Annotated in this window: 201 protein-coding genes and 4 pseudogenes (2 of these 205 running past the window's edge); 93 read left to right on the top strand and 112 right to left on the bottom strand. The window is 55.7% G+C overall.

Annotation, left to right across the window (positions count from 1 at the left end):
- Both P6287_RS10175 and P6287_RS10170 read left to right on the top strand, forming a co-directional pair.
- Positions 1 to 53, top strand: the end of a protein-coding gene (locus P6287_RS10175; protein ID WP_222182229.1) for a PTS transporter subunit EIIC. It extends 1537 nt beyond the left edge of the window; 53 of the gene's 1590 nt are visible here — the last part of the coding sequence; the start codon falls outside the window, past its left edge; the stop codon is at positions 51 to 53.
- An 80-nt stretch (positions 54 to 133) separates the two neighbouring features.
- Positions 134 to 1030 (top strand): LysR family transcriptional regulator, encoded by an 897-nt coding sequence (locus P6287_RS10170; RefSeq protein ID WP_110866237.1) that lies wholly within the window; start codon positions 134 to 136, stop codon positions 1028 to 1030.
- On the opposite strand, the gene P6287_RS10165 is transcribed toward P6287_RS10170, so the two are convergent.
- From P6287_RS10165 to pspF, 8 genes are all read right to left on the bottom strand, one after another.
- Complete coding sequence (locus tag P6287_RS10165; protein ID WP_277973652.1) at positions 1027 to 2148, bottom strand: oxidoreductase; 1122 nt, start codon at positions 2146 to 2148, stop codon at positions 1027 to 1029. The two genes, P6287_RS10170 and P6287_RS10165, sit on opposite strands and share 4 nt — an antisense overlap.
- A gap of 197 nt (positions 2149 to 2345) precedes the next feature.
- Entirely contained in the window at positions 2346 to 3134 is a 789-nt protein-coding gene (gene fabI, locus P6287_RS10160; protein ID WP_007892455.1) for an enoyl-ACP reductase FabI, read from the bottom strand.
- A gap of 128 nt (positions 3135 to 3262) precedes the next feature.
- A complete protein-coding gene (gene sapF, locus P6287_RS10155) occupies positions 3263 to 4066 on the bottom strand; it encodes a putrescine export ABC transporter ATP-binding protein SapF (protein ID WP_110866235.1) in 804 nt (267 codons plus the stop codon).
- A gap of 2 nt (positions 4067 to 4068) precedes the next feature.
- Positions 4069 to 5064, bottom strand: a complete 996-nt coding sequence (sapD, locus tag P6287_RS10150) for a putrescine export ABC transporter ATP-binding protein SapD (protein ID WP_277973651.1) — start codon at positions 5062 to 5064, stop codon at positions 4069 to 4071.
- Positions 5064 to 5954 (bottom strand): putrescine export ABC transporter permease SapC, encoded by an 891-nt coding sequence (gene sapC, locus P6287_RS10145; protein ID WP_101764289.1) that lies wholly within the window; start codon positions 5952 to 5954, stop codon positions 5064 to 5066. Before sapC ends, sapD begins: the two co-directional genes overlap by 1 nt.
- Positions 5941 to 6906, bottom strand: a complete 966-nt coding sequence (gene sapB / locus P6287_RS10140; RefSeq protein ID WP_101764290.1) for a putrescine export ABC transporter permease SapB — start codon at positions 6904 to 6906, stop codon at positions 5941 to 5943. Before sapB ends, sapC begins: the two co-directional genes overlap by 14 nt.
- 2 nt (positions 6907 to 6908) lie before the next feature.
- A complete protein-coding gene (gene sapA, locus P6287_RS10135) occupies positions 6909 to 8531 on the bottom strand; it encodes an ABC transporter substrate-binding protein SapA (RefSeq protein WP_110866234.1) in 1623 nt (540 codons plus the stop codon).
- 464 nt (positions 8532 to 8995) lie between these two features.
- Positions 8996 to 9994 carry a phage shock protein operon transcriptional activator gene (gene pspF / locus P6287_RS10130; protein WP_137385865.1) on the bottom strand — a complete coding sequence of 333 codons (999 nt, stop codon included), beginning with the start codon at positions 9992 to 9994 and terminating at the stop codon, positions 8996 to 8998.
- 164 nt (positions 9995 to 10158) lie between these two features.
- Between pspF and pspA the strand changes: the two genes are divergently transcribed.
- The 7 genes from pspA to tyrR all read left to right on the top strand — a co-directional run bounded on the left by pspA (position 10159) and on the right by tyrR (position 15979).
- Positions 10159 to 10824, top strand: a complete 666-nt coding sequence (pspA, locus tag P6287_RS10125; RefSeq protein ID WP_008106471.1) for a phage shock protein PspA — start codon at positions 10159 to 10161, stop codon at positions 10822 to 10824.
- A 60-nt stretch (positions 10825 to 10884) separates the two neighbouring features.
- On the top strand, positions 10885 to 11112 hold the full coding sequence (gene pspB, locus P6287_RS10120) for an envelope stress response membrane protein PspB (protein WP_007888081.1): 228 nt from the start codon (positions 10885 to 10887) through the stop codon (positions 11110 to 11112).
- Entirely contained in the window at positions 11109 to 11456 is a 348-nt protein-coding gene (pspC, locus tag P6287_RS10115; protein WP_277973650.1) for an envelope stress response membrane protein PspC, read from the top strand. Before pspB ends, pspC begins: the two co-directional genes overlap by 4 nt.
- A gap of 47 nt (positions 11457 to 11503) precedes the next feature.
- The gene (gene pspD / locus P6287_RS10110; protein ID WP_007888070.1) at positions 11504 to 11752 is read left to right on the top strand and encodes a phage shock protein PspD; all 249 of its coding nucleotides are present in this window, start codon (positions 11504 to 11506) and stop codon (positions 11750 to 11752) included.
- Positions 11733 to 13130, top strand: coding sequence for a YcjX family protein (locus tag P6287_RS10105; protein WP_222182220.1), 1398 nt, complete (start codon positions 11733 to 11735; stop codon positions 13128 to 13130). The genes pspD and P6287_RS10105 overlap by 20 nt, the downstream gene beginning before the upstream one ends.
- Complete coding sequence (locus tag P6287_RS10100; RefSeq protein ID WP_110866230.1) at positions 13127 to 14200, top strand: YcjF family protein; 1074 nt, start codon at positions 13127 to 13129, stop codon at positions 14198 to 14200. Before P6287_RS10105 ends, P6287_RS10100 begins: the two co-directional genes overlap by 4 nt.
- 213 nt (positions 14201 to 14413) lie before the next feature.
- Positions 14414 to 15979, top strand: coding sequence for a transcriptional regulator TyrR (tyrR, locus tag P6287_RS10095; RefSeq protein ID WP_008106462.1), 1566 nt, complete (start codon positions 14414 to 14416; stop codon positions 15977 to 15979).
- 407 nt (positions 15980 to 16386) lie between these two features.
- On the opposite strand, the gene P6287_RS10090 is transcribed toward tyrR, so the two are convergent.
- The 3 genes from P6287_RS10090 to tpx all read right to left on the bottom strand — a co-directional run bounded on the left by P6287_RS10090 (position 16387) and on the right by tpx (position 20588).
- Complete coding sequence (locus tag P6287_RS10090) at positions 16387 to 18423, bottom strand: glycoside hydrolase family 31 protein (RefSeq protein ID WP_277973649.1); 2037 nt, start codon at positions 18421 to 18423, stop codon at positions 16387 to 16389.
- Entirely contained in the window at positions 18420 to 19799 is a 1380-nt protein-coding gene (locus P6287_RS10085) for a glycoside-pentoside-hexuronide (GPH):cation symporter (RefSeq protein ID WP_277973648.1), read from the bottom strand. Before P6287_RS10085 ends, P6287_RS10090 begins: the two co-directional genes overlap by 4 nt.
- A gap of 285 nt (positions 19800 to 20084) precedes the next feature.
- Positions 20085 to 20588, bottom strand: coding sequence for a thiol peroxidase (gene tpx / locus P6287_RS10080; protein WP_277973647.1), 504 nt, complete (start codon positions 20586 to 20588; stop codon positions 20085 to 20087).
- A gap of 154 nt (positions 20589 to 20742) precedes the next feature.
- Between tpx and ycjG the strand changes: the two genes are divergently transcribed.
- Entirely contained in the window at positions 20743 to 21729 is a 987-nt protein-coding gene (gene ycjG, locus P6287_RS10075; RefSeq protein WP_222182212.1) for an L-Ala-D/L-Glu epimerase, read from the top strand.
- Here the strand turns inward: ycjG and mpaA are convergent.
- On the bottom strand, positions 21698 to 22411 hold the full coding sequence (gene mpaA / locus P6287_RS10070) for a murein tripeptide amidase MpaA (protein ID WP_101764300.1): 714 nt from the start codon (positions 22409 to 22411) through the stop codon (positions 21698 to 21700). The genes ycjG and mpaA overlap by 32 nt on opposite strands.
- A 209-nt stretch (positions 22412 to 22620) precedes the next feature.
- On the opposite strand from mpaA, the gene P6287_RS10065 reads away from it, so the two are divergent.
- From P6287_RS10065 to P6287_RS10055, 3 genes are all read left to right on the top strand, one after another.
- Positions 22621 to 24240, top strand: a complete 1620-nt coding sequence (locus tag P6287_RS10065; RefSeq protein WP_277973646.1) for a peptide ABC transporter substrate-binding protein — start codon at positions 22621 to 22623, stop codon at positions 24238 to 24240.
- A gap of 121 nt (positions 24241 to 24361) precedes the next feature.
- Positions 24362 to 25345, top strand: a complete 984-nt coding sequence (gene zntB / locus P6287_RS10060) for a zinc transporter ZntB (RefSeq protein ID WP_137385861.1) — start codon at positions 24362 to 24364, stop codon at positions 25343 to 25345.
- 255 nt (positions 25346 to 25600) lie between these two features.
- The gene (locus P6287_RS10055) at positions 25601 to 25747 is read left to right on the top strand and encodes a hypothetical protein (RefSeq protein ID WP_167391210.1); all 147 of its coding nucleotides are present in this window, start codon (positions 25601 to 25603) and stop codon (positions 25745 to 25747) included.
- Positions 25748 to 25797: 50 nt separating this feature from the next.
- On the opposite strand, the gene ttcA is transcribed toward P6287_RS10055, so the two are convergent.
- Positions 25798 to 26733: a tRNA 2-thiocytidine(32) synthetase TtcA gene (gene ttcA / locus P6287_RS10050; RefSeq protein WP_101764303.1), complete on the bottom strand. Its 936-nt coding sequence runs from the start codon at positions 26731 to 26733 to the stop codon at positions 25798 to 25800.
- Positions 26734 to 27015: 282 nt separating this feature from the next.
- Here ttcA and P6287_RS10045 point away from each other — a divergent pair, with 282 nt between their 5' ends.
- Positions 27016 to 27216 carry a DUF2767 family protein gene (locus P6287_RS10045; protein ID WP_008106442.1) on the top strand — a complete coding sequence of 67 codons (201 nt, stop codon included), beginning with the start codon at positions 27016 to 27018 and terminating at the stop codon, positions 27214 to 27216.
- A 56-nt stretch (positions 27217 to 27272) separates the two neighbouring features.
- On the opposite strand, the pseudogene nifJ reads toward P6287_RS10045, so the two are convergent.
- Positions 27273 to 30800 (bottom strand): annotated as a pseudogene (gene nifJ, locus P6287_RS10040) (pyruvate:ferredoxin (flavodoxin) oxidoreductase).
- Positions 30801 to 30938: 138 nt separating this feature from the next.
- A complete protein-coding gene (locus tag P6287_RS10035; RefSeq protein ID WP_061718808.1) occupies positions 30939 to 31595 on the bottom strand; it encodes an MgtC/SapB family protein in 657 nt (218 codons plus the stop codon).
- Positions 31596 to 31784: 189 nt separating this feature from the next.
- On the opposite strand from P6287_RS10035, the gene P6287_RS10030 reads away from it, so the two are divergent.
- A complete protein-coding gene (locus P6287_RS10030) occupies positions 31785 to 32057 on the top strand; it encodes a DUF333 domain-containing protein (protein ID WP_061718809.1) in 273 nt (90 codons plus the stop codon).
- A gap of 16 nt (positions 32058 to 32073) precedes the next feature.
- On the opposite strand, the gene P6287_RS10025 is transcribed toward P6287_RS10030, so the two are convergent.
- Positions 32074 to 33066 (bottom strand): 2-hydroxyacid dehydrogenase, encoded by a 993-nt coding sequence (locus P6287_RS10025; protein WP_192233964.1) that lies wholly within the window; start codon positions 33064 to 33066, stop codon positions 32074 to 32076.
- 171 nt (positions 33067 to 33237) lie between these two features.
- Here P6287_RS10025 and P6287_RS10020 point away from each other — a divergent pair, with 171 nt between their 5' ends.
- The 4 genes from P6287_RS10020 to P6287_RS10005 are packed head-to-tail and all read left to right on the top strand — an operon-like array spanning position 33238 to position 37722.
- Positions 33238 to 35856, top strand: coding sequence for a YdbH family protein (locus P6287_RS10020; protein ID WP_277973645.1), 2619 nt, complete (start codon positions 33238 to 33240; stop codon positions 35854 to 35856).
- The gene (locus P6287_RS10015; protein ID WP_008106429.1) at positions 35853 to 36041 is read left to right on the top strand and encodes a YnbE family lipoprotein; all 189 of its coding nucleotides are present in this window, start codon (positions 35853 to 35855) and stop codon (positions 36039 to 36041) included. The genes P6287_RS10020 and P6287_RS10015 overlap by 4 nt, the downstream gene beginning before the upstream one ends.
- A gap of 11 nt (positions 36042 to 36052) precedes the next feature.
- Positions 36053 to 36373 carry a YdbL family protein gene (locus P6287_RS10010; RefSeq protein ID WP_277974925.1) on the top strand — a complete coding sequence of 107 codons (321 nt, stop codon included), beginning with the start codon at positions 36053 to 36055 and terminating at the stop codon, positions 36371 to 36373.
- Positions 36374 to 36408: 35 nt separating this feature from the next.
- Positions 36409 to 37722 carry an MFS transporter gene (locus P6287_RS10005; RefSeq protein ID WP_277973644.1) on the top strand — a complete coding sequence of 438 codons (1314 nt, stop codon included), beginning with the start codon at positions 36409 to 36411 and terminating at the stop codon, positions 37720 to 37722.
- A 5-nt stretch (positions 37723 to 37727) separates the two neighbouring features.
- On the opposite strand, the gene P6287_RS10000 is transcribed toward P6287_RS10005, so the two are convergent.
- The 3 genes from P6287_RS10000 to P6287_RS09990 all read right to left on the bottom strand — a co-directional run bounded on the left by P6287_RS10000 (position 37728) and on the right by P6287_RS09990 (position 39829).
- A complete protein-coding gene (locus P6287_RS10000) occupies positions 37728 to 38387 on the bottom strand; it encodes an NAD(P)H-binding protein (protein WP_101764309.1) in 660 nt (219 codons plus the stop codon).
- Between the two features lie 48 nt (positions 38388 to 38435).
- A complete protein-coding gene (locus P6287_RS09995; protein WP_277973643.1) occupies positions 38436 to 39140 on the bottom strand; it encodes a GNAT family protein in 705 nt (234 codons plus the stop codon).
- An 89-nt stretch (positions 39141 to 39229) separates the two neighbouring features.
- A complete protein-coding gene (locus P6287_RS09990) occupies positions 39230 to 39829 on the bottom strand; it encodes an FMN-dependent NADH-azoreductase (protein ID WP_277973642.1) in 600 nt (199 codons plus the stop codon).
- Positions 39830 to 40059: 230 nt separating this feature from the next.
- On the opposite strand from P6287_RS09990, the gene hrpA reads away from it, so the two are divergent.
- Positions 40060 to 43956, top strand: coding sequence for an ATP-dependent RNA helicase HrpA (hrpA, locus tag P6287_RS09985; RefSeq protein WP_277973641.1), 3897 nt, complete (start codon positions 40060 to 40062; stop codon positions 43954 to 43956).
- Positions 43957 to 44139: 183 nt separating this feature from the next.
- Here the strand turns inward: hrpA and P6287_RS09980 are convergent, their stop codons facing one another.
- The 5 genes from P6287_RS09980 to rstA form a co-directional block, all read right to left on the bottom strand.
- Complete coding sequence (locus P6287_RS09980) at positions 44140 to 44946, bottom strand: serine protease (RefSeq protein ID WP_137385851.1); 807 nt, start codon at positions 44944 to 44946, stop codon at positions 44140 to 44142.
- A 278-nt stretch (positions 44947 to 45224) separates the two neighbouring features.
- Complete coding sequence (gene asr, locus P6287_RS09975; protein WP_007888004.1) at positions 45225 to 45695, bottom strand: acid resistance repetitive basic protein Asr; 471 nt, start codon at positions 45693 to 45695, stop codon at positions 45225 to 45227.
- 170 nt (positions 45696 to 45865) lie between these two features.
- A complete protein-coding gene (locus P6287_RS09970) occupies positions 45866 to 47353 on the bottom strand; it encodes a carboxypeptidase M32 (RefSeq protein ID WP_277973640.1) in 1488 nt (495 codons plus the stop codon).
- 12 nt (positions 47354 to 47365) lie between these two features.
- The gene (gene rstB / locus P6287_RS09965; RefSeq protein ID WP_137385849.1) at positions 47366 to 48676 is read right to left on the bottom strand and encodes a two-component system sensor histidine kinase RstB; all 1311 of its coding nucleotides are present in this window, start codon (positions 48674 to 48676) and stop codon (positions 47366 to 47368) included.
- On the bottom strand, positions 48673 to 49398 hold the full coding sequence (rstA, locus tag P6287_RS09960) for a two-component system response regulator RstA (RefSeq protein ID WP_176971912.1): 726 nt from the start codon (positions 49396 to 49398) through the stop codon (positions 48673 to 48675). The genes rstB and rstA overlap by 4 nt, the downstream gene beginning before the upstream one ends.
- A 176-nt stretch (positions 49399 to 49574) precedes the next feature.
- Between rstA and P6287_RS09955 the strand changes: the two genes are divergently transcribed.
- Entirely contained in the window at positions 49575 to 49988 is a 414-nt protein-coding gene (locus P6287_RS09955) for a hypothetical protein (protein WP_192411786.1), read from the top strand.
- Here the strand turns inward: P6287_RS09955 and P6287_RS09950 are convergent.
- Positions 49985 to 51376: an amino acid permease gene (locus P6287_RS09950; RefSeq protein WP_192411787.1), complete on the bottom strand. Its 1392-nt coding sequence runs from the start codon at positions 51374 to 51376 to the stop codon at positions 49985 to 49987. The genes P6287_RS09955 and P6287_RS09950 overlap by 4 nt on opposite strands.
- A 224-nt stretch (positions 51377 to 51600) precedes the next feature.
- Positions 51601 to 52557, bottom strand: a complete 957-nt coding sequence (gene ydgH / locus P6287_RS09945) for a DUF1471 family protein YdgH (RefSeq protein WP_101764318.1) — start codon at positions 52555 to 52557, stop codon at positions 51601 to 51603.
- A 539-nt stretch (positions 52558 to 53096) separates the two neighbouring features.
- Between ydgH and pntA the strand changes: the two genes are divergently transcribed.
- Positions 53097 to 54626 (top strand): Re/Si-specific NAD(P)(+) transhydrogenase subunit alpha, encoded by a 1530-nt coding sequence (pntA, locus tag P6287_RS09940; protein WP_277973639.1) that lies wholly within the window; start codon positions 53097 to 53099, stop codon positions 54624 to 54626.
- Between the two features lie 11 nt (positions 54627 to 54637).
- Positions 54638 to 56026 carry a Re/Si-specific NAD(P)(+) transhydrogenase subunit beta gene (pntB, locus tag P6287_RS09935; RefSeq protein WP_277973638.1) on the top strand — a complete coding sequence of 463 codons (1389 nt, stop codon included), beginning with the start codon at positions 54638 to 54640 and terminating at the stop codon, positions 56024 to 56026.
- 78 nt (positions 56027 to 56104) lie between these two features.
- Here pntB and uspE read toward each other — a convergent pair whose 3' ends face one another.
- Positions 56105 to 57061 carry a universal stress protein UspE gene (gene uspE / locus P6287_RS09930; protein WP_222182185.1) on the bottom strand — a complete coding sequence of 319 codons (957 nt, stop codon included), beginning with the start codon at positions 57059 to 57061 and terminating at the stop codon, positions 56105 to 56107.
- Between the two features lie 118 nt (positions 57062 to 57179).
- Positions 57180 to 57932, bottom strand: a complete 753-nt coding sequence (locus P6287_RS09925; RefSeq protein WP_008106391.1) for an FNR family transcription factor — start codon at positions 57930 to 57932, stop codon at positions 57180 to 57182.
- Positions 57933 to 58228: 296 nt separating this feature from the next.
- Here P6287_RS09925 and smrA point away from each other — a divergent pair, with 296 nt between their 5' ends.
- Positions 58229 to 58795 carry a DNA endonuclease SmrA gene (gene smrA / locus P6287_RS09920; RefSeq protein WP_277973637.1) on the top strand — a complete coding sequence of 189 codons (567 nt, stop codon included), beginning with the start codon at positions 58229 to 58231 and terminating at the stop codon, positions 58793 to 58795.
- Here smrA and P6287_RS09915 read toward each other — a convergent pair.
- Positions 58792 to 59712 (bottom strand): LysR substrate-binding domain-containing protein, encoded by a 921-nt coding sequence (locus P6287_RS09915; RefSeq protein WP_277973636.1) that lies wholly within the window; start codon positions 59710 to 59712, stop codon positions 58792 to 58794. The two genes, smrA and P6287_RS09915, sit on opposite strands and share 4 nt — an antisense overlap.
- A gap of 322 nt (positions 59713 to 60034) precedes the next feature.
- On the opposite strand from P6287_RS09915, the gene P6287_RS09910 reads away from it, so the two are divergent.
- On the top strand, positions 60035 to 61369 hold the full coding sequence (locus P6287_RS09910) for an aromatic acid/H+ symport family MFS transporter (RefSeq protein WP_101764324.1): 1335 nt from the start codon (positions 60035 to 60037) through the stop codon (positions 61367 to 61369).
- Positions 61370 to 61457: 88 nt separating this feature from the next.
- On the top strand, positions 61458 to 62795 hold the full coding sequence (locus tag P6287_RS09905; protein ID WP_192411973.1) for a VOC family protein: 1338 nt from the start codon (positions 61458 to 61460) through the stop codon (positions 62793 to 62795).
- Positions 62796 to 62849: 54 nt separating this feature from the next.
- On the opposite strand, the gene P6287_RS09900 is transcribed toward P6287_RS09905, so the two are convergent.
- The gene (locus P6287_RS09900) at positions 62850 to 63284 is read right to left on the bottom strand and encodes a DoxX family protein (RefSeq protein ID WP_110866212.1); all 435 of its coding nucleotides are present in this window, start codon (positions 63282 to 63284) and stop codon (positions 62850 to 62852) included.
- Between the two features lie 192 nt (positions 63285 to 63476).
- Between P6287_RS09900 and P6287_RS09895 the strand changes: the two genes are divergently transcribed.
- Positions 63477 to 64994, top strand: a complete 1518-nt coding sequence (locus P6287_RS09895; protein WP_277973635.1) for a carboxylesterase/lipase family protein — start codon at positions 63477 to 63479, stop codon at positions 64992 to 64994.
- 213 nt (positions 64995 to 65207) lie between these two features.
- On the top strand, positions 65208 to 66875 hold the full coding sequence (locus tag P6287_RS09890) for a methyl-accepting chemotaxis protein (RefSeq protein WP_192411791.1): 1668 nt from the start codon (positions 65208 to 65210) through the stop codon (positions 66873 to 66875).
- On the opposite strand, the gene P6287_RS09885 is transcribed toward P6287_RS09890, so the two are convergent.
- Positions 66872 to 67714: a LysR substrate-binding domain-containing protein gene (locus P6287_RS09885; RefSeq protein WP_192233938.1), complete on the bottom strand. Its 843-nt coding sequence runs from the start codon at positions 67712 to 67714 to the stop codon at positions 66872 to 66874. The two genes, P6287_RS09890 and P6287_RS09885, sit on opposite strands and share 4 nt — an antisense overlap.
- Positions 67715 to 67840: 126 nt before the next feature.
- Here P6287_RS09885 and P6287_RS09880 point away from each other — a divergent pair, with 126 nt between their 5' ends.
- Together P6287_RS09880 and P6287_RS09875 are read left to right on the top strand one after the other, a co-directional pair.
- Positions 67841 to 69007 (top strand): methionine aminotransferase, encoded by a 1167-nt coding sequence (locus P6287_RS09880; protein ID WP_192411792.1) that lies wholly within the window; start codon positions 67841 to 67843, stop codon positions 69005 to 69007.
- 16 nt (positions 69008 to 69023) lie between these two features.
- On the top strand, positions 69024 to 69803 hold the full coding sequence (locus P6287_RS09875) for a transporter substrate-binding domain-containing protein (RefSeq protein ID WP_192411793.1): 780 nt from the start codon (positions 69024 to 69026) through the stop codon (positions 69801 to 69803).
- Between the two features lie 542 nt (positions 69804 to 70345).
- Here the strand turns inward: P6287_RS09875 and pepT are convergent.
- Positions 70346 to 71572, bottom strand: a complete 1227-nt coding sequence (gene pepT, locus P6287_RS09870; protein ID WP_137385839.1) for a peptidase T — start codon at positions 71570 to 71572, stop codon at positions 70346 to 70348.
- Between the two features lie 126 nt (positions 71573 to 71698).
- Between pepT and P6287_RS09865 the strand changes: the two genes are divergently transcribed.
- A complete protein-coding gene (locus tag P6287_RS09865; protein ID WP_277974924.1) occupies positions 71699 to 73294 on the top strand; it encodes an ABC transporter substrate-binding protein in 1596 nt (531 codons plus the stop codon).
- Position 73295: 1 nt separating this feature from the next.
- Here P6287_RS09865 and P6287_RS09860 read toward each other — a convergent pair whose 3' ends face one another.
- Entirely contained in the window at positions 73296 to 74222 is a 927-nt protein-coding gene (locus tag P6287_RS09860) for a LysR family transcriptional regulator (RefSeq protein ID WP_192233930.1), read from the bottom strand.
- A gap of 148 nt (positions 74223 to 74370) precedes the next feature.
- Between P6287_RS09860 and P6287_RS09855 the strand changes: the two genes are divergently transcribed.
- Together P6287_RS09855 and P6287_RS09850 are read left to right on the top strand one after the other, a co-directional pair.
- Positions 74371 to 75792: a M20 family metallopeptidase gene (locus P6287_RS09855; protein ID WP_277973634.1), complete on the top strand. Its 1422-nt coding sequence runs from the start codon at positions 74371 to 74373 to the stop codon at positions 75790 to 75792.
- Entirely contained in the window at positions 75789 to 77063 is a 1275-nt protein-coding gene (locus P6287_RS09850) for an MFS transporter (protein ID WP_277973633.1), read from the top strand. The genes P6287_RS09855 and P6287_RS09850 overlap by 4 nt, the downstream gene beginning before the upstream one ends.
- Before the next feature lie 401 nt (positions 77064 to 77464).
- On the opposite strand, the gene aldA is transcribed toward P6287_RS09850, so the two are convergent.
- The 3 genes from aldA to P6287_RS09835 form a co-directional block, all read right to left on the bottom strand.
- Entirely contained in the window at positions 77465 to 78901 is a 1437-nt protein-coding gene (gene aldA / locus P6287_RS09845; protein ID WP_277974896.1) for an aldehyde dehydrogenase, read from the bottom strand.
- Between the two features lie 201 nt (positions 78902 to 79102).
- Positions 79103 to 79201: a YoaK family small membrane protein gene (locus P6287_RS09840; protein ID WP_008108862.1), complete on the bottom strand. Its 99-nt coding sequence runs from the start codon at positions 79199 to 79201 to the stop codon at positions 79103 to 79105.
- Positions 79202 to 79215: 14 nt separating this feature from the next.
- On the bottom strand, positions 79216 to 79539 hold the full coding sequence (locus tag P6287_RS09835) for a hypothetical protein (protein WP_101764337.1): 324 nt from the start codon (positions 79537 to 79539) through the stop codon (positions 79216 to 79218).
- Positions 79540 to 79905: 366 nt separating this feature from the next.
- On the opposite strand from P6287_RS09835, the gene rhaT reads away from it, so the two are divergent.
- Positions 79906 to 80940, top strand: a complete 1035-nt coding sequence (rhaT, locus tag P6287_RS09830) for an L-rhamnose/proton symporter RhaT (protein WP_101764338.1) — start codon at positions 79906 to 79908, stop codon at positions 80938 to 80940.
- 27 nt (positions 80941 to 80967) lie between these two features.
- Here rhaT and rhaR read toward each other — a convergent pair whose 3' ends face one another.
- Complete coding sequence (rhaR, locus tag P6287_RS09825) at positions 80968 to 81834, bottom strand: HTH-type transcriptional activator RhaR (RefSeq protein ID WP_222182160.1); 867 nt, start codon at positions 81832 to 81834, stop codon at positions 80968 to 80970.
- 15 nt (positions 81835 to 81849) lie between these two features.
- Positions 81850 to 82671: an HTH-type transcriptional activator RhaS gene (gene rhaS, locus P6287_RS09820; RefSeq protein ID WP_217546563.1), complete on the bottom strand. Its 822-nt coding sequence runs from the start codon at positions 82669 to 82671 to the stop codon at positions 81850 to 81852.
- A 290-nt stretch (positions 82672 to 82961) separates the two neighbouring features.
- On the opposite strand from rhaS, the gene rhaB reads away from it, so the two are divergent.
- From rhaB to rhaM, 4 genes are read left to right on the top strand one after another with little or no spacing between them, the layout of a single operon-like run.
- Entirely contained in the window at positions 82962 to 84434 is a 1473-nt protein-coding gene (gene rhaB / locus P6287_RS09815; protein WP_277974895.1) for a rhamnulokinase, read from the top strand.
- Positions 84427 to 85683 (top strand): L-rhamnose isomerase, encoded by a 1257-nt coding sequence (locus tag P6287_RS09810; RefSeq protein ID WP_217546568.1) that lies wholly within the window; start codon positions 84427 to 84429, stop codon positions 85681 to 85683. The genes rhaB and P6287_RS09810 overlap by 8 nt, the downstream gene beginning before the upstream one ends.
- Positions 85684 to 85693: 10 nt before the next feature.
- Positions 85694 to 86536 (top strand): rhamnulose-1-phosphate aldolase, encoded by an 843-nt coding sequence (gene rhaD / locus P6287_RS09805; RefSeq protein ID WP_277974894.1) that lies wholly within the window; start codon positions 85694 to 85696, stop codon positions 86534 to 86536.
- A complete protein-coding gene (gene rhaM, locus P6287_RS09800) occupies positions 86526 to 86840 on the top strand; it encodes an L-rhamnose mutarotase (RefSeq protein ID WP_008108878.1) in 315 nt (104 codons plus the stop codon). The genes rhaD and rhaM overlap by 11 nt, the downstream gene beginning before the upstream one ends.
- A gap of 67 nt (positions 86841 to 86907) precedes the next feature.
- Here rhaM and P6287_RS09795 read toward each other — a convergent pair whose 3' ends face one another.
- The gene (locus P6287_RS09795) at positions 86908 to 87561 is read right to left on the bottom strand and encodes a TetR/AcrR family transcriptional regulator (protein WP_222182152.1); all 654 of its coding nucleotides are present in this window, start codon (positions 87559 to 87561) and stop codon (positions 86908 to 86910) included.
- A gap of 295 nt (positions 87562 to 87856) precedes the next feature.
- Between P6287_RS09795 and P6287_RS09790 the strand changes: the two genes are divergently transcribed.
- On the top strand, positions 87857 to 88114 hold the full coding sequence (locus P6287_RS09790) for a YdgH/BhsA/McbA-like domain containing protein (protein ID WP_101764345.1): 258 nt from the start codon (positions 87857 to 87859) through the stop codon (positions 88112 to 88114).
- 82 nt (positions 88115 to 88196) lie between these two features.
- Here P6287_RS09790 and P6287_RS09785 read toward each other — a convergent pair whose 3' ends face one another.
- The 3 genes from P6287_RS09785 to P6287_RS09775 form a co-directional block, all read right to left on the bottom strand.
- Complete coding sequence (locus tag P6287_RS09785; protein WP_101764346.1) at positions 88197 to 89381, bottom strand: sugar transporter; 1185 nt, start codon at positions 89379 to 89381, stop codon at positions 88197 to 88199.
- 364 nt (positions 89382 to 89745) lie between these two features.
- Positions 89746 to 90003, bottom strand: a complete 258-nt coding sequence (locus tag P6287_RS09780; protein ID WP_110866194.1) for a hypothetical protein — start codon at positions 90001 to 90003, stop codon at positions 89746 to 89748.
- 168 nt (positions 90004 to 90171) lie between these two features.
- Entirely contained in the window at positions 90172 to 91428 is a 1257-nt protein-coding gene (locus P6287_RS09775) for an MFS transporter (RefSeq protein WP_277974893.1), read from the bottom strand.
- Between the two features lie 94 nt (positions 91429 to 91522).
- Here P6287_RS09775 and P6287_RS09770 point away from each other — a divergent pair, with 94 nt between their 5' ends.
- The 4 genes from P6287_RS09770 (at position 91523) to P6287_RS09755 (ending at position 96130) form a co-directional block, all read left to right on the top strand.
- Positions 91523 to 92419 carry a LysR family transcriptional regulator gene (locus P6287_RS09770; protein ID WP_110866192.1) on the top strand — a complete coding sequence of 299 codons (897 nt, stop codon included), beginning with the start codon at positions 91523 to 91525 and terminating at the stop codon, positions 92417 to 92419.
- A gap of 134 nt (positions 92420 to 92553) precedes the next feature.
- Positions 92554 to 93771 (top strand): ROK family protein, encoded by a 1218-nt coding sequence (locus tag P6287_RS09765; RefSeq protein ID WP_277974892.1) that lies wholly within the window; start codon positions 92554 to 92556, stop codon positions 93769 to 93771.
- A gap of 102 nt (positions 93772 to 93873) precedes the next feature.
- Positions 93874 to 94578 (top strand): dethiobiotin synthase, encoded by a 705-nt coding sequence (gene bioD, locus P6287_RS09760; protein ID WP_110866190.1) that lies wholly within the window; start codon positions 93874 to 93876, stop codon positions 94576 to 94578.
- 178 nt (positions 94579 to 94756) lie between these two features.
- A complete protein-coding gene (locus P6287_RS09755; RefSeq protein ID WP_277974891.1) occupies positions 94757 to 96130 on the top strand; it encodes a nucleobase:cation symporter-2 family protein in 1374 nt (457 codons plus the stop codon).
- Between the two features lie 144 nt (positions 96131 to 96274).
- Here P6287_RS09755 and osmV read toward each other — a convergent pair whose 3' ends face one another.
- The 4 genes from osmV to P6287_RS09735 are packed head-to-tail and all read right to left on the bottom strand — an operon-like array spanning position 96275 to position 99727.
- Positions 96275 to 97411, bottom strand: a complete 1137-nt coding sequence (osmV, locus tag P6287_RS09750) for an osmoprotectant ABC transporter ATP-binding protein OsmV (protein WP_277974890.1) — start codon at positions 97409 to 97411, stop codon at positions 96275 to 96277.
- Positions 97411 to 98058: an osmoprotectant ABC transporter permease OsmW gene (gene osmW / locus P6287_RS09745; RefSeq protein WP_064738719.1), complete on the bottom strand. Its 648-nt coding sequence runs from the start codon at positions 98056 to 98058 to the stop codon at positions 97411 to 97413. The genes osmV and osmW overlap by 1 nt, the downstream gene beginning before the upstream one ends.
- Before the next feature lie 9 nt (positions 98059 to 98067).
- The gene (locus tag P6287_RS09740) at positions 98068 to 98994 is read right to left on the bottom strand and encodes a glycine betaine ABC transporter substrate-binding protein (RefSeq protein ID WP_008108905.1); all 927 of its coding nucleotides are present in this window, start codon (positions 98992 to 98994) and stop codon (positions 98068 to 98070) included.
- Between the two features lie 16 nt (positions 98995 to 99010).
- The gene (locus P6287_RS09735) at positions 99011 to 99727 is read right to left on the bottom strand and encodes an ABC transporter permease (RefSeq protein ID WP_101764354.1); all 717 of its coding nucleotides are present in this window, start codon (positions 99725 to 99727) and stop codon (positions 99011 to 99013) included.
- Positions 99728 to 100111: 384 nt separating this feature from the next.
- Between P6287_RS09735 and P6287_RS09730 the strand changes: the two genes are divergently transcribed.
- Positions 100112 to 101572, top strand: coding sequence for an MDR family MFS transporter (locus tag P6287_RS09730; RefSeq protein ID WP_101764355.1), 1461 nt, complete (start codon positions 100112 to 100114; stop codon positions 101570 to 101572).
- 31 nt (positions 101573 to 101603) lie between these two features.
- On the opposite strand, the gene P6287_RS09725 is transcribed toward P6287_RS09730, so the two are convergent.
- Together P6287_RS09725 and P6287_RS09720 are read right to left on the bottom strand one after the other, a co-directional pair.
- Entirely contained in the window at positions 101604 to 101900 is a 297-nt protein-coding gene (locus tag P6287_RS09725) for a DUF1161 domain-containing protein (RefSeq protein ID WP_277974923.1), read from the bottom strand.
- 52 nt (positions 101901 to 101952) lie between these two features.
- Positions 101953 to 102288, bottom strand: coding sequence for a DUF1283 family protein (locus tag P6287_RS09720; protein WP_101764357.1), 336 nt, complete (start codon positions 102286 to 102288; stop codon positions 101953 to 101955).
- Between the two features lie 130 nt (positions 102289 to 102418).
- Between P6287_RS09720 and P6287_RS09715 the strand changes: the two genes are divergently transcribed.
- Complete coding sequence (locus P6287_RS09715; protein WP_192233901.1) at positions 102419 to 102748, top strand: YnfA family protein; 330 nt, start codon at positions 102419 to 102421, stop codon at positions 102746 to 102748.
- A 128-nt stretch (positions 102749 to 102876) separates the two neighbouring features.
- Here the strand turns inward: P6287_RS09715 and ydfG are convergent, their stop codons facing one another.
- Positions 102877 to 103623: a bifunctional NADP-dependent 3-hydroxy acid dehydrogenase/3-hydroxypropionate dehydrogenase YdfG gene (gene ydfG, locus P6287_RS09710; protein WP_101764358.1), complete on the bottom strand. Its 747-nt coding sequence runs from the start codon at positions 103621 to 103623 to the stop codon at positions 102877 to 102879.
- A 384-nt stretch (positions 103624 to 104007) separates the two neighbouring features.
- Here ydfG and guaD point away from each other — a divergent pair, with 384 nt between their 5' ends.
- The 5 genes from guaD to dcp all read left to right on the top strand — a co-directional run bounded on the left by guaD (position 104008) and on the right by dcp (position 112021).
- Positions 104008 to 105336: a guanine deaminase gene (guaD, locus tag P6287_RS09705; protein WP_277974889.1), complete on the top strand. Its 1329-nt coding sequence runs from the start codon at positions 104008 to 104010 to the stop codon at positions 105334 to 105336.
- A complete protein-coding gene (gene xdhA / locus P6287_RS09700; protein ID WP_277974888.1) occupies positions 105333 to 106775 on the top strand; it encodes a xanthine dehydrogenase small subunit in 1443 nt (480 codons plus the stop codon). Before guaD ends, xdhA begins: the two co-directional genes overlap by 4 nt.
- Complete coding sequence (gene xdhB / locus P6287_RS09695) at positions 106765 to 109131, top strand: xanthine dehydrogenase molybdopterin binding subunit (RefSeq protein WP_277974887.1); 2367 nt, start codon at positions 106765 to 106767, stop codon at positions 109129 to 109131. Before xdhA ends, xdhB begins: the two co-directional genes overlap by 11 nt.
- On the top strand, positions 109118 to 109900 hold the full coding sequence (gene xdhC / locus P6287_RS09690; protein ID WP_101764362.1) for a xanthine dehydrogenase accessory protein XdhC: 783 nt from the start codon (positions 109118 to 109120) through the stop codon (positions 109898 to 109900). The genes xdhB and xdhC overlap by 14 nt, the downstream gene beginning before the upstream one ends.
- 72 nt (positions 109901 to 109972) lie before the next feature.
- Complete coding sequence (gene dcp, locus P6287_RS09685; protein WP_277974886.1) at positions 109973 to 112021, top strand: peptidyl-dipeptidase Dcp; 2049 nt, start codon at positions 109973 to 109975, stop codon at positions 112019 to 112021.
- A 24-nt stretch (positions 112022 to 112045) separates the two neighbouring features.
- On the opposite strand, the gene hpxO is transcribed toward dcp, so the two are convergent.
- Positions 112046 to 113203: an FAD-dependent urate hydroxylase HpxO gene (gene hpxO, locus P6287_RS09680; RefSeq protein WP_277974885.1), complete on the bottom strand. Its 1158-nt coding sequence runs from the start codon at positions 113201 to 113203 to the stop codon at positions 112046 to 112048.
- Between the two features lie 250 nt (positions 113204 to 113453).
- Here hpxO and P6287_RS09675 point away from each other — a divergent pair, with 250 nt between their 5' ends.
- Together P6287_RS09675 and P6287_RS09670 are read left to right on the top strand one after the other, a co-directional pair.
- Positions 113454 to 113693: a hypothetical protein gene (locus P6287_RS09675; protein ID WP_101764365.1), complete on the top strand. Its 240-nt coding sequence runs from the start codon at positions 113454 to 113456 to the stop codon at positions 113691 to 113693.
- Positions 113694 to 113768: 75 nt separating this feature from the next.
- The gene (locus tag P6287_RS09670) at positions 113769 to 115031 is read left to right on the top strand and encodes a phosphatase PAP2 family protein (RefSeq protein ID WP_277974884.1); all 1263 of its coding nucleotides are present in this window, start codon (positions 113769 to 113771) and stop codon (positions 115029 to 115031) included.
- A gap of 281 nt (positions 115032 to 115312) precedes the next feature.
- Here the strand turns inward: P6287_RS09670 and P6287_RS09665 are convergent, their stop codons facing one another.
- From P6287_RS09665 to P6287_RS09625, 9 genes are all read right to left on the bottom strand, one after another.
- Positions 115313 to 115813 carry an RES family NAD+ phosphorylase gene (locus P6287_RS09665; protein ID WP_101764367.1) on the bottom strand — a complete coding sequence of 167 codons (501 nt, stop codon included), beginning with the start codon at positions 115811 to 115813 and terminating at the stop codon, positions 115313 to 115315.
- The gene (locus P6287_RS09660; RefSeq protein ID WP_154193487.1) at positions 115813 to 116295 is read right to left on the bottom strand and encodes an antitoxin Xre/MbcA/ParS toxin-binding domain-containing protein; all 483 of its coding nucleotides are present in this window, start codon (positions 116293 to 116295) and stop codon (positions 115813 to 115815) included. The genes P6287_RS09665 and P6287_RS09660 overlap by 1 nt, the downstream gene beginning before the upstream one ends.
- Positions 116296 to 116412: 117 nt before the next feature.
- Positions 116413 to 117897 (bottom strand): FGGY-family carbohydrate kinase, encoded by a 1485-nt coding sequence (locus P6287_RS09655; RefSeq protein ID WP_277974883.1) that lies wholly within the window; start codon positions 117895 to 117897, stop codon positions 116413 to 116415.
- Positions 117898 to 117957: 60 nt separating this feature from the next.
- Positions 117958 to 118797 carry an aldolase gene (locus P6287_RS09650; protein WP_192411816.1) on the bottom strand — a complete coding sequence of 280 codons (840 nt, stop codon included), beginning with the start codon at positions 118795 to 118797 and terminating at the stop codon, positions 117958 to 117960.
- Entirely contained in the window at positions 118781 to 120535 is a 1755-nt protein-coding gene (locus P6287_RS09645; protein ID WP_192411817.1) for a glycerol-3-phosphate dehydrogenase/oxidase, read from the bottom strand. The genes P6287_RS09650 and P6287_RS09645 overlap by 17 nt, the downstream gene beginning before the upstream one ends.
- Complete coding sequence (locus P6287_RS09640; RefSeq protein ID WP_101764372.1) at positions 120528 to 121517, bottom strand: sugar-binding transcriptional regulator; 990 nt, start codon at positions 121515 to 121517, stop codon at positions 120528 to 120530. The genes P6287_RS09645 and P6287_RS09640 overlap by 8 nt, the downstream gene beginning before the upstream one ends.
- 13 nt (positions 121518 to 121530) lie before the next feature.
- On the bottom strand, positions 121531 to 122526 hold the full coding sequence (locus tag P6287_RS09635; RefSeq protein ID WP_137385805.1) for an ABC transporter permease: 996 nt from the start codon (positions 122524 to 122526) through the stop codon (positions 121531 to 121533).
- Positions 122523 to 124031, bottom strand: a complete 1509-nt coding sequence (locus P6287_RS09630; RefSeq protein WP_277974882.1) for a sugar ABC transporter ATP-binding protein — start codon at positions 124029 to 124031, stop codon at positions 122523 to 122525. Before P6287_RS09630 ends, P6287_RS09635 begins: the two co-directional genes overlap by 4 nt.
- A 10-nt stretch (positions 124032 to 124041) precedes the next feature.
- On the bottom strand, positions 124042 to 125067 hold the full coding sequence (locus P6287_RS09625; RefSeq protein ID WP_101764375.1) for a substrate-binding domain-containing protein: 1026 nt from the start codon (positions 125065 to 125067) through the stop codon (positions 124042 to 124044).
- A gap of 379 nt (positions 125068 to 125446) precedes the next feature.
- Between P6287_RS09625 and P6287_RS09620 the strand changes: the two genes are divergently transcribed.
- The 3 genes from P6287_RS09620 to P6287_RS09610 all read left to right on the top strand — a co-directional run bounded on the left by P6287_RS09620 (position 125447) and on the right by P6287_RS09610 (position 128183).
- The gene (locus P6287_RS09620) at positions 125447 to 125959 is read left to right on the top strand and encodes an AAA family ATPase (RefSeq protein WP_277974881.1); all 513 of its coding nucleotides are present in this window, start codon (positions 125447 to 125449) and stop codon (positions 125957 to 125959) included.
- A 178-nt stretch (positions 125960 to 126137) separates the two neighbouring features.
- Positions 126138 to 127400: a DUF1479 domain-containing protein gene (locus tag P6287_RS09615; RefSeq protein WP_277974880.1), complete on the top strand. Its 1263-nt coding sequence runs from the start codon at positions 126138 to 126140 to the stop codon at positions 127398 to 127400.
- A 42-nt stretch (positions 127401 to 127442) separates the two neighbouring features.
- Complete coding sequence (locus P6287_RS09610; protein ID WP_192411823.1) at positions 127443 to 128183, top strand: DNA-binding transcriptional regulator YciT; 741 nt, start codon at positions 127443 to 127445, stop codon at positions 128181 to 128183.
- 13 nt (positions 128184 to 128196) lie between these two features.
- Here the strand turns inward: P6287_RS09610 and P6287_RS09605 are convergent, their stop codons facing one another.
- From P6287_RS09605 to P6287_RS09580, 6 genes are all read right to left on the bottom strand, one after another.
- Complete coding sequence (locus P6287_RS09605; protein ID WP_277974879.1) at positions 128197 to 129444, bottom strand: type II toxin-antitoxin system HipA family toxin; 1248 nt, start codon at positions 129442 to 129444, stop codon at positions 128197 to 128199.
- Positions 129434 to 129781 carry a helix-turn-helix transcriptional regulator gene (locus P6287_RS09600; protein ID WP_277974878.1) on the bottom strand — a complete coding sequence of 116 codons (348 nt, stop codon included), beginning with the start codon at positions 129779 to 129781 and terminating at the stop codon, positions 129434 to 129436. Before P6287_RS09600 ends, P6287_RS09605 begins: the two co-directional genes overlap by 11 nt.
- A 165-nt stretch (positions 129782 to 129946) precedes the next feature.
- On the bottom strand, positions 129947 to 130900 hold the full coding sequence (locus tag P6287_RS09595; RefSeq protein ID WP_277974877.1) for a sugar-binding transcriptional regulator: 954 nt from the start codon (positions 130898 to 130900) through the stop codon (positions 129947 to 129949).
- A gap of 147 nt (positions 130901 to 131047) precedes the next feature.
- Complete coding sequence (locus P6287_RS09590) at positions 131048 to 131986, bottom strand: TIM barrel protein (protein WP_277974876.1); 939 nt, start codon at positions 131984 to 131986, stop codon at positions 131048 to 131050.
- Positions 131987 to 131996: 10 nt separating this feature from the next.
- The gene (locus tag P6287_RS09585) at positions 131997 to 133523 is read right to left on the bottom strand and encodes a glycerol-3-phosphate dehydrogenase (RefSeq protein ID WP_192233867.1); all 1527 of its coding nucleotides are present in this window, start codon (positions 133521 to 133523) and stop codon (positions 131997 to 131999) included.
- A 10-nt stretch (positions 133524 to 133533) separates the two neighbouring features.
- Positions 133534 to 135081, bottom strand: coding sequence for an FGGY-family carbohydrate kinase (locus P6287_RS09580; protein ID WP_192411828.1), 1548 nt, complete (start codon positions 135079 to 135081; stop codon positions 133534 to 133536).
- A gap of 423 nt (positions 135082 to 135504) precedes the next feature.
- Between P6287_RS09580 and P6287_RS09575 the strand changes: the two genes are divergently transcribed.
- From P6287_RS09575 to P6287_RS09540, 8 genes are all read left to right on the top strand, one after another.
- Positions 135505 to 136158 carry a DUF2291 domain-containing protein gene (locus P6287_RS09575; RefSeq protein ID WP_277974875.1) on the top strand — a complete coding sequence of 218 codons (654 nt, stop codon included), beginning with the start codon at positions 135505 to 135507 and terminating at the stop codon, positions 136156 to 136158.
- Complete coding sequence (locus P6287_RS09570; RefSeq protein WP_277974874.1) at positions 136155 to 137693, top strand: sugar ABC transporter ATP-binding protein; 1539 nt, start codon at positions 136155 to 136157, stop codon at positions 137691 to 137693. Before P6287_RS09575 ends, P6287_RS09570 begins: the two co-directional genes overlap by 4 nt.
- A 22-nt stretch (positions 137694 to 137715) precedes the next feature.
- The gene (locus P6287_RS09565) at positions 137716 to 138771 is read left to right on the top strand and encodes an ABC transporter permease (protein WP_101764387.1); all 1056 of its coding nucleotides are present in this window, start codon (positions 137716 to 137718) and stop codon (positions 138769 to 138771) included.
- Positions 138772 to 138844: 73 nt separating this feature from the next.
- Positions 138845 to 139792: a D-ribose ABC transporter substrate-binding protein gene (locus P6287_RS09560; protein ID WP_101764388.1), complete on the top strand. Its 948-nt coding sequence runs from the start codon at positions 138845 to 138847 to the stop codon at positions 139790 to 139792.
- A 186-nt stretch (positions 139793 to 139978) separates the two neighbouring features.
- Positions 139979 to 140839, top strand: a complete 861-nt coding sequence (locus P6287_RS09555) for a DeoR/GlpR family DNA-binding transcription regulator (RefSeq protein WP_277974873.1) — start codon at positions 139979 to 139981, stop codon at positions 140837 to 140839.
- Positions 140840 to 141034: 195 nt separating this feature from the next.
- A complete protein-coding gene (locus P6287_RS09550; RefSeq protein WP_192411833.1) occupies positions 141035 to 141766 on the top strand; it encodes a YoaK family protein in 732 nt (243 codons plus the stop codon).
- 202 nt (positions 141767 to 141968) lie between these two features.
- The gene (locus P6287_RS09545; RefSeq protein ID WP_061718879.1) at positions 141969 to 142178 is read left to right on the top strand and encodes a glycine zipper 2TM domain-containing protein; all 210 of its coding nucleotides are present in this window, start codon (positions 141969 to 141971) and stop codon (positions 142176 to 142178) included.
- 94 nt (positions 142179 to 142272) lie between these two features.
- A complete protein-coding gene (locus P6287_RS09540) occupies positions 142273 to 142704 on the top strand; it encodes a hypothetical protein (RefSeq protein WP_192411834.1) in 432 nt (143 codons plus the stop codon).
- A gap of 118 nt (positions 142705 to 142822) precedes the next feature.
- On the opposite strand, the pseudogene P6287_RS09535 reads toward P6287_RS09540, so the two are convergent.
- A pseudogene (locus tag P6287_RS09535) lies at positions 142823 to 143419 on the bottom strand (hypothetical protein); the annotation flags it as partial.
- Positions 143420 to 143433: 14 nt separating this feature from the next.
- Here P6287_RS09535 and P6287_RS09530 point away from each other — a divergent pair.
- A pseudogene (locus P6287_RS09530) lies at positions 143434 to 143753 on the top strand (IS3 family transposase); the annotation flags it as partial.
- Between the two features lie 133 nt (positions 143754 to 143886).
- On the opposite strand, the gene P6287_RS09525 reads toward P6287_RS09530, so the two are convergent.
- The 3 genes and pseudogenes from P6287_RS09525 to P6287_RS09515 all read right to left on the bottom strand — a co-directional run bounded on the left by P6287_RS09525 (position 143887) and on the right by P6287_RS09515 (position 146250).
- The gene (locus P6287_RS09525) at positions 143887 to 144282 is read right to left on the bottom strand and encodes a helix-turn-helix domain-containing protein (protein WP_277974872.1); all 396 of its coding nucleotides are present in this window, start codon (positions 144280 to 144282) and stop codon (positions 143887 to 143889) included.
- Positions 144283 to 144331: 49 nt separating this feature from the next.
- A pseudogene (locus P6287_RS09520) lies at positions 144332 to 145677 on the bottom strand (ISNCY family transposase).
- A 264-nt stretch (positions 145678 to 145941) separates the two neighbouring features.
- The gene (locus P6287_RS09515; protein WP_110866151.1) at positions 145942 to 146250 is read right to left on the bottom strand and encodes a hypothetical protein; all 309 of its coding nucleotides are present in this window, start codon (positions 146248 to 146250) and stop codon (positions 145942 to 145944) included.
- Positions 146251 to 146375: 125 nt separating this feature from the next.
- Between P6287_RS09515 and P6287_RS09510 the strand changes: the two genes are divergently transcribed.
- Positions 146376 to 146657 (top strand): VF530 family protein, encoded by a 282-nt coding sequence (locus P6287_RS09510; RefSeq protein ID WP_110866150.1) that lies wholly within the window; start codon positions 146376 to 146378, stop codon positions 146655 to 146657.
- 279 nt (positions 146658 to 146936) lie between these two features.
- Positions 146937 to 148367 carry a cytosine permease gene (locus P6287_RS09505; protein WP_277974871.1) on the top strand — a complete coding sequence of 477 codons (1431 nt, stop codon included), beginning with the start codon at positions 146937 to 146939 and terminating at the stop codon, positions 148365 to 148367.
- A gap of 156 nt (positions 148368 to 148523) precedes the next feature.
- Here the strand turns inward: P6287_RS09505 and P6287_RS09500 are convergent, their stop codons facing one another.
- The 4 genes from P6287_RS09500 to P6287_RS09485 form a co-directional block, all read right to left on the bottom strand.
- Positions 148524 to 149642: a beta-propeller fold lactonase family protein gene (locus P6287_RS09500; protein ID WP_277974870.1), complete on the bottom strand. Its 1119-nt coding sequence runs from the start codon at positions 149640 to 149642 to the stop codon at positions 148524 to 148526.
- Positions 149643 to 149651: 9 nt separating this feature from the next.
- Entirely contained in the window at positions 149652 to 150995 is a 1344-nt protein-coding gene (locus P6287_RS09495) for an enolase C-terminal domain-like protein (protein ID WP_277974869.1), read from the bottom strand.
- Positions 150973 to 152325 carry an MFS transporter gene (locus P6287_RS09490; RefSeq protein ID WP_101764401.1) on the bottom strand — a complete coding sequence of 451 codons (1353 nt, stop codon included), beginning with the start codon at positions 152323 to 152325 and terminating at the stop codon, positions 150973 to 150975. Before P6287_RS09490 ends, P6287_RS09495 begins: the two co-directional genes overlap by 23 nt.
- A gap of 726 nt (positions 152326 to 153051) precedes the next feature.
- Positions 153052 to 153303 (bottom strand): helix-turn-helix transcriptional regulator, encoded by a 252-nt coding sequence (locus tag P6287_RS09485; RefSeq protein WP_192411839.1) that lies wholly within the window; start codon positions 153301 to 153303, stop codon positions 153052 to 153054.
- Positions 153304 to 153450: 147 nt separating this feature from the next.
- Between P6287_RS09485 and P6287_RS09480 the strand changes: the two genes are divergently transcribed.
- Together P6287_RS09480 and P6287_RS09475 are read left to right on the top strand one after the other, a co-directional pair.
- Complete coding sequence (locus tag P6287_RS09480) at positions 153451 to 154479, top strand: NADP-dependent oxidoreductase (RefSeq protein WP_192411840.1); 1029 nt, start codon at positions 153451 to 153453, stop codon at positions 154477 to 154479.
- A gap of 109 nt (positions 154480 to 154588) precedes the next feature.
- Complete coding sequence (locus P6287_RS09475) at positions 154589 to 155842, top strand: SfnB family sulfur acquisition oxidoreductase (protein ID WP_192411841.1); 1254 nt, start codon at positions 154589 to 154591, stop codon at positions 155840 to 155842.
- On the opposite strand, the gene P6287_RS09470 is transcribed toward P6287_RS09475, so the two are convergent.
- The 5 genes from P6287_RS09470 to P6287_RS09450 are packed head-to-tail and all read right to left on the bottom strand — an operon-like array spanning position 155839 to position 161698.
- The gene (locus P6287_RS09470) at positions 155839 to 157206 is read right to left on the bottom strand and encodes an LLM class flavin-dependent oxidoreductase (RefSeq protein WP_192411842.1); all 1368 of its coding nucleotides are present in this window, start codon (positions 157204 to 157206) and stop codon (positions 155839 to 155841) included. The genes P6287_RS09475 and P6287_RS09470 overlap by 4 nt on opposite strands.
- A 12-nt stretch (positions 157207 to 157218) precedes the next feature.
- Positions 157219 to 158205, bottom strand: a complete 987-nt coding sequence (locus P6287_RS09465; protein WP_277974868.1) for an ABC transporter permease — start codon at positions 158203 to 158205, stop codon at positions 157219 to 157221.
- On the bottom strand, positions 158198 to 159211 hold the full coding sequence (locus P6287_RS09460; protein ID WP_192411843.1) for an ABC transporter permease: 1014 nt from the start codon (positions 159209 to 159211) through the stop codon (positions 158198 to 158200). Before P6287_RS09460 ends, P6287_RS09465 begins: the two co-directional genes overlap by 8 nt.
- Positions 159208 to 160731: a sugar ABC transporter ATP-binding protein gene (locus P6287_RS09455; RefSeq protein ID WP_277974867.1), complete on the bottom strand. Its 1524-nt coding sequence runs from the start codon at positions 160729 to 160731 to the stop codon at positions 159208 to 159210. The genes P6287_RS09460 and P6287_RS09455 overlap by 4 nt, the downstream gene beginning before the upstream one ends.
- Positions 160721 to 161698 carry a sugar ABC transporter substrate-binding protein gene (locus tag P6287_RS09450; RefSeq protein ID WP_101764408.1) on the bottom strand — a complete coding sequence of 326 codons (978 nt, stop codon included), beginning with the start codon at positions 161696 to 161698 and terminating at the stop codon, positions 160721 to 160723. The genes P6287_RS09455 and P6287_RS09450 overlap by 11 nt, the downstream gene beginning before the upstream one ends.
- 294 nt (positions 161699 to 161992) lie before the next feature.
- Between P6287_RS09450 and P6287_RS09445 the strand changes: the two genes are divergently transcribed.
- Positions 161993 to 162757 (top strand): hypothetical protein, encoded by a 765-nt coding sequence (locus P6287_RS09445; RefSeq protein WP_110866144.1) that lies wholly within the window; start codon positions 161993 to 161995, stop codon positions 162755 to 162757.
- A gap of 141 nt (positions 162758 to 162898) precedes the next feature.
- Complete coding sequence (locus P6287_RS09440) at positions 162899 to 163639, top strand: nitroreductase family protein (protein WP_277974866.1); 741 nt, start codon at positions 162899 to 162901, stop codon at positions 163637 to 163639.
- Between the two features lie 37 nt (positions 163640 to 163676).
- Here P6287_RS09440 and rluF read toward each other — a convergent pair whose 3' ends face one another.
- Positions 163677 to 164558, bottom strand: coding sequence for a 23S rRNA pseudouridine(2604) synthase RluF (rluF, locus tag P6287_RS09435; protein ID WP_277974865.1), 882 nt, complete (start codon positions 164556 to 164558; stop codon positions 163677 to 163679).
- 179 nt (positions 164559 to 164737) lie between these two features.
- Between rluF and P6287_RS09430 the strand changes: the two genes are divergently transcribed.
- Entirely contained in the window at positions 164738 to 165475 is a 738-nt protein-coding gene (locus P6287_RS09430; protein ID WP_277974864.1) for an HPP family protein, read from the top strand.
- Here the strand turns inward: P6287_RS09430 and P6287_RS09425 are convergent.
- The 6 genes from P6287_RS09425 to P6287_RS09400 all read right to left on the bottom strand — a co-directional run bounded on the left by P6287_RS09425 (position 165445) and on the right by P6287_RS09400 (position 171322).
- Positions 165445 to 166386: a metallophosphoesterase gene (locus P6287_RS09425; protein ID WP_277974863.1), complete on the bottom strand. Its 942-nt coding sequence runs from the start codon at positions 166384 to 166386 to the stop codon at positions 165445 to 165447. The genes P6287_RS09430 and P6287_RS09425 overlap by 31 nt on opposite strands.
- 12 nt (positions 166387 to 166398) lie before the next feature.
- Positions 166399 to 167217, bottom strand: coding sequence for a carbohydrate ABC transporter permease (locus tag P6287_RS09420; RefSeq protein ID WP_110866140.1), 819 nt, complete (start codon positions 167215 to 167217; stop codon positions 166399 to 166401).
- Positions 167214 to 168128 (bottom strand): sugar ABC transporter permease, encoded by a 915-nt coding sequence (locus P6287_RS09415; RefSeq protein ID WP_192411848.1) that lies wholly within the window; start codon positions 168126 to 168128, stop codon positions 167214 to 167216. The genes P6287_RS09420 and P6287_RS09415 overlap by 4 nt, the downstream gene beginning before the upstream one ends.
- Positions 168128 to 169402 carry an ABC transporter substrate-binding protein gene (locus P6287_RS09410; RefSeq protein ID WP_277974862.1) on the bottom strand — a complete coding sequence of 425 codons (1275 nt, stop codon included), beginning with the start codon at positions 169400 to 169402 and terminating at the stop codon, positions 168128 to 168130. The genes P6287_RS09415 and P6287_RS09410 overlap by 1 nt, the downstream gene beginning before the upstream one ends.
- A 27-nt stretch (positions 169403 to 169429) precedes the next feature.
- Positions 169430 to 170530 (bottom strand): ABC transporter ATP-binding protein, encoded by a 1101-nt coding sequence (locus P6287_RS09405; protein WP_192411850.1) that lies wholly within the window; start codon positions 170528 to 170530, stop codon positions 169430 to 169432.
- 129 nt (positions 170531 to 170659) lie between these two features.
- The gene (locus P6287_RS09400; protein ID WP_277974861.1) at positions 170660 to 171322 is read right to left on the bottom strand and encodes a GntR family transcriptional regulator; all 663 of its coding nucleotides are present in this window, start codon (positions 171320 to 171322) and stop codon (positions 170660 to 170662) included.
- A 168-nt stretch (positions 171323 to 171490) separates the two neighbouring features.
- On the opposite strand from P6287_RS09400, the gene P6287_RS09395 reads away from it, so the two are divergent.
- From P6287_RS09395 to P6287_RS09365, 7 genes are read left to right on the top strand one after another with little or no spacing between them, the layout of a single operon-like run.
- On the top strand, positions 171491 to 172981 hold the full coding sequence (locus tag P6287_RS09395) for an ABC transporter substrate-binding protein (protein WP_110866135.1): 1491 nt from the start codon (positions 171491 to 171493) through the stop codon (positions 172979 to 172981).
- Entirely contained in the window at positions 172978 to 173838 is an 861-nt protein-coding gene (locus P6287_RS09390) for an ABC transporter permease (protein ID WP_101764420.1), read from the top strand. The genes P6287_RS09395 and P6287_RS09390 overlap by 4 nt, the downstream gene beginning before the upstream one ends.
- A 1-nt stretch (position 173839) precedes the next feature.
- Positions 173840 to 174754, top strand: coding sequence for an ABC transporter permease (locus P6287_RS09385; RefSeq protein WP_110866134.1), 915 nt, complete (start codon positions 173840 to 173842; stop codon positions 174752 to 174754).
- A complete protein-coding gene (locus P6287_RS09380; protein ID WP_277974860.1) occupies positions 174751 to 176154 on the top strand; it encodes a M20/M25/M40 family metallo-hydrolase in 1404 nt (467 codons plus the stop codon). The genes P6287_RS09385 and P6287_RS09380 overlap by 4 nt, the downstream gene beginning before the upstream one ends.
- Positions 176154 to 177152 (top strand): D-cysteine desulfhydrase family protein, encoded by a 999-nt coding sequence (locus P6287_RS09375; RefSeq protein ID WP_277974859.1) that lies wholly within the window; start codon positions 176154 to 176156, stop codon positions 177150 to 177152. The genes P6287_RS09380 and P6287_RS09375 overlap by 1 nt, the downstream gene beginning before the upstream one ends.
- Positions 177152 to 178135 carry an ornithine cyclodeaminase gene (locus tag P6287_RS09370; RefSeq protein WP_277974858.1) on the top strand — a complete coding sequence of 328 codons (984 nt, stop codon included), beginning with the start codon at positions 177152 to 177154 and terminating at the stop codon, positions 178133 to 178135. Before P6287_RS09375 ends, P6287_RS09370 begins: the two co-directional genes overlap by 1 nt.
- A complete protein-coding gene (locus P6287_RS09365; protein WP_277974857.1) occupies positions 178125 to 178943 on the top strand; it encodes a rhodanese-like domain-containing protein in 819 nt (272 codons plus the stop codon). The genes P6287_RS09370 and P6287_RS09365 overlap by 11 nt, the downstream gene beginning before the upstream one ends.
- Here P6287_RS09365 and P6287_RS09360 read toward each other — a convergent pair.
- The 7 genes from P6287_RS09360 to P6287_RS09330 form a co-directional block, all read right to left on the bottom strand.
- On the bottom strand, positions 178929 to 180536 hold the full coding sequence (locus P6287_RS09360) for an ABC transporter ATP-binding protein (protein WP_192233821.1): 1608 nt from the start codon (positions 180534 to 180536) through the stop codon (positions 178929 to 178931). The genes P6287_RS09365 and P6287_RS09360 overlap by 15 nt on opposite strands.
- A 181-nt stretch (positions 180537 to 180717) precedes the next feature.
- A complete protein-coding gene (locus tag P6287_RS09355; protein ID WP_110866128.1) occupies positions 180718 to 181692 on the bottom strand; it encodes a sugar-binding transcriptional regulator in 975 nt (324 codons plus the stop codon).
- Between the two features lie 194 nt (positions 181693 to 181886).
- A complete protein-coding gene (locus P6287_RS09350) occupies positions 181887 to 182744 on the bottom strand; it encodes a phosphogluconate dehydrogenase C-terminal domain-containing protein (protein ID WP_277974856.1) in 858 nt (285 codons plus the stop codon).
- A gap of 4 nt (positions 182745 to 182748) precedes the next feature.
- Positions 182749 to 183558, bottom strand: a complete 810-nt coding sequence (locus P6287_RS09345) for a TIM barrel protein (RefSeq protein ID WP_210080639.1) — start codon at positions 183556 to 183558, stop codon at positions 182749 to 182751.
- On the bottom strand, positions 183558 to 184331 hold the full coding sequence (locus P6287_RS09340; RefSeq protein ID WP_277974855.1) for a triose-phosphate isomerase family protein: 774 nt from the start codon (positions 184329 to 184331) through the stop codon (positions 183558 to 183560). Before P6287_RS09340 ends, P6287_RS09345 begins: the two co-directional genes overlap by 1 nt.
- Before the next feature lie 3 nt (positions 184332 to 184334).
- Positions 184335 to 186080 (bottom strand): dihydroxyacetone kinase family protein, encoded by a 1746-nt coding sequence (locus P6287_RS09335; RefSeq protein ID WP_277974854.1) that lies wholly within the window; start codon positions 186078 to 186080, stop codon positions 184335 to 184337.
- 1 nt (position 186081) lies between these two features.
- A complete protein-coding gene (locus P6287_RS09330; RefSeq protein WP_101764431.1) occupies positions 186082 to 187416 on the bottom strand; it encodes an MFS transporter in 1335 nt (444 codons plus the stop codon).
- Positions 187417 to 187862: 446 nt separating this feature from the next.
- On the opposite strand from P6287_RS09330, the gene P6287_RS09325 reads away from it, so the two are divergent.
- The gene (locus P6287_RS09325) at positions 187863 to 188321 is read left to right on the top strand and encodes an RpiB/LacA/LacB family sugar-phosphate isomerase (protein ID WP_277974853.1); all 459 of its coding nucleotides are present in this window, start codon (positions 187863 to 187865) and stop codon (positions 188319 to 188321) included.
- A gap of 29 nt (positions 188322 to 188350) precedes the next feature.
- Positions 188351 to 190342: a transketolase gene (tkt, locus tag P6287_RS09320; protein ID WP_277974852.1), complete on the top strand. Its 1992-nt coding sequence runs from the start codon at positions 188351 to 188353 to the stop codon at positions 190340 to 190342.
- A gap of 63 nt (positions 190343 to 190405) precedes the next feature.
- On the opposite strand, the gene P6287_RS09315 is transcribed toward tkt, so the two are convergent.
- Both P6287_RS09315 and P6287_RS09310 read right to left on the bottom strand, forming a co-directional pair.
- Positions 190406 to 191011 (bottom strand): TetR/AcrR family transcriptional regulator, encoded by a 606-nt coding sequence (locus P6287_RS09315; protein WP_277974851.1) that lies wholly within the window; start codon positions 191009 to 191011, stop codon positions 190406 to 190408.
- A 99-nt stretch (positions 191012 to 191110) separates the two neighbouring features.
- Positions 191111 to 191791, bottom strand: coding sequence for a type 1 glutamine amidotransferase domain-containing protein (locus P6287_RS09310; RefSeq protein WP_277974922.1), 681 nt, complete (start codon positions 191789 to 191791; stop codon positions 191111 to 191113).
- 204 nt (positions 191792 to 191995) lie between these two features.
- On the opposite strand from P6287_RS09310, the gene P6287_RS09305 reads away from it, so the two are divergent.
- Positions 191996 to 193012: a lipoate--protein ligase A gene (locus tag P6287_RS09305; RefSeq protein WP_277974921.1), complete on the top strand. Its 1017-nt coding sequence runs from the start codon at positions 191996 to 191998 to the stop codon at positions 193010 to 193012.
- Between the two features lie 34 nt (positions 193013 to 193046).
- On the opposite strand, the gene P6287_RS09300 is transcribed toward P6287_RS09305, so the two are convergent.
- Positions 193047 to 194438, bottom strand: a complete 1392-nt coding sequence (locus P6287_RS09300; protein ID WP_277974850.1) for a PTS transporter subunit EIIC — start codon at positions 194436 to 194438, stop codon at positions 193047 to 193049.
- A 303-nt stretch (positions 194439 to 194741) separates the two neighbouring features.
- Here P6287_RS09300 and P6287_RS09295 point away from each other — a divergent pair, with 303 nt between their 5' ends.
- On the top strand, positions 194742 to 195941 hold the full coding sequence (locus P6287_RS09295; RefSeq protein WP_277974849.1) for an enolase C-terminal domain-like protein: 1200 nt from the start codon (positions 194742 to 194744) through the stop codon (positions 195939 to 195941).
- 1 nt (position 195942) lies between these two features.
- Here the strand turns inward: P6287_RS09295 and P6287_RS09290 are convergent, their stop codons facing one another.
- Both P6287_RS09290 and P6287_RS09285 read right to left on the bottom strand, forming a co-directional pair.
- The gene (locus P6287_RS09290; RefSeq protein WP_192411866.1) at positions 195943 to 196659 is read right to left on the bottom strand and encodes a GntR family transcriptional regulator; all 717 of its coding nucleotides are present in this window, start codon (positions 196657 to 196659) and stop codon (positions 195943 to 195945) included.
- Positions 196660 to 196743: 84 nt separating this feature from the next.
- The gene (locus tag P6287_RS09285) at positions 196744 to 197415 is read right to left on the bottom strand and encodes a pirin family protein (RefSeq protein WP_277974848.1); all 672 of its coding nucleotides are present in this window, start codon (positions 197413 to 197415) and stop codon (positions 196744 to 196746) included.
- A 203-nt stretch (positions 197416 to 197618) separates the two neighbouring features.
- Here P6287_RS09285 and P6287_RS09280 point away from each other — a divergent pair, with 203 nt between their 5' ends.
- Positions 197619 to 198182, top strand: a complete 564-nt coding sequence (locus P6287_RS09280) for a TetR/AcrR family transcriptional regulator (RefSeq protein ID WP_217546678.1) — start codon at positions 197619 to 197621, stop codon at positions 198180 to 198182.
- Between the two features lie 2 nt (positions 198183 to 198184).
- Here the strand turns inward: P6287_RS09280 and P6287_RS09275 are convergent, their stop codons facing one another.
- The 6 genes from P6287_RS09275 to P6287_RS09250 form a co-directional block, all read right to left on the bottom strand.
- Entirely contained in the window at positions 198185 to 198766 is a 582-nt protein-coding gene (locus tag P6287_RS09275; RefSeq protein ID WP_277974847.1) for a TetR/AcrR family transcriptional regulator, read from the bottom strand.
- Positions 198767 to 198928: 162 nt separating this feature from the next.
- Positions 198929 to 200362 (bottom strand): efflux transporter outer membrane subunit, encoded by a 1434-nt coding sequence (locus tag P6287_RS09270; protein WP_277974846.1) that lies wholly within the window; start codon positions 200360 to 200362, stop codon positions 198929 to 198931.
- A 1-nt stretch (position 200363) separates the two neighbouring features.
- Positions 200364 to 203519 (bottom strand): efflux RND transporter permease subunit, encoded by a 3156-nt coding sequence (locus P6287_RS09265; protein ID WP_277974845.1) that lies wholly within the window; start codon positions 203517 to 203519, stop codon positions 200364 to 200366.
- 2 nt (positions 203520 to 203521) lie between these two features.
- Positions 203522 to 204664: an efflux RND transporter periplasmic adaptor subunit gene (locus P6287_RS09260; protein ID WP_110866114.1), complete on the bottom strand. Its 1143-nt coding sequence runs from the start codon at positions 204662 to 204664 to the stop codon at positions 203522 to 203524.
- A gap of 259 nt (positions 204665 to 204923) precedes the next feature.
- Positions 204924 to 205565 carry a glutamate racemase gene (locus P6287_RS09255; RefSeq protein WP_277974844.1) on the bottom strand — a complete coding sequence of 214 codons (642 nt, stop codon included), beginning with the start codon at positions 205563 to 205565 and terminating at the stop codon, positions 204924 to 204926.
- A 99-nt stretch (positions 205566 to 205664) separates the two neighbouring features.
- Positions 205665 to 208025, bottom strand: a complete 2361-nt coding sequence (locus P6287_RS09250; protein ID WP_277974843.1) for a membrane-bound PQQ-dependent dehydrogenase, glucose/quinate/shikimate family — start codon at positions 208023 to 208025, stop codon at positions 205665 to 205667.
- Between the two features lie 366 nt (positions 208026 to 208391).
- Between P6287_RS09250 and P6287_RS09245 the strand changes: the two genes are divergently transcribed.
- From P6287_RS09245 to P6287_RS09235, 3 genes are all read left to right on the top strand, one after another.
- Complete coding sequence (locus tag P6287_RS09245; protein WP_277974842.1) at positions 208392 to 209321, top strand: aliphatic sulfonate ABC transporter substrate-binding protein; 930 nt, start codon at positions 208392 to 208394, stop codon at positions 209319 to 209321.
- Positions 209318 to 210661 (top strand): NtaA/DmoA family FMN-dependent monooxygenase, encoded by a 1344-nt coding sequence (locus tag P6287_RS09240; protein WP_277974841.1) that lies wholly within the window; start codon positions 209318 to 209320, stop codon positions 210659 to 210661. Before P6287_RS09245 ends, P6287_RS09240 begins: the two co-directional genes overlap by 4 nt.
- Positions 210662 to 210897: 236 nt before the next feature.
- Positions 210898 to 211863: a GT-D fold domain-containing glycosyltransferase gene (locus P6287_RS09235; protein ID WP_277974920.1), complete on the top strand. Its 966-nt coding sequence runs from the start codon at positions 210898 to 210900 to the stop codon at positions 211861 to 211863.
- Positions 211864 to 211921: 58 nt separating this feature from the next.
- Here the strand turns inward: P6287_RS09235 and P6287_RS09230 are convergent, their stop codons facing one another.
- Both P6287_RS09230 and P6287_RS09225 read right to left on the bottom strand, forming a co-directional pair.
- On the bottom strand, positions 211922 to 213220 hold the full coding sequence (locus P6287_RS09230; RefSeq protein WP_277974840.1) for a Fic family protein: 1299 nt from the start codon (positions 213218 to 213220) through the stop codon (positions 211922 to 211924).
- 77 nt (positions 213221 to 213297) lie between these two features.
- Positions 213298 to 213930 (bottom strand): DapH/DapD/GlmU-related protein, encoded by a 633-nt coding sequence (locus P6287_RS09225; protein ID WP_277974839.1) that lies wholly within the window; start codon positions 213928 to 213930, stop codon positions 213298 to 213300.
- A gap of 132 nt (positions 213931 to 214062) precedes the next feature.
- Here P6287_RS09225 and P6287_RS09220 point away from each other — a divergent pair, with 132 nt between their 5' ends.
- The gene (locus P6287_RS09220; RefSeq protein WP_110866107.1) at positions 214063 to 214965 is read left to right on the top strand and encodes a ParB/Srx family N-terminal domain-containing protein; all 903 of its coding nucleotides are present in this window, start codon (positions 214063 to 214065) and stop codon (positions 214963 to 214965) included.
- Positions 214966 to 215168: 203 nt separating this feature from the next.
- Here the strand turns inward: P6287_RS09220 and P6287_RS09215 are convergent, their stop codons facing one another.
- Complete coding sequence (locus tag P6287_RS09215) at positions 215169 to 216263, bottom strand: NADH:flavin oxidoreductase (RefSeq protein WP_277974838.1); 1095 nt, start codon at positions 216261 to 216263, stop codon at positions 215169 to 215171.
- A gap of 103 nt (positions 216264 to 216366) precedes the next feature.
- On the opposite strand from P6287_RS09215, the gene P6287_RS09210 reads away from it, so the two are divergent.
- Both P6287_RS09210 and P6287_RS09205 read left to right on the top strand, forming a co-directional pair.
- Positions 216367 to 217242 carry a LysR family transcriptional regulator gene (locus tag P6287_RS09210; RefSeq protein WP_277974837.1) on the top strand — a complete coding sequence of 292 codons (876 nt, stop codon included), beginning with the start codon at positions 216367 to 216369 and terminating at the stop codon, positions 217240 to 217242.
- Between the two features lie 14 nt (positions 217243 to 217256).
- On the top strand, positions 217257 to 217418 hold the full coding sequence (locus tag P6287_RS09205; protein WP_225614358.1) for a hypothetical protein: 162 nt from the start codon (positions 217257 to 217259) through the stop codon (positions 217416 to 217418).
- A gap of 83 nt (positions 217419 to 217501) precedes the next feature.
- On the opposite strand, the gene P6287_RS09200 is transcribed toward P6287_RS09205, so the two are convergent.
- Entirely contained in the window at positions 217502 to 219895 is a 2394-nt protein-coding gene (locus P6287_RS09200; RefSeq protein WP_277974836.1) for a glycoside hydrolase family 31 protein, read from the bottom strand.
- A 14-nt stretch (positions 219896 to 219909) separates the two neighbouring features.
- Entirely contained in the window at positions 219910 to 221211 is a 1302-nt protein-coding gene (locus tag P6287_RS09195; protein ID WP_110866104.1) for an MFS transporter, read from the bottom strand.
- Positions 221212 to 221441: 230 nt separating this feature from the next.
- Here P6287_RS09195 and uxuA point away from each other — a divergent pair, with 230 nt between their 5' ends.
- From uxuA to uxuR, 3 genes are all read left to right on the top strand, one after another.
- Positions 221442 to 222635, top strand: coding sequence for a mannonate dehydratase (uxuA, locus tag P6287_RS09190; protein WP_192411883.1), 1194 nt, complete (start codon positions 221442 to 221444; stop codon positions 222633 to 222635).
- The gene (gene uxaC / locus P6287_RS09185) at positions 222635 to 224050 is read left to right on the top strand and encodes a glucuronate isomerase (protein ID WP_277974835.1); all 1416 of its coding nucleotides are present in this window, start codon (positions 222635 to 222637) and stop codon (positions 224048 to 224050) included. Before uxuA ends, uxaC begins: the two co-directional genes overlap by 1 nt.
- A gap of 121 nt (positions 224051 to 224171) precedes the next feature.
- Complete coding sequence (uxuR, locus tag P6287_RS09180; RefSeq protein WP_137385745.1) at positions 224172 to 224948, top strand: Uxu operon transcriptional regulator; 777 nt, start codon at positions 224172 to 224174, stop codon at positions 224946 to 224948.
- Positions 224949 to 225106: 158 nt separating this feature from the next.
- Here uxuR and P6287_RS09175 read toward each other — a convergent pair whose 3' ends face one another.
- From P6287_RS09175 to P6287_RS09160, 4 genes are all read right to left on the bottom strand, one after another.
- Positions 225107 to 226489, bottom strand: a complete 1383-nt coding sequence (locus P6287_RS09175; protein ID WP_277974834.1) for an aminopeptidase P family protein — start codon at positions 226487 to 226489, stop codon at positions 225107 to 225109.
- Positions 226490 to 227079: 590 nt separating this feature from the next.
- Entirely contained in the window at positions 227080 to 228372 is a 1293-nt protein-coding gene (locus P6287_RS09170; RefSeq protein ID WP_101764461.1) for a sorbosone dehydrogenase family protein, read from the bottom strand.
- Positions 228369 to 228791, bottom strand: coding sequence for a DUF2231 domain-containing protein (locus tag P6287_RS09165; RefSeq protein ID WP_192233770.1), 423 nt, complete (start codon positions 228789 to 228791; stop codon positions 228369 to 228371). The genes P6287_RS09170 and P6287_RS09165 overlap by 4 nt, the downstream gene beginning before the upstream one ends.
- A 130-nt stretch (positions 228792 to 228921) precedes the next feature.
- Complete coding sequence (locus P6287_RS09160) at positions 228922 to 230037, bottom strand: ABC transporter substrate-binding protein (protein WP_277974833.1); 1116 nt, start codon at positions 230035 to 230037, stop codon at positions 228922 to 228924.
- A gap of 323 nt (positions 230038 to 230360) precedes the next feature.
- Here P6287_RS09160 and P6287_RS09155 point away from each other — a divergent pair, with 323 nt between their 5' ends.
- A protein-coding gene (locus P6287_RS09155) for a mandelate racemase family protein (RefSeq protein ID WP_277974832.1) crosses the window boundary here: on the top strand, positions 230361 to 230686 show its beginning. The gene runs 829 nt beyond the window's last position; 326 of the gene's 1155 nt are visible here — the first part of the coding sequence; the start codon lies at positions 230361 to 230363; its stop codon lies beyond the right edge, outside the window.

Raw genomic sequence — 230686 nt, 5'->3', positions numbered from 1 at the left:
CGCAGGTCGAGAAGATCGCCAACGACGTAAAAAGTGCCTTGGGTGTGGCGTAACACAATGGCCGCTGCGCGTGGACGCAGCGCAGCGGCAACCGCCATGATACACTGCTGTTTTCCAGCCAATTCTGCTTTCCATGGACATCAAACAATTAATCTATCTGACAAATCTTGAACGCGAACGCCACTTTGGCCGCGCGGCAGAGGTCAGCTTTGTCAGCCAGCCGACGCTATCGATGCGCCTGAAAAACCTCGAACGCGAATTAGGGCTTTCGCTGATCAACCGCAGTAATAATTTCGATGGCTTTACGCCGGAAGGCGAGCGCGTGCTGACCTGGGCGCGGGAAATTGTTTCGGTGTATCAGGGATTGAAGCTGGAAGTGGAGTCGCTCAAGCATGGCGTCAACGGCACCTTGCGGCTGGGTGTTATGCCGCAGTGCAGCGTGGCGCTGCCTGCGTTGTTGAAAGCGGTTGAAGCGCGTTATCCACAGCTGGATTATCGCGTGGCCGCGATGAGCGCCGATCAGCTGCTGGAAGCGCTTAACAGCCACACCGTGGATGGCGGTATTGGCTTTTTTGAACTGACGTCACTGCGCGAGCTGCATTTTCAAACTGCGCTGTTGAAAGATCCTGGCGTCGAGGCGCTGTTCAATCCGGCGCACTTTCCGGCGCTGCTGGAACAAGAGAACATCTCGCTCGCCACGCTTGCCTGCCAGCCGCTGTGTCTGGCAGAGCCCACGCGCTATTTTCGACGCTATCTTGATGGGCAACTGAGGGAAACCGGCTTGATTCCACGCGTGATCGTTGAGAGCGCGTCGATCATGCAACTGCTGCAAAGTGCGCAGGTTGGTTTAGGCGTGATGGTGTCGCCATGCGGACATCTGTTGCCGGAGCTGATGCAGAATCTGGCGCGGCGGCCGATTGAGATGGCGCCGATGGGCCGGCAGGCGGCATTAGTGATTGCCGAGCCGGGCAGAGCATCGCCGCTGGCTCAGCATTTCTTTGATGAAGCGCGGCGACATCTGCCCGATTAACGGGTTTCGCCGAGCGCCATCAGCAGGCGATCCTGCCAGCTGGCGAAAGCCACCGCTTGCAACAGCGTGAAGATACGTTCGCTGCCCCAGCCCGCGTTCAGCAGCGGCTGCAAATGTGCAGCGCTGAAGCGGTCGGGCAGGCGCGTGAGCTGGGCGCTGAGTGAAATCACCGGCGATGCTGCGCCAGCGCTTTCGACATCCTGCAGCAGTGCGTCACGCCATTCATCGGTAACAAAATCAAACTGACGTCGACAACCCAGCACGCGTGCGCTAACCGCCTGCGCCAGCGCTTCATCCCCGGCAAAATGTTCACTCAGCCGCTGTTTTAGCGTGGCGAAGCCATACAGCACTTGCGCATCGTGCACCAGCAGCCAAATGGCATCATCTAATCCCTCAATACCCTGACAGAAAGTAACCGCCGCCAGTTGATCGGCGCTGGCATAGCGCAGTTCAACCGGTTTCAACGCGTGCTGCCAGCCGTCGTTGCCGGTAAACAGCGCTGCGCTGGCGTCCGGCGGCGGTGTTACGCCCGGAATCCAGCGCACCGGCAAGCCCATCATCGCCTGCAGCGATGCCACCACGCGTGACTGATAGCTGACATACCCCACCAGTTGATTCAGCGTGACGATATCGGGCTCGGTTAAGCCCACCGCGTCCAGCGCGCTGATGCTGCTGGTGGTGATCAGTTCCGGCTGCATCGCCAGCTGACGCGCATATTGGGTGATTTGCGTCAGGCGATTATTACTTTCACGTGACGAGTCCGGACCCGGCAACGGATTGAGCCGGGCTGAGTAGTGATTGCACAGGCGCTGCACGCCGGCGACCTGCGCCACCGTTAGCGCGGTGCTGAGACGATCGTACAGCGTTAAGGTGTGGGTCAAACTGGTGGCAAGCGTATCGGGAAACAGAATCTGGCTGAGATCGCGCGCGGCCAATAACGCAGGCTGAAAACGCGACAGCAGCGGCTTTAACGCGGTCGCTTCCTGTTGCAAACCGAGTAAGAAACGATCGTCGATATAGGCGGCTTCGGGCACCAGCGGCGCAGTGGCGGTGCTATTCGGGCGAGTCTGGCTTTCATAAAACCAGTGGTCATGGCCGGGAGAACGGCGTTGTTCCATGGTCATTCCTTGCGCTAAAAACGGACTTGCTGCACAGCGTGCGAATCTGAAAAGCAGGCATGCAACAAAGGGCTAGCTTATCGTCGCTGAACGGCTGTCCACGGCAAAAGAATGATGGGGAATAATTAATAGCTTACGAGTATAAGGGGGGATTTTTTGATAGAGAGGTCGCCATGAATGGCGACCCTGGGTAAATCTTATTTCAGTTCCAGCTCGTTCATTGCGGCAATGCTGAAGCCGCCATCAACGTGTACCACTTCACCGGTGATACCACCCGCCAGATCAGAGCACAGGAATGCAGCTGAGTTACCCACGTCTTCGATGGTAACGGTACGACGAATCGGGGTAACCGCTTCGCAGTGCGCCAGCATTTTACGGAAATCTTTGATGCCTGAAGCAGCCAACGTACGGATTGGACCGGCAGAAACGGCGTTAACACGCGTGCCTTCTGGACCCATTGCGTTCGCCATGTAGCGCACGTTAGCTTCCAGAGACGCTTTCGCCAGACCCATCACGTTGTAGTTCGGGATGGCGCGCTCTGCACCCAGGTAAGACAAGGTCAGCAGGGCGGAATTCGGGTTCAGCATCGCACGGCACTCTTTCGCCATCGCAACAAAGCTGTAAGCGCTGATGTCGTGAGCGATTTTGAAGCCTTCACGGGTCACGGCATTCACGTAGTCGCCATCCAGCTGATCGCCAGGTGCGAAACCGATGGAGTGAACGAAACCGTCAAATTTCGGCCAGGTTTTTGCCAGTTCGGTGAACAGCGCAGTGATGCTCTCGTCTTCAGCCACATCGCATGGCAGAACAATGTCTGAACCCAGATCTTTAGCAAACTCTTCCACACGACTTTTCAATTTGTCGTTCTGGTAGGTGAAAGCCAGTTCTGCGCCCTGTTTGTGCATCGCCTGCGCAATACCGTAGGCGATTGAGAGTTTACTGGCAACGCCAGTAATCAGAATGCGCTTACCGGAAAGAAAACCCATAGCTGTAATCCTTTTGGTCATTGTTGTTGGCGGTCGCGGTGGTTGAAAAACAGGCGACCGACGTTAATCTCGTGCGAAGTCTAGCACGTCTCTATAAATGCGGTAAATCGCACCGCGTTTTCGGCGCCTTAACGCTCGCGGCGCCAGGCTTCGGCGGTTAAGGCTTCACCAAAGTGGCTGGTGATCAGGCGCTTGGTGAGATCGTGCAGCGGCGAGGCCAATACATCGGCGGTGCCGCCGCGCTCGACCACTTCGCCCTGATGCATCACCAGCACCTGATCGCTGATGTGCTTCATCATGCCGAGATGCTGCGTGACATAAATATAGGCGATGCCGTGCTTCTCCTGCAGTTCCAGCATCAGGTTTACCAGCTGTGAACGCATGGTCATATCCAGCGAGGCGAGGGCTTCATCGGCGACGATCACTTTTGGCTGCAGAATCAGCGCTCGCGCCAGCGCCAGACGCTGCTTCTGGCCCGGCGCCAGCATGTGCGGATAGTATCCGGCGTGGTCGCGCAGCAAACCGACCTGACGCAGCGTGGCGATAATGCGTTTTTCACGCGCGTCATCATCCAGCTCGGTATTCAGGCGCAGCGGGAAATCGAGTATCTGGCTGATGCGCTGGCGCGGATTCAGCGAGGTTGAGGGATCCTGAAAAATCATGCGAATGCGCTGGCTGCGATAACCATAATCACCGTACTCCAGTGGATGATCGTCAATCAGCATCTCGCCCTCGCTCGGCTCGACCATGCCGCTGAGCATTTTTGCCAGCGTCGATTTTCCCGAACCGTTTTCACCAATCACCGCCAGCGTCTGTTTTTCACGCAGGGTAAAACTGACGCCTTTCACCGCCTCAACGTGCTGACGACGGAACAAACCGGTGCGATAGCGGTAGGTTTTACTCAGGTTGCGCACTTCCAGCAGCGTTTCCATGTTTACTGGCTCTCCATATTCAGCGGGAAGTGACAAGCAAACAGATGCGCTTTATTGCCGGTCAGGCGCGGTGTTTCGATGCATTTACGCTGCGCATACGGGCAGCGCGGCCCCAGACGACAGCCAATTGGCAGATGTTCCAGTGAAGGAATAGCGCCAGAAAGCGTGTTGAGGCGGCTTTTGTGCGGCAGCGCGCTACCGAAATCGGGCATCGCCCGGATCAGCGCCTGCGTGTAAGGATGATGCGGTGACTCCATTAACTCTTCGCTTTGCGCGATCTCCACCGTCTGGCCGCAATACATCACATTAATGCGGTCGGCCCAATGGCTCATGGTGCGCAGATCGTGGCTGATCAGCAAAATAGTGGTGTTATTATTCTGATTGAGGCGGCTCAGCAGGCGGAAAATTTGCGCCTGCGTGGTCGGCTCCATCGCATTGGTTGGTTCATCGGCGATCAGCAAACGCGGCTGATTGGCCAGCGCGATGGCGATCATCACCTTTTGGCATTCGCCGTCGGTGAGTTCATACGGGAAACTGCGCATGATGTCTTTATGATCTTTGATGCCGACGCGATGCAGCAGCTCAATGGCGCGCACTTTGCGCCAGAACCACAGCCGTTTATACCAGCGGCCTTTGTGCGTCCAACGCGGAATCGCCTGTATCAGCTGGCGACCAATACTTTCTGACGGATCAAGACAGGATTGCGGCTCCTGAAAAATCATCGACACGTTATGGCCGACGATCCGACGGCGTTCGCGCGGTGACAGGCGCAGCAGATCAATATCATCAAACACCATGCGATCGGCGGTGACGCGCCAGTTATCTTTGGTGACGCCGCAAATTGCTTTGGCGATCAGACTTTTGCCTGAACCCGATTCACCCACCAAACCGCGGATTTCGCCTTCGCTTAGCGTCAGGTTGATGCGATCAACCGCTTTGACCGGGCCGTCAGCGGTCATAAATTCGATGGTCAGGTTACGGATATCCAGTAGCGGCATTATTCAACTCCCGCTTCTACAGCGCGACGAATGCCGTCGCCCAGCAGGTTAACGATCAATACGCTGACCATCAGCGCCACGCCCGGCAGCATGACCGTCCACGGCGCCACGTAGATCAGCTCCAGCGCGTCACCCAGCATCGCACCCCATTCGGGCGAGGGCAGCTGCGCGCCAAGATCGAGGAAACCGAGTGCGGCGATGTCCAGAATCGCCATCGACAGCGAGCGGGTAAATTCGCTCACCAGCAGCGGCAGCACGTTAGGCAGCACCGCATTCCACAAGATATTCAGGTTGCGCGCGCCATCGAGACGCAGCGCCACCACATACTCTTTTTCCATCTCATCATGCACAGCAGTATAGATCTCGCGCACCAGACGTGGGATCAGCGCGAGAAATACCGCCAGCATCGCGTGTTCCAGGCGCGGGCCGAGAAATGCCACCACGATAATCGCCAGCAGCAGCGAGGGAATCGACAGCAAGGTATCCAGCACGTGATTCATCACCGCCGAGCGCATGCCGTGCGTGATACCGGCAAACACGCCAAGCACCAGCGCACAAATTGCCGCCAGCACCGTCACCAGAATCGCCGATCCCACGGTCGGCGCTACGCCGCTTAGCAGGCGGCTCAGCACATCGCGGCCTAAATCGTCGGTGCCGAGGAAGAAGGAGACATCGCCGTAGCGCGACCACGATGGCGGCAGCAACTGATAACCGAGGAATTGCTGATCGATGCCATACGGCGCCAGCAGGCCGCCAAACAGGCACAGGAACAGCAGCAGGCCAAAGCCGTACAAGCCGACCATGCCGCTGGTATCACGATACAAGCGCTGCCAGCTGCGACGCAGCGTGCTGGGCAGCCGCTTCTCGTCGTAGACATTATCTAAGGGCATACCATTCCTTATGTTTCAGCGGGTTAAGCGCCGCACCCAGAATATCGGATAACACGCTGACCAGAATCACCAGACCGCCCACCACCATCACGCCAGCGGAAATCGCCGCGTAATCCTGCTGGCGAATGGCGTTAATCAGCCAGCGGCCGAGGCCCGGCCAGTTGAACACCACCTCGGTGATCATCGCCAGCGTCAGCATGGTGGAAAATTGCAGCCCAAGACGCGGAATCACCGGCGGCAGCGCATTGTGCAGCACGTGGCGGCGAATCACCGTGAAGCGCGACAGGCCGCGCGTGGCGGCGGCTTTGACGTAGTTTTTGTCCATCACATCGCTGGTGCTGCTGCGCAGTAAGCGGATCATCTCGGTAGCAGGCGCAACGGCGAGAACGACCACCGGCAAAATCATGTGCGTTAAGGCGCTGACCAGCATTTCATGACGCCACGGCGACGGGCTCAGCCATGCATCAATCAGCGCAAAGCCGGTAACGTTTTGCACCGGATAGAGCAGGTCGAAACGTCCGGACACCGGCAACCAGCCAAGCGTTAACGAGAAGAACAGCGTAAACAGCAGCGCCAGCCAGAATACCGGCATCGAGAAGCCAAGCAGCGCCAGCGCGCTAATGGCTTTATCCTGCCATTTTTTGCGCATCACGCCGGCGCAAATTCCCAGCGGAATGCCCACCAGTAGCGCCAGAATAAATGCCATTACGCATAGCTCCAGCGTGGCGGGAAACACTTCGCGCAGCTGAAGATCAATCGGCTGGCCGTTGGTGCTGGAGACGCCAAAATCGAACTGCAGCAAGCCCTTGAACCAGAACCACCACGCATCAAACAGCGATGCGCCTTCGAGCGGGGCATTTGGTGTGAAGTAGCTCAGACTGAAGCTCACCAGCGACAGCAAAAACAGGGTGATGAGCAGCAGCACCACGCGACGCAGAATATAGATAATCATGCTTACTCCTCGCTGCTCTCATCGCGGTAAACGCCAGCGAACGAAGCGTTACCAAACGGGCTCAACACCAGGCCTTTGATATCATGCCGATAGGCTTGCAAACGCAGCGATGACGCCAGCGGCAGCACCGGCAACTCCTGCGCCAAAATCTGCTGCGCCTTGTCATAGCTGTCAATGCGCGCCGATAGCTGCTGGGACAACAGTGCATGCTGCAAAGCCTCATCAAAGGCGGGCGAGCACCAGTGTGCGTAGTTGGTTTGCGAACGGATCGCCGCGCAGCTTAACAGCGGACGGAAGAAACTGTCGGGATCGTTACTGTCGGTTGCCCAGCCGGTGAGCGTGAGGTCATGGTTCATCTCCATCAACTGCGCTTCCTGGAAGCGGCCTTCCACCGGCGCGATAGTGACGCGCACGCCAACCTGAGCCAAATCCGCTTGCAACAATTCAGCGGTCTTTAGCGGGCTGGGATTCCACGACTGCGAGGAAGAGGGCACCACTAAACGTAAATGTAAATCTTCCAGCCCCAGCGCTTTCAACTCTTCACGCGCTTTAGCCGGATTGTATTCGGTGACGCGCGCATCGTTGTCATACGCCCAGGACGCACGCGGCAAAATGGAGGCGGCAGTTTCGGCGGTGCCGTAATAGATCGACTCCATCAGGCGTTCGTTATTGATCGCCAGCGCCAGCGCGTGACGCACTTCCGGGCGATCCAGTGGCGGTTTGCGCGTGTTGAACGCCAGATAGGCGATGTTCATGCCGGGACGCAGCGTCATGCGCAGGCGCGGATCGTCACGCAAAATGCTCAGCTGGCTGGCGGCGGGATAGGCCAGCACATCGCATTCGCCGGTCAGCAGTTTGGATAACCTTCCGGTGCCGCCGACGCCCAAATCAATCACCACCTGCTGCAGACGCGGCACGCCTTTCCAGTACTGCGGATTACGCGCCAGGCGGAGATATTGTCCGGTGCGATATTCGCTCAGCTGGAACGGGCCGGTGCCGACCGGTTCGCGGTCCAGCTGTTCCTGCTGGCCTTTAGCGCTGAGTTTGTTGGCGTACTCCTGCGACAAAATCGGCGCGTAATGCGTCGCGATATGCCACAAGAAAGAGGCGTCCGGGCTGTTCAGGCGGATTTCAACCGTATCGCTATCGAGCTTTTTCACGCTCTGCACCGAATCGGCAAACTGCAGGCTATCAAAATAGGGATAGCTGCCGCCGTTGACGTTGTGCCACGGATGCTTGCGATCAAACATGCGTGCAAAGCTGAACACCACATCATCGGCGTTCATTTTCCGCGTCGGTTTAAACCAGTTGGTGTGCTGGAAGGCGACATCTTTACGCAGGTGAAAACGGTAGGTTGCGCCGTTATCACGCACTTCCCAGCTCTGGGCGAGGTCGGGAATCAGCCGATAAGTATAAGGATCCACGTCCAGCAGCCGGTCATACAGCTGCGCCGCCAGCGTATCAACGACTAAGCCGCTGCTAACCATTTGTGGATTGAAGGTATTAACCGTGCCGTTAACGCAATAGACAAAACCGCTGTTGCGGATGTTGTCCGTTGGCGCGGCCCACGCTGACGCGCTCATCATGCTGAGACCCAGCAGCAGAGAGGGGAATAATTTTGGCATAGAACTCAACGATTCTGAGGCAATAGCGTGAGTGTATCTTAAACGCCACGTACTCCCCAAATTCGCGACGCTTCTGCTGTGTTTTTCGCCAAGCTGGCGATGGGGTAATCACAATCTCTGTGTGGAGATGAGAAAAATTCTCAATTAGGGCTTTACAGATGATAATAAGAATGATTATTATTCTTCTGCGCTTCGACGGTGGCTCTACCGAAGAAGAGCACGACATTGCTCACATTGCTTCCAGTATTAGTTGCCCGCGTTAACCCGCGGGCCTTTTTTCGTCCTGTTTCGAGCGGCTGCTGCGTTGGCTGCGCTCGTCCACCCTGGTCACATACTTATGTATGCTCCCAGGGATGTCCTCGCTTGCCGCCTTGCATCCACTCGAAACAGTTAGAAAAAAACACCGTGCAATTTGCTTAAAAAAAATAAAATCAAATTAATACACGCCATTTATGGCGACCTGGTTAATCCTCGTCACGGGCCTGTATCCCGTGCTTCTTCATCATTGCCCGCAACTGATGGTACGTCACACGCAATAACTCGGCGGCGCGGCGCTGGTTGTATTTGGCTTGCTGTAAACTCGCTTCAACCAGCTCGCGTTCCTGTTGATTTTGCCACTGACGCAAATCCAGCGGCAGGGAAGGCAAGGCAGATACGTCCGCCTGGGCAATGACGTCGGCGGGCGGCGTGCGGGGGGCGAACGGGTTAATGATAATGTTATCCAGCTCATCGTCGGCGCTGTGATGGCGATAAACCGAACGCTCGACCACGTTCTTTAGTTCACGCACGTTGCCGGGCCAGCTGTGATTCAGCAACGTCAGCTGAGCGCGATCGCTGAAGCCAGGGAACAGCGGCAAGCCCAGCTCACGGCACATCTGAATGGCGAAATGGTTGGCCATCACCAGTATGTCGCTGCGGCGTTCACGCAGCGGCGGCAGCTGCACCACATCAAAGGCGAGGCGATCGAGCAGGTCGGCGCGGAATTTACCGGCGGCGGCAAGCGCCGGCAGATCTTCATTGGTGGCGCACACCAAACGCACATTCACCTGCAAAGATTGATTACCGCCAACGCGTTCCAGCTGTCCGTATTCAATCACGCGCAGCAATTTCTCCTGCACCAGCATCGGCGCGGTGGCGAGTTCATCAAGAAACAGCGTGCCGCCATCGGCGCGTTCGAAGCGTCCCAGATGGCGTTTTTGCGCCCCGGTAAACGCGCCGGCTTCATGACCGAAGAGTTCGGAATCGAGCAGGTTTTCATTTAGCGCGGCGCAGTTCAGCGAAACAAACGGACCTTCCCAGCGGTTTGACAGATAATGCAGGCGGCTGGCAATCAGCTCTTTACCGGTGCCGCGCTCGCCAATCACCAGCACCGGTTTTTCCAGCGGCGCTAAGCGCGAAACCTGTTCCAGTACCTCCAGAAAGTTATTCGATTCGCCTAACAGGTTGTCTGAACTGTTCGCCATGATGAAATTCGCCACTGATTAATCAATTTCACTACCTTAAGCGATGTTCTGGCGGATGTAAAATAAACAAATTGCGTAAAATCAATAAATTAAAAGTTGGCACGCGAATTGTATTAGTGAAGAGCGCCTCGCGCACCTACATACAAAATTTGAGGAACATCATTATGGGTATTTTTTCTCGTTTCGCCGACATCGTGAACGCTAACATCAACTCTCTGCTGGAGCGCGCCGAAGATCCGCAGAAACTGGTACGCCTGATGATTCAGGAAATGGAAGACACGCTGGTAGAAGTCCGTTCAACCTCAGCCCGTGCGCTGGCCGAAAAGAAACAGCTGCTGCGCCGCAGCGAGCAGGCTGAAATTCAGCAGGCCGAATGGCAGGAAAAAGCGGAGCTGGCGATTAATAAAGGTAAAGAAGATCTGGCGCGTGCTGCTTTAATTGAGAAGCAGAAGCTGACCGATTTGATTGCTGCGCTGCAGCAGGAATCGACTCAGGTTGAAGAGACGCTGGACCGCATGAAAGGCGAGATCGGTGAGCTGGAGAAAAAACTCACTGAAACCCGTGCGCGTCAGCAGGCGTTAACGCTGCGCCATCAGGCAGCATCGTCATCACGTGATGTGCGTCGTCAGCTCGACAGCGGCAAGATTGATGATGCGATGGCACGCTTCGAATCCTTTGAACGTCGCATCGATCACATGGAAGCAGAAGCAGAAAGCCAGCGTTTTGGTAAACCAAAAGGTTTGGATCAGGAGTTCGCCGAGCTGAAAGCCGATGATGAAATCAGCCAGCAGCTGGCCGCGCTGAAAGCTAAAATGAACCGCCCTGAGTGATCGCCACGGGCCTGATTGCGGGCCCGAGTTAAAAATGGTGTTAGTGATTAAGGAGAGTCAATGAGCGCACTTTTTTTAGCCATACCTTTAACGATTTTCGTGCTGTTTGTCGCACCAATTTGGTTATGGCTGCATTACAGCAACAAACGCAACGGCGGCGCCGATCTATCGTCGAGTGACCTGCAGCGTTTGCAACAAATTACCCAGGATGCGCGCCGCATGCGTGAGCGTGTTGAAGCACTGGAAGCCATTTTGGATGCCGAACATCCAAACTGGAGGCAACCATGATGAATGGTCGTAAACTGTGGCGCATTCCGCAGCAGGGCAAAGTACGCGGCGTCTGCGCGGGTATCGCCGAGTACCTCGACATTCCGGTGCGCTTGCTGCGTGTGATTGTGGTGCTGTCGCTGTTCCTTGGACTGTTTATGTTCACCATCGTCGCCTATTTTATTCTGGGCTTTGTGCTGGACGAGAAACCCGTTGATGCGATATCTGAACGGGCACCCAGCGCACGTGAACTCCTCGACGAGCTGGAAACAACGCTGCAAAGCGATGAGCGAAAGGTGCGTGAAGTTGAACGCTACGTGACTTCAGAGACGTTTAGTGTGCGCAGCCGCTTCCGCCAGATCTAAATTCCCGGGCTTTCGGGCCCACTTCTTCTATTGTGATAAGAGGCTCTATGCAAACTCAACGTTTTACTGCTCTGCGCCGTCGCGCGACACCTGCGTTGATGTCGGCGGGGAAATTTATCATCATTAGTGCAGTAACTTACGGGCCCGGCGGTATCGCTGGCTGGGCGGTGAAATCGGTGGCGCGCCGTCCGCTGCGCCTGTTGCTGGCGGCCGCCCTGGAACCGTTGCTGAGCAAAGCGTTTAAACGCTTATCGGCACGATTCATCAGGGAGAACGATGAAAAGACTGCAAAATGAATTTGTGGCGTTGATGAACCGCGGTGTTGACCGCCATCTGCGCCTGGCTGTAACCGGTTTAAGCCGTAGCGGCAAAACCGCGTTTATCACTTCGCTGGTTAACCAGCTTCTCAATGTCCACAGCGGCGCACGTTTGCCGCTGTTTTCCGTGGTGCGCGAAGATCGCCTGCTGGGCGTCAAGCGCGTGCCGCAGCGTGAACTCGGCACGCCGCGTTTCACCTACGACGAAGGTCTGGCGCAGCTGTACGGCACGCCGCCGATGTGGCCGACGCCGACGCGTGGTGTGAGCGAAATGCGTCTGGCGCTGCGCTATCGTCCGGATGAATCGCTGCTGCGCCATTTCAAAGATACCGCCACGCTCTACCTTGAAATTGTCGATTACCCCGGCGAATGGCTGCTGGATCTGCCGATGCTGGCGCAGGATTATCTCAGCTGGTCACGCCAGATGGTGGGCTTGCTGCAGGGCGATCGCGCGGGCTGGTCAGCGCAATGGCGCAGCTTGTGCGCCGATCTCGATCCTTTTGCGCCCGCCGATGAAAATCGTCTGGCAGCGATTGCCGCTGCCTGGACCGACTATCTGCACCAATGCAAAAGCGAAGGCTTGCACTTTATCCAGCCGGGCCGCTTTGTATTGCCGGGCGATATGGCCGGCGCGCCCGCGCTGCAGTTCTTCCCGTGGCCGCAGGTCGACGAGATGCAGGTTAGCAAGCTGGCGCAAGCGCCAGCAGGCAGCAACTTCGCCATGCTGCAGCAGCGTTTCAACTATTACTGCCAGCACGTGGTGAAAGGATTCTATAAAAATCATTTCCTGCGTTTCGATCGCCAAATCGTGCTGGTCGATTGTCTGCAACCGCTTAACAGCGGGCCGCAAGCGTTCAACGATATGCGTCTTGCCTTGACGCAACTGATGCAGAGTTTCCACTACGGTCAGCGCACGCTGTTCCGCCGTCTGTTCTCTCCGGTGATCGATAAGCTGCTGTTTGCTGCCACCAAAGCCGATCATGTGACTTCGGATCAGCACGCCAATATGGTGTCCCTTTTGCAGCAGCTGGTGCAGGACGCGTGGCAAAACGCGGCGTTCGAAGGCATCAATATGGATTGCCTCGGTTTAGCCTCGGTGCAGGCCACAGAAAGTGGGCTGGTTGATCATCGTGGCGAGAAATTACCGGCGTTGCGCGGTCATCGTCTTGCCGATAATGAAGCGCTGACGTTCTATCCTGGCGAAGTGCCGCCGCGCTTGCCTGGCCACAATTTCTGGCAGCAGCAGGGATTTCAGTTTGAACAGTTCCGGCCGCAGCAGCTGGATGTTGATCGCCCGCTGCCGCATATTCGCATGGATGCCGCGCTGGAATTTTTACTGGGAGATAAATTGCGATGAGCGACGAAACACCTTTGAAAGGACGCATTGATTTTGCCCGTCCGCTGACGGTGGAAGCGGAAAAACCGCTGCGCGCCGCACAAACCTTTAGCGCGGACAGCGAGAAAGCCTTTCTCGCCACGGCGGAAGCCGAGCCGTTGGAAGAGGGCGAAGGCGAAAAAGTGGTGGAAGCCGCGCTGCGGCCGAAGCGCAGCCTGTGGCGTAAAATGGTGGGCGTTGGCCTCGCTATTTTCGGCGTCAGCGTGGTGGCGCAGGGCGCGCAAACGCTGCACGATGCGTGGCTGGTGCGCGACTGGTTTACCCTCGGCACCGGCGTGGCAGGCACATTGATAGTTGCCGCGGGGGCGGGTGCGCTGATTGGTGAATGGCGGCGTTTATATCGTCTGCGTCAGCGGGCCGAAGAGCGCGATATTGGCCGCGAATTGCTGCACAGTCACGGCGTCGGCAAAGGTCGCGCGTTCTGTGAAAAACTGGCGCAACAGGCGCAGCTCGATCAGGCGCATCCTGCACTGCAGCGCTGGCATGCGGCGCTGCATGAAACCCACAACGATCGTGAAATCGTCACCTTATATGCCCAACTGGTGCAGCCAGTGCTGGATCGTCAGGCGCGCCGGGAAATAAGCCGTCACGCCGCCGAATCGACGTTAATGATCGCCGTCAGCCCGCTGGCTTTGGTCGACATGGCGTTTATCGCCTGGCGCAATCTGCGGCTGGTCAATCGCATCGCGGCGATCTATGGCATTGAGCTGGGCTACTTTAGCCGCATCCGCCTGTTCCGCTTAGTGCTGCTCAATATGGCGTTTGCCGGGGCTTCCGAACTGGTGCGCGAAGTCGGGATGGATTGGATGTCACAGGATCTTGCCGCACGCCTGTCAACCCGCGCTGCGCAAGGGATTGGTGCCGGTTTGCTCACCGCACGTCTCGGCATTAAAGCGATGGAGCTGTGTCGCCCGTTACCGTGGCTGGAAGATGATAAGCCGCGTCTGGGCGATTTCCGTCGCGAGTTAATCGGTCAGCTGAAAGAATCCCTGGTAAAAAGTGGGGATAAAGCAGGGCAGGCTGCTAAATAATCAGCACTTGCGTACCTTTCACGCTGCAACTGGCGTGAAAGGTAAAATTATCTGTGTTACCACGCATATTCGGCGGGATTTTTGTTGGTCGCTCCGTTACACTTCCCTTTATCACCTGCCTCTGGCTGTCAACTTTTCCTGACAGGCCTCTTCTGAGGCGCTGCAAGTTAGCGTATTATCACTAAAATCAAAACCTGACTAAGGCTCATCGCAATGCGTTTGGAAGTTTTCTGCCAGGACCGAATCGGTCTGGCGCGCGAGTTGCTCGACCTGCTGGTTGCCCGCAATATCGACCTGCGCGGCATCGAAATTGCGCCACTCGGTCGCATTTATCTCAATTTTACCGCACTGGAGTTTGAACCCTTCAGTAATCTGATGGCGGAAATCCGCCGTACACCTGGCGTGACAGATGTACGTACCGTTTCGTTTATGCCCTCCGAACGCGAGCATCGCGCATTGAGCGCGCTGCTGGTGGCGATGCCAGAACCGGTGTTATCCATCGATCTGAAATGCAAAGTCGAGCTGGCCAATCCGGCAGCACAGAATCTGTTCACCCTTGATGAGCAGAAGCTGCGCAATCAAAACGTTGGCACTTTAATCACCGGCTTCAATTTCCAGCGCTGGCTGGAGAATGAACGCGTTGACGCACAGGCGCAGCATGTGGTGATTCAGGGGCGCGATTTCCTGATGGAAGCGCGACCGATTTATCTGGCAGAAGAAGAGGGCCAGAGCGACCTGCCGGTCGGCGCGATGATCACCCTGAAATCGACGGCGCGTATGGGCCGACAGTTGCAGAATCTTACCGTTACCGATGAATCGGAGTTCGATCATATCGTGGCGGTTACGCCAAAAATGCGTCAGGTGATTGATCAGGCGCGCAAACTGGCGATGCACGATGCGCCGCTGTTGATCGTCGGTGATACCGGCACCGGCAAAGATATGCTGGCTCGCGCCTGTCATTTGCGTAGCGCGCGCGGCAAAAAACCGTTCCTGGCGCTGAACTGCGCCTCATTGCCGGATGATGTGGCGGAGAGTGAGCTATTTGGTCACGCTGCCGGTGCTTATCCCAATGCGCTGGAAGGCAAGAAAGGCTTCTTCGAGCAGGCTAACGGCGGTTCGGTATTGCTGGATGAGATTGGCGAAATGTCGCCACGCATGCAGACCAAACTGCTGCGTTTCCTTAACGACGGCACGTTCCGCCGCGTGGGCGAAGAGCATGAAGTGCACGTTGATGTGCGCGTGATTTGCGCCACGCAGAAGAATCTGATTGAGCTGGTGCAGCGTGGTGAGTTCCGCGAAGATCTGTTTTATCGCTTGAATGTGCTGACGCTCAATTTGCCGCCGCTGCGTGAACGTCCGCTGGATATTCTGCCGCTCACCGAAATGTTTGTCGCGCGTTTCGCCGATGAACAAGGCTTGCCGCGTCCGCGACTCTCATCGCAGTTGACGCCATTCCTGACGCGCTATAATTGGCCCGGTAACGTACGCCAGTTAAAGAATGCGCTGTACCGCGCGCTGACGCAGCTTGAAGGTTACGAGCTGGGACCACAAGATATTGTGTTGCCAGAGCAGGCGCTCGATGTGTCATTGGGCGAAGAGGCGATGGAAGGTTCGCTGGACGATATCACCAGCCGTTTCGAACGTTCGGTGCTAACGCGTCTCTATCTCTCTTATCCCAGCACGCGCAAACTGGCGAAACGCCTCGGCGTGTCGCATACCGCGATTGCCAATAAGCTGCGTGAATATGGGTTAGGGCAGAAGCGCAACGAGAGTGAGTAATAGAGCGCGTGCATCCCGCAACGCCGTTCTGCATGCGGTCGCCATCTATGGCGTTGCCTGTCAGTTAAGGAAGCATTTTGCTTTAAATTCGGTGCGGGCTCTGACACATCTGCTGCGTCACGGGCCGTCCTCGCGCCGCTAGCGCGGTACCTTCGGCTTTCACGTTGTGCCAAACGGACCGTTCGCGGATCGGCCGTCCTGGCCGGCCCCGAACTGCCTCGCGCATCCATGCGCGAGGCTCCTGGCCCAACGTAAAAGCCTCAGCGCTGCGAATGGCCCTTTTGCCGCAGCAGACGCGCCAGCGCCTCTGGCAAATGAGCCCTTTTCAGCAGCACTCACTGAAGATTCATCGTGGGCTTAACTGACAAGCATTACGCCATTCATGGCGACCTTTCGTAAATCTGCATCTACTCTGGCACGCGGATGTCTACCTGACTTCCTGCTCTCGTAAACACCGGAATTTCCCTCAGTGGCGCGGCGACGCTGATGCGTTGGCCGCCATGATAGCACTCGCCATTGCGGGCAATCCATTGCTCGCCAGCTGGTAACCACACTTCACGTTTACGCTGGCCAGCGTGCAGCACCGGCGCGACCAGAAGGTCGCGGCCCAGCAGATACTGATCTTCCACTTGCCAGCTCTCTGGCTGCTGCGGGTAGTGATAGAACAGCGGACGCATAACCGGATCACCGAACTCATGGGCTTCGCGCATCAGGCCATCAATATAGGGGCGAATCTGCTCACGTTGCAGCAGGCAGCTTTTCATCAGCGCGTAATTCTCCTCACCGTAACTCCATACCTCATTGGGTGAGCCGCTGTTGCACTGCGCAATGCCGTCGCGCCAGGCTTCTTCAGGTGCAATTTGTGGCTCGCGGTAACCATGCAAACGCATCACCGGACAGAATACCGCCCATTGGAACCAACGGATCAACAGTTCATGAAACGCCGGATCATGAATATTCCCGCCCTGAAAACCGCCGATGTCGGTGGTCCACCATGGAATACCTGCCATCGCCATATTCAGCCCGGCAGTAAACTGATTACGTAAGGCATGGAACGAGGAGTGAACGTCGCCCGACCAGGCAAGCACGCCGTAACGCTGGCTGCCCGCCCAGGCGCAGCGCACCAGATTGACGATCTCGCTCTCGCCCTGTTGTTGCAGACCTTCATAAAATCCGCGGGCAAACAGCTGCGGATAGATATTGCCCACTTCCTGTACCGGGCCGAGATGATAGCGGTAATTATCAAAATCGTAGGCGCGGTATTCTGGCTCCGCTTCGTCGAGCCAAAAAGTGCGGATGCCGTGGTCATAATAATTGCGCTTAACTTCCTGCCAGACGAACTCGCGTGCGGCGGGATGCGTGGCGTCAAAAAAGGTGGTGTTGCCCATAAAATCAAGGTTCACCGATACGCCGCGCTCGCTGTTAACCAGCAAGCCTTTGGATTTCATCAGACGATAGTTATCACTGCGGCTATCCACTGTGGGCCACACCGACACCATGGTTTCGATGCCCATCTCTTTCAGCTCCTGCACCATGGCACGCGGATCCGGCCAGTCGCGCGCATCGAAACACCAGGTTCCCTGATTTGGCCAGTGGAAAAAGTCGATGACGATCACCGAGAGCGGTAGCTGCAGGCGGCGATATTCGCGCGCGACCTCCAGCACTTCCTGCTGAGTGCGATAGCGCAGTTTGCATTGCCAGAAACCGGTCGCGAAGCTGGGCATCATCGGTGCTGTGCCAGTGGCGCGGCCATACTGACGCACGATCTCAGCGGGTGTGTCGCCTGCGGTGATCCAGTAATCCATCTGATCGGTTACTTCGGCTTGCCAGCGCGTGCCGTTTTTACCAAAGGTCACCTCGCCGATGGCCGGGTTATGCCACAGCAAGCCGTAGCCCAGATTGGATACCATAAACGGCACGCTGGCCTGCGAATTGCGCTGTGCCAGCTCAAGCGTGCAGCCTTTCAGATCGAGACAATCCTGCTGATACTGGCCCATGCCATAGATTTTCTCTTCGGCACGCGCTTCAAAGCGCACGCTCAGCTGATATTTCCCTCCCGGAATCGGTCGAAAGGCGCGCGCATCCAGCTTCAGGGCGCTGATGTATTTGTCCTGGCTCTTTTCGCTGGCACCGATGCCCACGGTGCTGCGCTGACGCCAGAACTCCTCGAGCAGCAATTCGCCGTGCTGATTATAGAAAGCCAGCTGGCCGCGAATATTCAGCGTGGCGGTGATATTGCCGTTACGCAGGCTGAGAGATTCATGCTCGCGCTGGATCTCCACCTCGCAAGCCGCAGGCGATAACAACGCCCAGTCATGGTCGATCAGTTCGGGCTGACAGGTGGCTCGTACTCGCAGGCTATGCGCGCCCCAGGGTTCGATAACCAGCGTCTGACGGTCAAATGTCCAGATAATACGCTGGGATTCGGCGCGTAATTCACTCATGACAACTCCTGTGGTTGTAAAAGGGGGGAAGCAGTGGCAGCCGGTTGGGCTGACACTTTGTGCTGATTGATGGTGCGCATGGTGGCATCGTTAAGTTTGTAGCCGCGCATCGCCAGCGCGCTTAACAGCGACAGCAGGCCGGGAACCACCGAAAACAGCGCCACGATGGCCATCATGGCGGCGGGTTGCTGATGCGGTGCCTGAGCGACGTAACCGCTCAGGCCAAGCGTCCAGCCTACAATCGCGCCGCTAATGGCCATGCCCATTTTCAGTACGGCGAGCAGAGTCGAGAAGACGGTGCCATCGAGGCGTTTTCCCTGACGATATTCACCGTAATCCACCACATCGGCCATCATCACCCACATCAATGTGGTGGTGACCTGATAGAAGCTGGAGACGATGAATGTCATGCCAACCAACAGCGCCAGCGAGCCGGGCAGGAACACGATGCTGATGCTTAGCACGCCAGCAGTAATGGCGCTGAGCGTAAAGGCGGTGATTTTGTTCAGGCGGCGCGTCAGCAGTTTCGCCAGCACGCTACCGACGCTTTTGCCGACAATATGCGCGGCCAGCAGCCACATGAAGAGGTTGGCATCACCCAGAAAATAGGTGACGTAGTACATCATCGCGCCGAGCCGCACCACGCCGAATGAGATATTGCAGAACACCAGCAACGCGACCACGCGCCACTGATCGTTACGCAGCAAATCGCGCAGATCGGCAAGAAAGTTGCCGTGGTTTGCGGGAGCATTGATGCGTTCGCGTGTATTGAGAAAACAGATAAAAAACAGCAGGGTTGCCAGCGTCGCCATTATCGACATTGCTGCGAAGTAACCGTCCAGTTTGTTACCGCCGCCTAGCCAGGTGGCGAGCGGGATCATCAGGAAAGTGGACATCGCGCCGCCCAGCGTGGCCAGGAAGAAACGCCATGATTGCAGGGAGATGCGCTGATTATCATCGGCGGTGATAATCGCCCCCATCGAGCAGTAAGGAATATTGATGGCGGTGTACATCAGCATCATCAGGCTGTAGGTCACGGCGGCGTAAATCATCTTGCCAGTCAGCGACAGGCTTTCCGGCACCGCATAAATCAACATACAGCTGACGCCGAACGGTACCGCGAGCATCAATAGCCAGGGACGGAATTTGCCCCAGCGTGAACGGGTTCGGTCAGCCACCATCCCCATCGCCGGGTCGATCACCGCATCGGCGACGCGCGCCAGTAAAAACAGCGTGCCAACAAAGATTGCGGGCAAACCCACCACATCGGTGTAGTAAAAGGTGAGAAAAATAATGACGTTATCGATGGCGATATGGCTGGCCATATCACCGAGGCCATAACTGAACTTTTCTTTAATGGATAAGCTTGCTTGCATAAAGATTCCCGCCTGTCTTTGAATCGCTTAAGTGCAATTGACGGTTAGTTATAGGTAGCGATGCTGATGGGAACAATTGCGGGATTTGTTACGGGTTTTATGTTTTTTAATTAATGTGATACGGGTAACAAGAATCACAGTAAAAATGCAACATGGCGGGAAGAAGTGCTACGTATCGCGATAAATCAACAGGTTGAAAATTGAGCCATCCTGAAGGTGAGCATAAAAAAAGCACCGAAGCGTTAATCATTCGGTGCTTTCTGTTTTGCCTGGCAGGCGAGAGATTTACTTCAGCGCAGCCAGCGCGGCATCGTAGTTTGGCTCTTCGGTGATTTCATTCACCAGCTCGCTGTAAATCACTTTATCGTTTTCATCCAGCACCACCACCGCACGCGCGGTCAGGCCTTTCAGCGGGCCATCAGCAATCGCCACGCCATAGTTTTCTTTAAACTCAGCGCCACGCAGGGAAGAGAGCGTGATCACGTTGCTGACGTTCTCTGCGCCACAGAAGCGTGACTGAGCGAAAGGCAGGTCGGAAGAGATGCACAGCACAATCGTGTTGTTCGCTTCACCTGAACGCTCGTTAAACTTACGCACCGATGCCGCACACACGCCAGTATCAATGCTTGGGAAAATGTTCAGAACTTTGCGTTTGCCTGCATAATTAGCCAGGGATACGTCAGTAAGATCTTTTGCGACCAGGTTGAAAGGTTTAGCTTGCTCGCCAACTTGTGGGAACTGGCCTGCAACCGGCACCGGATTGCCCTGAAAGTGAACAGTCTGAGACATGCGATTTCCTTTTTTAACGATGAAATATCTGACTTTTGGAACGCCAGAACAGGTATAGCGCTTGTTTATGACATAATTTTTAAGGGTTTACGAGCGCATTTCCTGGCGATAATCGAGCCGGCTCGCATTTAAGCGACGGATTTAAGGAGAAATAATGAGAACAGTGAAGAGTTATCCGGAAGCCTGGCCGTTACATTCGCCGTTTGTTATTTCGCGCGGCAGCCGCACCGAGGCGCATGTTGTGGTAGTGGAAATCGAGCAAGATGGCGTTAAAGGTGTTGGCGAAGCGACGCCTTACGCGCGCTACGGTGAAAGTGAGGAGTCGGTGCTCAAGCAGATCGCCTCGCAGCTAAGCGCGTTGCAAAGCGGCATGACGCGAGAAGCGCTGCAACAGGCGTTACCGGCGGGCGCGGCACGCAACGCGATTGACTGCGCAATGTGGGATCTGGCACGACAGCAGCAGGGCGAAAGTCTGGTGCAATTGTGCGCGGTGCCACTGGCTGAAGAGATTGTCACCGCACATACCATCAGCATCGATACGCCAGATGCGATGGCCAGCAGCGCGCAGGCGCTGTGGCAACATGGCGCGCGTTTATTGAAGATTAAAATGGACGATCACCTGATCAGCGAACGATTGGTGGCGATACGCAGCGCGGTACCGGACGCGACTTTGATTGTCGATGCCAACGAATCCTGGCATGCCGAAGGCCTGGCGGCACGCTGTCAGCTGCTGGCCGACCTAAATGTCGCGATGCTGGAACAGCCGCTGCCGGCCGCAGAAGACAGCGCGCTGGGCAACTTTATCCATCCGCTGCCAATCTGCGCCGATGAAAGCTGCCATACGCGTGAAAGCCTGCCGCAGCTGAAAGGGCGCTATGAGATGGTGAATATCAAGCTGGATAAAACCGGCGGATTAACGGAAGCGCTGGCGCTGGCAGAGGCGGCGCAGCAGCAGGGATTCGCGATTATGCTCGGCTGCATGCTCTGCACGTCGCGGGCGATTCGTGCGGCATTACCGCTGACGGCGCGCGCGACCTTCGCGGATCTCGACGGTCCAACCTGGCTTGCGGCCGATGTTGAACCGTCGCTGCATTTCTCTCACGGCGTACTCAAGCCGCTGGCTGCCAGCGCAGCAGATTGATCATCGCTTCCAGATAGACTTCGGTGGCTTCGTCCACCGAAATCGGCGGCATCTCGGCGGTAATGCATAACAGGCCGAGGTCGTCGCACCAGCTGCCAAACGAACCCGGCGTAGCATAACCCACGCTGCTCACCACCGGCAGCGCGGTCTGCTGCGCCAGCCACTGCGCTAATTCGCTGTGGTGCGGATCGTCAATGCAGGCCAGCGGTTCATGCCACGAAACCACCCAACGCGGTTTGATCTGATGAATCAGCTGGCACAGCGCGCGGGTTTCTGGTTCGGAAGAGGGCGCTGATCCGGTTGAAAGCACCACATCACGCTCATCCGCTTCGCTGTTCCAGCGATACACCGTGTCGCCATGCTGCCAGTTAGCGGCGGGGAAATTACGGTTAAGATCGACGCCGTTGGCGTTGGCGCGCAGCCCCAACTGACAACCATCGGGATTGACCGCCAGAACAACGTGATGACGCCGCAGCGCGTCCGGCAAGGTGCGCATCGCGCCCGATAAGGTGGCAATCGCGGCATTCTCGTCGCCGTGCGTGCCAGCGATAATCAGCCCGCTTTCAGCATCGGCGGCGGGTGCCGGAAACCACAGCAGCGGTGCACCCAGCACCGATTGCCCGTATTGTTGCCAGACAGCGTCCAGCTTGCCGCGCAGCGGACGTGGATGGTATGACGACATGACGTTCCTCTATGAAATGCTTCCAACACCGCCAAAAGCCTTCTGGCGCTCAAGGTAAAAATGTGACCGGGAATCCAGCCTCAACATAACGGTAAATATCCTGCGGGGAAATAGCTATATATCAATCAGCAATTTGCGATAAAGTGCCAAAAGTTGCTGGCGACACAATCTCTTCGCGGTCGCCATTTTTTTCGCGTAAAGGAGTGGTGATGAAACTAACGTTCCGCAAAACGCTGACTGCCTTAATTGTAGCCAGTGCTGTCTCACCCGCATTCGCCGCCAACGTGCCGTCGGGCGCACAGCTGGCCAGCACCCAGGAAATTGTTCGCCATATTAAAGATGAACCCGCTTCACTCGATCCGATGAAGGCGGTTGGCTTGCCAGAAATTCAGGTGATGCGCGATCTGTTTGAAGGGCTGACCAATCAGGACGCCCACGGAAAAATCGTGCCGGGCGTGGCGCTAAGCTGGAGCAGCAACGACAACAAAACCTGGATGTTTACCCTGCGCAAAGATGCGCGCTGGTCAAATGGTGAGCCGGTTACCGCGCAGGATTTTGTCTACAGCTGGCAACGTTTAGTTGAGCCGAAGAACAGTTCGCCGTTTGCCTGGTTCGCCGCCTTGAGCGGCATTGAAAACGCCGAAGCAATCACCAAAGGACAGATGAGCGCCGATAAGCTGGGCGTGACGGCAACCGATGCGACTCACCTTAAGGTGACATTGTCACGTCCTGTACCGTGGTTCCCGAGCATGGTCGCCAACGCCGCGATGTATCCAGTATCGAAGCAAGTGATTGAAAAAGAGGGCGACAGCTGGACATCACCGGGCAAGCTGGTGGGCAATGGCGCTTATCAGCTGCAGGATCGCGTGGTGAACGAAAAAATTGTATTGGTGCGCAACGCTAACTATTGGGATGACCAAAAATCGGTGCTGACGAAAGTCACGTTTATTCCGATTAATGAAGAATCCAGTGCTACCAAACGCTATCGTGCCAACGATATCGATATCACCGAATCCTTCCCGAAAAACATGTACGCGCTGCTGAAAAAAGAGTTGCCTGGTCAGGTGTATACGCCGGATCAGCTTGGCACCTATTACTACGCGTTCAATACCGAGAAAGGGCCAACCGCTGATGTACGCGTGCGCAAGGCGCTGTCGTGGAGCATCGATCGTCGCATCATTGCGGAGAAAGTATTGGGCACCGGCGAGAAACCGGCCTGGCACTTCACGCCGGACGTTACCGCCGGTTTCACACCGATGAAGAGCTATCTGCAGCAACATAGCCAGCAGGAGCTGAACGCGCAGGCCAAAGCATTGCTGACAGCGGCAGGTTATGGACCGGGCAAACCGCTGCATTTGACGCTGCTCTACAACACCTCGGAAAGCCATCAGAAAATTGCTATCGCGGTGGCGTCAATGTGGAAGAAGAATCTTGGCGTGGATGTCACCTTGCAAAATCAGGAGTGGAAAACCTATATTGACAGCCGTAATAGCGGCAGTTTCGATGTGATCCGCGCGTCATGGATCGGCGATTATAATGAGCCTTCAACCTTCCTCAGTCTGCTGACCTCGACCCACACCGGCAATATCGCGCGCTTCCGCAGTGCCGATTACGATGCGGTGATCACCAAAGCCAGCACTGAAACCAGCGTGGCGGCGCGTAACACCGATTACAACAAAGCCGAGCAGATCATCGCCGATCAGGCACCGATCGCGCCGATCTACCAATACACCAACGGCCGCTTAATCAAGCCGTGGGTGAAAGGTTATCCGATCACCAATCCTGAAGACGTGGCGTACAGCCGCGAGCTGTGGATTGAGAAGCATTAACCCCGCACATCCGCAGGCGGTGATTGTCACCGCCTGTCATCTTTGCTCACAGCCTGATGATTGCAACTGGTCTGCGCCACGCTAGACTGTATCGTATTGATTTTGATAGTGAGGCCAGTTCGTGAACGTCATTGAAGGAAAAGCGTTACAAGTATCCGATGCCATTGTGTCCTGTCAGCTGGATGGCGCAGGCGGCATGATCCCCATCGAAGATAAAGACGTCATCAACTGCGAACGTCCCTGCTGGTTGCACCTCAATTACACCCAACGGCAAAGTGCGGAATGGCTGCAAAACACGCCGCTGATCCCCGATTCGGTGCGTGATGCGCTGGCGGGCGACAGCATGCGGCCGCGCGTGACACGCCTCGGCGACGGCTTCATGATTGTGCTGCGCAGCGTGAACCATAACGCCGATTCACGTCCCGATCAGCTGGTGGCGATGCGCGTATTTATCAACGATAAGCTGATTGTCTCGACGCGCCGGCGCAAAGTGTACGCCATTGATGCCGTGCTGACCGATCTACAACAGGGTAACGGTCCGGTTGATGGCGGCAGCTGGCTGGTGGATGTGTGCGATGCGTTAACCGACCACGCCAGCGAATTTATCGAAGAGATGCACGATAAAATTATCGAGCTGGAAGATGCGCTAATGAATCAGGAAGTACCAGCGCGCGGCGATTTGGCGCTGCTGCGTAAGCAGCTGATTGTGATGCGTCGTTATATGGCACCGCAGCGCGATGTCTATGCGCGGCTGGCTATCGAGAAGATGGCGTGGATGAACGACGACGATCGTCGCCGTATGCAAGAAGTTGCCGATCGCTTAGGTCGCGGATTGGACGATCTTAATGCGGGCGTGGCGCGCACTTCGATTCTGGCGGATGAAGTGGCGTCAATCCTTGCGGAATCGATGAATCGCCGCACTTATACCATGTCGTTGATGGCGATGATTTTTTTACCGGCCACGTTCCTTACCGGCTTATTCGGCGTCAACCTCGGCGGCATTCCGGGCGGCAATTGGGCGCTGGGCTTTACCGCTTTCTGCGTGCTGCTATTGGTGATGGTTGGCGGCGTGGCGATATGGTTGAAACGGCGGAAATGGTTGTAAGGCATAAAAGCGGATTAAACCTGATCGATATCAATATCCCGCCAGCGCAATCGGGGCAAACTCTTTCCCGCAGGTGAATGCAACGTCAAGCGATGGGCGTTGCGCTCCATATTGTCTTACTTCCTTTTTTGAATTACTGCATAGCACATTTGATTCGTACGACGCCGGCTTATCCGCCGGCTTTTTTTTGCCCGCCTGGCTTGCTCGGCCAAACTTTCCTATGCTTAAAGGACATTCAGCGACAAGGAGAAGGGCATGCAAGAGATCATTGCCAGCGAACCGATTCCTACCGATCCACCACCGATTCCCGAACCGATTCCACAACCGCAGCCGATACCACCCGCACAGCCACCACACGATCCCGAATTCCCACCGATTCAGGATCCACCGCCGCACCGTTAATAAAAAAGGCGCGTAGCCGAAGCGACGCGCCTTTTTTGCAGCAAAACCTATTACTTAATTTCCAGCACATCAAGACGTACGCTGAGATTCGGCGCATCATCCTCTTCTGGCTGCCAGCCCGCGGGCTGCACCGGCAAGCTTTCGCGATCAAACGCCAAATCACCGCCATCCACCACGGCATCACCGTGTTTGATGCCTTTGAAATCGAACAGATTAATGTCGGCCATGTGTGATGGCACCACATTCTGCATCGCGGTAAACATGGTTTCGATACGGCCTGGATAACGTTTATCCCAGTCACGCAGCATGTCGGCAACCACCTGACGTTGCAGATTCGGCTGCGAACCGCACAGGTTGCACGGAATGATCGGGAACTGGCGCGCTTCCGCAAAACGAATGATGTCTTTCTCGCGGCAGTATGCCAGCGGACGAATCACAATATGTTTACCGTCATCGCTCATCAGTTTTGGTGGCATGCCTTTCATCTTGCCGCCGTAGAACATGTTGAGGAACATGGTCTGCAGAATATCGTCGCGATGATGACCTAAGGCGATTTTGCTACAACCCAACTCGGTGGCGGTGCGATACAGAATACCGCGGCGCAAACGCGAACAGAGTGAGCAGGTAGTTTTGCCTTCAGGAATCTTATCTTTAACGATGGAATAAGTGTCTTCGTTAACGATGTGATACTCAACGCCCTGTTGTTCCAGATAGGCGGGCAGAATATGCTCCGGGAAACCGGGCTGTTTCTGGTCGAGATTCACCGCCACCAGCGAGAAATTCACCGGCGCGCTCTGCTGCAAATTACGCAGGATCTCCAGCATGGTGTAGCTGTCTTTACCACCAGACAGACAAACCATGATGCGATCGCCTTCTTCAATCATGTTGAAGTCAGCAATGGCTTCGCCAACGTTGCGACGCAAACGCTTCTGCAGTTTGTTGAGGTTGTACTGCTCTTTTTTTGTTACTTCTTGATTTTCTGACATTATTTTCACGCTTAAGAGTGAAGGCGAGGGCCGTTAGCGGCTGAAGCAATCTTCAACGGCAATAAACCCTGTAAACATGACTGCGTATGGTACGGATTGCGGGCGCGAATGCTAGCCTGAAGTGATCTCTTTTCTGATGATAACTCATTGCGCTTGAGACAAAGGCGCACACTTTGTCAGAACAATCTGGCTATTTATTGATCTGGGCAAATATTTACCTCATCTGGGCCTGACAGGATGGCCGAAGTGCTTTTTTTACTTTCTTTAGGTGAGGAGCGGCAAATGCAAACGTACGATATGGTTTTTGAAGAGGCGTGTCGGCTGGTGGGGCAATGTTATCTGGAGCTGGCACAGCGAGGCGCAGCAACCGAGAAAGAGGTGCTAGCCAGCGAGTTGCGCAATCTACAGTTGCGCTATCGTGAACTCACCGGCTCACCGAATCGGGCGGTAGAGATGGCCATCGTTCAGCTCAAGCCGTGTTAATCCATCAACATTAACCCAGCAAAGAAACGCCCGGCCATCGCGCCGGGCTTTTTCATCTACTCGCTTTTCTCGGTTTTCCCGGCTAACTCGGCCAGCCGCTGATAACGCTGACTGGCGGCTACCGTTGCATCACGCCACAGCTGCGACGCTTCTTCTGGCCGCTGAGTTTGCAATTGGCGGAAACGCTGCTCGTTCATTAATGCTTGTTCGAGTTCCGAGGTCGGCGGACGCGAATCCAGCGCCAGCGCGGCTTTACCTTGCTCGGCGCGTCGAGGATCAAAACGATAAAGCGGCCAGAAACCGCTGGTGGTCAGCAGGCGCATCTGCTCGTGGCTATAAGCCAGATCGTAGCCATGCTCTTCACACGGGCTGTAAGCGATGATCAGCGAGGGTCCCGGCCAGGCTTCCGCTTACTGAATCGCTTTCACGGTTTGATTGAGCTGCGCGCCCAGCGAAATCTGCGCCACATACACATGCCCATACAGCAGCGTCGACATGCCGAGATCCTTGCGCGCCTTGCGTTTCCCCTGTTCGCCAAACTTGGTCACCGCGCCGAGCGGCGTCGCTTTTGATGCCTGGCCACCGGTATTGGAGTAACACTGCGTATCCAGCACCAGCACGTTGACGTTTTCGCTCAGGCTCATCACGTGATCGAGGCCGCCGTAGCCAATGTCGTACGCCCAACCATCGCCACCAATCAGCCAGACCGATTTCGCCACTAGCGCATCCGCTGTGTCGTTTAGGGCTTTGGCTTCAGGCTGCGGTGAAGCCGCGAGCAGGGCGCGCAGCTGTATAATCTGCTCCCGTCGTTGGGAAATGGTGACGCTGTCACCTTTTAATGCGTCAACCAATGCCGCCGGTAGCTGCGCAGCGCATTGATCAAGTAGTCTGAGCGCGCGCTGTTTCTGCTGGTCGACGCTCAAGCGGAAGCCCAGACCAAATTCGGCATTATCTTCAAACAGCGAATTCGCCCACGCCGGACCGCGACCTTCAGCATTGGTGGTGTAAGGCGTGGAAGGCAGATTACCGCCATAAATGGAGGAGCAGCCGGTGGCATTGGCAATCAGCAGGCGATCGCCATACAGCTGCGTCAGTAGTTTGATATAGGGCGTTTCCCCGCAGCCCGAGCAGGCACCGGAATATTCAAACAGCGGCGTAATCAGCTGCGAGGTGCGGATATCAATACGTTCTAGCTGCTCGGCGGTGATCTCCGGCAGCGCAAGGAAGGCTGCGTAATTGACCTTTTCCGTCTCAACATGCTCCAGGCGTGATTTCATGTTGATGGCTTTGATTTCCGGATGCTGGCGATCGCTGGCCGGGCACACTTCCACGCAAAGATTGCAGCCGGTGCAATCTTCCGGCGCTACCTGCAGCACGTATTTCTGTCCGCGCATATCGCGCGATTTCACATCGAGTGAAGCGAGCGAAGGTGGCGCATCTTCCAGTGCTGCAGGATCAACCACTTTGGCGCGAATCGCCGAGTGCGGGCAGGCGGCGACGCAATGGTTGCACTGCGTACAGAGATCGGGCTGCCAGATCGGCACGGCTTCGGCGATATTGCGCTTTTCCCATTGCGTGGTGCCAACCGGCCAGGTTCCATCAGGCGGCAGCGCCGAAACCGGCAGTTTATCGCCAAGGCCGGCCAGCATCGCTGCGGTGACGGTTTTGACGAAATCCGGCGCGCTATCGGCTACCACCGGCGGGCGATGCGGACTGCGATCGTCTACCGGTTGCAGCGGCACCCTCTGTAGCGCTTGTTGTGCCATCGCTAGCGCTTGCCAGTTGCGCTGCACCAGCTCTTCGCCTTTGCTGCTGTAGCTGCGCGCAATGGCGTTTTGCAGTTCAGTTAATGCGCTATCGCCTGGCAAAATCTGGGTCAGCTGGAAAAAAGCCATCTGCATCACGGTGTTGATGCGTGCGCCCAACTGGCATTCGCGCGCGATACGCACAGCGTTGATCACATAAAATCGCGCCTGTTTATCGTTGAGCTGGCTCTGCACTTCCTGCGGCAGGTCCGGCCACACCTCCTCAGCGCTGTAGGGCGTATTGAGCAGAAAAATCCCACCCGGCTTAAGCTGATCGAGCATCGAATACTTATCGATAAACTGCAGCTGATGGCAGCCAATGAAGTCGGCTTGCTGAATCAAATAGGCGGATTGAATCGGATATTCACTGACGCGCAGATGGGAAACCGTCAGGCCGCCGGCTTTCTTCGAGTCGTAGACGAAATAGCCCTGCACCTGCCACGGTGTGGCGTTACCGATTATTTTCAGGTTGTTTTTACTGGCGCTGACGCTGCCGTCGCTGCCTAAACCATAAAACAGCGCTTCAAGCCGTGCGCGATTCGGCACGATATTGGCTTCCAGCGGCAGCGAAAGATGGGTGACGTCGTCGTAAATGCCGACGGTAAAACGCGCTGGCGGTGTTTCGCGCAGCAAGGCACTAAAAACCGCCAGCACCGCATCGGGTGCGAACTCTTTCGATGACAAACCATAGCGACCGCCGATCACCTTCGGCAGCGACGCCCGCTCGCCACGGCTGTAAGCTTCAGCCAGCGCGGTCATCACATCCAGGAATAGCGGTTCGCCGAGCGCGCCGGGCTCCTTGGTGCGATCGAGCACCGCAATCCGCTGGGCGGAAGCGGGGATCTTTTGCAGCAAATGCGCCGCCGAAAACGGGCGATAGAGGCGCACTTTCACCAGCCCGACTTTCTCGCCGCGCTGCAGCATCTCATCAATCGCCTCTTCAGCCGTGCCGCAGCCGGAGCCCATCATCACCATTACACGCTCGGCCTGCGGATGGCCATAAAACTCAAACGGCTGATAATGGCGGCCGGTATTTTCGCCAAACGCGGTCATTGCAGCCTCAACGTGCTGGGTGCAATCGTCATACCAGCGGTTGGTGGCTTCGCGTGACTGAAAATAGGTATCAGGATTGGCGGATGTGCCACGAATCGTTGGGCGATCCGGCGTTAATGCACGAGCGCGATGGACGTTAATTGCCTCGGCGGGCATCAGCGCCTGCAAGGTTTCATCGCTGATCGGCACGATCTTGTTGATCTCGTGCGAGGTGCGGAAGCCATCGAAGAAGTGGATAAATGGGATGCGGCTATTCAGTGAGGCGATTTGTGCAATCAGGGCAAAATCCTGCGCTTCCTGCACGCTGGAGGCGCAGAGCTGCGCGCAGCCGGTTTGTCGTACTGCCATGACATCGGAGTGATCGCCAAATATCGACAGCGCGTGCGTCGCCACGGTCCGCGCCGCGACGTGCAGCACAAACGGCGTCAGCTGGCCCGCCAGTTTGTAGAGCGTCGGGATCATCAATAGCAATCCCTGCGAAGAGGTGAAGGTGGTTGAGAGTGCACCGGTTTGCAGCGCGCCGTGCACCGTGGCAATCGCGCCGCCTTCTGATTGCATCTCGACCACGCGCGGCACATCGCCCCAGATATTACGGCGGCCTTCGCCGGACCAGCTATCCGCCAGCTCGGCCATGGTTGAGCTGGGCGTGATGGGATAAATGGCAATCACTTCGCTGGTGCGGAAGGCGACTGAAGCCACTGCACCGTTACCGTCGACGGTAATCATAAATCGTCCTTTGCTACGCGGAGAAACCCGCAAACTTTACGGGGGTTATCAGTTCAGTTTAGCAAAGGGCTTGGACGCGACTTTTTCATCTGTGTGCTAGCGAGATGGCAGCGCACCGCAATCTAACATTGATGATTTTTACATCATCTCTAGCGATTGAACGCCTTTGATTTCCATCACTTTGTCATAGATATTATGCATTGGTGTACGTCGTGACAACGTCACCTCAACGCTCAGTTCGCACAGACCAACCTCTTCATCACGGTTAACTACGGCGATGTGACCGTAACGCACATTTTCGCGTTGCAGCACCAGCAGCACCAGCGGCACGCTTTTGGGTTTGAGGTGCACCAGCAGCGTATGGTGACGGCCAATCAGCCAGTGACTGATGCGACGGAACGTCTCCAGCACCACCAGCGCCAGCACGGTGCCGTAGATACCGATTTCATACATGCCGCTACCGATCACCAGACCAATCGCCGCCGTCACCCATAAACCGGCGGCGGTGGTGAGACCTTTCACCACTTGCTTTTGAATGATGATGGTACCGGCGCCGAGGAAGCCCATGCCGCTCACCACCTGCGCCGCAATACGGCTGGGATCGAGCGCTACATGGTCGCTGACTAACATATCGGCAAAGCCATATTTCGATACCAACATAAACATCGCGCTACCGATACCGACCAGGATATGGGTGCGCAAACCGGCCTCTTTAGCGCGCAGCTGCCGCTCTAGACCAATCAGTCCGCCGAGAATTCCCGCCAGCGCGATGCGGATAAGCATATCCGTCAACATCGTTCTCTCCTTAGTTATTGAAAAACAAACCCTCCGCCGGGTGAAAAGGGCGGAAACATCTCAAACAGGATAATTCTGCTTGCAAACAATGAAATTAAATTTTGTAAAAAGCTGTGTCGCCTATCGATCCCTCAGCGCACCTGACATATGCTGGTGCGACTTTTTCGCTCAATCCCCGGAGCCCCATCGATGAAAGCCGCTCTCTTCCTGCTGGCTGGCGCTACCTTGTTACTTTCTGCCTGCAGCAGCAACAGTGACAACGAACCGCCGCAACAAGCTACTGCCGCCCACGTACAACCGCGCGTTGTGATGTCATCAATGGCTGAAGTGAATTGCAGTAATGCCGGGGGATCGCTGGCGTTTTCGCGTCAGTTAGACGGTTCACGCATCGGTATGTGCCAGTTGGCGAATGGTCGTCGCTGTGACGAACAGGCGCTAATGGGTGGAAGCTGCGCCCGCTAAGGCAGGCGCAGAAGGGTTAAGCGGTGACCTGATTCGGGCTGATTTCGCCGCGTTCCAGCTGTTGCAAGTTGCTGAGCGTGGTTTCTGAAATTGCCGTCAAGGCTTCGGCGGTCAGGAAAGCCTGATGGCCGGTGAACAGCACGTTGTGACAGGCCGACAGACGACGGAACACATCATCCTGAATCACGTCATTCGATTTGTCTTCAAAGAACAGATCGCGCTCGTTTTCATACACATCCATTCCCAGCGAACCAATCTTCTGCTGCTTAAGCGCATCAATTGCCGCTTGTGAATCAATCAAACCGCCACGGCTGGTGTTGATGATCATCACGCCATCTTTCATTTGGCTGAACGCCTGCGCGTTGAGCAGATGGTGGTTTTCCGGCGTAAGCGGACAGTGCAGCGTAATCACATCGGCTTCAGCGAACAGCGTTTTGAGATCGACATATTCCGCGCCCAGCTCCAGCGCCGCCTGGCTTGGATAGGGATCGAACGCTAACAGGCGCATGCCAAATCCCTTGAGAATACGCATCGCCGCGATACCAATCTTGCCGGTTCCGACCACGCCCGCGGTTTTGTTATGCATGTTGAAGCCGGTTAAGCCATCCAGCGAGAAGTTAGCGTCGCGCGTGCGTTGATAGGCGCGGTGAATGCGACGATTCAGCGTCATCATCAGGCCAACCGCATGTTCCGCCACCGCTTCTGGCGAATACGCCGGGACGCGCACCACGTTTAAGCCGAGCGCTTTCGCCGCCGCCAGATCGACGTTATTGAAACCGGCACAGCGCAGCGCAACGTGCTTCACGCCCAGCGCCGCCAACTCTTCCAGCACCGCTTTGCTGGCATCATCGTTGACGAAAATACACACCGCATCACAGCCCGCGGCGTTCTTTGCCGTCGCCGGTGTCAGCAGGAAGTCAAAAAACTGCAGCTCAAATCCGTAGCTGTCGTTGACGTGTTCAAGGTATTTTTGGTCGTAATGCTTGGTGCTGTAAACCGCAACTTTCATTGTTTCGCTCCTGAAAAATGCAACGTCGGTATCACAACAGGATAACGTTTTCCGCGTCATTTTGCTGAGCTTCAGCCAGACTATGTCGCTAACACCTTCATTTGCCGGACGTAACATGCCATCATTTGGCTCCTCGTCAGGATTGTGTAAAGAACAGGAACGTTAACTGCCATGACGCGTGGCCTTCGCCGAACACTTGCTGCGCTGCTGGCGCTGATACTGCTGCTATTGGGATTGCTGCTGACGCTCACGCAATGGTTGCCGCGTCTGGCCGGTATCTGGCTGCCTGAAAATACTCGCGTGGAACTCAACGGCACGCCGCGCTGGCAGCAAGGCGCGCTGCATTTCCCGGCGGTGCGCTATCTGGCGGGCGATTGTGTACTGGCAAACGTCAGCGATGCGGCGCTCGGCTGGCAGCAAAAGCGCTGGCAACTTAGCGCGGGAGAAGTCCAACTCAACAGCGACTGCCTGCAATCGCTGCCGCACAACGAAGCGAGCGGTGCGCCGCGCAGCCTGGCTGACTGGCAGAAGATGTTGCCTGGCGCCGATGTCCACCTGCAAAAAATCACCATTCTGCCGTGGCAACAATATGCCGGACGTTTCGATCTCACCTTAAATAACGATGTGCAGCGGCTGCATTATCAGGGCGACAACCTGAGTGTGGATGCGCGGTTGCAAGGCCAACTGCTGCAGATTGCCCAGCTGCAGCTCAGTCATCCTTTACTGCCCAAACCGCTCAACCTGCATGGCGATGTCACCTTGCCAACCTTTGCCGATGGCTTGCCGGTAGCGGGCGAACTCAGCGCTGACCTCAATATTGTGCAGTGGCCGCAGCCGCTGGCGCTGGCGCTCATCTGGCAGCAACAGCAAGGCACCTTGACGGTGAAGCAGCAGGATGACGATCAGCCGCTGCTGCAGCTGCCGTGGCAGGTCGATGAGCGGCAGATTCGTATCACGCAAGGTCAATGGCGCTGGCCGCAGGCCGATCAGCCGCTATCAGGTGGCATGGCGCTAACGCTGGAAAACTGGCAGCAAGGCCTGGAAAACACGCTGGTCAGCGGGCGATTTAATTTGCTGACGCAAGGGCGCGGCGGCAAAGGCAATCTGGTATTAAGCGTTGGCCCGGGCAAACTGAGCATGGTCGATAGCGCCTTGCCGTTCCAGCTGACCGGCGAGAGCAAATTCGCCGATCTGCAGCTGTTTGGCAGCATGCCGGGCTTACTGCACGGCGTGCTGACCGATCCGCAATTGACCCTGAAACAAGGCGCGCTGCTGCGTTTGCGCGGTCGCTTGCTCTCAACGCTGGAAGTGGATGAAGCGCGCTGGCCGCTGGCGGGCGTGACGGTGGCGTCGAGCGGAATTAATGGTCGCCTGCAGGCAATACTTAAGGCACACGATCCCAGCTTTGGTCGTTTCAGATTGCATCTCGATGGCCGCGCCAGCGATTTCTGGCCCGACAGCGGCGTGTGGAACTGGCGTTATTGGGGGGACGGCCTGATCGAGCCGCTCACCGCCAAATGGGACGTGAAGGGCACCGGCAGCTGGCAGGACACTTTGATCAGCCTCGACACGCTGAATACCGGTTTCGATCAGCTGGCGTACGGCATGGTGCAAGTGGCTAAACCGCGCCTGACGCTCAATGCGCCGGTGCGCTGGCAGCGCGATCCCTCGCATCCGGCGTTTAACGGTGGCTTCACGCTCAAATCCGGTCAAACCCAGTTCAGCTACGGCGGCTGGCTGCCGCCATCAGAACTTAATTTTGAAGCCAAAGGCAGCGATCCCAGCCAGTTTATCTGGCGCGGTCAGCTGACGGCGGAGGATATTGGCCCGGTACGCGTGCATGGCCGCTGGGACGGCGAACGTCTGCGCGGCGAAGCCTGGTGGCCGGCGCAATCTTTGACGGTGTTCCAGCCGCTGCTCAGCAGCGATTTAAAAATGCGTATCCAGTCGGGTGAACTGCGCGCGCAGGTGGCATTCTCGGCGGCTAGCGAGCAGGGCTTTGAAGCGGGCGGTCACTGGACGGTGAAAAACGGCAGCCTGTGGATGCCGGACAGTGAAATCAACGGCATCGATTTCTCGCTGCCGTTCCGGCTGAAGGATCATCAATGGCAGCTTGGACGGCGCGGCCCGGTTTCACTGCGTATCGCCGAAGTAAAAAATCAGTTCTCGCTGCAAAACATCACCGCCGATTTGCAAGGTCACTATCCATGGCAGGAGCGCCAGCCGTTAACGCTCAGCAACGTCAATCTCGATCTGTTAGGCGGACACGTCAGCATGCCCGAACTGCGCATGCCACAGCATCAAGCGGCGCGCGTCTCGCTGAAGGAGATCAATCTCAGCAAGCTGGTCAGCGCCATCAAACCCAAGCAGTTTGCCATGTCTGGCAAGGTCAATGGCGAATTGCCGTTGTGGGTGAATAATCCGCGATGGCTGGTTGAAAAGGGCTGGATCGCCAACAGCGGTCCGCTCACCTTCCGGCTGGATAAAGATATGGCGGACGCGATTGTCAGCAATAACTTTGCGGCCGGAGCGGCGCTGGATTGGCTGCGCTACATGGAAATCTCGCGTTCATGGGCCACTATCGATCTGGATAACTTCGGCAATCTAATCATGCAATCGGAAGTAAAAGGCGTTAGCCAGTTCAGTAACCGCCGACAGACCGTTAATCTGAACTACCGGCATCAGGAAAATTTGTTCCAGCTGTGGCGCAGCCTGCGCTTTGGCGATAATTTGCAATCCTGGGTGGAGCAAAATGCCACCTTACCCTCGAAGAAGGATCCCCAACCATGAGCCTCAGGGCATTACTGGTGCTGGCAGCCTGGCTGCCGCTGATTGGCTGCGTGCCGCGCATTGAAGTTGCGGCGCCGAAAGAGCCCATCACCATCAATATGAACGTCAAAATTGAGCATGAGATTCACATCAAGGTGGATAAAGATGTGGAAGCGCTGCTGAAGAATCAGAGCGGACTGTTTTGAGGAGAAGCATGATGAAACGCAAGGGGATCGCGCTGCTTGTGGCGCTGCTGCTGATGCCGTCTGCCTGGGCGCTCACGCTGGATGAGGCGCGTCAACAGGGGCGCGTGGGCGAAACGCTCAGCGGCTATGTGGCGGCGCGTCAGCAGGACGAAGAAACGCTGGCGCTGGTCAAGCGCATCAACGATGGCCGCCTGCAGCAATATCAGCGCGTGGCGCAGCAAAATAACCTGACTGCCAGCGAAGTGGCGCGCATCGCCGGCGAAAAGCTGGTGAACCGCGCAGGTAGCGGCGAGTATGTGCGCGGCATCAATGGGCAGTGGCTGCGTAAGTAAGGTTTATCCGCAGATAATCTTTTTGGGAGCTTAAAATGCCAATGCCGCAAACGACAACGGATGCACAGAAGCGCGCCTTAATCGCCGGTTCAGTGGGCAATTTCATTGAATGGTACGAGTTTGCGGTTTATGGCTTTCTCGCGACGGTGATCGCGCAGAACTTCTTTCGCCTGCAAGGCGAAGCCGAGCTGACCGGCATTATTTTGACCTACGCTTCCTTCGCCATCGCCTTTTTCTTCCGTCCGCTGGGCGCAATATTTTTTGGCCGCATGGGCGATCGTATTGGGCGCAAGCCGACGCTGATTTTTGTCTTGATCATGATGACGCTGGTGACGACCGCGATCGGCATTATTCCCACCTATGCCAGCATTGGTGTGGCGGCGCCGCTGATCATTACCGGTCTGCGTATTCTGCAGGGCTTGTTTGCTGGGGGGGAATACGGCGGTGCGGTGTCACTGATGACAGAGTTTGCCCCCAAAGGGCAGCGAGGACGTTACGGTGCCTGGCAATCATTCACCGTGGCGTTGGGCCTGCTGGCGGGCGCTGGCATTGTCGCGTTGCTGTCGGCGGTGTTGAGTGTGGATCAGATGCACAGTTGGGGCTGGCGCATTCCCTTCTTCCTCGCCTTGCCGATGGGGATGGTGGCGCTGTGGCTGCGCTACAGCATGGAAGAAACGCCCAGCTTCGTGCGTCAGCAGCAAACGCAAAAAGCGCATCAGCCAATGGCGGTCAGCGCCAGTTTTGGCGCGACGCTCAGGATTATCTTGCTGGCAATCAGCCGCGTGATGGTGTGGTCAGCGGCGGGCTATACCTATCTGGTGATCATGCCAACCTATCTGCAATCTTCGCTGCACACCGGCTTTAACCAGGCGCTATCGATTGCGGTGATCTCCAATCTTGGCTTTGCCGCCACCATCATTCCAGCAGGCATGCTTAGCGATAAAATCGGACGCCGCAGCGTGATGGTTATCGCGGCATGTTTGTTGCTGGTGCTGGCATTGCCGTTATTGAAAGTGTTGCAGGCCGAGTCCTCAACGCTGTTGATCAAGGCGCTGGTGGTGTTTGTGGCGGGTGGAATTGTGGGATTGCTGGCAGGACCGGGCCCGGCAATGTTAGCTGAAATGTTCCCCACGCGCGTCCGCTATACCGGGCTGGGGCTGGCCTATTCACTCTCTAACGCGGTTTTCTCGGGGTGTGCCGGACTGATTATCACCTCCCTGATTAAGCAAACGGGGAATCTGGATATCCCCGCCTGGTACATCATGGTCACGGCTGCAATCAGTATTCCGGCGCTGATGACGCTAAACAAAAAAGACCATCTGCGTTCGCTGGATGAAGCAGATGGTTGAAGACGCTAGCGTGTTGCCAGTTGCTTAACCGCTTCATGCACCGGCACTTCACCGCCGGTTAACTCAATGATCACCCGGCTGACCGCCGGTTGATCGATGATTTCAGCCAGCGTCGCCGCCACGTCATCGCGAGGAATATCGCCATACGGGATGGCCAAACCAGCACGCACCCGGCCTTGGCCTTGCTCATCCGTTAGCGTGCCGGGGCGTAAAATCACCCAATCCAGATCGCTTTGCGCCAGCTCGACATCTGCTGCTTTCTTCACGCGCATGTAGTTTTCGAAGCTGGCGGAGAGGTTTTTGTTTCTGCCGGCTTCAGGGAAAGCCGAAACCAGCAGAAAGCGTGAGATGCCGGCCTGCTGCGCGGCAGCAACTGCGGTAGTTAATCCTTTGCCATCAATGGCGTTCGTCATCTCTTCACCGCCTTTGCCACCGGCACCGGCGGTGAAGACCACCACATCGCTGCCCTTCATCAGCGCGGCCAGCGATGTTGCGTCCAGCGCGGTTAAATCGCCGTTAACCGGCTCCGCACCCCGTTCACGCAAAGGCTGCTCCTGTTCCGCTTTGCGAAACAGCGGGCGCGCAACGTGCCCGTTTGCGGCCAGCAGTGATGCCAGACGACGGCCAATGTTGCCTGCGCCGCCAATGATAAATACCTTGGACATGAGTACCTCTTAAATTGCGTGGATAACAGCGAGTCAGTATAGCCAACGTCAATCTGCGGAGAAAAAGCAGCGCAGCTTTTGCCTTTCGCGTCCGTGCTGATCCATATTCTCCACCGCCAGCCATTGGCTTAAAGCCTGCTGAATCGGCGGCCATTCACCATCAATGATCGATAACCAATCGGTATCGCGATTGCGCTGTTTGCGCGTCATGGCCTGACGAAAACGACCTTCAAAGGTAAAGCCGATACGTTCAGCGGCGCGTCGGGAAGCCAGATTTAGGGAATCACAACGCCAAGCCACGCGGCGATAACCGAGCGCGAAGGCCTGCTGCAACAGCAGATATAACGCTTCAGAGCCCAATACGTTGCGCTGCATCAGCGGCGACCAGGTCACATGGCCAATCTCAATCGCGCCGTTCTGCACGTCGATATTGGCGAAACAGACCGCGCCAACCGCTTGCTGATTAGCCTGATCGATCACCGCATAACTGACCAATCCACGGTCACCTATTTTGTTAGCAATCCAATCGTTCATCTCGGCTAACGATTGCGGCTGCGATGCGCCAAGCCAGGTCCAGTCGCGATCGTCGGGTGCCAGCAAAAAGGCGGCAAACAGGGCGGGCGCGTGATTGAGTTGAAGCGGTGTGAGATGGCAAAAGCGGCCAGTGAGAATAGCAGCGGGCGGGAAGATTGCGGGTTGCCAGTCGTGTAGCGCAAAACCGATAGGCTGACCATATTGATTGTGTTGTGTCACTTCATCTCCTTTCGCTGTGCTGAAAAATAACAGCAAAAAAAATGCCCGCCAGTTAAGCCTGGCGGGCATTGATCATGCGAAAAAAATGATTACGCAGCAACAATTTGTTTGATGGCGTCTTTTGCATCGTTAGCCGCTTTGGTCGCCACTTCTGGACCATAAGCGATGCCTTCCGCGAACACGAAGTCCACGTTAGTGATACCGATGAAGCCGAGGAACAGCTTCACGTATGGGGTCAGCAGATCGCTGGCCGTATCTTTATGGATGCCGCCACGGCTGGAGAGGATCACCGCACGTTTGACGGTTACCAGACCTTCCGGACCTGCTTCGGTGTAACGGAAGGTCACGCCAGCGCGGGCAATCAGATCGAAGTAATTTTTCAACTGAGTTGGAATGTTGAAGTTATACATTGGTGCGGCAATAACCACGGTGTCATGGGCTTGCAGTTCAGCAATCAGCTCATCGGAGAGAGACAGCGCTTCCTGCTGACGTGGTGACAGTGGGGCATCGGATGGGCGCAGCGCGCCAACCAGCTCACCATCCAGCACCGGAATCGGCTGCGCGGCTAAATCACGTACGGTAACCGAGTCACCTTTAGCGCGTGCTTCGTCAGCGTAGAAGTCAGCCAGTTGATTTGACTGAGAGTAACCAGCGAGGATGCTTGATTTCAGAACTAAAACTTTGCTCATGGTATTTTCCTGTGCGTTACGCGGTTGGCTTACCGCTCAATGCTTTACACTGTACGGAGTTAGCCCGCGAGGTAAAAGCGCAATATTTCGAGATCAATGTTCGAAATAATTGAATAACCTCGCACGTCCCGTTCAGGCAGGTGTTCCAAATTGTGCTATGATGCCGACCATTAATTGCTTGAATCCGCCGGGAAATCATCTGCCCGCTGCAACAACAGGTACGCATCGCTATGTCATCATCCGACTCTTCACCTTTAGCCTCCCTCTGGCCGCGGCTCGATAATCTGACGCTGCGCGACAGTCAACGTCTGCGACGTCGACTGCTGGGCGCTGCAAAGGTGAAAAATCCTGCGGCGCAGCAGGGCATTGTGGCTGAACTGGAGCCGGAATTTGTCGCGGCGGAGCAGCGCCTGGCGCAGCGCACGGCGGCGACACCGCGCATCACTTTCCCTGACAACCTGCCGGTAAGTCAGAAGCAGCAGGATATTGCTGATGCGATCGGTCAGCATCAGGTGGTGATCGTCGCGGGTGAAACCGGATCGGGTAAAACCACGCAGCTGCCGAAAATCTGCCTGGCGCTGGGGCGCGGAGTTAAAGGGCTGATTGGTCATACTCAGCCGCGTCGTCTGGCGGCGCGCACCGTGGCCAACCGCATTGCCGATGAGCTGGAAACCTCGCTCGGCGGCACCATCGGTTACAAGGTGCGCTTTAACGATCAGGTGAGCGAAACCAACCAGGTTAAGCTGATGACCGACGGTATCCTGCTGGCGGAAATCCAGCAGGATCGCCTGTTGCTGCAGTACGACACCATCATTATCGATGAAGCGCACGAACGCAGTCTCAACATCGATTTCCTGCTCGGCTATCTGCGCGAACTGTTGCCGCGTCGTCCCGACTTAAAAGTCATTATCACGTCAGCGACCATCGATCCGCAGCGTTTCTCACGCCATTTCCACAATGCGCCGGTGATTGAAGTGTCCGGCCGGACGTATCCGGTCGAAGTGCGTTATCGCCCAATGGTGGAAGAGGCTGACGACACCGATCGCGATCAGCTGCAGGCGATTTTCGATGCGGTCGATGAGCTGGGACAAGAGAGCCGCGGCGATATCCTGATCTTTATGAGCGGCGAGCGCGAAATCCGCGATACTGCCGATGCGCTGATGAAGCGCGATATTGCGCACACCGAGATTCTGCCGCTGTATGCGCGCCTGTCGAACACCGAGCAAAACCGTGTGTTCCAGTCGCACAGTGGACGCCGCATCGTGCTGGCGACCAACGTGGCGGAAACCTCGCTGACCGTGCCCGGCATCAAATACGTTATCGATCCCGGCACCGCGCGTATCAGCCGCTACAGTTTCCGCACTAAAGTGCAGCGCTTGCCGATTGAGCCGATTTCGCAGGCTTCCGCTAATCAGCGAAAAGGGCGCTGCGGCCGCGTTTCGGAAGGTATCTGTATTCGCCTCTATTCCGAGGATGATTTCCTCAGCCGTCCGGAATTTACCGATCCTGAAATTCTGCGTACTAACCTCGCCTCGGTGATTCTGCAGATGACCGCGCTGGGACTGGGCGATATTGCTGCCTTCCCATTTGTCGAAGCGCCGGACAAGCGCAATATTCAGGATGGCGTGCGCCTGCTGGAAGAGCTGGGTGCCATCACGCTGAGTGAAGACGAAACCTACAAGCTGACGCCTTCGGGCCGCCAGCTCGCGCAGTTGCCAGTCGATCCGCGTATGGCGCGCATGGTGCTGGAAGCGCAAAAATTTGGCTGCGTACGCGAAGCGATGATCATCACCGCGGCGCTATCGATTCAGGACCCGCGCGAGCGTCCTTCGGATAAAAAGCAGGCATCTGACGAAAAACATCGTCGTTTTGAGGATAAAGAGTCTGATTTCCTCGCCTTCGTCAATCTGTGGAATTACCTGCAGGAGCAGCAAAAAGCGCTCTCCAGCAATCACTTCCGTCGCTTGTGTAAAACCGAGTTCCTTAACTATCTGCGCGTGCGTGAATGGCAGGATATCTACACGCAACTGCGTCAGGTGGTGCGGGAACAGGGGATGCCGGTCAACAGCGAACCTGCGCCGTATCGTGAAGTGCACTGCGCTTTGCTCACCGGCTTGCTGTCGCATATTGGTCAGAAAGATAACGACAAGCAGGAGTTTACCGGCGCTCGCAACGCGCGCTTCGCCATCTTCCCCGGTTCCGGGCTGTTTAAGAAGCCGCCGAAGTGGACCATGGTGGCGGAACTGGTGGAAACCAGCCGTTTATGGGGCCGCGTTGCCGCCCGTATCGATCCGGAATGGATCGAACCGCTGGCGCAGCATCTGATTAAACGCAGTTACAGCGAACCGCACTGGGAAAAAGCACAGGGCGCGGTGATGGCGACGGAAAAAGTGACGCTTTACGGCCTGGCAATTGTGCAGGCGCGTAAGGTTAATTACAGCCGCATCGATCCGCAACTGAGCCGCGAGCTGTTTATCCGTCATGCGCTGGTGGAGGGCGATTGGCAGACGCGTCACGCGTTCTTCCGCAATAACCTGAAACTGCGCAACGAAATTGAAGATCTGGAGCACAAATCGCGTCGTCGCGACATTCTGGTCGATGATGAAACGCTGTTCGCTTTCTACGATCGCCGCATCGGCAGCGACGTGGTGTCTGCACGCCATTTCGATAGCTGGTGGAAGCAGGCCAGCAAAGAGAATCCGGATCTGCTGAGCTTTGATAAGCAAATGCTGATCAAAGACGGCGCGGACAAAGTCAGCCAGCTCGATTACCCCAACTTCTGGCATCAAGGCAACCTGAAACTCAAACTGAGCTATCAGTTTGAACCGGGCGCGGATGCCGATGGCGTGACGGTGCACATTCCGCTGCCGCTGCTGAACCAAATCGAAGAGACCGGTTTTGAGTGGCAAATTCCGGGCGTGCGCCGCGAACTGGTTATCGCGCTGATCAAATCGCTGCCCAAGCCGGTGCGCCGCAATCTGGTACCCGCGCCCAACTACGCCGAAGCGTTTCTCGGTCGCGTTACGGCGATGGAACTGCCGTTGCTGGATGCGCTGGAACGCGAATTCCGCCGCATGACCGGCGTCACCATTGACCGGGAAGCCTGGCAGTGGGATCAGGTGCCCGATCACCTGAAAATGACTTTTCGGGTGGTTGACGAGCACAACCGTAAGCTGCAGGAAGGCAAAAATCTGCATCAGCTGCGGCTGCTGCTGAAAGGCAAAGTGCAGGAAACGCTGTCGAAAGTGGCGGATGATGGCCTGGAACAGAGCGGTTTGCACATCTGGAGCTTTGGCGATTTGCCGCAAAGCTACGAACAGAAGCGCGGCAGCTATCAGGTCAAAGCCTGGCCGGCGCTGGTGGATGAAAAGGACAGCGTGGCGATTCGCCTGTTCGATAGCGAAGTGGAACAGCAGAAAATGATGTGGCGCGGTCAGCGTCGCCTGCTGCTGCTCAACATTCCGTCGCCAACCAAGTATCTGCACGAGAAGTTACCGAACAAAGCCAAACTCGGTTTGTACTTCAATCCCTACGGCAAAGTGCTGGAACTGATCGATGACTGTATCGCCTGCGGCGTGGATAAGCTGATGGCGGAGGCGGGCGGCCCGGCGTGGCAACAGGAAAACTTCGAACAGCTGCGCGACAAAGTGCGTGCTGATTTGAACGAAACCGTGGTCACCATCGCCAAACAGGTCGAACAGATCCTGACCTGCGTGTTCAATATCAACAAGTTCCTTAAAGGACGCGTGGATATGTCGCTGGCGCTGGCGTTAGGCGATATCAAAGCGCAAATGAATGGCCTGGTGTATCGCGGTTTCGTCACCGGCAATGGCTGGTCGCGTCTTGGTGATACGCTGCGCTATCTGCAAGGTATTGAGCGTCGTCTCGAGAAGCTGCCGGTCGATCCTCACAGCGATCGTGCGCGTATGCTAAAAGTGCAGGCGGTGGAGCAAGCCTGGCAGACGTGGCGGAATAAATTGCCGCCCCAGCGTCAGGATGATGCCGACGTGCAGGCGATTCGCTGGATGCTGGAAGAGCTGCGAATTAGCTATTTCGCCCAGCAGCTGGGCACGCCTTATCCAATTTCGGATAAGCGTATTCTGCAGGCGATGGAGCAGTTGAGTTAATTGTTAGATGGCGCGATAAATCGCGCCGCTACGGAACTTAACATCGCACAAATATCGAAGAAGGCGGAAAGGCGGGGCCGCGGAGTAAAGCTTCCGCCGCATGGATGCGGCGGCAGAGGCCCCAGGGATGGGTCCACGACGACGTTACGTAGCGGCCCCGCCTTTTTGCCTGAGAGCGCGGAATTACTGGGCTAACTCTTCCAGCTTATCTTTAAAGGACGGCACCGCAATCGCGCGGTTATCGGCACGGTAACGATCGGCCGGCGCGGGTGCTGAACTCTGTACCGCAATCAACTGCCACTCATCACCGTTCTTCAACAGCAGCGGCGAACCGCTGTCGCCCGGCAAGGTATCGCACTGATGCGACAACACTGCACGCTGCGCCCAACCGGTCACTAAACAATCGCTGTGCGAATAGAGCGTATCCAGATGATCGGCCGGATATCCGGCTTGCGTCACTTTACGTTGCGTGGTTTTCAACGCGGCGGTTAAATCGCCACGCGAACCCTCAAACAATGGAATCGGCACGATGCCGGAGGGAGGGTTATGCAAAATAACCAGTCCGTAATCGTAGGGTGCGGCTCCCGGCGGCACGATCCAGCCTTCGCCGTCTGCCTGCAACCGGCGCGCTAAAGAGGGTTCAACGCGCGCATCAATATCATGAATCTCGTAGCGCCAACCTTTCGCGCTGGCCATAAAACGCAGCGCCACCGGCTTATCAAACTTGCCGGGCGGAGCCAATAAACAGTGTCCGGCGGTCAACGCCAGATGGGCAGAAATCAAGGTGGCAGTGCAGAGGTTACCGCTTTCAGTCTCTAACTGACCGATGGCATCCCAGGGCGCGGCGCTCACGTCGCTAATCGCCTGGCGATGATCTTTGCCAAAGAACAACGTTTTGATGTCTTCCGGGCTTGGCCCATCTTCATCATCGGCATGTGCTGTGTGGGTAAAACTGAAAAGACCAACGAGTAACAGGATAGCCAGGCGCATAGTTCTCTCAATGGCGAGAATAAGTAGAAGTTGTTGTCATCACGCTTGAGCGATAACTATAGTCGGTGAGCGGTGAAAAAGGGAGAAATATTGGAGTAATCAGCACGCTACAACGACTAGATAAAAAAGCTGGCTGCAACTAGGCCACAGAGGATCATCACAATCAGAATAATTTCGAAGCGATAGCGACGCACCATTTTTCGCTACTCCAGTAAATAAACACCCGGCATAACCGGGTGTTTTCAATCATCAATACGGTGTTGGCGCTAAAGGCGATCTTATTTAGCTGCTTTTTTCACTTTGTGGTGCTTTTTAGCAGCCTGAGCTTTCTGCGCAGCTGGCTTGGTTACTTTGTGGTGCTTTTTAGCAGCCTGAGCTTTCTGTGCAGCTGGTTTGGTTGCTTTGTGGTGCTTTTTAGCAGCCTGAGCTTTCTGTGCCGCTGGCTTGGTTGCTTTTTTGTGGTGCTTTTTAGCAGCCTGAGCTTTCTGAGCCGCTGGCTTGGTTGCTTTTTTATGATGCTTTTTAGCGGCCTGAGCTTTCTGTGCAGCTGGCGCTTTCTTCTCTACTTTTTTGTGCTTCTTAGCCGCCTGCGCTTTCTGAGCAGCAGGTTTCTTATGGTGTACTGCTTTATGTTTCGCTGGCGCTGCAGTGGTTGCTGGCGTTGCTGGAGCAGCTGTGGTCTCAGCAGCGAAAGCAACAGAAGACATACCCATAGCAGCGGCGATCACCAGTGCAAATAATTTTTTCATTGCAAAATCCTCGAACTATTTTTTCATGTGTAGCCCACTGCGGGGCCGGTGAAAACACTATATGAAAAACAATTCAGGCTTTCCGTGAGGCATTGGTATCGGCGTGTAACGGATTGTACAAAGCGGCGTAAAGGAAGTGAAAAGGGCGGCCGCATCGGCCGCCGCGCAGTTTACTCAGAGAGATAACGTTGTTCAAGGTGCTGACGGAAATAGTGCGGATTCAGCGCTTCGCCGGTGGCATTGATCAGCAGCTGCTGCGTTGGGAAACGGCTGCCGTGCTGCCAGATGTTCTGCTGTAACCAGTCAAACACTGGCTGCAACTCACCTTGCTGGATCAGCGTCTCAACCTGCGGAATGGCACGCTTCACCGCGTGGAACAGCTGGGCTGCATACATCGCACCCAAGGTGTAGGTGGGGAAATAGCCAAACGCACCGTCGGTCCAGTGAATATCCTGCATGCAGCCATCGCGATAATTACCGCGCGTATCAATGCCCAACGATTGCTGCATCTTCTCGTCCCACAGCGCCGGGATATCTTCAACTTCAATCTCGCCCTCAATCAGCGCGCGCTCGATCTCGTAACGTAAAATGACGTGCGCCGGATAACTCAGTTCATCAGCGTCGACACGAATAAAGCCCGGCTTCACGCGCTGCGCCTGACGGATAAAGTTGTTTAACGTCAGCGCAGGCTGATCGCCCATCAGCGCCACCACCTGCGGATGAATGTGCTGCAGAAAGGCTTTACTGCGCCCCAGCTGCATCTCCATAAACAGGCTTTGTGACTCATGAATCGCGGTAGAACGGGCCTGCGCCACCGGCTGACCGCGCCACTGTTTTGGCAAATTCTGCTCGTAGCGCGCATGGCCGGTTTCATGGATCACGCCCATCATGGCGCTGAGGAAGTCGTTCTCGTTGTAACGCGTGGTAATGCGCACATCTTCCGGCACGCCGCCACAGAACGGGTGCGCACTCACATCTAAACGGCCGTGATTGAAATCGAAGCCCAGCGTTTTCATCACGCTCAGGCCGAGCTGTTTCTGCGATTCGGTAGCGAACGGACCCACCGGCTGCGCGATCGGGGTTTGCTGCTGCTTCGCCACTGCTCTTTGTAGCAGGTCAGGCAACCAGCTTTTCAGACCGCCAAAGGTTTGATCCAGCTGCGCGCTGGTCATGCCTGGCTCAAACACATCCAGCAGCGCGTCGTAGCGCGATACGCCAAGTGCATCGGCACGCAGCTGCGCCTCTTGACGACTCAGCTTGACCACTTCTTTCAGATTGGCGGAGAAACCTTGCCAGTCGTTCGCCGGACGCTGCTGACGCCAGGCGTGTTCACAGCGCGAACCGGCCAGCGACTTGGCTTCCACCAGTGAGGCGGGCAGCAGCGTCGCTTGCTGCCAGGCGCGCTGCATTTCGCTCAGGTTAACCTGCTCGACATCATTCAATGATTCCTGCTGCGCGGCATCAAACAGCCCGCCGAGGCGTTTATCGGTCAGCACTTCGTGCATGAACACGCTCAGTTCGGCCATCGCTTCACCGCGCGCCTGGCTGCCGCCCGGCGGCATAGTGGTTTGCATATCGACACCGGCAATGGCGCCTAAATGGCCAAAGCGGGAGAGACGCTGAAAAGTGCGGCTAAGTTCTTGATAAGCTGAAGTCACGTAAAAAGCTCCTTATGACGGTAAGCGTGGCGCAATGTCCCGCAAGGGTAGATCAACCGGCCAGCAAAAGCGAACGCTGGCGCCGCCAAGCGGACTGCTCTCAATCGAGACATTTCCCTGCATGGCCAGCGCAATGGAGTGCACGATCGCCAGACCCAAACCACAACCGCCGGTGGCGCGATCGCGGCTTGGATCGAGGCGTACAAAAGGTTCGAACACGCGGGCGCGCTCTTCCTGCGGAATGCCCGGACCGTCGTCTTCCACCTGCAAACAGCCCAGCGCGCCATCAAACCATAAGCTGACACGCAGGCGCTGTTGCGCATAGCGCAGGGCGTTATTCACCAGATTATCCAGCACACGCTCCATCAGGCGCGTATCAGCGCTGCCGACGTTCTCCAGCTGCGGGATATCCAGCGCAATCTGCGTCTGCGGATTCATGGTTTGCACGTCTTCAATATGTACACGTAGCCATTGCGCCAGATCGAAGGATTGCAGATGAAGATCAACGCGCGGACGATCGAGGCGCGCATACGTCAGCAACTCCTCAATCAAACTCTCCAGCTGGCCCACATCGCGGTTCAGCGCGGCGGATTCCGTGGCGGTGAGGTTATCGCTCATCTCCAGCCGGTAGCGCAGTCGTACCAGCGGCGTACGCAACTCGTGTGCGATGCCGTCAATCAGTTGTTTCTTACTGGCAACCAGCGTGTTGATGTTCTCCGCCATCTGATTAAACGCCACGCCAAGACTGTGCAGGCTGGAGGTGCTTTCAAAATGGGTGCGCACGTCGAGTTCGCCACGGCCAAAACGCTGCGCGGCTTTCTCTAGCCGCTGCATCTCTTGCCAGTGCGGACGCAGCCAGATAAACACCGGCAGCGCCAGCGACATCCCGATAAATGCCAGCAGCGCGATATCCAGAATGCGCATCTGATGCAGATAGAAAAGATACGGAATCGGGCCAACGGAAAGCACATAGTGGCTGCGCGGAATATGCTGTAAGAAGGTGTACTGATCGTCAATCGCCACGATTTCCCCGGCGCGCAGGCGCTTCATGTCTGCATCACCCAGCTGATATTTGCTCATCGGCTCAATATTCAGATCAAACGACAGGTCGAGATCGAGGCTGCGAATGGTTTTGCTCCAGTCGCGCGGTGGGATCTCGCGCAGTTCGCTGCGCATCAAAAAAAGCGAGCTGGCCATCAAGTCGTTCATCGACTGGCGTCCGGCGCGTTCGGCGGTGAATTTGTACACCAGCCCAACCAGCAGCGTCATCACCAGAAAACAGACGAACAGCAGCAAATAGAACTGAATAAAGAGCTTTCTCATGCGGAACGGGTATCCCAGGCCTGCGGCGCGAACAGATAGCCTTTGTTACGGATGGTTTTGATGCGGAATGGCTCGGTGGCGCTATCGTAGAGTTTTTTGCGTAAGCGAGAAATTGCCACGTCGATGCTGCGATCCATGCCATCGTAGGTCACGCCGCGCAGGGTTTTCAGCAGCGCATCGCGATTGAGGATCTGTCCGGCGTGATTCGCCAGTTCCCACAGCAGATCGAAATCGGCGGTGGACAGCACAATATTTTCCTCAAACAGCGTCACCTGACGATTGAGCGAGTCGATGGTCAGGGAACCAAAACGCAGCACGCGTTGTGAGCTTTGTAGGGCGGGCGTGACTTCCGGCTGACCGACATGCGCCTGACGCAGATGCAAACGCAGGCGCGCCAGCAACACAGCCGGCGGCGTGGTTTTGAGGATGTAATCGTTAGCGCCCATCTCCAGCGACAGAATGTGGTTCATGTCGCTATCGAGCGAGGTGAGCAGCACAATCGGACCTTGCCAGCTGGCACGTAGATCGCGGCACAGTGTCATGCCATCTTTGCCGGGTAACATGATATCCAGCATCACTAAATCGGGATCGTGCAGGGCGATGGTGGCTTCGGCGCGGTCACCGCGCGTTTCAACAATAACTTCAATATCGTGGCGGCCAAGATAAGCGGCGATCAGTTCGCCTACTTCTGGCTCATCTTCCACATAGACGATTTTGTTCATAATTCACTGTGACGGATGAGAATCTCAGCAGCATAGCTTTTCCTGGTCCTGAGCTCTACGCTATCGCACGAAATATCCCTGCGTGACTGGTATGTATACCGTGAAATGTGCCATCATTAGCGGCGCGTTGTCGCGCAAGGTTCGGAACCGCAACGAAAAACAGGAGGAGTGCGAGAGTGTCTGATAAAGAGCTGGCTTCAGCCGGATACAGTGATCGCATCTGCTTCAATTACAGTGATTATCTCTCCGCTTCCTGCAAAAAACGCTGGAGTTTTGTTGATGCCATTTATGGCGTGATGCCTATTTTTGGCATGGTGACGCGTAAATCGGCGCACAATCTTCAGGCCAGCGACGACCATCTGAAAGAATTAGCATTACAAATCATTTCAACACAGGTGAGCGACGAGATTAATATCGCGCGTTTGATCACCCTGGCCGAACAACAACACATCAGCCGCTTTGATATTCAGCTGCCGTATCCGCTGTCAACCGAGCAGCTTGACGCTATTCATCAGGAATACCGTAAGCCGCTCAACTTGTCACAGCAGGATGACCTGCTGTGCGTTTCCATTCCGGTTCAGCCGCACTAATTCGTTAGCTGCCACAACGCGGGCAGTGACGCCGCAATCAACAACACAATCGCGATGCGCTCCAGCTGTGACAACATTTTGTCGCCACGGCCGCCGCGTCGTGCGTACAGAAACAGCAGCAATCCGGGCGCATAGAGCACGACTGAAAGCAGCAAATGCAAAGGACCCGACGCATACAGCAGCCAAATGCCATACGCGCTGGCACCGACGCCGGTAAACATCGCCCAGGGTTTGTTCTGCCCGCGTACTACCTTAATCAGATACAGACCCACCAGCAGATAGGGCACCAAAATCATTTCTGAAGCGATGGTCAGCAGCGTGTTGTAATCCGCGCCGGTTAGGGCGATCAAAATCAGGCAAACCTGTACGCTGCCGTTGGTCAGCCATAACGACGCCGAAGGGGAGTTGTGGCGGTTCTGACGCGCGATGCTGCGCGGGAAGGCACCTTGTTGTGCGGCGAGGAACGGCACTTCAGCGGCCATAATCGTCCAGCTCAGATAAGCGCCGCACACCGAAATAATCAATCCGACCGCAATCACCGCATCGCCCCAATGACCGAGCAAATGCTTCATCAAACCCGCCATAGAAGGGTTGCGCATCTGCGCCAGCTCGGCACGCGGAATCACGCCTAACGACAGCAGCGTAACCAGCAAGTAGACCAGCAGCGCGGCCAGCACCGCCATCAGCGTGGCGCGTCCGACATCCTGTTTATTACGCGCACGCGCAGAAACCACCACCGCGCCTTCCACACCAATAAATACCCACAAGGTGATCAGCATGGTTTGCTTCACCTGCTGCCACAGCGGCTGACCGAGTTCCACGCCGCTGAAATCAAAGCGGAAGCGATCGTAGTTGAATGCCAGCAGCGCCAGCACCACAAACAGCAACAGCGGCACCAGTTTTCCCAGGGTCGCCAGCACATTAATGCTGGCCGCAGTTTGCACGCCGCGCAGCACCAGACAATGCACCAGCCACAGCAGCACCGACGCGCCGAGCATCGCCTGCCACGTATTGCCATCACCAAACACCACGCGATCCGGCGTGTCGGTAAAGAAACTCAGCGCCGAGAAGACAATCACCAGATACGAGACGTTGGCAATGACCGCACACAGCCAATATCCCCACGCCGAGCAGAAGCCCATCAGCTCGCCAAATCCGGCGCGCGCATAGGTAAAGATGCCGCCATCCAACTCCGGCTTCAGCCGCGTCAGCAACAGCATGGCGAGCGACAGGAAGATGATGCCAACGCCGGTGATGAGCCAGCCGATCAGCAGCGCCGCCGGGCCGGCAACCGCTGCCATATTTTGCGGCAGGCTGAACACGCCAGCGCCCAGCATAGAGCTGAGTACCAACGCGGTGAGCGCACTAAGACCTAATTTTTTATCCAAAACGCCCATCCTAAACAGCAGAGTATGCTGGGTGGTGACGATTCCGCTGGAGTGTCGCGTGGCAATGAGCCAACTTTGAAACGGAATCCCCTAAAAACAGGCGGCAGATTTTACGGAGTGCAAACGGGGAAGGCAATGCAAGACTATGCAAATCTGCGCACAGATTATGCAGTTAGTATCAGGGAGATTTTGAAAAGGGCGACGGACGCCGCCCTTAATCGCTATTACTTGAACAGATCGGCGGTGACGGTCAGGTTGCCGCCGCTCTGGTTCTGCCATTGACGCGTGATGTGGTAGTACTTAGCGCCTTTTTCCACTGCGCGTTTGCCAACCGCTTCCGAGATTTCGGTTGGGGTACCAAAGTGATCGGAGAAGGTGATGGTGTCAAACGGCTGCATCTGCGCAGCAGTAATCGCATTCACTTCCTGCACGCTACGGCCATCGGCAGTTTTCACCGTGTAACGTTGGCCGGTTGAGCTTTGCGTTTCGAAGAAACGACCAACGTTGCGGCTTGGGGTATCCGAAGAGGCCACGCCAGGAATGGCCACTTTAGTGGCGGCGGTGCCACCAGCGGCCAGTGCTGCTTTACCGGCTTCAGAATCTGCTGGGATTGAATCAGAGGTGTTCTGTACTTTACGCTCTGGCGCATCAGCCTTGTAAACATACGCGGTCACGTACTGGTTGCCGCCGTTGTTCGCATCAACCTGACGCACGATAAAGAACGATGCCGCACCTTTATTTTTGGCTGCCTTGGCAATCGCTTCATTAACATCTGGCTGGCTGGAGAAGAAGCCATTTACCGATACGGTGTCATACGGCTCAAGGCGATAGGCTTCTGCTTTCGGCAGCTCTTTCACGCCTGAGAAGGTGCGATATTTAGTGGAGTCATCCGCTTTCGGTGCGTTGGCTTTATACAAATCAGCCGTTACGCGCCAGTTACCGCCGTTGCCGTTGCTATCATTAATACCCTGAACATAGAAAGAGTCAGCGCCTTTGGCATCGGCTTGTTTGGAGATGGCATCAGTTGCATCGCCAATCGCATTGAAACGGCCGCTGATATTAATACGTTCGAATGGTTTCAACGCGGCCGCTTGCTCTGGCGTTAACTCTTTAGCAGCAAACGCATTCGCTGCCAGCAGTGATAACAAGGTTGACGCCAGAATGGTGTTCTTCAGCTTCATAAAAATGATCCTTCGCCTTACGCAAAATGAGTACGAAAACGTGCTGGACTCTTGATGTATAACAGATTAGCCGCTGATTATTGCATGTAATAATCGGCCTGTCTCAGCCAATTTAAGCGCATAACATTGACAATCTCTGCCGTTTATTCATCGACCTGTCATTGACTTCTGTTACGGCTCTTTTTTGCACAGATAACCACTTATTCTGGTAACACTTAGTGCCATAATAGTTAACGCATTGTTAATTAAAGGTTTTTAAAAACACTTAATTCGACATGACACGATTTTGCGCAGCACAATATTTTTTAATAAACACCAAATGCAGTGGCAAAACATGGCATTCAATCTTTGTGTCTGAATATTTGTGTGAATGTCATAAGTGGGCATTATCGCTGTGGATCACTCTTCATATTTTCAGTAGGTTATAAAGACTTTGTTACATTGTGCATTTTGCTCATAAAAAGCTGAAACACTGTTTCGGCTTTTGAGCTTTTTGCCACTTACAGAACCTCATCCTTTAATTGTTGAAAGGAAACAGTATGTTAATTGGGATACCCAAAGAACGGTTAGCCAACGAGTCGCGCGTGGCCGCCACGCCAAAGACCGTTGAGCAACTGATCAAGCTGGGATTTAGCGTCACCGTTGAACAGAGCGCAGGACTTCGCGCCAGCTTTGATGATGAAAGCTTTATCGCCGTCGGCGCCACTATTACTAACACTCACGATGTGTGGCAATCGGACATCGTTTTGAAGGTGAATGCGCCGGACGATCAGGAGATTGAACTGACGCGCGCCGGTAGCACGCTGGTGAGCTTTATCTGGCCTGCGCAGAATCCCGCGCTGCTAGAAAAGCTGGCAGCACGCAACGTCACCGTGATGGCGATGGATTCGGTGCCGCGTATTTCTCGTGCGCAGGCGCTGGATGCGTTGAGCTCAATGGCGAACATCGCGGGTTATCGCGCCATCGTTGAAGCCGCTCATGAATTCGGCCGCTTCTTCACCGGCCAAATCACCGCTGCCGGTAAAGTGCCGCCAGCCAAAGTGATGGTGATCGGTGCGGGCGTCGCGGGATTAGCGGCCATCGGCGCGGCAGGCAGTTTAGGTGCCATCGTGCGTGCTTTCGATACGCGTCCTGAAGTGAAAGAGCAGGTGCAGAGTATGGGCGCCGAGTTCCTTGAGCTGGACTTTGAAGAGGAAGCAGGCAGCGGCGATGGTTATGCCAAAGTGATGTCTGAAGCCTTTATTAAGGCAGAGATGGAGCTGTTTGCCGCGCAGGCGAAAGAAGTGGACATTATCGTCACCACCGCGTTGATTCCTGGCCGTCCGGCCCCGAAGCTGATTACTGCCGAGATGGTTGCCAGCATGAAACCAGGCAGCGTGATTGTCGATCTGGCAGCGCAAACCGGCGGTAACTGCGAATTGACGGTGGCCGATCAGGTGACCTTAACCCCTAACGGCGTGAAGATTATCGGTTACACCGATTTGCCAAGTCGCCTGCCAACGCAATCCTCACAGCTTTACGGCACCAACCTGGTCAACCTGCTGAAACTGCTGTGCAAAGAGAAAAACGGCGAAATTACCGTGGATTTTGACGACGTGGTGGTGCGCGGGGTGACGGTGATTCGTGATGGCGAAGTGACATGGCCAGCGCCGCCGATTCAGGTTTCCGCCGCGCCGAAAGCGCAACCCGCCGAACAGCCGCTGCCGAAGGCAGAAGCCAAACCGGTTTCACCATGGCGCAAGTATCTGCTGCTGGCGCTGGCGGTGGTGCTGTTTGCCTGCCTGGCCAACGTCGCGCCGCCGGACTTCCTGTCACACTTTACCGTGTTCGCGCTCTCTTGCGTGGTCGGCTATTACGTGGTGTGGAACGTGAGTCACGCATTGCACACGCCTTTGATGGCCGTCACCAACGCCATTTCCGGCATTATTGTGGTGGGTGCGGTGCTGCAGATGGGCCACGGCGGTTGGGTCACGATTCTGTCGTTTATTGCCGTACTGATTGCCAGCATCAATATCTTCGGTGGTTTCACCGTCACCCAGCGCATGCTGAAAATGTTTCGTAAGAATTAAGGGGTAGCAACATGTCTGGCGGATTAGTTACTGCAGCATATATTGTTGCCGCGATTCTGTTTATTTGCAGCCTTGCCGGTCTCTCGAAACACGAGACCTCAAAGCAGGGTAATATTTTTGGTATGAGCGGCATGGCGATTGCGCTGCTCGCCACCATTTTTGGCCCGAACACCGGGAACGTTGCCTGGATTCTGCTGGCGATGGTGATCGGCGGTGCGATTGGTTTGCGTCTGGCGAAAAAAGTCGAAATGACCGAAATGCCGGAACTGGTTGCCATTCTGCACAGCTTCGTGGGTTTGGCGGCGGTGTTGGTGGGCTTCAACAGCTATATCGATCACGCGCCAGGCCTCGCGCCGGTGATGGAAAATATCCATCTGACCGAAGTGTTCCTCGGCATTTTCATCGGTGCGGTGACCTTTACCGGTTCACTGGTGGCGTTTGGCAAACTGCGCGGCAAGATCTCCTCATCAGCGCTGATGCTGCCACATCGTCATAAAATGAACCTCGCGGCGTTGGTGGTCTCTTTCCTGCTGATGCTGTGGTTCGTACAAACTGATAGCACCGGTGCGCAGGTGTTTGCGCTGCTGCTGCTGACCGTCATTGCGCTGGTGTTTGGCTGGCATCTGGTGGCGTCAATTGGCGGCGCGGATATGCCGGTTGTGGTCTCGATGCTGAACTCTTACTCCGGTTGGGCGGCGGCGGCGGCAGGCTTCATGCTGAGCAATGATTTGCTGATCGTTACCGGTGCGCTGGTCGGTTCTTCCGGTGCCATCCTCTCTTACATCATGTGTAAAGCGATGAACCGCTCCTTTATTAGCGTGATTGCCGGTGGTTTTGGTACCGATGTAAGCGTGGGCGGCGAGAGCGATGAAGTGGGCGAGCACCGTGAAATTACGGCGGAAGAGACGGCAGAAATGCTGAAAGCCTCTTCTTCTGTAGTGATCACGCCGGGTTATGGCATGGCGGTGGCGCAGGCGCAGTATCCGGTTGCGGAGATTACCGAAAAGCTGCGCGCGCGCGGTATCAAAGTTCGCTTTGGTATTCATCCGGTTGCCGGTCGTTTGCCGGGCCACATGAACGTACTGCTGGCGGAAGCGAAAGTGCCTTACGATGTGGTGCTGGAAATGGACGAGATTAACGATGACTTCAGCGATACCGATACCGTTTTGGTGATTGGCGCGAATGACACCGTTAACCCAGCCGCACTGGAAGATCCGCGCAGTCCAATCGCTGGCATGCCGGTGCTGGAAGTGTGGAAAGCGCAGAACGTGATTGTATTCAAACGCTCGATGAGCACCGGATACGCAGGCGTACAAAATCCGCTGTTCTTTAAAGACAATACGCAGATGCTGTTTGGCGATGCGAAAGCGAGCGTGGAAGGCATTCTGCGCGCGCTGTAAATAAGCAGGGCGGTGATGTGATTCACCGCCCTGAGTAGAAATAAGTAGGGCGGCCATTGCGAGCCGCCCTTTTTTTAATCAATCGTCTTCATCTTCTTCGTCATCGTAATCAATTGGCGATTTGAAATCGTCTGGCTTGATCGCCAGCAAATCACAACGCAGATGATCAATCACCTGTTCCGCAGTGTTACCCAGGAACGCGGCTGACAAACCGGTACGGCCAATGGTGCCAAGCACCACAATGCCGGCGTCCAGATGCGAGGCGATATCCGGAATCACTTCCTCGGGCAAACCTTTCGCCACGTGGGTGAACTCTTCACTGATGGAGAATTTTTGACGCAGCGCTTTCATCGCCACTAAATGCTGGCCGCGAATCGCGTCGTTGTAAACGCTGGGATCAAAGTCGGGCAGTTCGATAGCAATATTGATCGGTGTGATGGGATAAGCGCCGACCAAATGCACTTCGGTGTGATTCACCATCTCGGCAAGCAGCGTGGTTTCACGAATCAGCTTCTGATTGAGCTCATCATGATGCGGCTCTTCGCTGGCTAAGTTGACCGCCACCACCGCTTTGCCGCCTTCAGGCCACGCCTGATCTTTCACCATCCACACCGGACATGGACATTTACGCAGCAGATGCCAATCCGTCGGCGTAAATATCACCGCTTCCAGGCGATCGTGTTGGTGCGCCATTTTCAACACTAAATCATGCTGATGCGCCAGAATTTCCTGGATGATGGCTTCATACGGGCGGTTATGCCAAACCACTTTGATTTCAATTTCAACGCCGGCCTCAATATACGCCTGGGCCTGTTGGCGGATCCATTCGGTACGTTGGCTGATTACCCCTTTGCGCATATTGGAGCGCTCATCGGGCGACAGCAGCGTGGTCATTTCATATGAGAAGTCGTAGATAGGCAGGAAAGCTTTGATTTTTCCGCCGATTCGTTGATTGAGATAAACCGCACGACGCAGCGCGGGCTGATCGTCCTGCTGGGCATCAATAGCCACCAGAATATTTTGGTACCGGGACATAAGCCGATCTCCTAAAACCAAAGCAAGTTGGGTTAAAGATAGCCTAAGTTTGGGCAGGGCAGAAGCGGAAAAGTTGTTGCCGGATCAATAAAATAACTTTTATTAACCCGGCACAGAATCACGCGGCTTGTTCGGTCTGGCCAGCTAATTCTGCCAGCAGAGCGTGGTTCTCAATGGTGATATATTTGCCTTTCACGGCCAGCATGCCACTTTTCTGGAAGCGACCCAGCAGACGACTAATGGTTTCTACGGTTAGTCCCAGATAGTTACCAATGTCGCCACGCGTCATGGTCAAACGGAATTCACGCTGTGAGAAGCCGCGCTGACCGAATCGACGCGACAGATTCCAGACAAACGCCGCCAGACGCTCTTCGGCATTTTTCTTCGACAGCAGCAGAATCATATCCTGATCGCCTTTGATTTCACCGCTCATCAAACGCATCATCTGCTGACGCAGTGCCGGCATTTTACCGGAGAGGTCGTCGAGAGTTTCAAACGGGATTTCGCACACCATCGCGGTTTCCAGCGCTTGCGCAAAGCTCGGATGTTTTGCGCCGACAATCGCGTCAAAACCAACCAAATCGCCTGCCAGATGGAAGCCAGTAATTTGCTCGTCGCCTTGTTCAGTGATGGTGTAGCTTTTGATGGTGCCGGAGCGGATAGCGTAGAGAGATTTCAGTTCATCACCGGCTTTGAACAGCGTCTGGCCTTTCTGAATCGGCTTTTTGCGCTCAATGATGTTATCCAGCTGATCCAGTTCGTGCTCGTTCAGCGTGAAGGGAATACACAATTGGCTGATACTGCAATCCTGACAATGGATGGCACAACCGCCAGACTGAATACGTCGAATGCTGCGTTTTTCCTGGATCATATAGTTACGCTCGATGATTATTGACTGCGGTCAATTTTAACATTTTTCTAAGCGAAGGGAACTCATCCGAGCAGTAAATGTCCTTAAAACCCCACAAATGTCAGGTATTACGCGGTTTGCGCTGGTTTGGCTGAAGGGCATTTATTGATCTGGAACGTTTTGTTGCCAGGTTTACAGCTATGTCGCGCTTAATACAGCGCAAAAAGTGACAGATGTTTTGCCCATAATCCTTTGCTACTCTTTTGCTTTAGCGTCGAATTGGACGCGCAGGCAAACACCAGGCGAGAGGAAACACCATGAACCTTGATGATGAAGACCTTTTCCGTGATGCCATGGGTGATGTGACACCATTAAAAAATTGCGCTAACACCCAATGGCTACGCGCCCCCTCGCCTAAAGCGCCACGTGCGCCGCAGGAAAGTGACGAGCAGGAAAATTTTCTCACGCGTGGCTTTCTCGACATCGTTCCACTGACAACTCCGCTGGAGTTTAAGGTCGAGGGCGTACAGCAAGGCGTGCTGGATAAGCTGCGACTGGGCAAATATCCGCCCGAAGCCAGCCTTAATCTGCTGCGTCAGCCGGTGGAAACCTGTCGTCAGGCGCTGTTCAGCTTTATGCAGCAAGCCAATAAACATGGATTGCGCAATCTGCTGATCATTCATGGCAAAGGGCGTGACGATGAGTCGCACGCCAATATTGTGCGCAGCTATGTGGCGCGATGGTTGCCGGAATTTGCAGAAGTGCAGACCTTTTGCACGGCGCAGCCGAAAGACGGTGGGGCGGGCGCGCTCTATGTCGGTTTACGTAAAACCGAACAGGCGCGCCTGGAGAACCGTGAGCGTCATGCGAAACACAGTCGCTAGCTGTGGAATTTGCGGATGGTCGCCATCAACACTTCGGCGCTCAGGCTTAACGGACTGCCGCTGCGCGTAATAATGCCCACCGGTTCGCCTGGCCCCGGCGAGGCAATCGGTAGCGCGCACAACGCATCATGATTCAAATCTTCTTTGATGGCACCTGAAGGCACAAACCACACATAGTCGTAACGTAGCGCCAGCTGGCGCGCCAGCGATGTTGATGAGGTTTCGACGCAGTTTGCTGGCAAGGTACAACCTTGCTCATTCAGCATATGCTGCGCAATACGGCGCGGTGCGGTGCCTTCCGGCGAAACCACTACCGGCCACTGCATCGCGCGCGACAGCATAACGTTCTCGCTTAATAGCGGATGGTCCGGGCGCACCACCAGTTTGAGTGATTCCAGAAACAGCAATTCGTAGGTCAGTCCGGCCATCATATCGCTGTCCGCCATACGACCAATGCCGACATCAAACTCACCGGCACGTAAACCGGCCAACAACACGTTGTTATGCAATGTCGCGACCTGCACCGTGGTGTTGGGTTGCTGTTCATGGAAGCGATCGAGAATTTGCGGCAGCATGCCCATCGCCGCCGTCGTCAGCGCGCCGAGTCGAATCACCACCGGTCGGCCCGGCTGCGGTGCGTTGAAGCTCTGCCCGGCATGATTGAGCGCATCCAGCACTTTCACCGCATGAATCAGAAACTGTTCGCCCAGCGTGGTGAGCTGCGCGCCGAGCCGTCCGCGCTCAAACAGTCGCGCGCCGGCCAACTCTTCAAGCTCATTCAGTGTTTTAGATAAAGCAGGCTGGCTCAGATTGAGCGTTTCAGCGGCGCGACCGAGCGTGCCTTGCTGCGCCACCGCCACAAAGGTATGTAAATGACGCAAGCGAATGCGCTGATTGAAAAGGATATTTTTGTCCATACGCCCAACATAATGAGTTATGCCGAGGAGCAGCAATGAGGAAACGTTAATTATGTTAACTTGCCTGCAAATTTATATTAACAAAAACACCGCTATGCAAGCTTCGCCGCTAACCTGATGTATTTATGAGAAAAGCTGAAAAAGACATTATTTGCAGCATATTCACGCGCTCTCAAATCAATAACATACAGCGTAAAAAGTTGAATAATTCTCAATTACATCCAAAAAGAGTGCCTGTTATTGTTAACGATGAGCTATGATAAGCGCCGTTTTTTTTACTAAAACTGATGCCCTAAACGGTTAAAAGTGCAGGAGTCGTTACGTGACCAGCGTTGAAGCAGTAGACGTTCGCCAGCTTATCAATAAGAGTGCGCTTAGCAGCTGGCAAAAGCGCTTAATCGCGCTGTGCTTCGTGGTAGTGGCGCTGGACGGCATGGACATTGCGCTGATGGGCTTTATTGCGCCCACGCTGAAAGCCAGTTGGGGCGTCACGAATCATCAACTCGGCATGGTGATCAGCGCGGCGCTGATTGGTCTGGCATTGGGGGCGATGGTCGCTGGACCGCTGGCCGATCGCTATGGTCGCCGCGTGATGATCCTCATCAGCGTGCTGTTTTTCGGTCTGTGGACGCTGGCCACGGCGATGGCGCAGAACATCGAACAGATGATGCTGTTCCGCTTTCTCACCGGTTTAGGGCTTGGGGCCGCGATGCCCAACGTGGGCACGCTGGTGGCCGAATACGCGCCCGAACGTCGCCGCTCATTTATTATTACCGTGGTGTTCTGTGGCTTTACCTTTGGTGCCGCGACGGGAGGCTTTGCCGCTTCGTGGCTGCTGCCGCGCTATGACTGGCACTCCGTTATGCTGATGGGCGGCGTGCTGCCGCTGCTGGTGCTGCCTTTTTTAGTGCGCGGCTTACCGGAATCGGTACGTTTTCTGATTAGCCGTCGCGCGCCTGCCGCACGTATTCACGCCATCCTCGAACGTATGCTGCCCGGCAGCGTGCAGCCGGATAGCCATTATCAAAGCACTGAGCTGCCCACCGCGCGTAAAGGCTCGGTGGCGACCGTGGTGTCGCGCCGCTATCTGTTCGGCAGTTTGATGTTGTGGGGCGGCTACTTTATGGGGCTGTTCCTCGTTTACCTGATTGGCAGCTGGATGCCTTCATTGATCAGCACGCTCGGCATGTCGGTGACGGAAGCTGCGATTGTCACGGCGATGTATCAGGCCGGCGGAACCCTTGGCTCGCTGTTTGCGGGTTGGTTGATGGACCGCATCAACGCCAATCTGGCGCTGGCGGTGATCTATTTCTGCGGTGGCATTGCCATTGTGGCGCTGGGTTTTTCACCCGCGCAGGTCGGCTTAATGAGCGCCATCGCTTTCTGCAGCGGCTTCTGTTTTAACGGCGCCAATACCGGCATGAATGCGCTCTCCGCCAGTTATTACCCAACTCATGCGCGTGCCACCGGCTCCAGCTGGATGCACGGCATAGGGCGCATCGGCGCCATCATTAGCGCCTTTGTCGGTGCCGAGTTGTTAACGCTTGGCTGGACGTTCAGTCAGATCTTCCTGCTGCTGGCGATTCCCGCCGTGTTAACCACCATCATGCTGGTGCTGAAATGTCGCTTTGGTGACCAGTCAAACCTCACCGAGTGACAAGGCGATCACAGTTCCACGAAATTGTTACCCGCCGCTAAAGGGTTGATCTACAGTAGCAACAACCCGTTAGCCCAAGGTGATGATGATGCCAAACTTTCTCAGCAGCGATGCCATCCGCACGCTGTTCTCGCAGGCAATGTCGACCCTGTATCAGCAGGAAGTGCCGCAATACGGCACGCTGACGCAGTTGGTCACCGCTGTTAATGAACGTACGCTGGAAGCCAATCCCGAGTTAAAAAACCGCTTGTCGGCCGCCGATGAACTGAGTCGCCTGAGCGTCGAGCGTCACGGTGCGATTCGCGTCGGCAAGGCTGATGAACTCAGCACGTTGCGCCGGATGTTCGCCGTGATGGGCATGGAAGCGGTGGGGTATTACGACCTGTCGCAAGCCGGTGTGCCGGTGCACTCCACGGCGTTTCGTCCGGTCAGCGATCGCGCGTTGCGCCATAATCCATTCCGCGTTTTCACTTCGTTGCTGCGTCTGGAACTGATTGATGATGCGGCGCTGCGCGAGAAGGCCGCTGCAATTCTCGCCGCGCGCGATATCTTTACGCCAGGTTGCCGCGCGTTGATCGCTAAGCATCAGCAGCAGGGCGGTTTGAACGCCGCGGATGCCGCCACTTTCGTGCAGGAAGCGCTGGAAACCTTCCGCTGGCATGCGCATACCACCGTAGACAGCGCCACTTATCGCGCACTGAGCCAGCAGCATCGTCTGATTGCCGATGTGGTGTGTTTCCGTGGTTGCCACATCAACCATTTGACGCCGCGCACGCTGGATATTGATCGGGTGCAAGCGCTGATGCCTTCGCGCGGCATCGATCCAAAAACCCTGATTGAAGGCCCGCCGCAGCGTAAAGTACCGATTCTGCTGCGCCAGACCAGCTTCAAAGCGCTGGAAGAAGCGGTGCACTTTAACGATGGCACGCCGGGCACGCATACCGCGCGCTTTGGTGAGATCGAACAGCGCGGCGCGGCGCTCACCCCGAAAGGACGCGAACTTTACGATCGTCTGCTGGCTGAAGCCGGTACCGGCAGCGATAACCAGCATCACCAGCAACATCTTAGCGCGGTGTTTAGTGATTTCCCCGATGACGAAGAGTCTTTGCGCGAGCAGCAGCTGGCGTGGTTCCGCTATCGCCTGACCGAAAAAGGCGAGCATCTGCCGCCACGCGCGGGCGAAAGCGTGACGCAGTTGCTGGCAGAAGAGCGTTTGAGTGCCGAACCGATCGTTTACGAGGATTTCCTGCCGGTCAGTGCCGCGGGGATTTTCCAGTCGAATCTGGGGGACGTGGCGCAAACACGCAGCGCGGGGAATGCCAGCCGAGCGGATTTTGAAAGCGCGTTAGGTTGCGCGGTGCAGGATGAAATGGCGTTGTACCAGCAGATGCAGCAGCGCAGTCTGGAACGGTGTGGTGTAGCCTGAGGAGAAATGTTACAGCCGGTCTGAAATTAAGCAGACCGGCTGCTTTTCTTGTGGTTATTGCAAGCGCGCGTCACGCACCAGCGTGTACTTCCCGGCACCCAAAAACATAATGGCGAGCGCACCCAGCAGGTAAAGCGCTTCTGTCTCCAGCGCCCACGCACCGACGTCGGTGCGATGCCAGACAGCGCCCATTTTTACCAGCAGTGTCGCAACAATCATGTTCACCGCAATAATGAACGCCGCAGGGCGCGTCAAAAATCCGATGATCACCATTACAGGTGCCGCTATTTCCCCGATGTAAGCACCGTAAGCGATGAAACCTGGCATTCCTTTGACGGCGAGCATGTGCGCAATCCAACCCACGCCATGCACCACTTTGAACGCCCCATGAAACAGCAGCAATCCGCCCAACGTCAGGCGCAAAAGCAGTTTGCCAAGGTCCGGGTGATCGCACATCCGGTTGAACATTTGATTAATGCCACCAAACATGGTGTTTCTCCGTCGCGCCAGGTTAACTTGCAACCTTAAAACAAATGGCCTCAATGGGGTTAGCCAAAATATTTGATGGAGTTGTTCAAATAATCGCGCCGCGTTTCGGCTTAATCTGCAAATGCTTTCAGAACATGGACATTCGTCTAAGGCCTGCAAATAATGGAACGATGCATTATTAGGGAAGCCGAGATGAAAAATGAACGACGTCTGAGGATCATGACCGCAGAAGGGGAACTCAGAGGCCTGATGGACGAAGATCTTTTTGTCTTCGAAGGAATACCGTACGCAGCTGCACCTACTGGCGCTTTACGCTGGCGACCGCCGCAGCCGGTCCAGCCGTGGCAAGAGGTGCGTGATGCGACCGAATGGGGCGCAGCAAGTTGGCAAAATCGTGACTATTGCGTGGCCGCCGGCGGTGGCGATCCCGGTCGCTTTAGTGAGGATTGTCTCTACCTGAATATCTGGACGCCGGATGTTGAGCCTTCGCGGCCGTTGCCGGTAATGGTCTGGTTGCATGGCGGGGGATTTTCCATCGGCGCCGGTAATCTTGATCCTTATCGCGGTAAAGCGCTGGCGGCGCAAGGTGTGGTGGTGGTAACGCTTAACTACCGACTCGGTCACTTCGGTTTTTTCTCTCATCCGGCGCTGGATGCGCAATACCCCGACGGGCGCGTAATCAACAACTTTGCCTTACTCGATCAAATTGCCGCTTTGCAATGGATTCAGCGCAACATTCCTGCCTTTGGCGGCGATCGCCATAACGTGACGCTGTTTGGTGAATCCTCCGGTGCGCGTAGTGTGTTATCGCTGTGCTGCTCGCCGCTCTCCGAGGCGCTGTTTCACAAGGGCATCGTACAAAGCGCCTACAGCTTGCCCGACATCCCGCAAAAGCAGGCACAACAGATCGGTTTACAGGTCGCGGCGCATTTTGCGTTACCCGAAGATGCCAGCGCCGAGCAGCTGCGTGAGCTACCGGCCGAACAATTCTGGCCGTTAGAACGCCCGCTGGCGCTCGGCCCGGTGCCCATCAGCGGCGATGCGGTACTGCCGAAACCGATGTTAACCACGTTTATCTCCGGCAAGCAGCATCGCATTCCGTTAATGATCGGCAGCAACAGCGATGAAGCCAGCGTACTGGACTATTTTGGCGTGGATGCCACGGCAGTATTGCGACAGATGCGCAGCAAAAACCGCATCAGTTATCGCCTGATGAAGTGGCTGTACGACATTCATGATGATGCGCTGCTGGGACGTGCGGTGGCGCGCGATATGGCGTTCACGGTGTTACCGTTAATCATCGCTCAGGCGCAGCACAATATCGGCCTGCCCGCATGGCGTTACTGGTTCGATTACGTCTCCGAAAACGCGCGCGATCTCTACCCGCACGGCACCTGGCACGGCAACGAAATTCCCTATGTCTTTAACACGCTGGATACGCTAGCGCCGCCAGCGGAACGCAGCTACAGCGAGCAGGATAAAGCGTTCGCCTCCACAGTCAGCGCTTATTGGGTCACCTTCGCGCGTGAAGCCAGCGAGTTTAGCTCGCACTTAGCGGGTGAAGTAGATTGGCCAGCCTGGCGACCGGGCGACGATCTGACGCTGGCGCTGGGCGAACAGGGCAAAGCCCAGGCGGTGGTGAAGGCGCGCTTTATGCGTGGACGGCTGCGTTTGTTCCGTTTGATGATGCGCAGCCACGTTAAGCTTTAATGAGCGTGCTAATGGTGTAATCTGGCAAATCAATTTATAAGGCAAATTTTCGCCTATCTTGCTGATAAATCTTAAAAGCGCATATTTCTCACCCGCGTCAGTAAGCAATTAATTAGCTTACAAAACCGTTACATTTTCCCGATCCGATGCCGATAAACGCAATATGCCCGATTTTATCGGGCCTCCTTCGCGTTTCACACCAAGGGATTATGTATGGGTATCTTAAAAAATTTCACCATCCGCGCCGTATTGCTCACCATTCTTGGGCTGTTTTGCCTGCTGTGGTGTGCCGTTGGGCTGTTTAGCGTCCACTCACTGAACGCCCTCGGCGAGGGCAACGAGATTGACCGCCAGCTGGTCAATCAAATGACGATTTTAAGCAAAGGAAATGATCAATATTTTCGTGTCGTTACGCGTCTGTCTCGCGTGATGGAAGGCCGCGCCTCAGGCAGCGCAGTCGGTGCTGATGCTTTTACCCCGGTGCAACAAGCGCTCGACAATATGAAAACGCTGCTGGCGCAGTTTAAAACCATGGCGCCAGGTCCGATGGATGCGGAGACCGCCAATAGCGTCATCGCCAACTGGCAAAAACTGCTCGATGAAGGCATCGCACCGCAGGTATCGCTGGCGCAGCAGGGCACGCTTGAAGCCTATCGTGCGCAAGCCAATAACGTCACGCCGCCACTTAGTCGTGCGTTTGGTGCCAGCGCGGAAGCCTTCAATAAAGCCGCAGGCAGCAAACTGGATGAGACGCGCGTCACCGTCGATAAGCTCACCAGCATCACTAAAGTCATTATTCTGGTGGCGGTGGTGATTGGCTTGTTTATCTTGCTGTTTACCGATCGCTATCTGGTGGCGATGCTGGTGAAACCACTGGAGCGTATCCGTAACCATTTCACGATTATTGCGCAGGGCGACCTCAGCCAGCCGGTGGAAGATTTTGGCCGTAACTGCGTCGGCAAGCTGGTGCCGCTGCTGCGTGCCATGCAGGACAGCCTGCGCGAAGCGGTAAGCGCGATTCGCAGCGGCACTGAAAACATTTATCGCGGCGCAGCGGAGATCTCCTCCGGCAACAACGATCTCTCATCGCGTACCGAAGAGCAGGCGGCCGCGCTGGAGCAAACGGCGGCCAGCATGGAGCAGTTAACTGCCACCGTGAAGTTCAACGCCGACAACGCACGTCAGGCCAGTTCGCTGGCTGAAACCGCTACCGGCACCGCACAGCAGGGCGGACGGTTGGTGGGCGAAGTGGTTACCACCATGCAAGGCATCTCAGGCAGCTCGAAGAAGATCGCTGAGATCACGAGCGTGATTAACAGTATCGCTTTCCAGACCAACATCCTGGCGCTGAACGCCGCGGTAGAAGCCGCACGCGCCGGTGAACAGGGCCGCGGTTTTGCCGTGGTGGCCAGTGAAGTGCGCAATCTGGCGCAGCGCAGCGCCGGTGCGGCGAAAGAGATCGCCACACTGATCGAAGATTCCGTGCAGCGCGTGGAAAAAGGGTCGGCGCTGGTGAGCAGCGCGGGTAGCACCATGCACGACATTCTTAAGTCGGTGCAGGATGTGAATGAAATCATGAAGCACATCGCTGCTGCGTCAGAAGAGCAGAGCAAAGGGATTTCGCAGGTCGGTACCGCCGTCACCGAGATGGACAGCGTCACCCAGCAGAACGCCTCGCTGGTTGAGGAAGTTTCTGCCGCTGCCAGCGCGCTGGAGCGCCAGACGCAAGAGCTGCAGGCCTCGGTGGCGAAATTCCGTCTATCGGACAGCGCGCCTGTGAATAAGGTCGTGGTATCGCCAACCGCGCTGCGTCGGCCGGTGTTGACCGGCGCAGGCCTCGCACAGCCGAAATCAGCCTCTGACGAATGGGTCTCGTTCTAAACCTCAGATAACCACGCCACCAGTTCCGGCAGGAACGGTGGCGCATCTTTTTCCGCCCGCTGTAACAGGCTGTAGCTTGCGCCGGTCGCCACACTGGTGGCAAACGGCGCAATCAGTCGCCCATTCACCACATCGTTCTGCACCAAGGTGACATCCGCCACCGTGACGCCAAAACCCTGAATCGCAGCGCTGATCGCGAGATCCATGGTGGCGAAATGCTGATTGCGCGCCATTGGCAACGCGGCATCCAGCCCGGCCAGCCAAAGCTGCCAGTCGCGTGAATCCGGCGTGGGATGCAGAAAAGTAAACTTCGCCAGTTCGCCAATCTGCGTGGGCGGCGTGACGCTGCTGGCCATCACCGGCGTTAAACGCTCCTCAAACAGGCAAATCGAACCGGCTGGCGACGGGCCAAACACAATCGCCGCGTCAAAGTTATCGAGCTGCGAGCCATGATCGAGTGTGGTGGTCAACGCTACGTGAATATCTGGCCGCTGCTGTTCTAGCGCTACCAGACGCGGCACCAGCCAGCGCATGGCGCAGGTAGGCGCTTTCAGGCGAATCGAGGCGTTGCTGCGGCTGGCTTTTTCTGTGGCATTCACCAGCATGGCGAAACCTTGCTGCAATTCCGGCAGCAGCGCGGCACCTTGTTCGGTGAGATGTAGACCACGTGCGTGGCGGGTAAACAGCGCGAAGCCCAGCCAACTCTCCAGCGTGGCGATTTTACGGCTCACCGCGCCTTGGGTGATGCACAGCTCGCTGGCGGCACGCGTCAAATTGAGATGGCGCGCGGTGACCAGAAACGCGTGGATGGCATTGAGCGGCAGAGCAGAGCGGGACATAACAACCTCAAGCTATGATTTTTAATCATGGCTATTATGACAACAATTCGCTTGTCGACTCAAGCCGCACACCGTTGAATAGAAATCTACTTTCGATACGTGGTTATGCAACCTTACGAGGCACCGATGACCTTGAACAGCAGTGTTAACATCTCTTCCAAACAGCCCGATGTCGGCACGACGATTTTTAGCGTCATTGGCCAGCTGTCGGCGCAGCATAAAGCCATTAACCTGTCGCAAGGCGCACCCAACTTCCCGTGTGATCCCCAGCTGGTTGAGCTGGTCAGCCAGGCGATGCGTGACGGTCATAACCAATACGCTTCAATGACCGGCCTGCCGTCGCTGCGTGAAGCGCTGGCGGAGAAAGTTCACACGCTGTATGGCCAGCACTATGATGCCGGCAGCGAAGTGCTGATCACCGGCAGCGCCAGCCAGGGCATTTACATGGCGATTTCCGCGCTGGTCCACGCAGGCGATGAAGTGATCTTCTTCGAGCCGGCGTTTGACAGCTACGCGCCGGTGGTCCGTCTGCAGGGCGCTACGCCAATTGGCCTGAAGTTGCAGGTGCCGGATTTCGCCATCAATTGGGACGAACTGCGCGCCACCATTACGCCGCGCACGCGCATGATCATTATCAATACGCCGCACAATCCCAGCGCGCAGGTGCTGTCAGCTGCGGATCTGGATCAGTTAGCCGCGTTGACGCGCAACACCGATATTGTGGTGCTGTCTGACGAAGTCTACGAACACATCCTGTTTGATGGCCGTAAGCACTGCGGCATGGCAACGCATCCGGAACTGGCGCAGCGCAGCGTGGTGGTTTCCTCCTTCGGTAAAACCTTCCATGTCACCGGCTGGCGCGTGGGTTATGCGCTGGCACCGGCAGCGCTGATGGAAGAGATCGTCAAAGTCCATCAGTTCATGATGTACGCCGCCGATACGCCGATGCAGGTCGGTTTTGCTCACTATCTGCAAAATCCGCAGAACTATCTGCAGCTGTCGCCGTTCTATCAGGAGAAGCGCGATCGCCTGCTGACCTTGATGGAGGATTCGCCGTTTAAACTGCTGCCGAGCGCCGGTTCGTTCTTTATGTTAGCCAGCTACGGACATTTCAGTGACGAAAGTGATAGCGAAATGGTAAAACGTCTCATCGTCGATCACGGTGTGGCCACCATTCCGCTGTCGGCGTTTTATATGGACGGCACTGACAATAAATTAATTCGCCTGTCATTCGCAAAAGACGACGCAACACTTCAGGCCGGTGCAGAAGCGCTCTGCCAGGTCAAAGGGTAACTTAGGGGTAAATATAATGAAAAAATTGAACGCACTGTTTGTCGCTTTGGGCATGCTGACTTCGGCGCACGCGCTGGCGCAGGAAACCTTACGCTATGGTCTTGAATCACAGTATCCGCCCTTTGAGAGCCGCAACGCGCAGGGTGAACTGGAAGGTTTCGACATCGAACTGGGTAAAGCGATTTGTCAGGTAGGCAACTTCGACTGTAAGTGGGTGGAAAGCAGCTTTGATGCGTTGATTCCGGCGCTGCAGGCGAAAAAATTTGATGCCATTAACTCCGCAATGAACATCACCGAAGCGCGGGCGAAAAGCATCGACTTCACTAAGCCGATCTACCGCATTCCGACCATGTTAATCGTGAAAGAGGGCGAGAAGCTGCTGCCAACCGCCGAATCACTGAAAGGCAAAAACATCGGTGTGCTGCAGGGTTCGATTCAGGAAACCTATGCCAAGAAGCACTGGGAAGCGCAGGGCGTTACGGTGACCTCTTATCAGGATCAGAACCAGGTTTATAACGACATGATTGCCGGTCGTCTTGACGGCACGCTGGTGATGTCAGCTGCCGGTCAATCGGGCTTCCTCGAAAAGCCGCAGGGTAAAGGTTTCGCCTTTGCCGGCAAGCCGGTAGAAGATGACACCATTCTCGGCACCGGTATCGGTTTTGGCCTGCGTAAAGGCGATGACAAACTGAAACAAGAGCTGGATGCGGCAATCACCAAGGTGCAAGCCGATGGCACCGTCACTAAGCTGGCGGCGAAATTCTTCCCTGGGATTGATGTTTCAGCGAGCAAATAACTTAAAACAGGTCGCGTAATGCTTGCCGGTTTAACCAACGGTGTTTGCGCAGGCCGGGGCCACTTTTGGTCCGGCGGTCCTCTCGCCGCTTACGCGGTTCCTTCACTTCGTTCGTCTGCCTGACGGACCGGCGGAGACGGGACTTCCATGTCCCGGCTCCGCCTTTCGCCCGCGTCCTGCGGGCTCTCCTGGCTTCCTCGCTTCGTTCAGCGCTGCGGATTGCCTGCCCAAAAGTGGCCCCGGCCTGCTTCTTAGCTTCCGTACATGTTGTTGAAAACGGCTCAATTTTGAGAGGCGCTGGCACGTCTGCTGCGGCAAAAGGGCTATTCGCAGCGCTGAGGCTTTTACGTTGGGCCAGGAGCCTCACGCAGGGATGCGTGAGGCAGTTCGGGGTCGGCCAGGACGGCCGATCCGCGAACGGTCCGTTGGCACGACGTGGAAGCCGAAGGCACCGCGCTAGCGGCGCGAGGACGGCCCGTGACGCAGCAGATGTGTCAGCGCCCGCAGGAGTTCGTGTCGTCATTTATGACGACCTTCTTCTTTTATTTCGCGGCTAAATAACACAACGCTTCGGCCACCTGATACGACTTCACAAATGAGGGAACCGGCAAAAACTCAAAACGCGAATGGAAATTGTGCGCGCCGGTGAAGAAGTTCGGCGTCAATAATCCTTTCGCTGACAGCGCTGCACCGTCGGTGCCGCCGCGCATCGGGATCACCTTCGGTTCCACGCCCACTTGCTCTAACGCGGCAAAAATCAGGTCAATTGCGCGGCGATCTTCACCAATCGCATTACTGATATTGCTGTAAGTATCGTTAATCGTCAGCGCTACATGGCCGGTGGGATAACGCGCGGCGATTTCATCGGCCACTTCCACCAGTTGCTGTTTCTTCGCATCAAAACCCTGCAAATCGAAATCACGAATCGAGGCTTTCAACACCGCGCGGCTGGCGTTGGCATTCATATCGTTAAACCAGATATAACCTTCGCGGCCTTCGGTATGCTCGGGGGTTTTTAAGCGATCGAAGCGGGAGATGAAGTCATGCGCCATCAGCAGCGGATTGACCAATACGCCTTTGCCCGACATCGGATGCGCCGGCACGCCGGTAAACACCAGCTCAGCGGCGGCAGCATTGAAGTTTTCATACACTACTTCACCCAGCTCGCAGCAGTCGATAGTCCAGGCGAAATCGACGTTAAAGCGCTGCTCCAGATCCAGCGCTTTTGCACCGCGCAGGCCAATCTCTTCATCGGGCACAAACGCCACCACGATATCACCGTGATCGCCGCGCAGGTTCTCCAGCAACGTCATCACCACCGTCACCGCTGCTTTGTTATCGGCGCCCAGCACGCTGGTGCCGTCGCTGAAAATAATCTCCTGCCCGAGATAAGGTTTGATCTCCGGATGTTCCGCCACGCGCAGCCAGATGTCCTGCGTGCTGTTAAGGCACAGATCTTCCCCGGTGAACCTGAGGGTTTGCGGGTGGATATCCGGCGACAGGCCAACATCCACGGTATCAATATGGGTGATAAAACCGATACGCGGCGCATCAGGGCGATTGCCGGGTTTCACCGCAGTGACCGTGGCGTGCTGGTCAATCACGATATCCTGCAAACCCAATTCGCCCAGCTCCTTGGCCAGTAACTCCGCCATCGCATGTTGGGACGGCGTACTCGGCAGCGTGGTTGATTTGGCATCGCTCTGGCTGGAAACCGCCAGATAACGGTAGAAACGCTGGGTCAATTGGCTGGCAAGTTGGTCTGTCATCACAATTCCTTATTAGCATTGCGGCGTCTGTAGTACGCGTGCTGGTTAAATCATGTTATTTATTAATCAGATGAACATTACATAACGAAGCAGACTCATGGAAGTCAATAAAAAGCGAGGATCATGATGAAAAAAATGATGGCAAATCTCACTCTCACTGCAATCGGCTTGGCGGTCGCGGGCGGGGTTTCGGCAAAAACGCTGGTGTACTGTTCAGAAGGATCGCCAGAGAACTTTAACCCGCAATTGTACACATCGGGAACCAGCGTCGATGCCAGCGCGGTACCGATTTTCAACCGCCTGGTGGACTTCACGCCCGGCACCACCGAACTGGTGCCGAGCCTCGCCGAGAGCTGGGATATCAGCCCGGATGGTAAGGTCTACACCTTCCATCTGCGCAAAGGGGTGAAATTCCAGAGCAACAAGCTGTTTAAGCCGTCGCGCGATTTTAACGCCGACGACGTAATCTTCTCGTTTATGCGCCAGATGGATGCCAAAAACCCCTACCACAATGTCTCCGGCGGTAACTATGCCAACTTCGAAAGCCTCGAGCTGGCGAAGCTGATCACCAGCATTGAGAAGGTCGATGACAATACCGTGCGCATCACCTTAGCTCACGCTGAAGCGCCATTCCTCGCCGACTTAGCCTGGTATTTTGCCTCGATCCATTCGGCTGAATACGCCGACCAGATGTTGAAAGCCGGCACGCCGGAGAAGGTCGATATGGAGCCGATTGGCACCGGGCCGTTTGAGCTGGTGCAGTATCAAAAAGATTCACGCATTCTCTATAAAGCCTTCCCGGAATACTGGCAGGGCAAGGCGAAACTTGATCGTATTGTCTTCTCGATCACGCCGGACGCCTCGGTGCGTTATGCCAAGCTGGAGAAAAACGAATGCCAGATTATGCCGTTCCCCAATCCGGCCGATCTGGAGAAGATGCGCACCAATCCCGATTTAACGCTGGAACAGAAATCAGGCCTGAATACCGGTTTCCTGTCGTTCAACACCACCAAAGCACCGCTGGATAACGTCAAGGTGCGTCAGGCGCTGGCGATGGCGATCAATAAGCAGGCGATCATTGATGCCATCTTCAAAGGTACTGGCACGGTAGCGAAAAACATCCTGCCGCCGGACGTGTGGAGTGCGGATAAAGATCTGAAGGATTACGACTACGATCCGCAGAAAGCCAAAGCGCTGCTGCAGGAGGCGGGGATTAAGCCAGGCACCGAAATCGCCCTGTGGGCGATGCCGGTACAGCGACCGTATAACCCGAATGCGCGACGAATGGCGGAGATGATTCAGGCGGACTGGGCCTACGTGGGTATCAAAGCCAATATCGTCAGTTATGAGTGGGGTGAATACCTTAAGCGCGTGAAAGGTGGTGAGCATCAGGCGGCGCTGATGGGCTGGACCACGGCGACCGGCGATCCGGATAACTTCTTCGGTCCGCTTTACAGCTGCACCTCGGCGAATGGCGGCTCCAACTCGTCGAAATGGTGTTATCAGCCGTTTGAGAAGATCATTACCGAAGCGCGCGCCGAGCAAAATCACGACAAACGCGTGGCGCTGTATCAGCAAGCGCAGCAGATTATGCATGACCAAATGCCAGCGGTGATGATTGCTCACTCAACCATCTTCGAGCCGGTGCGCAAATCGGTGAGTGGTTATCAGGTCGATCCGTTCGGTAAACACATCTTCTACCCGGTGGATATCAAGAACTGAGTCACGGCTTCCAGCGCTGGCGCAGCGGTTCCTCTAACGCATCCAGCTGTTGCAGCAAAAAGGTGAGAAACACATTTAGGGCGGCACTGCGAGGTCGCCCTGATTGCGTCTGCAGCTGCAAGGTGCGCTGGCTCAGCTGATCGATGCCTACCGAGCGCAAAATCAAACCGTGCGTTTCCGCTTCCTGCAGCACGGTAAAGGCGCTGCAAATTGTCACCGCCTGTGGCGTACGCAGCAGGAATTGAAACAGCATCGAAAAGGTATCGCAGGTCATCACCGGCTCAACCAGGCTGCCGTTCATATGGCTGGCGAGCTCAAACAGTTGCCGCACGGTGGTGTTTTGCTGCGGCAAGGCCAGCGGATAGTGACTGAGATCGGCGAGCGTGACCTGCGGCGCGTTGGCCAGCGGATGCGTTTGATGCATCACGATTAATACCGGTGCCGGCCACGAACCCATCACTTCCACACCGCGCTCAGCGTGAAGACTAAACTGCAGCGCCACGTCACACTCGCCGTTGCGCAGCGCTTCCGCCACGCCTTGCGTGCTGGCGACTTTCACATCAAACAGCACGCCCGGATTGTCATTGCGAAAATCTGCGATCAAACGCGGTAGCAGCGTAAACGCCAGCCCATCGGTGCAGGCCACGCGAATCAACGTGCGGCGCACCGCTTTCAGTCCCTTAATTTCCGCCAGCGCATACTCCATATCCAGCAGGTTCTTACGTACGTGATGTGCAAAGATTTCCCCCGCTTCGTTCAATACCATGCCGCGCGCGTGACGCGCAAACAGCGGCACGCCAACCTGATTTTCCAGCCGCTGAATTTGCCTGCTGATCGCCGACACCGCCACAAACAGCTGTTCGCTGGCGGCGCTGAGCGAGCCAGTGTTAGCGACGGCGAGAAAATAGCGGATTTCACTGCTTAACATGCGGATGCCTCATGGTGGTGCATGCCTCGAAATCGGGCAGGCTAGCTTTGCTATAAAAGCAAATCTTACTCGATAAATTGATAATTGTGGCAAAGCAGTGTTTCCGCAAAGATGCCTTAACGACAAAACAATAAAAGACAGGGCAAACATGACAGCACAACAGGCGATTCAACAGGCCACCGCTTATTTTGACAGCGGGGAGTTTCAACGAATTTTGGCGCGTCGCGTGGCGCAACGTACGGAAAGCCAGCGCGACGATCGTGACAACGAATTACAGCGCTATTTGCAGGATGAGATCGGTCCGCAGCTGATCGCTCTGGGCTTCACGTTGCATTTCATCGACAACGCGGAAGCCGCTAATCGACCGTTCCTCGTGGCGGTACGCATTGAAGATCCCATGCTGCCAACCTTGCTCAGCTATGGTCACGGCGATGTGGTGTTTGGTGATGATGAAAACTGGCGCGACGGCTTATCGCCATGGCAGATGGTTGAAGAGGGCGATCGCTGGTATGCGCGCGGCAGCGCAGATAATAAGGGCCAGCACTGCGTCAATCTGGCGGCGCTGGAGCAGGTGTTTGCGTTGCGCGGCAGCAGCCTGGGCTTTAACTGCAAAATACTGTTCGAGATGGGTGAAGAGATCAGCTCGCCAGGGCTGGCGCAGTTGTGCCAGCAGCATGGCGAGCTGCTGCAAGCCGATCTGTTTATTGCTTCAGACGGTCCGCGCCTCAATGCGGTTCGTCCGACGCTGTTCCTGGGCTCACGCGGCGCGGTTAATTTCCGTTTGACCGTTAACGCGCGTGACAACGCTTATCACTCCGGCAACTGGGGCGGATTGTTGAGCAATCCGGGTACGCAGTTGGCCAACGCCATCGCTTCGCTGGTCAACGCGCAGGGCGTGTTGCAGGTTGAGGCGCTGAAACCCAACTCTTTGACGCCGCAGGTGCGAGATATTCTCGGCGATATCGAGGTGGGCGGCATGCCGGGCGATCCCGATATCGACGTGAACTGGGGCGAGCCGGGACTGACGCCAACCGAACGCCTGTATGGCTGGAACACGCTGGAAGTGTTGTCGTTTCTCACCGGCAATCCGGCGCGTCCGATGAATGCTATTCCAGGCAGCGCCACCGCCGTTTGTCAGCTGCGTTTTGTGGTGGGTACCGACTGGGAAAATCTCGCCCAGCATGTGCGCGCCCATCTGCATCAGCACGGTTTTGACTATGTGGAGGTGGAGTTTATGCGCGGATCGCCCGCGACACGCCTTGATCCCACCGATCCGCTGGTCAACTGGGTGCTGACCAGCATGGTGGAAACCAGCGGCAAGAAACCGGCGCTGCTGCCTAATCTTGGCGGCTCGCTGCCCAATGACGTGTTCTCCGACATTCTCGGTTTGCCAACCTTGTGGGTGCCGCACTCGTATCCAGCTTGCGGCCAGCATGGCGTCAACGAGCATATGTTGAAATCGATTGCCCGCGAAGGTTTGCAGATTATGACGCGTCTGCTGTGGGATCTCGGCGAGCAGGGAACGGAACTGGTGGCGCAGCATCGTGCGCACGTTGGAGGTGGCCAATGAGTACATTAAATACCACGATGCCGTTGAACGCAGCGAAGCCCAATCTGCACAAAACGCTGTTCGCGACCTGCATCGGTAACGCGCTGGAGTGGTTTGATATCGCCGTGTACGGCTTTTTTGCCAGCTACATTGCGCATGCCTTCTTTCCTACCAGCGATCCGTCGGTTTCAATGTTGCTGACCTTTGGCAGTTTTGGTGTGTCATTCCTGATTCGTCCGCTGGGCGCGATTGTGCTGGGCAACTATGCCGATCGTCACGGTCGAAAAAAAGCGCTGCTTTTATCGATCAACCTGATGATGCTCGGCGGCGCGGTCATCACCTTTATGCCGAGCTACAGCAGCATTGGCCTGATGGCACCGCTGCTGATTTTGCTGGCGCGTCTGGTGCAGGGGTTCTCTGCCGGGGGCGAATTTGGCAGCTCGACGGCGTTCCTGGTTGAACACTTCCCGGAGCGCAAAGCCTTTATCGCCAGCTGGCAGTTCGCCACGCAGGGCGCCAGTACGTTGATGGCGTCGGCATTTGGACTCGGACTGACGCAGATTCTCAGCGAAAGCCAGATTCAGGATTGGGGATGGCGTATTCCCTTCGCCTTCGGCCTGCTGATTGGCCCGCTGGGGATCTATATCCGACGTCACGTACATGAACCGGCGAGCTTTGCTGAGCACAAACCGGAAGCCGCGCCGCTGAAAAGTCTGTTTGGTCGCCAGAAGGAGTTGATGCTGTTGGCGATCGGCCTGATGGTGATTTCGACTGCGGTGAACTACATGCTGAACTATGTGCCGACTTACGCCACCAAAAATTTGCACCTGTCGGGCAGCGTGGCGTTTACTGCTACCTTGTTGGCGGGCGTGATTCTGACGGTGGTCACGCCCATTATGGGGTTATGGGCCGAGCGGGTGGGGCGCGTGCCGCTGATGTGGGGATCGTTGGTTTTGCTGATCGTCACCATCTATCCGGCGTTTAAGCTGGTGGTTGATCACACCACGCCGACTACGTTGATTTTGCTGGTGTGCTGGATGGCGCTGCTGAAGTCGATCTACTTCTCAACGGTGCCGTCGGTGATGGCGGATCTGTTCCCGATGGGTACGCGCGCCAGCGGCATGGCGATCAGCTATAACGTGGCGGTTACGGTGTTTGGTGGCTTTGCACCGCTGATTTGTACACTGCTAATTAGCGTGACCGGCACCAGTCTGGCGCCCGGTTATTATCTGATGGCGATGTCGGTGTTAAGCGGCCTGGCGCTGCTGCGCAGCCAGAAGCGGGTTTCATAAAGGTTTCAGGGTTACAGGTCGCCACTTATGGCGTAATGCTTGTCCGTTAAGAAACCATTTTGCTTTAAATCTGGTGCGGGCTCTGACACATCTGCTGCGGCAGAGCCTCTGGCAAATGTGCCCTTTTCAGAAACACGCACTGAAGCTTTAAAGCAGGCCGGGGGCACTTTTGGGCAGGCAATCCGCAGCGCTGAACGAAGCGAGGAAGCCAGGAGAGCCCGCAGGAAGCGGGCGAAAGGTGGAGCCGGGACAAGGACGTCCCGTCTCCACCGGTCCGTCAGGCAGACGAGCGAAGTGAAGGTACCGCGCTAGCGGCGCGAGGACCGCCGGACCAAAAGTGCCACCGGCCTGCGCCCTCGTCGTTGGCTTAATTGACAAGCATTACGCCATGAATGTCGATCCTACGAGAACTGCAAATATGCCACGTGCGTCTGCAAGAACTCTTCCAAACCGTGACGGCCATCAGCGCCGCCAATGCCCGATTTACGCCAGCCCGCATGGAAGCCTTGCATCGCTTCGAAGTTCTCGCGGTTGATATAGGTTTCACCAAACTTCAACTTACGCAGGGCAACCATCGCGGTGTTGAGGTTCTGAGTGTAAATCGATGAGGTCAGACCATATTCACAGTCATTCGCCAGCGCTACGGCTTCATCAAGGGTTTTAAAGGTCATCACTGGCAGCACTGGACCAAAAATCTCCTGCTGCATGATCTCCATATCCTGACGCACGCCCGTGATAATGGTTGGTTCAAAATAGAAGCCTTTGCTGCCTGCACGCTTCCCGCCTAGCACTACTTTGCCGCCATCCGCGACCGCGTTCGCCACTTTCTGCTCAACGCGTTCCAGCGCGGCCGCAGTGATTAGCGGCCCCATATCGATATCGTTTTGCTCGGCCGGATTACCAAACTTCACCTGCTGCATGGCGGCAGTCAGCGCACTGATAAAGCGATCGTAGATGCCTTCCTGCACGTAAACGCGCTCAGCACAGTTACACACCTGTCCGGTGTTGATCACGCGAGAGCTAACAATCGCTTTGACCGCCAGATCGAGATCGGCATCATCCATGACGATGGCCGGCGCTTTTCCGCCCAGCTCCAGTGATACTTTGGTGACATTTTTCGCTGCAGCTTCCATGGTGGCGATACCGGCGTTGACGCTGCCGGTCAGACTGACTAAGCCGACTTTCGGGTTGCCTGCCAGCTCCTGACCAATCTCCGGCCCATAGCCGTAAACAAAGTTGATCACGCCTTTTGGCAGACCAATTTCATGGATGATGTGCGCAAAAATCGCCGCATTGTTAGGCGTCAGCTCACTTGGCTTGATAACAATGGTATTGCCGGTTACCAGCGCGGGCGCGGCTTTACGTGCAATCAGGAAGAAGGGGAAGTTCCACGGCAGAATGCCGGTGGTGACGCCAATCGCTTTCCTGAATACAAAGATATTTTCGTTGGGACGATCGCTATTAACGATCTCGCCATCATAACGGCGTGCCCATTCGGCCATGTACTCAAGATAATCAGCGGTAAACAGTACTTCAGTTTGCGCCAGACCCTGGGTTTTTCCGCCTTCGGCGACGATAGTGGCGGTCAGTTCCGGTTCACGCTGACGAATAGCAGCGGCAATTTTGCGCAGCCAGTTGCCGCGTTCAACGGGGGGGAGCGCTTCCCAATTCGGCTGCGCCACTTCAGCAGCGTCGATGGCCTGCGCGGCGTCGTGTTTACTGCCTTCCGGCACGCGCGAAAGTAATGCCTCAGTTGCTGGGTTAATCACTTCTATCCACTTATCGTTCTGATCGGCAACAAACGCGCCATTAATATAATGTTGATGGTGTGTTGTCATGTGCAGGTTCTCCGCGATCGGTTTCGTTAAAGATTTGTGAATTGCAGAGTGAAACAGATCAGGGTGTAGCACCTTTTTGCTATTGCCAATGCGACTTGAGGGATGGCAAAGAAGGGAAGAACAGCACGACAGACGCAGCATTCCTGGCGAAATGCCGCGCTTTCAGCGGCTTAGTGGTGATTTAAGGTATGTTAAAAAATGTCAGGAACCTGGCATCGCCGCGCCGCTGGCAATAAACCACGCCAAAAAACTGACGCCAGCAATGATGATGGCAATTGGGAAAAGCAGTCCGATTTTCATAGTCATCCCGAGAGTTAAGCGATCTGCACGATCGCGCGATGGGTTTTCATCATACTGAACAGCTGGAATTGCGTGGCGTCGTCGACCTGACGCAGATGCTCACCTTTCTGATAATGAATCGCATGAACGTGACCCAGCTGTCGCCACACCACAATCACCGAAGCCAGCAGGGCGCAATTCTCCTCGCTCTGCACGCAATCCAGTGTGGCGTAATGTGCTTCATCTAATCCATTAATAAAGACGTTCAGCGCCTGCGCCGGCACGATGGCCCGGATGTCATCCAGCATCACGCGGCTCACCGATTGTGACAGCAACAGCCGCAATCTTTTGGTATTCATCTCAATCCTTCGTCCTGATGATTTTCCCAACGTTATACGGATTAAACGCCTGCGGGGAAAGTCTGGTACGCGGCTTTGTGTGACTGCCATGTTAACTGTTGCAGTGGCAGTGAATCAAAAACTGTGCTGATCGGCACAGCACAATAGAAAAATATGTTGAAGAATAAGCCACTTATAAAAATCACCCCGTGACCTGCCTGCGAATGCGATTTTGTGATCCTTATGTTGACGACCCACCGAATTTTGCCAGCAACCTCCGCTTTCCGGCAGCCATCCAAAGGCTGACGAAAAGCTGCCCACCGTAGACTGCCGGTAATCGGGAAACCGCCGGTTTCCTGTTGGCCTCAACCTTACGAAGGAATAACAATGAACAGTGCCATCATTGCAGGTATTTTCTGGCATCTGGTGGGTGCCGCCAGTGCCGCCTGTTTTTATGCTCCATTTAAGCAGGTGAAAAAGTGGTCCTGGGAAACGATGTGGTCGGTAGGCGGCGTTATGTCGTGGCTGATTCTTCCCTGGGCAGTCAGTGCGGTATTACTGCCGAACTTCTGGGCGTATTACGGCAGCTTCAGTTTCTCTCAACTGATGCCGGTATTTCTGTTTGGTGCCATGTGGGGCATCGGTAACATCAACTATGGTTTGACCATGCGCTACCTCGGGATGTCGATGGGCATCGGTATTGCCATTGGTATCACGTTAGTGGTGGGAACCCTGATGACGCCGCTACTACAAGGCCGCTTTGTCGAGCTGTTCAGCTCACCCGGCGGACGTATGACACTGCTCGGCGTGTTAGTTGCGCTGATCGGCGTAGGGATTGTATCGCGTGCCGGTCTGTTAAAAGAGCGGGCGCTGGGCATCAATGCCGAAGAGTTCAACCTGAAAAAAGGGCTGATTTTGGCCGTAATGTGCGGCATCTTTTCGGCCGGCATGTCGTTTGCGATGGATGCCGCCAAGCCGATGCATGAAGCTGCAGCCAATCTGGGTATCAATCCACTCTATGTTGCGTTGCCAAGCTATGTGGTGATCATGGGCGGTGGTGCGTTAATCAATCTGGCTTACTGCTTCATCCGTCTGGCGGTAAAAACCGATATTTCAGTACGCCGTGATTTCTCAGTCGCCAAACCAATGCTGCTGGCCAATATCGCGTTTGCCGTGCTGGGCGGCACCATGTGGTATCTGCAGTTCTTCTTCTATGCCTGGGGACACGCCAAAATCCCGGCACAGTATGACTTCATCAGCTGGATGCTGCATATGAGCCTCTACGTGCTGTGCGGTGGTTTGGTTGGTCTGGTACTAAAAGAGTGGAAATCGGCGGGTCAACGTCCGGTTCGCGTTCTGTCACTGGGTTGTGTGGTAATTATCATTGCTGCCAATATTGTTGGATTAGGCATGGCAGCCTGATGTATAGCCTGACGCCGCTACGGCACGTCAGGCCTTCACTTTCTCTGTTGAGAGTTCACGCTGCGGCAGGAAACGCTGCCGCCACGCGCTCGGCGTTAAACCGGTTTCCCGCGTAAACACCACCGAAAAGTAGTTACTGTCATCGAAGCCGCAACGCGCGGCCACTTCACTGATTAAGCAATCCTGCGTCCGCAGCAGATATTTCGCCTGACACAGCTGTAGTTGCCGCAGATAGTGTCCCACGGTCATACCGGTTTGCTGGCGAAACAGTTGCTTCAATGCGCGCTCGCTCAACTGATTCTGCTGGCAGAACACTGCCAAATCGAATGGACGGCTGATGGCACCTTGCAGCGCCGACATCAGCAGATCTAATTGTTCTCCTTCAGGTAACGCCCAGGGCCGATCGGCGGCATAACCGTGACGGCGCAGAATCAATGCTAATTGCAAAAACAGCGCCTCAGAGAGTTGAATCGATAGCGAATCACTTTTGCGGCTTTCGCGTTCCAGCTGGCTAATCACACCGCGCGCTAACGCCATCCCGCGGGTGGTCAAACGCCAGCAGCCCGGCGAATCTTCTTCTTGCGGCGGCAACAACTGGCTCCAGTCAAGGCCAAGACGAAAGCGATCGCGGCAGTAAAGAATGTTATCCAGCGCCAGATCGTTGACGCTGTCATAGCTGTGGCAGTCGTTATCGTGAATGTAAAAAACGTCGCCGCAGGTTACCAACCATGGACGATCGTTCAACACATGCAGGCCGTTACCGCGCCAGACGATAACGATTTCACTGAATTCATGACGGTGCGGAGGAAAGGAGGGCTGCGGCATGCGCTCGGCCACCGCAATCGGCAGATTGGTGGCCGGAAAATAGTCTTCGCGCGTTAAGATCAGCGACATGAGGAAACGCTCCAGTTATAGCATCTGCTGGCGCTCCGCTCTGGGCGCACAGCCAAATTCCCGCCGGAACAGCGTGGAGAAGTGATTGCTGTCACCAAATCCACACTGGTAGGCGATGTCTGTAATGCGCATATCGCTATGACGCAGTAAATGCCGCGCCTGTAACAGGCGAAGCCGATTAAGGTAACGCTGCGGTGTATTACCGGTTTGCTGCTTCATCTGGCGGTGCAGAGTGCGCAGCGACAATGAAAAACGATCGGCTAATGCATCCCACACAATCTCTTCACTGTAGTGCTCATTGAGCCAGTCGAGCAACCGATGTAAGCGTGCTTCCTGATCCTGTGATTGATCGTTGTGAGCCGCTTCGCGCAACAACACCAGCAGTTGCAGAAAAAGTTGCTCCTGACGTGCGTGACGTTCCAGCGACCACACATCTTGCTGCTTCATCTGCGTAACGATTTGCAGCGCCTGCGCCATCACCTTGTGATTAATGCGCCAATGCGACGCGTAGTGATCCTCTTCTTCGCGCGGCAGGAGCGCCTGCAAACCCGAGAGAAAACGAAATGATGCCGGACTGCGATACAGCACGTTGGTTAGACACAGATTTTCCGTTTGCTCATAAAGATGACGATCGTGATCGCGCACAAAACATACGCATCCTGCGGATAAAGCTTGTGGCTGACCGTTAAACACATGAATGCCAGAACCGTGTTCCACCAACACGATTTCATGGAAATCATGATGGTGCTCCGGAAATGCCTGCTGCGGCACACGCGGCTCGATGGCGATGGCGTAATTCCCTTCAGGGAAGAAATCTGCGCTATGTAGAACGGTCATGATTCGCCTCTTAATTAACTCAACCGTTGCCGAGTCTACGCAGGCGCCCCGCACCTTACCTTGAATTTTCATCTTAGTGACGCAGGAAAATGGCTAATTTTTCAAGATCTCACCGGCGATTGACAGAAATGCGGCAAGGCTCACATCTCGCCACTTGTGTGGTTCTGTGAGCTTTCTCACGAACTTCTTTGTCAGCCTGCCAGTGACTATTACGCACTGGCAGTAAGGGGAAGGTGGCAAAAAGCGGAGATTTCTAATCTGTAGTCATCTCATTACAGGAAGAACACGCCATGAGTATGCGTAACATTGTTGCCATTGATTTAGGCGCATCCAGCGGGCGCGTGATGCTCGCACAATGGAGTTCAGCGAATCAGCAGATCAGCCTGCGCGAAGTGCGTCGCTTCACCAATCAGCGTGTGCGCCGTGCAGATTATGATTGTTGGGATTTGGATCGCCTGGAGCAAGAGATTCGTTTAGGGCTGGCCCAGCTTGATGATGAAGGCATTGTGCCGGACAGCATTGGCATAGATACCTGGGGCGTCGATTTGGTGCTGCTGGATGCCAACGGTGAACGCGTCGGCGAGGCGGTAAGTTATCGCGATAAGCGCACAGAAGGGCACATGGCTCAGGCCATTAACGATCTCGGCAAAGGTGCAATCTATCAGCGCACCGGCATTCAATTCTTGCCGTTCAACACCCTTTATCAACTGCACGCACTGCATCAGCAGCAACCAGATTGGCAGGAAAAAGTGCAGTATGCGCTGATGATTCCTGACTATCTGCACTATCGCCTTACCGGCCAGATGAACTGGGAATACACCAACGCCACCACCACACAACTGCTCAATATTCACAGCGGCGAATGGGACAGCGATTTGCTTGCGTGGGCTGGCGTGCCAGCTAAGTGGTTCGGCAAACCCACATCGCCAGGTAACACTGTCGGTTACTGGACCAGCGCCAGCGGTAACCACATTCCGGTGATCGCGGTTGCGACTCACGATACGGCGAGCGCGGTTTTGGCCACACCGTTAATGCAGGATGATGCCGCTTATCTCAGCTCGGGAACCTGGTCATTGATGGGGATTGAGAGCTTGCAGCCTTGTGTCAGCACGGCGGCGCTCAATGCCAACGTAACCAATGAAGGTGGAGCAGAAGGCTACCGCGTTCTGAAAAACATTATGGGTTTGTGGCTGCTGCAACGTGTCTGCACTGAGCTGCAAATTACCGATCTCTGTTCGCTGATCAAAGAAGCCGCAAAAGAGCCCGCCTGTCGTGCGCTGGTTAACCCCAATCACAGCCGTTTTATCAATCCAGACAGCATGGTTCAGGAGATTCAAAACGCCTGCGCCGAACAGAATATGCCCGTACCGCAGACGCCGGCTGCGCTGGCTCGCACCATCTTCGACAGTCTGGCCTTACTCTATCGCCAGGTTATTGGCGAACTCGGCACACTGCGCGCGGCACCGCTGCGTCAACTGCATGTGGTGGGCGGCGGCAGTCAGAACCCGCTGTTAAATCAATTGTGTGCCGATGCCTGTCAGCTGCCGGTATTGGCGGGGCCGATTGAAGCCTCGACGCTCGGCAACGTCGGCTGCCAGCTCATTGCTTTGGGCGAACTGCGTGACGTCAGCGATTTACGCCGCTGCATTAGCCAAAACTTCCCGTTAGAAAAATTTGAACCGTTGAACAACAGCGCCTTCGCTGCCCATCAGGCACGCTTTGCCGCGCTCAGCCAACCTGCTAAGGAACTTGCATATGACTAAGCTGATTGAACAGGCCTTCGAACTGGCCAAACAACGTTACGCCGCCATCGGTGTGGATGTGGAACAGGTAATGGCGCAGCTGGATGGCATTCCGGTCTCGATGCACTGCTGGCAAGGTGATGACGTGCGCGGCTTCGAAAATCCGAACGGTGAACTGACCGGCGGTATTCAGGCTACCGGCAACTATCCGGGACGCGCCCGTAATGCTGATGAGCTGCGCTCTGATGTTGAAAAAGCGATGTCACTCATTCCGGGTGCTAAACGCCTCAACCTGCATGCGATTTATCTGGAGAGCGATAAGCCGGTCGATCGTGATGCGATTGAACCGAAACACTTCAGCAACTGGGTGGAATGGGCCAAAACGCACAAGCTGGGCCTCGATTTTAATCCAAGCTGTTTCTCCCATCCGCTGAGCGCCGATGGCTTTACCTTGTCACACGCCGACAAAGGGATTCGTCAGTTCTGGATCGATCACTGCAAGGCCAGCCGTCGTATCTCTGCACACTTTGGTGAGCAACTGGGTACCGCATCCGTTATGAATATCTGGGTGCCGGACGGAATGAAAGATCTCACCGTCGATCGTTTAGGACCGCGTCAACGCCTGGCGAGTGCGCTTGATGAAGTGATCAGTGAAAAACTCAATCCTGCGCACCACATTGATGCGGTAGAGAGCAAACTGTTTGGCATCGGCGCAGAGAGCTACACCGTGGGTTCCAATGAATTCTGCCTGGGTTATGCCAGCAGCCGCCAGACCGCGCTGACTCTGGACGCCGGCCACTTCCATCCAACCGAAGTGATTTCCGACAAAATTTCCACGGCCATGCTCTATGTGCCGCGCCTGCTGCTGCACGTAAGCCGTCCGGTGCGCTGGGACAGCGATCACGTGGTGATTCTCGACGATGAAACCCAGGCCATCGCTACCGAGATCGCGCGCCACAAATTGTTCGACAAGGTGCACATCGGTCTCGACTTCTTCGATGCGTCGATCAACCGCATCGCGGCGTGGGTAATTGGGACACGCAATGCCAAAAAAGCGCTGCTGCGTGCTCTGCTGGAACCTACCGACCAGTTACGCAAGCTGGAGAACGAAGGGGATTACACCGGCCGCCTGGCGATGCTGGAAGAACAAAAATCGTTGCCGTGGCAAGCGGTGTGGGAAGCCTGGTGTCTGCGCCACGATGTCCCTGCTGATGCCAGCTGGCTGAGCGAAGTCCGTCATTATGAACAACAAACACTGCGTCAACGTTAAGGTACACACCATGCAAAATATCCTCTCTTCCGCTTTTGTTCAGGGAATGGTTAAAGCGACCAGCGACATGTGGTTGAAAGGCTGGGATGAGCGTAATGGCGGCAACGTCAGCTTACGTTTACTGCCGGAAGAAGTTAATGATTTCGCCGGTGATTTCTATGCCGAGCCGCGCTGTATTGAGCTGACCAAACCTGCTCCAGCGCTGGCCAATGATTGGTTCCTGGTCACCGGGTCGGGGAAGTTTTTCCGTAACGTTCAGCTCGACCCGGCCGACTGTCTGGCGCTGCTGCAGGTGGATGACAAAGGCTTGTCATACAAAATCCATTGGGGTTTGAGTAACGGTGGCCTGCCAACATCAGAGTTGGCAGCTCACTTCCAGTCGCACAGCGTGCGCAAGCAGGTCTCAAACGACATTGATCGCGTCATCATGCATTGCCACGCCACCAACTTTATGGCGCTGAGCTATGTGGTCGATCTGGATTCCGCACGATTCACACGCCTGTTGTGGGAAGGCAGCACCGAATGTCTGGTGGTGTTCCCGGATGGCGTAGGTATTCTGCCGTGGATGGTGCCCGGCACCGATGGAATTGGTCAGGCAACGGCAGACGCAATGGCAAATCACAGCATTGTGATGTGGCCGTTCCATGGCATCTTTGGCGCGGGTCCAAACCTCGACGAGACTTTCGGCCTGATCGATACGGCGGAGAAATCCTCCGAAGTGGTGGTAAAAGCGCTGTCAATGGGCGGCATTCGTCAAAGCATCACCACTGAGCAGCTGATCGCGCTGGGTGAACGCTTCAACGTTAAGCCGTGGCAAGCCGCGCTGCAGGCGGAGCGCAGCGATGTTGCGTAAAGCCTTTGTGATGCAGGTGCATGCACACTGCCACGATGAGTATCTGCGCCGTCATACGCCAATTTGGCCGGAGCTGGCTGAGACGCTAAAAGCGCATGGCGCGCACAATTACGCTATCTGGCTGGATGCTGAACGCAATCTGCTGTTTGCCAGCGTGGAAATTGAGTCTGAAGCGCGCTGGGAAGCAGTGGCAAAAACGGAAGTGTGTCAGCGCTGGTGGGCATCGATGAAGGATTTAATGCCATCGAATCCGGATAACAGTCCGGTGAGTGCAGCGTTGAAACCGATGTTTTTCCTGCCTTAACGCGCGCTCACCTCAGTATTTGTACGGAGGCAATAATTTTAGGCCGACACGGAAGTCGGCCTGAATTTTATTTGGTGCTCAATTCACAATATCCCGCCAGAGCGGGCCAGATTGCCATCTGCGTATCCACGATCTGGTCAAGGTCCTCACGATTAGCGCCTTCACGCGCACGCACCGACATGCCCTGCAGTAAACACGCCAGGTAGCGGGCTAACCTTGCACTATTGGCACATTGCGGTAACTCGCCGCGCTGCTGCCGGGTATCAAGAAATGCTTTTAACGCTGATTCCTGCGCGTGATGCTGTTGAGCCAGCATTTGCGCCACTTCTTCTGAGCCGGAAGAGAGCGCGCTCGAGGTACAAATAAAGAAACAGCCAGCAGGCTTATCACATTCGGTGAAGCATGCGGCGGTTGCGCGAAAATAGGCTTCAATGGCCGTTTTCACGTCTAAAGCATCATCATTTAGCACGGCGTTGCGTTGTGCGCTGAACGTTTCAATGTATCGCTGCATCGCCGCACGGAATAACCCTTCTTTATTTTCAAACTCAGCATAAAGGGTTGGGGCCTTAGCGCCGGTAGCGTTAACCAAATCGGACAGCGAAGTGCCTTCATAGCCATGCGCCCAGAACAACATCAATGCCTTGTCCAGGGCATCGTTGCGATCAAACACTTTCGGACGGCCGCGCGTTTTCCTGTTCACCACATCGATAACTTCTGTCATTGGGCACCTCAAAGCGTAGAAACACCCCATTAAATTACCGATCATTAAATAAATATGCAAGCGCAGCCCGGAATGAGTCTATTCGTCTTTGCCCGTTTGTGCTTTTTGCTTGCGAAAGCACCCAAATGGATAAGTCAAAAAGGGCTGGGAAGCCCATAATCACGCCACTTCCGATTAAAATAATGACCGTTAATAAAATGATTGACGCGCGGACCCATTCGGCAGTAGCATTTAATTAACGGTTGTTAACTTAATCGCGACCGACCCCAATTCATCTGTTTAAGAGAGCAAAATTATGAAAAGCATCAAACTGACTTTGGCCGCTGTAGCATTGTCTTCAATCGCGTTTGGTAGCATGGCTGCAGACTTAGTAAACGAAGCGCCGCTGAATCAACAACAAATTGGTGTGGTTAGCGCATCAGGTAGCACTAACCTGACATCGCTGGAGAATCAGCTAGCGGAAAAGGCCAGTGCTGCCGGAGCAAAGTCATTCCGCATCACTTCGACCTCTGGCAACAACAAGCTAAATGGCACAGCAGTAATTTATAACTAAGAGAATTGAGCGGAGGGCAATTTAGCATTCCGCAGGAAGTGAATAAAAGGCTTCAGAAGATAACCTTCTGAAGCCTTTTTTCTTATCCGTTTGAACGCAGCTGAGGATAGCGGCGGAAGATAGCGATACACCAGAACAGTGCGGCAAGGCCAATAATGCCGCCGACGTTACCGACATCAGACATTTGCATATGCAAACTGACCTGATTACCCAGTAGCGCACCCGCGCCGATACCGATGTTGTAGATACCTGAGAACAGGGACATCGCGACGTCGGTGGCATCCGGTGCCAGCGCCAAAACGCGCACCTGCATCGCCAGACCAATCATCATCATTGCCATGCCCCAAACGATGCACAGCACGGTGATTGCAGCGGGACGTACTGCGGCAAACACCAGCAAGCCCATGCTTAGTGTGATCATCGCAATTGCAGCGATCAGCATCGCAGAAGGGAATCTATTGCCCAGCGTACTAAACAGCACGCTGCCGAGAATACCCGCTGATCCAAACAGCAGTAACAGCAGCGTGGTGAAATTATCATCGGCATTAGCCACCACCTGCATAAACGGTTCGATGTAGCTGTAAGCGGTATAATGCGCCGTCACCACCACGGTAACCAGTACGTACATTGCCACCAGCGCCGGACGGCGGAATAGCATCGGAACGCTGCTCAGTGAACCCGTGTGCTCGCTCGGCAGACGCGGCAGTATGCGCATCAGCAAAATCAGCAACACCAAAGCAGACAAGCCGATCATGCCGAAAGTAGTGCGCCAGCCAAGATATTGACCGACGATACGCCCAATCGGCACGCCCAGCACCATCGCCAGCGCGGTACCGGTTGCCAGCATACTCAACGCCTGAGTTTTCTTACCTGCAGGCGCCACGCGAATGGCCAGCGAAGCGGTGATTGACCAGAACACGGCGTGCGCTAAGGCAATACCGATGCGCGAGATAACCAGTGAGGTGAAATCCCATGCCAAAGATGACAGCACATGGCTGGCAACAAACACGATGAACAACACGGCCAATAGCAGGCGGCGCTCAATATTGCGCGTTAACAACATCAGCGGCAGAGACAATAGCGCGACAACCCACGCGTAGATAGTCAGCATAATGCCAACATCGGCAGTCTTCATGTCATAGCTGGCGGCGATATCCGACAGCAGACCGACAGGCACGAATTCTGTGGTGTTAAAGACAAAAGCAGCAATAGCCAGCAGTACAACGCGTAGCCAGGCCGTTTTACGTGAAACAGTAGTAGATTGCATGGAGTTCAAATCAGTCAGACGGCAAATGAGAGGGCAAAAAGCACCCCAGAAAGTGACCGGAGTCACAAATTGCCGCTATTGTGGAGCATTAATGAGCGGAGGGAAACCGTTTGTCGGGCTTTTATTACTGAATATTTTTTATCAAGAGTGGCGTAATTAATAGCCTTACGTTTTTACGCTTTCTGTCATCAATACGAGCGCGAACTAGATCAAAAACGGGGAGATAGAGACGACTGGACCTGACGCCACTTTGAGCGCCTTAAGGTCCAGTTATTATTACACTTAAATTTATAGTTATTATGAAACGCCGCAGTGCTGCTTAACAAAAGAGTTAAGTCTGCTGACCACTCTCACATCATGATTATCAGAGTCGCACCATGTGTTTTAGTGCCACACTATTTTGAGTCGTCATGTTTTTTTTTAACCCCACCGGACAGCAGTGCTCGCAGCCCAGCGCGCTGGCATAAAATTTACGCGCTTGCTGAATGGCGGCATTTGGCGTGTAGAAAGTCCCAAGGAAACGGCGTGCCTCATCGGCGGGTAAGTACGGGCATCCCGTTGCATGTACTACATGGTTGTCGTTATAGCCGGCTTGCTTATCGACGTAATAATAGAGTCCCATCTATCGTCCTCATTGCTGTGAAATAATAAAAGTCTAACTATTGTTGGAATGGAATGAATTATAGCGACGAATGGCCGTTTTGTTTTATCTGGGACTGTGAGATCACCGGATGGCGTGGACTTGATGAGAGAACGGGGCGCATTAGCCCCGTTTAACAGATGAAAGGTATTACAGTTTCCGGCACTGCAATCGCCAGCCGACAAGCAAAGCCATTAATAATAGCAAGCTAATGAATGCCGTAACGCCCATCCAGCCATAGCTGTGCCAGAACACGCCGCCCAATGTACCCGCCACGCTGGATCCAACGTAATAGCTAAACAGATAGAGTGACGATGCCTGGCCTTTAGCCCGACGCGCACGCGGGCCAATCCAGCCGCTGGCAACGGAGTGCGCCGCAAAGAATCCGGCGGTGAACAACATCATGCCGGGTAAAATCAGCCATAGTGAGTTAAACGCCGTCAGCAGCAATCCCGTCAGCATAATCGCAGTTGCGCCAATCATCACCGGACCGCGTCCAAAGCGGCTGGTCATCGCGCCGGCTTTCGGTGAACTCCAGGAGCCGGTCAGATAGACCACCGACAGCAATCCCACCACCGCCTGGCTCAGCGACCAGGGCGCACTCAGCAGGCGATAGCCGATGTAGTTGAACAGCGTGACGAACGCGCCCATCAGCAGGAAGCCCTCAGCGAACAGCAGCGGTAATCCTTTATCGCGCCAGTGCAAACGGAAGTTGATCAGCAAACTACGCGGACGCAGCGAAGCTGGACGGAAATGACGCGACGCAGGCAGAATTTTCCAAAACATCAGCGCGCCCGCCAACGCGAAACAGCCAATAACGCCCACCGCAACGCGCCACGAGAAGAAATCGGTCAATACGCCCGTCAACAGGCGTCCGCTCATGCCGCCAATCGAGTTACCGCTGATGTACAGCCCCATGGAAAAGGCGATAACGCGTGGATGAATCTCTTCACTCAGATAGGTCATGCCAACCGCCGCAACCCCGCTCAGTGACAAACCAATCAGCGCGCGCATCAGCAAAATCCCCTGCCAACTGCTCATGGTGGCGGAAATCAAGGTACAGATAGCCGCGAGCAACAGCGCGGTAACCATCACCGATTTACGCCCAATCGCATCCGACAGCGGCCCGGTAAACAGTAATCCCAATGCCATTAAGCCGGTCGATAGCGAGAGAGAAATACTGCTTTGCGCTGGAGAAACGCCAAATTGCTGCGATAACACCGGCAGAATGGGCTGCACGCAATACAACAGGGCGAAAGTGGCAAGACCGGCGGAGAACAGTGCCAGCGTCACGCGCATAAACTGCGGCGATCCGCGTTCAATCCATTCTGAAGGGGCTGCAGCTGGAGCAGGCTTTACGGACAACTCGTCTTCATCGAGTATCACCGCCTGAGAAGAGCGACTCACGGAACATCCTCGTTTGAACAATCATGCCGTTACTGTAGGAAAGGGCGAATAGGTTGTACAATATATTAATAATCTCAAATGAGACGTTTAAAGTATGAATGTTGAGTTGCGTCATTTACGCTATTTCGTTGCCGTCGCGGAGGAACTGCATTTTGGCCGCGCCGCGCAGCGCCTGAATATTTCGCAACCGCCGCTGAGTCAGCAGATCCAGCAACTGGAGCAGGAAATTGGCGCCCAGCTGTTTACCCGCACCAATCGCAGCGTACAGATCACGCCCGCCGGCGCGCTGTTTTTGCAGGATGCGCGTGCCATTTTGTTACAGGTGGAGCAGGCCACCCGCCGCGCCGCACGCGTGCATAGCGGGCAGGAGGGCGAGTTGCGCATCGGCTTTACCTCCTCAGCGCCGTTTACCGGTCTGGTTTCTGACGCGCTGTACCAATTCCGTCAGCGTTGGCCAGAAGTGCACATTCAGATGCAGGAGAACAATACGCGGCAGCAGCTTGCGCCACTTCATGACGATCGGCTCGACCTCGGTGTGATGCGCAATACGCCGCTGCCCAGCGATCTGCAGCACCGCGTGTTACTGCGTGAGCCGCTATGCGCGGTAGTGCATTGGGCGCATCCGCTGGCCGATGCAGAGTCGATTTCCATTCAGGCATTAGCCAACGAGCCGTTTGTATTTTTCGATCCGCAAGGCGGCACTGCGTTATACGGTGAAATCCTGGCGCTGCTGCATCGCTATCAAATCAAACCTTTTATTACGCAGGAAGTGGGCGAGGCGATGACCATTCTTGGTCTGGTGGCGACCGGACTCGGCGTGTCGATTCTGCCGGCGTCATTCAGCCGTGCACGTCTGGCTGATGTGGTGTGGATCCCGTTGCAGGAGAGCGACGCGATTTCTGAAGTTTGGCTGGTCTGGTCAGCGACGCGAGAACCGACGGCGCAAATGACCAATATGATGTCGCTGATGCTGCAAAATGCAGAGAATTGAGTCCGCAGTTGAATGAGGGCCCAAACTTTATGTGCGATAAATCACATTTCTAATCAAATATTTGACGCTGCTGGTCAATCTGCATCACCATAGCTGCTGTTTATTTAGAAGCGCGAAAATAATGGGAGCTGGGCGTGAATCTGTACAGTCAACCTGGTCATATTGATCAGATAAAACAGACCAACGCAGGTGTGGTTTACCGACTGATTGACCTTTACGGCCCGATTTCGCGTATTGAGCTTTCTAAACGTGCCCAGTTAGCCCCCGCCAGCATTACCAAAATCGTGCGTGAAATGCTCGATGCCCATCTGGTTCAGGAAACTGAATTTCAGGAGCCGGGCAGTCGCGGTCGTCCCGCGATTGGTTTGATCCTCGATACGCTCGCCTGGCACTATCTCGCCGTTCGCATTCAGCCCGGATTTATTACGCTGACGCTGCGCGATCTCAGCAGCCGCGCGCTGCAGGAAGATCGCCTGCCGCTGCACGCCAGCGCCGACAAACCACTGCTGCAAACCTTGCACGAGACAGTGAATGACTTCTTTATTCGCCACCAAAGCAAGCTGGAGCGTTTGACCGCCATCGCCATTACCTTGCCAGGATTGATCAACGCCGCTTCTGGCGTGGTCCATCGTATGCCGGGTTATGACGTGCAGGATATGCCGCTGGGAGAAACGCTGGCGCAGCGCACCGGTCTGCCGGTGTTCGTGCAGCATGATATTTCCGCCTGGACGTTAGCCGAAGCGCTGTTTGGCGCATCCAGTGGCGCGCAACATGTGATTCAGATTGTGATTGATGAAACCGTCGGCGCGGGCGTGATCAGCGGCGGACAACTGCTGCACAAAAATGGTCGTACGCTGGTGGAAATTGGTCATACGCAAATCGATCCTTACGGCCAGCAGTGTTATTGCGGCAATAATGGCTGTCTGGAAACCGTCGCCAGCATCGGAAGCCTGCTTACTCTCACCGCCCAGCGTTTGCCGTCGCAGCCGGACAGTGTATTGCATCAGACGCCGTTGACGATTGAGAGCTTATGCGCAGCCGCGCAGCAGGGCGATCGCCTGGCGCGTGATGTGATTGCGGGCGTCGGACATCATATTGGCCGCATGCTGGCGATGATGGTAAACATCTTTAATCCTCAACAAATCCTTATCGGTTCGCCGCTGAATCAGGCCGCCGATGTGCTGTTCCCTGCGGTGAGCAGTACCATTCGACAACAAGCCTTGCCCGCATACAGCAGTAAAATCCAGCTCACACCAACGGCTTTCAGCGATCCCGGCACCTTTGGCGGCGCCGCACTGATAAAAGACGCGCTCTATAGCGGCCATTTATTGGTAAAACTGTTGCAGGGATAATTACAGCTCACCTTAAGTTTGTCCTAACGCAATCTGCCCGCGAAAACATTTCCTTAAACTGCCTCCTTCGCACGTTACACATCGCTTTAATGAAGGAGGAGAATGGTGAAAACGCTTTTTGTCACCGGTACCGACACCGCGGTGGGTAAAACCGTGGTATCACGCGCATTATTGCAGTGCTTTGCCAAGGCGAATCTGTGCGCCGCAGGCTTCAAACCTGTCGCCAAAAGCGCGCAACTCACATCTGAAGGCTTACGTAATAAAGATGCCCTGTTATTACAGCAGGCTTCAGGTCTCGCTCTCGATTATTCCGCCGTCAATCCTATCGCCTTACAAGAGGATGAAATCAGCACCAGCGCGTCGCAGCGTATAGATTATCCGTTGCTCAGCCGCAGTCTAAACGATTTGCAGCAGCGCGCCGCGCGCGTGGTGGTAGAAGGCACCGGCGGCTGGCGCAGTTTAATGAACGACTTACAGCCTTTGTCCCACTGGGTGCGGCAGGAACATTTACCCGTTGTGTTGGTAGTCGGCATTAAAGAAGGTTGCATCAGCCACGCTTTACTGACCGCCGAGGCGATTGCGCAGGATGGATTGCGACTCGTGGGTTGGGTAGCCAACCGTATTAATCCCGGTCTGGCGCATTACGCTGAAATTATTGATGTTTTGAGCAACAAGTTAGGTGCACCTTTATTAGGCGAGTTGCCTTATCTGCCGCGCGCAGAACAACGGGAACTGAGTGGTTATCTGGATATTTCACTGCTCGATGACAATATTACGCACGACAACAGTGCAAAGCCTGCGGCCTGATGAAACAAAAGGCCGCAAATGATCAATGGCTGAATCTAAGATTTCAGATTCAGCCCTCCTCTTTACTGAATTAATTGCCAAAATATTCAATATCTTACTTCCAAATTTTAATAAACCCCTTGTTCTGGCGTGATTCATGCATCAGCAGCTCTGATGAATATCTTGCCGGAGCACCTGTATGTCGCAATCAGATGAGAAAGGTTTGTTGTATGGGCTGAATGACCGCATCGGTCCATTGCCTGCATTTTGTGCCGCACTACAACATGTGCTGGCCAGCGTAGTGGGCATCATTACGCCGCCGCTGATTATTGGTTCCGTTTTGGGATTACAGGCATGGATCCCTTACCTGATCAGCATGTCGCTGCTCGTTTCCGGTCTCGGTACTTTCTTGCAGGCGCGCCGCTTTATGGGCATTGGCGCAGGCATGATCTGCCTGCAGGGCACCAGCTTTGCCTTTCTCGGGGTGATTCTGTCGGGCGGATTGATGGTCAAAGCGCGCGGCGGATCGCCAGAAGAGATCATGGCGATGATCTTTGGCTGCAACTTAGTAGCGGCGATGATTCCGATGTTGATCAGCCGCTGCATCGCGCCATTACGCAAAGTGTTGACGCCGGTGGTTACCGGCACCGTTATTACCTTAATTGGTATCAGCCTGATCAAAGTCAGCATCACCGATTGGGCTGGCGGCCATAACGCCAGCGATTTTGGCGCGCCCGGCAATCTGGCGCTCGGTGCCTTGACGCTGCTGGTAATTATCGTACTTAACCGTTCGCAAAATCGCTGGACGCGGCTGGTTGCGGTGGTGGCCGGCATTGCTGCGGGCTGTATCGCCGCAGCGTTAACCGGCCATCTCACCCTTAAGCCAATGGGTGATACGCCGTGGCTGGTAATGCCGGCGCTGTTCCGTTTTGGTTTTGCCTTTGACTGGACCATCTTCATTCCCATCGCGCTGGTATCGGTGATAGCCGTGATTGAAGCGGTGGGCGACCTCACGGCGAACTGCATGTTGTCGCAGCAGCCGATTGAAGGCGAAGCGTTTGAGCGCCGCATGCAGGGCGGTATTTTCGCCGATGGCATCAGCTGCTTGCTCGCCGCCGTGTTCTCTGCCTTTCCCAACACCACTTTTGCGCAAAATAATGGCGTCATCCAAATGACCGGCGTTGCCAGCCGTTATGTTGGCATGGTGATCGGCGTAATGCTGGTGCTGCTCGGTATGTTCCCGGCGATTGGCTATATGCTGCAGCAGATTCCACCGCCGGTACTGGGTGGCGCGACCATCGTGATGTTTGGGAGCGTGGTGGCGGCCGGCATCCGCGTGATGACGCAAACGCCACTTGGCCGCTGCGAGATGCTGATTGTTGCCGTGTCGTTTGGTATCGGTTTGGGTGTCGAAGCGGTACCTGATGTGCTGAAACAGTTCCCGACACTGATCAGCAACCTGTTTGGTCACGCGGTGACTACTGGCGGGATACTGGCGATTATTTTGAATGTCGTGCTGCCTTCAGAGCGCAGCGAAGCAGTGGCGGCAAAAACGGCTGAGGAGTCGCGTTAACAAAGCGCACGGAGTCAAATAGCCGAGGGGCATATGGCAGAGGAGTAAAGCATCCCGCGCCAGGGAAGGCGCGGGCTGAGCCTCAGGGATGATTTATGGCGACTTTACGATCTGCCATATGCCCCTCGGCGACTGCTTAGGGTTTTACGGATTCAACCGACGGCGCGTACGTCCAGAACTGAGATAATCGGCAATGTAATCCTGCGATATCTCGCCGCTATAACGACCTTCCTCATCGACGATCGGCATCCACACCGTGTTGTGCTCATACAGCTTCGACAGCACCACGCGCAGGTTTTCTTCCGCTTTGCCCGTCACTTTAAAGGTATGCAGCATCTCTTCGCAGCGGCCAGTGGCGCCGCGCGCTTCACGACGCTTCACAAATCCCAGCGGCTTGCCATCTTCATCAACTACCGTCACCGAACGCATATCGTTATCGTCCATGGTGGCGAAGGCCTCCTGCAGTGGCGTATTACGCTGCACGGTGATGGTGGGCTGCTGATCGGTGACATCGCCGGCCTGCACCAGCAACAAACGTTTCAGCGTACGGTCCTGACCGACAAAGGAGCCAACAAAGTCGTTCGCCGGTTTGGCTAACAGCTCATCCGGGCTGGCGCACTGCACAATTTTCCCCTGACCAAACACCGCAATGCGGTCACCGAGCTTCAGCGCTTCATCAATATCATGGCTAACCAGCATAACGGTCTTCTTTAACTGGCGCTGCATCTCAAGGAATTCGTTCTGAATCACTTCACGGTTGATTGGGTCGACCGCGCCGAAAGGTTCATCCATCAGCAATACTGGTGGATCCGCAGCCAGCGCGCGAATCACGCCAATACGCTGCTGTTGACCGCCAGACATTTCGCGCGGATAGCGATGCAGGAACCTGGTCGGATCGAGCGCCACCATGCTCATCAACTCCGTGGCGCGTTCACGGCAGCGCTTCTTATCCCAACCCAACATGCGCGGCACCACGGTAATGTTCTCCTCGATGGTCATATTCGGGAACAGACCAATCTGCTGGATGACATAGCCAATATTGCGGCGCAGGGTGACGGTATCTTGACCGCTGGTGTCTTCACCGTTGATCAAAATCCTGCCGCTTGAGGAGGGAATCAAACGGTTAATCATCTTAAGGCTGGTGGTTTTGCCACAACCCGATGGGCCGAGCAGCACGCACATTTCCCCGGCAGGCACTTCAAGGCTGACGTTGTCCACGGCATTGAGTGATGTGCCGTTCTTTTGCGTAAAGGTTTTCGTCAGGTTTTCCAGTTTTATCATTATCGAATCCCCTTAGGAGTCAGCGCCGACTGCAAACGGTGCAGCAGCCAATCAAGCACAATCGCGAGCAAACAAATCATCAAGGCACCGGCAATCAGCATGCGCACATCGCTGCCGCTGATCCCGTCGAGCAGTTGCAGGCCCAAACCGCCCGCACCAATCACGGCGGCAATCGCCATCACGCCGACATTCATCACCACCGCCGTACGAATACCGCCAAAAATCACCGGCAGCGCCATCGGAATTTCTACCCAGCGCAGACGCTGCCAGAAGGTCATGCCAATCCCGCGACCGGCTTCACGCAGTCCGGGAGACAAATTCTCCAGCGCGGTGTGGGTGTTACGCACAATCGGCAGCAGCGAGTAGAGGAACACGGCGGTAATAGCGGGAAGGGCGCCAATGCCCTGACCGATCATAGAAAACAATGGAATCATCAAACCAAACAACGCGATGGTGGGAATGGTTAACACAATGGTGGCGATGCCGAGCACGGGCGTGGCCAGCCACTTAAAGCGCACAATCAAAATGCCCAGCGGTACGCCAACGATAATGGCGAAACCGACCGCAACCAGCACCAGCCACGTGTGTTGCCAGGTGAGCGTCATCAAGGTGTGCCAGTTATTCATGATGTAATGCAAGGTATCCACAGCGCCTCCTTACAGCATGTTCTTGGATTGAAGGAAATCACGCGCCACCTGTTGCGGCGACTGATGATCAATATCGACACGCTTATTCATCTCGGTGATCGCTTCGTCATTAATCAACGCGGAGAGCTGATTGAGCGCCGTATCCAGGCCCGGATGGCTCTCCAGCACATCCTGACGCACTACGGGCGTGACGTTGTAACTTGGGAAGAAGTGCTTATCATCTTCTAATACTTTGAGTTCGAACCCTTTCACACGGCCATCGGTGGTGTAGATTAAACCGGCGTCAACAAAGCCATCGCGAATCGCGTTGTAAACTAAGCCGGGATCCATCTGGCGAATCTGCGGACGATCGAGCGGCATGTTGTAGGCTTTCTGCAATGGCTTAAGACCATCGGAGCGGCCCGAGAATTCCAGGTCCAAACCCAGTTTCCAGTTATGATCCGGATCGTTCTTGCGTACCTCTTCCAGCTTCGCCACCAGTTGCGACATGGTGTTGATGCCTTCTTTCTCTGCGCGATCGCGTTGCATGGCAAACGCATAGGTATTGTTCATCGGTGCAGGATTAAGCCACACCAGGCCCAATTTCGCATCCAGCTGTTTTACCGTTTTATACGCGTCTTCGGTCGACATCGGCTTATTGATGTGGTTAAAGATGATCAGCGAAGTACCGGTGTATTCCCATGTCATATCAATCTGTTTATTGATCATCGCGTTACGACCAATGGTGGTGGCGATATTGGTCTTGGGAATCACCTGAAAACCTTTCTTTTGCAGCCAGATTACTGTCATCGCGGAGAGGATGTGCTGCTCCGTAAAGCTCTTGGTTGCCATGGTAATCGGTGTTGCAGCCGCGGCGCTTTGGCTGATTGCCAGCGTCGCGGTGAGTGCCAGCGCAGTACGTTTAACCCAGCGCGCCAGTTTGTTGGCAGTGGCCATCACAAAGCTCCTTGTGTTAAGCCGCAGAGTGCGGGCTGAGATAACGTCCCAATGCTGCGAGCAGCATGTCGAGCACCAGCGCAACCAGCGCGGTGGCCACAGCGCCGAGGATCAGCGTAGGGAAGTCGTTGAGGTAGATGCCGGGGAAAATCAGCTCACCAAAACTGCTGGCACCGATCAGAAACGCCAATGGCGCGGTACCGACGTTAATCGCCGTGGCGATGCGCACGCCTGCCAGAATCACCGGCAGCGCATTGGGAATTTCCACCTGACGCAAACGCTGAAACTTCGTCATACCTATACCGTTGGCGGCTTCAATCAGCGACGGCGGTACCGCGCTTAAACCGGCAAAAGTATTACGCACAATCGGCAGCAGCGAGGCGAGGAACAGGGCAATCAGCGCGGGACGATCGCCGATACCGACAATCACCATCGCGAGCGCCAATACCGCCAGCGGAGGCAGCGTGTTACCCACGTTGAAGATTTGCATCACGTACTCTGCCCAGCGACGAGCAAATGGACGGCTAAGCAGGATGCCGCTGGGAATGCCCACCAGTAACGCAAAGAACATTGACCAAAACACTAAAAACAGATGCTGCTGCCCGAGATAAACCAAATCTTCCCGCCGGTCGCGCAGCGTATTGAGCCCCAGCCCCCAAACCAGCAGGGCAATCACCGCAACAATCGCGAGCAGAGCCAGCCCAGCGCGGCGGGCGAGCGATGCATTTTGCATAGCCAGTGTCTCCCTGATTCAAGAAATCGTTCGATAGGTAATGTCATTCCCAGGATGACGGCGCAGTGTTAAAACGCACACACACGAAAATCCTTCACCCCGTTAAATTGCAGTTAAAATGACTGTTATCAGATGCTTTTTCAGTGAATATCTGGAAAGCACCGCTTAGACCTATAGCAATGCTTGTCGATAAGCGCTAGTTTTTGCGGCAAAATCAGACAGATAGAAATAATAAAAAACGCCATCTAACCCGCGTGGAATAAGGCATCATCCGACAATAAAAAATTTTCATCGAAATAAGTGACGTCGTAACAGATGGGGCGCACGTAGAGGAAACTGGTTTGGTGAATTTTCAGCTAGCCTTGTTAGAAATTAAGGAGACGTATGACTGAAACTGCAGAATTGAACACGGAACATCGCCACTGGATTCTTATCGGCTGCATGCTCGCTATGTTTATGGCGGCGATTGAAGTCACCATCGTAGCCACCGCCATGCCGACCATTATTGCCGATCTTGGCGGCTTTTCGCAGTTTGGCTGGGTATTTTCCATCTATCTACTGACGCAAGCCGTTAGCGTGCCGCTGTATGGCCGACTGGCAGATATGTGGGGCCGCAAACGGCTGTTGTTTATCGGTGTTTCGCTCTTTTTACTGGGATCGATTCTGTGCGGATTTGCCCACAGCATGGCGTGGCTGATCCTGTTTCGCGCTTTTCAGGGGTTAGGTGCCGGGGCGATAATGCCGCTAACGTCCACCATTGTGGCGGACGTCTATTCGCCGCGCGAACGCGCCAACGTCCAGGGCTGGCTCTCCAGCGTCTGGGGCGTGGCGGCAATCATTGGTCCGCTGAGCGGCGCGTGGCTGGTGCAGCACTTTAGCTGGTCGGTGATTTTCTGGGTCAACGTGCCGATTGGCGCCATCGCCATGCTGCTGCTGGCGCGTTTTCTTCCATCGCGCGAACAAAATCAGGCCACCACGCTCAATCTCACCGGCAGCTGCTGGCTGATGATCTGCGTAACGGCGTTGCTGGTCGCGCTGCTGCAGGCAGAAGTGCTCGGTTTCTGGCTGGTGCCGTTCCTGCTGCTGGCGGTCATTGCTGCCTGGCGTTTAAAACAGCATGAACAGCGTGCTGATGCGCCGCTGTTCCCGCTGGAAATCTGGCGCAGCCGGCTTATCGTCGCTGGCAACATTGGCAACCTGATCATCGGTGCCAGCATGATGGGCATCAGCGCCTTTCTACCAACCTGGATTCAGGGCATCACCGGCGGCACGCCGCTGCAGGCCGGCAGCGCACTGGCGATGATGTCGATTGGCTGGCCGCTGGCCAGTACATTGAGCGGTAGGTTGATGCTTATCACCTCCTATCGCTTCACCGCGCAGTTGGGCGCGCTGCTGCTGATTGCGGGCAGCGCATTACTGCTGCTACTGCGCAGCGACAGCTCAATCGTGCAGGCCGGATTCACCGCCTTTGTGATTGGCACCGGCATGGGCATGACCAGCACCACGTTTCTGGTATCGGTACAGAACCATGCGCATTACGATATTCGCGGCATTTGCACCGCCTCAATCATGTTCAGCCGCATGATCGGGTCGGCGATTGGTACCGCGTTATTGGGCGCGGTGCTGAACCTCAATTTGTCGCTGCGTCTGCCGCAGGCCGACGATCCGATGCAGAAAATCATGTCGCCTGAAAGCCGTCAGGCGCTGTCGGAGGCGACATTGCATGACTGGACCGGACAAATCGCCAGTTCTTTACATTGGGTGTTTGTAGTGTCGTTGCTGATTGCGCTGCTAACGTTGTGGGTGGCGTGGATAATGCCGCGGCAAAGGCCGGAAGTGGAGTAAAAGCAGGGCGGCCAGAGAGCCGCCCGAAAGTTTACTGCGCTGGCGTATCCTGAGAGCTGCCCGCGCTGTCTGGCACGGTGCTGTCACCATCACGGCCATTTTTCTTGTAGACGATTTTCTGTGTGTCGTTCTCACAATGACCCACAACCTGGCCGCCGACCTGATCGGCTTGATCATTGGCCACGATATCCAGCGTGAAATCCGATTCGGCGACGCCGTTGTTAATGATTTTTTTGCTGATGTCCGCTTTGACGCTTTCACAAGACGCTTGCGCCAATAGCGGCAGCGACAAGATCGCCATCAGCAGAACTGCATTACGTTTTTTCATCATTCACTCCTTTGGTCAGAAATCCTGTCAAAACTATAGCAGTGATAAACGATTAAGGTGCAATTGGACGTCCGGTGCGGCGGTCGAGGCAGCGCAGCGTATTCGGTTCCCAATAGGCGTTAACGTTATAGCTCTTCTCGCAGGAGTCGCGGGTATCAAAGGCTTTGTCCGCTTTATCAAACTCTTTCTCAACGCGCGTATTGACCTTATTACGCAGGTTTTTGGTATCGTTCCACTGCTCTTTGCTCTGGCGCGCGGCTTCATTACTGGAGGCGCTGCTGCCATCTTCAATAATCAGGCGATCGGTTTTGGCCGCAGCGATGGGCGCAGCCATTAAAAGGCTCGACGTCACCACGGTAGCCAGCAGGGCGGAAAACAGTTTTTTCATCGTCATTTCCTTCAGTTAACACCAGCACAGCCGGGATCGCGGCTGTAACAACCATGGCCGCTAGTATATCATCGCTGCTTCTTTGCTCACCAGCGGTGAGCGCTTTGTTTAGCTTAGCGAGAGATTTTCTATGCTGGTCAAAACCGCCTTGCTGTTTTTTATCACTGCGATAGCGGAAATTGTTGGCTGTTTCCTGCCGTGGCTGTGGTTGAAGAAGGGCATGACGGCGTGGCTGCTGGTGCCGGCCGCGGCAAGTCTGGCGCTGTTTGTCTGGTTGTTAACGTTGCATCCCGCCGCGAGCGGGCGCGTTTATGCGGCCTATGGCGGCGTATACGTGCTGACGGCGCTAATCTGGCTGCGCGTGGTGGATGGCGTAAAACTGAGTACGTGGGATTGGGTCGGCGCGCTGGTCGCCTTGAGCGGCATGTTGATTATCGTGACCGGTTGGGGCCGCGCGTAATCATCGGCCACACCGGCGTGCGATATCAGGGGGGAAACATCCCGATGAGGTCGTCGCGGCGAAAGCCACCGGAGCGCCTCATAGGATGATCGCCCCGGGTATTTCGATCAAACAGCGTGTAACCGCGATTAACCTTTATGCACCTTCAGTCCCGCGGTGGTTTGCGTCACCGGCATAATCTCCAGCGTATTGATGTTGACGTGCTTCGGCAGCGTCGTCACCCAATACACCGCTTCGGTGACATCTTCCGCCGTCAGCGCGGTGGTGCCTTCATAAACCTGGCCCGCTTTATCGTCATCGCCTTTGAAGCGCACGTTTGAGAATTCAGTGCCGCCCACCAAACCTGGCTCGATATCGGTCACGCGCAGCGCGGTGCCGTGCAGGTCGGTACGCAGATTCAGGCTGAACTGGCGCACGAACGCTTTGGTTGCGCCATACACGTTGCCACCCAAATAAGGCCAGCTACCGGCAATCGAACCGATATTCACGATATGACCAACATTGCGCTCAACCATTGCAGGCAGCACCGCACGCGTCATGTACACCAAACCTTTATTGTTGGTGTCGATCATATTTTCCCAGTCTTCGATATTGGCTTTGTGCGCCGGTTCCACACCCAACGCCAGGCCAGCATTGTTAACCAGCACATCAATATTGCGCCATTCAGCGGGCAGGGAGGCGATCGCTTCATCGATGGCGGCGCGATTACGCACGTCCAGCTGAACGGTATACAGATTGTCGCCCAGCTCATCTTTCAGCTCTTTTAAACGCTCAGCGCGACGTCCGCTGGCGATCACTTTGTGACCTGTAGCAATGAAGCGGCGGGTGATACTTTGACCAAAACCAGCAGTTGCGCCAGTAACAAAAATAATCATCTCACTGTTCCTTAAACGATTTCAGGTTATCAGCCACACCTTAGCATTAACCTCGAACCCATGCTCATGAAAACCCAAAGCAGCGTGTTGCAGGATTTTTCCTGCACATTACGAGTGCATTGGCGCACCACAAAGACGCATCTCAACAGGCGATAATCACGCCATGCGTGACAAAACTCGCCGCTATGTTAAATCGCAACCGTTTGCGATAGCAGGCAACCGGTTGCGCATACGTTTGCTCGTCAAGCTTGACACAAAAACGCATCAAAACAACCTATTATATTGAAAGTAAACAGTATTTTTTGTTCTTTGCATTGGCATGCGCTTTGCAAACTATCTTTAAGGCAATCACCTGCACTCATAAAAAAGCACCAAGGAACCATTATGCCTTACGCACCCGAAACGCTGCTGCGCGCCAGCTTCTTTGATTTCACCGCTCTGGCCGCGCAGCCAGACGACATCGCTGCCAATGCACGCTATCTCGAAGATGGCTTATTAACGCTGCGTGACGGCAAAGTGGTCAGCCTTGAAAGCTGGCAAATCGCGGAAGGGCGCGTTGATCCCACGCGCGTCACCGATCTGCGCGGCAAACTGATCGTGCCCGGCTTTATCGATACCCATATTCATTACCCGCAAACCGAGATGATCGGCGCCTTTGGCGAACAGCTGCTGGAGTGGCTCAACCAATATACCTTCCCGGTGGAGAGCCAATATCACTGTCCCGATCACGCGGCAAAAATGTCGGCGTTCTTCCTGCATCAGCTGCTGTCGAACGGCACCACCACCGCGTTGGTATTCGGCACCGTGCATAAGCAGTCGGTCGACTCGCTGTTCAGCGCCGCGCAGCAGCTGGATATGCGACTGATCGCGGGCAAAGTGATGATGGATCGCAACGCGCCGGAATACCTGACCGAAACGCCGGAAGAGAGTTATCAGCACTCGCGTGAACTGATTGAGCGCTGGCATCAGCGCGGTCGCCTGAGCTATGCGCTCACGCCGCGCTTTGCTCCGACCTCGTCGCCGGAATTGCTGGATAAAGTGCGCCAGCTGCGCGAGGAGTTTCCTGATGTCTGGATGCACACGCACCTAAGTGAAAACCAGCAGGAGATCGCCTGGGTAAAAGCACTATTCCCGGAGCGCGCAGGCTATCTCGATGTCTATCACCACCACCAACTTACCGGCAAACGCAGCGTGTTCGCGCACTGCCTGCATCTGGAAGATCAAGAGTGGCAATGCCTGCATGACACCGATTCATCAATTGCCTTCTGCCCGACCTCAAACCTGTTCCTCGGCAGCGGATTATTCAACATCAAACGCTGCTGGCAGCAGGGCGTGCGCATGGGCATTGGCACCGACGTTGGCGCAGGCACCACCTTTAATCTGCTGCAAACGCTGGGCGAAGCCTACAAAGTCGGCCAGCTACAGCAATACAAACTCAGCGCTTGCGAAGCGTTTTATCACGCCACCTTAGGCGGCGCGCACGCGCTCGATCTGGATGACGTTATCGGCAACTTCAATCCCGGCAAAGAGGCCGATTTCGTGGTACTCGATGCGGCGGTGTCGCCGCTGCAGAAGCTGCGCAATGCCAACAGCAAAGACATCTGGGAGCGGCTGTTTGTAATGATGACGCTTGGCGACGACCGCAACATCGCGCAAACCTGGGTGAGCGGCAAACCGGTTTGGCAGCGCGAAAGTGAGGAGCAAATCGCATGATCCAGTTCTTACTCAACGATCGTTTAATCACCGAATGCGAGCTTGATCCCAATCTCACCGTGCTTAACTACCTGCGCGGCCAGCAGCAGCGTCGCGGTACCAAAGAGGGCTGCGCGTCTGGCGATTGCGGTGCCTGCACCGTCACGCTCGGTAAAGTCGTCGATGGGCAGATGCAGTATCAGGCGGTGAACAGCTGTTTGACGCTGGTCAGCAGCCTGCAAGGCAAGCAATTGATTACCGTGGAAGATCTCAAGCAGGGCCGCGAACTGCACAGCGTGCAGCAAGCGATGGTGGATTGCCACGGCTCGCAATGCGGCTACTGCACGCCGGGTTTCGTGATGTCGCTGTTTACTCTGCAGAAAAACAGCGCTGGCTGGGATCGTCATCAGGCGGAACAGGCGCTGGCGGGTAATTTATGCCGTTGCACCGGCTATCGTCCGATCATGGATGCGGCGCAGCAGGCGTGTGAACAACCTGATGCGGATGCCTTCCGTGCTAATGCACCCGCGCTAGTGCAGCGTTTACAGGCGCTCAGCAACGATGAAGTACAGATCATCGAAGCCGCGGGCAGCCGCTGCTACCTGCCGAAAACAGTAGCGCAACTCGCCGAGCTCTATCAGCAATATCCTGAAGCCCGTCTGGTGGCTGGCGGTACCGATCTGACACTGCAAATCACTCAGCAATATCAGCGCTTGCCGCTGCTGATCGCGCTGGAGCAGATTGATGAGTTGAAGGTCTGCCACGAAGATGAAACGCATCTTTATCTCGGTGCTGCCGCCTCATTGCAGCATTGCTATCAGTTTTTAGCGCAGCACATTCCGGCGTTTAGCAGCATGCTGGAGCGTTTTGCCTCATTGCAAATTCGTAATCAGGGCACGCTCGGCGGCAACATTAGTAACGCATCGCCGATTGGTGATTGCGCGCCGATGCTGCTGGCTTTAAATGCGCATCTGGTTTTGCAGCAGGGTGAAAAGAGGCGAGAAGTCCCGCTCGATCAATTCTTTACCGCCTATCGCCAAACGGTCTTGCTGCCGGGTGAATTCATTCGCAGCATCACCATCGCTAAAGTGACGGTGTCACCCAACTTTGCGGCGTGGAAAGTGGCTAAACGGCTGGATGATGATATTTCCGCAGTTTTCGCCGCTATCAATCTGCACATCGCGGAAGGGGTAATTGTGGAAGCGCGGCTCGCCTTTGGTGGTATGGCCGCCACGCCGAAACGCGCGCTGGCGGCTGAAGCACAACTGCTGGGCCAGCCGCTGCATCTCAGCGCCATCGAAAAAGCCTGCGCCGCGCTAAGTGTGGATTTCCAGCCGCTGAGCGACTTCCGCGCCAGCGCCGATTATCGCCTGCAGGTGGCGCGCAATCTGTTGCGCCGCTACTACGCACAAGCGTCTGGCGAGCTGACCATTACTGAGGTATCGCGCTATGTCTCATAACCGTCCGGAACTGAACGAAACGCTGCTGAAAGCCCAGTTTGCCACCGACATGCAAACGGGCGTCGGGCGCAGCAATAAACATGAAAGTGCCGACAAGCATGTCTCCGGTGAAGCGCTGTATATCGACGACAAGCCGGATCTGCCGGGATTGCTGCATCTCTGTCCGCGTCTGAGCGAGCATGCGCATGCGCGCATCACCAAACTGGATGTGCAGCCATGTTACGCGGTGCCGGGCGTAGTCAGCGTGCTGACGTGGCGCGATGTGCCGGGCCTCAACGATGTCGGTCCGCTCGAACCGGGCGATCCGCTGCTGGCGCAGGACACAATCGAATATTTCGGTCAAATCGTCATTGCCGTCGCCGCTGATTCACCGGAAGCGGCGCGTGCCGGCGCCGCAGCGGCGATTGTTGAGTACGAAGCGCTACCGGCCGTCCTCGACGTGCGTGAAGCGCTGGAACAGCGTTTCTTTGTACAGCAGCCGCACATTCACCAACGCGGTGATGCTGACGCTGCGCTGGCGCGGGCGTCACGCCGTATTCAGGGCGAATTTCACATCGGCGGTCAGGAACATTTCTATCTGGAAACCCAGACGGCGCTGGTGATCCCCGGCGAAGATGACAGCTTGCAGGTGTTCTCCTCGACGCAAAATCCCACCGAAGTGCAGAAGCTGGTGGCGGAAGTGATGGGCATCACCATGAACAAAGTCACCATTGATATGCGGCGCATGGGCGGTGGCTTTGGCGGCAAAGAGACGCAGGCGGCAGGCGTGGCGTGTTTGTGTGCCATCGCCGCGCGTCAGCTGCGCAAACCGGTAAAAATGCGTCTGGCGCGCCGCGACGATATGCAGATCACCGGCAAACGCCATCCGTTTTTTGTCCGCTACGATGTCGGCGTCGATGACAATGGTCGCTTCTGCGGCGTGAAGATCGATCTGGCCGGCAACTGCGGTTATTCACTCGATCTCAGCGGATCGATTGTCGATCGTGCGATGTTCCACGCCGATAACGCGTATTACCTCGGCGATGCACTGATTACCGGCTATCGCTGCCGCACACATACCGCCTCGAACACCGCGTACCGTGGCTTCGGCGGGCCACAAGGCATGGTGGCGATTGAGCAGATCATGGATCACGTCGCGCGCGAAGTGGGAGTAGATCCGCTCGAACTGCGCAAACGTAACTATTACGGCAAAACCGATCGCAACATCACCCATTACCACCAGCAGGTGGAAGACAATCTGCTGGATGAGATGACGGAGCAATTAGAAACCAGCAGCGAATACGCCGCGCGGCGTCGTGACATCAGCGCATTTAACGCCAGCAAACGTTTTATGAAACGCGGACTGGCGCTGACGCCAGTGAAATTCGGCATCTCATTTACCTCCAGCTTCCTCAATCAGGCCGGCGCGCTGATTTTGATTTACACCGATGGCACGGTGCAGCTCAATCACGGCGGCACCGAAATGGGCCAGGGCTTAAACACCAAAGTGGCGCAGATTGTGGCGGAAGTGCTGCAGATTGATATCAGCCAGATTCAGGTGACCGCCACCGATACCGGCAAAGTGCCCAACACCTCGCCAACCGCAGCGTCCAGCGGGGCCGATCTCAACGGCAAAGCGGCGCAAAATGCCGCACAAATCCTGCGCGATCGCCTTACCGAGATGCTGTGTCAGCAACATCAATGCGCGGCAGACGCGGTGCATTTCAGCAACGGCATCGTGCGCGTCGGCGAGAAGCACTTCACCTTCGCCCAGGTTGCACAGCAAGCGTGGCTTAATCAGGTGCCGCTTTCTGCCACCGGTTTCTACAAAGTGCCGGGCATCCATTACGATCGCGCCGCCGGACGCGGCAAACCGTTCTATTACTTCTCCTACGGCGCGGCCTGCTGTGAAGTGCTGGTGGATACGCTGACTGGCGAATACCGCTTGCTGCGCGCCGACATTTTGCATGACGTGGGCGCGTCGCTGAATCCGGCCATTGATATCGGCCAGGTTGAGGGCGGTTTTGTGCAGGGCATGGGCTGGCTCACCTGCGAAGAACTGGTGTGGAACGACAAGGGCAAATTGCTCACCGATGGCCCGGCCAGCTACAAAATCCCGGCGATCAGTGATGTGCCCAGTGATTTGCGCGTCACGCTGGTTGAGAACCGCAAAAACCCGCAGGACACGGTGTTCCACTCCAAAGCCGTCGGCGAACCGCCGTTCATGTTGGGCATCGCCGTGTGGTGCGCATTGCAGGATGCGGTTGCCAGCGTTGATAACTATCGTCGCCATCCGCAGCTGGACGCACCCGCCACGCCGGAGCGAGTATTCTGGGGGATTCAGCGCTTATCAGGAGCGGACCATGATTTATCATGACTGGATCAGCGTGTTGCACAGCCTGCGGGAAAAACGCGAAAGCTGCGTACTGATTACCGTGCTCAGCGAGCGGGGCTCTGTGCCGCGCGATCGCGGTAGCAAAATGGTGGTCAGCGCCACTGACACTTTTCTCACCATTGGCGGCGGCCATCTCGAATATCAATGCATTGCTCAGGCGCGAGAGATGCTGCAGCAGCGCTGCACTCAACCGCGCAGTGAAGAGTTTGCGCTGGCTGCACGTCTCGGCCAATGCTGCGGTGGTCACGCCACTTTGCTGTTTGAACCGCTGATGCAGCAGCAGCCGGAAATCCAGGTGTACGGTGCAGGTCACGTTGGCCAGGCGCTGGTAAATCTGCTTGCCACTTTGCCGTGCCGCATCACGTGGATTGACAGCCGCGCCGCGCAGTTTCGCGCCGTGCCGCCCGGCGTGACGGTGCGTCAGGTTGAGGATCCGATTGACTGCGTGCAGGAAGCCGCGCCCGACAGCTATTTTGTGGTGATGACGCACGATCATCCACTCGATCTGGCGCTCAGCGAAGCGATCTTGCGCCGGGGCGATTTTCGCTATGCCGGTGTGATTGGTTCTGCCACTAAAGCCCAGCGCTTTCGCTATCGCTTAGAGGGCAAAGGCATTGCGGCAGATTCCCTCGCACGTTTGCGCTGCCCGATTGGTTTGGCGGATGTGAAGGGCAAGTTACCGGCGGAAATTGCCGTCGCGGTGGCGGGAGAAATCATCAGCGTTTATCAACAGCAGGCGATAAGTTGTTGAGTGACGAGGAAACTGCCAGGATAGAACCATCCCGCCGCCACCGTGCGGCGTTGCTGATTATCAGGAGCGATAATGAATTCACGAGCTAATCCGTTTTTCACCGCCAGCACCTTGCCGTATCAAACCCCGCCATTTGACCAGATTCAGGAAGAGGATTTTCTGCCGGCGCTGGAGGCGGGGATTGAAGAGAAACGGCGCGAAGTGGCGGCGATCGCCAGCAATCCTGACGCGCCAACCTTCGCCAACACCTTTGAGGCGCTGGAGCGTAGCGGCCAGTTGCTGAAGCGCGTGAATCTGGTGTTTGGTGCCATGACTTCCGCCAACACCAGCGATCGCCTGCAGGAAATCGATGAACTGATTACCCCGCAACTCACCGCGCTCAATGATGAAATCTACCTGAACAGCCAGCTGTTTGCTCGCCTCGATACCGTTTACCAGCATCGCGGTTCGCAGTGCCCGGATGCCGAAGCGATGCGGCTGGCGGAAGTCACCTGGCAGCATTTTCGGCTGGCCGGTGCCAGCCTGAGCGACGCGGATAAAACCCAGCTGCGCGCCTGCAATCAGGAGCTGGCGAGCCTCAGCACCCGCTTCGGTAATAAGTTGCTGGCGGCCACCAAAGCCGGTGCTTATGTGGTGAGCAATGTTGCGGCGCTGGCCGGATTAAGCGAGGAAGAGTTGGCGCATGCCAAAGCGGCGGCCGAAGCACGTGGCTTGCACGGCGAATGGCTGATTGCTCTGCAAAACACCACGCAACAACCGGCGCTGCAGGCGCTGGAAGTGCGCGCCACGCGTGAAGCGCTGTTCCAGCAGGCGCTAACACGCAGCGAGCAGGGCGATGATAACGACACGCGCGACATCGTGTTACGCATGGCGCAACTGCGCGCGCAGCAGGCGAGTTTGCTCGGTTTCAAAACCTATGCCGAATGGAGCATGCAGGATCAGATGGCGAAAACGCCGGAGGCGGCTTTTGCCTTTATGCGCAATATTGTCCCTGCCGCGCGGGCCCGCGCGGAACGCGAAGCCGCCGACATTCAGCAGGCCATCGAAGCCGTGCATCACAGTTTTCCTTTGCGCGCCTGGGACTGGAGTTTTTATGCCGAGCAGGTGCGTAAAGCCCAATACGCGCTGGATGAGAGCCAAATCCGCCCGTACTTTGAGCTGAATAACGTGCTGGAAAAAGGTGTGTTCTGGTCGGCCAGCCAGCTGTTTGGCATTCGCTTTAGCCAGCGCCACGATCTGCCGGTTTATCATCCGGACGTTAACGTCTACGAGATTTTCGATGCCGACGACACGCCGCTGGCGCTGTTCTACACCGATTTCTTTAAGCGTGATAATAAAAGCGGCGGCGCGTGGATGAGTAATTTCGTCGACCAAACCACGCTGCTCGGCACCAAACCGGTAATCTACAACGTGTGCAACTACACCAAGCCGCAGGCAGGCCAGCCGGCGCTGCTGAGCTGGGATGAAGTGATCACGCTGTTCCACGAGTTTGGTCATGCGCTGCACGGCTTGTTCGCCACGCAACGCTATCCGAGCTTGTCGGGCACCGCCACGCCGCGCGACTTTGTCGAGTTCCCGTCGCAGATTAATGAGCATTGGGCCAGCAACGAAGCGGTGTTTGCCAACTATGCGCGCCATTACAAAACCGGAGAGGCGATGCCTGCTGAGCTGCGCGACAAGATGGTTCGCGCCGCAAAGTTCAACAAAGGTTACGACATGACCGAGCTGCTGGCCGCCGCGCTGCTGGATCTGCAGTGGCATTCACTGACCACGCACGACAATCCGCAGGACATCAGCCACTTCGAGCTGCAGGCGCTGGCCGCCGAAAACATTGCGCTGGCGACGGTTCCGCCTCGCTATCGCTCCAGCTATTTCCGCCACATCTGGGGCGGCGGCTATGCAGCCGGTTATTACGCCTATATCTGGACGCAGATGCTCGCCGATGATGGCTATCAAGCCTTTGTTGAACGCGGTGGATTAACACGTGAAAACGGTCAGCAGTTCCGCGAACATATTCTGTCACGCGGTAACAGCACCGATTTGCAGCATCTGTGGCTAGCGTGGCGCGGCAAAGAGCCGGCGATCGGCCCTATGCTGAAAAATCGTGGATTAGAGTCGTAGAACCGCCATTGATGGCGAGCTGGTTCAACCCAGCGGACCGCCTTCAATGGTATCGCACATGCCGGCCAGCACGCGCTCGCCGGTTTCGTTTTTCAAATCTGCATACCATGCCGCCGTCACTTCCGCGTCTTTAGCGTGGGTCACATCGCAGCGCTTACGGGCTTTCAACACCAAATCTTTGGTGCGCTCCACGCGTCGGGCTTCATAGCGCAACAACGCATCCTCAATCCCTAAAGAGTGTGACGCCAGCGTCTGCGCCAGCACCACCGCATCTTCCATCGCCGCACAACCGCCTTGCCCGATATCCGGCGTGGTGCTGTGTGCGGCATCGCCCAGCAACGCCACGCGACCTTTAACAAAACGGCTAAACGGTTCGATGTCGTGGATTTCCACACGGTTGGTGGTTTCCGGATTGAGGCGTTCAATCAGACGCTGCACCGGTTCGGCCCAGCCGCTGAAGTAGCCTTTGAGATCATTTTTCAACGTTGCGCGATCTTCCGGCAAGCCTTTTGGCAGCGGAACATCAAAGAAGAAGTAGAAGCGGTTATCGCTAACCGGCATCAGCGACACGCGTTTGCCTTCACCGACAAAAGTGGTCCATTGATCGGCGGGCGCAATCGCTTCATCAATCGTCACCAGGCCGTTCCAGTTGACGTAACCGGCGTAACGACGTTCCACGCTTTCACCCAGCACATAGTGGCGGATCACCGAGTGCGTACCATCGGCGGCAATCATAAAATCACCTTCGGCCTGGCTACCGTCATCAAACCATGCGGTGACGCCATGCTCGGTTTGCTCAACCTGCGTGACGCGTTTACCAAAGCTAATGCGCGAACGTCCGTAGGTATCGATCAGCATCGCCTGTAACTCCGCGCGCGCCACCGGATAGGGATATTCCCCCACCTGCTGCACCAGCGGTTTCATGCTGAAGCGGGTGAGCGTGCTACCGCTGTGCGCATCGTTGTAGGCCATAAACGCCATGTTGCCGCCCAGTGCGCGCAGCGGCTCTTTCATGCCCAACGCGTTGAGACATTTCACGCCGTTAGGCCAGATAGAGATCGCCGCACCCACCGGCTTCATCTCTTTCACTGCTTCAAACACCGCGGTGTCAAAACCCGCTTTCTCCAGCGCAATCGCAGCACTCATACCGCCAATGCCCGCGCCAATCACAATCGCTTTCATATCCGTCTCCTTTGCTATGCATTGAAGACTGCAACTTTTGTACCAGGTTGGAGGGTTGGCCGAATGGAGGCTAACTCGTTGATTTTACATCAACGAAGCAGCATCTGATCTTAACGCTCTGCACTACAGTGGCGCACGCCCATGCACTGTAGCAGAGCAACTTCTGTGAAAGAGTGAATCGATTGTTTCAGCATGGTAATTGGCCCCGCAGCAGCCATACTCATTACACCCGTTCTGCGAGGACTCAATCATGAAATGGATAATGGCTTTTACCTTGCTGTTCAGCGCCAGCGTGCTGGCACAACCGCAATGGCAGCCGGAGCGAAAAGCACCGGTGGTGCAGCTGACGCCGATTGCCGCGAAGTGCGATGTTTCAGCCTGTCAGCAAAACTGCTATGTGCAGCAATCACAGTGTAAAAATGACAATAACGGCGGCTGCGGCTCGCTGGCACAAATTTGCGTACAAAACTGTGCCAGTCAGTGTCGTTAAATGAAATAAATCTGTCATAACCGAGTGCTAGCGTGTTTCCCCGGCAAGGTAATATTCTGATAACAGGGGAAAATAATGAAAACCCGCTTCACACTGATTGCAACGGTTATTCTGCTGGCACAGCAAGCACATGCGGTTTCACTGCCCGATGCGGCCGCGCTGGCAGGCTTAACCTCTACCGGTTCCACCTCCGCTTATAGCGATCTCGAGCAGCAATCGCTACAGGCTGAACGTCAGGCGCTGCAAGGTGATAGCAGCACGTTGACGCGCGAGCAACTGGAAAAAGCCAAACAGACCGCGAAACAAGCTGACACGCAGTGGCTGAAAAACAGCGGCTACGATTTCAAAATGAAAGAGAACCAGCAGGCCGGAATTGCGCTGCTTTCAGGCTTTAGCACGTTGCCCGCTAGCGTGCTTGATGTCAGTCAAGCCACCGTTACCCACATCAATCTGAACGCCACGCTAAATGTGCGTCATCAGGCTCTGGCCGATGCAGAAGCCATCAGCTATCTCTATTTCCTCTCCGATGCGCTTGGTCCGCGCCTTGGCAAAGCCTTCCTCGCCGCTTACGACAAAGGTGAGATTGGTAAAGCCGCCGCGCTGATTAAAGCCAGTGAAGTCAGCACCAGCGCGGCGAAAAAGCACTTTAACTATCCGCGACCGTTCCTGCGTGAAGGCAACAGCATCCATCTGGTACCGGACGATGTGGTGTTGAAGGATAACGTGCGTTACACCGCCGACGGCGGCTCTTTCCCGAGTGGTCACACCAACACCGGTTATACCGATGCTTTGTTGCTGGCCGAAATGGTGCCGGAACGTTTTGAAGCATTGGTGACGCGCGGCGCACGCTACGGTTATTCGCGTTTAGTGTTGGGCGTGCATTACCCGCTGGATGTGATGGGTTCGCGCATGGTAGCGCAGCGCAACGTGGCGAATTATCTCAACGATGCGCGCTATCAGGCACTGTTTAGGGAAGCGCGTAATCAGTTGCGTGCCGCGCTGGAAAAAGAGTGTGGCACGTCGCTGGCAGAGTGTGCGCGCAGCAATGGCAATGACGATCCGTATCGCTCACCGGCGATGAAGCAGTTCTATCGTTTCACCATGAGTTACAACCTGCCGAGAGCCAATGTGCAGAACGCGCCTGTCAAAGTCCCGCAGGGCGCGGAGATCCTGCTAAAAACCGCGTTGCCGCAGCTGTCTGATGCGCAGATTCGTAGCCTGATGGTGAAAAGCGCGCTGCCAAACGGCTATCCGCTGTCTGGCAATGATGCAGATCAGTCATTCTGGCAACGTGTGGATTTAACGGCGGCGTATGCTTTAGCGAAACCGGCGCGTTGATATTTTGCTTTAAATTCGGTGCGGGCGCAGACACATCTGCTGCGTCACGGGCCGTCCTCGCGCCGCTAGCGCGGTGCCTTCGGCTTCTACGTTGTGCCAACGGACCGTTCGGGGATCGGCCGTCCTGGCCGGCCCCGAACTGCCTCACGCATCCATGCGTGAGGCTCCTGGCCCAACGTAAAATCCTCAGCGCTGTGGATAGCCCTTTTGCCGCAGCAGACGCGCCAGCGCCTTTAGCAAATGTGTCCTTTTCAACAACTCGCACTGAAGCAATACCCTCGTCACGCTTTAATCCGGCGATCAAGCGCGAAGGGCGCTGAAGTAGCTTGTGCAAATAGGGCCGCAGCGGCGGGATGGTCGGGATTGAGAATGGCGTTGTCTTCGCCGGTCAAAATGCTGGGTACCGTTAATAGCAAAGGAAAGCCGCCTTGCACATCGAGGAATGCGGCGCCAATCGCCTGTGTCTCTTCTTGCTGCTGATACTTTTGCCAATCGTCGGGCAGTTTATTGCTGTCCAGCGCCATGATTTCGCTCTCAGGGATCGGCAGAGTAAAAATCACAAAGCGGCTCTTCTCCAGCATCGCTTTACCGGCATGCACCACCAGTTCCAGCGTGGCGAGCGCCTTTGAACTGCTGAGATACACCGTCTTAATACCGGGCGGATTCCAGCGTCCGCCCCATTTTTCAGCGCCAGCGCCGCTAAATGCCTCGCTGGCGTACTCTTCTTTCACGAGTCGATAAAACAGCCGATAGGGAGCATCCGGTTCCTTCCGTTGCGTCATTACACAATTACTCCGTGTTCCAGGCGACCAATCAGCGTTAACACCGCATCACAACCCGCAGGCGTGCTCAGCATCTCCATCGGCAATGCATCATCCAGTGCCAACGCAGGTTGATACATCCAGTGCATGGCAGCGTCAACGTCACCGGCAAATAATTGCAATACGGCATCCAGAATTTCGAACACCTGATACACGCGCGCACCTTGCTCCACCGAAAGTTGCGATCCGGCTTTCTCGCGGCGGCGATAGGTATTGCGATCGATAGAGACCATCTGGGCCACATCCAGCGGCGTTGCTTTCAGCACCGTGGCCGCGCGTTCAACGATGCCGACATCCAGACCTTCGGTGATCAACTGGTGCGCTTTCAGCGGATTACGCGGTAAGCCCATTTGATCCATAAACGATTGCTGAGCGTGCTGGATCAGCGTGGGATCGAAGACGCGTGCGGCATTGCCGTGATTGAATGGGGATGCAGTTGTCATAACAACCTCCTGAACAATGTTCATTTGAACATTTTGATAGCTCAAGTGTACATCACTGCGCAGGGGTTGTCATTTTTTATACGACCTTAAAACTAATGCATTGTTAATAAACAATAATCAACTGGCTTCCTGCCACATCTCGCGCATCGCCAGCTCCAGCTTTTTAAACACCCGATAACGTACGTCGTGAAACGCAACGCGATCCGCTCGCGGCAACAATTCGCCGGGATTGATCTGCACCGCCTGCTGCGCGGCCTCGGCAAGATTGCGCCACGCGCCGACGCCCACACCGGCACACAAGGCGGCGCCCAGCGCGCCGGTCTCTTTGCACTCCGCCACGCGAATCGGTATGCCTAACACGTCAGCAAACATCTGCGGCCAGATGCAACTGCGCGCCGCGCCGCCCGACAAAATGGCCTGCGTAAAAGGGATGCCTGCCGCACGCAAGCGATCAATATGCGCCCGATGGGCAAAGGTCACACCTTCGAACAGCGCAAACAGCATATCGGCGCGCGTATGCCAGCCGCCTAAGCCATAAAACCCGGCCTTGGCCGGTTCCGATTTGCGTCCGGAATAGAGATAAGGATGATAGAGCGGTAGCTGGGCATTGGGTTGCACGTGCGCCACGCTATCGCTGCTGCGCGCCGCGCCCTGACCGCCGCGACCATCGTCGAATTCGCGCAGGAACCAGTCGAGATTCGCCGCCGAGGTGGCGCTGGCCTCAATCGCCATATAACGGTCGAACTCTATAATGGAGTTCATAAATACCGGGCGCAGATAGTCGGGTTTATCCACCACCACCTGATTGATGCTCCACGTACCGGCGACAATCGAGGCTTGACCGGTGTTCACCACGCCTGAACCCACGGCGCTGGCCACCACATCAAATATGCCCGCCACCACCGGAATGCCCGCCGGTAATCCGGTGAGTTGGGATGCACGTTCTGTGACATGGCCAACCACCTCGCAGGATTCACGCAGTTCGGGCAGCAGGGCGAGCGCCTCTTCGATGTCGTACAGCGCCATCAATTCACGGCTGTAGCCGCGCGCACGATAATCAATTAAGCCGGCGCCGGCGGCATCTGAAAAATCAGCGCTAATCGCACCGCTGAGAAAATGGGCGATAACGTCTTTCGCGCAGAGTAAATGGCCGATTTGCGCCCAGCGCTCGGGTTGATGTTGCTTAATCCAGCTGATTAATATCGGCGTTGCCGCAGGCCAGGGTTTTTGCAGCGAAATCTGGTAGATGCGCTTATCCGCGCCGCTCATTTCCAGCGCGTGCACCTTGTCACAAGCTCGATGATCGATAGATTGAATACCAAAAAGTGGCTGCTGATGCTTATCCAGCGCGTACAAACCGTTGCCGTGGCCGGCCGCGCCAACCGCAATTACATCGCTGGCGGGCGTCTCCGCCTGCCCCAGACAACGGCTCACCGCATCGCTGACGCCATGCCAGATATCCGCCACCGGCCGTTCGGCGTAGCCTTCCTGCGGACGATGGGTTTCTCCCGCGCACTCGGCCACCGACAATACGCGACCGCTGAGATCAAACAGCACCGCTTTGATCATGGTGTTTCCGGCATCAATACCGACTATCTTCATATCCGACTCCGTGCAACTGGCGAAGACGGCGCACCGCTTAAGCGCCGGTGCAGGTAAGGCTTAACCCTGCTGATAGATTTCCAGGGCGTCCGCGCCGCTGGCGCCCTGATGAATAATCGCCATCAGCGCTTTCACCACGCGTGACGGATTATCGTGTTGATAAACATTGCGGCCATACACCATCCCGCTGGCACCTTGCGCCATCAGCGCGGCACTTTTGGTCAGTACGCCAGCCAGTTCACCTTTGCCGCCGCCGCGCACCAGCGTGGGACAGCGTGCCGCTTCCACCACGCGATGAAAATCTTCCACGTTCTCAGTGGGATCGGCTTTGATGATATCGGCACCTAACTCACGCGCCAGCCGCACCAGCGGCACAATTTTCTCGACATCGCCGAGTGAGCCGTAAGCCGCGCCTTGTCCAGCGGGGGCCATCACCAGCGGCTCAATCATCAGCGGCATGGCGTAGCGATCGCAAGCCTGGCGCAAGCGGCCAATATTTTCGACGCACATGCGGAAAATGCCCGGTTCATCCGGGATCAGATAGAGATTCACTACCACTGCGGCGGCGTCCATCTGCAACGCGGCAAGAATCGGTTCATCCGGATTGTGCAGCACCGCCCACATTTCCCGGTGACGCGCCGCGTTGTAGGCATTGCCCACATCGGTGCGCATCACCAGCGCCGGTTTGCGTCCCGCCACACGCTGCAGCAGATCGGCCTGACCATAGTTGACCTGAATCGCATCCGGCTGCGCGGCGATCAGGTTATCCATCACGCCCTCAATATTCTCCAGTCCGATGAGAAAATCAGGCTCGTTGGCGATACCGTGATCAATGGCGACATCCAGACATTTACCGTGCTGAAACAGACGCTGCATGCGCACTTTATTGGTTACTAACATGTCGTGTTTCCTCCTGAAAAACCGTGGGGTAAAGGCCGGTAAGCCCGTGCAACCGTGCCAAATTGGCGCAGCCGCGCTGCAGCTGCTGCGTGCGTTCGCTATCACTCCAGCCGAGCGTCGCGGCCATGATCTGCGCGATCTCCTGCACCAGCGGCGCGCTAAGTTCACCGCAAATCGCCAGCGAGGTGCGGCGCACCAGCAAATCCTCCAGCTGACAAACCTGCTCGTGCTCAATCAGATACCGCAATTCGACATCGCTGTAGGCGGCGTGATGCTGCAACATTTGCTCGCCGTGCTGCTGGATCAGCGCCAGCAGCGGCAGGGCGCGGCTGCCGTAACGTTTGGCGAGTTGCATCACGCGCGGCAGCGGCACGCCATAACGCTGCGCTAGTTGCGCCAGCCACGCGGTTTGTCCTGAAGGTTTGGGGAAATCACGTCCGCCGCCAATCGGCACATCACCACTGGAGACCTGACGTTTTTCGCCGAGCAGCCGCAGCACGCGATCCGCCGCCTCTTCACCAAACTGGCGGAAAGTGGTCCATTTGCCGCCGACTAAACAGAGCGTGCTCCAGGCGCGATTGGCGTCAGCCGGCAACACCACTAACGAGTGATTACGCGAAATTTGGCCGTTGAGTTTGGCCTCGCTGGCGGGCAGCGGACGTACGCCGCAGAAGGTGTAAACGATGGCGGAATCCGCCACCTCGATATGCGGGAAGACGAAGCGCAGTGACTCCAGGATATAACTCTTTTCCTCCTCTTCGCACACCACTGCATCGGGATCGTCCACGCGGATATCGGTGGAACCCACCAGCACCTTGCCAAACCACGGAAACATGATGCAGACGCGGCCTTCCTGGTTTTCGAAATAGACCATTTCGCCGTCCAGCATCTGCAGCAATTCAGGATGATCGAGGATCAGATGCGAACCTTTGGTGCCGCCAATCAGCTTTGGCAGATCGCGGTTGGAGGTGATGCGTTGGTTAAGCTGGTCGATCCATGCGCCACCGGCATTCACCAGCACATGCGGTTGCAGGCTAAATCGCTCACCGCTCAACGCATCCTGCAAAATAACCGTTTCGCCCTCGGCGCTGACCAGCTGCAGATAATTGAGCGCCAGCGCCTCTGGACAGGCTTTTTCGGCATCATCAATCAGCTCAAATCCCAGCCGCTCGGGCGCGCTGATCCAGGCATCGTAATAGCTGGCGCTGTATTTCACCCAGGGCGCGAATCCCGGCCAGCGGTCACGCGTGGCGGCTTCATTGCGCACCTGATGCTTCGGCATCGATCCATATTGGCGGGTGTAAATGTCATACAGGCTAAGCCCGGTTTTGATCAGCAACGCCCCGCGCCGCGTCGGTTTATCGCTCAGGCGTAGAAAACGGCGGGTAGCATTCACTAAACCGCCAGCGAGATTATCGATCGGCACCGTGGTGCGTAGGGGGAAAACATAGTGCGAAGCATTTTTCAGCAGGCGATCGCGCTCGGTAACCGACTCTTTGACCAGCGTAAATTCACCGGTTTCCAGATACCGCAAACCGCCATGAATCATGCGCGACAGCGCACCGCTGGCGGCCTGGCACCAGTCGCCTTTTTCCACCAGAATCGCCGGAATGCCCTGTAACGCCAGCTCACGAAACGTACTGATACCGTTGATGCCGCCGCCGACAATCAACACCGGTGTCGATGAACGCAGGCGCAGGGCGCTCAGACGTTGTTCGCGGGTTTTAATGTTATCCATGAGATGCTCCTCGGCTCAGGGCCAATTCCAGTACGCCTGCCGCAGTCGATTCATCAGTGACCATGCCTTTCAGCCACTGACCGTGCAGCACGCAGTCAATCGGGTCCACTTTGTCACGACCAGCCACCACCGCCATTGAGAAGGGAATGCGTTGCAGTTCAGGCAACGTCAGGCCAACCAAACGCCGGTTGGCATCGAACGGAGCCGGTTGGCCGTTAGCATCCAGCAGCCAGGCTAACAGTTCACTGCGCGCACCGCTGGTTTCAATGCTGGAGGAAGCATGGCGCGCCGAGAGGTTAAGATCGTAGTAGCTGGAGTTGTCGCTATGAATTGATCCTAAACCCACTACCGCTAACGTGGCGTTACGCGCTTTATCCAGCACCTGGTCGACGGCGCTAATGCCCATCAGCATGTCGCGTTCATCGGCAGAATCAGTAAAAAGCGGGGCGTGAATCTGCCATGCGTGTCCGCCAAGACGCGCCGCCATTTCCGAGGCCACATGATTGACGTCGGTGTAATGTTTGCCTTGCACGCAGCCCAGCGCGGGTACCACTTGAACATCGTATTTACGTGAGGGTTGTAATGCTTCAACTAGCGCACTTACACCTTTGCCACCAGTAATAGCAATGACATCGCCATCCTTTAAGCGTGATAACAAATATTCTGCCGCCGCTGCGCCGACCATTTGCAGACTATGATCCTCACTGCGTGCAACGTTCGGCGCCACCACCACCTGTTGCAACTGACCGAGGGCAGCCAGATCGCTCTCCAGTTGATGTGCTGAAAGCCAAGGGGATTTGATGGTGATTTCCACCATGCCGCTCTCCTTACCCTGACGTATCAGACGATTAACGCTGGCAACCGATAAGCCGGTTTCAACCGCAATCTCCGACTGTTTCTTGCCATCGAGGTAATACATCACCAGAACCTGGTAAATCTGACGCGCGCTATGAAACGCAGGGTGCTCATTAGCGAATTCCATGGGCGATAATTCCTTATGCAGCACGGTATTTATTCAGTAAGTGATCGATTGAGACGGCGGCCAGTAAAATCAAACCTTTAATCAACTCCTGCCAGTAAACGGAGACGTTGATTAATATTAGCGAGCTGGTGACGATCGACAGCAATGCAACACCAAGCACCGCGCCAAGAATCGAGCCAGTGCCACCTTTCAGACTCGCGCCGCCAATGACCGCCGCTGCAATGACATTCAGTTCCATACCGACACCAAAGGTTGGCGTTGCAGAGCCAAGACGTGCCATATAAATAATGCCGGCGAGTCCTGCCAGCGTAGAGGTCAGTACTGTGACCCACAATTTGATGCGATTAATGTTGATGCCGGAATAGGCGGCGGCACGTTCATTACTGCCGGTGTAGAACACTTTGCGAAATAACGTGGCTTTACGCAGCAAGAAGTCGAACAGCGCGACCAGCACGAAGAACAGCAGGATAACGAACGGAACGCCCCACAGAGCGCCCTGGCCAATAAATTTGAAACTCACGGGCAGCGTAAATAATGATAGCGGCGTTCCCTGAGTGACGATCATACACAGGCCGCGCACGATAACCATCGCCGCCAGCGAAGCGATAAAGTGACTGAGGCCGATTTTTGTTACCGTCAGCCCCATTAAAAAGCCAACCAGCGCCGCCGCCGCAATGCCGCCTACGCCAGCCAGCCAGGGATCCACGCCGCTAAGGAATAGCTGCCCAGCGACCACCATTGAAAGACAAACCACTGCGCCAACCGAAAGGTCGATACCGCCAACTATTAGCAGAATAGTCATGCCAATCACCACAATGCCTTCAATTGAAAACGACAGTAGCATCGCCTTCATGTTGGCCCAGGTGAGAAAGTAGGGGGAAGTGAAACTCATCACCATGAAGATCAGTGCAATGATCGCAATCAGTCCCACTTCGCGCTGTTTATGAATGCCGCCAAACAGAGACCAACGCGATTTTTGCAGTGTAGGCAAGGTGGTATTCATTGTCATACAGCCTCCGCTTCTGGAATGATGCCAGCCGCTAGCCGCATCAGGTTCTCTTCATTCATTGCCTCACCGGTTACTTCTCCGCTCATGCGCCCTTCATGAATCACGATGATGCGATCACACAGGCCAATGAGTTCCGGTAACTCTGATGAAATCACGATTAAACCCACACCGCTGGCCGCCAGTTTGGCGAGGATACTGTAGATCTCAGCCTTGGCGCTGACATCCACGCCACGTGTTGGTTCGTCAAGAAATACAATTTCCGGCTGTACCGATAATACGCGTGCTAGCGCGACTTTCTGCTGATTCCCACCTGATAGCGACGACACCGGATCGCTTAATTTGGCAAGCTTGAGTTTCACTTGCTTTGCCAGCGCCTCTGCCTGCTGACGCTCAAGCTGCGGACTGAGCAACAAACGATGATGACTGACTGCGTTGACATCCAGAGCCGAAATGTTCCATTCGATCGGCATCGTTAAAAAAAGTCCGGCATCTTTGCGATCCTCCGACAAATAGACCATGCGCAGCGCAATACTCGCGGCGTAATCCCTCAATGTCACAGCTTTGCTCTTGATACGGATTGCGCCACGTTTGATGGGCAGTAAACCGCAAATACCCTGCGCAATTTCGCTGCGTCCTGCCCCCATCAAACCGCCAATGCCAAGGATTTCGCCGGGATGCAAATCAAAATTGATGTCGTTGAAGTGCTTACCATCGCCAAGCTCACGCACTTCAAGCAATGGTGAAGCGGCGCTAACTGGGCGTTTATCAGGATAGAGTTGCGACAGTTCGCGTCCGACCAAACGTGTAATCACTTCATCAGGCGTCATGTTTTGCAGCGTTGAACTGTGTACCGTAAGGCCATCGCGCAGAATGGTGATGTGCTGGCATAGCGCAAAAATCTCTGCCATGCGATGGCTGATATAGACCACTGAAATACCTTGCGCCTGCAACTGGCGCACAATCGTAAACAGCGTTTGAGCCTCTGGTTCGGTTAGCGCGGCGGTGGGTTCATCCAGAATGAGCAGTCGACAATCCAACGTCAGCGCTTTGGCGATCTCCACCAGTTGCTGCTGAGAGAGAGAAAGTTCACCCACTTTTTGAGTCACCGCTATCGGCGCGAGTCGATTCATCACCTGCTGCGCTTTTTCACGTAGTACTTTATGCGGCATGAGCACGCCGCGCTGGCCAGCGGCATGCGCCATCCAAATGTTTTCATAAATGCTGATATCAGGACAAAGAGCAATTTCCTGATGTACCAGACCAATGCCAAGACTCTGTGCTTCACGTGGTGAGCGAATGGTCACGGCCTTGCCACACAGCAATATCTCGCCACCATCTGGACGCAAAATGCCATCAATAATGTTCATCAACGTTGATTTTCCAGCGCCATTCTCTCCGGCCAGCGCATGAATTTCTCCCGCGCGGAGGGTGAGATCTACCCCCTGTAAAGCCCGTACCGCGCCAAAACTTTTAGTGATGCCACGTAATTCCAATAGTGCTGTCATAATCGTCGCCTTACTCATTGATGCCTTTAGTGCCGCGGCGTTTCAGATAAGCATCCCAGCGGAAATCATCGGCGTTGTCTTTAGTCACCACCGCATAACCGTTATCAAGGATTGGGAAGGCAAAAGGATTGGTCCCGTTGCGTTTGGCGTCATTCATCGGATCGATCAGTTCAGGATGAGCAGCAAGGAACAAGGTCATAAAACCCATATAGCCCTGGATGCCCTGATTTGGATTGATTGCGCCAAATACCTGACCGCTTTTAATCATATCCAGCACCTTAGCGTTGACATCCACGGTCATCACTTTCACTTTGCCGCCGTTTTCAGCCACTGCCTGCGCAGCACCAATCGCAGAGCTGGCTTCCGGCATAAAGATGCCTTTCAGATTGGGGTTCGCCTGCAACATTGAGAGTACGGCGTTATAGGCTTTCGAAGGGTCCTGATTCGTCGCAGCGCGTGCGACTAATTTGCTGTCAGGAAAGGCGGTTTTCATCTCATTAATAAACGCAGTGACACGCCTATCGTGATTATCCTGACCGGGGTTTTCCAGCACCGCAAATTCGGCACCTTTACCCATTGCTTTCCCTAGTTCGTCGGCTGCGGCTTTACCCTCACGGAAATTGTCTGAGGTGATATAAGCAACGCGTTTACTGTTAGGTGAATCGGCGGCAAACGTCACCACTGGAATGCCCATTTCAGCAGCACGATTAATGGGCTCAATAAAGGGGTCAGGATTCATCGGATGAAGAAAAATACCGGCGGGTTTTTGTGCCAGGATTTGTTCAAAGCTTGAGAGTTGCTGGTTAACGTCATAAGCGGGTGTGCCACCGTATACGGTCTTACAGCCCAGCTGATGCGCAGCCTGCTTGAACATTTCGTAAACCGGGAACCAATACTCTACGCCTGTCACCATCACGTTCATGTAGTAAGTTTCGCCGGGTTTACAGCGAAATTGAGGCGCATCCGCTGCTTGCGTGATGCTGGTGAAACTGCCCGCCATGAACAAACTGGCGAGTAGAACAGTGATTTTTTTCATGTTTATTCCCCGGAACTGACGCTGAATGTGTATGGCTCAGCCGTGACGACAAAACGCGGAAAAACGAGCCGGGGTTGACCTTGAAAATTATTTCTTATGCATGAAATAATTTTCAAAAGGTATAAAAGCTGGCGGGGAAAAGATCAAACGTTGGTTAATGAATTGTTTCTGACTTGTGAGTGCGTTCACTAATTGCGCAAGGGGCTCTTACCGTTTTACACATTTAGTGACGAAAGCTATTTACGCATCCAGCGCTGCAAACGTGCCAACTGGGACGTTCAGCCAGGAAAGAGGAAACCTGGCCTGCAGTGATAATAAAAATCGCATTCACCGTCAGGCTAATCACGATTGAACATCAATGTAAAATAGGAATTAATTAATGCTCATCACGTTTAGTGGATTACCCGGCACCGGCAAAAGCACCATTGCGCGCTTATTAGCGCAGCAGATCGGCGCGGTGTATTTACGCGTCGATACTATCGAACAGGCGTTGCGATCGGGTGAAGAGAGCGAGAAAGCGATCGGGCCGGAAGGGTATTTTGTCATCTACGGATTGGCGCGCGACAATTTGCTGCTCGGTTCCACCGTTATTACCGACTCGGTTAACGACCTGCAGCTGATCCGCAACGCTTATCGCGATATCGCCTTGTTGAGCGGTGCGCCGCTGCTGGAAGTCGAAGTAATCTGTTCCGATCATAACAAACATCGCTTTCGCGTCGAAAATCGCGCTTCCGATATTAAAGGTTTGAAGCTGCCGGATTGGCAGGCAGTTGAACAGCGCGAATATCAAGCCTGGGAGCGCGATCATTTGCAGCTTGATAGCGCCTTAATCTCGGCGCAGCAGTGCGTGGATGCCATTCTACAAGCGCTGCCTAAAACGTCACAATCCTGATCTTTCAGTGGTGGCGTAAAACGCGCCGCCACTTTCACCTGAAACCCATTCTTCGATCTTAATGTGATCAACCTCCGGATTCGGCGGTCACATTATTGTTTATTGCTGCGCATTTGTTATGAATGAAGCTTACTTTAGTTTCGAATGAAAAGAGCAAGTTAACGAATCGGAGCATGTCATGAATCATACTTTCACTTCATTGCAACAACCTGATGATTTCAAACATAACGTTCGCCTGTTGAAAAGGGTGTTAAGAGAGCAGATCGGCGATGTCGAAGGTCTGTTTGAACAAGTCAGAAGCAAAATCGTCAGCGAAATTGCCGCTGCTCGCGCGGAAGAGGCGCAAAACGGCAGCGCGTGGCCGCAGGTGAGTCAGCAGGATATTGCGGCGGGACGTATCACCGATGAGGTGAAGGATCATATTCGTCGACGCGGTTGTGTAGTGGTGAAGCAGACTTTCCCGCGCGAACAGGCGCTGGCCTGGGATGAATCAATGCTCAAATACCTCGATGACAATGATTTCGACAACGTCTACCAAGGGCCGGGCGATAACTTCTTTGGCAATCTTGATGCGTCACGTCCGGAAATCTATCCGATTTACTGGAGCGATGCGCAGATGTCAGCGCGTCAAAGCGAGGCCATGGCCCAGACGCAATCTTTCCTCAATCGCTTGTGGACGTTTGAGTCGCGCGGCTCGCGCTGGTTTGATCCTGACGTTAGCATCATTTATCCCGATCGTATTCGTCGCCGCTTGCCGGGCACCACCTCCAAAGGTCTTGGCGCGCACACTGATTCAGGCGCATTAGAGCGTTGGTTATTGCCGGCGTATCAGCAGGTGTTCAGTAAAATTTTCACCAACCAGTTTGATCAATACGATCCCTGGGATGCGGCGTATCGCACTGAAGTGAATGAGTATCAATCGGGGACTACCACCAAGTGCTCGGTATTCCGTACCTTCCAGGGCTGGACCGCGCTGTCGGATATGCAGATTGGTCAGGGCTTGCTGCATGTGGTGCCGGTGCCGGAAGCGATGGCCTATTTGTTGCTGCGTCCGTTGTTGAAAGATGTACCGGAAGATGAGCTATGCGGCGTCGCGCCGGGCAAAGTGCTGCCGGTTTCAGCGCAGTGGCATCCGGAACTGATTGAGGGCTTGTGTTCGATTCCCGCGCTGCAGGCGGGCGATTCGGTTTGGTGGCATTGTGATGTGATCCACTCGGTCGCGCCGGTAGAGGATCAGCAAGGCTGGGGCAATGTAATGTACATTCCCGCCGCACCGCTGTGTGAGAAAAATGCCGCCTACGCGACAAAAGTGGCGCAGGCGCTGGCCAGCGGTGCGTCGCCTGGCGATTTCCCGCAGGAGGATTATGAAATGCAGTGGCGCGATCGCTTCACCCTCGACGCGCTGAATGCCAATGGTCGCCGCAGTCTGGGATTGGGCTAAATTTCTGGTAAGCTTGGCAAAAATTTCACAGCAGCGGGTGTTATGAACGCACGTCATCAGCAGATTATCCAATTGGTTAGCGAGCGCGGCAGCGTCAGCGTAAATGAGCTGGCGCACACCACCGGCGTCTCAGAAGTGACGGTGCGTCAGGATCTCAATCTTCTGGAGAAAGGCGGCTTTCTGCGCCGCGTACACGGTTCCGCCGTGGCGCCAGAAAGTGATGATGTTGGCGCGCGTATGCAAACCCGCTTCGCGGTGAAAAAGCGTCTGGCCGAGTACGCGGCGTCGCTGGTGAACAGCGGTGAAACGGTGTTTATCGAAGGCGGCAGTACTAACGCCTTGCTGGCGCGTGAACTGAGTGAACGCAACGATATCACCATCATTACCGTGAGCCATTACATCGCCGGATTGCTGCGCGAAAAGGGCGGCGATGTGATCATCCTTGGCGGCCTGTTCCAGAAAAGCAGTGAATCGGTGGTGGGGCCGCTAACGCGTCTGTGTATTCAGCACCTCAATTTCCACAAGGCGTTTATCGGTATTGATGGCTGGGATGCGGTCACCGGCTTTACCGGCCGCGATATGCTGCGCTGTGACGTGGTCAACGCCATCATGGAAAAACCTACACACACCATCGCGCTGACGGATTCCTCAAAGTTTGGCCAGATTCATCCGTTTGCGCTGGCACCGCTTCAGCCGTTTAACCAACTGATCACCGATGCCGAACTGGAGGCGAGCTATCAAAAAGCGCTGCGTGAGAAGGGCGTGGAAGTGAGTTTGGTCTAGCTCACGCAATCAGCTATTCAAGTGAAAAAGGATTGATGAACTGCCTGTGCCACAAGCTTTCCCGATCCACCTTGCTCAAATCGGCTTCATCACAAACATGATGCCAATAGGTTTCAATCGACGTTTTTATCAGCATGAAATGCGCATGCGCGTCAGCGCGACTCAAAGCAAAGTGATGAGCTGCATCCAGGCAGCTGCTTAAGCGGCTCAAATTATTGTTGCCACTAATCAGCATTGCCTGCGAGGCTTCGTTGCCAGCACGACCTTGCGGGCAAATGTCATAAGCAGGCGTAAGACTGAAGCTGTTACCATCCCAAAAGGCGGCATGATTGCGGGCATGGTCATCGGTGTTGCCGCAGAGAATATTGAAGCAAAGCCGTTTATACAGCTCTAGCAAAGTCTCTTTGGGCGAGGCAAAACGTTGACGAATAATTTCAGCGAGTGTTTCGTAGCTGGCATAGCGCGCCAGCATATCGTCGAGTTCAAATAGGGTCAGCGCCGAAAGCATCACTTTTCGCGTCCATCCATCGGCTTTATGTTCGCGGTCAAAGCGCTCAATCATGATCACATCGCGTCCGGCGGCTTTGACTAGCTTCACCGGAGCGACATGCAATCCTGCCAACTGCGCCAACCGCATCGCCAGGAATTCGCCTTTCACCACGTTCCAGATATCCGCACTGGCAGAAAATTTCGCGATGTATTTTTTTCCCTCGGCCTCGATCAGCGCTTTTGGCCGCGCGCCACCGATCGACGTCCCATGAAAAAGCGCCTGATCCAGTTTGGGTGTTAGCGGCACGCCTTTTTCAACCCGATCAGCCGACTCCAGTAATTCAGGAAGGGTGACATTTGCAGTTGAGCGCGGAATGTATTCCGTTGCTGAGTGCTGGAAATCCAGGGCACCAATGCGATCTGAACCGGACTCAATGAGATACGTCAGCTCATCGAGTATTCCGGTATCGACGTTCGCGCCTTTCCGTCCCATTCGACGGTTGATAATGACACGGCGTCCCCAGGCATCAGGTGCGCTGTCACGGATACATCCCGCAATGTTTAACCCATTCAGCGGCGGAATAACGCCAGTCCGCAGAGGAAGTTCATTGGGATTGAGCGGAATGCGGTTTTCTCGCTGCAGATAACTACGACCATAGTTGAAAAGCAGCGTACCGCCTTCAGCCTCAAGCCTGCCCGCCACCACTGGTGATGTTTCACCAGGCAGCCATATCCATACGTAAGCGTCTCTAAAACGCGCTTCAGAAGTCATCCTTCACCTTCCTGCTACTCTTTTTTTTACTGGTGTGTTTGGGTAACAGCTTGAGCTTTTCTTCAACACGATTTCGATGACTGACCAATGATGGCAAACTCACCTCTGCATCAAACAGGGGAATGCCCAATATGGCCGCAATCTCGAAATAACTGCCAATCTGACATTTCACGTCGCCTTGCTCAATGCGATGTAAAGTCCCACGCGAAATACCGGCTCTTTCTGCTAACTCAGATACTGGAATTTGCTTCTCGATACGTTCAGTACGAATCAAGGAAGCTAATAGGGCAATCGCTTCCTGAGCATAGCGTGAGGTGGGTGAAGTGATAGAAGCCATGACTTGTTCCATACAGGGTACCAATAAACGTAATTTGTACTATATATGGAACATCTTAGCCTGATGTGAAGGTTTTTTTCAACGGCGCATCATGTCAGAGATGTTCACTGTGTAGTACCAATTACGCTTATTGGTACTACACAGTGAACATTTCATCATTGCAATTCAGCCCACTAATGCCTGCGCGGTGACCTCATCCGTGATCAAACCGGTCACCAGACCGCTGGCCAGCACTGCGCGAATCGCGGCGACCTTACTGGCGCCGCCCGCCAGGGCGACAATCTCTGCGCGATGCGAGAGATCGAGATCCACCGACAACGTGCGGGCCGTTAAGTTGGTGTGAATCATCTGTCCGTTGGCATCGAAGAAGTGGCCCAGCAGCTCGCCGACCGCGCCGGATGAGGAGATATCATTGATCTCCGCTTCATCAATCATGCAGGCTTCAACCAGCTGAGCGGCGGGTTCCACGGTGCCAATTCCCACCAGTTTGACTTCACTCTGCGCCGCCATGGCAAACACCTCGCTCACGCCGCGCTGCGCCAGTAACACTTCGCGATCTTCCTGGGTATTGGCAAAGAAAGGCACGGGCATCATGTAGGCCTGCGCACCGGTTTTCTCGGCGATGCGGTGCATAACGTCGTGAGGATTGAGCGCGTAGTTGCGGGTTAAACAGCCGAGCAGCGAGACAAAGCGCATATGCGGCGCATCAATACGTGGCAATTGATGGATGGCGGCGGAAAGGGTGCGACCATGCCCCAGACCTAAGGTGGTAGAAGGCGACGCGGTGATCAGGTTACGCAGGTAATCCGCGCCCGCCATGCCCAGCGCGCGCACCGGCAAGCCTTCTTCGCCAAGATCGGGGGCGACATGACAGAAGTTAAGCGCGAATTTCGCGCGCAGACGATCTTCTAGTGCGACGCAGGCGACGATATCACCATCAATCGACACCTTCACCGCGCCTTCCGCCACCATGCGCGCAATCATGCGGTGCGTTTTCACCGACGGCAGCCCGAGTCGTTTCGCCACTTCCGCCTGCGTTAAACCGCCGACGTAGTGCAGCCAGGCGGCGCGCAGCGCCAGAGATTCGTCGCGTTCAGTCGAGGTTGGTGCCGGTTTCATGGGTTGTCCTTTGGTTTATATGGTGCGCTTAAGCCCTCATCCCAACCTTCTCCCACAAGTGGGAGAAGGGGCCGATCGAGCAGCGTGCGCGGACAGTTCCCTCGCCCGCTTGCGGGAGAGAGTTAGGGTGAGGGGAAACCGCGCACCTCACTCCGCCAAATGCAGATCCTGCACGCCGGTATCAATATGCCCGGCCCAGAAGGCGACGCTTTCGGCGATCTCCGCCACCACGTTGCTATCGGTTGGCTCGCGCTCTTTAAAGCTCAGCTCAAGGCAGATCTCATTATCCTGCGCTCCGCCGCGCGCCAGCGCGTCCAGCAGCGGCTGCGGCTGAATGCGGCCGCCGGCATTGTACTGCAATGTAAAAGGTCTGTGTCCGCCTTTATCCAGCATGCTCTGTTTAATATGGATAATCGGCGAGTAGCGCGGCACCGCTTCAGCCCACGCATAAGGATCGTAATCGCGCGGATCGGCGGAAGTGACATCTCCGTGATCGATATCCGCCATCATCCACATCGGCAGCGCCATTGGGGCAGCACTCAAACGCTGCTGCAGCGCCAGACAGGCCGGAATGGTTTCGCCGAACTCGCGGCCCACGCTCATGGGTTCCCAAAACAGGTATTTCAATCCGGCGGCTTTGGCGTGTTCGGCAACGTCGGCCCAGCAATCAATGGCAATGTCGATCAGTGCGTCGCGGCGCGCAACATCGTTGAAATCCTGCTGGGTAAAGATGGCGAACTGCGAACCTACCGCGTCGCCGCCCAGCTCGGCGGTGATATCAGCGAAGGTTTTAAACCAGTCAACATAATAGCGGCGCACTTCGACATCAGGGTGACCAAAATGGTTGAGGCGACCATAGGGTCCGGTCATGCCGGAGGTCACGCGCACGCCGGTGGCGCGTAGCGCCTGCTGCATCTTGCGCGTCATGCGCATGATGGTCGCAGCAGGCCAGCCGGGATTGATAAATTCATGGGTGAGCTGCACATCACGGATGCGGATCTGCTGCGCCACGGTGGTAATCAAATCCTGCGGGTCGGCAAAGCGGTTCACCAACGGATTAGTATTCAGTGACAGCGTTAACGGCATGATTCACCTCTTATCCGGCATGCGCACGCAGCGGCGCGGGAGCAGCAAAGGTGGCGTTGAACCACTGGGTGAAAGCCTGTTGCTGCGCGTCATCGAGGTGCAACTTATGCTTGGTGCGGCGCCACAACACATCCTCGGCCTGCTGCGCCCACTCGTTTTCCACCAGATAACGCACCTCGGCTTCGTACAGCTGCCCACCAAAATGGCGGCCAAGATCGCCCAGCGCATTGGCATGACCGATCAGCTTATCGATACGCGTGCCATACAGCCGCGCATAGTGTTTACGCAGCGCCTGCGGTAGCCACGGCCAGCGCGCTTTGACCTGCTCTAAGAAACTGTCGAAATCGGCGTGTGGCATATCGCCGCCCGGTAAGGTGGCGCCCCGCGTCCAGTCCGCGCCCATGTTGGGGAAGAACGGTGCCAGTTTCTGTATCGCGTGTTCAGCCAGCTTGCGGAAAGTGGTGATCTTGCCGCCAAACACATGCAGCAGCGGGGCGTTTTGTTGATCGTCGAGGTCAAACACGTAATCACGCGTCACCGCCGATGGATTGCCTTTGCCGTCATCAAACAGCGGACGCACGCCGGAGAAGCGCGTGATCACATCACTGGCGCGCAGTTTCACCTTGAAGTAGCGATTCACCACGTCGATCAGGTATTGCTGCTCGCTGTCGTCGGCGGTAACCGCTTCCGCTTTGCCTTGCCACGGAATATCGGTGGTGCCGATCAGCGCTTTATCGCCTTCATACGGGTTGATAAAGATCACCCGCTTGTCGGTGTTCTGCACCAGATACGCCTGCTGACCTTCCCAGAACTTCGGCACAATGATGTGCGAGCCTTTAACCAGTCGCACGTTGCGACTGCTTGTGGTGTGCGTGACCTGATTGACGATATCCAGCACCCACGGTCCGGCGGCGTTGACCAGCACTTTGGCAAACACGGTGCGTGAGGTACCGCTGGCATCCTGCAGGGTGATTTCCCACTTGCCGTTATGACGTGTCGCCGCTACGCAGCGGGTACGCGGCAGAATGGTGGCGCCGCGCTCGGCGGCATCCAGCGCATTCAGCGTCACCAGCCGCGCATCATCTACCCAGCAATCGGAGTACTCGAATCCTTTACTGTAACTGTCCAGCAGCGGCGCACCTTCAGGATCGCGGCGTAAATCCAGCGAACGCGTGCCCGGCAGTTTCTGACGGCCGCCAAGGTGGTCATATAAAAACAGGCCAAGGCGCACCAGCCACGCCGGGCGATCGGTTGGGCTGTGCGGCAAGACAAACCGCATCGGCCAGATGATATGCGGTGCGGCGTTGAGCAGCACTTCGCGCTCGATCAGCGCCTCACGCACCAGTCGAAACTCGTAATACTCCAGATAACGCAGCCCGCCGTGCACCAGTTTGCCGGAGCGCGATGACGTGCCCTGCGCGAGGTCATCTTTCTCACACATCATTACCGACAATCCGCGACCGGCAGCGTCACGCGCGATACCGGCACCGTTGATACCGCCGCCAATCACAAACAGATCCAGCATGTGTTCACTCATGATTTACTCCTTAAAACTGTTTTAGCGCGTGCCAGGCGGCAGGAAGATCGTTACGCAGCTGCTGATAGGTGGGGAACAGCTGGTTGTAGCGCTGCATCAGTTCGCTCGCTGGCGCTTCGGGCGCATCCAGCAGCGGCATTACCCAGGTTTTGACGCAGCTCTCCATCGACGGATACGCGCCAATCGCCACCGCCGCCATCATCGCGGCACCGGCCGCTCCGGCTTCGTCGCGCTGGCTGATGCGCACCGGCGCACCAATGCAGGCAGATAAAATCTGGCGTAACGGCTGCGAACGCACCGCGCCGCCGGTTAAACGGATTTCTCCCGGCAAACTGCCCATCGCCTGATAGCAATCGCGCGCTGCAAAACCGATGCCTTCAATGACCGCCCGCACCAGATCGCCAAAATTGTGGGTGTAACTCAGGCCGGTAAAGCTGGCGCGCGCCTCGGCATTAACAAACGGCCCGCGCTCACCGGCAATCGAGATATACGGGTGATAGAGCAGGCTGCCGGGCTTCGCCGCGTTGAGCCAGCGATCGATATGGCCCACCAAACGGGCATGATCGATTTCACAGCCAAAGCTGTTAAGCAGATCGCTGGCAAGATTCAGTAGCCAGTCAAGATTGAGCGTTGATGCCATATTGGTTTGCACCTGCGTGACATAGCCCGGCCACGGCAGCGGGATCACGTAGCCGGTTTGCGCCGGATTCAGCCACACCTCATCAATGGTGACGCTGCGCAGATGTACGCCGGTCGAGCCAACAATCGAGCAGGCGGTATTGGCTTCGCCGGTGTGCACGCCAGCGCCAAGCGCGGTCATCGCCATATCGACATAGCCGAGGCAGATTGGCGTGCCAGCCCGTAAACCGGTGGCCTGCGCGGCTTCCGCGGTTAACGGATGCGTGGTGTCTGTGCCTTCAATGATCTCCGGCAGCAGATGACGATGCTGTTCCAGCCCCAGCGCGGCAATCACCTGATCGTCATAGCGCTGGTGGCGGAAGTTGCCAAAGGTAAAGCTGGCCTCAGAGGGGTCGGTGGCGCGGATGCCGGTGAGATTGAGGTAGAGCCAATCTTTGCAGTGCAGCGCCACTTCGCTGTTAGCTAACAGCTCGGGATAGAAGTGATCCATGTGCGCCAACTGCGATCCCTGCTGACAGGTGTTGAGTCCGGTGCCGGTAGCGCGAAAGCGCGCGGCGGCTAACGGGTGCTGATTGAGTTTTTCAACCGTCGGCGCCGCGCGCGCATCCAGCCAGATCCACGCATCGCCGACCGGCTGATTGTTTGCTCCCACCAGCCAGCTGCCGTCGCCTTGCGCGGTGACGGCCACCGCAACCACCCGCGCGGCCAGGTTGTCGACGCGTTCACCCAGTTTGCGTATCGCTGTGACCGCATCCTGCAAGGTTTGGCTCATTGACTGCTGCGCTGCGCCGCCTTCGCTGCGGTAATAACGGTTACGCACCGATGCGCATGCCAGTTGCGTGCCTTCCAGATCAAACGCCACCGCTTTCACCACCGAGGTGCCGGAATCCAGACCCAGAATGATATCGCCACTGTCCACATACACCTCCGAAAGAAGAAGAGTTCAATTCATCGCCGCCAAAACCGAAAGGTGTTAACGGGCTGTGATGAATTTGCTAAATAATGTCTTACACCACTTCTCACTGAGATAACATATCAACTGTATTATTTTTCGATAAAACCAATATATTTCACCTGAAATAGCGATTGTGATCACGAATCTGGCGTCAAAACCTTACAAGTAGAAATGAGATAACACGGCGAACAGGCTGATAGCGCGGGGTTTATTGCGCTTTGTGATGGGGGCTACATCAATTAAGCGATCCAGATCGCTCTCCTGAAAAAATTGCGCGTCACCTGTTGACAATTTAGTCACATCAGCACAATTCTCATCACACAAGTTATCACATTTATAACATTATCGGCGCGATTATCGCAGCTGATGTCAGTGAGAGGTCACGTTATGTCCGATGTCTCAATCCAGGCCCAGCAAATTTCCCGCAAGCGCGTGCGGCGCTACGCCACCCTCGGCGTGGTAGTGATTGCGCTGATCGCGGCGATGGCGCTCGACACCAAGGTGGTAAAAATTGGCTCCGCCGAAGATGCGCAGGAGCAAGGCTTCTCCCCCGACAGTTACGGCCAGAAAACCTTCCCGACCATCCAGCAGGATGTGGCATCACGTGCAGTAGACGCCAAAACGTTAGCCGATGCGCTGCAAACTAATCAGCAGGAAGCGGTGCAGAAATATGGCGTTGGCGCACCGCTGCCGGTCTTTGCCGTCAAGTTCTCCGGCGTGGTGCAAGCCGGGCAGATGGGCATCTTCCCGCTGAAAATCGATGGATTAGCAGGTGATATGCAGGTGCGGCTGCAAACCGGTCCGGCGATTACCGGCACCGATCTGCGTGACGCTAACGGCAAGATCCAGTTCGGTGATTTCACGAACCAAATCGAATATCAAAATGCCGGTTCCGCCATCAATCGTGCGATGAAAAGCGCAGTGCTCGACAAGCTGGATCGTGATGCGTTGCCGGGCAAAACCGTGCAGGTGATTGGCGTGTTCCGCTTACTCAACGCGAAAAACTGGATGGTGACGCCGGTCAGCATGGAGGTGAAATGAAACCGTTCAATCTCAATCCCGCCTTGCTGAAAGGCGAAGTGATCCTGCAAGCGCGCAACGTCAGCAAAGTGTACGGCTCCACGCACGCGCTTAAGGGCGTCAATTTCGAAATTCGTCGTGGCGAAGTGACCACGCTGTTTGGTGAAAACGGCGCGGGTAAATCGACGCTGATGAAAATTTTGTCTGGTGTGATTACGCCAACAACCGGGGAAATCTTGTTACACGGCGAGGAGAAGACCTTTCGATCCGCCACCGAAGCGCGTGACTGTGGCATCTCGATTATCCATCAGGAGCTGAATCTCGCGCCGAATATGAACGTGCGCGACAACATCTTTATGGGGCGCGAAATCATGAAACCGGGCGGCGTCGATTATGCCGAAGAGGCGCGCGTGACAGCGCACCTGATGGCGGCGCTGGAGGAGGAGATCGATCCGCTGACGCCGGTGGAAAACCTGCGTCTGGGACAGCAGCAGATTGTGGAGATTGCCCGCGCGCTGTCGGTGAATTCGCAGATTCTGATCATGGATGAACCGACCTCGGCACTGAGTGCGGCAGAAGTGGCGGTGCTGTTTCAGGTCATCCGTGATTTAACCAGCCAGGGCGTGGCGATTGTCTATATCTCACATCATCTGGAGGAGGCGCTGGAGATTACCGATCGGGCGGTGGTGCTGCGCGATGGCGTGATGACCGCCTATGCCAAACGCGATGAGATCGATCTCGAATGGATCGTGCGCAACATGGTGGGCGATCACTTTGATCTGGGATCGCCGCCGCAGGGCTACGAATTCGGGCTGCCGGCGCTGACGGTAAAAGATCTGACGCTGAAAAGTAAAACCGGCATTCGGCTGGTGGACAACTTATCGCTGGCGGTGCAAGCCGGGGAGATTGTCTGCATTTACGGGCTGATGGGCGCGGGGCGCACCGAGCTGCTGGAGTGCATCGCCGGCCGTCTGCAGCAAAGCAGCGGTCACATTCTGCTGCAGGACACCGATATCTCCGCGCTGACCATCTCACAACGCATTCAAATTGGGCTGGCGCTGGTGCCGGAAGATCGGCAGCGCGATGGCCTGGTACAAACCATGTCGGTGGGAGAAAACCTGTCGCTCGCCAGCATCGGCGACTTTGTACGCGGACTGGTGCTCTCCAGAAGCCGGGAAAAACAGCTGGTCAACGACAGCATTCGTAACGTGACGGTGAAAACCGCTGGTGGCGATGCGGCGATTGGATCGCTCTCCGGCGGCAATCAACAAAAAGTGGTGATCGGCAAAATGCTCGCCACCCGTCCCAAAGTGATACTGCTGGATGAGCCGAGCCGCGGCATCGACATCGGTGCTAAAGCGGAAGTGTTTCGCCTGCTGGCGGAGAATGCCAAAAAGGGGCTGGCGGTGGTGTATACCACCTCGGAAGTGGGCGAATGCCTGAGTATTGCCCATCGCATTGTGGTGATGAGCAAAGGGCGCATCTCCGCCATCTTCGACGCCAGCGTCAGTAAAGAACGCATTATGGCCGCTTCAGGCGAGTCTCTGGTGGCATGACATGAAAAGTGGAGCAAAAGGTATGACTGACAGAACCCAAACGCTGGACACGCCGCCGGTGGTCAACAAGAAAAAAAGCGACAAGCAGCTGAATGTGGCGCGCCTGCTGCTGGAAGGGCGCGCATTCATCGCGCTGCTGGTGATTATCGCTACCTTCTCCATGTTGTCGCCCAACTACTTTACCGGCGCTAACTTTCTCACCATGGCGTCGCACGTGGCGATCTTCGGTTTGCCGGCGATCGGCATGCTGCTGGTGATCCTCAACGGTGGCATTGATTTATCAGTGGGCTCTACGCTGGGTCTCGCTGGAGTGATGGCCGGATTTATGATGCAGGGCATCAACCTCGAAGCGCTCGGCGTGGTGCTCTATCTACCGGTGTGGGCGGTGGCGATTTTGACGCTGGTGGTGGGCGCGCTGGTGGGATTAGTCAACGGCGTGCTGATCGCCTGGTTCCGCGTTCCGGCCTTCGTCGCCACGCTCGGCACCATGTATGTGGCGCGCGGCATTGCGCTGCTGATCACTAATGGTCTGACCTACAACAAACTCTCCGGCAGCGAAGCGCTAGGGAATACCGGTTTCGACTGGCTCGGTTTTAATCGCCTCTTCAATATCCCGGTTGGCGTGCTGGTGCTGGGCGTGGTGGCGCTGGCGTGTGGGTTCCTGCTTAGCCGCTCAGCGTTTGGGCGCTGGCTGTACGCGTCGGGTGGTAACGAACGTGCGGCCGATCTGTCGGGTGTTCCGGTGAAGCGCATCAAAATCAGCGTCTATGTGTTGTCTGGCGTCTGCGCGGCACTCGCCGGGCTGGTGCTCTCCTCACAGCTTACCTCGGCCGGCCCAACCGCTGGTACCACTTATGAACTGACTGCGATTGCGGCAGTGGTGATTGGTGGCGCGGCCCTGACCGGTGGACGCGGCAACGTGCGCGGCACGCTGCTTGGCGCGTTCGTGATTGGTTTTCTCTCTGATGGCCTGGTGATTATCGGCGTCTCTGCTTACTGGCAGACGGTGTTCACTGGTGCCGTGATCGTGCTGGCGGTATTGCTCAACACCTTGCAATACGGACGACGCGCTCGCTAACTCACGCGCGCTGTTTCAGCAGCGCGCGGATATCCGTAAAACCTGTACCCCAAATAATAACGGAGCACCAACTATGTTCACTAAACGTCTCTTCATCGCGGCTGCGGCTATGGCTATCACCACTTTTGCTGCACCCACCTGGGCAGATAACGGGTTAATGACCATCATCGTTAACGATCCTTCCAACCCTTACTGGCTAACGGAAGGCCAGGTAGCGCAGAAAGCGGCGGAAAAGCTGGGCTACAGCGCCAAAGTCAGTGCGCACAAAGGCGATACCAATACCGAAAGTCAGCTGATTGATACGGCGATCACCAATAAATCGAAGGCGATTATTCTCGATCCAGCGAACGCCGATGGTTCGGTCGGCTCGGTGAAAAAGGCCATCGCCGCCAATATTCCGGTATTTATCATCAATGCCGAACTGAACCAGAGCGGGCTCGCCAAAGCGCAGTTGGTTTCTAACAACGCGCAGGGCGCGGCGGTTGGCGCAATGGAGTGGGTGAAGCAGGTGGGCGATAGTGCGAACTATGTCGAGCTGGTCGGCCCGCCGTCAGATAATAACGCCGCTACCCGCGCCAACGGTTTTGATACGGTGCTGTCGCAATATCCCACGCTGAAGAAAGTCGGTCAGGAAGTGGCTAACTGGGATCGCACACAAGGCTTCAACAAAATGCAGTCACTGCTGCAAGCCAATCCCAATATTAAAGGCGTGATCAGCGGCAACGACGAAATGGCGCTGGGCGCGATCGCTGCGTTGAAAGAAGCTGGCAAGCTGAATCAGATCAAAGTCGGCGGTTTTGACGGTTCACCGGATGCGGTTGACGCCGTAAAAGCCGGTACGCTGGCCTACACCGTAATGCAGCCGGTGGCGCAGTTCGCGCAGAAAGCGGTAGAGCAGGCGGATAGCTTCCTGAAAACCGGCAAAACCGGTGCGGCCTCCGAGAAGCAGCTGTTTGACTGCATCCTGATCACCAAAGAGAACGCCGGTAACTTTGCTTCACCGTTTGTTCTGAAGCAGTAAAAGTTGCGCAATAAATTGCGCCACTACGCTATGTGCGTTTTTTATAACAACCACCTTTGAAACGCACGTATTCGTAGCGGCGCGATTTATCACGCAGTGTAACGTTACCCGCAATTTGCCAAAATCCGTATTAAACGCTGTAATGAGTGCCGAAAACGCTTCTCGCTTCACTTTCCCGGATGAAATATGGCGCATAACCCGCAGGACTCTTCACTTGGCGTATTTATGGCCGAAACCTTACCCAGCGATAGCCGTCAGGCGCGGCAACTGGCCCGTCGCCAGTTAATCGCCGAAGCGGTGATGGCAGAAGGGGCGATTCGCATCGAAGACATCACCGATCGCTTCGGCATCAGTTTGATGACCGCCCATCGTGATATCGACGAAATGGTTGAGCGTGGCCTGCTGCATAAATCGCGCGGCGTGGTGTCCGCGACGCCAACTAGTCTGGTTGAATCCAGCGATATCTATCGCGCCACGCGTCAGCTGGAAGAGAAACAGGCGATTGCCGATGTCGCCGCGACCTATCTCGAACCGGGACAGGCGATTTTCCTCGATGATTCCACCACCGTGCTGCAGATGGCGCGGCTGCTCTCGGCGCGCGCGCCGCTAACGGTGATCACCAATTCTCTGACCCTAATGAACGAGCTGCGCAATGGCCGCGATATCACTTTGATGGGCCTCGGCGGACAGTTCTATCACTGGTGCAATGCTTTTATGGGCCGCATGACGCGGGATGAAATTGCCAGCCTGCGCGCCGATGTTTTTTTCGTCAGCATGTCAGCGATTATCGATGATGCAGTGTTCCACCAATCCGCCGAAACGGTGGAGACTAAGCGCGCGATGTTTGATGCCGCGCAGAAACGCATTCTGATGATGGATAACACCAAGTTTGAACGCCGGGCTTTGCACCGTTTTGCGCATCTGAGTGAATTCGATGTGGTAATTGTTAATCAGGGCACGCCGGTGCCTATTTTGCGACGGATGCAGGATTTAGGCGTAAATGTGGTGGTCGCCCCGGTGAAAATAAATCATTCGGTTAATGTCTGAAAAGGCGGGTACCTTAAATGGCGACCTTTATATGGCATGCCAATCTTTACATTAATTTAAATATATCCCGCCTCGTTGATTTTTTTTACTTTCTTTAATCTGCTCAGCGTCTTATTCGGGGATTTCCTGGTTATGTACGCTGCGTAGTGCTCTATGGTTATTATTCGGCCCTGGTTCAGAATAATGAGGTATCTGATGCTGATTAAACTTAAACGCACACGAACGCATGATGAGGACAGGAATCTGGCAATGTGGCTCGCCACGGCCGCCGGCGTGCTCAATGCAATCGCCTTGGGGGCGTTTGGCTTTTTCCCCTCGCATATGTCAGGTAATACCTCTCAATTATCCAGCGAAGTATCGAACGTTAATTTCCGTGATATCACCTTTTTAGCCACCATCCTGTTTGCCTTTGTTTGTGGTGCGGTCACGGCGAGAATGGTGGTGATCAGCGGATTAGCCAATGGCAATCGCATTATATTCTGCCAAATATTGTGGGTTGAAGGGCTGGCCTTAATAGCGTTATCGCTGTTTGAAATGTTCTTTTATTCGTCGGCCAACAACCGGGAAGTTATTGTCATTCTGGGCTTCCTGATGGGCGTGCATAATTCAACCTCTACGCAGTTATCCAATGGTCGCGTGCGCTCCACCCATATTACCGGCACGTTGACCGATGCCGGAATTTCGCTGGCATCGGTATTAGCCGCGCTGTTCCGCCGCGATCCGTCGAAACAACTCTCGGGCCAGAAACGTCAGCTGTGGACGCATCTGACCACGATATTTTCCTTCCTGATCGGCGGGATTGTCGGCCTGATGATGTTTAAACATCTAGGTTTCAAAGCCATGTCGATGGTCGGCGGCATACTGCTGATTGTTGCCACATTGGCGATGGTGAGAACGGTGGCACGGGTAAAGCGGGCGGCTTCCTGACATGATGGAGCGTGTGCAAGGCGGCGACTTTTTCGCCGCCTCGCTAGTGCCAGCCGCAAATAAGAATTTTTACCTTCCGTCTCATCATAAAACACCTTAAATTCACGCCGACGAGCAGTACCAGTCACAACAGATTGGGTATTTTAACAACAATCAAATAAACACTTTTGCATGCCATCTATTCATGGCAGTGAGGCTTTGTATGCTTTTAAAACGCAGCTGTAATATTGCTATTGTCGTACTGGTCATGTTTTCTGTTACCGCTTGTGGCATGTCGCATCGTGGCAGAAATACCGCGATTGGTGCCGGTGTTGGTGCGGTAGGCGGTGCGGTACTTACCGGTGGTAGCACCTTCGGTACATTGGGTGGCGCGGCGATCGGTGGTTTAATCGGACACGAAGTTAGCAGGTAAGGAAATATTCTCGCGTAACTATGAACTTTATTTCACTCTCATTTATGCTGCATAGGATATCAATACTGTTCCTACCGCAAAATGAGGTGATGACATGGAGTTCCACCGTAAAAACTGGCATGAGAAAGCCTTCGATTTAGCGAATCGAGGTATTTCACTTGATTCGCTGGGTGAGCATCAGGCTGCAGCCTGTTCATGGGGTGCAGCCGCTGAATTAGCCAAAGCGCATCTGCGAGATGACGATATCTATTTCTGGATTATGAGCGGCTATGGCGCAATATTAATCCAGTGTCAGCGCTATCAGGAAGCAATTGAAGCGGCGAAAGAAGCCCTCGACAGGGAAGCGCAACTCAACCAAATACTTTCCCGAATGACGCTTGCGCGTGCGCTCTATGCTCTGGGTGCAATTGATGGCGCAAAATTTTATTTTCAGCAAATTTATGACATGAAAGGTGATGGCATTTTTGCTGCTTTACCCGAATTCGAACACGCCACCCTGAAGGATTTAGTCCGTTTCAGGAAATAACCGGAGAGGCTTTCTCTCCGGTTATCATTCAGAAAACCAGCTGGACTTTAGCCGCACGCTCTTTATCCGCCGCCAGCTCCAGTGCGGCATTACCGGCAGTCTTTGCGCTCCTGCGTTAAGGACCATCACCGGCAGGCACGGACCGGGAGTGGGTATCATCCCGTTTTCCTGTACCAGTTGGGTAAATTCAAGCGCTCTGCTAAGCCGCTTATTGTCGACGACCGCGCCCTGATCAATCTCTGAAAGCCGATCGTAAGTGGAGCAGGGAAGAGCAATGCCGTTTAGACGGGGTTCTTTTTTCCCGTCAGGGTAATGGTAGGCGTCTTGACGAGCAGAAGCTCCATGATTTGGCTGGTTGCATCATCACTATAGACCAGCAGCATGCAGGCAGGACCGCGTTCCTCAAACCAGCGGTGATCGCAGCCGTCGATCTGTATCAGCTCGCCAACGCAGGCGCGACGATAGCGCGGCTGCTGGATCCTCGGCGCACGCATTTTCCGGGGGATCCAGAGTCCGGCGCGAACCATCAGCTGACGCACGGTCTCTTTAGCCAGCACAACGTCATGGAGTTCGGCCAGCTTCTCGCAGGCGAGCGTCGGAACAAAGTCGGCGTAATTATTTCGAATGATGCCCAGAGCAAGTTCAGCAAGGCCATGAACAAGCTGCCGATTACCGCGCAAAATCCACGGCGGCGGTTCGCCAGTGCCAGCAGTCCGGGATACGCTCAGAGAAAATGAAAAGCCGGTAATACACAGCGACAGAGGCAGTCATTATCGATGGCCGGGCTGGCTTGACGTATCAACGCGTCGGGACTTATAAGGTCCATGTCGCGCAAAGGTTGCTCATCGGATAACGCAGCGTGCGAAGGCTTCTTCGGGCGGGTCAAAAATGAAATGTACTACGGTAGAAACTGGGCGGGCGCAACGCTGGAAAATTTTATGTGCTTCCTGGACAGGTACATACGCTGGTATAACGAGGAGCGTATTAAAATCTCATTAGGTGCAATGAGCCCGGTGAAGTACCGGCAGCATCTGAGGATCTCAACATAACCAGTCCAACAAAACATCCGCATCTCCGAGGCGGACATCTGAATTTAGCCACTACAACCAATGTCTATCCATTATTAAGATGTCGTCTATCTGGCTAAGTTAAAGTGTCATTCTTTACATGGACAGAGTCTGGTTATCTGGGCGTGTTTCTGGGGTGAGCTACCCACGTATTTTCGGCAATCATCAGTTTTCTGACGGTTTCCTTTGAGATGCTCAGACCAAAACCGGCATTGAGTAATCGCCATGCGCCAGTCGGGCTCATACCGCGGCAGCGGGTGCGGATAAGCTTTATCACCTGAGCTTTCAGGTCGTCTTTCAGCTGATAGTTACCGGGTTTACCACGACGCCTGTTAATCAGTCCTTCCGGGCCATCTTCGCGATACCGCTTAACCGGGCGACGGCATTGCCGGCGGCTCAGCTCCATCGATTCGGCGGCGTCGGCCAGCGAGATATCCCGTGCCAGAAACGCTTCGATGAGGTCGGCGCGCATCTGGTCACGCAGCAGGACGAGTGGTTTAAATTCATTCATGCATTCACCTCTTATCGCTGCCTGCGGTTAGGCGGGCAGGGGAAAGACGTCAGCGCTTCAGGCTCGGAACAAAGTCTTCGGGGCTGACCAGCACGGGGTTGATTGCCCGCAACTCCTCAAGCGCACGCTCCTGAGCCGCCTGCGCGGCATTTTTTTACTTCGTGTACGCTGACCTTCGGCCTCCTGTTCGTCCTGCTTTTCCAGTGCCAGCCTCAGAACCGCGCCCAGTCGCTTGTTATCAACGATCGCCCCCTGATCCACACAGGCAAGACGATCAAAGACCTGATAGCGCAGCAGCCTGTGTGCATACCGGAAGGCGATTCTGCCGTCCGGATACTCGTAGACCGTGACTCTTTCGCCGGCGATCCGGGTGTTTTCATCTGTTGGATCAATGAGGTATATCATTTTATCATACTGAAATGTCAACGCTTTTGAGAGCTTGCGCAGGTCCTGCCAGGCAAAGATATCATCGAGTTCTTCCGGCGCTAAATCAGCCGGACGGTGCAAATCCTTCGGATACTTTGGCGGCCGCGAAAAACGCCGGTTAAAGTCATCGATAAAACCTGCAACCCAGCGGTTCGCCTCGCTAATGGAGCTGATGTTATGCAGCCGCATCTCCTTGACCAGCCGATCCTGCAACGTCTGGTTAGCGCGCTCAACGCGTCCCTTGGCCTGGCTGCTGTTGGCACAGATAAGCTCAATGCTCAGATCGCGCAGCGCACGTCCAAACTGCGTGGTTCCGCTGCGGCGCGCGTCCGTGCCGTTGACCCGAAATACGGCGTGCTTATCGCTGTAGAATGCGACAGGTTTTCCATGTAAATCAATGTATTCACGCGTAGCCGTCATATAATCAAACGCAGACTCAGAGTCACAAAAGCGAAGGTGCATCAGGCGGCCAGTGGCATCGTCAATGTACACGAGCAGGCAGCACTTCGGCGCGCGTTCCTCAAACCAGGCATGATGTGAGCCGTCCAGTTGAACAAGTTCGCCGAGGCAGTCGCGCCGGTGTCGGGGCTGATAGATGTGAACCTGACGCCGTGAATGTGGCCGCCAGAGTCCGTCAGAGATCATCCAGTTACGGACTGTCTCAACGGAAGCCGGAATGCCGTGTCGTTCAAGAAGCTTCTCTGTGGCCAGCGTCGGACCAAAATCCGCATAGTGTTGCCGGATCAGTTGCAAAGCAGCGCAGCGTAAATCTTCGGGAATGCGGTTATTGCCGGGACGACCGCGCCGGGTAGAAACAACCGACGCCGCGCCGTGTTCACGGTAACGACGTAAAACACGTTGCACCTGACGAACGGTAAGTTCAAGAAGGCGAGCAGCTTCACGCTGCAGCAGAGTGTGGTCGTGAACGCGCTGGATGATGCCGAGCCGGTATAGATCTTTATCTGTCATAGTCACCAACATAAAGTCTGCATCCTGAGCTAAGCCTGAGGAGATCTAAGGTTAGTTCAGGGACGACATCTGTGAATTGTTCCGTACGACATTAGCGCTTTGGAGTAACAACCAAAGGGCGCATAATGTATATTATGTTAAATGAAGTATCTCATTGCGCACTTCAACCATTATCCGCTCATCACCTGCCTTCTTTCACCTCCGTCACCAACAATCCGTAACCCGCGATCATCCCGGCGACGGATTGTTGAACGCACGTTGCCGTTATCTGCGCCCTTTAATCACCGACGCCTTCCAGTTGAAATCACTGACTTCGCTCTCTTTCAACGATTCAGGTTTCTTCCTGCGCGTTGGCGTTTTCTTTGCCTTTTCAGCCAGCGCTTTCTCTTTGGCCAGTTTCGTCGTCATAATCTGCTGCCGGGCTTCCGCCGTGAACTCTTTCTCTTTCTTTGCATCCGGCTCTTTGCCAGTGCGCTGGCGATACTTCTCCATCAATCCCTTAAACGCTTCTTCTACTGCAACGCGTTCACTGAGATTGAATTGATCGATGGAAATCATTTTCTTGTCGTTCATAGCGTACCGTCCAATAGTGATTTTCTGGCAACAAGTGTACAGCATTTACCGGCAATGAAGATCGCACCATTGCCGCTTGCGTGGCTTTCTTGTAACCTTTGCCGTCAACATTTTAAGGATTTCCTATGAACGATCATCGCTCCAAAGATCCCTTGCACGGCGTCACGCTTGAGATGCAAATTAATGCGCTGGTCGCCCATTATGGCTGGGCCGAACTGGGTAAACTCATCAATATCAACTGCTTCAAAAGCGATCCAAGCGTTAAATCGAGCCTGAAGTTTTTACGCCGCACACCCTGGGCACGCGCTGAGGTTGAAGCACTGTATCTGGATTCACTGGATGATTTTGCTGCGGATAAGGCAGATGATTCCGCGCCAAATCCCTGGACTATGGGCAAGGATCAGTAATTTCTGGCGACAAAACCGGCAGCGCTACGTGAATTCTCGGCAACTTCCACCCTGCTCTTTTTGCAGAATTCACGCAGCGACGTCATATCAACTCCTCCGTTCTCTCCATTTCATAACTTCCCAACCTTGCCCGTGTCATCACATTTTCCAATGACCGATCGTATTGTAAGTTTCCATGCTGCATGACAATATCGCTACATGTATATACATGTACCACCAAGAGAAACCACATCATACTAACAATAATTTCCCATCTTTAGCCGTTTTAGCGAGGAAACTATGTCAGCCGAATCACCTGCAGCAGATTACGCCGGCGCAGAGAAACAGCGCCTGTCAGAAACGCGATCCATTGATTACATTCCTCCGAGCGAACGCCACGGACATCCTTTCAGCCAGTTCACCTTGTGGTTTGGCGGCAATTTGCAAATCACCGCCATCGTAACCGGCGCGCTGGCCGTGGTGTTGGGCGGCGATGTGGTGTGGTCGATCATCGGCTTGCTGGTTGGGCAAGTTGTGGGCGCGGCGATCATGTCACTGCATGCCATTCAGGGACCGCGTCTCGGATTGCCGCAAATGATCACCAGCCGCATGCAGTTTGGCGTATATGGTGCGGTGATTCCGTTGGTGTTGGTGTGCATCATGTATGTCGGATTCTCTGCCAGCGGCACGGTGTTGGCCGGACAGGCGCTCGCCAAACTGATTAATACCAGCAATGCGTCAGGCATGATCCTGTTCAGTGCGATTATCGTCGTCATCGCGGTGCTGGGATATCGCGTGATTCACAAGCTCGGTAAAGTAGCCAGCGTGATTGGCGTGCTTGCCTTTGTTTACCTGTTTATCACGTTGCTCTCAACCCATGATCTGTCCGCGGTGTGGCAGAACCAGCATTTCACGGTCGCTAACTTCCTGCTTGCCGTTTCGTTGTCGTCGTCATGGCAGATTGCATTTTGTCCGTATGTCTCTGACTATTCGCGCTATTTACCGGCCAACGTCTCAGCCAAAAAACTTTTCAGCTGCGTTTTCTTCGGCACGGTTTTAGGAACGCAGGCTTCGATGACGTTGGGTGTGATTGTCGCGGCGATTGCCGGTAAGGCCTTCTCTGGCAACGAGGTTGGCTATATTGTCAGTTTAGGCAGCAGCGCCACGATGGCGATGGTGATCTACTTCGCGATCTGCTTTGGCAAAATCACTTTCACCACGCTGAATGCTTACGGCAGCTTTATGTCGCTCACCACCATCGTTTCTGGCTTCCGTCAGAAAACCGCATTAAGTCGTGGCGGCCGCATTTTGTTTGTGGTGTTAATGGTGACCATTTCTTGTGTGATTGCGCTGATTAGCGAACCCGCTTTCCTGAAATCCTTCACTCATTTCCTGCTGTTTTTACTGGCTTTTTTTGTGCCCTGGAGCGCAATCAGTCTGACCGACTTCTACCTGATCACCAAAGGTAAAGTCGATGTACCGGCGCTTTCCCAGCCCAACGGACGTTACGGTCGCTGGAACTGGGCGGGCATAATTGTCTACTTCTGCGGCGTGCTGGTGCAGTTGCCGTTCATTGATAATCCACTGCATCACGGATCGTTAACCTGGATTTTTGCCGGTAATGATGTGTCGTGGATTATTGGCTGGTTTGTCACCGCACTGTTGTGGTTAGCCGCAAGAAAGGTCGATCGTCGAGGGACCTTGTCGCACTCTATCTACCCTAATCAGTGACGTTGTCACGCATGTCGTATTAATGAATCGCGCTCACAAGTGCTTGCAACTTTGAGCGCATTATCATGCAGCCAGCCCATCGCTACACTTTAACCAACGAGAAATATAAGCAACTGTAAGGCGCACCTGGTCGCCATTAATGGCAATTCTACGGGATTATTTGTAACTCACCACCGTCACCCAATTGGCGTCACCGCCGGCCGGTGCTTCGCCAACGCGCTTCAGCGCACCGCTTTCTTGGTCAATGGCATAGCTACCGGTCACCGCACTCTTTTCGCCGCTGGCAATCAACCAACATCCGTCAGCGGTTATCGCGATGCCGCGCGGCTGTTTCTCCACTTGCCAGCTATCAATCAGCGTCAGTTTGCCGTCTGCTTTATTAATTCGGTATCCGCTGATGGTGCTGCTGGTCCGCTCGCTGACATAGAGAAAACGGCCATCCGGTGTCAGACGAATATCGGCCGCCCAGATGCGCGGCGTGGTGTCGCTGTAGCCCGGCGGTCGCTCTTTGCCGTGTTGCAGTTGATATTTTTCCGCTACCGCATTTGGCGTCTCCGCCACTTTCACCAGCTCACCGCTGGCTTCACGACGAAACTGCGTAATGATGCCGCCCATTTCACCGATGTTGTAGAGATAGCGATTATCCGGCGACAACACCGAATGGCGCGGTCCGTTTTCTGTCGCCGTTTTAACATAGCCTTTGCCTAACCCCGTCAGCTCGCCCTCGGCGCTCAACTTCAATTGCAGTACGCGATCGGTGCCGAGATTGCCGACATAAGCCTGCTCGCCGCTCGCATCGACAATCACCGAGTGCGCGGCATGTCCAGTTTTGTAACTCCCGACCGGCGGCGCAATCAGCTTGCCGTCGCTATTGAGTCGATAAACGTGCACCACATCGCCATCATAGGAAGCGCCCAGCAGAAAACGACCCTGCGGATCCGTGCTGATGTAGGGATAACTGGCCGCAGCGGATACGCTATTCAACGGGCTGAGATCGCCCGTTTTGCTGTCGATGTTCCAGCTCACCAGTTGCAGCGGTTTACTGCGAATCGCGGCGTACAGATGTTTATGATCGGCGCTCAACGCCATCGGCATCACTTTGCCGCCGGCCTGAGTGCGTCCCAATAGTTGCAATGCACCGGTTTGCTCATTCAGCGCGTAGCGCGCGATGGTGCCATCATCGGCTTCTGAAACGTAGACAAAAGTCTGCGCCAGCAACGGCGCGCTGGCGGCCAACGATGCTAAAAGCGTCGCCGCGCGTAATAGGTTCTTCATGCTGCTTCCTTAGCGTACCAATGACGGACGTTTGGCGTCATAGCGCCAGTTATCGATCAAAAACTGCATCCCCAGCGCATCGTTGCGATTTTTATCCGGCAGCGCGTTATATAGCGCATGCGCCTGTTCGATGCGATCCATATCCAGCTCGATGCCCAATCCCGGCCCCGGCGGTAACTCCAGATAACCATCGCGGATCTGCGGCGGTTGACGCGTAAGCTGCTGACCGTCCTGCCAAATCCAGTGCGTATCAAAGGCGGTTTGACGATCGCCCGGCGCGGCGGCACCCAGGTGCGCCACCATCGCCAGCGAAATATCAAAATGGTTATTGGAGTGGCAGCCGGTTGTCAGCCCCCATTCGTTGCACAGCTGCGCCACCACGTTGGCGTTACGCATCGTCCAGAAGTGCGGATCGGCGAGCGGAATATCAATGGCATTCAGTTGCAGCGCATGATGCAGCTGGCGCCAGTCGTTGGCGATCATATTAGTCGCGACCGGCACACCGGTGGCGCGGCGAAACTCGGCCAGCGTTTCCCGACCCGAATAGCCTTGTTCAGCGCCACAAGGATCTTCCAGATACGGCACCTTCCCCGCGAGCTGCTTGCCAAAGCGAATCGCCTCATCCAGCGACCAGCTGGCGTTAGGATCGACGGTGACGCGTGCTTCTGGGAAGCGCGCCAGTAGCGCTTCCACCGTTGCCACTTCCACTTCGCCTGGCTGCACGCCGCCTTTGAGCTTGAAGTCGCGGAAGCCGTATTGCTCAACTGCCGCTTCGGCCAGTCGCACCACGGCATCGCTGTCCATCGCCGTCTCATGACGCAGACGGAACCAGCCATCTTGTTCATGCTCTCCCGATTGATAGTGCATGTTGGTGCGCTTGCGATCGGCGATATAAAACAAATAGCCGAGCACCGGAATGCGGTCACGCTGTTTACCGCTGGCAAGCAGATCCGCCACCGGCAGGTTAAACAGCTTGCCCTGCAGATCCAGCAGCGCCGCTTCAATGGCAGCGGCGGCGTTATAAAACTTCTCCGGATTCATCTGCGGGATATGAATGTCGTTGGTGTGCGAGGTTTGTTGCTGACGTGCCTCGCTGCTGAACAGCTGGCTGAGTGTCGCGTTGAGACGCAGCAGCGAACTGCCTTCTATCAGCGGGCGAAACTGTTCCAGCAGCTGCAAGGTGGATGCATGACACGGCGTTTCGCCAGCGCCGGTATGTCCGGCGGAATCGGTCAATATCACGATGATGCGCGTGAAGTAACAGTTATGGGCACCGCCAATGTTCAATAACATGCTGTCGTAACCGGCAACCGGCACGATGCGCATCGATTTAATGACTGGACTGTCTGACATGGTTTCTCTCCGTGTGACCGAAAGCGGGTGGAACAGGTTTGCGACGCAGCAGCAAATAGAGTCCGGTAACCACGGACACGCTGGTTAGCGCGTAAAGTCCGCCGGTGGTGCTGCCGGTGTGCATTTCGAGGTAGCCGAATACCGTGGGCGCAAAGAAGCCGCCGAGGTTGCCAATCGAGTTGATTAGCGCAATGCCGGGCGCGGCAATCGAGGCGGGTAATTCACTTTGCGGCATCGGCCAGAAGAACGCCGCGCTCACTTTGGATCCGATGCAGGCCACAATCATCGCCACAAAGCCAAACCACGGCGTACCCAGCGTAGCCATAAAGGTGCCGCACGCGGCGATCAGCATGGCGATGCCGAGTCCTTTGTCCAGTTTATCGCGATAGCGGTCGGTGGCTTTGCCGAGCAGAAACAGCGCGACGATAGCAAACAGCCACGGCACGGCGGTCAGCAATCCGGTTTCAAAGCTGTTGAAGCCCTGAATACGCTGAATGATTTGCGGCAGCCAGAACACTAACGTGTAGCCGGTCATGGTCATGGTGAAGAAGATCAGGCAGTAAGACAAAAGGCTGCGATCGCTGATCAAGCCCCAGCGGCCGTGTTTCACCGCGTGCTCTTCGCGCGCATCATCTTCCAGCGCTAACTGCTGCGCCAGCGCCTGTTTCTCGGCATCGCTCAACCATTTCGCGCCTTGCGGTTTGGATACCAGTACAAAGGCTGCCAGCAAGCCGATCACCATCGATCCGCCGCCTTCCATAAACATCACCCATTTCCAGCCCGCGATGCCGCCAACATCATGCATCATCAGAATGGCACCGGTGAGCGGACCGGAGAACAGAAAAGCGCTGGCGGTGGCGCTCAACACCATCGCGGTAGCTCGCCCTCGCCACGCATTCGGCACCCATTGACGAAAATAGAACAGCACGCCAGGGAAGAAGCCGGCTTCCGCCACGCCGAGCAGGAAACGCAGCAGATAGAAATGCAGCGGCGTACTCACAAAACCGGTAAGCACCACCACCATGCCCCACGTAATCATGATGCGCGTCAGCCACACGCGTGCGCCGAGTTTCTTCAGCATCATGTTGCTCGGCACTTCAAACAGCGCATAGCCAATAAAGAACAGCCCCGCGCCTAAGCCGAAGGCGGCCGCACTAATGCCTGCATCCGTTTGCAGTTCGGCTTTTACGAAGCCAATGTTAGCCCGGTCAATTTGGTTCACAATTAACATCAGCGCCAGCATCGGAATGATGCGGCGGAAGAACTTGCCGATAGCCGAGGCGATATGCGCGTCATGATCGGGCGATAATACGTATTGTTGTTGTGTCATGCGTCACCTGTAGGGAGAAAAGCATCGCTATAGGTATACGCAGCAGAGTGTGGCCAGGTGTATGTGGCATTGCCCGATACCGCTTAGGCAAATGCCCTATGATTGTTAAAATTCATGGTGTTATATTAATTCGCGTCGACAAGTTTACGCTTGGTTTGTGCGCTGGCTCACTACAGGCCCCGTGCCTGAGCATACCTCACATTAAACTGAGCAACTTTCGTTCGCCATAGGCTCAGATTGTTTCAGTTTTGCCGTGTGGCGACCGAGCAAAGGGCGCCTGGCCGCGCCCTCTGCACTCCCGGGCCTTGCGCCAGCCCAATCCGCCGCTGCGCGGTACCTTCACTCATTCACGATTCCTGACGGACCGGCGCCGATTCGCTCCTGCTCAGCGCCGCCTCTCGCCGCATCCATGCGGCTCGCCCTGGAATCCCTCATTCACTCAGCGGTTTGGGATGTCGCCTCAACACCCGCGCTGCTGCATCGATGCATTATTTTGACTCACCATCGCTATAAATCCTGTAGGGTCACCATTTATGGTGACCTGGTACACAAATGGCCCAGGTTCCATAAAGTGCTTTCTCAGAAGTTGTTGTTTGAAGACATTCGGGTAGTTACAGCTATGAAAACTAAGATAATGTAGATAATTAATTTACCTGAAGGACAAATCCTCCCGATAAAGCACGTAACTTCAAAAGTTACATATTGAAAATTCATGCAAGGATGAGGTCAATCCTCATCAAATAAAGTGTTTAGGTCTTCTAGCTGTGGAAATGAGAAATCAATGGCTGAAAGTTTCAATCCCAGTGACGTCAAATAAAGAGTAAATGCTTTCAACGATCCCGCGTAATGGCCGTTTTCAATCTGTGAAATAACCGTGCGATGAATGCCTGCACGCGTCGCAGCGTCGGCTTGAGTCCAACGGTTAGCCTTGCGCCTTTCCTGACATTTAGCGCCTATTGCTTGCAAACCAGGCAACATAAAACCTCTATTGTTGGTATATGATAACAATGTCTATATTTTTACCAAAATGTTATCATATAGCAACACTTAAGTTCTGCACAGGCGGCCTTAATGCCTTTTCCTCGTCTACACTTGCCTCACGTGGAAACGCTAATAGAGGTAAAAATGTCGCAATCTAATCAACGTAATCAAGCTTGGCTATTAGCCTCACGCCCGCATGGCGAACCGGTAAAAGAGAATTTCCGCCTGGTGGAGCAGCCCATTCCTGACGTGAAGGACGGCCAAATCCTGCTGCGCACGCTCTATTTGTCGCTTGACCCCTATATGCGCGGGCGCATGGATGACAGCAAATCTTATGCTGCACCTGCTGAACTCGACCAACCGATGGTTGGCGGCACGGTGAGCGAAGTGGTGGAATCTAAACACGCGGATTTCCAGCAAGGCGATGTGGTCCTCGCGCAAAGCGGCTGGCAAAGCTATGCGGTTTCGGACGGAAACGGCGTGGCGAAATTGGGCGATCTGCCCCATCCTTCCTGGGCGCTGGGCATTCTCGGTATGCCGGGCTTTACGGCCTATATGGGCTTGATGGATATCGGCCAGCCAAAACAGGGTGAAACCCTGGTGGTCGCGGCGGCTACCGGCCCGGTCGGTGCAACGGTGGGTCAGCTTGGCAAACTCAAAGGCTGCCATGTCGTCGGCGTTGCGGGGGGTGAAGAGAAGTGTCGTTATGCGATTGAGAAGCTCGGTTTCTCCGCCTGTATCGATCACCATCGTGACGACTTTGCGGAACAACTGGCGGCTGCCTGCCCGGACGGCATTGATATCTACTTCGAAAACGTTGGCGGTAAAGTGTTTGATGCCGTATTCCCGTTGCTGAACACCGCAGCGCGCGTGCCGGTGTGTGGCCTGGTTTCTGGTTACAGCAGCCGCGAATTACCGCCGGGCCCGGATCGCACCCCGCAAATCATGGGCGGCATTCTTAAACGTCGTATTCGCATGCAGGGCTTTATCATCTTCCAGGATTACGGCGATCGTTATCCTGAATTCCTCAAAGCGATGACGCCGCTGGTGGAGCAGCAAAAAATCCACTACCGCGAGCACATGATCGACGGGCTGGAAAATGCCCCGCAGGCGTTTTTCGATATGCTAAAAGGCAAAAACTTCGGTAAAACCGTGGTGAAAGTCGCGCAGTAAACCGTTGTGTTAACGCTATTTTTCACTTTGCATAGCCGCAATTGAGATATGGCGCGCGCTGAGCGCATGAGAAGATATTTTCCCTACATCGTCATTATCGGGAGTTCTCATGTCGCTCAGCCAAACCCACATCCTGAAGGTCAATTCCCAACAGCCTGAAGCACCCATTCCCTTACCTGCTGAACCGGCGCATATCATTCGTGATGATGCCGAAGCCATTGAAATTGCTCAACGTCTGGCCACAGACTTTGCGCGTGACGCCGCACTGCGCGACCGCGAAGGCATCTTGCCGCTCAACGAGTTGGATGCGTTCTCACAAAGTGGCTTGTGGGCGATGGCGATCCCTAAAATTTATGGCGGCGCGGGCGTATCCTGGGTGACGGTGGCGAAAGTCATCGCCATCATTTCGGCGGCAGATTCCGCGCTCGGTCAGCTACCGCAGAACCATTTAGCCGGCGTGGCGCATCTGGTGGCGGATGGCAGCGAGGCGCAGAAACAAGAACTACTAGGCGAAGTGCTGGCTGGCTTGCGCTGGGGCAACGCTTTCTCCGAGAAGAATTCGCGCACCGTCGCCGATTTCCAGACGCGTTTTCAGCGTGAAGGTGATGACGTTGTGATCAACGGCGAGAAATTCTACGCCACCGGCGCGCTGCTGGCGCATCGGATTCACGCGGTGGCGCTCGACGACCAGGATCGCGCGCATCTGATCGTGCTAGACCGCAACACGCCGGGCGTGACCATCATTAACAATTGGTCGAGCTTTGGTCAGCGCACCACGGCATCGGGCACCGTGCTGCTGGAGAACGTGCGCGCCCCGCTTTCCCGCGTGATCCCGGCTTATCAGGCGTTTGAGCGCCCGACTGCCGCCGGTCCGATTTCGCAGATTATTCAGGCGGCGGTGGATGTGGGCATTGCTCGCGGCACTGTTGAAGACACGCTGCATTTTGTGCGCGAGCGGTCACGTCCGTGGATTGATAGCGGCCAGGAGCGCGCATCCGATGATCACTTTACGCTGGCGGCAGTCGGGGATTTGAAAATTCGCCTGCACGCCGCTGAAGCCTTACTGTGGCGCGCTGGCGAAGCGATTGATCTGGCGCTGCAGCAACCAGATGAAAGCACGGTTGCAGCAGCAACGGTTGCTACCGCTGAAGCCAAAGTGTTAACCACCGAAATCGCTATTCTGGCAGGTAATAAGCTGTTCGAACTGGCGGGTACGCGCTCAACGCTGCAGGAGTTCAACCTCGATCGCCATTGGCGCAACGCGCGCACCCACACCTTGCACGATCCGGTGCGCTGGAAGTATTACCATGTTGGCAATTATTACCTCAATGGCACCCCGCCGCCGCGCCATGCCTGGAGTTAACGGTGGCGAAAACGTGCCGCTGGATGGTCAGCCGTGAGTCGCGGCTGACCAAACAACCGTTCGCGCAAGGTTACGGCGTGCGCAGGCGTTTCGCGGATAAGCCCTCGGCTCCGCAGCACCGGCATCACATGCTGGATAAAATCCTCAAAGCTGCCGGGACTAATCGCCAACGCCAGATTGAAACCATCAACACCCGACTCCGCGGCAAACTGTTCCAGCTGATCGGCAATGCTCTCTGGGCCGCCGATCAGCAGCGGATGCAATCCGCCAATGCCGATGTAGCGCGCCGCATCACGCAGCGTCCAGCGTTTTTGATCGTCAATGCGCGTCAGGCTGGCTAAGGCTGAGCGACAGGCATCGGTTTCACGAAACGCCAGCGGCGTATCCAAATCCTCCTGTGACCAGTCGATACCGGTCCACGCAGAGAACAGTGCCAGCGCGGCCTCTTCGCTGATGTACTGCTGATAATCGCGATATTTAGTCTGCGCGGCTTCATCACTCTCTGCGGTGATCACCGTGATCGCTGTGACGAAACGCAGCGAAGCCGCATGGCGCCCTTCTGCTGCGGCTAACTGGCGAATGCGTTGGATATCCGCAGCAATGGCCTGCGGCGTAACGCCGCCGAGAAATATCACTTCCGCGTTGCGTGCAGCGAATTGCGCCCCGCGACTGGAGGTTCCCGCCTGAAACAGCACCGGCGTGCGCTGCGGACTGGGCTCGCTTAGGTGCGCATCCGGTACCTGATACCAGCGCCCGGCATGCTTGATAGCATGCACTTTCGCCGGATCGCTATACACGCTGTTTTGCTTATCGCGCCGCACCGCGTCCTCTTCCCACGATCCTTCCCACAGCTTGCCGGTGATATCGAGAAACTCCTGCGCGCGATCGTAGCGTTCATCGTGCGGAATTTGCTGCGTCAGCCCCAGATTACGTGCCGCTGAATCCAGCATTGACGTCACCACATTCCAGGCGATGCGCCCGTTGCTCAGGTGATCAAGCGTGGTGAATTTGCGCGCAAGCAGATACGGCTGTTCGTAGGTGGTAGAAACGGTGATGCCAAAGCCCAGATGTTGCGTCACCGCTGCCATTGCAGAAACCAGCAACAGTGGATCGTTAACCGGCATTTGTGTCGCCAGACGCAACGCCGCGTCCGGCTTGTTTTGCCACACGTCCAGCTGGCCCAACGTATCGGCGATGAACAGCGCATCAAACCCGGCGCGATCCAGCTGTAGGGCAATATCGGTCCAGTAACGCAGTTCGGTATAGCGATGAGCCTGATCCTGCGGATGCCGCCACAATCCTGCAGAGATGTGGCCCGGCACATTCATCATAAAACCAAACAGTAAAAACGGTGCCCGGCTCATCTTTGACCTCTCTCAGCTGTGACGACGCGCGCGCAGAGCCCCGACGGCCAGCACAATGAAAATTAATCCGCCGGTGGCGACCTGTTGCCAGTAAAAATTCCAGCCGACCAGCAGCAAGCCGTTGGCGATAAAGCTCAGCAGCACCACGCCAAGCAGCGTGCCTAACACATTGGGCCGACGTGATGGCGCGAAGGTGGCGCCAATAAAACTGGCACCAATCGCATTCAGCAGATAGGCATTGCCCGACAGCGGCACCCAGGCTTTGACGTTGGCCGCCAGAATCAAACCGACGATACCGGCAATCAACGCTGCGAGAATAAACGCCAGCGCAGTGAGTCGTTTCACTGGCACGCCCGAATGCTGCGCAACGCTGTACTGCTCGCCCATCACCCGCAATGAACGGCCGGTGGCGCTGCGATGCAGCAACTGATAGAGCGCCAGCGCTACCAGCAACAATAGCCACAACGGCAGCGGAATGCCGAGCAGCGCGCCGTGACCTATCGCCGAAAACCCATCGGGCAGTTTCTGGCTCAGCAGATAAACCGGTTGTCCGCCATTTGACGACAGCTGCTGCACGCTTTGTCCGATAAACAGCGTGCCAAGCGTGGCGAGAAACGGCTCCACGCCCAACTGTGTCACCAAAAAGGCGTTAAACACGCCAACCAGCAGCGCGGCAATTAATGCCGCGAACAGCGCCACTGGCAAACTGACCTGATGCAGCACCAGTGTCACCAAAACCAGACAGGCAATATCGATCGCCGTGCCCACCGAGAGATCAATCGCGCCAATGCGTGTCACCAACGTCATCGCCAGGGCGACGATCGCCAGCGGCGCGACGTTATTGAGCAACACACTGCGAATATTGGAGACAGTGGCAAAAGCGGGCGCCGCGACAATAAAGAACACGAGCAGCGCTACAAAGGTCAGCACGATGATGGCGCGCAGCCAGCCGGTCTGGCGCGGGCGTGGCGCGACAGGTGATAACAAAGAATCAGACACCTTGCGTTCTCCTTGACTGGCGACGACGTAACAGCGCGGTTAACGCCACCACTAATAGGATCAACACGCCTTCGACGCCGTTTATCCAGTAACTTGAGACATTGATCAGCTGAAAGCCGTTGGCAATCAGGCTGAGAAATAGCGCGCTAATCAGTGCGCCGCCAAGTGTCGGCACCAGACGACGGGAAAACACCACGCCCAATAGCGCCGCCGCGATCACCATCAACAGATTGTCGTTGGCGCCAGGCGAACTGCCGCTTAGTAGCGACACCGACGCAATTGCCGCGATAGCCGCGCTGACGCCACACAACACGTAGCTCAAACCCTGATAGCGTTTAACGCCGATGCCCGCCGCATTCGCCGCCTGCGGATGGCTGCCCACCGCCTGCAAGCGCAGGCCAAAGGACGTCAGGCGGCTCAAGGCTATCACGCCAAACGCCAGCAGCAGAAACGACCAGCCCAGCCACGACACCGCTAGCGGACCGTTGCTTAACAACAGATTTTGCAGATCGCTGCTGGCTGACACCGAGGCGTTGCTGGTCAGCACCATTTCCAGGCCGATAGCGATATTCATGCTGGTGAGCGTTGCCAGCAGCGGCAAAATCCCCAGCCAGACAATCGCCAGCGCGTTAAACAAACCCACAGCCGCACCGGTTAACAGCGTCAGCAGCAAGGCAATCGCGATGGGCTGACCGGCGTTGAGCTGGCTGGCAAACACCGCCGCACTTAGGCCAAGGTTGGCGGCAATCGACAGATCAATGCCGCCGGTAATGCCCTGCAAGCCGCCGCCGCTCAAAACCAGCGTTAAGCCCAGCGCCAGCGTGCCAACCACCGCGGTTTGCTGCAGCACGTTGCCGAGATTCATCACCGTAAGGAAAATCGGCGACAGCCAGGCAAAGACGGCTAAAACCAGCACAATAATCAGCAGCGAAACGTGTTGCAGCCACTGCTGACCACGCACGCTGCGCGGTGCTACAAGCGGTGCAGATTGGGTAACATCACTCATGAAGCACGCTCCGTTAACGCGCCGGTGCCCGAAGCCCAGGAGAGAATTTCCTGATGGCTGGTGTGCTGTGCCTCCAGCGTGGCGACATGTTCGCCGCGCGCCAGCACCATAATGCGATCGGCCAGCGTTTGCAGTTCGAGTAAATCGGTGGAGAACACCAGAATCAGGGCGCCGTCATCAGCCAACTGCTGCAATGTGTGATAAATTGCCGCCTTAGCCGCAATATCAACGCCCACCGTGGGCTCATCCAGCAAATACAGACGCGCACCGGTGTTTAACCATTTGGCCAGCACCGCTTTCTGTTGGTTGCCGCCCGAAAGCTGACGCAGCGCCGCCAGCTGGCCCGGCGTGCGAATATCCAGTTGCTGAATGTTCTTCGCCACCAGTTCGCTCTCCGCCTGACGCGAAACACCGCCCCAGCGCAGTAAGCGCTGCACCGTGGTTAAGGTGACATTGTCACGCAATGACACATCTAACGCGACGCCGTTGGCGCGGCGATCCTCCGGTACAAAGGCGATACCGCGCTTCACTGCGGCATGTGGAGAAGCCGGCACGCCGATCACTTCGCCCAGCGTAACCTTGCCGCTGACGCCGTTTTCCAGCCCGAACAGCGCGCGAATCAGCGCTTTACCGCCGGAACCTAACAAGCCGGTGATGCCGATGATTTCGCCTTGTCGGCCGGTGAACGACATACTGTGAAAACTGCCGGGCGCGCTGAGCGCAGTAACCTGCAGTACTTGCGCACCGGCGCGGCGCGACTGACGCGGTGCCAGTTCATGGCGCGCGTCGCCTACCATCGCCGCGATCAGTGCCGCCGGTGACAGCTGATCTGCGTTGAACTGCGCCACGTCTTTGCCATCACGTAGCACCGTGACGCGTTGGCACAGCTCCTGAATTTCATCGAGATAGTGCGAAACATAAAGCAGCGCGATGCCCTGCTGGCGCATGCGTTCAATTACCCGGAACAGCGCATGCACTTCATAGCGCGCCAGCGCGGCGGTCGGTTCATCCAGCACCACCACGCGCGGCACGTTTTGCAGCACGCGACAGATTTGCACCAGTTGCTGCTCCGCCACGCTCAGCGTGGCGATCAACGCATCAGGATCGAGTTGCAAACCAAAGTGCTGCTGCAGCTGCTGCTCTGCGTGCTGGCGCATACGACGTCGCAGGATAAATGGCGTACCGGTTAAGCGCGGTTCGTTGCCGAGCCACAGCGCTTCTGCCACCGTCAGCGAGCCGGGCAACAATCGCTCCTGATGTACGATGGCGATGCCCTGGCGTTGCGCCTGCGCGGGCGTAGCGAGCGTAAGCGGCTGGCCATCCAGCTCGATGCTGCCGCGATCGGCGGCGTGAATGCCGCCTAACACTTTGATCAGCGTCGATTTACCCGCACCGTTATGGCCAATCAAGCCGTGAACTTCACCGGCATGCACGCTGAGCGACACCGATTGCAGCGCAGGCACGCCATCAAAGGCTTTACTAATGGCATGCAGTTGCAGTAGTGGCGCGTTATTTGCCATCCGTTTGACCCAGGGTTTTCTGCGCTTCGGCAGCGTTCTCCTTAGTCACCAGAATCGACGGCACATAGGTTGCGGGTGGCAGCGAACGATCGCCAGCGAGGTATTTCGCTACGTTCTGCACCGCCGTTTGGCCAATCACATACGGCTGCTGCGCCACCACCGCTGCCGCGCTGGATTTGGGATCTTTAACCAGCGACACCACATCCGGGCTGCCATCCACCGCGTACGTTTTGATTTCGTTGCGTCCGGCAGCGTCTACCGCCTGCGTGGCGCCGATTTGCGGCACATCCCACGCCGCCCAAATCGCCTGCACCGAACCTTTCGGATATTTATTCAGTAATTGACTGATTTGCGCATACGCATCCTGCACGGTATTCGGGATGACATCGCGCAATTCAGGTTGGATAATTTTAATTTTCGGATACCACTTCAGCACGGCTTTTAACTGGTCGTAGCGCATTGCGACTACCGGCACGCCATAGAAACCGTTAAATACCAAAATATTGCCTTCGCCGCGCAGGTCATTTACCAGTTTTAACGCTAACTGTTCGCCAATATAAAAATTATCCGATGTGGTGACGTTAATACTGGATGGGCTGGCGGTATCAACGGTAAATAAAGGAATGCCCGCTTCGCGGATTTTTTTCAGCCAGGGTTCCAGCACCGACGCTGTGCCGAGGGTTTCAATAATGGCATCCGGTTTTTGCGCAATAAGCGTCTGAATCTGCGCAATTTGCTGCGACTCTTTACGACCGCCATCCAGCGCAATCGGCGTTCCGCCAAGGCGCTTCACCTCATCGATTTGTCCCTGATAAGCTTTCAAATCCCAGTAGTGATCGGTACCCGCGACGGTGATGCCAATGCGTTTACCCGCCAGCGACGGAATCGGTTGATCCTCGGCGTGCGCCATTCCTGATAATAGTGATAGAGAAGCCAATAACAGACCTGCCAGGCGGTGCTTTTTCATTCTTAATATCCCTGGAAACAATAAAATAATGTTGTGTGACGCCTGTTATCTGGCGTGTGAAATAAAAATTATCACAGCCATTTTTTATCCATAATGCTATTTTCTCCTTAGGCTAGCTGGCGATTGGTAATAGCCAATCCGCACTATTTCGGTGCGCTTTTTCCCGCTGCGCTTTGTCGGTTTTTTATGCACAGTTACGTAAAGATACTGGTAATCCATACAGATAAGGTTCAGGATGGTCACTCATCCTGGATTAGCACCCACGGCCATTCACCCTCTATCTGAGGGCTCGTAATGAACTTTTATTCAACTGAAACCGTTTGCGCCATTACCGGTGCCAACCGCGCCAATTTACGTCGCTGGTTGCGCGGTGGATTAATTTCTGAGAATCACGTCAATAAGGACTGGAGCCGACATCAGGTTGATGAAGTGCTCGCCATGATGGCATTGACCTCGGGTGGCGCCACGCTGTGGCAAATCTATCAAGGTCGACACTGCGGGCTCGATTACTCTTCGTCTGGTTGGGTGGCACGCCGCGGCGATCTATTACGTCAGCTGGAGTTAGGCTCTGATCGAGAACTGGCGCGTACTGTGCGCAATCTGGCGGGCGACTACAGCAGCGACGATTTCGTCAATGTGCTGATGAAACCGCTCAACCGCTGGCTGCGTGATGATACGCGTCGCGGGGCATCACGCAGGTTAACGCGCTTTCATGAAGCGATCGTTCATCACAGCGACTGTGTAAAACGCGCTTCAGCCCGTCAGCAGCAGATGCCACTGTTACTGGAAGTGGTCAGCACCGGCGATGAAACGGAAGTGTGGCTGGAAGCCATTCGCCTTACCGGACAAGGGTTCTGCGTCGAGGTGGATCAAACCTCACAACCGATGCTGTACAGTTCAGAAAGCCGCCACGATCATCACCTGTTGTGGTGCGGTGCCGGGATCAGCCATGAACGCATGACCCAGTTCCAGCGCGGATTACGTTCCGGTAAACCGGTGATGCTGAGCGGACCCGATCGCAGCGTTCATCCGGCTGTCGCTGAAGCCAGAGTCGCTTAGCCGGTGCTTTATGCACCGGTCTCATCGCTTATCCCATTCCGCACTTTGCTTATTCAAAAGAAGTAGTTAGCCACGGCAACAACGGTTAAGTCACATCACACTCTCTTCTGCTACGCTCTCGCCTCCCAATCAGGAGGATCCATGAGTTCATTAATCGATATTTTCACCAGTCATAAAAGCGATCGCAGTTTTACCGACCTTCCCGTTGCGGATGCGGTGCTGGATCGCATCATTTCGGCCGCGTATCGCGCGCCAACCTCGGTGAACTCGCAGCAGGTCTCTTTGGTGGTGACGCGCGATGCTGAAAGACGGGCACAAATCTCCCAGATTGCTGGCGGTCAGCCGTGGATTGCCAAAGCGCCGGTGTTTATTACCCTGGTGCTGGATATGCATAAATCGCGTCTGGCGATGTACGCTATCGACCGCGAGCAGATCGCGCAGCAGAGCATCGAAAGCATTGTGTCGGGCTCAACCGATGTGGGTATTGCGTTGGGTTCTATCATGGCGGCAGCGCGTGCAGAAGGTTTGGGCATTGTGCCGATTGGCGGTATTCGTCGCGATGCGCAGGCGTTAATCCGCTTGCTGGATTTGCCGGAATATACTTTCCCGGTGGCGGGCGTGGTGATTGGCCATGTCGATCAGCCTGCGCATCAGAAGCCGCGTCTGCCGCTGGCCACCTTCCGCCATGAAGAGCGCTATCAACGTGATGGACTGGAGCAACACATCGCTGCCTACAATCAGGAGATGGTGCAGCACTGGAAAAATACCGGACGTGAGGATGGCGAGAGCTGGAGTGAAAGCGTTAGCGGTTATTATCACAAGATTTACTTCCCGCACGTGCTGGACGCGCTGAAGAAGCAAGGGTTTGGCAACGACAAGTGACGGCTTTTCCCCGCGCGCTGTGCGCGGGGAAAGAGATTTAACGCCCTTTCTTCTTACGACCTGGCTGGGCGAAACGCTGGCGATTAGCCGGTTTTGCCCCCGCTTTCTCACCCGGTTTAGCGCTAACCGTCGCGGGCTTTTTCGCCGCGCTGGCGGGTTTCTTTTTCGCCTGCGTCTTCTGCGTTTTTTGATCTTCGGATGATGAGTCTTCAATCAGTTTGAAAAGATCGATCAGCTCGTCATCGGTCAAATCGCGCCACTCGCCGAGCGGAATCCCTTTCAGGCTGACGTTCATGATGCGCGTACGTTCAAGCTTGGTCACTTCAAAGCCGAAGTGCTTGGTCATTCGACGAATCTGACGATTCAGCCCCTGAACCAGAATGATGCGGAAGACAAAGGTCGACTCTTTTTTAACTTTGCACTTTTTGGTGACGGTGCCGAGCATCGGTACGCCCGCGCCCATTCCGGCAATAAATTCATCGGTGATCGGCTTATCGACGGTGACCACATACTCTTTTTCGTGGTTATTACCGGCACGCAGGATTTTATTCACCAGATCGCCGTGGTTGGTGAGGAAAATCAGTCCCTGCGAATCTTTATCCAGACGACCAATCGGGAACACGCGTTTGCTGTGATTGACGAAATCGCCGATGTTGTCCCGCTCACCCTCTTCCATGGTGGTGATGATGCCAACCGGTTTGTTCAGCGCAATCAACACTAAATCTTCTTCGTCACGCGGCTCAATCAGCTGCCCGTTCACTTTGACTTCATCCCCTGCAAACACCTGTGCACCGACGGCAGCGCGTTTACCGTTAATGAAAACGTTGCCTTGCTCGATGTAACGATCGGCATCGCGGCGTGAGCAGATTCCGCTCTCGCTGATGTATTTGTTCAGGCGTATGGATGAGTTAGGCAGCATGGTTCCTCCGAAAAAAAACGGACTATACAGCAACCTTAGGCGTTGGTTAAGCATCGCGACAATCATCAGCATTTCTCTTACCACGATATAACAGCACACTAACAATGTGGTTGTTGTCAGCGGATCGATCAGCGACAATTCGCACCCATCGTTTTTTCTTATGACAGAGTGATTCCCTAATGACAAATCAGCCATCGGTGACGTGGATAACATCCGTGCGCACCTTTCTGGCCCGCCTTTGGCCTCATCCGTTACCGGGAGGCAGAAAGCAGATGGTCATCGCCAGCATTGGCGCGGGATTGGGTTTAATGATTACCAGCCTGACCAGCCACTGGCTGCTGGGTGAAGTGAATCTGTGGTTTGTCGCGCCGATGGGCGCTTCGGCGGTGTTGCTGTTTGGTCTGCCGAACAGTCCGCTGGCGCAGCCGTGGTCAATTGTCGGCGGCAATCTGGTGGCGGGCGTTGTTGGCGTCACCACCGCGCTGTGGGTTCCCCATCCCGCGCTGGCGTGTGGTATCGCGGCCTGTGTGACGATCGCGTTGATGTTTCAACTGCGCTGTTTGCATCCACCGAGCGGCGCGGTGGCGCTGACCGCAATTTTGGGCGGTAACGGCGTCCAGCAACTGGGTTACCACTTTATTCTGACGCCGGTGCTGTTGAACTCGGTGTGTCTCGCGCTGCTGGCGTTGCTGTTTAACAATCTCGCCGGACGCCGTTACCCGCATCCGCTGGCGGCAGCGGAAACCAAAGCGCCGCCTGTGGTGATCGACGTAGCGATTACGCGTGAAGATCTGCATCTGGCGCTGGAGAGCGGTGAAGTGCTGGATATCGATGAGGATGATTTGCAGCAGTTGCTGCAACGCGCCGAAGAGATTGCGACTCTTCGTCAGCGCGGGCAGATGCCGGCATCATCATGAGTGGTCGCCATAAATGGCGACTCGACACCATATTCTTTCACGATGACTTCATCGCCCTCAATTTCAACCACCGCAAACGGCACCTCTTCTGCCCCATCCAGCATCCCTTTGAGCGTAAAGAAGCCTGTTTGACCGATGCGCGCAAAGCCGCCGCGATGATCGTGCCCAGAGAAACAGCAATGTATGTTGTAACTAGAAAGCAGCTCTGCCAGCGCGCTGCCGTTGAGTAAGTTGTGGCTGTTATGCGGCGCCAGCGGATAATGCCCAAACACCACCACTTTCTCCCCCTGCTGGCGGGCTTGCTGCAACTGCTGCTCAATCCACGCCATTTGCTGCGTTCCTACCGCACCGTTCCAGGGTTTCGCCTGCGGCTGCTGGCGCGCGGTCAGGTCCACCAGCATCGCCTCCGCCTGCTTGCGATCGTCACCGTTCTGCGTGTTGCAATAGAGGCTGATGTCGTTGCCGTCATAAACAATAAAACGCCAGCCCTGCAGCCCAAAGGCGTAATAGCTTTTGGGTAGCGCAGCGGCTTCGTTGAGATGCTGCGCGATGGTCTGCGCATCGTGATTACCCAGCACCACCGCATGTGGATGTTCGAGGCGATCGTAAATCGGCAATATCGCCGCGTAGCTGTTCCAGTCGCGATCGACTAAATCCCCCAGCGTAACGACAAAATCCAGCGGCTGCTGATTCAACACCGCAATCGCCTGCGGCAGCTTATGCAGCGCGTGACGATAGTAGAGATTTTTCGCCATATCGGCGTCGATGTCGGCATATTGCGGATCGGCAATCAAACCAAAACGCAGCGTGCTGCTCAGCGGCGCGGAACGCACATCGGGCAAGGCATAGAGCTCGGCGACATCGCCCAGCAGTTCACGCTGCAGTTCAGTCAGCGGATGCGGATAAGACACGAAAAGCACTCCTTAGCGAATACCAGCACGCATAAACGATTGAATAAACTGACGCTGGAAGATCAGGAACAGCACCAACAGCGGCAACGTCGTCATTAACGTAGCAGCGCCAATCAACGCCCATTGCACGCCCTGCTCCGGCGCCGAGAACAGTTGCAGGCCCACGGTGAGCGGCCGCACGTTGACCGAATCGGTGATCACCAGCGGCCACAGGAAATCATTCCAGTGGAAACTGATCGACACCAGCGCAAACGCCACATAGATTGGCTTCGCCAGCGGGATGTAAATCTTGCGCAGAATGTAAAAGCGGCTGGCACCTTCCACAATCGCCGCCTCTTCCAATACCAGCGGAATACTTTTAAAGGTCTGGCGCAGCAGAAAGATGGCGAAGGCCGAGGAGAAATACGGCAGCGCGATGCCGGTCAGCGTATCGCGGAAACCCAGCGCGCCGATGGTTTTGTAGTTATTCAGAATCAGCACGTCGGGGCTGATCATCAGCTGCAGCAGGATCAGCGCGAAGATCGCGCCGGAGAATTTCAGGCGGAAGCGCACTAATGCGTAAGCGGCCATGGTCGCCAGAATCAGCTGCACCACCACAATCATCAGCACCAGCAAGCTGGTATTGAGGAAGTAGCGACCAAAGGGCGCGGCGTGCCAGGCATTAACGAAGTTCTGCAAGGTCAGCGGCGAAAAAAGCGAAAAGCTCGCCTGATCGGATGCCGGATGAATCGCCACCCAGATCGCCACCAGAATCGGTAAAAACCACAGCAACGCGGCAAGCCCAATGCCCATATTCAGACACAGGCGACCAAACGTGATTGTTGGCTTCATTGGTAATGGGCTCGCTTGTCCAGCAGGTTGAATTTAAGCAGTGCAATCGCGGCGAGGATCACCAGCAGTACCACCGTCATTGCCGCTGCGGCGGGCATATCCCAGAAGCTGAAGGCAGTGCGATAGATGTAGAACAGCAGCAGGCTACTGCTGTTATTCGGCCCGCCGTTGGTCATCGCGATCACCTGATCGACGATGCGAAACGCATTCATCGAGGCATTGATCAGCACAAACAGCGTGGTGGGCATCAGCAGCGGCCACTGCACGCGGCGGAAGAAATAGCGGCGTGACGCCCCTTCTATCTGCGCGGCTTCGCTCAGGCGCGGATCGATCTGCTGCAAAGCGGCGAGATAAAAGATCATAAAGAAGCCCGCTTCGCGCCATACCGATACCGCCATCAAACAGTACAAGGCGCTACCCGGTTCGCCGAGCCAGTTCATCGCTGGCAGCGAAAACAGCGCCAGCAGCTTATTCAGCAAACCCAGCTGCGGCGTGTAGAAGAACAGCCACAGATTGGCGATGGCGATCATCGGCAGCAGCGAAGGAATAAAGAACGCAGTGCGCACCAGCGCATTGGCACGCATGTGACGATTGACCGCCAGCGCCATCAGCAGCGCCAGCGTTACCGCCAGCGGAATGGTGATCAACGCATACAGCAGGTTATTCCACAGCGACTGAATGAAGATGTCGTCATCCAGCAGCGCAAGATAGTTATCCAGCCCAACAAAATGGGCTGGACGACCGTTACGTGCTGCGCTGAACAGGCTTTCCCATACGGTCGCAACCGCCGGATAGTGCGTAAACAGCAGTAAAAAGCTCAGTGCCGGTAAAATCAGCAGATAGCCATACAGCTGCATCGACCATAACCGGGGCCGCCGAACCGGCGCAACGGTGAGAATCGTGCTCGTCATTATTGATAAGACTTCAGCAGACGGTCGGCTTGCTTCTGCGCGCCTTCCAGCGCTTCGGCTGGCGTTTTCGCCTGCGTCACCGCCGCTTCTACCGCGTGATTGAGCGCATCCTGAATCTGCACGCTGTTGTAAGTCGAGAGTTCTGGCTGCGCATACTTCAGCTGTTCACGCGCCACCAGGGCCTGAGGAACCTCTTTAACATAATCCTTCATTACCGTGGTATCCCATGCCGCCGGAGAGATCGCTGCATAACCGGTGGCGATGCTCCAGCGCGCCGCCTGCTCGGGTGAGGTTACCCAACGGATAAACTCCATCGCCGCTTTCTGCTGTTCTGGTGAGGTATTTTTGAAGACATACAGGTTGCCGCCGCCGGTTGGGCTGCCGCGCTGGGTTTTCTCCGGCAGCATCGCCACACCGAACGGGAATTTCGCGTTATCACGCACGTTGGTCAGGTTGCCGGTGGTGGTCACCATCATGGCAGTTTTGCCGCTGATGAAGTCCTGCGGCGTGGTGCCCCACGCAATGGCACCCTTTGGCGACACCTCCTCTTTCTGGCCGAGATCGGTCAGCCACTGCAGCGTTTCCACGTTGCCCGGTGTGTTGAAGTGCACCGCTGTACCTTTGCCGTTATCAAGACGACCGCCGTTGGTGGCGGACAAACCCTGGAAGTTCCAGTAACCGTTTGGCGTGGACGGAATCTCAATGCCCCATTGGCTGACGCCGTTGGCATCTTTGATCGTGAGTTTCTTACTGAACTCGACCACCTGCTGCCAGTTGGCCGGTGGCGTATCGGCATTCAAACCGGCTTTCTCAAACGCCCGTTTGTTCCAGTACATCACCACGGTTGAACGCTGGAACGGTACGCCCCACACTTTGCCGTCAATGTGACGCAGAAAGGCCGGATAGAAACCGTCGATCCATTTTTTGCCTTCCTCGCCCTGCGCTAAATCGCTGGCCGCCACAATCGCACCGGCATCAATCAGTGAATACGCTTCGATATCACCGATCACTGCCAGCTGCGGCGCGTTGCCACCCCGAAAGGCGGTCAGCGCTTTGGTCACGGTGGTGGCGTAGTCACCGGTATACACCGGCTGAATGCTCACGTCCGGATGCACTTTCTGGAAATCCGCCACCAGCGAATCTACGGTGTGGCTTACTTTGCCGCCCACCGCGATCGGGTAATACATTTGCAGCTTGACCGGTTCAGCCGCAAAAGCTGAGGTGGTGACGGCGAGAACTAATGCAGAAAGACGTGAATAACGAATCGCAGACATGATTTTCCCTTGGGCAAATGACAACGGTTAAACGGCGTATTTTTTCTGTGAAGCAAACATCTGTTGTTCGGCTGGCACGCAGCGCTTACCGCTCTCGCGATGAAACAGATATTGCCGCGCGGCGGACCACTGCAATCCCACCTCACTGCCATCGGTGAAGCGCTGCATGCCCGGCACTTTAATGGTCAGCGGTTCGCTGATGCCAGCAAGCAGGCACACCAGCAAGGTATCAGCGCCCATATATTCAGAACCGATCACCCGCGCGGTCAGCGCCGCCTGTTCTGCAGCGATCGGCTGGATATCTTCGGCACGCAATCCAAGGCTCAGCGGCGCGTCGCGGTATTCCACTACCGGCGCGGTGAGATGCAGCAGATAGTGATGCGCGCCATTGCGCTGCAGCGGCAGGATGTTCATCGGCGGTGCGCCAATGAACTGTGCGGCAAACACGCTGGCGGGATTGTTGTAGAGATCGTCTGGCGTGCCGTGCTGTTCAATGTGGCCATCGTTGAGCAGGATAATGCTGTCGGCCATGCTCATCGCTTCAGTCTGATCGTGCGTGACGTACAGCATGGTCAAACCGAGTTTTTTCTGCAGCGCGCGGATTTCACGGCGCATGCTTTGCCGCAGCCTGGCGTCGAGGTTCGACAGCGGCTCATCCATTAAACACAGCGTGTTATTGGCGATCACCGCACGGCCCAGCGCCACGCGCTGCTGTTGTCCGCCGGAGAGCTGCGATGGCAAACGATCCAGCAGCTTATCCAGCTCCATTAGCTTGCTGACATTATCCAGGCGTGCAGCAAACGACAGTTTCTCCTCGCCGCGCGCTTTCAAACCAAACAGCAGGTTTTCGCGCACGTTGAGGTGGGGAAACAGCGCGTAAGATTGAAACACCATCGATAGCTTGCGCTGCGACGGCGGCAGATGGGTGATATCGGCATGATTAAAGTGGATCGCCCCGCGATCGGCTGTTTCCAGTCCGGCGATGGTACGCAGCAGCGTCGATTTACCGCAGCCCGATGGACCGAGCAGCGCGACAAACGCGCCTTCTGCCGCGTCGAAGCTGATGTCGTCCAGGGCGGTTTTCTCGCCCCAGGCTTTAGTGATGTGGTGAAGCGAAAGGTGGCTCATGCATCCGCAATCCAGAAATCAGAATGGCGGTAAGCTAGCGGAAGGAAATGAAGGTTTTATGTCATTGCGGTGACCGCGCGGTTAAAGGCCACCGAAGGGTCATCATTAATGACGACCTTCAAACATGAATCACTGATTAAAATAATGTTGATGCAAAATCGCAGCCCCATCATCAATCGCTTTCATCAATATCTTTTCACTGGTGACCGCATCGCCGGCCTGTAACGCTTCCAGCAGGTGATCATAGTTATGATGCCCATTCACCACCTCGGCCGGCTGCGGATAGAGATAGTTAAAGCACGGACCGATCTGCACCCAAAGCTGTTCGATCAGTGCCTCTAGCGTTGGCATTTGCGCATAGCCATAGAGCGTAAAACGGAACGCGCGATTGGCTTCTAACGCCGACTCGGCATCACCGCTTTGTTTGGCTTGCATAAAGCGCGCGCAGAGTTTTTTCAGTTCGGAAATCTGTTTTTTTCCCAAAAATGGCGTCGCCGCCCTCACCGCTAAACCTTCAAGCTGCTTACGAATCAGCGTAATCTCATCAAAGCGCGGGCGCGTCATTTCCGGGACCAGAAACGCCGCAGCTGGCGTGGCGTCTAATGCTCCGGCAGAAACCAGTCGCAACAAGGCTTCACGCACCGGCGTGATGCTGGTACCCAATTGAGCCGCCAAATCGCGCGTCACCAGCCGTGCGCCAGGTTTTAACTTGCCAACAATCAGCGCGCTGCGCAGTGACGATTCCACCTGCGCGGTCAAACTCATGCGCTGCGCTTTATCCATTTCGATCATACGTTGAGGGCCTTCTACTGAATTTCGCAAATGGTAAGTTATTTTTAATGTTTTATTGCCAACTTGCCAGATTATAGGATATATCATGTATTACAAATAAGCACAGTCTTGATTCTGGCAGTATCCACTCTTTTCACTACCTTGCCGTTGGCAATTTTGGGAAACGTTATGAGATTACCTGCAGTGAAGTTTGCCACCACCGCGTTGCTATTTGCTCTGATGCCAGCCGTACAGGCAGCGGAACTGACCATTGGCCAACCCACGTCTGCCACGGCGATGGATCCCGGCTTTCTCAAAGAATCTGCCACCTTAGTCGACAACCTCTTCGATACCTTAGTGCGCCGCGCCGATGACATGTCATTACAGCCGGGCTTAGCCACTGAGTGGAAAGCGATTAACGACACCACCTGGCAATTTACCCTGCGCCAGGGCGTGAAATTTACCGATGGCGAGCCGGTGAACGCCGAAGCGGTGAAGTTCTCCATCGATCGTATTTTAGACCCCGCTAATCACGCACCGACGATTTCCTATATCCGCACCATCAAATCAGTGGACGTGATCAACGACTATCAGGTGCAGATCCACACCAACGGCCCGGATCCTCTGCTGCCCACGCGCATGAGCCGCTACCCGGCTTACATTGTGCCGCCAGCGTACGTGAAGAAAGTCGGCGCCAGCGAGTTCGCACGCAAACCGGTAGGCAGCGGCGCTTACAAGCTGGATAGCTTTATCCCGGATGAAAAAGTGGTGATGGTCGCCAATGAAACTTACTGGCGCGGCAAACCGGCGATTGATCGCGTTACCTGGCGTCCGATTCCCGAAGCCACCGCACGCCTCACCGCACTGCTGACCGGCGAAGTGCAACTGATTGAAAGCGTGCCAGCCGATTTAGTCCCCGCGCTGAAAAATCGCCCCAACGTCGAACTGGAACAGGTGAAAGGCGGCGGACTGACGATTTACCTCGGTCTTAAAGATGATGAGAAACCGCTGAGTGATGTGCGCGTCCGTCAGGCGCTTTCGCTGGCGTTAAACCGTCAGGCTTACACCCAACAGCTGCTGCACGGCTTTGGCACGCCAACCGGCACCATGGCCGGAGCCAATGACTTTGGTTATCTGGCGGTTCCAGCCACCGCGCAGGATGTGGCGAAAGCCAAGTCGCTGCTGGCTGCAGCCGGTTACGCCAACGGCTTTACCCTGCGCTTCCAGGCGCCGCGCCGCTATATTGCCAGCGCCGATGTGGCGCAAGCCATCGTGCAGGATTTAGCCGCCATTGGCGTGAAAGCCGAGCTGGAGGTACCGGAATGGTCGGTTTACACCCAGCAGGTCGCGTCCCAGAAACAGGCTCCGATGTATATGCTGGCGTGGGGATCCACGCAGACGCTGGATGCCGATGCCGCGCTGTTCCCCATCCTGCGCAGCGGCGAGCCCTATTCCACCGTGCATGATGCAGAGCTGGATAAGCTGCTCGACCAAAGCCGTCAGATTGTCGATCCCGTTGCGCGCAAAAAAGTGTTAGAGCAGATTCAGCAACGCGTCGCGGAACAACAGCCGCTGCTGCCGCTGTACCGTGAAGATACCTTGTATGCGCACAGCACGTCGCTCAACTTCAAAGGCCGCGTCGATGCCCGCATCCCGCTGTTTGATCTGAGGCTGAAATGATTTCACCGGGCACCGTGCTGCAGCGCCGTCCGCGCCGCCTGATTTACGGCGATGCGGTAATCGGCAGCCTTTTGCTGATCGTGGTGATTGCCGCGGCGCTGCTCTCTCCGTGGCTGCCGTTGCCCGATGCCTTAAGTAACAATCTCAATGAGATGTTCCTGCCGCCGGGTTCGCCCGGTGCGCAAGCTACGCATTGGCTCGGCACCGATCAACTGGGCCGCGATCTGCTGGCGCGCATTCTCTCCGGCACGCGCTTGTCGCTGCTGGTGGTGTTGGTCGCGGCGGCGATTGGCGCGGTGATTGGCGTCGCGCTCGGTATGATCGCCGGTTACGCCGGCGGTTGGGTTGATGCGCTGATCATGCGCCTGATCGACATCCAGCTGGCGGTGCCGTTTATTCTGTTGATTCTGCTAGTGATTGCGCTGATGGGTGCGTCACTGACCAACATCATTGTGATTATGGGCTGCACCAGTTGGGCGATTTATGCCCGCGTGGCGCGCGCCAAAACCTTAGAGATTCGGGAACTTGAATATATTCAGGCGGTGCGCGCCATGGGCTTTTCGCCGCTGCGCATACTGCTACGGCATATCCTGCCCAATCTGCTGACGCCGCTGGTGGTGTTACTAACGCTGGATATCCCACGCCTGATCGTGCTCGAAGCCTCAGTGGGTTTTCTCGGCATGGGCATTCAGCCACCCACGCCAACGCTGGGCAACCTGATTGGCGAAGGTCGCTCTTACATGCTGCTGTCGCAATGGCTGGTGCTCTATCCCGGTTTGGTGATTGCAGCGCTGGTGATTGGCTGCAACCTGCTCGGCGATGCGCTGCTACGTCGCACGCATACGAGGCTGGATTAAGATGCTGAACATTCTGCTCAATCGCCTTGGCCAATCGGTATTAGTGCTGCTCGGCGTGTCGCTGCTGATTTTCTTTAGCCTGCACATGACGGGCGATCCGGCGGCGCTGATGATGCCGCCCGGCTCCAGCCAACAGGAGATCGATACTTTCCGTCACAGCATGGGCTTTGATCGTCCGCTGCTGTGGCAATACAGCCACTATCTTGGCGGCGTGCTGCACGGGGATTTTGGTGAATCGCTGCGCTACAGCCAGCCGGTATTGGCGTTGATTGCCGAACGTCTGCCGGCGACGGCGCTGCTGGCGGTGAGTGCGCTGGCATGGAGTTCGCTGCTCGGTCTGCTGCTCGGCATTATCAGCGCCCTGAGACCGCACAGCCTGTGGGATTTGTTATGTCGCCTGCTGGCCTTCTCCGGCCAGGCGATTCCGGTGTTCTGGCTCGGGCTGCTGCTGATTCTGCTGTTCAGCCTGAAGTTACAGTGGCTGCCCTCCAGCGGTTACGGCACTTTCGCCGCGCTGGTGATGCCGGCGCTCAGTCTGGGTGCGTTTTACATGAGCGCCGTGGCCCGCCTGACGCGCGCCAGCCTGCTGGATGTGCTGCAACAGGATTATATCCGCACCGCGCGCGCCAAAGGGCTCAGCGCCTGGCGCATCGTGGTACGCCACGGTTTGCGTAACGCACTGATTCCGGTGATCACCGTGCAAGGCATGTATTTCGCCTCGCTGCTCGGCGGCGCACTGGTGACCGAGATTATTTTTGCCTGGCCCGGCATTGGTCGTCTGGCGATTCAGGCGATTCAAAACCGCGATTTCCCGCTGGTGCAGGCGATTGTGTTGCTCGCCGCCGTGGTGTTTGTGGCGATCAATTTGCTGATCGACCTGCTCTATCTGGTGCTGAACCCGAGGATTCGTTTATGAGTCGCCTTGACGCCACGCTTGAACTGCTGAGTGAACTGACGCGCTGGCCAAGCGTGGCCGGTCAGTTAACCTCGCAGCGCGGGTTGGCCGCCTGGCTGGAACAGTGGATGGTAGAGCAACTCGACGCCAGCGTGATTTATCCGGTGGCGGCGCAAACCGACAATTCTCCGCCGCTGGTCCATGTACGCATTGATAACGGCAGCAGCAAAACCGTGGTGCTGTACAACATGTATGACGTAATGCCTGCGGATGATGCCGGCTGGGATGTGCCGCCGTTTGTCGGTGGCGTGTGTCACTGGGACGATCTCGGCGCGGTATTTGTCGGACGCGGTGCAGAGAACAACAAAGGCCCAGTCGCCGCCCTGCTGATCCTGCTGCGCGAACTGCAGCAGAGCCAGCAGCTCGATTTTAATATTGAAATCCTGCTCGAAGGCGAAGAGGAAGTGGGCAGCGGCGCGCTGCGGCGATATCTGGCACAACAGCCTTGCCCGATTGCTCCCGCTGAAGCCGTGCTGTTTCCGTCACTGTGCGAATACGGTGGCGGCGCACCGCGCGTCTATCTCGGCTTTACCGGACTGGCCAGCGGACGCCTCAGCGTCACCGGCGGCGCATGGGGCGGACCGTCCTCCGCGATTCATGCCAGCAATGCCGGTTGGATCGCCAATCCGGCGTGGCGTTTAGTACAGGCATTAGATGCCATCGCGCCAGCAGAACACAGCGGCGTATTGGCGTGTCACGCCACGGACGATGAGGCGAATCAATTATTGGCGACCTTAGCCGCCGAATTCAGCATCGATGACGAACTGCAGTTCCGTCGCAGTCAGCGCCTGATGATCGCCGGCGACACGCTGAGCTGCCTGCAAACGCTGCTTGGCAGCGCGGTGTTAACGTTGGCAGAACTGCACAGCGATCCGCCAGGCGGACGCGGCGTCATCCCGTTCCGTGCCAGCGCGGAGCTGGCGTTTCGCATCCCGCCGGGTTTCGATCAGGACGCGATGATTGCCGACGTGCAGCAGCGGCTGGCACAAGCCGATTTAGCTGGCAGCGAGCTGCACCTGTTTGATCGCTATCCCGGCGTGCGCTTTAGTCGCAGCGCCAGCGGCGTCGATGCCCTGATCGCCAGCTATCAAACGCTGGGCGCGGCACCGCAAATCTGGCCGTGGGCGCCGGGCTGTGCGCCCGCCTACGCTTTCGCGGCCGTCGCGCCCGCTTTTTTGATTGGCGGATTAGGCCACGGCGGCAACGCGCACGCCGTCAATGAGTTTGTCACGCTGGCGGGACTCGAACGCTTCCAGCAATCCATGAGCTTATGGCTCAACGCATTCAATGATTCGGCCATTGGCCGGGTCGCGCCACACCAGGGAAACACCGCAGTACACAAAAATAAAGGTAGTAAATAATGAAATCAGTAGAAGAGTTTGAACGCGTTCCGCTCGGCTTCTTCCCCACTCCTCACGAGCCGCTGCCGCGGCTCAGTGAGGCACTTGGGATTACGCTGACGATCAAACGTGATGACTACAGTGGCTTCGGTGGCGGCGGCAACAAAGTCCGCAAGCTGGAGTATCTGATGGCGGAGGCCTGCAAAACAGGCGTGAATGTGGTGATCACCACCGGCGGGCATCAGTCGAACCACGCCCGCATGGTGGCTGCCGCCGCACGCAAGTTTGGTATGCGTCCGGTGCTGGTGCTGCGGGGCAATCCGCCCGCAAGCTGGCAGGGTAATCTGCTGCTGGATAAGCTGTTCGGGGCCGAGGTGCAGTTCCTCGATCCCGACGGCTATTTCAGCCAGATTGAAGGTGCGATGCAGGCGCACGCGGATGCGGCTCTCGCGCAAGGTGAAACCCCCATGATTATTCCGCTGGGTGGCGCAACGCCACTCGGCGCATTGGGTTATGTACGCGCAGTGGAAGAGTTAGCGGCGCAGCTGGCACCAAGCCAGACGCCCGCACCCGATTTCATCGTCGCGCCCACCGGTTCCGGCGGCACGCTGGCGGGATTGCATGTGGGTACGCGTCGCTATTGGCCCAATACCCGGGTGATTGGCGTGAGCGTCAGCGCCAAAGCCGACTGGTTTCAGCCACGCATTGCCGGCATGGCGCAGGATTGTGCCGATCTGCTGCAATGGCCGCAGCAGTGGCAGCCGGAGGATATCTGGATTGAGGATGGTTATGTCGGTCAGGCGTACGGCGTGCCATCGGACGGCGGCATCGCTGCCATCTATCAACTCGCCCAATTGGAGGGCGTGCTGCTGGATCCGGTTTACACCGGTAAAGCGATGCACGGCCTGTTCTCGCTGGTCGAACAGGGGCGCATTCCGCAGGGATCGCGCGTGACCTTCGTGCATTGTGGCGGTTCTCCGGCGCTTTATCCCTTCGCCGATCGCCTGCTGGAGGCGTAATGGAAGCCTTATTGCGTGTACTGGATGAAGCCACCGTCGCGCAATTAGGCGGCGGGGATATCGCTTTGGCGCTGGAAGACGTCAAAGCGGTGATTCAGCTGATGCGTCTCGGCGAGGCGCAGATGCCCGCTGAAAATCACATCGATCTCGGTACGCCGCTCGGTAAAGCTTATGCCTTACCGGCGCGCGTTGGCGGCAGCTACAATGCCGCAGGCGTGAAGTGGACGGCACATCGTCCACAGCGACCAGATGCGTTGCCCGCCGCCCTAGCCTTGACCCTGATTAACGATGCGCAGAGCGGCATTCCGCGCGGCTTGCTGGCCAGCGGGGCACTCACCGCGGCGCGCACTGCGGCGGTGAGCGCACTGGCGTTACAGCTGGCCGCACCGCGTCCGGTAAAGCGCGTGCTGCTGCTCGGCGCCGGTTTACATGCTCAGGCGCATCTGCGCATGCTGCAGCAGCTGTTTCCGCAGCTGGAACAGATTGGCGTGTGGAATCGCTCCCCTTTTAAACTCAGTGCGTTGCGCGAAGTGCAGATCGAAACCGATCTGCCGCTCGCTCTGGCGCAGCCTTATGACGCCGTGCTGACCTGTACCAGCGCCGACCAGCCGATTGTCGACGCCGCAGCGGTACGTCCCGGTAGGATCATTGTGCAGGTCGGTTATCACGAAGTGAGTTTTGCCGCCATCAAAGCCAGCAGCAAGGTGGTGGTGGATGCGTGGGGCGATTTTGCCCAGCGCAGCGCCAAAAGCCTGTTCCAGATGTTCCGCGCCGGGGAGTTTGCTGAGCAGGATGTGGCGGCCGATCTCGCCGCGCTGCTGCTGGATCACTGGCGTCCACAGCCCGATAACAGCGTCTATTTCTCCTCGTTTGGCCTCAATGTGTTTGATATCGCCCTCGCCGCCCGCGTGCTACAGGCCGCCGAGCATGACGAGCTCGGTTCGTTGCAGTCGCTGTTTTCAGGAGTCCTGCATGATCATTGATGTGCTTTCACTGCATCAGCGCCAGGCGCGCGGCGAAGCGTTTCTGCTGATCGATGTCCGCGAATTTGCCGACTGGCAACGCGCCACCTTGCCAGGCGCGCAGCACTGTAACGTCTACGACTATTTTATTGAGGATTGCAGCGAGACAGGTTTAGCGGTGATGGCAGCCGAAGCCGCCACCGCGCTGCAGCCGATGTTTACCGCATATCCCAACGCCACGCCGGTGTTTTTCGAGCAGCAGGTTGGCATGCGTTCACCGCGCGGCGCCTGGTTCGCCTGGCTGCTCAAGCGTGATGATGCGCTGATTCTGGATGGCGGCGTGGATGCCTGGATTGCGGCAGGCTATGAACTCGCGCCGGGATTGGGATTAAGCCGCACCGTGGCGCATCCACCGGCAGCCAACGCACCCGCGTGGAATCGCGAGCTGGTGTGCAGCCGGGAACAGGTGTTAGCGGCGGATGGCGTGGCGGTGATCAACGTGGATGCCCGTCGCCCCAGCGAGTTTGACGGCAGCTTTGCGCATGCCTGCTGCCAGCGCGCGGGACGGATTCCACATTCTCAGCTACTGTTCTGGGAAGATGTCATCGCCAACGGCCATTTCTTATCAGCGCAGCAGATTGCCGCCCGCGCCGAGGCGGCAGGACTGAGTAAAAACGCGAAGTTGCAGGTTTATTGCCATCGTGGTGCCCGCGCCGCCACGGTGTTGGCGGCGTTAAAACTGGCGGGCTATCCCCATGTTTCGGTGTACGTCGGTTCCTGGCACGAATGGGCCGAACATCACGAACTGCCGCTGTTACACGGCGGCTGATCGCAGCGCCAGCGCCTGCTGCACGTCCGGCGCAGCGGCGAGCAGTTGGCGGGTGTAATTGTCCTGTGGATGGTTAATCACGCTGGCGGTCGCGCCCGATTCCACAATCCTGCCGTGATACATCACCACCACGCGATCGCACAACTGACGCACCGCGCCGAGATCGTGGCTGATAAACAGCACCGATAATCCCAGCTTGTGGCGCAGCGTATTAAACAGCGCCAGAATCTGCCCGCGCACCGATAAATCCAGCGCCGCTACCGCTTCATCCGCCACCAGCAGCTTCGGCTCCATCGCCAGCGCGCGCGCAATGGCAATACGCTGACGCTGGCCGCCCGAGAACGCGCCCGGCAGACGGGTGGCATGTTCGGCTTTCAATCCCACCAACGCCAGCAGCTCTTTGACTCGCGCATCCACCGCCGCGCCTTTGCGCAGTTGCCAGACGCGCAGCGGTTCGGCGATCTGCTCACCAACCGGGATTTTCGGATTCAGGCTGGCATAAGGATCCTGGAAAATAATCTGCGTGTGGCGACGTAAGCTATGCAGCTGACGTCCTTGCAAATGCTGCCCCTGAAAATGCACTTCGCCGCCATCCGCCGTAATCAGGCCAATCGCCGCACTGCCCAATGTGGTTTTACCGGAGCCGGATTCGCCAATCAGTCCGACAATTTCGCCCTGCGCAATCGACAGATTCGCCGGATGCAACACGGTTTGCCGTTTGGCCGGCCACAGCGGCATGCGGCGCGGCAGCGGATAGCTTTTACTGATGTCGCGCAGCACCAGCAGCGGCGGCTGGGCAACCGGCGCAGTCGCCTCGGGGATTTGCGCTGCCGAAGCAGCAATCAATTTGCGCGTGTAAGGATGCGTTGGCGCGCCGAGCGTACTCAGCACCGCACCCTGTTCAACCAGCTGCCCTTGCTGCATCACGCAGACGCGGTCGGCGTAGCGCGCCACTACCGAGAGATCGTGGGTGATCAACAAGATCCCCATGCCCATCTCCTGCTGCAACTCCTGCAACAGTGCCAGAATCTGCGCCTGAATAGTAACGTCCAGCGCGGTGGTCGGCTCATCGGCAATCAATAACTCCGGTTGACCGCTGATGGCGCTGGCGATCATCACCCGTTGCCGCATGCCACCCGACAGCTGATGGATATACTGCCGCGCGCGCTGCGCCGGATTGACGATGCCGACGCGATCCAGCAGCGCTATCGCTTCCTGCTGCGCCTGTTTCCAGCCGAACTGACGATGACGCACCAGCACTTCGGCAATCTGTTCACCAATACGCAGCGTGGGATTCATGCTGGTCATCGGCTCCTGAAACACCGTGGCGATGCGGCAACCACGCAATTGCTGGGTTGTGCGCGCATCCAGCGGCTCGCCATTGAACACCACGCGGCCGCCACTCTGCTGCACGCCCGCCGGCAACAAACTCATCAGCGCCAGCGAGGTCAAGGTTTTGCCAGATCCCGATTCGCCAACTAACGCCAGGATTTCCTTGCGATCGAGATGAAAAGAGATGTTATCCACCAGCAAGCGCTGATCGTGAGTGTGCAGCGAGAGATTTTCAACCGAGAGCAAGCGCGCGTTAGTCATCAGGCAGGGATTCTCAACAAGGAAAAATACAGGATATATCCTGAACATAGTACGAACAAGACCGTTAAGTTATGGCACTGCGCGTGGCGGAATAAGGCTGCACGACAGGTTTAAAATACGCCGTATTAACGGCGATGATCGCCGGTGATGTCCTAATGAATAAACCCAGTGAAGCGTTTAACTAAATCTTCTCCTGCGACAAACTCAGAATGGTGCGAATGTTCTGTGCGGTGGTGGCGATAATATCGATCGCGCCAGTGCGCAGTGCGCCGAGGATCGCCATCGCTTTGGTATTTTCCGCGGCAATGGCGATCACGCAGGGAATCTTGCGGAGTTCATCAATGCTCAGCCCAATGACGCGATCGTTCATCACGGTATCCACGTGCTGGCCCTGCGAATTAAAGAAGTCGTAGCCGGCGACATCGCCCGTCACGCCCTGATTAACGCTGGCGTCAATGATTTCGTGCGGCGTGAACCAGCCGAGTTTCACCATGTAGCTGTTTTCATTCATGTCGCCGATGCCCACCAGCGCCACATCCGCTTTGCGCGCGCGGTCCAGCGTCTCTTTGATGGTGCCGTTTTGCATAAACGCATCGCGCAACGCGCGGTTCTCAACATAAGCGGGCGCGTAAAGCGTTTCGCTGATGCCGCCGAACTTCTTCGCCAGACGACGGCTGATATGGTCGGCGTTAATGGCATCACCGGGACGATGCGTGCCGCCAATACCGCTGATAAACAGACAATTACGCGTCGGCACCTGGCCGGGATAATCGGCGACAGCGGCCACGTTGCGTCCTTGCCCAACGGCAACAATGGCGTCGTCTTTCAGCGACTGCGCTAAATGTGACGACACCAGCGCGGCGACCTGACGTCGCTGCTCTTCCTGATCGGGCTGATCGAGCGCTATCAGCGCACGTTGCAGTTGTGGGAAGCGATTTTGCAGCTGTTGTTCGAGGCGGGTGCTGAAGACGGGATGGTAGCGCACGTTGATTTCGACGATGCCCTCTTCGCGTGCGCGTTTGAGCAGCCGGCCGACTTTAATGCGGGAAATACCAAACTTACGCGCAATCTCCTCCTGGGTGATTTCGTCCTGATAATAGGCGACAGCTATTTCCGTCAGCAGCTCGGAGTCCTGAGAAAGCGTGTTTTTTTCCATCCGTAACCTGTCTTTTTGGGCGTTATATGAAGATGTTGCGACCACGCCATGTAGGGTGCGAATTGATGCGCACCAGGTCAACATAAATGGCGACCCTACAAAATGGGGCGAGATCTGACTTTGGCAGGGAGTTATATCATTGATACGACTCGCTTCGCCAGACCACAGCGCCGCGAGTCGATCGAGCGTCACGCTTAGCGCTTGATGGCGTCGATTTTCAGCATACGGGCAATCACGATATCCAGCTCTTTCTGATCGAAGATCTGTTTCCAGTCAGGTTTCACAATCTTCTCACGACCGTACTCCATGGCGATCATGCAGGCATCCGAGAACGGGTTGGTCGCGCGGAACGCCACGGCGAGCGCGATCTGAATATGGCCGTACAACATCGCTTTAGCCGCTTCTTCCGGCACGCCGCTGTGCTTCACGGTTTCATCCAGCGCCTCTTTCATAAACGCACCCACCATGCAGGCTACGGTTTCCACCAGCGTCGGTTCCAGATACGCCAGCTGCGTCACGGTGACCCAATGCACCTGCTCCACCGGGCCGTACATCACGCTGATCACCTTGCTCAGCTCGGCTTTCTGCTCATCAGAACCAGTTTCATAGGAAGCCGCCACGTGCTGAATCGCCGCGATACCACCGAAGGCATCGGCATGTTCTTCTTTGGTGTAACGCTCAAGGAATACCGACGGATGGCAAGGATGCGCCACCGCGTATTCAATACCATCACGATGGGCGATCAGATTGGCGTAGGCCGCCGCCGGATCCAGCGTCAGCAGAATCGCGCCCGGTTTCATCTGTGGCACCACGCCTTCAGACACTTTGCCCAGCACGATATCCGGCACCGCCAGAATCACCACGTCGCTCAATGGCACCACGAAGGCGGCATCAGAAAGTTCGCGCCCCTGCGCGCTCACCTGCTCTTGCGCCTTGGGTGAGTTCTCACAGTAAAACACCTGGTAATCGCTTTTCTGGAAGTTGGCAGAAATACGCATACCCATTTTGCCGCCCGCGCCAATCACGGTGATAGTTTTCAGTTGCACGCTCATGTTGTTACTCCTGATCTTGTTTACTACGTAAGAATTCAACGGTGCGGCGAGTCCATTCGGCTTCTCGCTCGCAGGTTACAGCGGCATCGTCTTGCCACGGCAACCAATGTTCGACGATTTGGTTAATGCCTTTATCCGCCGGGCGCACGCTGGCGATCATCCGGTCGTAATCCAGCAAGCCTTCGCCCATCGGGCAGCCGGCGAAGGTAAAGCCGATCCAGCCATCACGGCGCGTGAAGGCAAAGTCTTTGATGTGCAGATTGCCGACGCGCGCGGCGGTGTTGGCAATCACCTGCTCTGGCAGTTCGAGGCCGGCGACACAGTTGGCGGGATCGAGACACACGCCGAGCCACGGCGACAGGAACTTGTTGATCACTGACATCATCGCGCCGCTGTTCACCTGCTCGTATGTCTCCAGACAGAGACGCACCTGCTGGCGGGCAAAATCCGGCAACACCGCGCCAATCAGCTCGGCGGCTTCGTCGAGCGTGGGACGGTGATCGGCGGTGTAGAACATCGAGCGTATGACGCGCGCATCAAGGATCTCCGCCATGTGCAGATAACGACGCAGATGCGCAGTGCCGAGGCCGCGCGTGCCGAGTTCCAGCGTGATGCCGAGCGCATCAGCCTGCTGACGCAGCGTCAGCAGTTGTGCGTCAGTCCAGCTTTCAATCGCCGGATAATCGCAGATTTGAAACACCGACACATCCAGTTCGGCGGTCTGTTGCAGCATCTGCTCCAGCGTCAGCGGATGAGGGACTTTCGATGACATGCGCCAGAAAAAGGCGTAGGTACTGAGTCCGATACGGCTCATTAACAGCGCTCCTGAGCCAGCTCACTGGCTTCATCAATAATTTTTGCCAGCGCTTTGGGATCGTGGGCAAAGCGACCCAGAAACAGGCCATTTACGTCCGCGCCAAGGCGCTGAATCAGTCCCGGACCGGCACTGCCGCCGTAAATGATTTTCAGGGTGATGCCGGGCGGCGTGGCGAGCTGCTGCAATCCGGCGCACACGGCGCGGATGTAGCTGTCCGGTGCCGGTTGCGGCGCACCAATCGCCCACTGCGGTTCGTAGGCAAAGAACACCTCGCCCTTTAAGCCCTGCTGCGCTGACTCAGCCAGCGCTTCGGCCAGCTGCTGTTGGCACAGCGCGATTGCCTGCTGCGGTTCTGCCTGCACTTCTTCACCGATGCACAGCACCGGCGTGATGCCGTGACGCAGCGACATCGCCACTTTGGCGGCAATTTGCACTTTGTCTTCATGGAAATGACGACGGCGCTCGGCGTGACCAATTTCGGCCAGCGAGCAGCCTAACTCCTGCAACATACTGGCGCTGACTTCGCCGGTCCAGGCTCCGTTCTCGGCCTGGCAAACATCCTGAGCGCCCAAGCGCACCGGCGTGTCAGCGAAGATGGCTGCAACCGCCGGAATCGCCGGATAAGCCGGCAACACAAACAAGCCCACGTCGCCGTTTTTCACCGCAGCATGGTCGGCTAATGCCGCTACATCACGACACCATTGCAAGGTTTGCTGATAGCCGAAGTACATTTTTAAACTGACGCCGAGCCAGATTTTTGGCTGAGACATGCTTCAAGCTCCTTGTTCAGAGGCACTGTGTTCTTTTAGCAGATCGCCGACGGTATTGACGATTAATGCCAGCGAAATGGCTCCGGCATCCGGCGTGCCAACGCTTTTTTCTGCCAGCGGACGCGCACGCCCCATTTTTGGCACCAGCTGCGCGGTGTCCTGCGCAGCTTTATCAGCCACCTGCGCCGCCTTCAGCCAGGCGTCCGTTAACGACGCACCGGCGGCAACCGCCTCATTCAGGCTGTCGCTGAACGGCACCAGCACATCCACCATGGTTTTATCGCCAACGCGCGCTTTACCAAAGTGCATAATGCCTTCTTTTGCTTCACGTACGCCGGTGGCCACACGCTGTGCATCTGGTGTCTGACGATCGCCAAGCGCGGTACCCAATGCAGTAAGCGCCACGCCCCACAACGCGCCGGACGTGCCACCGGCTTTGTCGGCCCAGGCATCCGCCGCGCGGCACAGCAAGCTGCCCGCCCCGGCACCGCGCGCAGCGACTTCACGCGCTTTCTCAACCGCGCCCAGCACGCCGCGCTCCATGCCGATACCGTGGTCGCCGTCACCGGCCACCGCATCGATATCGCCAAGGCGTTCAGCGTTACGCTGTAACATTTCCGCCACGGATTCGAGCAACTGGAGTACGCGTTTCGCGCTCTCTTGCGATTCCGCGGTGGCTGCTGGCAAGGCTTCTTCCGTGCTTTCAATGCGCTCAGCGGCGCTTAACGGTTCGGCCACCAATACGCTGCCTTTGCGGTACGCTGGCGTATTGGTCGGCGCGCGCCACAAGGTTTCCAGCTGATCGTCCAGCCACATCAGCGTCAGTGACGCACCGGCCATATTGAAGCTGGTGACAAACTCGCCGACGTCCGGCTCAACCACCTGCAGGTTGGCGGCCTCCAGCAGTTGCGCGACGCGACGATAGACAACAAACAGCTCTTCATATTTCACCGAGCCTAGACCGTTGAGGATCACCGCCACGCGCTGACCTTCGGCCTGCGGGATATCGGCTGGCAGTTCATTGAGCAAGCGCTCCACGAAGATCTCGGCCAGCTCATCCGCACTCGGCATGTCGGTCTCTTTGATCCCCGGCTCGCCGTGAATGCCAAGTCCCAGCGCCATGCGCCCTTTTTCCACTTCGAACAGCGGATGCGAAGCGCCCGGCAGGCTGCAACCGGAAAACGCCACGCCAAACGTACGCGTGCGTTGATTCGCGTGCTGTGCCAGCTGCAGGACCTGCGATAAATCGTGACCCGCTTCAGCCGCGGCGCAGGCGGCTTTGAACACACAGAGATCGCCAGCCACACCGCGACGCTTCTCCAGCTCATCTTTACCCGCGCTGGAGATATCGTCGGTCACCGCCAGCACTTCGCAGGCGATACCTTCCGCCCGCAGACGCTCGCACGCCTGGCCGAAGTGCAGCACATCCCCGGCGTAGTTACCGAACATCAGCAACACGCCCGCGCCGTTATGGGCCGCACGCGCTACGTTGTAGATCTGCTGCGCTGATGGCGAAGCGAATAAGTTACCCATCGCCGCGCCGTGTGCCAGACCTTGTCCAACCAACCCGGCGAACGCCGGATAGTGACCGGACCCGCCGCCCACAATCACCGCCACCGTATTCGGCTGGCTGCGGGTGCTGCGCACCACGCCTCCGGTGACCTGACGGACTTTATCGGCGTTGGCGGCGACAAAGCCTTCGATAAGCTCAGCGGCAAAGGCTGAAGGTTGGTTAAACAGGTACGTCATATTAATGCTCCTGAGCTAAAGAGGTCGGCTGAGACGGCGAGCGACGGCGATTAAGTAACAGCATGAGGAACGCGGACAGCAGCATGAATCCACCCACCACAAACATCGGCAAGGCGTAGCTGTTGGTGGCGTCGTGCAGCGCGCCGGTGATGTAGCCCGCGGAGAAGCCCGCTACGTTTCCTAAGGTATTGATCAAAGCAATGGCTGCGGCGGCAGACGCGCCGGTCAGGAACTGCGTGGGTAAGGTCCAGAAATTCGGCAGTGCAGCGAAGATGGAGCTGGCGGTAATCGCAATCACCATAATGGTGGTGAACGGCGAATCCATATACAGCGCCAGCGGCACGCTGATGCCGCCTGCCAGCGCTGGAATGGCGATATGCCAGGTTTTGCAACCGCGACGCGTGGCATCTTTTGACCAGAAGAACATCACCACCGCCGCAATCAGGTACGGCACGCCGGTAATCAGCCCTTTCTGCATCACGTTAAAAGTGGTACCGAACTGCTGCTGGAAGCCCGCGATAATGGTTGGCAGGAAGAACGCCAGCGCATACAGGCCATAAATAAAGCCGAAGTAAATCAGGCACAGCATCCAGACGCGGCCGTTGCCCATCACCGAGCGCAGGCTGTGTTTTTGATGGCCCTGCTTCTGTTGATGCTCGGCTTCCAGTTCGGTGGTCAGCCAGGTTTTCTCTTCGGCGGTCAGCCACTTGGCCTGACGCGGCGAATCCACCAACCAGAACAGCGCGACGATACCAATCAAAATCGCGGGAATCGACACGCCCATAAACATCACGCGCCAGCCTTCCATGCCGAACAGGCCGTGCTGCTGAATCAGGGACGCGGCTAATGGCGCACCGAACACCACCGTTAGCGGCTGGGCAAGGTAGAACAGCGACAGAATTTTGCTGCGATGACGTCCCGGCACCCACATGCTGAGATAGAGAATCGCGCCTGGGAAGAAGCCAGCTTCGGCGATACCCAGCAGCAAACGCAGCGTATACAAGCCTTCCACACTGCTCACCCAGGTAAACAGCAGCGAGACAATGCCCCAGCTGATCATGATGCGCGCCAGCCAGCGACGCGCGCCGAACTTATGCAGCGCCAGGTTGCTTGGCACTTCCAGCAGAATGTAGCCAATAAAGAAGATGCCCGATGCCAGGCCAAACTGCAGTGCGGTGAGGCCGAGGTCTTGCGTCATGCCGTTGGGGCCGGCAAACGAAATCGCGGTGCGATCGAGGAAGTTGATAAAGAACATCAGCGCCACGAACGGCACTAAGCGCCAGGAGATTTTTCTGATGGTGGATTGTTCCACCGCTGTCATTGATGGTTGGTTCATAACGCACCTCCACGACGTGCGTGAGTGATCATTTCTTTATGTGGTGTTGACCAATCGCCAAAGAGGCGCTGGCTGCAGGAGTACTGAGAGGTACGGTGTAAATGACACATGTTCGAGTCCTCGATGGGTCTTCTTGTACATTGGTATAGTCATGCGAACATATGAACACTACACGGATAATTGTGCATCTCTCAACTGCAACACGTGAAAGTGTGAGCAGCCGCATAAGATTTGATTTTGGTCAATTTATCGGATTACTACGCCCATTCGCCGGCGCACAAGCGATTTCAATGGGTTCAATGAGGTATTCAGGCGCGATCCTGATAGCAATTCATATGAACAACCATTGAACATATGATTGAGTTTGTGGCAGGCTAACTATGAACATCTTCTCGCCTGCTGAACAAACGTGCAGGCGTCATTGCACACCCTGCTGGAGAACGACGATGAAAACTATCGCAATTGGCGCCGATGATGCGGCTATCGAATTGAAAAATGTGATTAAAAAGCTGCTGGAAGAGAAAGAGTATGTGGTGACGGATTACACCAATGACGCGCAAAACGACCGTCCGATGTACCCGGATGTGGCATTTGCGCTCGCCACCGCTATCCAGAAGAACGAATTTGAGCGCGGCATTCTGCTTTGCGGCACCGGCATCGGCGTGGCGATTGTCGCCAACAAGGTGGAAGGCGTGCGTGCGGCGCAGTGTCATGACACCTTCTCTGCCGAGCGTGCTCGCAAGAGCAACAACGCGCAGATCATGACCATGGGCGCGCGCGTCATCGGGCCTGAGCTGGCGAAGAATATCGTGAATGCCTGGCTGGCATCGGAGTTTGAAGGTGGCGGCTCAACCGTCAAAGTAGACAAGATCGGTTACTACGAACAAGTATCCCACGCTAAATAAGCGCCGACGTCGCACCTCTGGAGAACCTTATGTCTACACGCCGGGAAAGAGCCAACGCCATCCGCGCTTTGAGTATGGATGGCGTACAACAAGCCAATTCGGGACATCCGGGCGCCCCGCTGGGCATGGCGGATATCGCTGAAGTGTTGTGGCTCGACTTTTTGCAGCACAATCCACGCAATCCTCACTGGGCTAACCGCGACCGCTTCGTTTTATCGAACGGTCACGGCTCAATGCTGATTTACAGCCTGTTGCACCTGAGCGGTTACGATTTGCCGCTCAGTGAATTAAAAAATTTTCGTCAGCTGCACGCCAAAACGCCGGGGCATCCTGAATACGGCTACACGCCCGGCGTTGAAACCACCACCGGCCCGCTGGGTCAGGGCATCGCTAACGCAGTGGGTTTTGCCATTGCCGAGCGCACGCTGGCAGCGCAGTTCAACCGTCCGGGTCATGACATCGTAGACCATAACACCTACGTGTTTATGGGCGACGGCTGCATGATGGAAGGCATCTCACACGAAGTCTGCTCCATCGCCGGTACCCTGAAGCTGGGCAAACTGGTTGCCTTCTACGATGACAACGGCATCTCCATCGACGGTCACGTTGACGGCTGGTTCACCGACGACACTGCCAAACGCTTCGAAGCCTACGGCTGGCACGTGGTGCGCGGCGTGGACGGTCACGATGCGGACGCGATTAAGAAAGCGGTGGAAGAAGCCAAAGCGGTTTCCGACAAGCCTTCGCTGCTGATGTGCAAAACCGTGATTGGCTTCGGTTCGCCGAACAAAGCCGGTACGCACGACTCGCACGGCGCGCCGCTGGGTGCCGATGAAATCGCGCTGACCCGCAAGCAGCTGGGCTGGAACCACGGTCCGTTTGAAATCCCTTCAGACATCTACGCGCAGTGGGATGCCAAAGAAGCCGGTCAGGCGAAAGAGTCCGCGTGGGACCAGAAGTTTGCCGCCTACGCCGCCGCACATCCGGAGCTGGCTGCCGAGTTTAAGCGCCGCGTGAACAATGAGCTGCCGGCGAACTGGGCCAGCGAGTCGCAGAAGTTCATCGAGCAGCTGCAGGCCAGTCCGGCGAAAATCGCCAGCCGTAAAGCCTCGCAGAACGCCATCGAAGCCTTCGGCAAGATCCTGCCGGAATATCTGGGCGGCTCCGCTGACCTCGCGCCAAGCAACCTCACCATGTGGTCCGGCTCGAAGCCGATCAACGAAGATGCGGCGGGCAACTACATCCATTACGGCGTGCGCGAGTTCGGTATGACCGCCATCGCCAACGGTATCGCGCTGCACGGCGGCTTCCTGCCGTACACCGCCACCTTCCTGATGTTCGTCGAGTACGCGCGCAACGCCACACGCATGGCCGCGCTGATGAAGATCCGTCAGATCATGGTTTACACCCACGACTCGATTGGTCTGGGCGAAGATGGCCCGACGCACCAGCCGGTTGAGCAGATGGCCAGCCTGCGCGTGACGCCAAACATGAGCCTGTGGCGCCCGTGCGACCAGGTTGAGTCAGCGGTGGCGTGGAAGTACGCGATTGAACGCGTGGACGGCCCGTCGGCGCTGATCTTCTCGCGTCAGAACCTGGCGCAGCAGGATCGTAGCGCTGAGCAGCTGGCTAACGTGGCGCGCGGCGGTTACGTGCTGAAGGACTGCGAAGGTACGCCAGAGCTGATCCTGATCGCCACCGGTTCAGAAGTGGAACTGGCGGTAGCTGCGTTTGATCAGCTGACGGCGGAAGGCCGCAAGGTGCGTGTGGTGTCTATGCCATCCACCGACGCCTTCGACAAGCAGGACGCGGCGTACCGTGAATCCGTGCTGCCGAAAGCGGTTGCCGCACGCGTGGCGATTGAAGCGGGTATCGCGGATTACTGGTTCAAATACACCGGCCTAAACGGCGCGATCGTCGGCATGACCACCTTCGGTGAGTCAGCGCCTGCGGATCAGCTGTTCAAAGAGTTTGGCTTCACCGTTGAAAATGTGGTGAAAACGGCGAGATCGGTGTTGTGATAGACGATCGCTAAATGGTGCGACGACAAAAGAAAAGGCGGCTCTGTTGAGTCGCCCTTTTTACTACGCGGTGATACGAATAATTTTTTGCGTCATGCTCATGGCGGAATCAAATGGGCCGGTATTGCGCACGATTTTCACCATCACGCTGGCGCCCACCCACAGCTGATACAGGCTTTCCGCCACACGGCTCGGTTTATCATCGATAGACAGCGAACCTTCCTCAACACCCGCTTCTAGCGCATCCGCCAGTCGCGCGATAATGCCGGCCGTGCCGGTCTGTAGCGTGCCGCGCATGCTATCCGAGAGATCGGCAACTTCCGCGCCCAGCTTCACCGCCAGACACTTGCCCTGACAATCGGAGAACGATTGCGATTCACGCCACAGCTGCCAGTAGTTCATCAGCCGCTGCGCCATCGTCAGGCCCGGCTCGCTCAAGGTCGCGTCAAGCTCAGCCAAATAATCATCGAAATAGCGCGCCAGCATATCCACCCCAAAAGCCTCTTTCGAGCTGAAGTAGTGGTAGAACGAGCCTTTTGGCACACCGGCATCGGTGAGGATTTCATTTAATCCGACAGCCGAAAAACCCTTGCCGGCCATAATGCGTTGGCCAGTGGCAAGGATGTGATCGCGGATTTCATTGCTATGCAATTGGGATGTAGTCGTCATAGCGTTAGGTTACCAAATACTAGACCAGTCGTCTAGGCGCTAAGCATGCGTTTACTGCTGCGATAAGGGAGGCGGACAGCGGTTCGCCTCCCGATGCGTTTATCGCGCCAGTTGCTTGATCAACTGTTGCGCCGTCTCTGCTGAAGACGTTGGGTTTTGTCCGGTAATCAGCAAACCATCGCTGACGACATAGGAACTCCAGTCCGCGCCTTTCGAATACAGACCGCCCTTCGCAACCAGCTCGTCTTCCACCAGGAAAGGCACCACCTGAGTCAGGCCGACCGCTTCCTCTTCACTGTTGGTAAAACCGGTGACTTTACGGCCTGCTACCAGCGGTTTTCCTTCCGGGGTTTTGACGTGACGCAGCACGCCCGGCGCATGACACACCAGTGCAACATGCTTGTTGGCGGCCAGGAAGCCTTCAATCAGTGCGATAGAGTGCTGATCTTCTGCTAGATCCCAGAGCGGACCGTGACCGCCTGGGTAAAACACCGCGTCGAAATCGGCTGGCGATACGCTGTCCAGACGCACGGTGGCGGCGAGTTGCGCGGTTGCTGCGGCATCCGCTTCAAAACGATGCGTTTGCTCAGTCTGGAAATCGGGCTCATTGCTTTTAGGATCTAACGGCGGGTTGCCCCCTTTCGGTGACGCCAGCGTGATTTCTGCGCCAGCATCTTTGAATGCGTAGTAAGGCGCGGCCAGCTCTTCCAGCCAGAAACCGGTTTTGCGGCCGGTGTTACCCAATTGGTCGTGTGAGGTTAGAACCATAAGAATCTTCATCATCAATCTCCTGCTTGCTGGGTTTAAACTTCTAAACTAGACCAGTCGTCTAGCGCTTGAATTCAAAGTAACAACTAATAGACCAGTCGTCTAGAGATTAATTCATTTTATTATTGAAATGGAATGCGTTGCTGTTTCTTACCTTTAGATCCGCTTCAGCGTACTCTGTCCCGGTTTGCCCTTTCTCACGGAACTGGAGGAATGATGTCCACCCTACGTTTGCTAATATCTGATTCACACGATCCCTGGTTTAACCTCGCGGTAGAAGAGTGTATTTTCCGCCAGATGCCGACAACGCAGCGCGTGCTGTTTCTCTGGCAGAACGCCGAAACCGTGGTTGTCGGTCGCGCCCAGAATCCGTGGAAAGAGTGCAACACGCGACGCATGGCAGAAGACGGCATCAAGCTGGCACGACGCAGCAGCGGCGGCGGCGCGGTGTTTCACGACTTGGGCAACTGCTGCTTCACCTTTATGGCCGGTAAACCGGAATACGATAAGTCAGTCTCCACGGCGATTATCCTGCGCGCCTTGGAACAGCTCGGCATTCCGGCTGCAGCCTCCGGTCGCAACGATATCGTGGTGAATGTGGATAGCGAAGTGCGCAAGATTTCCGGATCTGCTTACCGTGAAACGCCGGATCGCGGTTTTCATCACGGCACCTTTTTGATGAATGCTGATTTGTCGCGTCTCGCAGATTACCTCAATCCAGACATTAAAAAGTTACAGGCGAAAGGCATTACCTCGGTGCGATCGCGCGTGGCCAACATTGCCGATTTGGTGCCGGGCATTAGCTTTGAGGCGATCTGCCGCGAGGTGATTGCCGCGTATTTCGATTACTACCAGGAAGAGTGCGAACCGGAGCATATCTCCCCCGCCGCACTGCCTGATTTGCCCGGTTTTGAAGAGCAGTTTGCGCGACTAAGCAGTTGGGAATGGAATTTTGGTAACGCACCGGATTTCTCGCATCTGCTGAATGAGCGTTTTGTCTGGGGCGGCGTTGAGATCCACTTTGATGTCGAACGCGGCGTGATTTCTCGCTGCCAGATTTTCACCGACAGCCTGACCCCTTCGCCATTAGAAGCGCTGGCGTTGCGTCTGCAGGGCGCGGTGTATCGACCTGAAACCATACTGGCGCAATTAGCGCTGTTGAAAGCAGAATATCCTCAGCAGATGAATGAGCTGAGCGAGCTGGAAAGCTGGCTGGTGGCGAGTGTGAGCTAAGCGTACATTGGTCGCCATAAATGGCGACCAAACATTACTTATTCTCGGGCTGTGCGACTAAATCCGGTTCTTTGCCTACCAACATCAATGTCAGACTAAACGACATAATAAGCGCAATGGCGACGCCGGAAATGGCCCAGAGAAAGTACGGGCCAATATAGGCCGGCAAACTGAATATACTGGAAAGAATATAGCCGTATAAACGCACGCCGAAGAAACCGATAAAGGCCGAAGCCAGCGCACTGGAAACCGTTGCCGCAATAAAGGCTTTTTTGTAGCGCGTTAACACGCCAAACAACGCCGGTTCTGTAATGCCTAATAACGCTGAAATGGCGGCTGAAAGTGTGACCACTTTGTCCTGACGATTTTTAGTCAATTTCCAGATAGCAAATGTAGCTCCGGCAATCGACATATTTGCCATAAACATCATCGGCATCAACATGTCATAACCGCGATCGCTGAAATTCTGCAGCGCAATCGGTGTCATCGCGTGATGCATGCCGGTTAGCACCGCAACGGGGCGAATGGCTCCGACAATTAAGCCAGCAAAGCTTGCTGAAATACTGAATAAGCCCTCAATAAACAGCGCCAAACCTTTGCCAAGCCAAATACCCATCGGGCCAATTACCACCAGCGCGGTTAATGCCGCCAGGAACAGCGTTAAGGTTGGGGTAAATACGGTTTTCAATACTTCCGGCATAATGCGATCCACCCCGCGATGGATATAGCTGAGAGCCAGAACAGAGAAGATGACCGGGATAACGCTGGAAGCATAATTAAATACCGAAACCGGCAGCACGCCCATCAGCCAAAATGCGCTTACTGCGCCCTCCTGATGCGCCGCCAGCGATTTTGCCGCATCGATTAAAGAGGGATACATTAAACACGCCGCCACGGCTGCAGCTAAATACTCGTTGGTTTTAAATATTTTGGCGGCAGAGACCGCTAAAAAGAACGGCAGGAAATAGAATACGCCGCTGGCGATTAAATCAATCACCATCACCGTATCGCTTTTGGCCGAAACCAGCTGTAATGCCACTAATCCGGCCAGTAAACCTTTGATCATCCCGGCGCCAGCAATGGCGGGAACAATCGGGCCAAATACGCCCGAAACGGTATCCATAAACAGCGATACCAGGCTTTTGCGCGCTTTCTCGTTTTGCGCGGGCTGAACGCCGTCGTTATTTAATACCGGAACGATTTGCTCATACCAGCTATTGACCTTGGGCCCGATAATAATCTGGAATTGTTCACTCTGCATTTGCGCGCCCAATACGCCGGGCAAGGTTTTAATTTCGCTCTGGTTAACTTTATTGTCATCAATAAGGTCAAAGCGCAGACGCGTCATGCAATGCCAGACTTTATTGATATTATTCTTCCCACCCACTAAGTGGATTATATTCTTTATTACTTCCTGCGTTCCCATACGTGCTCCTGAGGGAAGAAAAACAGCCTGATGAAATCTGCACTGGATGGTAATAAATGACACTCAACAAAACAAACCAATAAATCATGACTGCGATCACAAAACCCGCTGCAACAGAGCCATTAAGTTTTAAAATGGAAAATTGGTCTGTTTTATCGCGATAAATACTCTTTTTTACTGACCAATATTTATTGGCTGAAAAAGGGTTTGCGTCTCAATAAAAACCCGGTAATGATACGCCAAAATAGCTTATCAACAGGCCTTGAAATTGAGCGCAGTGACCGCGCCACAGGAGTATTTCACGTGACCCCAACCCTTATTGAAAGTATTGAGTGTTTTATTACCCGCCCCGATCGCCATAACCTTATTACCGTACGTGTTACCACCAATAAAGGGATTACCGGTCACGGCTGCGCCACCTTTCAACAGCGCCCTTTGGCGGTAAAAACCATGGTGGATGAGTATCTGGTGCCGCTATTAGTTGGACGCGATGCCAACAATATTGAAGACCTGTGGCAGATGATGAACGTTAATGCCTATTGGCGTAACGGGCCGGTGACCAACAATGCCATTTCGGGCGTGGATATGGCGCTGTGGGATATTAAATCGCAGTTAGCCGATATGCCTTTATATCAGCTGTGGGGCGGCAAAGCGCGCGATGCGATTGCAGCTTACACCCATGCCAGCGGTGAAACGCTGGAGGAACTTTATACCTCCGTTGATAATGCCTTAGAGAAAGGCTATCGCCATATCCGCTGTCAGCTGGGCTTTTACGGCGGAACACCGAAAGAACTCCACGCACCGGAAAATAGCACCTCCGGCGCTTATTACTCGCAGCAAGAGTACATGACGAATACGGTCGAGATGTTCCGCGCGTTGCGGGAGAAATACGGTCACTGTTTTGAAATATTGCATGACGTGCATGAGCGCTTATTCCCGCAGCAGGCCATTCAGCTGGTAAAACAGCTTGAGCCATATATGCCCTACTTCCTTGAGGATGTGCTCCCACCCGCGCAAACTGGCTGGCTAGCGCAGTTGCGTCATCAAAGCGCGGTGCCGTTAGCGTTAGGCGAATTATTTAATAATCCCGCAGAATGGCACGAGTTAATTGTCAATCGTCGCATCGACTTTATTCGCTGTCACGTCTCGCAGATTGGTGGTATTACGCCGGCATTGAAACTGGCGGCACTGTGTCAGGCATTTGGTGTGCGACTGGCATGGCACGGACCGGGCGATATGACGCCGATTGGCGTGGCGGTTAATACACATCTGAATATTCATCTGCACAATGCTGCGATTCAGGAATTTATTCCACGCTCAACGCTGACGGATGCCATTTTCCCTGGCGCGCCGGAAATTAAAAATGGCTATCTCTATCCGCCGCAAACATCAGGTATTGGCGTCGGCTTTGATCAGGCGTTAGCGGAAAAATATCCGGTAGTTTATCGTCCGCATGAATGGACGCAGAGTCGCCTGCCAGACGGCACCATGCACACGCCATAAGTTAGCGCTGTTGCTGGCGGAAACGCAGATTATCCGGGTTGTGCGGAATCAGATAGGTGCAGGTGTAATGAATATCAACGATGTCGCTGATTTCATACACCTGCCCGCCCTGCAAAATACCACGATTAATAATGTGCATCGCCGGACTGCCTTTTTTACAACCCAGTAGCGTCGCCTGTTCGCGATTAACGCTAATCGCGCGATAGCTGGTGAGTAAATGTGAGATTTGGTAGCCTTTGGACAACACATATTGCTGTATCGAGCGCTCAATAACCTCACCGTTGAGATCGGTAAATAAGGTTGCGGGCATACGCGATATTTCAATTTGTACCGCCACATTATCGACATAGCGCAGGCGGGAAAACTCCCAGATAAATGCGTTGTCGTTAATGGCAAATATCTGTTGCTCATCACTATCGGGGCGCCTTTTACGCAGGCTAAGTGAGCGGTAATGCATCTGATCAAAGCGCTTTTCGGTGATCGAATTATAAACCAGCGGGTTATTACGTACCGTTTCATTAATCCAGATACCTGATCCCTGCACGATACGTACCGCGCCGATACTCACCAGTTTCTCCAGCGCCTGGCGGATAGTGAAACGCGATACGCCATATTCTTCGGCCAGCTGGCGTTCAGGCGGTAATTTGCGTGGCGCGGAGGTATCTTCCTGATAGATCTTGCTCAGCAAATCCTGGGTAACGAACTCTTTCTTTTTCATTGAATTACCCTCCTCCGGTGTTTTATCCGCAGATGATAACACGATGTTATGAGGAGGATGGGTTAGGTGCCCATGAATGGGGCTCTACAGGCTTTTCTGCACCAGAAACGCAATCAGCGTTGCATCCCGCTCGCCCATCAACGCTGGCAAAGCCTTGTTATCGCTGACGGAATCGCCTTTGTGCATTCGTTCATTATTCATACGCACAATGCCGTCCAGCACGCTGACCCAGCTGGAAAAGCCTGCACGCTGCGGCACATCCACCTGTTTGCCGCGCTCCAGTTTCAGGTCATAAATGTATACCGCCTGATTCAGCGCCAGCGGCGCCTCGCTGCCGTGCGGCCCTGCCAGTAACGTCCATGCGTTTAATGCCGCACCGTCCGCACGGGTAAAGGTATTGACCTGCGGCTCACCGCCGGTTTGCGCTGGATTAATGGTGGCCTGCAACATTTCGGTTTCGATAAAAGGCGCAGACTCGGCAAAGCGCATGCCGCTACCGGCACTCAGCAGCAGCGCGCGTTTGGCGTTAAGGGAGTGCGTTTCACCCTGCTCGGTGCTGTGCAGCAGCGAACCGCGCCAAACGTAGCTGAAAATCTCGCTATCCTGATGAGAATGCAGCGGGATAGTGGCATCCAGTTGCAGCGTCATTTGGTCGACAATCGCCAGCGGTCCAAACGCTTCACCGGGACGCTGACGGCGAATGGTGAAAGGACCATATTCAAACAGCTGATCGCGTTGGGCGCGCAGGATGTTCATGATGTTATTCCTTGATGATTTTTTCTGTCCACCATCATAGAGGTCTGAAAAATCATGAACAGCAGGCAAAACTGCTTGCTTAAATCAAAAAAACTGAACAACGCTAAAGCGCCGAAATAATAAGGCTGGGTTAATGTTTTATTCATCGCCAGTACAGCTTTAATTGCGTAAAATAGCCGCTTTATTCTGTGAGTGTAATAATCATGAACCGAAGCGAACAGATCCTGGCCGCCGCCGAGCAATGCATGCGGCTGAAAGGCTTTCACCAGACATCGATTCAGAATATTGCCAGCCAGGCCGACGTCAGTATTGGTTTAATTTATAAATACTATAAAAACAAAGAGGCGATCATTGAGGCATTAGTCACCAATGTGGTGCAGCGGATGATCACGCTACTCAATGCCGACTTTGAACGTATCGCGCATATGAAAGGACATTATCACGAAGCGGAGGATATTGTGCCGGCGGCAGTGGAAAACAGTATTATTCTGCTGATGGAAGTGTCATCTGAAGCCACGCGTAATAATCGCATCCAACAAATCATGCTCGATGCCTGGCATGATCTTAAAAATAATTTTATTGCTCAGGAGCAGACGCTGCACCCCGAGCAGGACGCCAATGCCATTCACACCCGCTTATATGTGATGTCGCTGATTATTGACGGCATTATTATTCGCCGCTGCATGAAGCAGCGCGATATGGCGTCGGGCTTTATGCCGTTTTTCAATGCGGTGGTGAATGATGTCTATCCGCACGGGGCGGTGTAAATTCAGCCGAACAGATGCTGGCTGAGAACGCCGTTCACCCGCTGCATTTCACGTTGGTCCAGGTCGCTATCGACGAAGGCGCGACAGGCGACGCCATCGACCAGCACCAATAAAAATTGAATGCGATTGGCGCGCTGTGTTGGATCGATATCAGGTTGTTGCGCGCGAAAAATAGCCGCTAACTCAGCAAGTAATAATTGCTCCTGCTGGGCCAGAATGGTACGCACCGATTCATTACGCGACGCCTCAGAATACATTTCCAGTAATAATTTCCGGTCCTGACTCGGCCAATGCTGCCAGAATGGCGAATCAGCGTTGATAATATCCTGAGTCGATTGTTGTGCGGGCAAATGTTGTATTAAAAACAGGCGCCAGTTCTGCGCGATGCTTTTTATTGTTTCCATTACAATAAGTTCTTTACTGCTAAAGTATCGATATATCTGTCCTGCCCCTAACGCAGATTCGCGGCTAATATCCGCCATGCTGGCGCCATGAAATCCGGATCGACTAAAACAGACTTTCGCCGCAGAAATCACCTGCTGCTGACGCTGTAAGAGAAAATCGTCATGTTCAGAGTGACTCACATTGGCTCCGAAAAAGAATTTATCGTTTTAATCCCGTCATCATACGTGATGCGTTTCCGGTGAGAAACCCAGACAATGTTTCCAATTCTTGCTTCCCCGCACGCAGGCATTGTAGCGGCGCAATTTATTGCGCGATAAATCGCGCCGCTACGAAAAGTGCAATTATTGCGCGCTCATTATTTCAGATTCTTTCAACGCCGTGCCGCCACCCATCACTTTATAGAAGGTGATCAAATTCAGGTAATAGGCTTGCTGCGTACTCACCAGATTGGTTCGGGCACTGTACAGCGTGCGCTGCGCGGTTAACGCATTGAGGTAGCTATCAACGCCGTTGCGGTAGCGCAGATCCGCCAGATGATAATAGGTTTGCGATGCCGCTACATTACGCTGCTGACTGCTGAGCTGATCGTTGATGGTGCCACGACGCGCCAGCGCATCCGCCACTTCCTGGAAGGCGGTTTGCACCGCTTTCTCATACGCCGCTACGTAATATTCCTTCTGTGCTTTGGTGTATTTCAGGTAAGAGACGTTGTAGCCGCCCTGGAAAATCGGCAGCGAAATGCTCGGCGCAAACGACCAAATGCCCGCCCCGTTTTTAAACAGCGTCGACAGATCGCTACTGCCGACGCCGCCGCTGCCCGTCAGCGTAATGCTCGGGAAGAAGTTGGCACGCGCCGCGCCGATACTGGCGTTAGCAGACTTGAGATTATGCTCGGCTTGCAACACATCAGGGCGATTCAGCAACGCATCTGATGAGACGCCCGCAGGCACCTCGCGCAGTGCGTTACCGATCGATTCAATGCTGTCAGGCAGCAGGTTATCCGGCACGCTGCGGCCCACCACCAAATCCAGCGCGTTTTTATCCTGCGCCACCAGCGTGCTGTAGCTGGCGACATCGGCCTGCGCGGATTGATAGGTGGTTTCCGCAGACGACACATCCACCATTGAGGCGATACCATTTTCCATCTGCTTGCGCGTCACCTGCCACGATTGTCGCGCGCTCTCGGCGGTCTCTTTAGCAATCGCCAGATTGCTGCGGTCGGCGGCGAGCTGCAGCCAGTAATCCACGGTGTTGTACAACACCGTCAGGCGCGTGCTGCGTGCGCCCTGCAGCGTGCCGAGATAGGTTTCATACTGCTCGCGCGTCAGGCTCTGGTTTTTGCCAAACAGATCGAGTTCAAACGAACTGACGCTACCTTCTGCTGAATAACTGTTGCTGATGGCGGTTTGATTGCCTTCGCCGGTCAACGCGCGCGAACGCGTGCCGCTCACGCCGGCGCTAATAGCCGGGAACAGATTAGCCCGCTCTTCACCGTATTGCGCATGCGCGGATTTAACGCTGGCCACCGCTTCACGCAAGTCGCGGCTGCTATCCAGCGCCATCGCCACCACCTGGCGCAGTTTGGCGTCGAGCACATAATCCTGCCAGCTCAGGTCGCGGTAGTTGCTGGCTGGCGTGTCTTGCAATGAACGATAGGCTTCACCGCTCGGCATCTGACTGCTGACCGCGCCTTGCGGGCGCTCATAGTGCGGATCGAGCGACACACAACCCGACAGCAGCGCGGGAACCAATACCATTAAGAGTTTTGCCGACATGTTATTCCCCCGCCTTGGCCACAGATGCATGATTATCGTCATGCGGTATCGCCGGGAACACGCGACGCACCAGAACAAAGAACAGCGGTACAAAGAAGATTGCCAGCAAGGTAGCGGTCAGCGTGCCGCCAATAATACCGGTACCAATCGCAATACGGCTGTTGGCGCCCGCGCCGGTGGAAATCGCCAGCGGCAATACACCAGCGGTAAATGCCAGCGAAGTCATAATGATGGGCCGCAGGCGCATCGATGCCGCGTGCGTCGCCGCCTTCACCAGGCTTTCCCCTTTGCGGTAATTGTCTTCGGCGAACTCAACGATCAGAATCGCGTTCTTCGCCGACAAGCCAATGATGGTTAACAGCGCCACCTGGAAGTAGACGTCGTTTTCCAGCCCGCGCAGGCTGATCGCCAGCAGCGAGCCGATCACCCCCAGCGGCACCACCATCATCACCGAGAACGGCACCGACCAGCTTTCATACAACGCCGCCAGGCACAGAAACACCACAATCAGCGAGATGCCATACAACGACATCGCCTGGTTGCCGGAGAGTTTTTCCTGATAGGACAAGCCGCTCCAGGCAAAAGTGGTACCCGCCGGCAGCTTCGCCGCCAGTTTTTCCATCGCGCTGATCGCATCCCCGGAACTCTTGCCGGCCGCCGCCGAACCTTCGATTTCGTAGGACGCGAGGCCGTTATAACGAGACAGCACATCCGGGCCGTACGCCCACTCTGAGGAGGCAAACGACGCAAACGGCACCATGGTGGTATTGCTGTTGCTATCGCTGCCGCGCACGTACCAGCGATCGATATCTTCCGGCTTGCTGCGGAACTGCTGATCGCCCTGCATGTAAACCTTCTTCACGCGGCCACGATCGGTGAAGTCGTTGATGTAGCTGCCGCCAATCGCCGCACTGAGCGTGTCGTTGATGTCGCTGATGGTGAGACCCAGCGACTGCGCTTTTTCATCGTCGATATTGACCTGCAGCTGCGGCAAATCCGGCAAGGTGTTGGCACGCACCGCGCTGAGCAGCGGATCCTGATTGGCTTCAGCAATCAGCTGATTGCGCATCTGCAGTAGCTGATCGCGCCCGGTGGCACCACGCGCCTGCAGCTCAAAGGTGAATCCGTCTGACTGCCCTAAACCGGACACCGACGGCGGCGACAGCACGAAGATCTGCGCATCACGAATGCTGGCAAGATTGTCCATTGCACGCGCGGCAATGGCATCGGCACTGTTTTCAGCACCTTTACGCTCGCTCCAGTTCTTCAGCGAGATAAAGCCAATCCCGGCGTTCTGGCCGCTGCCGGCAAAACTGAAGCCATTCACCAGCATGCTGACGTTGACGTTGTCTTTTTCTTTGGTGGCGAAGTATTCCTGCACCTGACGACGAACCGCGCTGGTGCGGTTTTCCGTCGCGCCCGGTGCCAGCTGGTATTGCACCATGATATAGCCCTGATCCTCAGTCGGCAGGAAGCCGGTCGGCAAACGCATATACAGCACCGCGCAACCGATCAGCAGCACCGCGTAGAGCAGCAGATAGCGCACCGAACTGTGCAGCACATGACCCACGCCGTTGTGATAACGCGTCTGCACGCGCTCGTAGCTGCGATTAAACCAGCCGAAAAAGCCCTTTTGACCGCCTTCTTCGTTGTGCGGTTTGAGCAGCGTGGCGCACAACGCCGGCGTCAACGTTAACGCCACAATCACCGACAGCACCATCGATGACACAATGGTGATGGAGAACTGACGATAGATAACACCGGTTGAGCCGCTAAAGAAGGTCATCGGCAGAAACACCGCCGACAGCACCAGCGCGATACCAATCAGCGCGCCGGTGATCTCTTTCATCGATTTTTCAGTGGCCTGACGCGGCGGCAAACCCTCTTCGCGCATCACACGCTCGACGTTCTCCACCACCACGATTGCGTCATCCACTAACAGCCCGATGGCGAGCACCATGCCGAACATGGTTAAGGTGTTGATCGAGTACCCGAACAGTGACAGCACGCCAAAGGTTCCCAGCAACACCACCGGCACGGCAATCGCCGGAATCAGCGTGGTGCGGATGTTCTGCAGAAACACGAACATCACGATCACCACCAGAATCACCGCCTCGATCAGGGTTTTCACCACCTCTTCAATCGAGATTTTCACAAAGTCGGTACTGTCGAGCGGATACGCCACTTCATAGCCCGGCGGCATGCTGCTGCGGAACTCGTCGATGGTGGCTTTCACCTGTTCGGCGGTTGAAAGCGCATTGGCGCCGGACGCCAGCTGTACCGCAATCCCTGAAGCCGGGTGACCGTTCGCCAGCACGTTGGCGCTGTAATCCTCGTCACCCATTTCTACGCGAGCCACATCACTCAGATGCACCACCGATCCGTCGCTTTGGCTTTTCAGCACGATCTTGCGGAACTGTTCCGGCGTTTGCAGACGTGAACGCGAACGCACGGTCGCCACCAGCTGCTGCTCTTTGTTGGCCGGTTGCGCGCCCAGCTGACCGGAGGAAACCTGGGTATTCTGGCTCTCCAGCGCGCTGGTCACATCGGACGGCATCAGCGAAAAGGAGGCGAGTTTGGCGGGATCGAGCCAGATGCGCATGGCGTATTCGGCACCAAACACCTGCACGCTACCGACGCCCGGCACGCGCGCCAGCGTATCTTCCATGTTGCTGACCATGTAGTCCGCCACATCGGCCGAGGTGCTTTGGTTGGTTTTATCGTACAGCGCCAGAATCAGCAGGAAGTCGCTTTGCGCCTTCTCCACCGTCACGCCTTGCGTGGTAACGGAGGTCGGCAAGCGGCTTTCGGCCTGCTGCACTTTGTTCTGCACCTGCACCTGCGCAATATCCGGATCGGTGCCCTGCTGGAAAGTGACGCTGATTTTTACCTGGCCGGTTGAGGCGGTGCTGGTGGAATCGAAATAGAGCAAGCCGTCGAGGCCGGTGAGCTGCTGCTCGATCACCTGCGTGACGCTGCTTTCCAGCGTTTCCGCCGACGCGCCGGTGTAAGTAGCCTGAATACTGATCTGCGGCGGTGCAACGTCGGGATACTGCGCAATCGGCAGGCTTTTAATGCTGAGCACGCCAAACATCATGATGCAGATGGCGATCACCCAGGCGAATACCGGGCGGCGAATAAAGAACTGAGCCAACATAATTACTGGCCTCCGCTGCGGGCGCTGTTCGGCGTGACTTCAACTGCTTTCACCGTCATCCCGGCCTGCACTTTGGCGGTGCCTTCGACAATCAGCTTGTCGCCGCTGTTTAAACCGCTGGTCACCAGCCAGGTATTGCCGATAACCCGATCGGTCACCACTTCCCGGCTTTGCACTTTGTTCTCGTTATCCACCACCAGCGCCGTGGCGTTGCCCTTGGCATCACGCGTGATGCCCTGCTGCGGCGCCAGAATCGCATCATTTTTAACGCCATTGGTGACGCTGGCGCGCACATACATGCCCGGCAACAATTCATGCTGCGGATTGGGGAAGATGGCGCGCAGCGTAACGGTTCCGGTGGCTTCATCAACCGCCACTTCGGTCAGTTCCAGCTTGCCGGGATGATCGTAATTGCTGCCGTCTTCCAGTTTTACCGTTACTGGCACCACATCGCTGCTCTGCTGAAGGGAAGCCTGCTGACGCTTTAGTTTCAGCAGTTGCACGCTGGATTGCGTGAGATCGACATAGATCGGATCGAGCGCACGAATGGTCGCCAGCGCCGTGGTTTGCGCCGAGGTCACCAGCGCGCCCGGCGTCACTGACGAGATGCCGATGCGGCCAGAAATCGGTGCTTTGATTTGCGTGTAGTTGAGGTTGATGCGGGCGCTTTCGACGGCGGCACGATATTGATCAACCGACGCCACGTTCTGTTGATAGGTTGCCAGCGCATCGTCGGCATCCTGACGCGATACGCCGTTCTCTTTAACCAGCGCGCTATAGCGCGCAGATTTTAACTGGCTGCTTTTCACTAGCGCCTGCGCATTTTTCAACTGCGCAACGGCCTGATCGTAGCTGGCCTGATAGCTGGCTGCATCGATTTGATACAGTACCTGACCGGCTTTAACTTCGTCGCCTTCGGTAAACAGGCGCTTCTGGATGATACCGTCCACCTGCGGACGCACTTCCGACACCATGCTGCCCACCACGCGTCCGGTGAGTTGGCTATCGAGCGTCACCGACTCAGTTTGCAGCGTTTTCACGCCAACTTCGGTGGTCATGTCGCCCGCTGGCGGGGCGCTATTTTGGTCACAGGCGGCGAGCAATAACACCAGCCCGGCGATGGCCGTGCGCTGAAAATTCTTCATGAATAATCCTGTAGTGAACGTTCATTCTCAATATTGAGTCTACCAAATCGCGGATGTGGGCGTATGTCAGGAAAATGAAAAGAGCGCTCCTGAAAAGCGACAGCAGAATAGCGACCTCTTTGATTGAGGATTTTTAGGGGTTAAATCGCTATGGGTTACAAAGTGTTGCTAACGATAATGAGTTATAACCACTAATGCAAATGATTATTATTTACATGAAAGTAAACGTTAACCTGATGCGCGGTCTTGCATGCGCACCCTACGAAAAATTATGTACCACCTTTAACGCCAGCTGCGGGCTGGTTAATTGCTGACTACCGGCGCTAAACAGCCTGGACGCCGCCGCCATGGAAACCTGGGCCAGCGCCACATGATCTGCGCCCTGCTGTTTCCCGTCTGCCACCGCTTGCGCAATCATTTGCAGATACGCATCCTGATGACCCGCTTTGAACGCCGCCCATGCGCCAGGAATCAGCTGCACAACAGGATGCTGTTCAACCGGCAGCGTCGCTGGGCAAAACAGCGCGCGCGTCGCCGCCAGCGTGGATTCCGCCGCACACAGCACCAGAGATTTACCCGGCAAACGGTGCACCTCATCGGCCAGCATGCGATCGGTGCGATACACCGGGCAATCATGCCCTTGAACACAAAAACCATCGGCAACCGGACCCAGCGTCGAGCAGGTAATCAGAATCGCGTCGAACCACGGCGTCAGGCTGCGTAATAGCTGTTCCAGTTTGTGCTGCTGAGAAGCGGTCATGCCACCGGTCAGCTCGGCTTCCGCCAGCAAATGTGGCATCACAATATGACTCAGTGCGCCGTTGCTCATGCCCAATGAGTGCGCGGCGTCATCGAAAATAGCGATATTACTGGCGGCGGTATGCAGGCAGGCGATAGTCATAGAATTCCTGATCAGTGGCGTCTCTTAGGGATGCTCAATATAACCTGACAAAAACAAAAAAAGGCGCCACAGCGGGCGCCTTATTCTATTTCACTGCAATTACTTCAAACGGAATGCCACAACGCTGTCACCCGCCTGGGTGCCAAGCGAACCGTGACCGCCTGCGGCAATCACCACGTACTGCTTACCGTCTTTACCCATAAAGGTAGACGGCGTGGCTTGCGCACCGGCACTCAGCTCGGTCTGCCACAGCAGCTCGCCGGTGGTGCTGTCGTAGGCGCGGAAGAAGTTATCCGCAGTTGCACCGTGGAACACCAAATCCCCTGCGGTCAGCAATGGACCACCGTGCGCCACCATGCCCATCGGGAAGCCGATGGGGAAGCGGCCCGGCAGGAAGCTGGTCTTCAGGTTTTTGGTGACGCCCACGCGGCGCAGCCATTCGGTTTTACCGGTCTTCAGATCCACGCCCACCATGCGGCCCCAAGGCGGCGCTACACAGGGAATGCCGAGGCCTGACGCCATCTGCTGGATATGGATCGCGTAGTCACCGTGGAAGTTTTCGTTCCAGTATGGCGTGCCATCTTTGGTGAACAGGCGCTCGGTGGCGGTCTGCTCGGTGCGTTTGATCAGGTTGTACTTGTAGGCCAGGCGCACTGGCGCGGCAATCAGCATTTGACGCTGCGGATCAACCGCAACAGAACCCCAGTTGAACACACCAATGTTGCCAGGGAAGATCAGTGAACCGCCTTCCGTTGCTGGCGTCCACGGATTGCCATCATAGCGCAGGCTACGGAAATCCATGCGGCATGACATCTGGTCAAACGGCGTGATGCCCCACATTGACTTCTCGGTCAACGGCTGCGGGATGAAGTTCAGGCTGGAAACCGGCTGAGTCGCCGCAAATTTCTCACCCGCTACGCCACCTTCAGTCGAAACCTTCACCTGGTTTACCGGATACACCGGCTGGCCGGTAAGACGGTTCAGCACAAACAGGTTGCCGGTTTTGGTCGGCAGGATCACCACAGGCTGCTTCTGCCCCTGATAATCGATGTCCACCAGCGAAGGCTGTGACGGATTATCGCGGTCCCACAGATCGTGGTTGGAGCTCTGATAGCGCCATTTGAACGCACCGGTTTGCAGATCCAGCGCCACAAGCGCATCACGGAACTTCTCGGTGTTGCTGTTCGGATCGCGTTCAATGCCCACTTCATCCGGTGAAGCGTTACCAAACGGCACATAGACTACGCCGTTTTTCAGGTCAGCACTCAACGTGCCCCACGCCACTGGCGTGTCTTGCGGATAGTTTTGACCGGCAGCAATTGGCGCGGTGTTTTCCGGGTTGGCCGGATCAAAGTTCCACACCAGACGACCGCTTTGCACGTCATAGGCACGAATCACGCCTGACGGGTTGCCGCTGTTGAAGCCGTTATCCATCACGGAACCGCCAACGATCACCAGCCTGCCCGCCACCAGCGGTGCTGCGGTTTGCATCAGCGCATGTGGACGCACTTCACCCATGTTGGCGTGCAGATCAACCACACCGTTCTGACCGAAATCTGCGCACGGTTTACCGGTATCGGCATCCAGCGCAATCAGCTGCGCATCGGTGGTGGCGTTAAAGATACGTTTACGGCAGATGGCCGGATTCGCGGCGCTATCCTGCGCGGCAACCGGGGTTTCTTCGTAGTAGCTTACGCCGCGACAGGTCTGATGCTGCTGCAGGTAAGAGCGATCTTTATTTGGCGTGAATTTCCACTTCACCGCGCCGGTTTCCGGATCAAGCGCATGCACTTCGTTATGCGGCGTACAGAAATACAGCATACCGTTGGCTTTCAGCGGCGTAGCTTCGAAGGTGTATTCGGTGGCATCCGCATCCTGGCGCAGATCGCCGGTGTGATAGGTCCATGCAACTTCGAGGTTTTTGACGTTGTCTTTGCTGATCTGATTCAGCGCCGAGAAACGCAGGCCGTCAGACGAACCACCGTACGCGGTCCAGTCGTTAGCGGCGCCCTGCTCGCTGTTCTGCTCGCGGGCATTGCTGATGGTGCCTTGCTGCGGAACCGGATCGTAGAAGCACAGACCAATCACCACCACGATCATGATAATCACGGTGCCGCCGAGGAAGCCGTGGAAACGGCGTTCGCCGCGATACAGCGGTTTCACCACCCACGGCATCGCCAGCCACAGGCCGATCACACCAAACAGGTCACCGCGTGGGATCCACTGCCATTTATTAAAGCCCACTTCCCAGATAATCCAGGCGAGCGTAATCCACATCAGCACCGCATAAAGCGCCAGCGCGCTGCGCTGGTTGCGGAACAGTAAAATTGCGGTGATGAGTAATCCCACCGCCATCAGCGCATAGAAGGCGCTGCCGCCCAGCATTAACAGCTTGCCGCCCATGTACAGCAAGGCAATCGCCAGAATCGCGAGCACGATACTGGTTAATTTGTTAACCATGCTAATCCCTCAACCATTTTCATCGAAAACCTCAAAAATAACCCCACATAAAATCAACAGAATTTTAACGTACGTTACCGTTTAGTAAAAACCCGTTGCGAGGTGTGTCGTTAGCTCCGCTAATGAATGTAGTTTGGCTAATGGCTGCCAGCTAACGCCTGGTTCAATGTGTGACTGAAATCACGTTTCATTTTCGTTGAGATAATTAATCATTAGTGAGGAAAATTCGCATTTTTTGATAACGAAAAACGGCGAGGATGCGCGATTTGGCGGCATTTGCGCCTGAGACATAACTTTGCGCGGATTTGTTACTACGCCCGCTGTAGTAGAAAACTTACGCTGTTTTCTTTTTACCCGGGAAACGTTATGAAAATCACTTTATTAGCCAGCTCATTGTTGCTCCTTGCGGTGACTTCTCACGCTGCAACTGACCCACTGATCGTCGGCGATCAAAAAGGCAATGCTCGCGCGGTGATGTCCGCCGCTGGCGAGCTCAACAATGTGCCGTATGAAATCAAATGGTATGAGTTCCCCAACGCTGCGCCGCTGCTGGAGTCGCTCAACTCCCAGCATCTGGATGCCGGCTTAGTCGGCGATGGTCCGCTGTCGTTTGCCGTGGCCGCAGGCGCGCAGATCCGCGCCATTCAGGCATCGCAATATCTCGGCAATGCCATCCTGGTGAAAAAGGACAGCGCCCTGCACAGCATCGCCGACCTAAAAGGCAAGAAAGTGGCGACGGTAAAAGGATCGGCCGGGCAAAACATGGTGCTGAATGCGCTGCACGAAGCGGGTTTGCCCGACGACAGCGTCAATTTTGTCTTCACCACGCCGTCGGAAGCGACGCTGGCGCTGGATAATGGCGCGGTGGATGCGGTGGCAACCTGGGAACCTTATGTGTCCTTTGCCGTGGCGCAGTCCGGCGATCGCATCGCCATCGACGGCAAAAATTCGCCCGTTTCAAACTATCTGGTGGCGACCGATAGCGCCATCGCCAGCAAGCGTGAACAGCTCACGGACTTTCGCGAGCGCCTGATTCGCGCACGTGCGTGGGGCGTGGCGCATCCACAAGCCTACGCCAGCGAGATCGCCAAACTGCTGCGTCTGCCAGATGCGGTGGCGCTGAGTAAAGTACAGCGTGAAAACAACGCGCCGGTAGAAGATTACGCGTTGGTAGAGAAACGCCAGCAGTTGGCGATTGATACCTTCACCCGTGGCGGCCTGATCAAACCCGGCTTAAAAGCCGACAAACTGGTGGATGCCTCCTTCTTTAACGCCAACGGAGCCGCCAAACCATGATGAATCTGGCGCTCTACCTCGACTCCGGCATTCATCAGGGCGGCTGGCGCCATCCCGATTCGGCCGCGACCGGCGGCAGTAACTGGCCGCTGTACCGCAAAATCGCCCAGCGCGCCGAAGACGCGAAGCTGGACATGATTTTTGTCGCGGACAAGCTGGCGATTGATGATGTTTACGGCGGGCATCTGGCGCACACCGTGCAGCATCGTCAGGTTGGCTGGTCTGAACCCTTAACATTATTAGCCGCGCTGGCGGCGGTGACTGACCACATCGGCCTCGGCGGCACGGTTTCCTCCTCCTATTCGGTGCCTTACACCACCGCGCGTCAGCTGGCAAACATCGACCATATTAGCGGCGGGCGCGCAGCGTGGAACGTGGTTACCTCGCTGAGCCACGCCGAAGCGCGCAACTTTGGTCGCAGCGAGCACTTCAGCCATGAAGACCGCTATCGCCGCGCGGCCGAATTTATCGATGTCATGAAAGCGCTGTGGGACAGCTTTGAAGAGGACGCGCTGATTCTGGATAAAGCGCAGGCGCACTTTGCCGACCCGGCACGCTTCCATAGGCTTGATCATCAGGGTGAATCTTTCAACGTGCAGGGACCGCTTAATCTGCCGCGTCCGCCGCAAGGCCATCCGGTGGTGATTCAGGCTGGCGTATCAGAAGCCTTTATCGATCTGGCGGCGCAACAGGCGGAAGTGCTGTTTGTGGTGCAACCTAATCGGGAACGCGCGCAGCAGTTTTATCAAACCCTGAAACAGCGTGCGCTGCAGTATCAGCGTCAGCCCGATCAACTGCGCATTCTGCCCGGCATGGTGCCGATTGTCGGCAATACGCAGCGCGATGCCGAGGAGCGTGCGGCGTACCTGAAATCATTGATTACCGTGGAATCGGGCCTCAGCTTTGTTTCGGCCAGCATGAATATCGATCTGTCGCAGTACCCCATTGACGGGCCGGTGCCTGACCTGCGTGAAAAGATCACCGGCAGCAAAGGCCGTTTTCAGTATGTGATCGCCAGCGCCATTGAGCAGAACCTGACGCTGGGCGAGATGGCGAAACGCTACGCCGAGAGCTTGTCGTTCCCGGCACCGACCGGCACAGCGGATAGCATTGCGCAGCAGATGATTGACTGGTATCAGCATCAGGCCTGCGACGGTTTTGTCATTCTGCCCACCTACATTGACGAGAACGAAGATCGCTTCCTCGAACAGGTTGTCCCGCGCCTGCAGGCTGCGGGCGTCTTCCGCAGCGACTATCAACCGGGCACGCTGCGCGATCGTTTAGGCTTAGTAAAGCCGGAAAATCGCTTTAACCTTTCGTCATCAATTGAAATAACTTAATTAATCATTAATGCGCTGCTGCGATTATTCCTGGCAACAATTATCATAGCAGCGCGAATAAGTGCGGTTTTATTACAGTTTTATTTATCCCCTCTTCATTTAATCTTTTTTAAATTGATTAGCCATTGCGCCGCAATGACTTTTTGAGAGTTTCCTCAGCCTGTTATCCCGGATTAAGCGTGATATAAATCACGTAACTGCTCTGCGGCAAGGCCGCTAATAAAAAGAAGGTTATGATGATCAGCGCAGATTTCTTTTATCGTAAATTACGTTTTCCTTTTAAACTCACACACGCTGCTTTTAAGTTTCCGGTTGCCAATGCGCGAGCCCGGCAATATCAGGTGATGTCGCCTGAACAGACCATTGACCTGCTGCTCAGCAACCACAATCTCTCCGTAAGCCGCTATGGCGACGGCGAACTGGAAATGACCTTGTTCAAAAATATCGGTTTTCAATCTTTCGATGAACGACTCTCTATTCGCCTAAAAGAGATATTACGGCGCGGAAGTCAGCCGAAGAATCCGTGTTTATTATGTATGCCCGATGCCTTTCGCGGCACCGCGAATATGCGTTTTGGTTCGGCCCTATTCTGGTTTTTTCATAAAGCATTTTATTTTCGCCATTATGAAAGCTTATTAAAGAAAGATTACCGCTACGGCAACACCTCCGTTACGCGTCCCTATCACGATTATAACGACAAGCAGCAGGCGGTTCGCGTGTTTAATAAGTTCAAGCAGCTGTTCAGCGATAAAAAGATATTAATTGTGGAAGGCAGCGGCACGCGTCTCGGCATCGGTAACGATCTGCTCGATGGCGCGCGGGAGATTAAACGCATCACCACGCTCAATCGCAACGCCTTCTCGGTCTACAACGATCTCTACAGCTCGGTACTGGCGCACGCACGCGATTACGATATGGTGCTGATGTCGCTCGGCCCCACCGCCACGGTGCTCGCTTACGATCTCAGCCAGCATGACATTCGCTGCATTGATACCGGCCACATTGATATCGAGTACGAATGGATGCGCAGTGCCGCACGTGACAAGGTGCAGGTGGCCGGCAAGAACGTCAATGAAGTGGGCGTGTTACTCAGCGACGATGCGCGCGACGCCGATGAGCATTATCGCCAGCAGATTTTGCTGCATGTCGGGTTGCCGCAGGAAGCGGTGCTGTCGGCGATGGTAATGCATCCGCCGATCTAATCCATATCGCAAGCAATCGCAAAAACAGGGTATTTTGAGATTGCTTGCGATAACGCTGTTACCTTTCGCGCTTTTTCAGCCACTCCTGCAGCTTGCGCAGTGAAACAGGCGCCTGATACACCGTTCCTTTCCCTTCCTTTAGAGGACGCAACAATCCCTGTTCGGTGAGATTTTTCAGGCGCGCACGCGCGGTGTTATCCGCGATGCCGAGCCGCGATTTAATCCCGGCAGAGCTGAGTAACGAACCCGGCGCATTCAGCGCGATGGCCATGATATCCAGCTCACCTTTGGCTAAGGTCATGTGCTCTTCCACCCACGTCACTAAACGCTCCCGCTCTTTATGCAGCGTGGCGATTTGCTCGGTGAAGGCAGTCACCGCGCGCATCACCACTTCGCACTGAAACTGCACGAAATAGGTCAGATCCATCTCATCAGTTTCGCTGTAAAGATAGGAAATGCCGTACTTTACCGCCGCGGCTTTCAACAGCTTGCTGATGGAGATGTAGCGGAACGCGCTGTAACCGTGACGAATCAGATGATGATAGAACAGCCCGCGCGCGGTGCGCCCGTTGCCGTCATTGAAGGGATGAATGTAGCCGATAGCAAAGTGCAACACGCAGGCCACCAGCAAAGGATGCGTGCCCTGCTGCTCCAGCCACGCAACTTCGGCGCATAACGCGTCCAGCAGGCTATTGAGCCGCTGATAATCCGGCGGCTGATGAATGATTTCGCCGTCGCGCCCGGCAACAAACACATCGTTATTGTCGCGCACGGCGCCGGGCCGATATTTGTCATCATTAATGCCGGCGCAGGCGATGTGATGAATTTCCAGAATATCGGCGCGCGTCAGCGGCGCGTCACCCAGCGTGGCAATGTGCTGCATCAAGCGCCAGTTGCCCATGATCATGCTTTCATCTTCGTTGCGCGGTGCACGCCCCACCGCCAGCAACTCCATCGCCACGCGCGAGGTGGTCGCCGCGCCTTCCAACTGGCTGGATGAAATCGCCTCTTCCATGATCAGCTGTGACATCAGGTAAGAAGCCGCGTCCTCATTCGTTGGTTCGCCGTTGCGCGCAAAGGTCATACGATCAACCATCGACATCGCCGCCGTGATTTTGGCCGTAAGATTACAGGTCACGGTTTGATCGGCGATCACAAAGTGCTGCGCGCTGCTGCGGCGCTTGAATTTCAGTGCGCTCCACACTTTCTCACGCGTCTGACTATCACTGACACGACGATATAACTCATCGAAATGCAGATAGCGCTCATCCCACTCGGCATGACTGGCAAGAAGCGAATTAATCTCACTGATACTCAGTGAATCAACAAGTTGAACGGGCGGGCGGCGCAGTTTCATCTCAAGCAATCTCAAAAACAGGGCATTTTGAGTTTACTTGAGATTCGCTGCGACGACAAATGGCGCTTGCAGCGCGGTTAGCTGCCGTGCCGCTGGCAAAATGCGCGGAGATCGGAGGACTGGAAATCGGCCAGATTCGCCATCAGCTTCTCCAGCGGCCAGTTCCACCAGGCAATCGCCTGCAGCTGCGCCGCAATATCCGCCGCGAAACGTGCACGGATCACTTTGGCTGGCACGCCACCGACAATGGTGTATGGCGGCACATCTTTCGTCACCACCGCACCGGCCGCCAGCACCGCGCCGTCACCCACCGCCACGCCCGGCAGTACGATCACGCCATGCCCAATCCACACATCATTGCCAATGATCACGCGATCGGCGCGACGCTCAGCAAAGAAGCCATTATCGCGTTCCGCCTGCGCATCGTAGTATTCCGGACAGTAGGTGAAACGGTGCTGCGAGGCGCGATCCATCGGATGATTGGGTGCGCCAATCCGTACATGATTGGCAATGGCGGTAAAGCGTCCGATTTGCGCATCGGCAACGCAGCAATGCTCTCCCAGATAGGAGAAGTCCCCCAGCTCGCTGTATTCGATATAGGTTTCGGCCAGCACTTCACATTGCGCGCCAATCTGGGTTTCGCGCATGCGCACGCTGGGATCGATAACAGTGTGTTGCAGTTTTGTCGGTTGCACAGCAGCAATTGCCATAATGAAAGCTCCGTGTGGTCAGATGTCTGGATGACCGGTTGCGACTGGGCAACCGCGAGCGACAACACTACAGCGGCAAAATGACACTAATGCTATTGTGCGTATCTGTTTCAGGCGATTCGAGGAAAAGGAATGAGAACACCGTGGTCAATACTGGCGCTGTTATGGTCAGCCGGACAGGCATCCGCCGCGCTGCCCGCCGACATCAAAGCCGGTGATATTGTGCAAGTGCAGTTAGCGCAACTCCATCCGACGCAGGCTGCGATTGGCTATCGTCAGCTGGATTACAAACAGCATCGTTATCAAGCCGAACCGAAAAAGCTGTTCGATGATTATTGCGAAAGCATGGGGCAGAAAGGCGTTGATAAATTTGACAGTAAATCACGTCTCTCGCAGCCCAGCAGCTTCAGCTGTAAAGCGCCGGTCGGCAGCGAACCGGGGCCGATGAAAACGGCGGTGATTGCGCCGGATAACGTGCTGTACCTTACCGATGGTCATCATACTTTCAGCAATTTCGCCGATATCGCCGGTCTTAACACGCCGGTGCAAGTGCGCATCACCGATGACTTCCGCAGCCTGAAAACCATGTCCGCCTTTTGGCAAAAAATGGAAACGGCACATCTGGTATGGCTGGATACGCCTGCAGGCAAAATTAAACCGGATGCGCTGCCGAAAGAGTTGGGCCGCCAGCATATGCAGAATGATGAATATCGCTCGCTGGTCTATTTCGTGCGCGATATTGGCTTTGAGAAGGAGCAGAATCCGCCGCCGTTCCTCGAGTTCTACTGGGGCAAATGGCTGGAAACACAGCTGCCGCTGAAGAACTTTGACCTCAACAATCGCAGCGGTTACGCCAAAGCGCTGGAAACCATCGCTGAGAAGATGACCAGCGTGCCGAAAGACACGGTAATTGCGCACAGCGATAGCGGCCCGCTGACGGCGGATCGGTTAGGCGCACGTAAGAAAGTGAACGAGAAGAAGCTGGAGAAGCTGGTCTCTGACAATGGCAAACTGACGTGGGCTTTTGCGCAATAATCGTGTGGTCGCCATTCATGGCGTAATGCTCGTCAGTTGAGACATGAAAACCCTTAATTATCGAGAGCACACATTGTAGCGGCGCAATTTATTGCGCGATAAATCGCGCCGCTACGGAAGGTGCGGTGATTTGATACGGCGCTTAACTGATCGGTATTACGCCATTCATGGCGACCCATTCACCCATCAGCGCCCTTTCAGCGTTAAACCAATTCGCAGTTTTTCACACCCGCCGATGGCGCCAGCAGATTTTTATCAAATGCGCGCAGTGCCACGCCATCACGAATACGCATCGGCCAGTCGGGATTGGCTAGCGCGCTTTTGCCTATCGACACATAATCCGCGCCCTGCTCCAGCGCATGCGCCGCCGTGCTGGCATCACTTAACGCGCCATTGGCGATAATCGACAATTTCGGTGCCGCCTGACGCGCAATTTGCACCAGCGACAGCGGCGAATCGGCAAATGCCGGTTGCAGCGCGTCATATTCAGTCAGATGCAGATAATCCACGCCGGCCTCAGCAATCGCGGCGAATACCAGGCGCGCGCCCGCTTCGCCTTCCCGCCATTTGTGATGAAAATCATTCACTTTGCCCTGTGAGAGGCGAATTCCCAGCGTAACATCCTTGCCTACGCGCTGGCGCACCGCGGCGATCACCGCCAGCGTCAGAGACAAACGCGCCACGATATCGCCGCCCCAGCGATCGCTGCGCTGATTGGTGTAATCGGTAAAGAACTGGTCAAGCAGATAGCCGTTAGCGCCATGAATTTCGATGCCATCAAAACCCGCTTCGCCGACTGCCCGCGCCGCAGTGTGCGCAAAGCTGTCGATCACCTGCTGGATCTGCTCTTCATTCATTTCGCGTGGCAGCGGATAGGCGCCATGACCGTGATAGAAACCGAGTTGTTCCCCGCGCGGCTGCACCGCTGAGGGCGCGAGCGTGTCCGGTCGATAGATATTGCCCTGCGATATCGCCCCGGCATGCATCAACTGCGCAATGATTTTGCCGCCATGCTGATGCACCCGATCGGTGATCGCGCGCCAGCCGGCGCTCTGTTTAGCGTTAATCAGCCCCGCCTGAAACGCATAGGTTTGCGACCAGGCTTCATCGATATAGATGCCTTCGGTGATGATGGCGCTAAAGCCGCCGCGCACGAAGCGCTGATAGTAGTGCTGCATACGTTCGCCCGGTATGCCGTCAACGCTGGCGGAGATGCGCGTCATGGGCGCCACCATAATGCGATTCTTCAGCGCCAGCCGGTTCAGTGTGCCGCTCTGAAAAAGATGTTTATCACTCATATTGCTCTCTGGATGCGGATTATCTACAGAGCGCAGTATATTCGGTCGCCACAGGGACAAAAATGGCCGATGATGATACGTCTGTATAACGGAAATCGTTACAATGAACTCAAAAGATGTTGAGGTGTTTCTGATGGTCACCCAGACGCGCAGCTTGACGCAGGCCGCGCGGCGACTGAACACCACGCCGATGACGGTCTCACGCCGACTCGCCTCGCTGGAAGAAGATCTCGGCGTGCGCCTGCTGCATCGCACCACCCGCGCCATTGCGTTAACAGATGAAGGTGAAGAGTTTCTGCCCTACGCCAAAACCCTGACGGAAACCGAACAGAGCGCGCGCAATCTGTTCTCGCCGAATAAACAGGGCGCCACCGGCCAGCTGCGCATCACCGCACCTTCTGGTTTTGGCCGCCGCACCATTATTCCGTTGCTGCCCGCGCTGATGGCGGAGAATCCCGAACTGAAGATCGATTTCCAGCTCAGCGATAACGTCACCGATATTGTTGGGCTGGGCTACGATGTCGCCATTCGCATCGCCCCGCTGCGGGATTCGCGCTTAGTCGCGCAGCGGCTGGCGGATAATCCGCGCGTGCTCTGTGCTTCTCCAGACTATCTGGCGCGCTTCGGCACGCCAAAACTGCTGGCCGATTTGCATCAGCATAACTGCCTGCGCTTATCCGGCGTGCCGCAATGGAGTTTTATAGTCGACGACCATATTTCCAGTGTCAGCGTTGAGGGCCGTTTTAGCGGCAGCAATGTGGAAGGCGTGCGGACCTTGTGCGTGGCGGGCAGCGGCATCGCCCAGCTCTCTGCGTGGGATATGCAGCAAGAGTTGGCGGCAGGTGAACTGACTGAGATTACCTTGCGAGATGCCCAACCGCAGCTGCTCGGCGTCTGGGCGCTGTTTCCCACCGCACGGCATCTGCCAACGCGCGTCACGGTTTTTCTAAACGCCCTAAAACAGGCGATGGCACGTTAATTCAGAAAATGTGAATGGCGAATCAGGGGCAAAATCTGGATGCGGAAGAGGTGGGATTAACCGCGAAGAAAATTAAAATCGACGCATTTCCTGAACTGATTCTGGCAGGAAAGATCAGCGATGCGACAACGGTTACCGCGTTTTTGTTGGCGCGGGCGAAAGGGTTAATCGACTGATCTCTCTGCTTTATTCCAGGTGCGCATGAATGCGCACCCTACGAATACAACATCGATGTTGTGCCGCCATTCAGGGCGACCGATTACTCCGCAGCAATATCCGCTAACACCGCTTCTGCCTGCGCCTTATCCACCGCTACGCCATCAATAAACAGCTGACGCTGTTCACCTGGCGGCAATGTAACGTTCAGCGTTTGCCAGGCTGGCTGGAAGCTGCCTTTGCGCTGGAAGTTGAGGTGAATCGCCTCAGCATCGCTGCGCATTTTCCAGTTGAGCCACAGCGCATTGCCCTGCTGATAACCCCAGCTTTCGCCATCATCCTCAAACAGCACACCGTGGCTAGCCCCTTTACCTTTCAGCGGGAACAGCTGCAAGGTGCGGCGATCGTCAGTTTTAGTGTCAACATGACGCAGGCGCTCGCTGAGCGGTAAGCCCGCTCCGGCACGCACCAGCATCGGCTGGGTTTCCAGCGGAGCCGCCAGCGTGATCCATTGACCGCCGCTGAACCATTGCTGGGTAGCGAAGTCATACCAGCCAGTTTGGTTGTCGGGCAGCCACAGACGACGCTCGCGCTGGCCCGGTTCGACCACGCTGGCCACCAGCAGATCGCGGCCCAGCATAAACTCATCGCACTCGGCGAACGTCTGCGCATCCTGTTCATGATCGAGGAAAGTCGGACGCAGCATCGGTTCATCGTCAGCATGCGCCTGCCACAGTAACGTATAGAGGTAAGGCAGCAGACGATAACGCAGTTCAATCGCGGCGCGGATCGCAGGCGTAGCCGCCGGATACATCCAGGGTTCATTGACGGTGTGATCGTCATTCCACGAGTGAATGGTGAAACGCGGATGCATCACGCCGTTTTGTACCCAGCGCACAAACAGTTCTGCATCTGGTTTATCGCCGGAGAAGCCACCGACGTCGTGTCCCACGTTGTACAAACCGGACAGGCTCATACCCAATCCCATGCGGATGTTGTAACGCAACGTGGTCCAGTTGGTGCGGTTATCGCCGCTCCAGGTTTGCACATAGCGCTGCATCCCGGCGCAACCCGAACGGGAAATCAGGAAAGGACGTTTTTCCGGCGCGAAGCGCTGTTGCGCTTCCATCGAGGCGCGCATCATCAGCAGCGGCATCACCGGGCGAATATGTTTGATGGCAATTGGCGTGCCGAAACCGTGGCAACGCGCTTCGCCGTCCCACACTTCATATTCGTTATTATCGTTCCAGGTGGAATCGATGCCCTTTTCCAGCAGCTGTTTGGTGACGTTTTCCTGCCACCAGGCGACGGCTTGCGGATGGGTAAAATCGAGATGTGAACCTTCGTCATCCCAGAACACCGAACGTTCAGGCGCATCTTCTTCGGAGTCACGAATAAACAGCCCTTGTTCCGCCACTTCGTTATAACGCGGATGATCCTGCAACAGACACGGTTTGATATTGGCGGCGAGGCGCAAGCCGGCGTCGTGAAACGCCTGGCTCATCACCTCCGGCTGCGGCACTTTGTCGTAGTTCCAGTTGAACACGTAGCGCTTGTTGTTAATTGAGGTGTAGCCGGACGAGAGCTGGAATGAATCGCACGGAATATCGTGCTCTTCGCAGAGACGAATGAAGTTCATCAGCTGATGTTGTGCATCCGGCGCATCGGTGTAATGCATGGTTGAACCACTGTAGCCAAGGCTCCATTTCGGGCCGAACAGCGTTTTACCTGTGAGACGCACGAAGGCTTTGGTGACATCCAGCACCTTGTCACCGACAAACAGGTAATAGTCGATATCACCGCTTTCCGCCTGCCAGCGGCGATACGGTTTGTGATAGTTATCGAGTTCATTACCCAGATCAAACCAGCTGCTGCTGAGGTTATCGTAATAGAGACCAAAGCTAACATCGGTACGACGGGTGATGGTAAAAGGCACATGCTTGTACAGCGGATCGGTGGAGGCCGCGTTGTAGCCCATCGCATCAAGGTTGCGCATCTCATAACGCTGGCCATTACGCTGCAAATCGCCGGTTTTCTCGCCGAGACCATAATAGCGATCGTCATTCATGCGGCACTGATAGTGCGCCACGCCATCGCCGTGCGCGTTGATTTGATAAGCGCTGGTTGGGCGGTCGCAGGTCAGCAGCTGCCATGCGCCGTGGCTGTCGCGATATTGCCACTCCAGCGCCAGCGGTTGATGGACGATCACCCGCAGCTTATCGGTGGCCACCACCAGCGTGTCGCCCTCTTCTTCCAGCGTGAACGATGGCAAGGTGAATCCGGCCAGGCTGTCACGCTGACGCCCTTCCCACGGCACATCACTTTGTGGCGCGATGCTCCAGGTGCGATCGAGGCTGTATGCGCCATGACGTTTAATCGCCACGCGGAACATGCCCGTTTCCAGCACATACAGACACAGCGTGTGTTTGCCGTCGACGTTTAACGCCACGTGGTGTGCATCGGAACCGGCTAATGACCAATTTTTTAACGTTTTCATCGTTACCTACTTTTTCATGCGCGCTGGGCGCGACGTTCAGCAATAAAAGCAATCAGGAATACGGCGCCAATCAGGTCGAAGAAGCCCATGGCGACAAACAGCGGATTAAAGCCAATGGTGTCGGCGGTAACACCGATCAGCAGTGAGAACAGGAAGCTGGAGATCCAGGCGAACGAGCCGCGCATGCCGTTGACGGTGGCCATCTGGCCTTTATCAAACTTCTCCACCACCAGCGCGCTCAGCATGCAGGAGATGATCTGATGGCCGAAACCACCAATCGAGATCAGCGCAATCGCTACATAAGGATCTTTAGTGACCGCCACCAGCGCCAGCGACAGCATCAGGAAAGCGCCGGTCACCGAACTCGCCACCACGGAATTAACCTGAGTAAAACCAAAGATTTTGGTGTAGAGCCGCGTCAGATAGCCGCTGGCCGCGCTGCCTAAATCGGCGGCGAGGAACGGCAGCCAGGCGAACATAGCAATCTGCTTCAGATCCATACCCAGCTCTTTCGCCAGATAGAGCGGCACCCAGAAGCTCAGCACGCCCCAGGCAGGTTCAGCCATAAAGGCGGGAATGGCGATGCCGTAAAAACGTTTGTTTTTCGACACGGTTTTCAGCGCGGTAAAGAACGGCAGTTTCACTGCTGGCGGTTCATTATCCTGACGAATAAATTCCAGTTCCGAGGCCTGCAGATTGGGATGCTGCTCCGGATCGCGATAGAACAACCACCACAGCACCACCCAACCCAACGCCAGGCAGCCGGTGAACAGGAACGCGCCCTGCCAGCCAAAGGAAGCGTGCGCAAAGTAGATAATCGGCGGTGCCAGCATCGCGCCAAGCGAGAAGCCCACGCCCGCCCATCCGGCGGCGATAGGACGCTCTTTTTTCGGGAACCATTCGCCAATCACTTTGGCGTTAGCGGGCGTGGCTGCTGCTTCAGCGCCGCCCATGACAAAACGCAGGATAGCCAGATGCACCCAACTGGCCGCGCCAGCGTGGAACAAACAGGCGACGGCCCAAATGGTGGCGCAGATCAGGAAGCCGACTTTCAGGCCAATAACGTCGATCAGCCAGCCGCAAATGGGTTGAAAGAAGGTATACGCCAGCTGGAAGGCGCCGACGATCCAGGAATATTGTTCGGTGGTGATGTTGAGGCTGGTTTTGAGCTCCGGTGCCAGCAAGCCCAACGAGTTACGGGTGATGTAGTTGACCGTGACGCCTGCTAAGAACAGCACCAATACCCACCAGCGCAGATTGCGCAAGGTGCGTTTGGTGCCTGCGGCGGTTATCCCTGGGTTTAAACTGCGGTTCATCTGATTCTCCGTTAGTGAGTCATTTCTAACCATCCGCCAGGAGTGAACCACAGTTGCGAAAAGTGGTCGCCAGATTGATGTCGCAAATGTGATCTGGTTAACCAAAATCACTTACCAGGTTGACTTAACCCCGTAAAGAGCAGAGTTTTAATCCGGAATCGCGTAGTTATTGTCTGATGTAGCGCGCTAATAAAGAATATTGGTCAACCAATAGTGAGTGAGGTAACAACATGAAGCAGACCTGGCGCTGGTACGGCCCCAACGATCCTGTCTCTCTGGCCGATGCGCGCCAGGCGGGCGCAACCGGCATCGTCACCGCACTGCACCACATCCCTAACGGCGAAGTGTGGTCGGTCGACGAAATCATGCAGCGCAAGGCGCTGGTGGAAGCCGCTGGTTTGGTGTGGTCGGTGGTGGAGAGCGTGCCGATTCATGAAGAGATCAAAACCGGCAGCGGCCGCTGTCAGCACTGGATCAGCAATTATCAGCAGTCGCTACGCAACCTGGCGCAGTGCGGCATCAAAACCGTGTGCTACAACTTCATGCCGATCCTTGACTGGACGCGCACCGATCTCGAATATCTGCTGCCGGATGGCGCGAAAGCCCTGCGTTTTGATCAAATTGAGTTCGCGGTGTTTGAACTGCACATTCTGCAGCGTCCCGGCGCGGAGCAGGATTACAGTGCGCAAGAGATCGCCGAGGCTGCTGAACGCTTTGCAACGATGAGTGAAGAGCACCGTAACCGCCTGATGCGCAACATCATCGCCGGTTTGCCGGGGGCGGAGGAAGGCTACACGCTGGATCAATTCCGCGCCCAGCTGGCGCGTTATCAAGGTATCGGTAAGGCCGAGCTGCGTGAGAATTTTGCCACCTTCCTGCGCGCCATTGTCGCGGTTGCGGAAGAAGTGGGCGTGCGCATGGCGGTACATCCGGACGATCCGCCACGCCCAATTCTCGGCTTACCGCGCATCGTTTCCAACGCCGACGATCTGCAATGGATGATCGATACCGTCAGCAGCCCCGCCAACGGTTTCACCATGTGTACCGGCTCGTACGGCGTGCTGGCAGAGAATGATTTAGCCGGCATGGTCAAGCGCTTCGGCCCACGAATCTACTTCGCGCATTTGCGCTCCACCAAGCGGGAAGAGAACCCCAACAGCTTCCACGAAGCCGCGCATTTGGGTGGCGATGTCGATATGTTTGCGGTGATCAAGGCGATTGCCGAAGAGGAGCAGCGACGTAAAGCCGCGGGGGAGGAAGATTTGATTCCAATGCGTCCCGACCACGGCCACCAGATGCTGGATGACCTGAAGAAGAAAACCAATCCCGGCTACTCGGCGATTGGTCGCCTGAAAGGATTGGCGGAAATTCGCGGCGTCGAACTGGCGATCCACCGCGCCTATTTTGCTCAGGAAGCCCACTAATGCGCTTTATGGATGAAGATTTTCTGCTGCAGAGCGACATCGCGCGGCGCTTGTACCACGACTCCGCTGCGGATATGCCAATCTACGATTATCACTGTCACCTCAATCCGCAGGAGATTGCTGAAGATCGTCGCTTCGCCAACCTTGGCCAAATCTGGCTGGAAGGCGATCACTACAAATGGCGCGCGCTGCGTGCCGCAGGCGTCGATGAGTCGTTGATTACCGGCAAGAGCACCAGCGACTACGACAAGTATCTCGCCTGGGCGCAAACGGTGCCAAAAACCCTCGGTAACCCGCTCTATCACTGGACGCACCTTGAACTGCGGCGCCCGTTTGGCATCACCGATACGCTGTTTGGCCCTGACACCGCGCCTGCGATCTGGCAGCGCTGCGCCGAACAGCTGGCGACGCCGGAATTTTCCGCGCGCGGCATCATGCGCCAGATGAAGGTGCGCATGGTAGGCACCACCGACGATCCGGTTGATTCACTGCACTATCACCGCCAGATCGCCGATGACCGCAGTTTTGATATTGACGTTGCGCCGAGCTGGCGTCCGGACAAGGTCTTCAAAATCGAGCTGGAGGGTTTTGTCGACTATCTTGCTCGCCTGGAAGCCGCCGCCGATGTCGCAGTCGACAGCTTCGAGGCGCTAAGCCGCGCGCTGTTACGACGCCTTGACCACTTCTCCGCCCACGGTTGTCGCGCCTCAGACCACGGTATTGAAACCCTGCGCTTTGCGCCGGTGCCGGACGACCGCGTGCTCGATACGATTTTGGCCAAACGTCGCCGTGGCGATGCGCTGGATGAATTGGAAATCGCCCAGTTCAGCAGCGCGGTGTTGGTGTGGCTCGGCAGCGAATATGCGCGACGCGGCTGGGTAATGCAGCTGCACATCGGCGCGATTCGTAATAACAGCACACGCATGTTCCGCCAGCTCGGGCCAGACAGCGGGTTTGATTCGATTGGCGATAACAACATTGCCTGGCCGCTGGCGCGCCTGCTGGATGCGATGGACCTCAACGATCAGCTGCCGAAAACCATTCTCTATTGCCTCAATCCGCGCGATAACGAAGTGCTGGCTACTATGGCGGGCAACTTCCAGGGCGCGGGCGTTGCCGGCAAGGTGCAGTTCGGTTCCGGTTGGTGGTTCAACGATCAGCGCGACGGCATGCTGCGTCAACTGGAGCAACTGTCGCAAATCGGCTTGCTCAGCCAGTTTGTCGGTATGCTGACCGATTCACGCAGCTTCCTCTCCTACACGCGCCACGAATACTTCCGCCGTATTCTGTGCAATCTGCTGGCGCAGTGGGTAAAAGACGGCATTGTGCCGCACGATGAGCCGATGCTCGGCAACATGCTGCGCGACATCTGCTTTAACAATGCCGAACGCTATTTCGCGCTGAAAGCCCAGTGATGGTGGCCTGGTCACTGCGCGCCGTGACCAGGCCGATTCTTATTCGCTATGCTATAGTGCGCGTCTCTGAGTGAGGCTGTATCAGAGATTGTGAATCCTTTAACACACAGAAAAGAGCACGATGAAAACTCAAACTTCAGCACAGCGCCCTTATCAGGAAGTCGGGGAAATGCTCCGCCAGATGATCACGCAGAAGCAGTATGCGGTGGGCGAACGGCTGCCGCCGGAGCGCGAACTCGCCGCGCTATTGAATGTGACGCGTACGCTGGTGCGTGAAGCGCTGATTATGCTGGAGCTGGAAGGATTAATTGAGGTACGTCGCGGTGCGGGCATCTATGTGATTCACGATTCGCCGCAGCAACCTGTTTCGCTTCACAAAGCCAGCAACGATGCCGGACCGTTCGAGATGTTGCAGGCGCGTCAGCTGCTGGAGAGCAATATTGCCGAGTTCGCCGCGCTGCAGGCGACGCGTGAAGACATCATGAAGATGCGCCAGGCGCTGGAGCTGGAAGAGAAAGAGCTGGCGTCGGGAGCGGTCAACCAAAGTGAAAACGGCGATCGCAATTTCCATCTGGCGATTGCCGAAGCCACCCATAACAGCATGCTGGTTGAGCTGTTTAAGCAATCCTGGCAGTGGCGCGAAGATAACGTGATGTGGAGCCAACTGCATCGCCATCTGGTCAACAACGATTACCGCAAACAGTGGCTCGACGATCACAAAAAAATCCTCGCGACGCTGATCAAAAAAGACGCGCGCGCCGCCAAGCTGGCGATGTGGCAACACCTTGAAAATGTGAAACAGCGGCTGCTGGAGTTCTCAGACGTTGATGATATTGATTTCGATGGTTATCTGTTTGAATCCTGGCCGCTGTACGCCACCCATAATCCGCCAAACTAATGTGCGTTAACGACTTACCTTGTAAGGCTAATTACCCAGAGCACACATTGAAGCGGCGCAAATCATTGCGCGCTAAATCGCGCCGCTACGAAAGGTGTGGTGATTCGGCACGGCGCTTGACTGATCGGCATTACGCCATTCAGGGCGACCTTACAACATCAACTCACCACGCTTAACGCCTGATCCTTTGCCAAAAAGAACGGCCTTAAATACGCCACGCTATTCGACAGCGGCAAAATTTCATCGCTAAGCTGAATGCCGATGGTTTCCCGCAGATAACGGCGGCGGGTTTCGATGCGCTGCCACAAAGCCGGATAATGGTTGCGGATGTCGCTTTGCAGCGCCGCATCGGCCAGTACCACGCACTCTTCGGCGCTGGCACCGCTGTAGCCCGGCACCGACGGGATGATGTCAATTTGCAGCATCATGCCGCTCTTGAGCAATTCGGTGGACTGATGATAAATCGGCGACGACATCCACTCTTCGTCCGCCACCAGATGTCCCGGATTGAGGTGCCAGCCAAAACGGGCTTTCGGCAAAACCTGCTCGATAAGCTGATACAGCTCGCTACCGCTCATGCCGCAGCGAATGTTTTCCAGCCAGGCCACCACGGCCGAGAAATAGGGTTTGGCGATGCGCTCCAGATAATCTTGCTGGCCTGGCGGCAGCTCGCTTTGATCGGCAACGACAAAGCCGCTGCGGCTGGAGAGTCCACCTTTAAAAGCGGTGGTTAGCGAGAGCGGATCGCCGCGCTGCACTTTTTTGCAGGTGGGATAAAGGTTCGCTTTGTCGAAACGGCTGCCGGTCGCGGCGATGGTGACCACCGAGTTGCATTGCCCTTCGGCGTGCAGTAACGCGCCCAATTCTGTTTCACGCACGCCCACCTCAATGGCATTCAGCGCGTCCAGCATGCACTTTGACGCGAGGTTTGCGCCATATTCGTAATGGGCGATTTCATTGGCATTGCAGGTGGTGCGCGCGCCGTTATCGCCAATAAACAAATGGATGGCATTTTCTAACGTGGCGTCATCGCTGAGCGTGCGCTGAATGGCATCGACAATAAAGTACGGCAGATCAAACATCGCACGCCCATTGCCGGCGGCGGGCGTAAACATCTTCCAGCCCACCAGCCCGACTTTATGGCCGTTCGCTAAGCCCGCATCTTTGAAGAGACTTTCCAGCGGCACTTCATCGTCCATGGGCTGATTGGGAAGCGAGAAGTACGGCGTGTGCAGCAGCGCGGCCGCTGTGCGTGAGAAGCGCGCCATTTTCAGGTTTTCGTTGCCCAGGACCAGCGTGCAAGCTCCGGAGTGATTCAGCAGCAGCACCCCCTCTTCGAAACGCGGGATAAATCCGGTCAGATATTCGAAATTGCTGCCGTGTTCCTTGTCGGCATAGATCACCAGCCAGTCAAAACCCTCGCGCTGCATGCCCGCCAGCAGCGCGTTCTTGCGCTGCACAAGCGTATCATCGGTGAGAAAAACCGGTTCAACGTCGCTGAACGTCATCGGCGCGGTAATCGGCCCGAACGTGATTGCCATGATGCACTTCCTCGCATTACAGAATGAGATGAGGATAGTCGCGTTTTTAGCGCAGCGGATTTTGATCCACGCGAAAAAAGGCGGAGGGGTGAGCTCCGCCTTGTCTCAAGTTCCAGTCAGTGTGCCTGACCGGTCAGTTGCAAAAGGGCAACGATGATTTGAAGAATGATGCGGACGATGTCCAGCAGCAATCGAACAAGTTCCATCACTTTCCTTCTCCTCTGAGAGGAGCGCGCCTTTCAGCTGCCGGGGCTTTGACTCCACCCGCCGACCGCCTAAGCACAATTGTGAGGAGTGCTGAGCGGCTCTCATTGTAAAAGCCACAGGCCAGCACCACCTGAAACCTGCCGGGATTTAACTATCCGCGCCCCTGGAGTCATCAGAAAAACAATGAGGCTTCGCTCGTCACTCAACACCTGTATAACCATACAGTATTATGGCAAAACTTGAAATATCTCGCCGCACATTTTATTATCGCTGTTGTGAGGAGTGCTGAGCACCCCGTTCGCGGCGCGGTTACCAGCCGTTTAGCGAACATAAAAAAAAGGATTTGGCTTAATGCCAAATCCTTTTTTATTACCTGCGATTAATTATCTGGCGGAACTGATACGCCAAATGGTATTTCCCGCATCATCGGCAATTAATACGCCGCCCTGCCGATCGGTGGCTAAACCAACCGGCAAGCCGCGCACCTGCTTCTGATCGTCGGTGAGGAAACCTGTCACCACCGGCTGTGGTTGTCCCACCGGTTTCCCATTCTCGAATTTCACCCACACCACCTGATAGCCGTTGAGCGGCGTACGGTTCCAGCTGCCGTGTTCGCTGATAAACGCCCCGCCGCGATACTGCGGCATATTATCCGCGCCGTAGAACAACAGACCGAGTGGTGCGACGTGCGAACTCAGGGCGTAATCCGGTTTAATCGCCTTCTCTACCAGATCCGGCCTCTGCGGCTGCGCGCGCTCATCCACGTGCTGGCCATAATAGCTGTACGGCCAGCCGTAAAAGCCTTTGTCCTGCACCGACGTCATGTAATCCGGCACTAAATCAGAACCGATCTCGTCGCGTTCATTCACAATCGCCCACAGCTTGCCGCTCTGCGGCTCCCACTGCAATCCGGTGGGATTGCGCAGGCCGCTGGCATAAATCCGGCTGGCACCGCTGGCCGCATCCACTTCCAGCACCGCCGCACGGCGATACTCCTCGCCAATGCCGTTTTCCGTCACGTTACTGTTCGAACCTACGCCAACGTACAGCTTGCTGCCGTCGGGGCTGGCGAGCAGCGATTTGGTCCAGTGATGATTAATTGGCCCGCCCGGCAGCTCGGTCACTTCCACCGGCGGGGTGCGGATCTCGGTTTGCCCGGTTTCATACGGGAATTTCACCAGGCTATCGGCGTTCGCCACATACAGCGTGTTGCCCACCAGCTGCATACCAAACGGCGCCGTCAGGTTGTCGATAAAGCGATGTTGCTCCCATTTGCCGTTAACATTACGCAGCAAGGTAATGCGATTACCGCCCTCGCCGCCCTTGCCAGACGCTTTCTGCACAATGCCCATAATCAGCTGCTTCGGTGCGGTGGTCGGTTTCGGTGTGCCATTGGATTCCGCCACCAGCACATCATTGTTCGGCAGCACCAGCACCTGACGCGGATGCTGCAGATTGTCGGCGATCTTTTCGATCTTTAACCCGTCTGCCACTTTCGGCATTTCACCGGCTTTCCACGGCGTGCCTTCCGGCACCTGCATCGGCGGCATAAAGAAGTTCTGCGCCTGCGGCAGTTCAGGATTCGCACCGATTTGCTTTTGAGGATCGATCAGCGCCCCGTCGTCACAAGCGCTGAGCAGCATCGCGATGGCTACCGCACTGAGTAAGTGTTTCATACGCGACCTCCTTGCGTGCGACGTTCGCGCAACACCAGCTGCACGTTAGCGATCAGCAGCAGCGCCACCACCAGCGTCGACAGCGTGATGCCCAGTGGCACCACCGCGTAAGCATCGCGACTGTGAATAAAGGCATTCACCACCGCCAGCACGATCGCCAGCAGCGACAGCCAGAAATGGGTTTTCTCGGTCGGCCGCGCGCCACGGAATAAATAAACCAAACTGATTAAACGTGGCAGGATGGCCAGCACCAGACCGATAGCGATCAGCCAACTAGCGGATTTGGTCCACATGATGACGAAGGTTTGCAAATAGAGGATATCGAAAAACCAGGCGGCGACAAAAAAGCCCAGCGGCAACGGTTCCAGCAGCGTATACAACGTCACACCGAACACCGATCTTCCTGAGGTATGAAACATTACTCTCTCCCTTACCGTATTATTGTCAGATGGTGCACGCGTTTCGCTTTTATAAAACAACGTGCAGCCACCTGTGAAATATTAGTAAAGATAAACAGTAACGTTTAACACTTATCTAACACACTCTAACTTAAGACTTATCTGCCGGCAGGCTTACCCAATAACCTGGTTGATACGGCAAAGGCAGAAACTTTTCGTGGAACTCACGGAACGTGGCGTCCGGATCGAGATCGGCAAACAGTTCAGGATGTAGCCACTTCGCCAGCGCCTGAATCGCGACAAACTGATACGGGCTGTCGTAGAACTGATGCCAGATGGCATGCGCGTTACCGTTGTGCGCCACCGGCAGTGTTTTGAAGGCATCACGCATCATTAGCAGGCGTAAACGCGCCGTCGCTTCTTTCACATCCGCACCGGGCCCCACGCCAACCCATTTACCCACGGTGTTGTAGTTTTTCCAGTTCGCGCCTGTCACCACCACCACATCGGGACGGCTGGCGATGATCTGCTCGGGATTGAGTGTGCCGAACGTGCCTGGAATCAACGCTTTGGCGATATTGCTGCCGCCCGCCAGTTCTACCATCTGACCAAAGTTCTCGTTACCAAACGACATGCAGCACTCGTCGCTGTAGCCGCCAGCACGATCAATCATCACTTTCGGGCGCGTGCCGTTAAAGTTTTTCAGGCGATCGGTCACCTTTTCGATTTGCGCACGGCGGAACGCCACGATCTCTTCGGCGCGCTGCGGATTGTTCACCAGCTCGCCCATGATGCGGATGCTTTGCTCAGCATGTTCCATCGGCTTCTCGCGGAAGTCGATAAATACCACCGGCACGCCCACCGCTTGTAACTTCTCGATCAGCTTGCCTTCGTCGGTCGCGGCTTTGGATTCGAGGTTCATCAGCACCAAATCGGGCTTCAGCGTCAGCGCCTGTTCGACGTTAAAGGTGCCATCTTTCGCGCCACCAAAGGTCGGCAGCTTTTTGATCTGCGGATATTTCTTTTCATACGCCATATAGCCGTCGTAGTCGGCTTTATGGAAATCGTCACGCCAGCCCACCACGCGCTGGAACGGCGCAGCGGTGTCAAACGCCGCCAGCAAATACATCTGACGCCCTTCGCCGAGAATGATGCGTTTAGACTCCTCCTTGACCTCGACCTGTCGTCCAGCCACATCGGTAATGGTTTTCGCCGCAACGTGACCCGTCACCGCCAGTAATCCCAGTGCTATCAGCCATGATTTCATTTAATACACCTAGAATGATAATGATTATTATTTAAATTTCGCGGCGTCACTATTACCTGGCTGACAGCAAATGAAAAGCCCCGGAGACACATTTTTTTACATTCCCCGCGCTTTTTCCCACTGTGCAATCGCTCACAAAATGCCCTTCATTCGTGAAAAACCTCACAGCTTACCGGGCAAATGCCCAATTAATCGCCGCGCTATCCCGCGCTTTGGCTAATGCGTAAACAAAATGTGAACGCTAAATTACAAAATGAAACGACGTTTTATTTTTTAAGTTAATACTCAGTTGGGCAAGCCACTGAGTTGAAGGAGGAGTTACCGTGAAGATCAGTGCCATTGATGTCACCCTGTTTAGCTACCCCACGCGACGCGTCTCTGACAGCGCCGGACATTCGCATCCCGGTGCAGAGACCGATGCCCAAATGGCGCTGCTAACCATCACCAGCGAAGATGGCGATTGCGGCTACGCGTTTGCCCCCGCAGAAGTGATTCGTCCGCACGTGGTGAATACCTTCTTCCGCAAAGTGCTGATTGGGCAAAATGCCTTTGATCGCGAGCGTCTGTGGCAGGATCTGGTGCACTGGCAGCGCGGTAGCGCCCATCAGCTCACCGAACGTGCGTTATCGGCGGTGGAACAGGCGCTGTG

Source organism: Pantoea sp. X85, from assembly GCF_029623675.1.
Classification (GTDB): domain Bacteria; phylum Pseudomonadota; class Gammaproteobacteria; order Enterobacterales; family Enterobacteriaceae; genus Pantoea; species Pantoea leporis.
This window is presented reverse-complemented; position numbering and strand designations above follow the sequence as displayed.

What these genes read in the sequence shown, in the direction of transcription:
- P6287_RS09725 (WP_277974923.1), bottom strand. Translation starts at nt 101,900, where the DNA reads ATGAAAAAACGTAATGCAGTTCTGCTGATGGCGATCTTGTCGCTGCCG.
- P6287_RS09525 (WP_277974872.1), bottom strand. Translation starts at nt 144,282, where the DNA reads ATGAATGAATTTAAACCACTCGTCCTGCTGCGTGACCAGATGCGCGCC.
- P6287_RS09715 (WP_192233901.1), top strand. Translation starts at nt 102,419, where the DNA reads ATGCTGGTCAAAACCGCCTTGCTGTTTTTTATCACTGCGATAGCGGAA.
- fabI (WP_007892455.1), bottom strand. Translation starts at nt 3,134, where the DNA reads ATGGGTTTTCTTTCCGGTAAGCGCATTCTGATTACTGGCGTTGCCAGT.
- uxuA (WP_192411883.1), top strand. Translation starts at nt 221,442, where the DNA reads ATGAAGCAGACCTGGCGCTGGTACGGCCCCAACGATCCTGTCTCTCTG.
- aldA (WP_277974896.1), bottom strand. Translation starts at nt 78,901, where the DNA reads ATGACAACACACCATCAACATTATATTAATGGCGCGTTTGTTGCCGAT.
- P6287_RS10065 (WP_277973646.1), top strand. Translation starts at nt 22,621, where the DNA reads ATGAAACTAACGTTCCGCAAAACGCTGACTGCCTTAATTGTAGCCAGT.
- P6287_RS09605 (WP_277974879.1), bottom strand. Translation starts at nt 129,444, where the DNA reads ATGACTTCTGAAGCGCGTTTTAGAGACGCTTACGTATGGATATGGCTG.
- P6287_RS09980 (WP_137385851.1), bottom strand. Translation starts at nt 44,946, where the DNA reads ATGCGCCTGGCTATCCTGTTACTCGTTGGTCTTTTCAGTTTTACCCAC.
- P6287_RS09730 (WP_101764355.1), top strand. Translation starts at nt 100,112, where the DNA reads ATGACTGAAACTGCAGAATTGAACACGGAACATCGCCACTGGATTCTT.
- hpxO (WP_277974885.1), bottom strand. Translation starts at nt 113,203, where the DNA reads ATGAAAGCGATTGTGATTGGCGCGGGCATTGGCGGTATGAGTGCTGCG.
- dcp (WP_277974886.1), top strand. Translation starts at nt 109,973, where the DNA reads ATGAATTCACGAGCTAATCCGTTTTTCACCGCCAGCACCTTGCCGTAT.
- P6287_RS09785 (WP_101764346.1), bottom strand. Translation starts at nt 89,381, where the DNA reads ATGCAATCTACTACTGTTTCACGTAAAACGGCCTGGCTACGCGTTGTA.
- P6287_RS09420 (WP_110866140.1), bottom strand. Translation starts at nt 167,217, where the DNA reads ATGAAGCCAACAATCACGTTTGGTCGCCTGTGTCTGAATATGGGCATT.
- P6287_RS09890 (WP_192411791.1), top strand. Translation starts at nt 65,208, where the DNA reads ATGGGTATCTTAAAAAATTTCACCATCCGCGCCGTATTGCTCACCATT.
- P6287_RS09210 (WP_277974837.1), top strand. Translation starts at nt 216,367, where the DNA reads ATGAACTCAAAAGATGTTGAGGTGTTTCTGATGGTCACCCAGACGCGC.
- P6287_RS09490 (WP_101764401.1), bottom strand. Translation starts at nt 152,325, where the DNA reads ATGACACAACAACAATACGTATTATCGCCCGATCATGACGCGCATATC.
- pntA (WP_277973639.1), top strand. Translation starts at nt 53,097, where the DNA reads ATGTTAATTGGGATACCCAAAGAACGGTTAGCCAACGAGTCGCGCGTG.
- P6287_RS09260 (WP_110866114.1), bottom strand. Translation starts at nt 204,664, where the DNA reads ATGAAGAATTTTCAGCGCACGGCCATCGCCGGGCTGGTGTTATTGCTC.
- P6287_RS09590 (WP_277974876.1), bottom strand. Translation starts at nt 131,986, where the DNA reads ATGCCGTTAACGCTGTCACTGAATACTAATCCGTTGGTGAACCGCTTT.
- rstB (WP_137385849.1), bottom strand. Translation starts at nt 48,676, where the DNA reads ATGAGAAAGCTCTTTATTCAGTTCTATTTGCTGCTGTTCGTCTGTTTT.
- P6287_RS09390 (WP_101764420.1), top strand. Translation starts at nt 172,978, where the DNA reads ATGATTTCACCGGGCACCGTGCTGCAGCGCCGTCCGCGCCGCCTGATT.
- P6287_RS09290 (WP_192411866.1), bottom strand. Translation starts at nt 196,659, where the DNA reads ATGAAAAAGAAAGAGTTCGTTACCCAGGATTTGCTGAGCAAGATCTAT.
- P6287_RS09325 (WP_277974853.1), top strand. Translation starts at nt 187,863, where the DNA reads ATGAAAACTATCGCAATTGGCGCCGATGATGCGGCTATCGAATTGAAA.
- P6287_RS09850 (WP_277973633.1), top strand. Translation starts at nt 75,789, where the DNA reads ATGAGTACATTAAATACCACGATGCCGTTGAACGCAGCGAAGCCCAAT.
- P6287_RS09735 (WP_101764354.1), bottom strand. Translation starts at nt 99,727, where the DNA reads ATGCAAAATGCATCGCTCGCCCGCCGCGCTGGGCTGGCTCTGCTCGCG.
- P6287_RS09370 (WP_277974858.1), top strand. Translation starts at nt 177,152, where the DNA reads ATGGAAGCCTTATTGCGTGTACTGGATGAAGCCACCGTCGCGCAATTA.
- P6287_RS09640 (WP_101764372.1), bottom strand. Translation starts at nt 121,517, where the DNA reads ATGGAATTCGCTAATGAGCACCCTGCGTTTCATAGCGCGCGTCAGATT.
- mpaA (WP_101764300.1), bottom strand. Translation starts at nt 22,411, where the DNA reads ATGTCGTCATACCATCCACGTCCGCTGCGCGGCAAGCTGGACGCTGTC.
- P6287_RS09645 (WP_192411817.1), bottom strand. Translation starts at nt 120,535, where the DNA reads ATGGATAACATTAAAACCCGCGAACAACGTCTGAGCGCCCTGCGCCTG.
- P6287_RS09900 (WP_110866212.1), bottom strand. Translation starts at nt 63,284, where the DNA reads ATGTTTGGTGGCATTAATCAAATGTTCAACCGGATGTGCGATCACCCG.
- P6287_RS10035 (WP_061718808.1), bottom strand. Translation starts at nt 31,595, where the DNA reads ATGTTGACGGATATGCTTATCCGCATCGCGCTGGCGGGAATTCTCGGC.
- P6287_RS09265 (WP_277974845.1), bottom strand. Translation starts at nt 203,519, where the DNA reads ATGTTGGCTCAGTTCTTTATTCGCCGCCCGGTATTCGCCTGGGTGATC.
- P6287_RS09595 (WP_277974877.1), bottom strand. Translation starts at nt 130,900, where the DNA reads ATGAAACCGGCACCAACCTCGACTGAACGCGACGAATCTCTGGCGCTG.
- P6287_RS09400 (WP_277974861.1), bottom strand. Translation starts at nt 171,322, where the DNA reads ATGATCGAAATGGATAAAGCGCAGCGCATGAGTTTGACCGCGCAGGTG.
- rhaM (WP_008108878.1), top strand. Translation starts at nt 86,526, where the DNA reads ATGTTGCGTAAAGCCTTTGTGATGCAGGTGCATGCACACTGCCACGAT.
- P6287_RS09515 (WP_110866151.1), bottom strand. Translation starts at nt 146,250, where the DNA reads ATGAACGACAAGAAAATGATTTCCATCGATCAATTCAATCTCAGTGAA.
- P6287_RS09740 (WP_008108905.1), bottom strand. Translation starts at nt 98,994, where the DNA reads ATGGCCACTGCCAACAAACTGGCGCGCTGGGTTAAACGTACTGCGCTG.
- P6287_RS09780 (WP_110866194.1), bottom strand. Translation starts at nt 90,003, where the DNA reads ATGGGACTCTATTATTACGTCGATAAGCAAGCCGGCTATAACGACAAC.
- P6287_RS09990 (WP_277973642.1), bottom strand. Translation starts at nt 39,829, where the DNA reads ATGAGCAAAGTTTTAGTTCTGAAATCAAGCATCCTCGCTGGTTACTCT.
- P6287_RS09540 (WP_192411834.1), top strand. Translation starts at nt 142,273, where the DNA reads ATGGAGTTCCACCGTAAAAACTGGCATGAGAAAGCCTTCGATTTAGCG.
- P6287_RS09430 (WP_277974864.1), top strand. Translation starts at nt 164,738, where the DNA reads ATGACAAATCAGCCATCGGTGACGTGGATAACATCCGTGCGCACCTTT.
- xdhC (WP_101764362.1), top strand. Translation starts at nt 109,118, where the DNA reads ATGATTTATCATGACTGGATCAGCGTGTTGCACAGCCTGCGGGAAAAA.
- P6287_RS09720 (WP_101764357.1), bottom strand. Translation starts at nt 102,288, where the DNA reads ATGAAAAAACTGTTTTCCGCCCTGCTGGCTACCGTGGTGACGTCGAGC.
- P6287_RS09840 (WP_008108862.1), bottom strand. Translation starts at nt 79,201, where the DNA reads ATGAAAATCGGACTGCTTTTCCCAATTGCCATCATCATTGCTGGCGTC.
- P6287_RS10090 (WP_277973649.1), bottom strand. Translation starts at nt 18,423, where the DNA reads ATGAGTGAATTACGCGCCGAATCCCAGCGTATTATCTGGACATTTGAC.
- P6287_RS10015 (WP_008106429.1), top strand. Translation starts at nt 35,853, where the DNA reads ATGAGCCTCAGGGCATTACTGGTGCTGGCAGCCTGGCTGCCGCTGATT.
- pspD (WP_007888070.1), top strand. Translation starts at nt 11,504, where the DNA reads ATGCAAACTCAACGTTTTACTGCTCTGCGCCGTCGCGCGACACCTGCG.
- P6287_RS09565 (WP_101764387.1), top strand. Translation starts at nt 137,716, where the DNA reads ATGACTGACAGAACCCAAACGCTGGACACGCCGCCGGTGGTCAACAAG.
- P6287_RS10165 (WP_277973652.1), bottom strand. Translation starts at nt 2,148, where the DNA reads ATGGAACAACGCCGTTCTCCCGGCCATGACCACTGGTTTTATGAAAGC.
- P6287_RS09915 (WP_277973636.1), bottom strand. Translation starts at nt 59,712, where the DNA reads ATGGACAAAAATATCCTTTTCAATCAGCGCATTCGCTTGCGTCATTTA.
- P6287_RS09635 (WP_137385805.1), bottom strand. Translation starts at nt 122,526, where the DNA reads ATGACAATGAATACCACCTTGCCTACACTGCAAAAATCGCGTTGGTCT.
- P6287_RS09600 (WP_277974878.1), bottom strand. Translation starts at nt 129,781, where the DNA reads ATGGCTTCTATCACTTCACCCACCTCACGCTATGCTCAGGAAGCGATT.
- P6287_RS09350 (WP_277974856.1), bottom strand. Translation starts at nt 182,744, where the DNA reads ATGAGCGTGCAACTGAAAACTATCACCGTGATTGGCGCGGGCGGCAAA.
- P6287_RS09835 (WP_101764337.1), bottom strand. Translation starts at nt 79,539, where the DNA reads ATGAATACCAAAAGATTGCGGCTGTTGCTGTCACAATCGGTGAGCCGC.
- tyrR (WP_008106462.1), top strand. Translation starts at nt 14,414, where the DNA reads ATGCGTTTGGAAGTTTTCTGCCAGGACCGAATCGGTCTGGCGCGCGAG.
- P6287_RS09380 (WP_277974860.1), top strand. Translation starts at nt 174,751, where the DNA reads ATGAGTCGCCTTGACGCCACGCTTGAACTGCTGAGTGAACTGACGCGC.
- P6287_RS10055 (WP_167391210.1), top strand. Translation starts at nt 25,601, where the DNA reads ATGCAAGAGATCATTGCCAGCGAACCGATTCCTACCGATCCACCACCG.
- P6287_RS09270 (WP_277974846.1), bottom strand. Translation starts at nt 200,362, where the DNA reads ATGTCGGCAAAACTCTTAATGGTATTGGTTCCCGCGCTGCTGTCGGGT.
- tkt (WP_277974852.1), top strand. Translation starts at nt 188,351, where the DNA reads ATGTCTACACGCCGGGAAAGAGCCAACGCCATCCGCGCTTTGAGTATG.
- rhaR (WP_222182160.1), bottom strand. Translation starts at nt 81,834, where the DNA reads ATGTCGCTGATCTTAACGCGCGAAGACTATTTTCCGGCCACCAATCTG.
- pspA (WP_008106471.1), top strand. Translation starts at nt 10,159, where the DNA reads ATGGGTATTTTTTCTCGTTTCGCCGACATCGTGAACGCTAACATCAAC.
- P6287_RS09795 (WP_222182152.1), bottom strand. Translation starts at nt 87,561, where the DNA reads ATGACAGAAGTTATCGATGTGGTGAACAGGAAAACGCGCGGCCGTCCG.
- ycjG (WP_222182212.1), top strand. Translation starts at nt 20,743, where the DNA reads ATGAGAACAGTGAAGAGTTATCCGGAAGCCTGGCCGTTACATTCGCCG.
- P6287_RS09445 (WP_110866144.1), top strand. Translation starts at nt 161,993, where the DNA reads ATGAACTTTTATTCAACTGAAACCGTTTGCGCCATTACCGGTGCCAAC.
- uxuR (WP_137385745.1), top strand. Translation starts at nt 224,172, where the DNA reads ATGAAAACTCAAACTTCAGCACAGCGCCCTTATCAGGAAGTCGGGGAA.
- P6287_RS10085 (WP_277973648.1), bottom strand. Translation starts at nt 19,799, where the DNA reads ATGCAAGCAAGCTTATCCATTAAAGAAAAGTTCAGTTATGGCCTCGGT.
- P6287_RS09575 (WP_277974875.1), top strand. Translation starts at nt 135,505, where the DNA reads ATGTCCGATGTCTCAATCCAGGCCCAGCAAATTTCCCGCAAGCGCGTG.
- P6287_RS09315 (WP_277974851.1), bottom strand. Translation starts at nt 191,011, where the DNA reads ATGACGACTACATCCCAATTGCATAGCAATGAAATCCGCGATCACATC.
- sapF (WP_110866235.1), bottom strand. Translation starts at nt 4,066, where the DNA reads ATGGAAACGCTGCTGGAAGTGCGCAACCTGAGTAAAACCTACCGCTAT.
- guaD (WP_277974889.1), top strand. Translation starts at nt 104,008, where the DNA reads ATGCCTTACGCACCCGAAACGCTGCTGCGCGCCAGCTTCTTTGATTTC.
- P6287_RS09615 (WP_277974880.1), top strand. Translation starts at nt 126,138, where the DNA reads ATGAATCATACTTTCACTTCATTGCAACAACCTGATGATTTCAAACAT.
- P6287_RS09860 (WP_192233930.1), bottom strand. Translation starts at nt 74,222, where the DNA reads ATGTTAAGCAGTGAAATCCGCTATTTTCTCGCCGTCGCTAACACTGGC.
- P6287_RS09235 (WP_277974920.1), top strand. Translation starts at nt 210,898, where the DNA reads ATGATCAGCGCAGATTTCTTTTATCGTAAATTACGTTTTCCTTTTAAA.
- P6287_RS09440 (WP_277974866.1), top strand. Translation starts at nt 162,899, where the DNA reads ATGAGTTCATTAATCGATATTTTCACCAGTCATAAAAGCGATCGCAGT.
- uxaC (WP_277974835.1), top strand. Translation starts at nt 222,635, where the DNA reads ATGCGCTTTATGGATGAAGATTTTCTGCTGCAGAGCGACATCGCGCGG.
- P6287_RS09885 (WP_192233938.1), bottom strand. Translation starts at nt 67,714, where the DNA reads ATGTCCCGCTCTGCTCTGCCGCTCAATGCCATCCACGCGTTTCTGGTC.
- smrA (WP_277973637.1), top strand. Translation starts at nt 58,229, where the DNA reads ATGAACCTTGATGATGAAGACCTTTTCCGTGATGCCATGGGTGATGTG.
- P6287_RS09415 (WP_192411848.1), bottom strand. Translation starts at nt 168,128, where the DNA reads ATGACGAGCACGATTCTCACCGTTGCGCCGGTTCGGCGGCCCCGGTTA.
- P6287_RS09340 (WP_277974855.1), bottom strand. Translation starts at nt 184,331, where the DNA reads ATGTCTCAGCCAAAAATCTGGCTCGGCGTCAGTTTAAAAATGTACTTC.
- P6287_RS09355 (WP_110866128.1), bottom strand. Translation starts at nt 181,692, where the DNA reads ATGGAAAAAAACACGCTTTCTCAGGACTCCGAGCTGCTGACGGAAATA.
- P6287_RS09280 (WP_217546678.1), top strand. Translation starts at nt 197,619, where the DNA reads ATGAACCGAAGCGAACAGATCCTGGCCGCCGCCGAGCAATGCATGCGG.
- P6287_RS09675 (WP_101764365.1), top strand. Translation starts at nt 113,454, where the DNA reads ATGAAATGGATAATGGCTTTTACCTTGCTGTTCAGCGCCAGCGTGCTG.
- P6287_RS09250 (WP_277974843.1), bottom strand. Translation starts at nt 208,025, where the DNA reads ATGGTTAACAAATTAACCAGTATCGTGCTCGCGATTCTGGCGATTGCC.
- P6287_RS09500 (WP_277974870.1), bottom strand. Translation starts at nt 149,642, where the DNA reads ATGAAGAACCTATTACGCGCGGCGACGCTTTTAGCATCGTTGGCCGCC.
- pspF (WP_137385865.1), bottom strand. Translation starts at nt 9,994, where the DNA reads ATGGCGAACAGTTCAGACAACCTGTTAGGCGAATCGAATAACTTTCTG.
- rhaT (WP_101764338.1), top strand. Translation starts at nt 79,906, where the DNA reads ATGAACAGTGCCATCATTGCAGGTATTTTCTGGCATCTGGTGGGTGCC.
- P6287_RS09245 (WP_277974842.1), top strand. Translation starts at nt 208,392, where the DNA reads ATGAAAATCACTTTATTAGCCAGCTCATTGTTGCTCCTTGCGGTGACT.
- P6287_RS09875 (WP_192411793.1), top strand. Translation starts at nt 69,024, where the DNA reads ATGAAAAAATTGAACGCACTGTTTGTCGCTTTGGGCATGCTGACTTCG.
- P6287_RS09165 (WP_192233770.1), bottom strand. Translation starts at nt 228,791, where the DNA reads ATGTTTCATACCTCAGGAAGATCGGTGTTCGGTGTGACGTTGTATACG.
- P6287_RS09625 (WP_101764375.1), bottom strand. Translation starts at nt 125,067, where the DNA reads ATGAAAAAAATCACTGTTCTACTCGCCAGTTTGTTCATGGCGGGCAGT.
- P6287_RS09670 (WP_277974884.1), top strand. Translation starts at nt 113,769, where the DNA reads ATGAAAACCCGCTTCACACTGATTGCAACGGTTATTCTGCTGGCACAG.
- P6287_RS09475 (WP_192411841.1), top strand. Translation starts at nt 154,589, where the DNA reads ATGTCGCTCAGCCAAACCCACATCCTGAAGGTCAATTCCCAACAGCCT.
- P6287_RS09570 (WP_277974874.1), top strand. Translation starts at nt 136,155, where the DNA reads ATGAAACCGTTCAATCTCAATCCCGCCTTGCTGAAAGGCGAAGTGATC.
- P6287_RS09660 (WP_154193487.1), bottom strand. Translation starts at nt 116,295, where the DNA reads ATGACAACTGCATCCCCATTCAATCACGGCAATGCCGCACGCGTCTTC.
- P6287_RS10000 (WP_101764309.1), bottom strand. Translation starts at nt 38,387, where the DNA reads ATGTCCAAGGTATTTATCATTGGCGGCGCAGGCAACATTGGCCGTCGT.
- P6287_RS10025 (WP_192233964.1), bottom strand. Translation starts at nt 33,066, where the DNA reads ATGAAAGTTGCGGTTTACAGCACCAAGCATTACGACCAAAAATACCTT.
- rhaD (WP_277974894.1), top strand. Translation starts at nt 85,694, where the DNA reads ATGCAAAATATCCTCTCTTCCGCTTTTGTTCAGGGAATGGTTAAAGCG.
- P6287_RS09510 (WP_110866150.1), top strand. Translation starts at nt 146,376, where the DNA reads ATGAACGATCATCGCTCCAAAGATCCCTTGCACGGCGTCACGCTTGAG.
- P6287_RS09655 (WP_277974883.1), bottom strand. Translation starts at nt 117,897, where the DNA reads ATGAAGATAGTCGGTATTGATGCCGGAAACACCATGATCAAAGCGGTG.
- pntB (WP_277973638.1), top strand. Translation starts at nt 54,638, where the DNA reads ATGTCTGGCGGATTAGTTACTGCAGCATATATTGTTGCCGCGATTCTG.
- P6287_RS09925 (WP_008106391.1), bottom strand. Translation starts at nt 57,932, where the DNA reads ATGATCCAGGAAAAACGCAGCATTCGACGTATTCAGTCTGGCGGTTGT.
- P6287_RS09460 (WP_192411843.1), bottom strand. Translation starts at nt 159,211, where the DNA reads ATGAGTGATGTTACCCAATCTGCACCGCTTGTAGCACCGCGCAGCGTG.
- P6287_RS09175 (WP_277974834.1), bottom strand. Translation starts at nt 226,489, where the DNA reads ATGGCAATCACGTTCGGGCCGATTACCGCGCCGATGACGTTCAGCGAC.
- P6287_RS09470 (WP_192411842.1), bottom strand. Translation starts at nt 157,206, where the DNA reads ATGAGCCGGGCACCGTTTTTACTGTTTGGTTTTATGATGAATGTGCCG.
- P6287_RS09225 (WP_277974839.1), bottom strand. Translation starts at nt 213,930, where the DNA reads ATGGCAATTGCTGCTGTGCAACCGACAAAACTGCAACACACTGTTATC.
- P6287_RS09345 (WP_210080639.1), bottom strand. Translation starts at nt 183,558, where the DNA reads ATGAGCCGTATCGGACTCAGTACCTACGCCTTTTTCTGGCGCATGTCA.
- P6287_RS09585 (WP_192233867.1), bottom strand. Translation starts at nt 133,523, where the DNA reads ATGAGTGAACACATGCTGGATCTGTTTGTGATTGGCGGCGGTATCAAC.
- P6287_RS09450 (WP_101764408.1), bottom strand. Translation starts at nt 161,698, where the DNA reads ATGAAAAAGCACCGCCTGGCAGGTCTGTTATTGGCTTCTCTATCACTA.
- rstA (WP_176971912.1), bottom strand. Translation starts at nt 49,398, where the DNA reads ATGAACAAAATCGTCTATGTGGAAGATGAGCCAGAAGTAGGCGAACTG.
- P6287_RS09395 (WP_110866135.1), top strand. Translation starts at nt 171,491, where the DNA reads ATGAGATTACCTGCAGTGAAGTTTGCCACCACCGCGTTGCTATTTGCT.
- P6287_RS10010 (WP_277974925.1), top strand. Translation starts at nt 36,053, where the DNA reads ATGAAACGCAAGGGGATCGCGCTGCTTGTGGCGCTGCTGCTGATGCCG.
- P6287_RS09300 (WP_277974850.1), bottom strand. Translation starts at nt 194,438, where the DNA reads ATGGGAACGCAGGAAGTAATAAAGAATATAATCCACTTAGTGGGTGGG.
- P6287_RS10045 (WP_008106442.1), top strand. Translation starts at nt 27,016, where the DNA reads ATGCAAACGTACGATATGGTTTTTGAAGAGGCGTGTCGGCTGGTGGGG.
- P6287_RS09630 (WP_277974882.1), bottom strand. Translation starts at nt 124,031, where the DNA reads ATGACAGCACTATTGGAATTACGTGGCATCACTAAAAGTTTTGGCGCG.
- rhaS (WP_217546563.1), bottom strand. Translation starts at nt 82,671, where the DNA reads ATGACCGTTCTACATAGCGCAGATTTCTTCCCTGAAGGGAATTACGCC.
- xdhB (WP_277974887.1), top strand. Translation starts at nt 106,765, where the DNA reads ATGTCTCATAACCGTCCGGAACTGAACGAAACGCTGCTGAAAGCCCAG.
- P6287_RS09505 (WP_277974871.1), top strand. Translation starts at nt 146,937, where the DNA reads ATGTCAGCCGAATCACCTGCAGCAGATTACGCCGGCGCAGAGAAACAG.
- sapC (WP_101764289.1), bottom strand. Translation starts at nt 5,954, where the DNA reads ATGCCCTTAGATAATGTCTACGACGAGAAGCGGCTGCCCAGCACGCTG.
- P6287_RS09755 (WP_277974891.1), top strand. Translation starts at nt 94,757, where the DNA reads ATGTCGCAATCAGATGAGAAAGGTTTGTTGTATGGGCTGAATGACCGC.
- P6287_RS09330 (WP_101764431.1), bottom strand. Translation starts at nt 187,416, where the DNA reads ATGAACCAACCATCAATGACAGCGGTGGAACAATCCACCATCAGAAAA.
- P6287_RS10020 (WP_277973645.1), top strand. Translation starts at nt 33,238, where the DNA reads ATGACGCGTGGCCTTCGCCGAACACTTGCTGCGCTGCTGGCGCTGATA.
- ydfG (WP_101764358.1), bottom strand. Translation starts at nt 103,623, where the DNA reads ATGATTATTTTTGTTACTGGCGCAACTGCTGGTTTTGGTCAAAGTATC.
- P6287_RS09405 (WP_192411850.1), bottom strand. Translation starts at nt 170,530, where the DNA reads ATGAGCCACCTTTCGCTTCACCACATCACTAAAGCCTGGGGCGAGAAA.
- P6287_RS09375 (WP_277974859.1), top strand. Translation starts at nt 176,154, where the DNA reads ATGAAATCAGTAGAAGAGTTTGAACGCGTTCCGCTCGGCTTCTTCCCC.
- P6287_RS09770 (WP_110866192.1), top strand. Translation starts at nt 91,523, where the DNA reads ATGAATGTTGAGTTGCGTCATTTACGCTATTTCGTTGCCGTCGCGGAG.
- P6287_RS09545 (WP_061718879.1), top strand. Translation starts at nt 141,969, where the DNA reads ATGCTTTTAAAACGCAGCTGTAATATTGCTATTGTCGTACTGGTCATG.
- P6287_RS09285 (WP_277974848.1), bottom strand. Translation starts at nt 197,415, where the DNA reads ATGAACATCCTGCGCGCCCAACGCGATCAGCTGTTTGAATATGGTCCT.
- P6287_RS09880 (WP_192411792.1), top strand. Translation starts at nt 67,841, where the DNA reads ATGACCTTGAACAGCAGTGTTAACATCTCTTCCAAACAGCCCGATGTC.
- pepT (WP_137385839.1), bottom strand. Translation starts at nt 71,572, where the DNA reads ATGACAGACCAACTTGCCAGCCAATTGACCCAGCGTTTCTACCGTTAT.
- P6287_RS09810 (WP_217546568.1), top strand. Translation starts at nt 84,427, where the DNA reads ATGACTAAGCTGATTGAACAGGCCTTCGAACTGGCCAAACAACGTTAC.
- P6287_RS09220 (WP_110866107.1), top strand. Translation starts at nt 214,063, where the DNA reads ATGAGAACACCGTGGTCAATACTGGCGCTGTTATGGTCAGCCGGACAG.
- P6287_RS09360 (WP_192233821.1), bottom strand. Translation starts at nt 180,536, where the DNA reads ATGACTAACGCGCGCTTGCTCTCGGTTGAAAATCTCTCGCTGCACACT.
- P6287_RS09560 (WP_101764388.1), top strand. Translation starts at nt 138,845, where the DNA reads ATGTTCACTAAACGTCTCTTCATCGCGGCTGCGGCTATGGCTATCACC.
- P6287_RS09195 (WP_110866104.1), bottom strand. Translation starts at nt 221,211, where the DNA reads ATGAACCGCAGTTTAAACCCAGGGATAACCGCCGCAGGCACCAAACGC.
- P6287_RS09240 (WP_277974841.1), top strand. Translation starts at nt 209,318, where the DNA reads ATGATGAATCTGGCGCTCTACCTCGACTCCGGCATTCATCAGGGCGGC.
- tpx (WP_277973647.1), bottom strand. Translation starts at nt 20,588, where the DNA reads ATGTCTCAGACTGTTCACTTTCAGGGCAATCCGGTGCCGGTTGCAGGC.
- P6287_RS09790 (WP_101764345.1), top strand. Translation starts at nt 87,857, where the DNA reads ATGAAAAGCATCAAACTGACTTTGGCCGCTGTAGCATTGTCTTCAATC.
- P6287_RS09160 (WP_277974833.1), bottom strand. Translation starts at nt 230,037, where the DNA reads ATGAAATCATGGCTGATAGCACTGGGATTACTGGCGGTGACGGGTCAC.
- P6287_RS10030 (WP_061718809.1), top strand. Translation starts at nt 31,785, where the DNA reads ATGAAAGCCGCTCTCTTCCTGCTGGCTGGCGCTACCTTGTTACTTTCT.
- sapA (WP_110866234.1), bottom strand. Translation starts at nt 8,531, where the DNA reads ATGCCAAAATTATTCCCCTCTCTGCTGCTGGGTCTCAGCATGATGAGC.
- P6287_RS09650 (WP_192411816.1), bottom strand. Translation starts at nt 118,797, where the DNA reads ATGTTAGTAACCAATAAAGTGCGCATGCAGCGTCTGTTTCAGCACGGT.
- P6287_RS09480 (WP_192411840.1), top strand. Translation starts at nt 153,451, where the DNA reads ATGTCGCAATCTAATCAACGTAATCAAGCTTGGCTATTAGCCTCACGC.
- P6287_RS09905 (WP_192411973.1), top strand. Translation starts at nt 61,458, where the DNA reads ATGCCAAACTTTCTCAGCAGCGATGCCATCCGCACGCTGTTCTCGCAG.
- P6287_RS10100 (WP_110866230.1), top strand. Translation starts at nt 13,127, where the DNA reads ATGAGCGACGAAACACCTTTGAAAGGACGCATTGATTTTGCCCGTCCG.
- ttcA (WP_101764303.1), bottom strand. Translation starts at nt 26,733, where the DNA reads ATGTCAGAAAATCAAGAAGTAACAAAAAAAGAGCAGTACAACCTCAAC.
- P6287_RS10105 (WP_222182220.1), top strand. Translation starts at nt 11,733, where the DNA reads ATGAAAAGACTGCAAAATGAATTTGTGGCGTTGATGAACCGCGGTGTT.
- P6287_RS09365 (WP_277974857.1), top strand. Translation starts at nt 178,125, where the DNA reads ATGATCATTGATGTGCTTTCACTGCATCAGCGCCAGGCGCGCGGCGAA.
- P6287_RS09455 (WP_277974867.1), bottom strand. Translation starts at nt 160,731, where the DNA reads ATGGCAAATAACGCGCCACTACTGCAACTGCATGCCATTAGTAAAGCC.
- P6287_RS09665 (WP_101764367.1), bottom strand. Translation starts at nt 115,813, where the DNA reads ATGACGCAACGGAAGGAACCGGATGCTCCCTATCGGCTGTTTTATCGA.
- rluF (WP_277974865.1), bottom strand. Translation starts at nt 164,558, where the DNA reads ATGCTGCCTAACTCATCCATACGCCTGAACAAATACATCAGCGAGAGC.
- P6287_RS09410 (WP_277974862.1), bottom strand. Translation starts at nt 169,402, where the DNA reads ATGTCTGCGATTCGTTATTCACGTCTTTCTGCATTAGTTCTCGCCGTC.
- P6287_RS09550 (WP_192411833.1), top strand. Translation starts at nt 141,035, where the DNA reads ATGCTGATTAAACTTAAACGCACACGAACGCATGATGAGGACAGGAAT.
- P6287_RS09200 (WP_277974836.1), bottom strand. Translation starts at nt 219,895, where the DNA reads ATGAAAACGTTAAAAAATTGGTCATTAGCCGGTTCCGATGCACACCAC.
- P6287_RS09895 (WP_277973635.1), top strand. Translation starts at nt 63,477, where the DNA reads ATGAAAAATGAACGACGTCTGAGGATCATGACCGCAGAAGGGGAACTC.
- P6287_RS09170 (WP_101764461.1), bottom strand. Translation starts at nt 228,372, where the DNA reads ATGAAACACTTACTCAGTGCGGTAGCCATCGCGATGCTGCTCAGCGCT.
- P6287_RS09255 (WP_277974844.1), bottom strand. Translation starts at nt 205,565, where the DNA reads ATGACTATCGCCTGCCTGCATACCGCCGCCAGTAATATCGCTATTTTC.
- asr (WP_007888004.1), bottom strand. Translation starts at nt 45,695, where the DNA reads ATGAAAAAATTATTTGCACTGGTGATCGCCGCTGCTATGGGTATGTCT.
- osmV (WP_277974890.1), bottom strand. Translation starts at nt 97,411, where the DNA reads ATGATAAAACTGGAAAACCTGACGAAAACCTTTACGCAAAAGAACGGC.
- pspC (WP_277973650.1), top strand. Translation starts at nt 11,109, where the DNA reads ATGATGAATGGTCGTAAACTGTGGCGCATTCCGCAGCAGGGCAAAGTA.
- P6287_RS09555 (WP_277974873.1), top strand. Translation starts at nt 139,979, where the DNA reads ATGGCGCATAACCCGCAGGACTCTTCACTTGGCGTATTTATGGCCGAA.
- P6287_RS10005 (WP_277973644.1), top strand. Translation starts at nt 36,409, where the DNA reads ATGCCAATGCCGCAAACGACAACGGATGCACAGAAGCGCGCCTTAATC.
- bioD (WP_110866190.1), top strand. Translation starts at nt 93,874, where the DNA reads ATGGTGAAAACGCTTTTTGTCACCGGTACCGACACCGCGGTGGGTAAA.
- P6287_RS09335 (WP_277974854.1), bottom strand. Translation starts at nt 186,080, where the DNA reads ATGACGTACCTGTTTAACCAACCTTCAGCCTTTGCCGCTGAGCTTATC.
- P6287_RS09855 (WP_277973634.1), top strand. Translation starts at nt 74,371, where the DNA reads ATGACAGCACAACAGGCGATTCAACAGGCCACCGCTTATTTTGACAGC.
- P6287_RS09215 (WP_277974838.1), bottom strand. Translation starts at nt 216,263, where the DNA reads ATGAGTGATAAACATCTTTTTCAGAGCGGCACACTGAACCGGCTGGCG.
- hrpA (WP_277973641.1), top strand. Translation starts at nt 40,060, where the DNA reads ATGTCATCATCCGACTCTTCACCTTTAGCCTCCCTCTGGCCGCGGCTC.
- P6287_RS09620 (WP_277974881.1), top strand. Translation starts at nt 125,447, where the DNA reads ATGCTCATCACGTTTAGTGGATTACCCGGCACCGGCAAAAGCACCATT.
- P6287_RS09495 (WP_277974869.1), bottom strand. Translation starts at nt 150,995, where the DNA reads ATGTCAGACAGTCCAGTCATTAAATCGATGCGCATCGTGCCGGTTGCC.
- P6287_RS10170 (WP_110866237.1), top strand. Translation starts at nt 134, where the DNA reads ATGGACATCAAACAATTAATCTATCTGACAAATCTTGAACGCGAACGC.
- P6287_RS09485 (WP_192411839.1), bottom strand. Translation starts at nt 153,303, where the DNA reads ATGTTGCCTGGTTTGCAAGCAATAGGCGCTAAATGTCAGGAAAGGCGC.
- xdhA (WP_277974888.1), top strand. Translation starts at nt 105,333, where the DNA reads ATGATCCAGTTCTTACTCAACGATCGTTTAATCACCGAATGCGAGCTT.
- P6287_RS09865 (WP_277974924.1), top strand. Translation starts at nt 71,699, where the DNA reads ATGAAAAAAATGATGGCAAATCTCACTCTCACTGCAATCGGCTTGGCG.
- ydgH (WP_101764318.1), bottom strand. Translation starts at nt 52,557, where the DNA reads ATGAAGCTGAAGAACACCATTCTGGCGTCAACCTTGTTATCACTGCTG.
- pspB (WP_007888081.1), top strand. Translation starts at nt 10,885, where the DNA reads ATGAGCGCACTTTTTTTAGCCATACCTTTAACGATTTTCGTGCTGTTT.
- sapD (WP_277973651.1), bottom strand. Translation starts at nt 5,064, where the DNA reads ATGCCGCTACTGGATATCCGTAACCTGACCATCGAATTTATGACCGCT.
- uspE (WP_222182185.1), bottom strand. Translation starts at nt 57,061, where the DNA reads ATGTCCCGGTACCAAAATATTCTGGTGGCTATTGATGCCCAGCAGGAC.
- rhaB (WP_277974895.1), top strand. Translation starts at nt 82,962, where the DNA reads ATGAGTATGCGTAACATTGTTGCCATTGATTTAGGCGCATCCAGCGGG.
- P6287_RS09205 (WP_225614358.1), top strand. Translation starts at nt 217,257, where the DNA reads ATGGCGAATCAGGGGCAAAATCTGGATGCGGAAGAGGTGGGATTAACC.
- sapB (WP_101764290.1), bottom strand. Translation starts at nt 6,906, where the DNA reads ATGATTATCTATATTCTGCGTCGCGTGGTGCTGCTGCTCATCACCCTG.
- P6287_RS09310 (WP_277974922.1), bottom strand. Translation starts at nt 191,791, where the DNA reads ATGAAGATTCTTATGGTTCTAACCTCACACGACCAATTGGGTAACACC.
- P6287_RS09230 (WP_277974840.1), bottom strand. Translation starts at nt 213,220, where the DNA reads ATGAAACTGCGCCGCCCGCCCGTTCAACTTGTTGATTCACTGAGTATC.
- P6287_RS09305 (WP_277974921.1), top strand. Translation starts at nt 191,996, where the DNA reads ATGTCCACCCTACGTTTGCTAATATCTGATTCACACGATCCCTGGTTT.
- P6287_RS09385 (WP_110866134.1), top strand. Translation starts at nt 173,840, where the DNA reads ATGCTGAACATTCTGCTCAATCGCCTTGGCCAATCGGTATTAGTGCTG.
- P6287_RS09610 (WP_192411823.1), top strand. Translation starts at nt 127,443, where the DNA reads ATGAACGCACGTCATCAGCAGATTATCCAATTGGTTAGCGAGCGCGGC.